149 protein-coding genes, 2 tRNA genes, 13 pseudogenes and 1 riboswitch (2 of these 165 only partly in view) are annotated in these 230,686 nt (G+C 71.9%); of the genes and pseudogenes, 94 read left to right on the forward strand and 70 right to left on the reverse strand.

Going from position 1 to position 230,686, the window contains the following annotated elements; translation table 11 throughout:
• A protein-coding gene (locus tag CG719_RS20135) for a sulfite exporter TauE/SafE family protein (RefSeq protein ID WP_100570075.1) crosses the window boundary here: on the forward strand, positions 1 to 585 show its 3' portion. 189 nt of this gene lie to the left of the window's left edge; only the last 585 of its 774 coding nucleotides appear in the window; the start codon falls outside the window, past its left edge; it ends in the stop codon at positions 583 to 585.
• Between the two features lie 54 nt (positions 586 to 639).
• Here the strand turns inward: CG719_RS20135 and CG719_RS35845 are convergent, their stop codons facing one another.
• Complete coding sequence (locus tag CG719_RS35845) at positions 640 to 801, reverse strand: hypothetical protein (protein ID WP_199836694.1); 162 nt, start codon at positions 799 to 801, stop codon at positions 640 to 642.
• Between the two features lie 309 nt (positions 802 to 1,110).
• Here CG719_RS35845 and CG719_RS20140 point away from each other — a divergent pair, with 309 nt between their 5' ends.
• On the forward strand, positions 1,111 to 2,229 hold the full coding sequence (locus CG719_RS20140) for a serine/threonine-protein kinase (RefSeq protein ID WP_199836717.1): 1,119 nt from the start codon (positions 1,111 to 1,113) through the stop codon (positions 2,227 to 2,229).
• A 70-nt stretch (positions 2,230 to 2,299) separates the two neighbouring features.
• Positions 2,300 to 2,770, forward strand: coding sequence for an RpiB/LacA/LacB family sugar-phosphate isomerase (locus tag CG719_RS20145; RefSeq protein WP_100570077.1), 471 nt, complete (start codon positions 2,300 to 2,302; stop codon positions 2,768 to 2,770).
• A 174-nt stretch (positions 2,771 to 2,944) separates the two neighbouring features.
• On the opposite strand, the gene CG719_RS20150 is transcribed toward CG719_RS20145, so the two are convergent.
• Positions 2,945 to 4,141, reverse strand: coding sequence for an MGDG synthase family glycosyltransferase (locus CG719_RS20150; RefSeq protein ID WP_442802737.1), 1,197 nt, complete (start codon positions 4,139 to 4,141; stop codon positions 2,945 to 2,947).
• Positions 4,142 to 4,311: 170 nt separating this feature from the next.
• Here CG719_RS20150 and CG719_RS20155 point away from each other — a divergent pair, with 170 nt between their 5' ends.
• From CG719_RS20155 to CG719_RS20170, 4 genes are all read left to right on the forward strand, one after another.
• Entirely contained in the window at positions 4,312 to 5,160 is an 849-nt protein-coding gene (locus tag CG719_RS20155) for an SDR family NAD(P)-dependent oxidoreductase (RefSeq protein ID WP_100570078.1), read from the forward strand.
• An 8-nt stretch (positions 5,161 to 5,168) separates the two neighbouring features.
• Positions 5,169 to 6,197 (forward strand): DMT family transporter, encoded by a 1,029-nt coding sequence (locus CG719_RS20160; protein ID WP_100570327.1) that lies wholly within the window; start codon positions 5,169 to 5,171, stop codon positions 6,195 to 6,197.
• An 82-nt stretch (positions 6,198 to 6,279) separates the two neighbouring features.
• Positions 6,280 to 7,023 carry a polysaccharide deacetylase family protein gene (locus CG719_RS20165; protein ID WP_100570079.1) on the forward strand — a complete coding sequence of 248 codons (744 nt, stop codon included), beginning with the start codon at positions 6,280 to 6,282 and terminating at the stop codon, positions 7,021 to 7,023.
• Between the two features lie 86 nt (positions 7,024 to 7,109).
• On the forward strand, positions 7,110 to 7,904 hold the full coding sequence (locus tag CG719_RS20170; RefSeq protein WP_100570080.1) for a cobalt-precorrin-6A reductase: 795 nt from the start codon (positions 7,110 to 7,112) through the stop codon (positions 7,902 to 7,904).
• Here the strand turns inward: CG719_RS20170 and cobF are convergent.
• Together cobF and CG719_RS20180 are read right to left on the reverse strand one after the other, a co-directional pair.
• Complete coding sequence (gene cobF / locus CG719_RS20175) at positions 7,855 to 8,634, reverse strand: precorrin-6A synthase (deacetylating) (protein ID WP_199836695.1); 780 nt, start codon at positions 8,632 to 8,634, stop codon at positions 7,855 to 7,857. The genes CG719_RS20170 and cobF overlap by 50 nt on opposite strands.
• A gap of 55 nt (positions 8,635 to 8,689) precedes the next feature.
• Complete coding sequence (locus tag CG719_RS20180) at positions 8,690 to 9,247, reverse strand: DUF309 domain-containing protein (RefSeq protein ID WP_100570082.1); 558 nt, start codon at positions 9,245 to 9,247, stop codon at positions 8,690 to 8,692.
• A 101-nt stretch (positions 9,248 to 9,348) separates the two neighbouring features.
• Here CG719_RS20180 and CG719_RS20185 point away from each other — a divergent pair.
• A tRNA-Pro gene (locus CG719_RS20185) sits at positions 9,349 to 9,422 on the forward strand.
• Between the two features lie 86 nt (positions 9,423 to 9,508).
• Here CG719_RS20185 and betT read toward each other — a convergent pair.
• A complete protein-coding gene (gene betT, locus CG719_RS20190) occupies positions 9,509 to 11,785 on the reverse strand; it encodes a choline BCCT transporter BetT (protein ID WP_100570083.1) in 2,277 nt (758 codons plus the stop codon).
• Between the two features lie 313 nt (positions 11,786 to 12,098).
• The gene (locus CG719_RS20195) at positions 12,099 to 14,069 is read right to left on the reverse strand and encodes an ATP-binding SpoIIE family protein phosphatase (RefSeq protein WP_100570084.1); all 1,971 of its coding nucleotides are present in this window, start codon (positions 14,067 to 14,069) and stop codon (positions 12,099 to 12,101) included.
• Positions 14,070 to 14,249: 180 nt separating this feature from the next.
• Between CG719_RS20195 and CG719_RS20200 the strand changes: the two genes are divergently transcribed.
• Entirely contained in the window at positions 14,250 to 14,624 is a 375-nt protein-coding gene (locus CG719_RS20200; protein ID WP_100570328.1) for an NUDIX domain-containing protein, read from the forward strand.
• 46 nt (positions 14,625 to 14,670) lie between these two features.
• Here the strand turns inward: CG719_RS20200 and CG719_RS20205 are convergent, their stop codons facing one another.
• The 5 genes from CG719_RS20205 to iolC all read right to left on the reverse strand — a co-directional run bounded on the left by CG719_RS20205 (position 14,671) and on the right by iolC (position 20,253).
• Positions 14,671 to 15,456, reverse strand: a complete 786-nt coding sequence (locus tag CG719_RS20205) for a GntR family transcriptional regulator (RefSeq protein ID WP_100570085.1) — start codon at positions 15,454 to 15,456, stop codon at positions 14,671 to 14,673.
• 63 nt (positions 15,457 to 15,519) lie between these two features.
• Positions 15,520 to 17,403, reverse strand: coding sequence for a 3D-(3,5/4)-trihydroxycyclohexane-1,2-dione acylhydrolase (decyclizing) (gene iolD, locus CG719_RS20210; protein ID WP_100570086.1), 1,884 nt, complete (start codon positions 17,401 to 17,403; stop codon positions 15,520 to 15,522).
• 7 nt (positions 17,404 to 17,410) lie between these two features.
• Positions 17,411 to 18,253, reverse strand: coding sequence for a 5-deoxy-glucuronate isomerase (gene iolB, locus CG719_RS20215; RefSeq protein WP_234375691.1), 843 nt, complete (start codon positions 18,251 to 18,253; stop codon positions 17,411 to 17,413).
• Between the two features lie 127 nt (positions 18,254 to 18,380).
• Positions 18,381 to 19,259, reverse strand: coding sequence for a Cgl0159 family (beta/alpha)8-fold protein (locus CG719_RS20220; protein ID WP_100570088.1), 879 nt, complete (start codon positions 19,257 to 19,259; stop codon positions 18,381 to 18,383).
• A 13-nt stretch (positions 19,260 to 19,272) separates the two neighbouring features.
• On the reverse strand, positions 19,273 to 20,253 hold the full coding sequence (iolC, locus tag CG719_RS20225) for a 5-dehydro-2-deoxygluconokinase (RefSeq protein ID WP_100570089.1): 981 nt from the start codon (positions 20,251 to 20,253) through the stop codon (positions 19,273 to 19,275).
• A gap of 289 nt (positions 20,254 to 20,542) precedes the next feature.
• Here iolC and CG719_RS20230 point away from each other — a divergent pair, with 289 nt between their 5' ends.
• The 8 genes from CG719_RS20230 to nhaA all read left to right on the forward strand — a co-directional run bounded on the left by CG719_RS20230 (position 20,543) and on the right by nhaA (position 30,549).
• Complete coding sequence (locus CG719_RS20230) at positions 20,543 to 21,562, forward strand: sugar ABC transporter substrate-binding protein (protein WP_100570090.1); 1,020 nt, start codon at positions 20,543 to 20,545, stop codon at positions 21,560 to 21,562.
• Positions 21,563 to 21,567: 5 nt separating this feature from the next.
• Positions 21,568 to 22,638 carry an ABC transporter permease gene (locus tag CG719_RS20235; RefSeq protein WP_100570329.1) on the forward strand — a complete coding sequence of 357 codons (1,071 nt, stop codon included), beginning with the start codon at positions 21,568 to 21,570 and terminating at the stop codon, positions 22,636 to 22,638.
• A gap of 5 nt (positions 22,639 to 22,643) precedes the next feature.
• Complete coding sequence (locus CG719_RS20240) at positions 22,644 to 23,561, forward strand: ATP-binding cassette domain-containing protein (RefSeq protein WP_100570330.1); 918 nt, start codon at positions 22,644 to 22,646, stop codon at positions 23,559 to 23,561.
• 4 nt (positions 23,562 to 23,565) lie between these two features.
• Positions 23,566 to 24,468, forward strand: a complete 903-nt coding sequence (locus CG719_RS20245) for a sugar phosphate isomerase/epimerase family protein (protein ID WP_100570091.1) — start codon at positions 23,566 to 23,568, stop codon at positions 24,466 to 24,468.
• 68 nt (positions 24,469 to 24,536) lie between these two features.
• On the forward strand, positions 24,537 to 25,556 hold the full coding sequence (locus CG719_RS20250) for a Gfo/Idh/MocA family protein (RefSeq protein ID WP_100570092.1): 1,020 nt from the start codon (positions 24,537 to 24,539) through the stop codon (positions 25,554 to 25,556).
• A gap of 114 nt (positions 25,557 to 25,670) precedes the next feature.
• Positions 25,671 to 26,276 carry a GOLPH3/VPS74 family protein gene (locus tag CG719_RS20255; RefSeq protein WP_199836696.1) on the forward strand — a complete coding sequence of 202 codons (606 nt, stop codon included), beginning with the start codon at positions 25,671 to 25,673 and terminating at the stop codon, positions 26,274 to 26,276.
• Between the two features lie 1,090 nt (positions 26,277 to 27,366).
• Positions 27,367 to 28,614 (forward strand): serine hydrolase domain-containing protein, encoded by a 1,248-nt coding sequence (locus tag CG719_RS20260; protein WP_100570094.1) that lies wholly within the window; start codon positions 27,367 to 27,369, stop codon positions 28,612 to 28,614.
• Between the two features lie 63 nt (positions 28,615 to 28,677).
• Positions 28,678 to 30,549 (forward strand): Na+/H+ antiporter NhaA, encoded by a 1,872-nt coding sequence (nhaA, locus tag CG719_RS20265; RefSeq protein ID WP_100570095.1) that lies wholly within the window; start codon positions 28,678 to 28,680, stop codon positions 30,547 to 30,549.
• 29 nt (positions 30,550 to 30,578) lie between these two features.
• Here the strand turns inward: nhaA and CG719_RS20270 are convergent, their stop codons facing one another.
• The 3 genes from CG719_RS20270 to CG719_RS20280 form a co-directional block, all read right to left on the reverse strand.
• A complete protein-coding gene (locus CG719_RS20270; protein ID WP_100570096.1) occupies positions 30,579 to 31,583 on the reverse strand; it encodes a Gfo/Idh/MocA family protein in 1,005 nt (334 codons plus the stop codon).
• A gap of 83 nt (positions 31,584 to 31,666) precedes the next feature.
• Complete coding sequence (locus CG719_RS20275) at positions 31,667 to 32,467, reverse strand: SDR family oxidoreductase (protein ID WP_100570097.1); 801 nt, start codon at positions 32,465 to 32,467, stop codon at positions 31,667 to 31,669.
• Between the two features lie 8 nt (positions 32,468 to 32,475).
• Positions 32,476 to 33,642 (reverse strand): phytanoyl-CoA dioxygenase family protein, encoded by a 1,167-nt coding sequence (locus tag CG719_RS20280; RefSeq protein ID WP_100570098.1) that lies wholly within the window; start codon positions 33,640 to 33,642, stop codon positions 32,476 to 32,478.
• Positions 33,643 to 33,799: 157 nt separating this feature from the next.
• Between CG719_RS20280 and CG719_RS20285 the strand changes: the two genes are divergently transcribed.
• Positions 33,800 to 34,834 (forward strand): LacI family DNA-binding transcriptional regulator, encoded by a 1,035-nt coding sequence (locus CG719_RS20285; protein WP_100570099.1) that lies wholly within the window; start codon positions 33,800 to 33,802, stop codon positions 34,832 to 34,834.
• A gap of 15 nt (positions 34,835 to 34,849) precedes the next feature.
• On the opposite strand, the gene CG719_RS20290 is transcribed toward CG719_RS20285, so the two are convergent.
• The gene (locus tag CG719_RS20290) at positions 34,850 to 35,194 is read right to left on the reverse strand and encodes a cupin domain-containing protein (RefSeq protein WP_100570100.1); all 345 of its coding nucleotides are present in this window, start codon (positions 35,192 to 35,194) and stop codon (positions 34,850 to 34,852) included.
• A 221-nt stretch (positions 35,195 to 35,415) separates the two neighbouring features.
• Between CG719_RS20290 and CG719_RS20295 the strand changes: the two genes are divergently transcribed.
• The 6 genes from CG719_RS20295 (at position 35,416) to CG719_RS20320 (ending at position 41,185) form a co-directional block, all read left to right on the forward strand.
• Entirely contained in the window at positions 35,416 to 36,066 is a 651-nt protein-coding gene (locus tag CG719_RS20295) for a GntR family transcriptional regulator (RefSeq protein ID WP_100570101.1), read from the forward strand.
• 59 nt (positions 36,067 to 36,125) lie between these two features.
• Positions 36,126 to 36,914, forward strand: coding sequence for a PIG-L deacetylase family protein (locus CG719_RS20300; RefSeq protein ID WP_100570102.1), 789 nt, complete (start codon positions 36,126 to 36,128; stop codon positions 36,912 to 36,914).
• Positions 36,911 to 37,621, forward strand: a complete 711-nt coding sequence (locus CG719_RS20305) for a 4-carboxy-4-hydroxy-2-oxoadipate aldolase/oxaloacetate decarboxylase (RefSeq protein ID WP_100570103.1) — start codon at positions 36,911 to 36,913, stop codon at positions 37,619 to 37,621. The genes CG719_RS20300 and CG719_RS20305 overlap by 4 nt, the downstream gene beginning before the upstream one ends.
• Positions 37,618 to 38,739, forward strand: a complete 1,122-nt coding sequence (locus tag CG719_RS20310; RefSeq protein ID WP_100570104.1) for a 4-oxalomesaconate tautomerase — start codon at positions 37,618 to 37,620, stop codon at positions 38,737 to 38,739. Before CG719_RS20305 ends, CG719_RS20310 begins: the two co-directional genes overlap by 4 nt.
• A complete protein-coding gene (locus CG719_RS20315; RefSeq protein WP_100570105.1) occupies positions 38,720 to 39,670 on the forward strand; it encodes a VOC family protein in 951 nt (316 codons plus the stop codon). The genes CG719_RS20310 and CG719_RS20315 overlap by 20 nt, the downstream gene beginning before the upstream one ends.
• Before the next feature lie 189 nt (positions 39,671 to 39,859).
• The gene (locus CG719_RS20320; protein WP_100570106.1) at positions 39,860 to 41,185 is read left to right on the forward strand and encodes an MFS transporter; all 1,326 of its coding nucleotides are present in this window, start codon (positions 39,860 to 39,862) and stop codon (positions 41,183 to 41,185) included.
• A gap of 31 nt (positions 41,186 to 41,216) precedes the next feature.
• Here CG719_RS20320 and CG719_RS35430 read toward each other — a convergent pair whose 3' ends face one another.
• Both CG719_RS35430 and CG719_RS20335 read right to left on the reverse strand, forming a co-directional pair.
• Positions 41,217 to 42,059, reverse strand: a complete 843-nt coding sequence (locus CG719_RS35430) for a helix-turn-helix domain-containing protein (RefSeq protein WP_159024905.1) — start codon at positions 42,057 to 42,059, stop codon at positions 41,217 to 41,219.
• A 163-nt stretch (positions 42,060 to 42,222) separates the two neighbouring features.
• A complete protein-coding gene (locus CG719_RS20335) occupies positions 42,223 to 42,660 on the reverse strand; it encodes an SH3 domain-containing protein (protein WP_100570108.1) in 438 nt (145 codons plus the stop codon).
• 194 nt (positions 42,661 to 42,854) lie between these two features.
• Between CG719_RS20335 and CG719_RS20340 the strand changes: the two genes are divergently transcribed.
• From CG719_RS20340 to CG719_RS20350, 3 genes are all read left to right on the forward strand, one after another.
• Positions 42,855 to 43,379 (forward strand): MarR family winged helix-turn-helix transcriptional regulator, encoded by a 525-nt coding sequence (locus CG719_RS20340; protein WP_100570109.1) that lies wholly within the window; start codon positions 42,855 to 42,857, stop codon positions 43,377 to 43,379.
• A 76-nt stretch (positions 43,380 to 43,455) separates the two neighbouring features.
• On the forward strand, positions 43,456 to 44,091 hold the full coding sequence (locus CG719_RS20345) for an SRPBCC family protein (protein WP_100570110.1): 636 nt from the start codon (positions 43,456 to 43,458) through the stop codon (positions 44,089 to 44,091).
• Between the two features lie 74 nt (positions 44,092 to 44,165).
• Positions 44,166 to 44,239, forward strand: a tRNA-Pro gene (locus tag CG719_RS20350).
• Positions 44,240 to 44,338: 99 nt separating this feature from the next.
• Here CG719_RS20350 and CG719_RS37385 read toward each other — a convergent pair.
• A pseudogene (locus CG719_RS37385) lies at positions 44,339 to 44,473 on the reverse strand (site-specific integrase); the annotation flags it as partial.
• On the opposite strand from CG719_RS37385, the gene CG719_RS20360 reads away from it, so the two are divergent.
• Positions 44,460 to 45,071: a hypothetical protein gene (locus CG719_RS20360; protein WP_234375667.1), complete on the forward strand. Its 612-nt coding sequence runs from the start codon at positions 44,460 to 44,462 to the stop codon at positions 45,069 to 45,071. The pseudogene CG719_RS37385 and the gene CG719_RS20360 overlap by 14 nt on opposite strands.
• Before the next feature lie 130 nt (positions 45,072 to 45,201).
• On the opposite strand, the pseudogene CG719_RS36500 reads toward CG719_RS20360, so the two are convergent.
• From CG719_RS36500 to CG719_RS20395, 6 genes and pseudogenes are all read right to left on the reverse strand, one after another.
• Positions 45,202 to 45,711 (reverse strand): annotated as a pseudogene (locus CG719_RS36500) (zinc-binding dehydrogenase); the annotation flags it as partial.
• Positions 45,712 to 45,761: 50 nt separating this feature from the next.
• On the reverse strand, positions 45,762 to 46,298 hold the full coding sequence (locus CG719_RS36505) for an SLATT domain-containing protein (protein WP_234375668.1): 537 nt from the start codon (positions 46,296 to 46,298) through the stop codon (positions 45,762 to 45,764).
• 67 nt (positions 46,299 to 46,365) lie between these two features.
• Positions 46,366 to 47,706: a hypothetical protein gene (locus CG719_RS20375; RefSeq protein ID WP_159024906.1), complete on the reverse strand. Its 1,341-nt coding sequence runs from the start codon at positions 47,704 to 47,706 to the stop codon at positions 46,366 to 46,368.
• A 26-nt stretch (positions 47,707 to 47,732) separates the two neighbouring features.
• Positions 47,733 to 48,875 carry a hypothetical protein gene (locus CG719_RS20380; RefSeq protein WP_100570113.1) on the reverse strand — a complete coding sequence of 381 codons (1,143 nt, stop codon included), beginning with the start codon at positions 48,873 to 48,875 and terminating at the stop codon, positions 47,733 to 47,735.
• Entirely contained in the window at positions 48,851 to 50,509 is a 1,659-nt protein-coding gene (locus CG719_RS20385) for a hypothetical protein (RefSeq protein ID WP_159024907.1), read from the reverse strand. The genes CG719_RS20380 and CG719_RS20385 overlap by 25 nt, the downstream gene beginning before the upstream one ends.
• Before the next feature lie 8 nt (positions 50,510 to 50,517).
• Positions 50,518 to 53,967, reverse strand: coding sequence for a WD40 repeat domain-containing protein (locus CG719_RS20395; protein WP_199836697.1), 3,450 nt, complete (start codon positions 53,965 to 53,967; stop codon positions 50,518 to 50,520).
• Positions 53,968 to 54,178: 211 nt separating this feature from the next.
• On the opposite strand from CG719_RS20395, the gene CG719_RS37390 reads away from it, so the two are divergent.
• The 4 genes from CG719_RS37390 to CG719_RS20415 all read left to right on the forward strand — a co-directional run bounded on the left by CG719_RS37390 (position 54,179) and on the right by CG719_RS20415 (position 58,152).
• A complete protein-coding gene (locus tag CG719_RS37390) occupies positions 54,179 to 54,457 on the forward strand; it encodes an SDR family oxidoreductase (RefSeq protein WP_199836698.1) in 279 nt (92 codons plus the stop codon).
• Positions 54,458 to 54,583: 126 nt separating this feature from the next.
• Complete coding sequence (locus CG719_RS20405; RefSeq protein WP_100570117.1) at positions 54,584 to 56,503, forward strand: ABC transporter ATP-binding protein; 1,920 nt, start codon at positions 54,584 to 54,586, stop codon at positions 56,501 to 56,503.
• 142 nt (positions 56,504 to 56,645) lie between these two features.
• A complete protein-coding gene (locus tag CG719_RS20410; protein ID WP_100570118.1) occupies positions 56,646 to 57,215 on the forward strand; it encodes a TetR/AcrR family transcriptional regulator in 570 nt (189 codons plus the stop codon).
• Between the two features lie 235 nt (positions 57,216 to 57,450).
• The gene (locus CG719_RS20415) at positions 57,451 to 58,152 is read left to right on the forward strand and encodes an SDR family oxidoreductase (RefSeq protein WP_100570332.1); all 702 of its coding nucleotides are present in this window, start codon (positions 57,451 to 57,453) and stop codon (positions 58,150 to 58,152) included.
• A gap of 158 nt (positions 58,153 to 58,310) precedes the next feature.
• Here CG719_RS20415 and CG719_RS20420 read toward each other — a convergent pair whose 3' ends face one another.
• The 11 genes from CG719_RS20420 to CG719_RS20470 form a co-directional block, all read right to left on the reverse strand.
• Positions 58,311 to 58,541, reverse strand: a complete 231-nt coding sequence (locus CG719_RS20420) for a DUF5132 domain-containing protein (RefSeq protein WP_100570119.1) — start codon at positions 58,539 to 58,541, stop codon at positions 58,311 to 58,313.
• Between the two features lie 197 nt (positions 58,542 to 58,738).
• Positions 58,739 to 59,878, reverse strand: a complete 1,140-nt coding sequence (locus CG719_RS20425; RefSeq protein ID WP_100570120.1) for an alpha/beta hydrolase — start codon at positions 59,876 to 59,878, stop codon at positions 58,739 to 58,741.
• Between the two features lie 200 nt (positions 59,879 to 60,078).
• Complete coding sequence (locus CG719_RS20430) at positions 60,079 to 60,831, reverse strand: thioesterase II family protein (RefSeq protein ID WP_100570121.1); 753 nt, start codon at positions 60,829 to 60,831, stop codon at positions 60,079 to 60,081.
• Positions 60,828 to 61,055 (reverse strand): hypothetical protein, encoded by a 228-nt coding sequence (locus CG719_RS20435; protein WP_234375669.1) that lies wholly within the window; start codon positions 61,053 to 61,055, stop codon positions 60,828 to 60,830. Before CG719_RS20435 ends, CG719_RS20430 begins: the two co-directional genes overlap by 4 nt.
• The gene (locus CG719_RS20440) at positions 61,031 to 61,774 is read right to left on the reverse strand and encodes an SRPBCC family protein (protein ID WP_100570122.1); all 744 of its coding nucleotides are present in this window, start codon (positions 61,772 to 61,774) and stop codon (positions 61,031 to 61,033) included. Before CG719_RS20440 ends, CG719_RS20435 begins: the two co-directional genes overlap by 25 nt.
• 35 nt (positions 61,775 to 61,809) lie before the next feature.
• Positions 61,810 to 63,045, reverse strand: a complete 1,236-nt coding sequence (locus CG719_RS20445; RefSeq protein WP_100570123.1) for a cytochrome P450 — start codon at positions 63,043 to 63,045, stop codon at positions 61,810 to 61,812.
• Positions 63,046 to 63,053: 8 nt separating this feature from the next.
• Positions 63,054 to 63,269, reverse strand: coding sequence for an MbtH family protein (locus tag CG719_RS20450; RefSeq protein WP_100570124.1), 216 nt, complete (start codon positions 63,267 to 63,269; stop codon positions 63,054 to 63,056).
• Between the two features lie 2 nt (positions 63,270 to 63,271).
• The gene (locus CG719_RS20455; RefSeq protein ID WP_100570125.1) at positions 63,272 to 87,211 is read right to left on the reverse strand and encodes a non-ribosomal peptide synthetase; all 23,940 of its coding nucleotides are present in this window, start codon (positions 87,209 to 87,211) and stop codon (positions 63,272 to 63,274) included.
• Between the two features lie 122 nt (positions 87,212 to 87,333).
• Positions 87,334 to 89,493, reverse strand: a complete 2,160-nt coding sequence (locus tag CG719_RS20460; RefSeq protein ID WP_234375670.1) for an ABC transporter ATP-binding protein — start codon at positions 89,491 to 89,493, stop codon at positions 87,334 to 87,336.
• Positions 89,494 to 89,738: 245 nt separating this feature from the next.
• Positions 89,739 to 90,332: a DUF5132 domain-containing protein gene (locus CG719_RS36525; RefSeq protein WP_234375671.1), complete on the reverse strand. Its 594-nt coding sequence runs from the start codon at positions 90,330 to 90,332 to the stop codon at positions 89,739 to 89,741.
• 68 nt (positions 90,333 to 90,400) lie between these two features.
• On the reverse strand, positions 90,401 to 92,110 hold the full coding sequence (locus CG719_RS20470; RefSeq protein WP_100570128.1) for a DUF885 domain-containing protein: 1,710 nt from the start codon (positions 92,108 to 92,110) through the stop codon (positions 90,401 to 90,403).
• A gap of 297 nt (positions 92,111 to 92,407) precedes the next feature.
• Here CG719_RS20470 and CG719_RS20475 point away from each other — a divergent pair, with 297 nt between their 5' ends.
• From CG719_RS20475 to CG719_RS20510, 8 genes are all read left to right on the forward strand, one after another.
• Positions 92,408 to 93,868, forward strand: a complete 1,461-nt coding sequence (locus CG719_RS20475) for an ABC transporter substrate-binding protein (RefSeq protein WP_234375672.1) — start codon at positions 92,408 to 92,410, stop codon at positions 93,866 to 93,868.
• Positions 93,869 to 93,922: 54 nt separating this feature from the next.
• Positions 93,923 to 94,909 carry an ABC transporter permease gene (locus CG719_RS20480; RefSeq protein WP_100570129.1) on the forward strand — a complete coding sequence of 329 codons (987 nt, stop codon included), beginning with the start codon at positions 93,923 to 93,925 and terminating at the stop codon, positions 94,907 to 94,909.
• An 88-nt stretch (positions 94,910 to 94,997) separates the two neighbouring features.
• On the forward strand, positions 94,998 to 96,857 hold the full coding sequence (locus CG719_RS20485; RefSeq protein WP_100570130.1) for a dipeptide/oligopeptide/nickel ABC transporter permease/ATP-binding protein: 1,860 nt from the start codon (positions 94,998 to 95,000) through the stop codon (positions 96,855 to 96,857).
• Positions 96,854 to 97,909, forward strand: a complete 1,056-nt coding sequence (locus tag CG719_RS20490) for an ABC transporter ATP-binding protein (protein ID WP_234375673.1) — start codon at positions 96,854 to 96,856, stop codon at positions 97,907 to 97,909. The genes CG719_RS20485 and CG719_RS20490 overlap by 4 nt, the downstream gene beginning before the upstream one ends.
• Positions 97,906 to 99,267, forward strand: a complete 1,362-nt coding sequence (locus tag CG719_RS20495) for an NAD(P)/FAD-dependent oxidoreductase (RefSeq protein ID WP_100570131.1) — start codon at positions 97,906 to 97,908, stop codon at positions 99,265 to 99,267. The genes CG719_RS20490 and CG719_RS20495 overlap by 4 nt, the downstream gene beginning before the upstream one ends.
• Before the next feature lie 71 nt (positions 99,268 to 99,338).
• Positions 99,339 to 100,319 (forward strand): pirin family protein, encoded by a 981-nt coding sequence (locus tag CG719_RS20500; protein WP_100570132.1) that lies wholly within the window; start codon positions 99,339 to 99,341, stop codon positions 100,317 to 100,319.
• Between the two features lie 371 nt (positions 100,320 to 100,690).
• Entirely contained in the window at positions 100,691 to 100,843 is a 153-nt protein-coding gene (locus CG719_RS35435) for a hypothetical protein (RefSeq protein WP_159024909.1), read from the forward strand.
• Positions 100,844 to 100,878: 35 nt separating this feature from the next.
• On the forward strand, positions 100,879 to 101,319 hold the full coding sequence (locus CG719_RS20510; RefSeq protein ID WP_100570134.1) for a nitroreductase/quinone reductase family protein: 441 nt from the start codon (positions 100,879 to 100,881) through the stop codon (positions 101,317 to 101,319).
• A 117-nt stretch (positions 101,320 to 101,436) separates the two neighbouring features.
• Here the strand turns inward: CG719_RS20510 and CG719_RS20515 are convergent, their stop codons facing one another.
• Positions 101,437 to 102,111 (reverse strand): hypothetical protein, encoded by a 675-nt coding sequence (locus CG719_RS20515; RefSeq protein WP_100570135.1) that lies wholly within the window; start codon positions 102,109 to 102,111, stop codon positions 101,437 to 101,439.
• 303 nt (positions 102,112 to 102,414) lie between these two features.
• Between CG719_RS20515 and CG719_RS20520 the strand changes: the two genes are divergently transcribed.
• The 3 genes from CG719_RS20520 to CG719_RS35440 all read left to right on the forward strand — a co-directional run bounded on the left by CG719_RS20520 (position 102,415) and on the right by CG719_RS35440 (position 104,231).
• Entirely contained in the window at positions 102,415 to 102,888 is a 474-nt protein-coding gene (locus tag CG719_RS20520; protein ID WP_199836699.1) for a hypothetical protein, read from the forward strand.
• Between the two features lie 320 nt (positions 102,889 to 103,208).
• Positions 103,209 to 103,418, forward strand: a complete 210-nt coding sequence (locus CG719_RS20525; protein ID WP_093896585.1) for a DUF6243 family protein — start codon at positions 103,209 to 103,211, stop codon at positions 103,416 to 103,418.
• Between the two features lie 654 nt (positions 103,419 to 104,072).
• A complete protein-coding gene (locus CG719_RS35440; protein ID WP_159024910.1) occupies positions 104,073 to 104,231 on the forward strand; it encodes a hypothetical protein in 159 nt (52 codons plus the stop codon).
• A 14-nt stretch (positions 104,232 to 104,245) separates the two neighbouring features.
• On the opposite strand, the pseudogene CG719_RS37395 reads toward CG719_RS35440, so the two are convergent.
• Positions 104,246 to 104,522: pseudogene (locus CG719_RS37395) on the reverse strand (transposase); the annotation flags it as partial.
• Between CG719_RS37395 and CG719_RS37160 the strand changes: the two are divergent.
• Positions 104,490 to 104,615, forward strand: a complete 126-nt coding sequence (locus tag CG719_RS37160) for a hypothetical protein (protein ID WP_267895363.1) — start codon at positions 104,490 to 104,492, stop codon at positions 104,613 to 104,615. The pseudogene CG719_RS37395 and the gene CG719_RS37160 overlap by 33 nt on opposite strands.
• A 10-nt stretch (positions 104,616 to 104,625) precedes the next feature.
• Here the strand turns inward: CG719_RS37160 and CG719_RS20535 are convergent, their stop codons facing one another.
• Positions 104,626 to 105,021 carry an ArsR/SmtB family transcription factor gene (locus CG719_RS20535; protein ID WP_100570136.1) on the reverse strand — a complete coding sequence of 132 codons (396 nt, stop codon included), beginning with the start codon at positions 105,019 to 105,021 and terminating at the stop codon, positions 104,626 to 104,628.
• A gap of 111 nt (positions 105,022 to 105,132) precedes the next feature.
• Here CG719_RS20535 and CG719_RS20540 point away from each other — a divergent pair, with 111 nt between their 5' ends.
• The 4 genes from CG719_RS20540 to CG719_RS20555 all read left to right on the forward strand — a co-directional run bounded on the left by CG719_RS20540 (position 105,133) and on the right by CG719_RS20555 (position 111,310).
• Positions 105,133 to 107,115 carry a heavy metal translocating P-type ATPase gene (locus CG719_RS20540; protein ID WP_100570137.1) on the forward strand — a complete coding sequence of 661 codons (1,983 nt, stop codon included), beginning with the start codon at positions 105,133 to 105,135 and terminating at the stop codon, positions 107,113 to 107,115.
• Positions 107,112 to 107,519 (forward strand): hypothetical protein, encoded by a 408-nt coding sequence (locus CG719_RS20545; RefSeq protein WP_100570138.1) that lies wholly within the window; start codon positions 107,112 to 107,114, stop codon positions 107,517 to 107,519. Before CG719_RS20540 ends, CG719_RS20545 begins: the two co-directional genes overlap by 4 nt.
• 678 nt (positions 107,520 to 108,197) lie before the next feature.
• The gene (locus CG719_RS20550; protein WP_199836700.1) at positions 108,198 to 109,400 is read left to right on the forward strand and encodes an extracellular solute-binding protein; all 1,203 of its coding nucleotides are present in this window, start codon (positions 108,198 to 108,200) and stop codon (positions 109,398 to 109,400) included.
• A 29-nt stretch (positions 109,401 to 109,429) separates the two neighbouring features.
• Complete coding sequence (locus CG719_RS20555) at positions 109,430 to 111,310, forward strand: ABC transporter ATP-binding protein/permease (protein ID WP_100570140.1); 1,881 nt, start codon at positions 109,430 to 109,432, stop codon at positions 111,308 to 111,310.
• Positions 111,311 to 111,436: 126 nt separating this feature from the next.
• Here the strand turns inward: CG719_RS20555 and CG719_RS36530 are convergent.
• Together CG719_RS36530 and CG719_RS37550 are read right to left on the reverse strand one after the other, a co-directional pair.
• Positions 111,437 to 111,739: pseudogene (locus CG719_RS36530) on the reverse strand (hypothetical protein); the annotation flags it as partial.
• 114 nt (positions 111,740 to 111,853) lie between these two features.
• Entirely contained in the window at positions 111,854 to 112,201 is a 348-nt protein-coding gene (locus CG719_RS37550; RefSeq protein WP_442802738.1) for an IS3 family transposase, read from the reverse strand.
• On the opposite strand from CG719_RS37550, the gene CG719_RS20570 reads away from it, so the two are divergent.
• From CG719_RS20570 to CG719_RS20595, 6 genes and pseudogenes are all read left to right on the forward strand, one after another.
• Positions 112,200 to 113,384 carry a Dyp-type peroxidase gene (locus tag CG719_RS20570; RefSeq protein WP_324838251.1) on the forward strand — a complete coding sequence of 395 codons (1,185 nt, stop codon included), beginning with the start codon at positions 112,200 to 112,202 and terminating at the stop codon, positions 113,382 to 113,384. The genes CG719_RS37550 and CG719_RS20570 overlap by 2 nt on opposite strands.
• 237 nt (positions 113,385 to 113,621) lie before the next feature.
• On the forward strand, positions 113,622 to 114,056 hold the full coding sequence (locus tag CG719_RS20575) for a hypothetical protein (protein ID WP_100570142.1): 435 nt from the start codon (positions 113,622 to 113,624) through the stop codon (positions 114,054 to 114,056).
• A gap of 609 nt (positions 114,057 to 114,665) precedes the next feature.
• Complete coding sequence (locus CG719_RS20580) at positions 114,666 to 116,123, forward strand: serine/threonine-protein kinase (protein ID WP_100570143.1); 1,458 nt, start codon at positions 114,666 to 114,668, stop codon at positions 116,121 to 116,123.
• A 149-nt stretch (positions 116,124 to 116,272) separates the two neighbouring features.
• The gene (locus CG719_RS20585) at positions 116,273 to 116,467 is read left to right on the forward strand and encodes a hypothetical protein (protein ID WP_100570144.1); all 195 of its coding nucleotides are present in this window, start codon (positions 116,273 to 116,275) and stop codon (positions 116,465 to 116,467) included.
• 87 nt (positions 116,468 to 116,554) lie between these two features.
• Positions 116,555 to 116,719, forward strand: a pseudogene (locus CG719_RS20590) (pirin family protein); the annotation flags it as partial.
• A 42-nt stretch (positions 116,720 to 116,761) separates the two neighbouring features.
• Positions 116,762 to 117,100 (forward strand): GNAT family N-acetyltransferase, encoded by a 339-nt coding sequence (locus CG719_RS20595; RefSeq protein ID WP_100570145.1) that lies wholly within the window; start codon positions 116,762 to 116,764, stop codon positions 117,098 to 117,100.
• Positions 117,101 to 117,190: 90 nt separating this feature from the next.
• On the opposite strand, the gene CG719_RS36535 is transcribed toward CG719_RS20595, so the two are convergent.
• From CG719_RS36535 to CG719_RS20605, 4 genes and pseudogenes are all read right to left on the reverse strand, one after another.
• Positions 117,191 to 118,309, reverse strand: a complete 1,119-nt coding sequence (locus CG719_RS36535; RefSeq protein ID WP_234375693.1) for a family 16 glycoside hydrolase — start codon at positions 118,307 to 118,309, stop codon at positions 117,191 to 117,193.
• 24 nt (positions 118,310 to 118,333) lie between these two features.
• Positions 118,334 to 120,283, reverse strand: a pseudogene (locus CG719_RS20600) (ThuA domain-containing protein); the annotation flags it as partial.
• A 6-nt stretch (positions 120,284 to 120,289) separates the two neighbouring features.
• Positions 120,290 to 121,225, reverse strand: a pseudogene (locus CG719_RS37400) (ThuA domain-containing protein); the annotation flags it as partial.
• Between the two features lie 290 nt (positions 121,226 to 121,515).
• A complete protein-coding gene (locus CG719_RS20605) occupies positions 121,516 to 122,538 on the reverse strand; it encodes a multicopper oxidase domain-containing protein (RefSeq protein ID WP_100570147.1) in 1,023 nt (340 codons plus the stop codon).
• 514 nt (positions 122,539 to 123,052) lie between these two features.
• Between CG719_RS20605 and CG719_RS37165 the strand changes: the two genes are divergently transcribed.
• The 3 genes from CG719_RS37165 (at position 123,053) to CG719_RS20620 (ending at position 127,327) form a co-directional block, all read left to right on the forward strand.
• Positions 123,053 to 124,690 (forward strand): OmpL47-type beta-barrel domain-containing protein, encoded by a 1,638-nt coding sequence (locus CG719_RS37165; protein WP_442802739.1) that lies wholly within the window; start codon positions 123,053 to 123,055, stop codon positions 124,688 to 124,690.
• 258 nt (positions 124,691 to 124,948) lie between these two features.
• Complete coding sequence (locus CG719_RS20615; protein ID WP_100570149.1) at positions 124,949 to 126,130, forward strand: ROK family protein; 1,182 nt, start codon at positions 124,949 to 124,951, stop codon at positions 126,128 to 126,130.
• Positions 126,131 to 126,322: 192 nt separating this feature from the next.
• A complete protein-coding gene (locus tag CG719_RS20620; protein ID WP_100570150.1) occupies positions 126,323 to 127,327 on the forward strand; it encodes a TrmB family transcriptional regulator in 1,005 nt (334 codons plus the stop codon).
• A 77-nt stretch (positions 127,328 to 127,404) separates the two neighbouring features.
• Here CG719_RS20620 and CG719_RS20625 read toward each other — a convergent pair whose 3' ends face one another.
• Complete coding sequence (locus tag CG719_RS20625) at positions 127,405 to 130,314, reverse strand: M36 family metallopeptidase (protein WP_100570336.1); 2,910 nt, start codon at positions 130,312 to 130,314, stop codon at positions 127,405 to 127,407.
• 323 nt (positions 130,315 to 130,637) lie between these two features.
• A complete protein-coding gene (locus tag CG719_RS20630; protein ID WP_234375694.1) occupies positions 130,638 to 133,202 on the reverse strand; it encodes a CHAT domain-containing protein in 2,565 nt (854 codons plus the stop codon).
• A gap of 158 nt (positions 133,203 to 133,360) precedes the next feature.
• Here CG719_RS20630 and CG719_RS20635 point away from each other — a divergent pair, with 158 nt between their 5' ends.
• The 3 genes from CG719_RS20635 (at position 133,361) to CG719_RS20645 (ending at position 135,944) form a co-directional block, all read left to right on the forward strand.
• Positions 133,361 to 134,800 carry a S8/S53 family peptidase gene (locus tag CG719_RS20635; RefSeq protein ID WP_100570152.1) on the forward strand — a complete coding sequence of 480 codons (1,440 nt, stop codon included), beginning with the start codon at positions 133,361 to 133,363 and terminating at the stop codon, positions 134,798 to 134,800.
• On the forward strand, positions 134,797 to 135,435 hold the full coding sequence (locus CG719_RS20640) for an RNA polymerase sigma factor (protein WP_100570153.1): 639 nt from the start codon (positions 134,797 to 134,799) through the stop codon (positions 135,433 to 135,435). The genes CG719_RS20635 and CG719_RS20640 overlap by 4 nt, the downstream gene beginning before the upstream one ends.
• 74 nt (positions 135,436 to 135,509) lie before the next feature.
• Positions 135,510 to 135,944: a hypothetical protein gene (locus CG719_RS20645; protein ID WP_100570337.1), complete on the forward strand. Its 435-nt coding sequence runs from the start codon at positions 135,510 to 135,512 to the stop codon at positions 135,942 to 135,944.
• 62 nt (positions 135,945 to 136,006) lie between these two features.
• On the opposite strand, the gene CG719_RS20650 is transcribed toward CG719_RS20645, so the two are convergent.
• The 6 genes from CG719_RS20650 to CG719_RS20675 form a co-directional block, all read right to left on the reverse strand.
• Positions 136,007 to 136,804 carry an N-formylglutamate amidohydrolase gene (locus tag CG719_RS20650; protein WP_100570154.1) on the reverse strand — a complete coding sequence of 266 codons (798 nt, stop codon included), beginning with the start codon at positions 136,802 to 136,804 and terminating at the stop codon, positions 136,007 to 136,009.
• Between the two features lie 88 nt (positions 136,805 to 136,892).
• Entirely contained in the window at positions 136,893 to 138,053 is a 1,161-nt protein-coding gene (gene metX, locus CG719_RS20655; protein WP_100570338.1) for a homoserine O-acetyltransferase MetX, read from the reverse strand.
• Positions 138,050 to 139,420, reverse strand: a complete 1,371-nt coding sequence (locus CG719_RS20660) for a bifunctional o-acetylhomoserine/o-acetylserine sulfhydrylase (protein WP_100570155.1) — start codon at positions 139,418 to 139,420, stop codon at positions 138,050 to 138,052. Before CG719_RS20660 ends, metX begins: the two co-directional genes overlap by 4 nt.
• A 392-nt stretch (positions 139,421 to 139,812) precedes the next feature.
• Positions 139,813 to 142,029 carry an NADP-dependent isocitrate dehydrogenase gene (locus tag CG719_RS20665; protein ID WP_100570156.1) on the reverse strand — a complete coding sequence of 739 codons (2,217 nt, stop codon included), beginning with the start codon at positions 142,027 to 142,029 and terminating at the stop codon, positions 139,813 to 139,815.
• A 145-nt stretch (positions 142,030 to 142,174) separates the two neighbouring features.
• A complete protein-coding gene (locus CG719_RS20670; RefSeq protein WP_100570157.1) occupies positions 142,175 to 142,939 on the reverse strand; it encodes a crotonase/enoyl-CoA hydratase family protein in 765 nt (254 codons plus the stop codon).
• A gap of 124 nt (positions 142,940 to 143,063) precedes the next feature.
• On the reverse strand, positions 143,064 to 143,981 hold the full coding sequence (locus CG719_RS20675; protein ID WP_100570158.1) for a lysylphosphatidylglycerol synthase transmembrane domain-containing protein: 918 nt from the start codon (positions 143,979 to 143,981) through the stop codon (positions 143,064 to 143,066).
• A 228-nt stretch (positions 143,982 to 144,209) separates the two neighbouring features.
• Here CG719_RS20675 and CG719_RS20680 point away from each other — a divergent pair, with 228 nt between their 5' ends.
• Entirely contained in the window at positions 144,210 to 146,147 is a 1,938-nt protein-coding gene (locus tag CG719_RS20680; protein ID WP_234375695.1) for an ABC transporter ATP-binding protein, read from the forward strand.
• Positions 146,148 to 146,157: 10 nt separating this feature from the next.
• On the opposite strand, the gene CG719_RS20690 is transcribed toward CG719_RS20680, so the two are convergent.
• Positions 146,158 to 146,796: a DedA family protein gene (locus CG719_RS20690; protein WP_100570339.1), complete on the reverse strand. Its 639-nt coding sequence runs from the start codon at positions 146,794 to 146,796 to the stop codon at positions 146,158 to 146,160.
• A gap of 347 nt (positions 146,797 to 147,143) precedes the next feature.
• Between CG719_RS20690 and CG719_RS20695 the strand changes: the two genes are divergently transcribed.
• Both CG719_RS20695 and CG719_RS20700 read left to right on the forward strand, forming a co-directional pair.
• Positions 147,144 to 147,779, forward strand: a complete 636-nt coding sequence (locus CG719_RS20695) for a DUF6585 family protein (protein WP_100570159.1) — start codon at positions 147,144 to 147,146, stop codon at positions 147,777 to 147,779.
• A gap of 135 nt (positions 147,780 to 147,914) precedes the next feature.
• Positions 147,915 to 148,328, forward strand: coding sequence for a hypothetical protein (locus CG719_RS20700; RefSeq protein ID WP_159024911.1), 414 nt, complete (start codon positions 147,915 to 147,917; stop codon positions 148,326 to 148,328).
• Positions 148,329 to 148,375: 47 nt separating this feature from the next.
• Here CG719_RS20700 and CG719_RS20705 read toward each other — a convergent pair whose 3' ends face one another.
• From CG719_RS20705 to CG719_RS20715, 3 genes are all read right to left on the reverse strand, one after another.
• Positions 148,376 to 148,852, reverse strand: a complete 477-nt coding sequence (locus tag CG719_RS20705) for a GNAT family N-acetyltransferase (protein ID WP_100570161.1) — start codon at positions 148,850 to 148,852, stop codon at positions 148,376 to 148,378.
• 88 nt (positions 148,853 to 148,940) lie between these two features.
• The gene (locus CG719_RS20710) at positions 148,941 to 149,474 is read right to left on the reverse strand and encodes a GNAT family N-acetyltransferase (RefSeq protein ID WP_100570162.1); all 534 of its coding nucleotides are present in this window, start codon (positions 149,472 to 149,474) and stop codon (positions 148,941 to 148,943) included.
• Positions 149,475 to 149,642: 168 nt separating this feature from the next.
• On the reverse strand, positions 149,643 to 151,202 hold the full coding sequence (locus CG719_RS20715; protein WP_100570163.1) for an AMP-binding protein: 1,560 nt from the start codon (positions 151,200 to 151,202) through the stop codon (positions 149,643 to 149,645).
• A gap of 147 nt (positions 151,203 to 151,349) precedes the next feature.
• On the opposite strand from CG719_RS20715, the gene CG719_RS36550 reads away from it, so the two are divergent.
• On the forward strand, positions 151,350 to 151,925 hold the full coding sequence (locus CG719_RS36550) for a DUF397 domain-containing protein (RefSeq protein ID WP_234375675.1): 576 nt from the start codon (positions 151,350 to 151,352) through the stop codon (positions 151,923 to 151,925).
• Between the two features lie 186 nt (positions 151,926 to 152,111).
• On the opposite strand, the gene CG719_RS20725 is transcribed toward CG719_RS36550, so the two are convergent.
• Together CG719_RS20725 and CG719_RS36555 are read right to left on the reverse strand one after the other, a co-directional pair.
• The gene (locus CG719_RS20725; RefSeq protein WP_234375676.1) at positions 152,112 to 153,323 is read right to left on the reverse strand and encodes a bifunctional class I SAM-dependent methyltransferase/NUDIX hydrolase; all 1,212 of its coding nucleotides are present in this window, start codon (positions 153,321 to 153,323) and stop codon (positions 152,112 to 152,114) included.
• A 31-nt stretch (positions 153,324 to 153,354) separates the two neighbouring features.
• A complete protein-coding gene (locus tag CG719_RS36555; protein WP_234375677.1) occupies positions 153,355 to 153,972 on the reverse strand; it encodes a TetR/AcrR family transcriptional regulator in 618 nt (205 codons plus the stop codon).
• A 72-nt stretch (positions 153,973 to 154,044) separates the two neighbouring features.
• On the opposite strand from CG719_RS36555, the gene CG719_RS20735 reads away from it, so the two are divergent.
• From CG719_RS20735 to CG719_RS20745, 3 genes are all read left to right on the forward strand, one after another.
• A complete protein-coding gene (locus CG719_RS20735) occupies positions 154,045 to 155,379 on the forward strand; it encodes an alpha/beta hydrolase (protein ID WP_234375678.1) in 1,335 nt (444 codons plus the stop codon).
• A 161-nt stretch (positions 155,380 to 155,540) separates the two neighbouring features.
• Entirely contained in the window at positions 155,541 to 156,365 is an 825-nt protein-coding gene (locus tag CG719_RS20740; RefSeq protein WP_100570166.1) for a helix-turn-helix domain-containing protein, read from the forward strand.
• Positions 156,362 to 156,544 (forward strand): DUF397 domain-containing protein, encoded by a 183-nt coding sequence (locus CG719_RS20745; RefSeq protein WP_100570342.1) that lies wholly within the window; start codon positions 156,362 to 156,364, stop codon positions 156,542 to 156,544. The genes CG719_RS20740 and CG719_RS20745 overlap by 4 nt, the downstream gene beginning before the upstream one ends.
• A 387-nt stretch (positions 156,545 to 156,931) precedes the next feature.
• Here CG719_RS20745 and CG719_RS36560 read toward each other — a convergent pair.
• Positions 156,932 to 157,369 (reverse strand): annotated as a pseudogene (locus CG719_RS36560) (maleylpyruvate isomerase N-terminal domain-containing protein); the annotation flags it as partial.
• 125 nt (positions 157,370 to 157,494) lie between these two features.
• Here CG719_RS36560 and CG719_RS20755 point away from each other — a divergent pair.
• The 3 genes and pseudogenes from CG719_RS20755 to CG719_RS20765 all read left to right on the forward strand — a co-directional run bounded on the left by CG719_RS20755 (position 157,495) and on the right by CG719_RS20765 (position 160,659).
• On the forward strand, positions 157,495 to 158,277 hold the full coding sequence (locus CG719_RS20755; RefSeq protein WP_100570167.1) for an Fpg/Nei family DNA glycosylase: 783 nt from the start codon (positions 157,495 to 157,497) through the stop codon (positions 158,275 to 158,277).
• A 73-nt stretch (positions 158,278 to 158,350) separates the two neighbouring features.
• Positions 158,351 to 158,473: riboswitch (cobalamin riboswitch) on the forward strand.
• Positions 158,474 to 158,542: 69 nt separating this feature from the next.
• Positions 158,543 to 158,869 (forward strand): annotated as a pseudogene (locus CG719_RS36565) ((2Fe-2S) ferredoxin domain-containing protein); the annotation flags it as partial.
• Between the two features lie 191 nt (positions 158,870 to 159,060).
• Entirely contained in the window at positions 159,061 to 160,659 is a 1,599-nt protein-coding gene (locus tag CG719_RS20765) for a transposase (protein WP_199836703.1), read from the forward strand.
• Positions 160,660 to 160,879: 220 nt separating this feature from the next.
• Here CG719_RS20765 and CG719_RS20770 read toward each other — a convergent pair whose 3' ends face one another.
• Positions 160,880 to 161,800 (reverse strand): cobalamin-binding protein, encoded by a 921-nt coding sequence (locus CG719_RS20770; protein ID WP_100570168.1) that lies wholly within the window; start codon positions 161,798 to 161,800, stop codon positions 160,880 to 160,882.
• Between the two features lie 73 nt (positions 161,801 to 161,873).
• On the opposite strand from CG719_RS20770, the pseudogene CG719_RS20775 reads away from it, so the two are divergent.
• From CG719_RS20775 to CG719_RS20785, 3 genes and pseudogenes are all read left to right on the forward strand, one after another.
• Positions 161,874 to 162,134: pseudogene (locus CG719_RS20775) on the forward strand (acyl-CoA dehydrogenase family protein); the annotation flags it as partial.
• Entirely contained in the window at positions 162,131 to 163,207 is a 1,077-nt protein-coding gene (locus CG719_RS20780) for an enoyl-CoA hydratase/isomerase family protein (RefSeq protein WP_100570169.1), read from the forward strand. The pseudogene CG719_RS20775 and the gene CG719_RS20780, both read left to right, overlap by 4 nt.
• 2 nt (positions 163,208 to 163,209) lie before the next feature.
• A pseudogene (locus CG719_RS20785) lies at positions 163,210 to 163,680 on the forward strand (enoyl-CoA hydratase-related protein); the annotation flags it as partial.
• Positions 163,681 to 163,961: 281 nt separating this feature from the next.
• Here CG719_RS20785 and thiI read toward each other — a convergent pair.
• From thiI to CG719_RS20805, 4 genes are all read right to left on the reverse strand, one after another.
• Positions 163,962 to 165,239 carry a tRNA uracil 4-sulfurtransferase ThiI gene (gene thiI / locus CG719_RS20790; RefSeq protein ID WP_100570170.1) on the reverse strand — a complete coding sequence of 426 codons (1,278 nt, stop codon included), beginning with the start codon at positions 165,237 to 165,239 and terminating at the stop codon, positions 163,962 to 163,964.
• A 94-nt stretch (positions 165,240 to 165,333) separates the two neighbouring features.
• Positions 165,334 to 166,029, reverse strand: coding sequence for an alpha/beta hydrolase family protein (locus CG719_RS20795; protein WP_100570171.1), 696 nt, complete (start codon positions 166,027 to 166,029; stop codon positions 165,334 to 165,336).
• 116 nt (positions 166,030 to 166,145) lie between these two features.
• Complete coding sequence (locus tag CG719_RS20800; protein WP_100570172.1) at positions 166,146 to 166,790, reverse strand: TetR/AcrR family transcriptional regulator; 645 nt, start codon at positions 166,788 to 166,790, stop codon at positions 166,146 to 166,148.
• Positions 166,791 to 166,858: 68 nt separating this feature from the next.
• On the reverse strand, positions 166,859 to 168,946 hold the full coding sequence (locus CG719_RS20805; RefSeq protein ID WP_100570173.1) for a HelD family protein: 2,088 nt from the start codon (positions 168,944 to 168,946) through the stop codon (positions 166,859 to 166,861).
• Positions 168,947 to 169,326: 380 nt separating this feature from the next.
• On the opposite strand from CG719_RS20805, the gene CG719_RS20810 reads away from it, so the two are divergent.
• From CG719_RS20810 to CG719_RS20815, 3 genes and pseudogenes are all read left to right on the forward strand, one after another.
• The gene (locus CG719_RS20810) at positions 169,327 to 170,058 is read left to right on the forward strand and encodes a hypothetical protein (protein ID WP_159024913.1); all 732 of its coding nucleotides are present in this window, start codon (positions 169,327 to 169,329) and stop codon (positions 170,056 to 170,058) included.
• A 154-nt stretch (positions 170,059 to 170,212) separates the two neighbouring features.
• Positions 170,213 to 170,386 carry a hypothetical protein gene (locus tag CG719_RS37555; protein ID WP_376491268.1) on the forward strand — a complete coding sequence of 58 codons (174 nt, stop codon included), beginning with the start codon at positions 170,213 to 170,215 and terminating at the stop codon, positions 170,384 to 170,386.
• Positions 170,364 to 170,893 (forward strand): annotated as a pseudogene (locus tag CG719_RS20815) (hypothetical protein); the annotation flags it as partial. The gene CG719_RS37555 and the pseudogene CG719_RS20815, both read left to right, overlap by 23 nt.
• Positions 170,894 to 171,383: 490 nt before the next feature.
• On the opposite strand, the gene CG719_RS20820 reads toward CG719_RS20815, so the two are convergent.
• Positions 171,384 to 171,923 carry a hypothetical protein gene (locus CG719_RS20820; protein WP_100570175.1) on the reverse strand — a complete coding sequence of 180 codons (540 nt, stop codon included), beginning with the start codon at positions 171,921 to 171,923 and terminating at the stop codon, positions 171,384 to 171,386.
• 481 nt (positions 171,924 to 172,404) lie between these two features.
• Between CG719_RS20820 and CG719_RS37560 the strand changes: the two genes are divergently transcribed.
• Positions 172,405 to 173,034 carry an AMP-binding protein gene (locus CG719_RS37560; protein ID WP_100570176.1) on the forward strand — a complete coding sequence of 210 codons (630 nt, stop codon included), beginning with the start codon at positions 172,405 to 172,407 and terminating at the stop codon, positions 173,032 to 173,034.
• Between the two features lie 275 nt (positions 173,035 to 173,309).
• Here the strand turns inward: CG719_RS37560 and CG719_RS20830 are convergent, their stop codons facing one another.
• Positions 173,310 to 174,770 carry an MFS transporter gene (locus CG719_RS20830; RefSeq protein WP_234375679.1) on the reverse strand — a complete coding sequence of 487 codons (1,461 nt, stop codon included), beginning with the start codon at positions 174,768 to 174,770 and terminating at the stop codon, positions 173,310 to 173,312.
• A gap of 225 nt (positions 174,771 to 174,995) precedes the next feature.
• Here CG719_RS20830 and CG719_RS20835 point away from each other — a divergent pair, with 225 nt between their 5' ends.
• A complete protein-coding gene (locus tag CG719_RS20835; protein WP_159024914.1) occupies positions 174,996 to 175,613 on the forward strand; it encodes a TetR/AcrR family transcriptional regulator in 618 nt (205 codons plus the stop codon).
• Here CG719_RS20835 and CG719_RS36570 read toward each other — a convergent pair.
• Positions 175,600 to 175,827 (reverse strand): hypothetical protein, encoded by a 228-nt coding sequence (locus tag CG719_RS36570; RefSeq protein WP_234375697.1) that lies wholly within the window; start codon positions 175,825 to 175,827, stop codon positions 175,600 to 175,602. The two genes, CG719_RS20835 and CG719_RS36570, sit on opposite strands and share 14 nt — an antisense overlap.
• 273 nt (positions 175,828 to 176,100) lie before the next feature.
• Positions 176,101 to 176,676, reverse strand: coding sequence for a YdeI/OmpD-associated family protein (locus CG719_RS20845; protein WP_100570179.1), 576 nt, complete (start codon positions 176,674 to 176,676; stop codon positions 176,101 to 176,103).
• Between the two features lie 136 nt (positions 176,677 to 176,812).
• Between CG719_RS20845 and CG719_RS37565 the strand changes: the two are divergent.
• The 4 genes and pseudogenes from CG719_RS37565 to CG719_RS20860 form a co-directional block, all read left to right on the forward strand.
• Positions 176,813 to 176,965, forward strand: a pseudogene (locus tag CG719_RS37565) (VOC family protein); the annotation flags it as partial.
• Positions 176,966 to 177,694: 729 nt separating this feature from the next.
• Positions 177,695 to 178,978 carry a cytochrome P450 gene (locus tag CG719_RS20850; RefSeq protein WP_159024915.1) on the forward strand — a complete coding sequence of 428 codons (1,284 nt, stop codon included), beginning with the start codon at positions 177,695 to 177,697 and terminating at the stop codon, positions 178,976 to 178,978.
• Positions 178,979 to 179,111: 133 nt separating this feature from the next.
• The gene (locus tag CG719_RS20855) at positions 179,112 to 179,462 is read left to right on the forward strand and encodes a hypothetical protein (protein ID WP_159024916.1); all 351 of its coding nucleotides are present in this window, start codon (positions 179,112 to 179,114) and stop codon (positions 179,460 to 179,462) included.
• 1,625 nt (positions 179,463 to 181,087) lie between these two features.
• Positions 181,088 to 181,678, forward strand: coding sequence for a Crp/Fnr family transcriptional regulator (locus tag CG719_RS20860; protein WP_159024917.1), 591 nt, complete (start codon positions 181,088 to 181,090; stop codon positions 181,676 to 181,678).
• Here CG719_RS20860 and CG719_RS20865 read toward each other — a convergent pair.
• Complete coding sequence (locus CG719_RS20865; protein WP_159024918.1) at positions 181,660 to 182,355, reverse strand: 4'-phosphopantetheinyl transferase family protein; 696 nt, start codon at positions 182,353 to 182,355, stop codon at positions 181,660 to 181,662. The genes CG719_RS20860 and CG719_RS20865 overlap by 19 nt on opposite strands.
• A 67-nt stretch (positions 182,356 to 182,422) precedes the next feature.
• Positions 182,423 to 183,724, reverse strand: coding sequence for a cytochrome P450 family protein (locus CG719_RS20870; RefSeq protein WP_100570184.1), 1,302 nt, complete (start codon positions 183,722 to 183,724; stop codon positions 182,423 to 182,425).
• A 318-nt stretch (positions 183,725 to 184,042) separates the two neighbouring features.
• Here CG719_RS20870 and CG719_RS20875 point away from each other — a divergent pair, with 318 nt between their 5' ends.
• From CG719_RS20875 to CG719_RS20930, 12 genes are all read left to right on the forward strand, one after another.
• Positions 184,043 to 184,801, forward strand: a complete 759-nt coding sequence (locus CG719_RS20875) for a Crp/Fnr family transcriptional regulator (RefSeq protein WP_159024919.1) — start codon at positions 184,043 to 184,045, stop codon at positions 184,799 to 184,801.
• Between the two features lie 84 nt (positions 184,802 to 184,885).
• Entirely contained in the window at positions 184,886 to 186,199 is a 1,314-nt protein-coding gene (locus CG719_RS20880) for a cation:proton antiporter (protein ID WP_100570186.1), read from the forward strand.
• A 91-nt stretch (positions 186,200 to 186,290) separates the two neighbouring features.
• The gene (locus tag CG719_RS20885) at positions 186,291 to 187,190 is read left to right on the forward strand and encodes a DUF6039 family protein (protein ID WP_159024920.1); all 900 of its coding nucleotides are present in this window, start codon (positions 186,291 to 186,293) and stop codon (positions 187,188 to 187,190) included.
• Entirely contained in the window at positions 187,174 to 188,406 is a 1,233-nt protein-coding gene (locus tag CG719_RS20890; RefSeq protein WP_100570188.1) for a hydroxymethylglutaryl-CoA synthase family protein, read from the forward strand. Before CG719_RS20885 ends, CG719_RS20890 begins: the two co-directional genes overlap by 17 nt.
• A gap of 4 nt (positions 188,407 to 188,410) precedes the next feature.
• Positions 188,411 to 189,205 (forward strand): enoyl-CoA hydratase-related protein, encoded by a 795-nt coding sequence (locus CG719_RS20895; RefSeq protein WP_100570189.1) that lies wholly within the window; start codon positions 188,411 to 188,413, stop codon positions 189,203 to 189,205.
• Positions 189,202 to 191,628 carry an ACP S-malonyltransferase gene (gene fabD / locus CG719_RS20900; protein WP_234375680.1) on the forward strand — a complete coding sequence of 809 codons (2,427 nt, stop codon included), beginning with the start codon at positions 189,202 to 189,204 and terminating at the stop codon, positions 191,626 to 191,628. Before CG719_RS20895 ends, fabD begins: the two co-directional genes overlap by 4 nt.
• Before the next feature lie 102 nt (positions 191,629 to 191,730).
• Entirely contained in the window at positions 191,731 to 192,681 is a 951-nt protein-coding gene (locus tag CG719_RS20905) for a DUF6039 family protein (protein WP_100570190.1), read from the forward strand.
• 60 nt (positions 192,682 to 192,741) lie between these two features.
• Complete coding sequence (locus CG719_RS20910) at positions 192,742 to 194,550, forward strand: amino acid adenylation domain-containing protein (RefSeq protein WP_100570191.1); 1,809 nt, start codon at positions 192,742 to 192,744, stop codon at positions 194,548 to 194,550.
• Positions 194,547 to 195,515 carry a chlorinating enzyme gene (locus CG719_RS20915; protein WP_234375681.1) on the forward strand — a complete coding sequence of 323 codons (969 nt, stop codon included), beginning with the start codon at positions 194,547 to 194,549 and terminating at the stop codon, positions 195,513 to 195,515. Before CG719_RS20910 ends, CG719_RS20915 begins: the two co-directional genes overlap by 4 nt.
• Before the next feature lie 35 nt (positions 195,516 to 195,550).
• Complete coding sequence (locus CG719_RS20920) at positions 195,551 to 196,726, forward strand: alpha/beta fold hydrolase (protein WP_100570192.1); 1,176 nt, start codon at positions 195,551 to 195,553, stop codon at positions 196,724 to 196,726.
• A 12-nt stretch (positions 196,727 to 196,738) separates the two neighbouring features.
• On the forward strand, positions 196,739 to 209,368 hold the full coding sequence (locus tag CG719_RS20925; protein WP_100570193.1) for a non-ribosomal peptide synthetase: 12,630 nt from the start codon (positions 196,739 to 196,741) through the stop codon (positions 209,366 to 209,368).
• Positions 209,365 to 230,686 carry the 5' portion of an SDR family NAD(P)-dependent oxidoreductase gene (locus CG719_RS20930; RefSeq protein ID WP_100570194.1) on the forward strand. 41 nt of this gene lie beyond the right edge of the window, so 21,322 of the gene's 21,363 nt are visible here — the first part of the coding sequence; it begins with the start codon at positions 209,365 to 209,367; its stop codon lies beyond the right edge, outside the window. The genes CG719_RS20925 and CG719_RS20930 overlap by 4 nt, the downstream gene beginning before the upstream one ends.

Below are 230,686 nucleotides of genomic sequence, written 5' to 3' on the forward strand. Positions count from 1 at the left end.
ATCCTCGCCGTCCTCACCTACCGGCGGCACGCCCACTGGCCCACGCTGTGGCGGCTGTTCCCGGCGGTCGCGGCGGGAGTGGTCGTGGGCACCGTGTTCCTGATGTGGGCCGACGACGGGGTGGTACGGACGTCGATCGGGGCGATCCTGCTGTTCATGGCGGGGGTGACGGTGTGGCGGCGGCGCGGCGCCGGCCGGGAGGAGGCGCCGGACCCGGTCACCACCCGTCCGGGCCGCCTCAAGGCCCGCTCCTACGGTGTCCTCGGCGGCTTCACCACCATGGTCGCCAACGCGGGCGGCCCGGTGATGTCGCTGTACCTGCTCTCCGCGGGCTTCCGTAAGCTCGGCTTCCTGGGCACGTCGGCGTTCTTCTTCCTCATCGTCAACGTCTCCAAGGTGCCCTTCAGCGCCGGTCTCGGCCTGATCGACGGCCGCTCGCTGCTCCTGGACGCCGTGCTCGTGGTCTTCGTCGTGCCCGGCGCGCTGCTCGGCAAGTGGGCGGTGCACCACATCAACCAGCGGCTGTTCGAACAGCTGGTGATCGCGGCCACCGTCGTGGGCGGACTGCAGCTTCTGCTGCGCTAGCCGGCCGTCCGGCCGCGAGGCCGTCCGGTCAGGTCGTCCGGTCAGGCCGCCCGGTCAGGTCGTCCGGTCCGCGCGGGCCAGCGCCGCTCGGAAGCGGTCGTAGCGCTCCACCTCCCCCACGTCGTCGGCGCGCCGCGGCCGTCCCGCGACGACGCCCCAGACGCTCGCCATGAACGCCGTCGCCAGCGGGATGAGCAGCCATGTCAGAGGGGTCACCGTTCGTCCTCTCCTTCCCGAGTGGATCAGCCGGGTAGGGCGACGATGACATACATGATCAGCTCTACATATTTGTATGACGATCGACTCCCCGGCTTTTCACCCGGAGGGCCCCGGTCCCGAATTCCGAAGGTTTCTTGTCCGGACAATCCGGCTGGTATGGCAGGGCAGGGTCGGGAGCGCCCCGCGTGATCGTTAAGATGAGCCGCGGTTGCCGCGACCCGTATGCGCTGCCCGGCCGCTGCCGCGCCCGCTGCGGGGAGCGGTCGTGAGGGCGGGAATTCGGGGATCTTGAGGGCGGGGTTACGGGTGCTGGTGGCGGGGCGGTACCGGCTGCAGACGGTCATCGGGCGCGGCGGAATGGGCGAGGTCTGGCGAGGCCTCGACGAGGTGCTCGGCAGACCGATCGCGGTCAAACTGCTGCTGAACGACGGATCGGACGCCTCGGCCGAGGCCCGGTTCAGACTGGAGGCGCAGACCTCGGCCCGGCTGAACCACCCGCACGTGGTCGGCACGCTCGACTTCGGTGCCTGGGAGGACCGCTGCTTCCTCGTGATGGAACTGATCGAGGGCGACAGCCTGGCCGGTGAGCTGACCGCCGGCGGCCCGCTCACACCGGAACGGCTGGCCCAGGTGGCCCAGCACTCGGCGGAGGGTCTCGCCGCGGCGCACGCCCAGGGCATCGTGCACCGGGACGTCAAGCCCGGCAACCTGCTCAGCGACCAGCAGGGCAGCGTCCGCATCGCCGACTTCGGCATCGCCCGCTTCGTCGACGACCCCTCCGGCGCGCTCACCACCGCCGGACAGATCGTCGGCACCGGCCTCTACCTGGCGCCCGAACGCTGCATCGGCACCCCGGCGAGCGCGGCCTCCGACATGTACTCCCTGGGCTGCGTGCTCTACCACCTGGCCGTCGGCTCCCCGCCCTTCGAGGCGTCGACCGCGACCGCCCTGCTCTACCAGCACGTCGACGCCGCGCCCGTACCGCCGCACCAGCGGGGCGCGGCGCTGCCGCCCGCCTTCGAGGCGTACCTGCTGAGCATGCTGGCCAAACGGCCGGAGGAACGGCCCACGGCCCAGCAGGCCGCGGACTGGTTCGCGGGCGGCGCGTGGCGCGGCGTGCCCGAGCCGCTTCCCCCGGAGCAGTGGGGCGGCGGCGGGGGCCACGGGCAGCACCGCGGTCCGAGCCAGCGCGGCACCGCCCCCTCGCACCGCCGTGCCGCCGCCGCTCCCGCCCCCGCACGTACGGGGGCCGCGTCAGGGGGCACCGCCATGGACTCCGGCGGCTGGAACACCAGCGTGCACCGGGTGCCCCCGCGCAGACCCGGCGTGCGCTCCTCGCTGCGCCGCCACTTCCGCGTGGCCGCCCTCGTGGGCGGCGCCGTCCTGTTCGTCTCCGCCGTGCTCGCCGGGATGTCGTGGTTCTAGCCGCTCCTACGGGTCGGGGCGGAGCGGGCGCCCCTGGAGTCCGGACGGCGCGCTGAGTAGTCTCCGGCACATGCGGATCTCCGTCTCCTCGGACATGGCCGAACCCGTCGCCCGCTCACTGGTCGCCCTGCTGCGTGAGCGCGGGCACGAGGTGGTGACCCACGGCGCGCTGCGCCCCGGGGACGATCCCCAGTGGGCGGCGTGTTCGGCCGCCGCGGCCCGTGATGTCGCCGAGGGGCGCTCGGACCAGGCCGTCGTGTGCTGCTGGACCGGCACGGGCGCGTCCATCGCCGCGAACAAGGTCCCGGGCGTACGGGCCGCTCTGTGCACCGACGCCTACACGGCGGACGGCGCCCGCCGCTGGAACGACGCCAATGTGCTGGCGCTCGGCCTGCGGCTGACCTCCGAACCGCTCCTCAAGGAGATCCTCGACGCCTGGTTCACCGCCGCGCCGAGCGAGGACGCCGAGGACCGGGAGAACGTCGCCCGCGTGGGACGCCTGGACCTCCGGCGGGACGAGACGCGGGGCGACCGGCCCTGAAGCCTCCCGGCTAGTGCTGTGGCCGGAAAGGTTTGCCGGAAAGCTCGCGGTGTCCGGTGCGGTACATCGCAAGGCGGAGCATCGCCCGCGTACTGGATGTACTCGGGTGATGCGACAACGCGGCGAGGTGCCGTGCCGGGCGTCGCGAGCCGGTGAACCTTTCCGGTCACAGCACTAGGAAGGGCGGCTCGCCCCCGTGGCCCGTACGACCAGGTCGAGCGGGTCCTTCCGGAAGAGGGCGCGCCCGGCCGCGATCCGCTCCTCACGCGGTGCGCCGGGCGCCGTGAGGGAGGTCAGGGAGTGCAGCAGGGCTTCCGGACCGGGTGCGTGGTCGCAGACGCCGAGGGCAGCCATACGGCGCACCCCCTCCGCCCCGTGTCCGGGCAGCGGGCGGTGACCGACGACGGGCAGGCCCGCGGCGAGCGCCTGCACGGCGGTCTGCCCGGCGGCGTTGTCCACCAGGGCGGCACACGCGTGCAGCAGCTCCGGCATGTCCGTCACCCAACCGGGGGTGAGCACACCCGGCACGCCGGACAGGGCCCGGCGGAGCCGTTCGTTGCGGCCGCAGAGCACGACCGGCAGGAAGCCGTGCGCGACGAGCAGCCGGGCCGTGTCGGCCAGGCGGGTGCCGGCTCCCCAGGCCCCCGCGGAGACCAGCACCGCGGGCCGCCCCCCGCCGTACCGCTCCAGCCGGCGCCGCCATACGGCGGTGCCCGGCCCCGCCGCGAAGAACTCCGGTGCCACCACCGGACCGGCCGCCTCCGCCGCCCTCCCGGTGCCCCGCCGCACCTCCCCGGCGGTCTCGTCCGTGAGACACACATGCAGGTCGTTGCCCGGGTGCAGCCACTGCCGGTGCGCCGCGAAGTCGACGACGACCACCGCGCTGGGCACCCGCAGCGCGCCCCGCGCCCGGAGATGACCGGTGAGCTGGGCCGCCAGGTGGAAGACCGGCACCACCACATCGGGCTGCCACTCACCCACCAGGCTCAGCAGACGCCCACCGGCCAGCCGGGCCAGCGGAGTACCGCTCGGGCGCGGGCGGGGGCCGGGCGCGAGGAACAGGTCGTAGATACCGGCGTACACCCAGGGGGCCTCGCGGACGACGGTCCGGTAGAAGCCGCGCAGACCGCTTCCCAGGCCGCCGGGCAGCAGGGCCAGTACGTCGACGACCTGGGCCTCCTTACCGGCGGCGCGGGCGCGGCGGGCCAGCTCGGCGGCCACCGTGTCATGGCCCGACCCCATGCTCGCGCTCAGCACGAGCAGCCGCCGCGCCTCCGGTGGGGACGTCAGGGCCGGCCGGGCGGGCGCGCGGCGCGTTCCGGGCACCTCGGCGGCGGGCAGCGGTGGCGGCACGGACGATTCGGACGACACTGGATGTGAGTAACCCTCACCCACCGCAGTCAAACGAACGGGCACACCCTTCCGCCCGTCCCACGTTTCGGGCACAGCCTCCGGGATACTTCACCACCCCGGAGGCCGTCCCGTACCGCCGGGGCCGCACCGGCGGCCCGCGGTCCGTCCGATCCTCGAGGTGCGTCCCGATGTCCCACGCCCCCTCCCGCGTACGGTCCGGCTCCGGCACGCCGGTCGAGGCACCGGCGGCGCCGAGCGCGGCGCCCGGCCGGACCGGCGGTGCCGCGGCGCCGGGCGGGGGCGCCCTGGTGACCGGCGCCTCGTCCGGGATCGGCGCGGCCGTGGCACGGCGGCTGGCCGCCGAGGGGGGCTGGCGCCTGGTGCTCAACGGGCGCGATCGCACCCGGTTGGAGGAGGTCGCCCGGGGCACCTCGGCCCTGGCCTATCCGGCGGACCTGTCCGGCCAGGGCGCCGAACGGCGGCTGGCGGACTTCGCGCTCGACAGCGTGGGACGCGTCGACCTGCTGGTGGCGGGCGCGGGCATCGGGTGGGCCGGACCGTTCAGCACCATGCCGCAGCCCGCCATCGACGAGGTGTTCGACGTCAACGTACTGGCGACGCTGCGCCTGGTCCGGCTGCTGCTGCCCCAGATGATCAGGCAGGGCACGGGCCGCGTGGTCATCATCGGCTCCCTGGCCGGCACGGTCGGCGTCCGCGACGAGGCCGTCTACTCCGCCGCCAAGGCCGCGCTGGGCGCCTTCGCCGACGCCGTGCGCTACGAGCTGCGCGGTACGGGGGTCGGCATCAGCCATGTGGTGCCCGGGGTGGTCGACACGCCGTTCTTCGACCGCCGCGGGGTGCCCTACCGGCGCTCCAGGCCCCGGCCCGTCCCGGCGAGCCGGGTCGCCGACGCGGTGTGGGAGGCGGTGTCGCGGGGCCGGGACGAGGTGTACGTCCCCGGCTGGACCCGCCTGCCCGGCCGGGTGCGCGGCGCCGCGCCCGGCCTGTACCGCCGCCTCGCCGCACGATTCGGGTGACGCTCGGGGTGAACGCGCTCACCATCGTCCTCGCACTGTTCGCCGCGTGCGCCAACGCCGCGGCCTCGGTCCTGATGAGGCGCGCGGCGACGGAGGCGCCGGACGGCGGGGGAGACGGCGCCCGTCGCCCGGGCGGGACGGCGGGCGACACGCCGCAGGACAGGCGCGGTGAGGGCGGCCGAGGCGGCCCCGCCACCCGAATGACGGACGGTGGAAAGGGCCCGGCCGCCGTCCGCTCGCCGCATGCCGCCAAGGTCAGGCGGCGGCGGATCTGGCTGGGCGGGGCGGCCATGCTGGCGGTGTCCGCGGTCCTGCAGGCCGCCGCGCTGGCCGTCGGGAGCCTGTCACTCGTCCAGCCCCTCCTCGCGACCGAACTGCTGTTCACGCTGGCGATGGGCAGCATCGTCTTCCGCCGGCGGCCGGCCCGGATCACCTGGCTGTCGTTCCTCGCCCTGGCCGCCGGACTGGCCGTCTTCCTCGCCGCCGCCGCGCCGTCCGCCGGACGCGCCACGGCCGACGGGGCGCGCTGGATCCCGGTCGGCGTCGCCGTGGTGTGCCTGGTCCTGCTACTGATCGGCGTGGCGCGGCTGGTCAAGGGCCCGCCCCGGGCCGCCGTGCTCGGTCTGGCCTCGGCCGTGCTGTTCGCGGCGACGGCCGCCCTCCTCAAGGAGGTGACGGGCCTCTACCAGCAGGGCCTGGCCACGCTGGCGACGCACTGGACGCCGTACGCCACGGCGATCACCGGGCTGGCCGCCTTCGGACTGCTGCAGTGCGCCCTCCGGGCGGGCACGCTCGTCGCCTCCCAGCCCGCTCTCACCCTCGGCGACGCCCTGACGAGCGTGGCGCTGGGATGGGCGCTGTTCGGGGAGCACATCGCCCTGGGCGTCCGACTGGTGCCCGAGGCGGTCGGTATCGGTCTCCTCGCGGCCGGCACGGTCGGTCTGTCCCGTTCCCCCGCCGTGTCGGGCAAGTGGGACGCGGAGCCGGCGGTCGGCGCGGCCTCCGGTCCGGGAAAAGCGCAGGCGGAGCACCCGTGAGGAAGTGGAGGAATGAGGACGTGAGGACGTGAGGAGGAGCCGTCAGGTGGCAGACGGAGCGCCTGCGAGAGGGATCCGGCAGATGGCGGGAGGACCCGGCAGCCGTCACGCGCGCACCGCGTCGGCGGTCCTCGCGCCGGTGGCCGCCGTCGCGGCCGCGCACATCGTCCCGGCGGCGACCTGGCTGCCCCGCTTCCGGGCCCTGTGCTTCCCCGGCCTCGCCGGAACCGGCCGCTCCGACCATGTCGCACTGACCTTCGACGACGGCCCGGACCCGGTCTCCACGCCGCTCTTCCTGGACGAGCTGGACCGGCTCGCCGTACGCGCCACGTTCTTCGTCCTGGGCGAGAACGTGACCCGCCACCCCGGCCTCACCCGGCACATCGCGGACCGGGGACACGAACTCGCCGTGCACGGCTGGACCCACAGCCGCCCCTGGCTGCCGGCCCCGGCCCGGGACGCCCGGGAGACCGCGCGGGCGGCGCTGGCCGTACGCGACATCACGGGCCGGCGGCCGCGGTGGTACCGCCCGCCCTACGGCATCCTCACCGCGGGACGCTGGGCCGCAGCACGGCGTTCCGGGCTCCGGCCCGTGCTGTGGACCGCCTGGGGCCGCGACTGGACGGCTGACGCGACCCCCGCCTCCGTCCGCGCGACCGTCACCGCGGACCTGCGCGGCGGCGGCACGATCCTCCTGCACGACACCGACCACGCCTCCGCCCCCGACTCCTGGAAGGCCACCCTCGGCGCGCTGCCCGATCTGATCAGCACCTGCAACGAGTCCGGCTGGTCGGTGGGCCCGCTCGCCGAACACGGGCTGCCCTGAACCCGAGCTGTCCGAGCCCCGTGAACCCTGTGCGCCTGGGCCCCCGCGTACCGGGCCCCCGCGCGTCACCCCTTACGCTCAACGCCATGCCCTCGCACATCCTGGTCCTCGGTGGAACCGCCGAGGCCCGTGAGCTGGCCGCGGTGCTCGCGGCGCGGGACGGGGTGCGGGTGACCAGTTCGCTGGCGGGGCGGGTGACGCGGCCGGGCGCGCTGGACGGGGACGTGCGGGTCGGCGGTTTCGGCGGGGCGGAGGGACTGGCCTCCTGGCTGCGCGAGCACCGCGTGGACGCCGTCGTCGACGCCACCCACCCCTTCGCCGAGGCGATCACACGGAACGCGGCGCGGGCCGCGGCGGCGACCGGCGTCCCCGTGGTGGTACTGCGCCGGCCCGGATGGCGCCCGGTACCCGGGGACCGCTGGCACCCGGTCGACTCGCTGGATGACGCGGCGGAGCTGCTGCCGCGACTCGGGCGCCGGGCGTTCCTGACCACCGGACGGCTGGGCCTGGCCGCCTTCGCCCACCTGGCCGGGACCCACTTCGTCGTACGGTCGGTCGAGCCGCCCGAGCCTCCGATGCCAGCGGACACACGAGTGGTACTCGCCCGCGGGCCGTTCACCGTGGCCGGCGACAAGGAGCTGCTCAGGACGCATCGCATCGACGTGCTGGTCACCAAGGACAGCGGGGGAGCGGCCACCGCGGCCAAGCTCTCGGCCGCGCGGGAACTCGGGCTTCCGGTCGTCGTCGTACGCCGTCCGCCGCTGCCACCGGAACTGACCGCCGTACCGGACGTCACGGCCGCACTCGAAGGCCTCGGCCGGGCAGCCCGGCCTACTCCGCCCGGCCCTCGGGGTGGCGGCGCAGCAGATACGTGTCCATGATCCATCCCTTGCGCTCGCGGGCCTCGGACCGCAGCCGCTCGATGCGCGGCGCGGCCTCGGCGATCGGGCCGGAGACGAGGATCTCGTCCGGGGTGCCTATGTAGGCGCCCCAGTAGATGTCGATGTCCTGGTCGGCGCAGTGCCGGAAGGCCTGGTGGGCGTCGAGCATCACCACCACGTCGTCCACGCCCTCCGGGAACCCCTCGGCCAGCCGCCGTCCGGTGGTGATCTGCACGGGCCGGGCGACCCGGTTGAGTCCCGTGCGGTGCCGGGCCACCAGGGCCGAGACGCTGCTGATGCCGGGCACCACGTCGTACGCGAAGTCCACGGTGCCCCGCGCCAGCACCTCCTGGAGGATGCCGAGCGTGCTGTCGTACAGCGCCGGATCGCCCCACACCAGGAACGCGCCGCTCTCGTCCTCGCCCAGTTCCCCGGTGATCAGCCGCTCGTAGATGTCCGCGCGTGCGCTGCGCCAGTCGCCGACGGCGGGGGAGTAGGCGGCACCGCCCGCCGTCCGGTCCCGCTCCGGGTCACGGGCCTCCACCACGCGGTACGTCCCCTCCGGTATGTGCGTCCGAAGCATGTCCCGGCGGAGCTCCACGAGGTCCGACTTCTCCTCGCCCTTGTCGAGGACGAAGAACACGTCCGTGTCGCGCAGCGCCCTGACCGCCTGAAGGGTGAGCTGGTCGGGGTCGCCCGCGCCGATGCCGATCACATGAATCTTTCGCACCCCCCGAGTCTGCCGCACGGCACTGACAACGCGTCCACCGGTGCCACACCGACCGCTACAGGCCATCGCGGCGCAACCGAGGCGCCCGCTCCGCCGCGTCGACGACACCCGCCGCCCCGCTCTCGACGCCGTCCGCCAGCTCCCGCGCCCACGCCACCACCCCGGAGGCGTCCATGCCGTACGGAGTCCGCTCCCCGGTGTCCGCGACCCACTCCTCGACGGCTCCCGCTCCGCGCCGCAGCAGCCGGGCGCCGCCGGTGACGTTGCCGCGGGCCGCGTGGGTGAGACCCACCGCGAGCTGGGCAAGGCCACGCCACAGGGCGCGCTCCCCCTGTGGCCCCGACTTCCAGGCGTCCTCGAAGACCTCGTGCGCGTGGAACGGCTTGCCCGCCTCCAGGAGCGCCTGCGCCTCGGCGACCGTCTCCGGCGGAGTGCGCACCACGCCCTCGGGCTGCCGCGGCACCCCGTCGGCGCCGTACGGCAGGGGCCGTCCCAGCCCGTCCCGTGGCCGCGCGCTGCGCGCCCGCCCCTCACCGTCCCGGTCCCGCGCGCCCGCCGGCCCGCCGGAAGAAGTGCCGCCGGAGGATGTGCTGCCCGAGGAAGTGCCGCTCATACGCCGATTGTCCCCGACCACGCTCCCGTTTTCGGCGTGACCCCCGAGGTGCGGTAAAGTGACGTTCGCGCGATCAAGCGGTTCACCGCACGACCGCGCATCGGGACGTGGCGCAGCTTGGTAGCGCACTTGACTGGGGGTCAAGGGGTCGCAGGTTCAAATCCTGTCGTCCCGACTGGAGACAGTCGCAGATCAGGGCCGGTTTCGGAGACATCCGAAACCGGCCCTTGATCATTCCTGGGGACCTGGGCCGAACGGCGCCTACGCCTTCGGCCCGCTGCCCACTGTCTCCGCACCGGGGTCGTCCTGCGGCTCCACGGGCTCCACCACCGAGATGGTGCCCGCGGCGGTCACGACCGGCGGCGTGAGCACCGAGGCGTAGTCGTGCTCGGCGGAGTAGGTGAGGAAGCTCAGGTGCGCCTCGTAGCGGTCCAGGACGTCGTCGATCACCTGCTGGTGGGACAGGCCCATGAGGTCGTAGCCCTCGGAGCCGGTCTGGGTGAACACCTCGACCCGGTAGTAGACGTCCGTCTGGCTGGACATGCGTCCGCCGAACATCGGCATCGGGGCCTCGACGGCCTGCACCTGGTAGTGGAAGTCGCGGTGCTCGGGCATCGCGACCACCAGCGCGTGGCTGGAGATGCCGGTGTGCTCGTCGGGGACCAGGTCCAGCGTGGCCTGGCAGCCCTGCTTCCCGAATTCGCGGACCACGTCGGCCAGCGCCGGTTGCACGGTGCGCTCCATGAACTGGGCCACCTGCTTCTTCGAGGGGTAGGAGCGCATCCGCTCCAGCCGCTGGCGCCAGGTGCGCTCGGGCACGTGGCCGCCGTGCGTCGCCGTCGACTGCCGGCGCAGGACCCGGCCCTCGCGCTCGGCCCGCTCCATGCGCAGGACCTTGGAGAACGAGGCCATCACCAGCCAGGCGATGACCGTCACCGGCAGGGCGAAAATGAGCGTCGCGTATTCCATGGTGGTGACCCCGCCGGCCACCAGCATCGCGATGGTCAGCACCGCGGTGAGCACTGCCCAGAAGACGCGCAGCCACTTCGCCCCGTCCTGCGACGGGTTGGGGATCGAGGAGGAGAAGTTGGACATCACCATGGCGCCGGAGTTGGCGCTGGTGAGGTAGAACAGCAATCCGGACAGCGTGCCGAGGCCGATGAGGAAGCCGGCGCCGGGGAACATCCTCAGCAGCGCGTACCAGCCCTCCTCCGGGCTGTGCATGGCCAGCTGGGCGAACTTCGTGTTCCCGTGCATGACCTGGTACATGGCGCTGTTGCCGAAGATGCTCACGATCAGGAAGTCGCAGAGCACCGGGGCGGTGATGGCGGCGATGACGAACTCGCGCAGCGTCCGGCCGCGGGAGATACGGGCGAGGAACAGGCCCACGAACGGGCCCCAGGCCAGCCAGAAGGCCCAGAAGAACAGGGTCCAGCCGGCCATCCACTTGGAGCCCCCGTCCTGGTAGGCGAAGGTCTGCAGGGTTCGGTCCGGCAGCGAGAAGACGAACCGGCCGATGTTCTCCACCAGCGCGTTGAGCAGGAACGCCGACTTTCCGGTCACCAGGATGTAGAGCAGCATGGCCGCCGCGCTCCAGATGTTCAGCTCGGAGATCAGCCGGATCCCCTTGTTCACACCCGAGGTGCAGGCTGCGATGGTCATGATCACGGCCACGACGACCAGCGCGATCTGCAGGGACAGGCCCTCATGGAGGCCGAACAGCGAGGCGAAGCCGACGTCCAGCAGTACGACGCCGATGCCCATGGAGGTGGCGACGCCGAAGACGGTGCCGACCAGGGTGACGATGTCGATCGTGTCGCCGATCCCGCCGCGGACGCGCTTGCCGAGCAGGGGGTACAGGGCGGCCCGGATGGACAGCGGCATGCCCCAGCGGTAGGCGAAGTAGCCCATGGCCATGCCGAGCAGCGAGTACATGGACCAGCCGGCCACGCCGTAGTGGAACATGGTCCAGACCACGGCGTCCTGGGCGGCCGCGCCTGTCCGGCCCTCGCCCGTCGGCGGAGCCATGTACTGGGTGATGGGCCCGGTCACGGAGTAGAACAGCATGTCGATGCCCACGCCGGCGGCGAACAGCATGGCCACCCAGGTGAAGAGCTTGTACTGCGGCCGGGAGTGGTCGGGACCGAGCCGGACGGAGCCCTCCTTGGACAGCGCGACCCAGAGGACGAACACGATCACCACGGTGACGGTCAGGACGTAGAACCAGCCGAGGTTCTCCGAGATCCAGGCCACCATGGTCTGCATGGTGCCGGCGGCGTGCGTGGGCACGAGCATCGCCCAGAGGGAGAAGGCGACGATCACAGCCGAGGCGATGACGAAGACGCGCCAGTTGACCCTGGGGCCGGGCTCCTCGATGAGCTCCGCGGGGGCCTTGCTGAGTTCCTGGCGGGAGACGGGAGGACGGTTCTCGGCCTCCTGGCCGTGGCGCCGCCGTTCGGTGCCGCCGAGGTGGCGGCGTTCGATGGGGGCCTTCGGCGGCTCGCCCCCGGGGCGGGACGTGTCTGCGGCTTCGGGCATACGGTCCTCCTCCTGTCGGAGACGAGTTCGGTCGGGCGTCGGCGTGCGCAGACACCTGCGGCCTCGACCCGGCGGAATGGGGGAGGCCGTGCACAGTGGGCACCCTGTCGTGGGGCCTGTCCATTAATGTTAGAGCGCCTAACAAATTGATCTCCGTGAACCGCTTCGGGTTCGGCGGAGGTCTCAGATGCGCGTCCCACCTGGGCTTTCGTGGTGCCGATCGGCTTAGTGTCCGGCGGGCGGGGTGTGCCTTTTCTCACCGTAAAGCCGTCTTCGCGGGCCCCCGCCACGGGACCCGCCGTTCCCCGGCGCGTCAGCCGGCGGGCAGTGGCTGTTCGGTCCAGATGGTCTTGCCGTGGTGGGTGTAGCGGCTTCCCCAGCGCTGCGACAACTGGGCGATCAGGAACAGTCCGCGGCCGCCTTCGTCGGTCAGCCGGGCCCGGCGCAGCCTGGGCTGGGTCTGGCTCGGGTCGGAGACCTCGCAGATCAGTACCTGGTCCTTGATCAGCCGCAGGCCCACGGGGCCGCCCGCGTACCGGATGGAGTTGGTCACCAGCTCACTGGCGATCAGCTCGGTGGTGAACGCGAGGTCCTGCAGCTGCCAGGTTTCCAGCTGTGCCGTCACCATCTCCCGGGCCCGGCCCACCGCCTCCGGATCGGCCGGGAGCTCCCAGGTCGCGGTGCGGTCCGAGGGCAGGACGTGCAGCCGGGCCATCAGCAGGGCCACGTCATGGTCGGGCGCCTCGGGCAGCAGATGCCGCAGCACGGTGCGCCCGGTCTCCGCCGGTGGCCGGTCCTCCTGCACGGCGGCGTCCACCTGCTCGCGGAGTTGCCACAGCCGCTTTTCGGCGCCGTCCCCGCCGTTCGCCAGCAGCTTGCCGGTGCAGAAGGCGAGCAGCGCACCCGGCTCCATCGTCAACTCCGCCGGTTCGAAGAGCAGACCGCCCACCCCGAGCGGCGGCCCTGGCCTGACCGCCGCGAAGTCGGCCCCCGGCCGCCCGGGGACGGACAGCACCGGCGGCGGGTGGCCGGCACTGGCGATCGTGCACACCCCGATGGTCGGGTCGTACACCGCGTACACACATGTGGACCCCAGGACGGTGCCCTGCCCGCGATCCGACCCCGGAGAGGTGGCCTCCGCCGCCGACAGCCGGACGACCAGGTCGTCGAGGTGGGCCAGCAGTTCCTCGGGCGGCAGGTCCATGTCGGAGAGGGTCTGCACCGCCGTCCGCAGCCGTCCCATCGCGGCGGCTGCCTCCACGCCGTGCCCCGTCACGTCGCCGACGACGAAGGCGACCCGGCAGGAGGACAGCGGGATCACGTCGAACCAGGTCCCGCCGATCCCCGTCGTGGTGCCGGCCGGTACGTAGGAGCCGGCCGTGTCCGCCGCGCTCACCTCGACGACCGCCTGCGGCAGCAGACTGCGCTGCAGGGCCTCCGCGGTACGGTGCTCGCGAGCGTATCGCCGTGCGTTGTCCAGGCTGATCGCGGCCCGGGAGCCGATCCGCGAGCTCAGCTCCACGTCGTCCTGGTCGAAACGGGTCCGGTCACCGCAGCGCCACAGCACCACTGCTCCCAGCAGCAGCCCGCGGGCCCGCAGCGGCATCAGCAACAGGGAGTTCGCGGCGTCGGGCAGTACCCGGCGGCGGCCCTCGGTGTCGTCCGCCAGCGCGATCCGCAGCTCGGACAGGTCCGGCACGGCCGGCGCGGAGCCACGGTAGACGAACTCCTTCTCCGGCTCCCGGGCTCGGAGCGAGGCCCCGACCGGGAGCAGTTCGGCCGGCCAGGCGCCGCTCCGGGCGGCCACCGCGACCCGCCGCAGCGGAGCCCCGAGCGAGTAATCACCGGGCTCCTCGCCCACCAGGGCCGCCTCCGCGAGATCCACCGCCGCCAGATCGGCGTACTCCGGCACCAGCACCCTGGCGAGCCCCTCGGCGGTACGGACGATGTCCAGCGAACCCAGCAGCAGCTTCTCCGCCCCGTGGAGGAGAGCCAGTCCGCGCTCCGCCTGCTCCCGGTTCGCGGCCGTCGTCACCGGTCCCGCCCAGATCAGGAAGAGAACTTGGGGACCGCCGTTCAGTGGCAGCACCTCCAGCCGGACCTCCACGGCCCGGCCGCCGCGGTGGCGCAGCGTCGCCGGGCCGTCGGGAGGAAGCAGTCCCTCGCAGGGTTCGGCGAGCAGGTCGGCGAAGGGCTTGCCGATCAGCTCTCCGACCCTCGCGCCGAGCAGTTCCTCGGCTGCGGGCGTGCACGCCCGCATGGTCCCGTGGTCGTCAAGCACCATTGCCGCTCCGTCGCTCGGCAGTCGCCCGGCGACGTCGGACGCAGGGTTCGCACTCGTCTGTCTCACCCCCGGGGGCGTAGTGGTGGCCTGCCCTCCATTCAACTCGCCTGTACGGGTCACCGGCATCCCGGGGAACGAGAGCCTCGCGCCCTTCAGGCAGCCCCTTTGATCCACTGGGCGATGCCCGGCGGCGGGATGGAACCGGGCGAGACACCGCTGCAGGCCGTCGAACGCGAGTTGCGCGAAGAGACCGGGTGGACCGACATCGAGTTGGACGGCACCCTGCTGTGCCTCTGGGAGCACGACTTCACCCGGGCCGGCGTTCCCGTTCGCCAGCACGAGCACGTCTTTCTCGCGCACGGCCCCCGCCGGGACCCGGTCGGTGATCTCGCCGCCGCGCATGCCGCGGACAAGATCCTCCGGTGGCGCTGGTGGTCGCCGGAGGAACTGTCCGGTGACACCGAGCCGCTGTGGCCGCCCCAACTGCCCGCACTGCTTGCCGACGTCCGCGGGCGTGGGGTGCCGGTCCGACCGGTCGATCTCGGCTACGTCTGATGCCGACGGGACGTGGTCTCCGCCCGCAACCCGTGGCGGCGGCCCTTCACGACCTCACCAGCAGTTCGAAGTCGAAGGTGTAGCGGGACGCGCGGTAGACGTGGTGGGCGTACTCGACCGCTCGGCCCGTGTCGTCGTAGGCCGTGCGGTGCATGGTGAGCAGGGCGGCGCCCGGGTGTTCGTCGAGGAGGAGGGCCTCCTCGGTGGTTGCCGTGCGGGCGCCGATGGTCTGGCGGGCGCTGTGCAGGGTGATGCCCGCCGAGCGCATCACGCGGTACAGGCCCGTCGACTCCAGCCGGGCGGTGGCCGGTTCGAGCAGGCCCGCCGGCAGGTGGTTGCACAGGTACGCCACCGGCCGGCCGTGCGTGAACCGCAGCCGTTCCAGCGCCGTCACCTCGGCGCCCTCCGCGAGACCGAGCGCCGCGGCCACCTCGGCGGTCGCGGGCACCCGCTCGTTGCGCAGTACGCGCGTGGTGGGGGCCTGCCCGGCCGTCTCCAGGTCGTCGTAGAGGCTGCTCAGCTCCAGGGGGCGTTTGACCCGGCTGTGCACCACCTGGGTGCCCACCCCGCGCCGCCGCACCAGCAGGCCCTTGTCGACCAGGGACTGGATGGCCTGACGGACCGTGGGGCGGGACAGGCCCAGGCGCGTGGACAGGTCGATCTCGTTGCCGAGGAGGTTCCCCGGGATGAGGAGCCCGCGTTCGATCGCGGCCTCCAACTGCTGGGCGAACTGGTGGTACAGCGGCACCGGACTGCCCCGGTCCAGGGCGAAGTCCAGGGAATCGAGCGCGCAGACGGTCCCGGGACGGGACCGGTCACCGGTCGTCGCCACGGCGTCACCCCCTTCGGGTCGGGTCTGCTGGGACACGGGCGCGTGCGGCCCTGGCCGGGACGGTCACAGATGATGGCGGCGGGCGGCCGCCTCGCGGTCGTAGCGGGCGCGGGCCCGGACGGCGGGCTCGCGCGCGGCCACCTCGGCCACCGGCACGTCCCACCAGGCCTCGGCCGGGGGAGCGGCCGGGGCGGGACGCTCGACGTCGGTCTCGACGTAGACGCACGTCGGGCGGTCGGAGGCGCGGGCCGCGCCGAGTGCCCCGCGCAGTTCGCCGACCGTCTTGGCGCGCAGCACCTCCATGCCGAGGCTGGCGGCGTTGGCGGCGAGGTCCACGGGGAGGGGAGCCCCGGTGAAGGAGCCGTCGGCGGCGCGGTAGCGGTAGGCGGTGCCGTAGCGTTCGGCGCCCACCGACTCCGACAGCCCGCCGATGGAGGCGTACCCGTGGTTCTGCACCAGCACCACGTTCACGGGCAGGCCCTCCTGGACGGCGGTGACGATCTCCGTCGGCATCATCAGATAGGTGCCGTCGCCGACCAGCGCCCACACCGGAGTGTCGGGCGCGGCCTGCTGCACGCCGATCGCGGCCGGGATCTCGTAGCCCATGCAGGAGTAGCCGTACTCCAGGTGGTACTGGCGCGGAGAGCGGGCCCGCCACAGTTTGTGCAGGTCACCCGGGAGGGAGCCGGCCGCGTTGATCACCACGTCGTCGTCGCCCACGACCGCGTCCAGGGCGCCCAGCACCTGGCTCTGGGTAGGCACGGCACTGTCGTCCTCGGCGCCGAACGCCGCCTCGACGACCCGCTCCCAGCGCTTCTTGCCGGCGCGGTACCCGGCCTCGTACGCGGCGTCCACCCGGTGTCCGGCCAGTGCCTCCGTGAGCGCCGTGAGACCGGTGCGCGCGTCGCAGACGAGGGTGGTGGCCGCCAGCTTGTGGGCGTCGAACGCGGTCACGTTGAGGTTGACGAAACGGACCTCGGGGTTCTGGAAGAGCGTCCCGGAGGCCGTGGTGAAGTCGGTGTAGCGGGTGCCGACGCCGATGACGAGGTCCGCGGTGCGGGCCAGGTCGTCACTGACGGCCGTGCCGGTGTGGCCGATGCCGCCGAGGTCGGCCGGGTGGTCGTGGCGCAGCGAGCCCTTGCCCGCCTGGGTGGAGGCGACCGGGATGCCGGTGGCGTCGGCGAACGCCTTCAGCGCGTCCTCGGCCCCGCTGTGGTGGACGCCGCCGCCCGCGACGACCAGCGGGCGCCGGGCGGAGCGCACGGCCCGTACGGCGTCGGCGAATTCGGCCGGGTCCGGGGCCGGACGCCGGACCCGCCACACCCGCTCGGCGAAGAACTCCTCGGGCCAGTCGAAGGCCTCCGCCTGCACGTCCTGCGGCAGGGCGAGGGTGACCGCCCCGGTCTCGGCCGGGTCGGTGAGCACCCGCATGGCGTTCAGGGCGGAGGGGATCAGGGCCTCGGGCCGGGTGATCCGGTCGAACCAGCGGGAGACCGGGCGCAGGGTGTCGTTGACCGACACGTCCGCCTCGACGGGGTGCTCCAGCTGCTGGAGCAGCGGGTCGGCGGCGTGCGAGGCGAAGTAGTCGCCGGGGAGCAGGAGCACCGGGAGGCGGTTGACCGTGGCCAGGGCCGCACCCGTGACGAGGTTGGTGGCGCCGGGGCCGATGGACGTCGTGACCGCCTGGGTCGACAGCCGGCCGCGCTGCCGGGCGTACCCGACCGCCGCGTGCACCATGGCCTGCTCGTTGCGGCCCTGGTGGTACGGCATGACGTCCTCGCCGGCCTCCATCAGCGCCTGCCCGAGGCCGGCCACGTTGCCGTGGCCGAAGATGCCCCAGGTGCCGGCGATCAGCCGGTGCCGTACGCCGTCCCGCTCGGTGTACTGGGCGGCGAGGAACCGCACCAGCGCCTGGGCCGCGGTGAGGCGGATCGTGGAATGGCTCATCGTGACCTCACGGGGAAGGGGCGGTGTACAGGGGCAGGCGGGGGTCGACGGGCTGTCCGGGCCAGGTGCCGCGGATCCACGTGTGGTCGGGGTGGTCGCAGATCAGCCAGGCGCGCTCGTCGTCCGGGCCGGCCATGACGTTGAGGTAGTACATGTGGTGGCCTGGGACGGCCATCGAGGGCCCGTGCCAGCCGTCCGGGATCAGGACCACGTCGCCGCCGCGCACCTCGGCCAGCACGTCCGTCTCCCGGCCGGGACCGGACGGGGAGACCCGCTGGTAGCCGAGGCCGGGGGTGCCGTCGTGGGCGGCGAACTCGAAGTAGTAGACCTCCTCCAGGACCGACTCCTCGCCCGGCCGGTGCTCGTCGTGCTTGTGCGGCGGGAAGGAGGACCAGTTGCCGCCGGGGGTGATCACCTCCACGGCGATCAGCTTGTCGCATTCAAAGACGCCCGCCGCGCCGAAGTTGTTGACCTGGCGGGAGCAGTTGCCGGTGCCGCGCAGTTCCACCGGTACGCCGGAGGCCGGACCGTAGCGGGCGGGCAGGCGCCGGGTGCAGCGGGCGCCGGTGAGCGCGAACCGTCCGCCGCCGGTGGACGAGACGGTCGCGCGGGCGTCGCGCGGTACGTACGCGAAGTCGCTCACGCCGCTGAACACGCTGTCCCGGCCGGTGAGCTGGAACGTGTCACTGCCGAGGTCGCCGTCGGTCACGACCGTGCAGCCACCGGCGAGCGGCAGCACGATCCACTCGCTGTCGCCGGTGTCGAAGGTCTGCGAGCCGCCCGGCGGCAGTTCCAGGACGCGCAGACTGGAGTGGCCCCAGCCGGCGGACTCCGGGCTCACGTCCACCATGTAGGGCCCATCGGCGGCCTTTCCGGCGGGGAGGTGATACGGGCTGGTCACGAAATGCCTCCTTGTCGCGGCTGGAGCGCGGCGGGTTACGGACGAGAAGGGGCGGGACCGCTTCGGAAGGTACCCGTCACAGCAGGCTCACCGCCGTGTCGACCGCGTCCTCCACACTGCCCGTGGCCGGGTACAGCAGCGACCGGCCGACGACCATGCCCTGCACGGTGGGGAGCCTGAGCGCCTTGCGCCAGCGCTCGTAGGCGCCCTCCTGGTCGTCGCCGATCTCGCCGCCGAGCAGCACGGCCGGGAGCGTGGAGGTCCGCAGGACCTCGGCCATGTCGTCCGGGTCCTCGGTGACGGGCAGTTTCAGCCAGGTGTAGGCGGAGGTGCCGCCCAGGCCGGACGCTATGGCGATGGAACGGGTGACGGCCTCGGCGGACAGGTCGTTGGCGACCCTGCCGCCGGAGCGGCGCGCGATGAACGGCTCCACGAAGACGGGCAGGCGCAGCTCCGCCATCTCGTCGACGGCCCGCGCGGTGGACTCCATGGTGCTCAGTGAGCCGGGGTCGTCGTAGTCGATGCGCAGCAGCAGCTTGCCCGCGTCGAAGCGGAACCGGGCGATGTCGCGGGGACGGTGTCCGGTGAAGCGGTCGTCCATCTCGAAGGAGGCGCCGGACAGGCCGCCGCGGTTCATCGAGCCCATGACGACCTTGCTGTCGAGCACCCCGAGCAGCAGCAGGTCCTCCAGGACGTCGGCGGTGGCGAGTACCCCGTCGACGCCGGGCCGCGACAGCGCGACGCACAGGCGTTCGAGCAGTTCGGCCCGGTTGGCCATGGCGAGTTGGCGGCCGCCGACGCCGAGCGCTCCGCGCGCGGGGTGGTCGGCGGCCACGATCATCAGCCGGCCGCTGTCGCCGAGCAGCGGGCGGCGCACCCGGCGCGCGGCGGCCTCCGCGACGGCCTCGGGGTGCCGGGCGCGGACCGCGGTCAGGTCGGGGATGCTGAGGCTCAAGAGGAGGCTCCGTTCAGGCAGTGGCTCGCGCGAGGAGGTCGTCGACCTCCGCACGGGTGGGCATCGCGGAGGAGCAGGCGAGGCGGGAGGCGACGAGGGCGCCGGCCGCGTTGGCGTACCGCATGGTCGTCGTCAGGTCCCAGCCGGACAGCAGTCCGTGGCAGAGCGAGCCGCCGAACGCGTCGCCCGCGCCGAGGCCGTTGACGACCTCGACGGGTACCGGCGGGACCTCGGCCCGGCCGCCGTCCCGGTGCACCGCGAGGACACCCTTGGGGCCCTGCTTGACGACGGCCAGTTCCACACCGGCCGCGAGCAGCGCCTCGGCGCACGCCTCCGGCTCGCGTACGCCGGTGGCGATCTCGCACTCGTCGACGTTGCCGACCGCCACCGTGGCGTGCCGCAGTGCCTCGGCGTAATACCGGCGGGCCTGGACGGGATCCGGCCAGAACATGGGGCGCCAGTCGAGGTCGAAGACGGTGGTGCCCGCCTTGTCGCGCGCGGCCAGGGCGGCGAGCGTGGCGGAGCGGCTCGGCTCCTCGCTCAGACCGGTGCCGGTGACCCAGAAGATCCGGGCCGCGCGGATGGCCGGGAGGTCCAGTTCGCCGGTGTGGATCTCCAGGTCGGGGGCCTTGGGGCGGCGGTAGAAGTACAGGGGGAAGTCGTCCGGCGGGAAGATCTCGCAGAAGGTCACCGGGGTCGGGTACGCGGCGACCGGCGTGACCCAGCGGTCGTCGACGCCGAAGCCCGTCAGCGCCTCGTGCAGATACGCGCCGAACGGGTCGTCGCCGGTGCGGGTGATCACCGCGGTGGAGCGGCCGAGCCGGGCCGCGGCGACGGCCACGTTGGCCGCGGAACCGCCGAGGTACTTGCCGAAGGTCTCCACGCGCGCCAGGGGTACGCCGGACTGCAGGGGGTAGAGATCGACTCCGATGCGTCCCATGGTGATCAGGTCGAAGGCCTGGGCGGACTCAGCGGACTCAACGGGCTCTGCCATGCGCGACGCTCCTCGAGCTGGGCTGGGGTGCGGATCCCGGGGGCCCCTGTGACGGGGGACGCGGAGCCCGGGCCTGCCGCCCTCCCAGATGTAGGACCCGGAGGGCCGCACTGTCAAGACTTTGTTCTTACATTCGGACTAGGTCGTAGAACAGATGTCTTGACAAAGTATTGACAGCGCGCCCGCCACGGGATTGGATCCGGTCCCAACGCCGGACTTCCCCCGGGTTTCCAAGAGTTCCCAGAGTTCGACCCGAGCTTTTCCCCAGCCACAGTGAGGTGCAGGAAAGATGGACCGCTCTTCTCGCCGCTTCCGCGGAGTCGCCCCCCTTGTGGCCGTGACCGCGGTGGCGGCCCTGGCCCTCGCCGGCTGCTCCAGCAGCTCGGGCGGAAAGCAGGCCGAGGACGGCGGGGACGGCGGCAGCGGCGCGGGCAAGGCCGACACGCCCCGGATGACGGTCGCCCTGGTCACCCACCAGGCGCCCGGTGACACCTTCTGGGACATCGTCCGCAAGGGCGCGGAGGCGGCCGCCGCCAAGGACAACATCAAGCTCGTCTACTCCGCCGACCCGAGCGCCGGAAGCCAGGCCAACCTCGTCCAGAACGCGATCGACCAGAAGGTCGACGGCATCGCCGTCACCCTCGCCAAGCCGGACGCGATGCGGGGCGTGCTGGCCAAGGCCGAGCAGGCCGGCATACCCGTGGTCGGACTCAACTCCGGCCTGAACGACTGGAAGAAGCTCAACCTGCTGGAGTTCTTCGGCCAGGACGAGTCGGTGGCGGGCGAGGCGTTCGGCAAGAAGCTGAACGAGGTCGGCGCCAAGAAGGCCGTCTGCGTGATCCATGAGCAGGGCAACGTCGGCCTGACCCAGCGCTGCGACGGCGTGAAGAAGACCTTCCAGGGCTCCATCGAGAACCTCTACGTCAACGGCGCGGACATGCCGTCGGTGAAGTCCACCATCACCGCCAAGCTCAAGCAGAGCGGCGCCGTCGACCACGTCGTCACCCTCGGCGCCCCGATCGCGATGACGGCGGTGCAGTCGGTGGGCGACGCGGGCAGCAGGGCCAAGGTCGCCACCTTCGACCTCAACAAGGAGCTGGCCGGCTCCGTCAAGAAGGGCGACATCGAGTTCGCCGTCGACCAGCAGCCCTACCTCCAGGGCTATCTGGCCGTGGACGGCCTGTGGCTGTACAAGAACAACGGCAACTACAGCGGCGGTGGTGAGCAGCCGGTGCTGACCGGACCGGCCTTCGTCGACAAGTCCAACGTGGAGCAGATCGCGGGGTTCGCCGCGAAGGGCACCCGGTGAGTGACATGACCCCTCAGGCCGCGCCGGCGGTGAGCGCACCGCCGGCTCCCGGCTCCCGGCAGACCGACGGCCGCACCGTACGGCGCCCGCTGGCGCTGCGGCTGCTGGCCCGCCCGGAGGTCGGGGTCTTCCTCGGCGCCGTCGCCGTGCTCGTGTTCTTCCTCGTCGCCGCGCCCTCGGTCCGCCAGGGTGGCTCCATGGCGACGGTCCTGTACCAGTCGTCGACCATCGGCATCATGGCCCTGCCGGTGGCCCTGCTGATGATCGGCGGGGAGTTCGACCTCTCCTCCGGTGTCGCCGTGATCACCTCGGCGCTCACCGCGAGCATGCTCAGCTACCAGCTCACCATGAACGTGTGGGCGGGAGTGATCGTCGCCCTGGCGGTGTCCCTGGGCGTCGGCGCCTTCAACGGCTGGCTGCTGGTCAAGACCGGCCTGCCGAGCTTCCTGGTCACCCTCGGCACCTTCCTGATCCTCCAGGGAGTCAACCTCGCCGTCACCAAACTGGTCACCGGCAACGTGGCCACCGACGACATCAGCAACATGGACGGCTTCGAGCAGGCCAAGGCCGTCTTCGCCTCGTCCTTCGACGTCGGCGGCGTCCAGGTGAAGATCACCGTGGTGTGGTGGCTGGTCTTCGCCGCACTGGCCACCTGGGTCCTGCTGCGCACCAAGTACGGCAACTGGATCTTCGCGGTCGGCGGCAACAAGGACAGTGCCCGCGCGGTCGGCGTGCCCGTCACCTTCACCAAGATCACCCTGTTCATGCTGGTCGGCTTCGGCGCCTGGTTCGCGGGCATGCACCAGCTGTTCTCGTTCAACACCGTGCAGTCCGGCGAGGGCGTCGGCCAGGAGCTCATCTACATCGCCGCCGCCGTGATCGGCGGCTGCCTGCTCACCGGCGGCTACGGCTCCGCCGTCGGCCCCGTCTTCGGCGCCTTCATGTTCGGCATGGTGAACCAGGGCATCGTCTACGCGGGCTGGAACCCCGACTGGTTCAAGGCCTTCCTCGGCGTGATGCTGCTCGGCGCCGTCCTCATCAATCTGTGGGTCCGGCGTACGGCGACCCGGAGGTGACCGACATGACCAGCGACAAGGCGGCGGCCCACGGAGCCGTCCTCCCCGACACCCCGCCCGCGCACGACGGGCCCGTCGTCGAACTGCGCGGCGCAGGCAAGTCCTACGGCAACATCCGCGCCCTGCACGGCGTCGACCTCGCCGTCCACCCCGGGCGCGTCACCTGCGTGCTCGGGGACAACGGCGCCGGCAAGTCCACCCTCATCAAGATCATCTCCGGGCTGCACCAGCACACCGAGGGCGAGTTCCTCGTCGACGGAGCGCCGGTGCGCTTCTCCAGCCCGCGCGACGCCCTCGCCCGGGGCATCGCCACCGTCTACCAGGACCTGGCCACCGTCCCGCTCATGCCCGTGTGGCGGAACTTCTTCCTGGGCTCCGAGCTGACCAAGGGGCCCTGGCCCGTACGCCGCCTCGACATCGCCCGGATGAAGCGGACCGCGGACGAGGAACTGCGCAACATGGGCATCGTCCTGGACGACCTGGAACAGCCCATCGGAACCCTCTCCGGAGGCCAGCGCCAGTGCGTCGCCATCGCCCGCGCCGTCCACTTCGGCGCCCGCGTCCTCATCCTGGACGAGCCCACCGCCGCCCTCGGCGTCAAGCAGTCCGGTGTCGTGCTGAAGTACATCGCCGCCGCCCGCGACCGCGGCCTCGGCGTCATCTTCATCACCCACAACCCCCACCACGCCTACATGGTCGGCGACCACTTCAGCGTGCTGCGCCTGGGCACCCTCGAACTCAGCGCCGGCCGCAGCGAGGTCGGCCTGGACGAGCTGACCCACCACATGGCGGGCGGCACCGAACTCGCCGCCCTCAAGCACGAGCTGTCGCAGGTCCGCGGTGTCGACACCGAGGAGCTCCCGGAGGCGGAGGTCCTCGCCGCGCCCACCGCCTCCGCACCGGAACCCATCGAAGGGAACTGATGACATGGCCCCCGTGCTGGACCGCATCCGGGTCGGCTCCGCCCCCGACTCCTGGGGTGTCTGGTTCCCCGACGACCCCGCGCAGGTGCCCTGGGAACGCTTCCTCGACGAGGTCGCCGAGGCCGGCTACTCCTGGATCGAACTCGGCCCCTACGGCTATCTGCCGACCGACCCGGCCCGGCTCAACGACGAGGTGGCCAGGCGTGACCTGAAGGTCTCGGCGGGCACCGTCTTCACCGGCCTGCACCGCGGCCCGTCGGTGTGGGAGTCCACCTGGGAACACGTCAGCCAGGTCGCCGAACTCACCTGGGCCACCGGCGCACGCCACCTCGTCGTCATCCCCTCCTTCTGGCGCGACGACAAGACCGCCGAGATCCTGGAGCCGCCGGAGCTGACCGGCGAGCAGTGGACGCACCTGACCCGGGGCATGGAACGGCTCGGCCGCCAGGTCAGGGAGACGTACGGCCTCGACATCGTCGTCCACCCGCACGCCGACACCCACATCGACACCGAGGCCCACGTCGAGCGCTTCCTCGACTCCACCGACTCCGGTCTCGTCAACCTCTGCCTGGACACCGGGCACTACGCCTACTGCGGCGGCGACAGCGTCAAGCTGATCGAGACCTACGGCGAGCGCATCGGCTACCTGCACCTCAAGCAGGTCGACCCGGAGATCCTCGCCGAGGTGGTGGCGCACGAGGTGCCGTTCGGGCCGGCGGTCCAGCGGGGCGTGATGTGCGAGCCGCCGGCCGGAGTACCGGCGCTGGAACCGGTCCTGACGGCCGCGCAGGGACTCGGCGTGGACCTCTTCGCGATCGTCGAGCAGGACATGTACCCGTGCGAGCCGGACACGCCGCTGCCCATCGCGGTGCGCACACGCCGGTTCCTGCGGTCCTGCGGCGCCTGACCCCGCCGGGGAAAGGCACCAGGCCCCCTGGAGAGGACGACCTCCGGACGCCGAGGAGAGGTACGACGATGGCCCGGTCATCGACGCTGAACGTCGCCGTCATCGGCGTGGGCCGCATGGGCGCCGACCATGTGCGCCGGATCCGGGAGGTCGTCAGCGGCGCCCGGGTGAGCGCCGTCGTGGACGCCGACGCGGAACGCGCCGAGGCCGTCGCCGCCCGCGCCGGCGGCTGCGCCGCGTACACCGACCCGGCCGCCGCGCTGGCCGCCGCCGACGTCGACGCGGTGCTCGTGGCCTCTCCGGGCCCGGCCCACGAGGCGGCCCTGCTCGCCGCCCTCGCCCACGACCTGCCCGTCCTGTGCGAGAAGCCCCTCACCCCCGACCCGGCCTCCGCCCTGCGCGTACTCGACGCCGAGCGGCGGCTCGGCCGGCGGCGCGTCCAGGTGGGCTTCATGCGGCGCTACGACGCCGAGTACCTCCGGCTCGAACAGCTCCTGCGGACCGGCCGGCTGGGCCGCCCACTGCTGCTGCACCAGCGCCACCGCAACGTGACCTCCCCGCCCGGCTGGACCAGCGACCTGCTCATCAGCGACTCGCTCGCGCACGAGGTGGACGCGACCCGCTGGCTGCTCGGCCAGGAGATCACCGCGGTGACCGTCCTGCGTCCCGCCCCGTCCGGCGACGCCCCCGCCGGCCTCCAGGACCCGCAGTTCGTCGTCCTCGAAACGGACGGCGGCGCCATCGCCGACGTGGAGGTCTTCGTCAACTGCGGCTTCGGCTACCAGGTGCGTGCCGAGGCCGTCTGCGAGCGCGGCACGGCGCACGTCGGCGACGGCCACGCCATGGTCACCCAGGCGGACGGCCGCTGGGGCGGCACCATCGCCCAGGACTACCTCGAACGCTTCGAGGACGCCTACGACCGCGAGGTGCAGACCTGGGTCGACTCCGTCCGCGACGGCACGCCGACCGGCCCCAGCGTCTGGGACGGCCTCGCCGCGGCCGCGGTCTGCGCGGCGGGCGTCCGCTCCCTGACCGAGGGCGGCCGGGTGGAGGTGGAGCTGCCCGAACGTCCGTCCCTGTACGGATGACACCCGCCGTACGCCCCGCGCGCCGCGCTAGAGTCGGGGCGTACGGGAAGCACGGAACGTCGCGTTCTGCGTGCCGGTGGCGCAGTGGCGGGCACCTCCTCGACGGGGAGCGTAATGAGCACAGCGCGTGACCTGATGATCGTCGCCCTGGACGTGGAACCCAGCCGGCCGCCCGAGCGCGGGGACCTCTCCCTGGCGCTGGCCGGCGCCGAGGCGTACGACCTGCTGCGGGCCGAGCTGCTGGAGCTGGACGGCGACCGGATCGTGCCGCGGCTCCTGCCGCAGGTCGGCGACCCGCTGCTGGCCGAGGCCGCCACGTCGCTGGTGCGCCAGGTGCCGTACGAGACCCTGGAGGACTGGCTCTGGCGGCGCGGGCGCGGCCTGGCCAGGGTCTATCTGACCGCCCTGGAACAAGAGGGCCAGGTCACCTGGGAACGCAGCCGCTGGCTGCCCTTCCGGGGCGGCCGCACGGTCCTCAGCGACACCGGGGCACGGCAGCGCGCGGCCTACCGCTGGGCGGCCGACGAGCCGGTGCTGCTCACACTCGCGGCGGCCGTCGGCATCCGCGACGAGATGACCGCGGCGGAGCCGGGCATCACCGACGACGCCGTCCTCACCGTCCTCGCCGCCGTCCACGACGCGGTGATGGAACTGGAGGCCGTCCGCCAGCGCCGAGCCATCGAGGACGCGGCCTTCGCCAACGTCTGGCGCGGCGCGTAGCCCACCGCCACCGGTCGGTGCCTCGCCCCGTCACTCGCAGACCGTCACCGTGCCGTGCCGCCGACGCGCGGTGCCGTGTCCGGTCGCCCGCAGGGTGGTGTCCCGCGGCGTTCCGCTGGGCGGTGCCTCGCCCGTCACTCGCAGACCGCCACCGCGCCGTGCCGCCGACGTGCGGTGTCGTGTCCGGTCGCCCGCAGGGTGGTGGCCCGTCGTGTCGTCGGCAGGCGCTGTTGCGCCCGGTCGTCCGAAGGGCGGTGTCCCGCGGCGACCGGACGCCCGCAGGGCGGTGTCGCGCCGCCTCGCTGGCAGGCGCTGTCGCGTCGGTCCTCCGAAGGGCGGTGTCCCACGGCGTCCCGCAGGGCGGTGTCTCGCCTGTCGTCCGCAGATCGTCACCGTGCCGTGCCGCTGATGCGCGGTGCCGTGTCCGGTCGCCCACCGGGTGGTGTCGCGTCGTGTTGCCGGCAGGCGTTGTCGCGTCCGGACGCCCGCAGGGCGGTGTCGCGCCGCCTCGCTGGCAGGCGCTGTCGCGTCGGTCCTCCGAAGGGCGGTGTCCCACGGCGTCCCGCAGGGCGGTGTCTCGCCTGTCGTCCGCAGATCGTCACCGTGCCGTGCCGCTGATGCGCGGTGCCGTGTCCGGTCGCCCACCGGGTGGTGTCGCGTCGTGTTGCCGGCAGGCGTTGTCGCGTCCGGACGCCCGCAGGGCGGTGTCGCGCCGCCTCGCTGGCAGGCGCTGTCGCGTCGGTCCTCCGAAGGGCGGTGTCCCACGGCGTCCCGCAGGGCGGTGTCTCGCCTGTCGTCCGCAGATCGTCACCGTGCCGTGCCGCTGATGCGCGGTGCCGTGTCCGGTCGCCCACCGGGTGGTGTCGCGTCGTGTTGCCGGCAGGCGTTGTCGCGCCCGGGCGCCCGCAGGGCGGTGTCCCGCCGCGTCCCCGTAGGGCGGTGCCGTGTCCCGGCGTCGACAGGCGGGGGCGCGTCGGCGCTTTTAAGCTGAGGGGCGGCGTGGGTCGCCGTGGAAGTGAGGGCGGTGTCCCTCGTCCCCCGCTCGTCCGGGACGGCCGCGGGCCCGTTCCCAGGCGCTTGGAGTCGGCGCATGACCCACGCGTGTCCACGACTGCGACGGACTGTCGTCACCGCGACCGCCGTCGGAGTCCTCGTGGTGCCCCTCGCCGGCGGGACCGCCTCCGCCGGACCCGCCGCCCGCCCCGGCGCCGTCACCGCCATCGCGCCCGCGGGCATGTCACCGACCGGGGTGCGCAGACTGAGCACCGACGTCGTCCGGCAACTCGACCAGGCCGTGCTACGCGTCATGCGGCAGGCGGGCGTGCCCGGGGTGACCGTGGGACTGTGGACACCGGACGAGGGCGAGTACGTCAAGTCCTTCGGCGTCGCCGACAGGAGCACCGAGCGGAACATGTCGCCCGACCTGTACATGCGGATCGGCAGCGAGACCAAGACCTTCACCGTGACGGCGCTGCTGCACCTCGTGGACCGGCACAAGGTGCGCTTGGACGACCCCGTCGGCAAGTACGTCGCCGGCGTGCCCAACGGGAACGGGATCACCCTGCGGCAGCTCGCCGGGATGCGCAGCGGACTGTTCGACTACACGGCGGACGCGGACTTCCGCAAGGCGCTGACCTCCGACCCGCACCGGGCCGTCACCCCGCACCAACTGCTCGCCTACGCCTTCAAGCACCTCCCGCTCTTCCCGCCGGGCCGGAGGTTCGACTACAGCAACACCAACGTCATCCTCCTCGGCCTGGTCGTGGAGAAGGCCGGCGGCCGGCCCCTCGCGGACTACATCGCCACCCACGTACTGCGCCCGGCCGGACTCGACCAGACCTTCTTCCCGGCCGGGGCGCAGTTCCCGCGCCCGCACGCGCAGGGCTACACGAACCGGACCCCGAACGGCGAGGTGCGGGACGCGGCCCACTGGAACCCCTCCTGGGCCTGGGCGGCCGGGGCGATGATCTCCAACCTCGACGACCTGCGCGTCTGGGCGCGCACCGTCGCCACGGGCGTCCTGCCCGACGGCACCAGGCTCATCAGCCCCGCCTCCCAGAAGCAGAGGCTCACCACACACCCGACCTCGGTCCCCAGCGCCGGATACGGCCTCGGCATCTTCGACGTGCGCGGCTGGATCGGCCACAACGGCTCCCTGCCGGGCTACGAGTCCCTCGCCGTCCACCTCACCCCGGCGCGCACGACCCTCGTCGTCCTGCTGAACAGCGACATCGACGAGCACGGGACCGAGCCCAGCACCCTGCTCGGCCGGGCGATCACGAAGATCGTCACCCCGGGGCACGTCTTCGACCTGCCGGCCCGGGCGGCCGTCCGGTGACCGGCCGCTCCACGGACTGACGACGTGTCCCGGGACCCGACCACACCGACGGCGCCTCCGCCCATGAGCGGGCAGACCGCCTGCGGCGCCGGCGCGCACGGCCCGCTGCGCACCTTCCTGCACACCGAGACCGGCAGCGCCGCGGTGCTGCTCGCCGCCGCCGTCGCGGCGCTGGTGTGGGCCAACGCCTCGCCCGGCACGTACGAGTCGTTCTGGCGCACCCACGTCTCGCTCATGATCGGCTCGACCGGAGTCTCCCTGGGACTGCGGGAGTGGATCAACAGCGGGCTGATGGCGCTGTTCTTCTTCGTCGTCGGCCTCGAAGCCCGCCGGGAGTTCGACATCGGGGAGCTGAGAGAGCGCAGACGGCTCGCCCTCTCGGCGATCGCCGGGATCAGCGGCATGGCCGTACCCGTGGCGATCTACCTGGCCGTCAACGCGGGCCACGTCACCGCGCGGGGATGGGGCGCGGCCATGTCCACGGACACGGCGTTCGCGCTCGGCATCCTCGCCGTCTTCGGCTCCCGGCTGCCCGGCGGCCTGCGCGTCTTCCTGCTCGGCGTCACGGTCGCCGACGACTTCCTCGCACTCGCCGTCATCGCCTTCGCCTACAGCGGCACCCTCTACGTGCCCGCCCTGCTCACCGCCTTCGGCGTCCTCGCCGTGCTGATCGCGCTGCGCCTGGCCGGCGTACGGATCTCCGCCGTGTACGCGCTGGTCGCCCTGGTCCTGTGGGGCGCGCTGCTGCGTTCCGGCGTCGATCCGGTGGTCAGCGGGCTGGTCATGGGCCTGCTCACCTACGCCCACCCCGCCCAGCGGCACGCCCTGGAACGCGCCAGCCGGCTCTTCCGCCGCTTCCGCGAGCAGCCCACACCCGAGCTGGAACGCACCCTGCGCCGGGGCCTGGCCACCGCGCTGTCGCCCAACGAGCGGCTCCAGCGCATGCTCCACCCCTGGACCAGCTATTTGATCGTGCCTCTGTTCGCGCTGGCCAACGCCGGTCTCCCGCTCGGCGCGGCCCGGCTCGCGGACGCCTTCACCTCGCCCGTCACCCTCGGCATCCTGCTCGGCTACGTCCTCGGAAAGCCGATCGGCGTCGCCGGCTCCACCTGGCTCGCCGTACGGCTCAGCCGCGGCCGGCTGCGCCCGCCGATCGGCTGGGGCGCGATCGCCGCGGGCGGCGGTCTGGCCGGGGTGGGCTTCACCGTGTCCCTGCTGATCGCCACCCTCGCCTTCCGCGGGCCCCGCCTTGAGGAGGCGAAGATCGGCGTTCTGGCGACCGTCGTGTGCTCCTTCGCCGTCACCTGGCTGGTCACCGGGGCCCTGTCCCTGCTGCCCCCGCGCAGCCGGGCCCGCGCGCTCCTGGGCCGCGGCCGGGTCATCGTCGACCTCGGCGAGCCCGTCGACCCCGAGCGCGACCACGTCCGCGGACCGCTCGACGCCCCGGTGACGCTGGTCGAGTACGGCGACTACGAGTGCCCGTACTGCGGACTCGCCGAGCCGGTCGTGCGGGAGCTGCTCACCGAATTCGGCGACGACGTGCGCTACGTCTGGCGGCACCTGCCGCTGACCGACGTCCACCCGAACGCGCAGCTCGCCGCCGAGGCCGCGGAGGCCGCCGCCCGCCAGGGCCGCTTCTGGCGGATGCACGACGTCCTGATCAGCCACCAGGGCGACCTGAGCCCCAAGGACCTCCAGGGCTACGCCGGACAGGTCGGCCTCGACGTGGACCGCTTCCGCCGGGACCTGCGGGCGCGGGCGGGCGCGCAACGGGTGGCCGACGACGTGGAGTCGGCCGACCTCAGCGCCGTCTCCGGCACCCCGACCTTCTTCGTCAACGGCCGCCGCCACCACGGCGCCTACGACATCACCACCCTTGCGGCGGCCGTACGCGCGGCCCGGGAACGCGCGGCCCTGACGACCACGGGCCCGTAGCCCTGAAGGCCGCGTCGCGGCCCGGCGGGTCAGACGGTTCGTACCTCCTCGACGCGTACCGGACGGTGTTCGTGGAGGGACAGGGTGCACGCCTCGGCGATCCAGCCGGCCTCCAGGGCGTCCGCGACCGTGCACGGGGAGGGCAGCCGGCCGGCCACGACCTCGGTGAACGCGGTGAGTTCGGCGCGGTAGGCGGCGGTGAAACGGTCCATGAAGAAGTCGTGCGGGGTGCCGGCGGGGAAGGTCACCCCGGGTTCGACGGAGCGCACCGGCAGCTTGTCGTCCAGGCCGACGGCGATCGAGTCCTCGAAGCCGTGCAGCTCCATGCGGACGTCGTAACCGCGGGCGTTGTGGCGGCTGTTGGAGACCACCGCGATCGTTCCGTCGTCCAGCGTGAGCACGGCACCGGTGGTGTCGGCGTCGCCCGCCTCCCTGATGAAGTCGGCGCCCCGGTTGCCGCCGACGGCGTACACCTCGGTCACCTCCCGCCCGGTCACCCAGCGGATGATGTCGAAGTCGTGCACCGAGCAGTCCCGGAAGATCCCGCCGGAGGAGGCGATGTACGCGGCCGGCGGCGGCGCCGGGTCGAGCGTGGTCGAGCGTACGGTGTGCAGCGTGCCGAGCTCGCCGCTCCGCACGGCGGCGCGAGCCGCGGCGAAACCGGCGTCGAAGCGGCGGTTGTAGCCGATCTGCACAGGCACGCCGCCGTCCTGGACGGCCTTGAGGACCTCGACGCCCTCCGCCATGGTGCGGGCCACCGGCTTCTCGCAGAAGACGGGGACCCCGGCGCCGACGGCGGCGAGGATCAGCGCCGGGTGGGCGTCGGTCGCCGCGGCCACGACGACACCGTCCACCCCGGCGGCCAGCAGCGCCTCGGGCGAGTCGGCCACCTCGGCCCCGAACCGCTCGGCGGCGGCCTTCGCGGCGTCCGTGAACGGGTCGGCGACGACGAGCGACTCGACGGCGTCGAGTCCGGAGAGGGTCTCGGCGTGGAAGGCGCCGATCCGGCCGAGGCCGAGGATTCCGATGCGCATGGGGGCTGGTGCTCCTTGGGTGCGTGGGTTGTGCGTGGTGGTGCGGCAGTACGCCGGTTCAGTCCGGTCCAGTCCAGTTCAGCTCAGTCCAGTCCGCCGAGCACGTTCTGGTCCCAGTCGATCACCGAACCGGTGACCACCCCGGACCGCTCGGACAGCAGCAGGACCACGAAGTCGGCGATCTCGTCGGGCTGACCGAGCCTGCCCATCGGCAGCCGCTCCGCGGCCCGCTCGCGCCAGTCGTCGCCGGCGCCGTGGAAGGCGCGCTGGGTGGCGTCCTCGCCCTCGGTCGCGGTCCAGCCGATGTTCAGGCCGTTGATCCGTACCCGGTCGTGGCGGTGGGCGTGCGCGGCGTTGCGGGTGAGCCCGGCCAGGCCGGCCTTGGCGGCGACGTACGGGGCCAGGAACGGCTGCCCGCCGTGCGCCGAGGACGTGATGATGTTGACGACCGTGCCGGGCGCCCCGCGCGCCACCATGTCGGCCACCGCCGCCTGCATCGCGAAGAACGGCCCCTTGAGGTTGACCGCGATGTGCGCGTCGAACAGCTCGGGCGTGGTGTCGAGGAGCGTGCCGCGCGAGGTCAGCCCCGCGGAGTTCACCAGGCAGTCGATCCGCCCGTACGCGGAGACCACCCGTGCCACCGACCCCTTGGCCTGTCCGGCGTCGGCCAGGTCGGCCCGGACGAACGTCGCGGTGCCCCCGGCGGCTCTCAGCTCTGCCACCAGGGCCTCGCCCGGCTCGGTCCGCCGCCCGGTCACGGCGACGACGGCGCCCTCGCGGACGGCGGCCCGCGCGATCGCGGCCCCCACGCCCTGGGTGCCGCCGTTGACGAGGACGACCTTGCCATGGAGCAGGCCGTCCGCGGATCCGTCGAGAAGTCCCATGACCGTCCTCAGCTCTCGCGCCGCTCGGCGGCTGCCCGCAGCTGCGCACGCAGCGCGTCCGGTGTCCACTCCTCGCGCACCGCCCGCCGTACGAGGTCCGCCTGCGAGGGCGGAGCCAGACCGTCGACCGGCGGATCGCTGTCGAGGTTGGTGGGGAACGGGTAGCCCTCGGCGCTCGCGGCGACGACACGGTCCAGCCACGTGGCGTCGGCGCCCTCCGCCTTGCGCTTGAGCAGCACGGGGAAGACGGCGCCCGCGACGGCCTCGCGGTCGACGGTCTCCATCGCGCGCCCGAACGCGGAGGAGACCTGGAGCAGGTTGGCCATGCGCCGGATGTCCGTCGACCGGTTCGTGCCGGCGGCGTGGAAGAGCGCCGGGTTGAAGAAGACGGCGTCCCCCTTGGCCAGCGGCAGTTGCACGTGGTGGTCCTCGAAGTACGCCTGGAACGCGGGCAGTCGCCAGGAGAGGTAGCCCGGCTCGTACCGCTGCGAGTACGGCAGGTACATCGTCGGACCGGACTCCACGGGCATGTCGCAGTGCGCGACCGCGCCCTGGAGGGTCAGCACGGGGGAGAGCCGGTGGACGTGCGCCGGGTAGGCGGCGGCGACCTCGTTGGCCAGGAAGCCCAGGTGGTAGTCGCGGTGCACGGTCTGAGCCGCGCCGCCCGGGTTGACCACGTTGATCTGCGAGGTGACCTGGTAGCCGGGGCCCAGCCAGGCCTCGCCGACCAGCGCCAGGACGTCGTTGGCGTAGTAGTCGGCGAACGTCTCCGGGTCGTGCAGCGCCGCCTTCTCCAGGGCGTTCCACACCCGGTCGTTCGCGCCCGGCTTGGCGAAGTGGTCCCCGCCGCCCGCGCCCGAGGCGCGCTGCTCGGCGATCAGAGCGCGGAAGACGTCGGTGGCCCGGTCGACCACGGCGGTGTCGGGGAAGGCGCCCCGGAACACCACGATGCCGGGGCCCTCGTCCAGGGCGCGGACCAGTTCGGCCCGCAGGGCGGGGCGGTCCCCGGCCCCGCGCAGCCGCACGGCGTCGTAGACGAGGACGCCCCGGTCCACCGCCGAGGCGTGCGGGTAGCCGGCGAGGTCGGTCGCGCGCTCGACGAGCGCGCGGAAGGAGCCGAGGTCGCAGTCCTGCTCGGACAGCCAGGCACGGCGGTGTACGGAGACGGAGGACATCGTCGTCCTTTCGGTCGTCGGGCGACTCGGTCACGAGGGCCGTCCGACTCGGTCACGAGGGCCGTCGCGCCCTGTCATTCTTGTCATTACAAACACCTCGAACAACCAGCGGCAAGCCATCAAAAACCCCTCAAGGGCCTTCCCGAGGAGCCAGCGCATGGGCCACCCCTTCCCGATCCGCGAGATAGCACGTCAGGCCGGGCTGAGCGAGGCCACTGTCGACCGGGTGCTCAATGGCCGCGGCGGCGTGCGGGAGAGCACCGCGGGGGAGGTGCGCCGGGCCATCGCCGACCTCGACCGGCAGCGCACCCAGGTCCGCCTTGTCGGCCGCACCTTCATGGTCGACATCGTGATGCAGGCGCCCGAGCGGTTCAGCACCGCCGTACGGGCCGCCCTGGAGGCCGAACTGCCGTCCCTGCACCCGGCCGTGGTGCGCTCCCGCTTCCACTTCCGCGAGACCGGCCCGGTACGGGAGCAGGTCGCCGTCCTCGACCGGATCGCACGACGCGGCTCGCAGGGCGTGATCCTCAAGGCCCCGGACGTCCCCGAGGTCACCGAGGCGGTCGGCCGGCTGGTGGCGGCAGGCATCCCGGTCGTCACCCTCGTCACCGACCTGCCCACCAGCGCCCGGCTCGGCTACGTCGGCAGCGACAACCGGGCGGCGGGCGCGACGGCCGCGTACCTGATGGGCCAGTGGCTCGGCGACCGGCCCGGCAATGTGCTCACCAGCCTCAGCAGCGGCTTCTTCCGCAACGAGGAGGAACGCGAGATGGGCTTCCGCGGCGCCATGCGCGCCCGTCACCCCCGGCGGGCCCTGGTGGAGATCGCCGAGGGGCAGGGCCTGGACGCCACGCAGTACGACCTCGTGCGGGCCGCCCTGGAGCGCGACCCGGAGATCCGCGCCGTCTACTCGATCGGCGGCGGCAACATCGCCACCCTGCGGGCCTTCGCCGACCTCGGCCGCGAGTGCGCGGTGTTCATCGCCCACGACCTCGACCAGGACAACACCCGCCTGCTGCGTGAGCACCGCCTGTCCGCCGTGCTCCACCACGATCTGCGTCAGGACCTGCGGGAGGCCTGCCATCTGGTGATGCGGGCCCACGGCGCCCTGCCGCCCGCCGGACCGACGCTTCCGTCGGCGATCCAGGTGGTGACCCCGCACAACATGCCGCCGCACCCGACGGCCGGCTGAACTCCCCGGCGGGCCTCACAGGTTGATCGCGTAGGCCTTCCGCAGCGTCTCGTGCACCGTCCACGTCGTGCGGTCGCCCTCGCGCAGCACCGCCAGGTCGCCCGGGCCGACGCGCAGGGTCGGACCGCCCTCGACCTCGATGGTCGCCGAGCCGCTGATCACCACGAACAGCTCGTCCGCCTCGGTGTCGGTGACGACCCCGGGCGTGATCTGCCAGATCCCGCGGACCTGCCGGCCGTCCGCCGACTCCCAGACCACCTTGCCGGTCACCTCGGGCGTCCCGGAGACGATCTGCTCCGGTTCGAGCGGCTCGGGCACGAGGTCGGCGTCGGGGACATGCAGAACGAAACTGTGCGTCATGCCGCGACCCTAGCCGGGGCGGACGGCGCCGGAAGGCCGACAGGGTGTAGGGGATCGGCCCTGGTCCGGGGACACTTCGTCGCTTCCGGCGGCGGCGCGGCCCGGCACGTGCGGCCGGCACCCGAGGGCCGGTTCCCGCGCGGCGATATGACCAACAAAATTGTTGACAATCTTGTCTCGCTAGATTTAGGTTCGACAGGCACTCACTCAGGGAGGGCGCAATGCCGAACCAAGCCGGTCCGAGCAGCGGGGAGCAGGCCAAGCAGCATGCGCTCACGCGGCTGCGGCAGGCGATCCTGCACGGCGAGATGGCACCGGCCCAGCGGCTGGTGGAGAACGAACTCGCCGAGCAGTTCGGTGTGACACGGGCCAGCATCCGCGCGGCGCTGATCGATCTGGAGGCCCAGGGCCTGGTCGAGCGGATCCGCAACCGGGGTTCGCGGGTGCGGGTGGTGACAGTGGAGGAAGCGGTCGCGATCACCGAGTGCCGCATGGTCCTCGAAGGGCTGTGCGCGGCCAAGGCGGCCGTCGCGGCGAGCGACGAGCAGTTGTCCGAACTCGTGGACCTCGGCACGGCGATGGAGAAGGCCGTGAAGGAGGGCGAGCCGGTCACCTACTCCGACCTCAACCACGAACTGCACGCCCGGATCCGGGAGTTCTCCGGCCAGCGCACGGCCCTGGAACTGCTGGAACGACTCAACGCCCAACTGGTGCGGCACCGCTTCCAGTTGGCGCTGCGACCAGGGCGTCCGCAGCAGTCCCTGAGCGAGCACCTGGCCATGATCGAGGCGATCGGGGCCAGGGATCCGCAGGCGGCCGAGGCGGCCGTCCGCGCCCACCTCACCAGCGTGATCGACGCGTTGCGCGACTGATACGCCGCACGACCGCCGCGGGGTGGTGGGCGCACCTGTCCACCAAGGAGATATGAGCAATGACGCACGCGGGTGCGCAGACCCCCGAGCCCTCGACTTCGTTCGAGCAAGGGGGACCCCCATCCCCACGGTCGACACTCGTCGTCACCGCGCACGCCGGGGACTTCGTGTGGCGGGCGGGCGGAGCGATCGCCCTGGCCGCCGCACGCGGTGAGAAGGTCACCATCGCGTGCCTGACCTTCGGCGAGCGCGGCGAGTCGGCCAGGGCCTGGCGCGAGGGCCGGAACCTGGAGGAGATCAAGGAGATACGGCGCGCGGAGGCCGAGCAGGCCGCCGCCACCCTCGGCGCCGAGGTCCGCTTCTTCGACGCCGGCGACTATCCCCTCGTGCCCACCGCCGAGCTGACCGACCGGCTCGTCGCCGTCTGCCGCGAGACCCAGCCCGACGTGGTCCTCACCCACCCGGTGGAGGACCCGTACAACGGCGACCACCCGGCCGCCAACCGGATGGCGCTGGAGGCCCGCGTACTCGCCCAGGCCATCGGCTATCCCGGTCCCGGCGAGATCATCGGCGCCCCGCCCGTCTTCTACTTCGAGCCGCACCAGCCCGAGATGAGCGGCTTCCGGCCCGAAGTGCTGCTTGACATCACCGAGGTGTGGGAGACCAAGCGCAAGGCGATGGAGTGCCTGGGCGCCCAGCGGCACCTGTGGGACTACTACACCGACCTGGCCGTCCGCCGCGGCGTCCAGCTCAAGCGCAACGCCGGACCCAACCTGGGCCTGCCGCACAAGACCATGGCCGAGGCCTATATGCGTCCCTACCCGCAGGTCACGAAGGAGCTGGCATGAGCGGCGTGATCGTCACCGACCCGCCGAAGGCCGACGCCGAGGACGTACGGGCGCTCGCCGGGTACGGCGTGGCCACGGTCCACGAGGCCATGGGCCGCACCGGTCTGCTGCCGGGGCGCCTGCGCCCGGTCCAGGAGGGCGTACGGGTCGCGGGAACCGCCGTGACCGTGCTGTCCTGGCCCGGCGACAACCTCATGATCCACGCCGCCGTCGAGCAGTGCGGCGAGGGCGACATCCTCGTCGTCACCACCACCTCGCCGTCCACCGACGGCATGTTCGGCGAGCTGTTCGCCACCGCGCTGAAGCGGCGCGGGGTGCGCGGCCTGGTCATCGACGCGGGGGTCAGGGACGTCGCCGAGCTGCGCGGGATGGGCTTCCCCGCCTGGGCCGCCGCCGTGTCCGCGCAGGGCACGGTGAAGGCGACCGGCGGCTCGGTCAACGTTCCCGTGGCGATCGGCGGCCAGGTGATCCGGCCCGGCGACGTGATCCTCGCCGACGACGACGGCGTGGTGGCCGTACCGCGCGAGCAGGCCCGGCGGGCCGTCGCGGCCTCCGAGGCGCGGGAGGCCAAGGAGGCCGCCTCCCGGGCCGCCTTCCAGGACGGCCAACTCGGCCTGGACCGCTATGGGTTGCGCGACACCCTCGCGAAGCTCGGCGTGACCTGGCAGACGTACGACGACCACGTGCGGGACGGAGCCGGGAAGTGACCGCTGCCGACGGGGTCCGCTGCGCGCTCCTGCGCGGCGGCACCTCCAAGGGCGCGTACTTCCTGGCCGAGGACCTGCCCGCCGACCCCGCCGCCCGCGACGACCTGCTGCTGCGGATCATGGGCAGCCCCGACCCGCGCCAGATCGACGGCCTCGGCGGCGGCCACCCGCTCACCAGCAAGGTCGCCGTGGTCTCCGCCTCCGCCGGTCCGGAGACGGACGTGGACTACCTGTTCCTCCAGGTCGCCGTGGACCGGGCCGAGGTGACCGACCGTCAGAACTGCGGCAACATCCTGGCCGGAGTCGGGCCGTTCGCCGTCGAACGCGGGCTCGTGCCCCCGGGGGACGGCGAGACCGCGGTACGGATCCGGATGCGCAACACCGGGGAGTCGGCGGTCGCCACCTTCCCCACTCCAGGCGGACGCGTCGACTACACCGGCGGCGCCGCCATCTCCGGGGTGCCCGGCACCGCGGCCCCGGTACTGATCGAGTTCCAGGCCGCCGACCGCCCGTTGCTGCCCACCGGACAGGTCCGGGACACGATCGCCGGTACGGAGGTGACGTGCGTGGACAACGGCATGCCGACCGTGCTGATCCCGGCCACCGCGCTGGAGGTCACCGGCTACGAGGAACCGGGGGAGCTGGAGGAGAACCGCGAACTGGCGGGCCGGCTGCGGGAGATCCGGCTGGCGGCCGGCCCGCTGATGGGTCTCGGCGACGTCGGCTCCGCCACCGTGCCCAAACTGAGCCTGCTGGCGCCGCCCCGGAACGGTGGCGCCGTCACCACCCGTACCTTCATCCCGGTGCGCTGCCACACCTCCATCGGTGTCCTCGGCGCCGCGAGCGTGGCGGCGGGGCTCGCCCTCCCCGGCAGCGCGGCCGAGGGCATCGCACGCCCACCCGCGGCGGGCCACCGTACGCGCATCGAACACCCCACCGGATTCCTGGAGATCGACACCGACGTCGTACCCGGCGCCGGTGACGCCCCTCCCGTCGCCCGCCGCACCGCCGTGGTGCGCACCGCGCGCAAGATCTTCGACGGCACGGTCTTCCCCCGCCCGGCCGCCACCACCCCCGCCCGACCCTCTGGAGGCAACGATGGCTCCGCCCCTTCGTGACATCGCCCATATCGGCCACGCCCAGCTGTTCACCCCGGACCTGGACGCCAGCGTCGCCTTCTTCACCGACTACCTCGGCCTCACCGTCAACGAGCAGCACGGCGACACCGTCTACCTGCGCACCTTCGACGACTACGAGCACCACAGCCTGGTACTCACCGCCCGCGACCGGCCGGGCCTGGGCCGGCTCGCCCTGCGGACGTCGAGCGACGAGGCCCTGGAGCGCCGGGTGAAGGCCACAGAGGAGGCGGGCCGCCCCGGCCACTGGGTCGAGGACGAGCCGGGACTGGGCAGGCTGTACGTCACCGCCGACCCGGACGGGCACGAGCACGCGCTGTACTGGGAGAGCGAGCACCATCGGGCCCCCGAGGAGCTGAGGCCCGCCCTGAAGAACCAGCCCCAGGCCAAACCCAACCGGGGCGTGGGCGTGCGCCGCCTGGACCACGTCAACTTCCTCGCGGCCGACGTGCTCGCCAACGCCGAGTTCCAGGAACAGGTGCTGGGCGCCAGGCCCACCGAGCAGATACGCCTGGACTCCGGCAGGATCGCGGCCCGCTGGCTCACCTTCACCGACAAGTCCTACGACGTCGTCTACACCGAGGACTGGACGGGTTCGAGCGGCCGGCTGCACCACATCGCCTTCGCCACCGACACCCGCGAGGACATCCTGCGCGCCGCCGATCTCGCCATCGACAGCGGCGTGTTCATCGAGACCGGCCCGCACAAGCACGCCATCCAGCAGACGTTCTTCCTCTATGTCTACGAACCGGGCGGCAACCGCGTCGAGTTGTGCAACCCGCTCACCCGGCTGGTGCTGGCGCCGGACTGGCCGCTGATCACCTGGACCGAGGCCGAGCGGGCCAAGGGCCAGGCCTGGGGCCTGCGGACCATCGAGTCCTTCCACACCCATGGGACCCCGACGGTCGGCTGAGGCCGCGGAGGGGACGAGCGCGGGGCCGCACACGGTGGTGCGCGGCCCCGCGCTCGGTTCCGGCGCCGCGCCCGGGGACCCGACCGCGCAGCCGCGGCCAGATTGTCGCTGAGATTGTTGACAAAAACGTTGACTACTTTTCCCGGGCTCCTTAGCGTCTAGCGCACCCACGTACGAGAGGTAACAACGATGTCCTCCTCCACCGCCCTGTCCGGGCGCGGCAGCAGACTGGCCGCGCTGGTCGTCGGCCTGTGCTGGCTGGCCGTGCTCTTCGACGGCCTCGACATGTTCATCTACGGCTCGGTGCTGCCGCACATGCTGGAGCAGAAGGCCCTCGGGATCACCCCCGGCCGGGCCGGCGACCTCGGCAGCTACGCCACCTTCGGCATGCTCGTCGGCGCGCTGACCGCGGGCACGGTCGCCGACCGGATCGGCCGCAAGAAGCTCATGGTCTGCTGTGTCGCGCTCTTCTCCCTGGCCTCCGGCCTGTGCGCGGTCGCCGGCAGTGTCACGGTGTTCGGCCTGGGCCGGACCATCGCGGGCGTCGGCCTCGGCGGTCTGCTGCCGACCGCGATCAGCATGGTCACCGACTACGCCCGGGGCGGCCGCGGCGCCCTCACCGTCGGCGCCCTGATGACCGCCCACCACGCCGGCGGCATCCTCTCCGCGTACGTGGCCAAGTGGCTCGTCGAGCCCGTCGGCTGGCGTGCCGCGTTCTGGGTCTGCGTGGTCCCGCTGCTGTTCGTGCCGGTGCTCGCCAAGGCCATGCCGGAGTCGCTGAGCTTCCTGGTCGCCAAGGGCCGCGCCGACGAGGCCCGCGAACTGGCCGCCCGCTACGAGGTGGAGCTGCCCGCGGCGCCCGCCCGCAAGGAGGGCGCCGACCGCTGGGCAGCCCTGGCCGGGCTCTTCCGCGGCGGGGAGTGGACCCAGACCCTGCTGTACTGGCTGGCCTCCTTCGGCGGTCTGCTCCTCGTCTACGGTGTCGCCACCTGGCTGCCCACCCTGATGCGCGGCGAGGGCTACAACCTGGGCTCCGCGCTCACCTTCGTCGTCCTGTTCAACCTGGGCGGCATCGTGGGCATGCTCGTCGCCGGCCGCGCCTCCGACCGCTTCGGCGCCCCGCGCATCTCCGCGATCTGGTTCGCGCTGACCGCCGCCGGGGTCTTCCTGCTCAGCGTCCACATGCCGCTGGCGCTGACGTTCACGGTGGTCTTCCTCACCGGCGTGTTCCTCAACAGCGCGCAGACCATGATCTACGCCACGGTCTCCCTCCGCTCCAGCCCCGGCAACCGCGCCACCGCCGTCGGCTGGACCTCCGGCATGGGCCGCTTCGGCGCCGTCTTCGGTCCCTGGCTCGGCGGGCAGTTGCTGGCCGCCGACCACGGCTCCTGGGGCTTCACCGCCTTCGCCCTGGCCGGCGTCTCCTCCATGGTCTTCATCGGCATCGCGGCCCTGCGCACTCCGAAGCGCCCCGCGCCGAGCGGCTCCCACCAGGACCTCCTGGCCGCGAGCTGACGCCCCGGCCTCGCGTGGGGCGGGGAGGCCGTCACGGGTGCACAGGCGCGTCGGGGCCCAGGCCGGTGCAGGCCAGCTTCCCCTCGACCTCGGCGCAGGCCTCCACACCCCGTGGCGAGGAGACACCGAGCATGGGGCTCGTGTCGCCGCTGGTGTCGCCCGCGGCATAGGTGGCCGACAGGACGTTCCCTCCCATTCGTACGGAGATCTCCCGGGCGACCGCGCCCCGTACCCGCACCTGGGACCAGACGGTGCGGCAGGAGGGCGAGTACCGCAACCGCACGGTGTACGACGTGCCGGACACGGCGCTCTGGGTCCGCGCGTCCCCGGCGCAGGCCGAGGCGTCGGGCAACTCCCCCTGGCAGGAGGCGCCGTGACAGCGTGGCGCCGCCACCACCACCCGGGCGCCCGCCGGCCTGCCGGGGGAGGACATGAGGAGCGGGGCGGCCATCGCGGTGACCGCGGCGGGCAGGACCAGAACCGTCAGCAGCGGCAGCCGCCCCACCCACGCCGGCCGGGACCCGGACTGAAACCGGGGCCTGGACCCGGACCGGTGCGGGGACTCGGGCCCGGATGCGCGCCCTGGGCCGGACTCCGGATCGGGGCCGGTCCCGGCGGCCGCGGAAGGGGGCGCGCCGACGGCGTCCCACAGGGCCAGTGCCGGGTCGGGATCGGCGCCCGAGAGCCGTGCCAGCGCCTCCACGGCCGAGCGGGGCGGGTGCTTGGCCCCGGTCAGATAGCGGTGCCAGGCGGACTTGCTGTACGGAGTGCGCGCGGCCAGGGCCGCCAGGCTCAGACCCGTACGGTCCCGCAGCTCGCGCAGGGCTGTCGTCAACTGCCCGGGTGACGCTGCCGTTCCTTGGGGTTGCCGCATGCTGCTGCTCCCGACTCCGTTCCCGCTTTGGGCGTTTCGCCCCGGTTGTCGGGATGGTTTCCCGGGGTGAGGTCATCGACACACCTCGAGCCGACGGCCCGTCCGCGAGCGTGCCGCTCCCGGACGGGCCCGGCCGGTCACCTCGACCGTGCCTGACGGTGTGTCAGCACCAGGGCAGGGTGTTCCGGACCCGCACGTAGCGCGCGGAGACGTAACCCCGTGCGTGCGCGAGGCGGTACCACTGCCGAGTGCCGCCCACCCAGGTCCCGTGCGTGCGGCACTTCAGTGCCACCAGGCGGTGTGCGTGCCGGGCGCCGACCACCCGGTACCGGGTGCCGGGGCCGGAGCGGACGTTCAGCGCCCGGTGGTGTGTGACCACACGCCCGAGGGAGTGGATCGAACGGTGGTGCGTCGCCCACCGGTTGACGTGACCCGCCGGCTGGGCCGGCTCGGGCAGCAGCGAGGGGAGCAGGTGCGAGGCGGCCGCCGACACGGCCGGGCGCGAGCCGGGACCGGCCGGGGCGGCGTCGGCCGCCGTCGGTACGAGCGCGAGCGCCGCGACCGTGGCCAGCACACCGCTGGTGAGGGTCCGTCGGATCATGGAAACCTCCGGGCTGTCGTTCCTGTGGTCACGTGGTCGTGATCACATGCCGCCCAGCGTTTCCGTGCCGCACCCCCGCGATGCCGTCCCCGTGTCCCTGGGACGGCGGGGACGTCCCGGGGACACGGGCACGGTGCCCGGTCGGCGCGCAGCAATTTGCTTGAGTAAGGCAATGATATGGTAAAGTTGCCCGTATGGTCACTCCATCGTTGCCCACCGGACCCGTCTCGCCCGAAGTGGCCGAGATCGAGCGCGCCCTGATGCGCATCACCTACCTGGGTACACGGGCCCGGCAGCACGAGAGGCTGATGAGTCTGGCGGGTGTGCCGCTGGACCGGGCGGCGGTCGCCCTGCTGCGGCAGATCGCCGACTGCGAGCCCCAGCGGCCGGGGGAGCTGGCCAACCGGCTGGGCGTGGAGGCCTCCCACGTCACCCGTACGGTGCAGCAGCTGGAGCGGTCGGGCCATGTGACCCGGATCCCCGACCCCGACGACCGCCGCGCCCAGCGCATCCAGCTCACCGACCTCGGCAGGGACGCCATCGCCCGCGTCCGGGAGGCCGGAGCCCGCGGTATGGAGGTGGCCCTGGCCGACTGGTCCCCCGAGGACCTGCGCCGGCTCGCGACACTCTTCCACCGCATGGTCGACGACTTCCTCGTCTACGCCCAGCACGTCGACAATGAACAGGAGACCGCCGAGGCGTCCCGCCGCACCCGCTGACGCACCGGCCACCGAGTCGGCCGACGGGACGCCCGAACGCCGGCCGCGCGGTGACGACCACCCCCGAGGAGCACCCATGATCGACGTGACCCAGCAGATCGACGCCGTACACCGCCTGGTCGGCCGCCGTGCCTTCAAGGCGGCCGAGGCCCGTGTGGTCACCGTGAGCCAGGACTACGACGCCCCGGTCGAGGACGTCTGGGACGCGTGCACCAACCCCGAGCGCATCCCGCGCTGGTTCCTCCCCGTCAAGGGTGAACTCCGCCCGGGCGGCCACTACCAGCTCCAGGGCAACGCCGGCGGCACGATCGAGCGCTGCGAACCGCCCGAGAGCTTCGCCGCCACCTGGGAGTACGGCGACGAGACGAGCTGGATCGAGCTGCGCTTGAGCGCGCGGGAGGGCGGCGGCACGCGCTTCGAGCTGGACCACATCTTCCACATCGACGACGCCAAATGGGGCGAGTACGGGCCCGGCGCGGTCGGGGTCGGCTGGGACATGATGCTCATCGGCCTGACCCTCCACCTGTCGAGCGGCTCTCAGGTCGACTCCGGAGAGGCCATGACCTGGATGGGCTCCGAGGACGGCCGCCGGTTCATCGCCGAGAGCAGCGAGGGGTGGTACGAGGCCAACGTCGCGAGCGGCGAGGAGCCGGCCCACGCACGGGCGGCCGCCGGCCGTACGACCGCCTTCTACACGGGCGCGGAGGGATAGCTACAAGTCGGCCGCACCCGCCCGCGTAAGGTAGGGTTCACCTGCGCGTTCGGACGAACCACACACGAACGCACCGGGACGTGGCGCAGCTTGGTAGCGCACTTGACTGGGGGTCAAGGGGTCGCAGGTTCAAATCCTGTCGTCCCGACTGGAGACAGTCGCAGATCAGGGCCGGTTTCGAAGAAATCCGAAACCGGCCCTGGATCATTCTTGGGTACCAGTTGGGGACCGGCGTGCTTGACCGGGGTCAGCGGGTCATGACGATCGGGTTCGGCAGGGAGCGTGGCGCGCGCAGCGCGCCGAAGTGTGCGGATAGTGCCGCGCCGGCGGCCGTGATCTTGTGGATGTCCGGGTGCAGATAGCGCTGGGTGGTCGTCAGTGTGGCTTCGTGCGATCACCTCGGTTTCGCACTCGCGCACCGTGCGACCGAACGCCTTGTGCGGGCGAGCGGGTTGCCGTGGACAATCCTGCGCAACGGCCTGTATGCCGAACTCTTCGGCGGCCTGCTGATGTGGGCCGGTAACGGTGTGGAGTCCGCATTCGGTGATGGTGCCCTGGCCGCGGTCTCGCGAGGAGATCTGGCCGAGGTCGCGGCGGTGGTGGCGTCGGATCCCGCACCTCATAGCGGGCGCGTCTATGACCTCGTCGGCGCGCCGATCACGGCGGGGCAGGTGGCCGACGAACTCGGTGTCGCGCATCGCGCCATCAGCCTGGGTGAGTACCGGCGCAGGCTCCTTGAGGAGACGCCGGGGCTACTGCCGTTCCAGCCGCCGATGCTCGCCTCGATCGCCACGGGCATCCGGCACGGCTTGCTGGACGGTACCGCACCCCACCTCACCGACCTCCTTGGCCGCGCAGCCCGCGATCCACTGGCCACGGCCGCTGCGGCCGCGTCGGCCACCAGGCCGGAAGCGAGCGTTCAGCGGCGACAGCGACACGCGCCCAGCGGTGCCGAGCCCGCTGGAGTCAGCCGGTCTTAGCAGGCTCCTCGGCCCGTGCCCGGGTGCTGGCAAGGCGGTATGAGTCGGTCCCGGTCTCGATCTCTGGGGCACCGGCTCCATCGCCGCCCGTGACTGTGTCGTCGGCGTAGCGAGCCTGGGACGGTGCGCGTCAGGGGGTCAGAACAACCTTGCCGCTGACGGTGCCCGACTCCGCCAGGCGCAGGGCCGCGGCGGCCTTGGCGAGCGGGAGCTGGGCGGCGATGCGGGCGGTGACGTCGCCGCGGCGGACGGCGGCGAAGACCTCGGTGAGGTCAGCGCGCAGGCAGGCGCGGAAGCGATTCTTGTTCAGTGCCCGGCCCGCCCAGATGTTGTAGAAGTGGGCGTGGCGCCCGTTGGGCAGGGTGTTCCAGAGCCAGGCGCGGGCGAGGATCTTCATGACCGGCCACTGCTTGGAGCCGGTGTCGTCGCGGGTGGAGGCGCTGCCGTAGGCGACCAGGGTGCCGCCGGGGGCGAGCAGGTGCCAGGAGTCGATGACGCTCCGTCCGCCGACGTGGTCGAAGACCGCGTCCACCCCGGCGGGCGCCAACTCGCGGACCCGGGAGGACACGTCGCCGTCACGATAGTCGACCGGGATGACGTCCAGCTCCCGCAGGGCCTCATGGTGCCGGGGCGACGCCGTCCTGCCCCGGTAGCCAGCGCCGGACGTAGCCGATGCGGTGGCATGCCCCCTCAGGCATCCCCGTCGACCGCGTACGTCTGCGTCCCCGCCCGCAGGTTCGCCTGTGCCTTGCGGTAGGCGCGGCGGCTGGGAACCTCGGCCTTGGCGTTCTGTTCGTCGCGCCGGGCGGTCAGGGCGGTCAGGGCTTGGCGGGCCTCTTCCGAGGTCCGGTGGTCGAGGTCGATCTCGCGGTGCTGACGGGCGGCGGTCTGGATCTCCAGGAAGGCGTTGGCCGACGCTGCGGCCCGGGCGGATCGCTGGGGTGCGTTGACCGTGGTCAGGACGGCGCCGAGGCCGGAGGCGACCAGGGCGAGGATGCCGGCGGCGGTCCCCCCTGTGGATTCGACGAGGGCCGTGGTGCCGGCGAGGGCGGCGAGCAAGGTGGCGGGCACGCCGAGGAGGACGTGCACGGTGCGCCAGCGCTTGGTCTCCTCGAACTGGGACTGCGCGCTGTACATGGCGCTCTCTTCGATCCGCCTGAGTTCGGCTTCGATGGCCCGGCGACGGCGGGTGTCGCTGTCGAGGCCGGCCGGATCTTCGGTACCCACGCGCCCACGGTACCGGTGTCGCATTCCGAGTGGGGCGGAACCGTGAGGCAGGCCAGAGGAGTTGACGTCATGCACGGCGGGCCGCGTAGGCGGTCAGGGCGGCATGGGCCGGGTGGTGCGGGGGCAGGTCGTCGGTCAACCGGTGCCACTGGGACAGCGTGACACGTTCGTTGGCGGGGAGCGATGCCTCCAGTTCCTCCCGGGAGACCCGGTCCAGGAAGCGCAGGGGTACGGGCGGTGCGTCGAGATCGACCTCGAAGGTGGCGTCCGGCGCGGTCACCGCTACGAAGCCGTGCAGCGTGCCCTCGGCGGCGTTGAGGACCATCCAGTACCGGATGCCCGCGCCGGAGCCGGCGGTGTCCGTGTCCGTGCCCGGCCGTACGGTCACCGGATGGCAGAGCGCGCCGTCGGTGAGGCGTCGGGAGGGCGGGACGGGGTGGTCCTCGATCTCCATTTCGATCTCCAGCAGTCCGCCGCCGGTCACGGTGAGGCCCACGGCGACCGGCCATTGCTCAAGGAACTCGGTGCGGCCGGGCCGCCGGTCCCCCGAGGATGCCTGGAGGACGAAGTCCGAGTCCAGGCGCCTTGTCAGGGCGATCGGTTCGATGCGTCGCAGCCCGGTCAGCCGTTCGGAAGCCAACCGCGCGGAGTGGTGCAGAGCCCGGTCCGCCTCGCCGAGTGCGTCGGCGAGCCCCGCCAGGGCGTGCCGGGTCGGGGCGGGCAGACGCGCGGGTTCCGCGGCGCGGAGGCCGCTCAGCAGGTGCGCGGCCTCCCTGCCGAACCAGGGGTCGGGCCGCTCGGTGCGGAGGCCGGCTTCGAGAACCTGAAGGGGGCCTGCGAGCGATGACGCGGCCGGGGTGAACCAGTGGCGCAGCTCTCCGTCGGGTGGTGGGATCGGCAAGGCGGGCGAGGAGCTGGTTTCGGCATGCAGTCGGGCGATGGCCGAGCGGGCCGCGGTGTCGACGCGCTCCCAGGGAAGACAGTGGAAGAGGCCCGGTGGCGGGAGGGTTTCACGGGTGAGTCGGTGGAGGAGGAAGTAGCGCAGCGCGAGGCTCTCGGCATGGAGGCCGGCGACGATCTCCGGATGGGCCGGTGGGTCGGCCCACCGCTCCTCCAGACGGGCGACCAGGTCGGTGCCCGGCTCCGAGACGGGCACGGGCGCGCCGTAGTCGTCGAGTTCGACGACTACGTGCCCGTCGGGCGCCCGCAGTGCCAGGGCGCGGCAGAGCTCGCCGGCCCGTTCGATGACCGCGCTGGTCCGCGTCCAGGGCTGTGTGCGGAACCGCGGGAAGACGCGGGCGTCGGCGCGCTCTTCACCGTCGTTGATGCGGCCGAGTGTGGGAGGCTGCCCCGGCGCGCCCGGCAGGACGCGGGCGATCCAGTCGCTGAGGGGCCGATGTGGGGGCAAGACGGCCCCTTCGGGGTGCGGGGCCGTCATCTGCCTGCCCGTTCGCATCGTGCATGGAGTTGGGCGGCGACGGCTCCGAGTCGGCGGATCGTCTCCTTCAGCGCGGGGGACGTGGAGTCGGGGACGCACTGGGCCCAGAGCCCCGCCAGGCGGTGCCATGTCTCCTCGCCGCGCCGGTCGAGCCGGTCGAGCAGATCGTCAGGCAGGGCGAGGGCCCATGCACACAGGGGTCCGTCGTCCAGGTCGCGCTCGTCCCAGCGCAGCCGGAACTTCACGCCGCGCAGGAGTACTTCGGCGCGCACCAGCGGATCTGTCGAGGTGTTCACGGGGACGAGGCGGCGCTTGCCGTCGGCGTCGGTCAGGTCGTCGAGTGCCGTGCCCAGCGGGTCGACGACCAGGTTCCGCATAGGGTCGTAGAGCAACGTGTTGACGGTGAGGTCGCGCTGCAGGCTGTCCTGGAGCAGGTCGGTGCCCGTGGCCGGGAAGGACGTGCCGTCGAGCCCGAGGCCCCGGTAGTCGAGGCTCCGTCCGTCCGTGCGGGCGACGGGGTCGAGGACCGTGCAGACAAGGGTGTCGGGGCTGAACCGCTGGGGGTGCTCCGCACTCGTGCCGTCGAGGTCGAGCACCTGACGGGTCGTCTCGGTGAAGGCCCCGGCGGGTGCGGTGCCCGTCAGGTCCAGGTCGTTGACCTCGTCGGGGGCGGCCCCGGACAGCAGGTCCCGGGGGGCGCCTCCACTCAGCCAGGTGTGGTGGCCCGACGCGGCCAGGTGCTCGATCAGTGCCGCGGTGAAATGGGGCGTGCACGGGCCGTGGATCAGGTCCCGGAAGTGGTCGGCCAGACCGGGGCGCAGGTCGTCAGGCCGGTGGGTGCGGACCGGGTCGGTCCGCATCTGCCTGCCCGGTCGCCGGCCCGTGCGCACCAGGCTCGGCTGGTCTGCGGGGTCGGAGCTCCGCCGGGGTGGGCGGCCGGCGTGTTCATCACCCTGGAGGAGCAGTTGGTCGTCGGACGCGGTGGGTGCGGCCTGCGCGGTGCAGGTGAACCCGAGCACCCGCCGGCCCCCGACGGTGTCTCCGGTCAGGATCGGCCCCGTGGCCTCGGTGTCCGGTGCCTGGCGGGGGACGGGTGGGGTGACGGCGGTGCCCGTCATCCCGCGGCGAGCCCGGTCCATCGCGCGGTTCCTCCCTCGATGCGCAGGGTGAGCGGTATGCGTACGGCTTCCGTCGCGGAGTAGGAGGTGCCGAGATCGGGCTTCAGACCCAGGACGGCGGCGTCGCGGAGCTGCTGCGGGGTACAGGTGTTCTCCTGGTCGAGGGCGTCCGCACAGCTGGTCAGACCCGGGTAGACCAGCTCGGCGTCTGCCCTCCTGGGGTGGGTGCGGATGGCGCGCAGGACGGCCTGCGGGCCTTCGGCGGAGCGGATCCAGTTGTGCTCCGCCGTGCTGCAGGGATCGCAGAGCGCGTCGAGGCGGCCGGTGTCGCCGTCCGCCGCCGCGGCCTCGATGTTCCGGGCCAGTACTCGCACGGCACCGGGCAGAGGGGCGCCGTGGTCGTCTTCGGTGGTCACGCCTTCCGATGGTTGGGGAGCCGGTGCCGCGGGAGGCCGGGCGGCCGCGCTTTCGGCAGGGGTGAAGGCGAAGAGGGACACTCCCTCGCCCAGGACGTGTGTCTCGCCACCAGTGGTGAGGGTGAGCCTGCCGGTGGTCGGACCGGAGTCGATGGTGGCCTTCCCGGACACGGGGTCGCCGAATCGTGCGACCCGGCCGTCGGCCCCGTACGCGATGCCGAGCATGCCGCTGCCGAGGTAGGTCCACCGACCGTCGTGCACGTAGTAGGAGGCGGAACGCTCCGGGTACGTGACACTGCAGTTCGGCAGGGCGCTGAAGGTGGCGGTGAGGCCGTCACCCGCCCATTCCAGAGAGGTCACCAGGCGCGCTTCCGACACCAGGGCGTGGCGGAACGCCGCGTCGTCGGGGGCCGATCGTCGGGGGCCGCCCGCGGTGACGGCGTGGGTGAGCACGTTCTCCATGGCCCAGCAGGCGCCCCCCGAGTCGTGGTTCGACCAGGCCACGGCTGGGCCTCCGGGCTGCCGCCGGGCCTCGGTGAGGGTGGTGCGCCCCTTACCCGGCAGCAGCTGCCGGACCTTGCCCCGGCGGTCGGCCACGGCGAGCGTGCCCTCTCCGCGGAACACGCCGGGTCCCTCGGTGAGTTTGGAGAACAGGACGACGTCGTCGGCCCCACCGGCGGCCAGCTTCGAGTAGGGGAGCAGGTGTTCGGACAGTGCGATGCGCTGTGGGGTGCCGTTGGGCGAGAACAGCAGCAGGGAGCGGCCGTCGGTGCTCAGGCTGACGGCATCCTCACCCAGGAACCCGACTCCGCTGCAGGGGCAGGGGCGTGAGGTCTCCCGGCCGGTGCGCACGTCGAGCAGGTGGATCTCTCCCGTCTCGGCCCAGTCGTCATCGTCCAGCCAGGCCAGGCGGTCGGCGTCGGGCGACCACACGAGCTGGGTCGGCCACGACCGGCTGCCCGCGAGGGGAGAGTAGACAGGGGGCACGTCGGCGGCCTTCCAGGTCCGGCCGGCCGCGTCCGCCATCACGACCGCCATGTCCGGCTCTTTCTCGTACCGGAGGAAGGCGATGACGGGGTGCTGCCGGTCGGGGGCCTGGACGGCGGGAGTCGACGCGGTGGCGTAGGGCGTCGGGGGTCCGCCGCCGGCGGAGGTGCACGCGACGGCGGCGAGGAGCGTGGCCAGGGCGCAGGGCAGGAGCCTGCGGAGGCGGTGTCCGGTGCGGGGCCTGCTGGGCATGAGGCGGCTCACTTCGTCTCGGCGCAGAGGTCGGCATAGGGATGGCGGTCGCCGATGTGGCTTCGCCATTCCTCGGTGCTGAGGCCCGTCCCACCGGTCCACCGGCAGATCTGCCGGCGCCAGTCGATTCCGCCGACTCGCCACACGGTCGCGGCGCCGGCGGCGAAATAGTCGCTGTCGTCCCGGCGGCCCACCCCGGCGAGGAAGTCGCCGTCCGGTGACCAGGAGAGGCGGATGGCGCCCGTCCTGGCGGCGGACAAGGTCGGGAGGGCCTGCAGGCCGGTGGCGGTTTCGTGGACGAGGACCTGGTCGTCGACCGCAATGGCGAGGCGGCGACCGTCGGGAGACAGGACCATCGCGGTCGGGGCCTCGGCGGTCTCGGGAAGGACGAGGGGCTCGCCGGTCTCCTTCAGGGCTGTGTCCCGGTAGTGCACGGTGTTGTCCCGGGTGAGCACGGCGATACGGGTGCCGTCACGGCTCCAGTCGAGGAACCGGGCACCGGGCGCGGCGGCCGACCGGGTGGTGGTGCCGGTCGTCAGGTCGACGAGGACGATGCGGGGGCCCTCGGGTCCCCGGTTCTCCAGGGCGAGGGCCTGGGTGCCGTGCACGGCCAGACCGTATCCCGCCGTGAGGGGGACGGTGGCCACGGGCTGCCAGGTCCTGGTGGACCAGATCGTCAGGGGGCCGGTGGCGTGCCGGGCGACGAGCAGGTCCGCCTCCGGCACGAAGGCGACGGTGGTGAGGACTCGTTCACCGGCGGCGGCGACCCGGTCCGGACCGGGTACGGACAGGACCTTCGGGTCGGCACCCTTCCCGCGCCACACGACGGCCGCCGCCGCGTTGCCGTCGCTCCGGCCGACGGCCGCGACGAGCGGTCCTGCCATGGCGGCGTCGCGGAACTCGAAGGTGTCGCGCAACGGGTACTCCGCGACGTGGGCGTACTCCTGCATCGCCGAGTTCAGCGCGACCTCGGGGGTGGTGCGCGGATCGATCGTGTAGACGCTGTCGGAGCTGAACGGCTCACCGCCGTGGGCGAGCAGCAGCAGCCCGTCCGGACCGAAGGACGCGGCATCCGCATGCGAGGTGGGGCTGAGGCCGAGGGGATCGAGCCGGTCGTCGAGCACGTTCACCCGCCCGCCGCGCCCGCCGGACACGACGGTGAACAGGCTGCCGACCGCGGTGGTGAACGCCGGGCCACCGCGCGGGTCTTCAAGCGCGCGGCTGCCGATCCTGTCGTCACTGTTGCCCACGGGGACGAGGGCGGTGCCGTCGTTCCCGGCGATGGTCACACTGCCCGCGTACGCGACCATGGCGCGGGGCCGGTAGCTCAGGCCGCCTACCGGGAAGGAGAGGGTCCGGCGGCTGCGCCGGTCCCAGGCTTGTACCCCGAGCGGCGTCGCCAGCAGCACCGCGGTGTCGCTGGCGTCGATCTGGAGCGCGTTTCCCTGGACGTCGCTGCTTCCGATCTCGGTGGTGAGCTTGTGCGTGTCGAGTCCCAGCGCCATGACGTCACCGGACCTGAGCAGCAGCAGGGCCTTGTCCTCGTCGTGTCGCTGTCCGGCGAGGGCCGGTGGCGGGCTGGGTGCGGCCGTGGCGTCGATCACGCTGTCGTCGGCCGCGCGGATGAGCCAGCCCTGGTTGACGACATCCCCGGTGCGTCGGCAGTCGATCTCCTCCAGGGTCGTGGTGTTGTACTGGGCGACGGCCCCGTCGCTCAACACCTCGACCAGCCTCGCCCCGTTGCCCGCGAACGCGTTCGCGACGGGCTTGCCGCCCTTGCCCCCGCACGAGGGGGCCGCGAGCCGGCCCATGAGCCGGGGCACGGGCCGGAGCGCCGAGTACACCGACACCGCCGTGCCGTCGCGGGCGGCCAGCAGACCGCTCGCGTGGTCGAGCACGAGGTCGGTGACGGCTCCGCCGGTCCTGCCGAGTTCCTTGCCGGTGAGCAGGTCCCAGGACTTGAGGTACGGGTCGTCTCCGGTGGTGTACACCCGGCCGTGCCGGTCGTCGACGGCGATGCTGTGCACCTCTTTCGGGCTGGCCCGCCACGACAGGCGGACCCCGGAGTTCGCCTCCAGCACGTCCCGCATGGCCTGGACGGCGCGCGGGGTGTCCGGTTCCATCGTGTACCCCGCGAGGCCGAGCAGGGCGGCCAGCCTCGGATCGGTCTCGCGCAGCAGCATCGCCTCGGCCGCGAGGTCGGAGGCCAGCGCCCTGCGCGCTTCCGCCTCGCCGGCCGCGCCGAGCCGGTTGGCCAGGTACAGGCTGAGCAGGACGAGCACGGCGAGCGTGGCGACCACGGTGTAGCTGACCCGCTTGACCACCGGGAAGTCCCAGACACGCGCCTTGCGGGCCGCCTCCCCGACGGTGGCGGCGAACAGGAGCCGGTCCGCGGTGCCGCCCGGCAGGGCCTGGCGGGCCTCGTCCCGGTCGGCGGCGGGCACGACGACGTTGGCACCCTCTCCGGCTGCCTTCAGCTTGGCCGCGTACCCGCCCACGGACACCAGTGCGCCGGGCCGGGCGGCGTCCAGGCCACCGACCAGAGCGGTGCGCGGGTTGATCCGGCGTAATGCGGGTGGCCGTAAACGGCGTCCGGCCCGTTCGACCTCTCCCAGCAGGACTGCGAAAGCACAGCCGAGGGAGTTGTCCTCGACCATGCCCACCACGCCGTCCGGGTCGGTCAGTGACCAGAGCACGGTAGTGGTGATGCCTCTCACGATGCCGTCCCAGGCGTCGCGCAGTGACTGCCGGAACCGCTCGTCGCCGCGGAATCCCGACATGGTGCGTGGATCGGGCAGCAGCGCGGGCGGTCCTTGCGGCAGCACGGCGAGGGCGAGGGTGCCGCGGACGCCGCCCCGTCCGTCGTCGAACAGGACGGTCGCCTTCGCCGTGGGGCGGGAGTGTGGCAGTGCATCGTCGAGGGCCAGCAGCCACGTCAGCGCGGACAGGGCCAGGTCCTGGTCGGCCGCGGGCACGGCGTCCATGAGGCGGCGCAGTCGAGTGGCGTGCCCGGCGTCGGTCCGCTTCAACAGCTCCTGGGGGGAGGAGCGTTCGTGGCCTGGGTGAGCATGGTTGGCCCGTAGCCAGAGCAGCCCGGTCGCCAGCTCGTCGGCGCTCCGTCCGGAGTCATCGACGAGCGCCAGCCCCATGGCAGCGGACGCCCGCAGAGACTGGGTCGCGGCGGGCTCCTCCGACAGGAACGGGCGGCGCCCCACGAGCGAGCGGACACTGGACGCGGCGGCCGCCCGGGGCGTCAGCAGCCGGTGCAGGGGCGTGTTCCCGTCCCGTAACACCCGCAGGGCCGCGATGTCTTCCGCGGCGACGCGCTCCTTGACGTACACGAAGGCCGGTTGCCCGGGGGACAGCAGGGCGCGCCTGATCTCCTCACGCTGCCTGAGCGGTGGCATCGCATCCAGCAGAACGGCGACGTCCACCTCTACGGAAGGCCGGTCGGCCACTGGTTTCCCGCTCCCCCCGGTCGGCCCCGGCACAAGCGCCGAGACGGCCCAGCGGGCCCATTGTGGCAAGGGAGGGCCTTGATTACACGCAGACCGCGAGATCCGTCCTTCCTCGTCCCGCATGGGCGGCGGCGATCCGAGGGCCCATTGAATCGTTCCGGCCAGGGCGTGGCCGGTATGGGGAGCGGTTGGGGACCACACGGTGTGCGCGATGGTGCTCGACGGACCCTTGTACGCACCGCCTGCACCCGGAGCTTCGCGACAGTCATGGTTCGATCGTGAACATCTCCCGCACCTACGGCCACTGCCCGGCGCCGCCCACTACGCAGCTTCCAAAGCGGCAATCGAACAGCTCACTCGTGCGTGGGCGGTGGAACTCGCCGAGGCCGGTATCCGTGTGAACGTGGTGGCACCCGGCCCGACCGAGAGTGAGGCCCTGGGCGCATCCGGCCTGCCTGCCCCGGTCGTCGAGCAGATCAAACAGCAGTAGGCCGGCCGCGTCCCGCTGCGTACGGTGAACGCAGCGGTGTCCGGTTCTCGCCGTTCCGCGTTAAATGCCTGGACTGGGAGGCTCTGCGGACGGGAGACTTCCGACTTCCGAACCTCCGGGAGTGTGATGGGGACAACAGATACGCGAGGACCGACGCCGGGCAGGAGCGCGGTCGTTCTGGCACTACGCCTCTACGGCCGGGAACTGCTGCGACTGCGACTGCTGGCCCTGCCCGCGCTGCTGTTGCCGGCCGTGGGCAACATCGGCATCCGCTACGTCGCCCCCCTGCTGATCGCCAAACTGGCAGGACTGGCCGCCGGCGACGGTGGTCTCACCCTCAGCTCGGCGCTGCCGTACGTGCTGGGCTTCGGCGTGACGCTGCTGCTCGCCGAGACACTGTGGCGGATCGGGCAGCACTGCCTGAACCGCGTGGACGCCCTCGGCATGGAACACCTGTACGTGAGCGGCATGGACGAACTCCTCGCCAAGGACGCGGCATTCTTCCACGACAACTTCGCCGGCTCCCTGACCAAACGGGTACTCAGCTTCGGCAAGCGCTTCGAGGACTTCGTCGACACGGTGACGTACCGGATCGTGGGCAGTCTCGTCCCCCTGGTCTTCGGTGCCGTGGTGCTGTGGGGCTACGAACCGATGCTCGTCGCCGGCCTTCTTGTGATGATCGCGCTGACCGTGGTGGCCGCGACGCCTCTGATCCGCCGCCGGCAGAGGCTCGTCAACGACCGTGAGGCGGCGATCGCCCGGGTCTCCGGCCACGTCGCCGACAGCCTCACGAACATGGAGACCATCCGGGCGTTCGCGGCCGAGCGGCGGGAGGCCGACGAACACCGCAGCCGTGTCGCGGACTCCCGGCGCCTGACGCTGAGGTCGTGGGACTACGGCAATCTGCGCGTCGACACCCTGGTCGCCCCCATGTCCGTGCTGACCAACGTGCTGGGTCTGTTGGTCGCCATCGCCTTCGGTGGCTCGGGCCAGGGAGTCGAGGAGATCGTCGTCGCTTTCACCTACTACTCCAACGCCACTCAGATCATGTTCGAGTTCAACCAGATCTACCGGCGTCTGGAAAGCTCGATGACCGAGGCCGCGCAGTTCACGGAGCTGCTGCTGGATCCTCCCACCGTGCTCGACCCGACGAATCCCGAACCGCTCTCACCGCGGGACACGGGCATCCGCTTCGAGGCGGTGACCTTCGCCCACGCGGGTGCGCAGCCGATTTTCCAGGGGCTGGACCTGGACGTGCCCGCAGGCGCACGGATCGGTCTGGTCGGCAGGTCCGGTGGCGGCAAGACCACGCTCACCCGGCTCCTGCTGCGGATGTCGGACATTGACGACGGACGCGTCCTGATCGGTGGTCAGGACATCAGCCGGCTGCGCCAGAGCGACCTGCGCTCACTGATCGCCTACGTCCCGCAGGAACCCGCCATGTTCCACCGGAGTCTGCGGGACAACATCGCCTTCGCCCGGCCCGGCGCCACCGACGAGGAGATCCGCGCGGCGGCCGCGGCCGCGCACGTCACGGAGTTCGCCGACCAACTCTCCGACGGCTTCGCCACTCTGGTGGGGGAGCGGGGAGTCAAGCTCTCGGGCGGCCAGCGCCAGCGCGTCGCCCTCGCCAGGGCCATTCTGCGCGACGCCCCGATCCTGCTGCTCGACGAGGCGACCAGCGCGCTGGACTCGGAGAGCGAGCTTCTCGTCCAGGACGCCCTGTGGCGGTTGATGGACGGACGTACGGCCCTCGTGGTCGCCCACCGCTTGAGCACTGTCGCCGGTATGGACCGTCTCATCGTCCTCGACCGCGGCAGTGTCGTCGAGCAGGGTGCCCACAAGGAACTGCTCGCGGCGGACGGTGCCTACGCCAAGCTGTGGCAGCACCAGTCGGGCGGCTTCCTCGGCGAGAGCACCGAGTCGGCCCTCGGGTGCCCGGTCCCGGAAGCCGGTCCCAGCGGGCTGCCCGGACCGGCCGACGCGGCGCCGGGCGGGGGCCGCAGTACGTCGTCGCACGCTCGTACGAGCACCGGGGCCACGTGACCGAGTCGGTTCCCGGACCGACGGTGGTCATCCACCGTCGCGCGGACGAACTCGATCACTTGTGTCCCTGAGCGCAGGCCCGCTCCCACCCCACAGGTAAACAGATCGGTTTCCATGGTGGGAGCGAGGTTAACCTCTCTGTATGACCACAGAGGTGAAGTCCGGCCCCCGGCAGCGACTGCTGGATGCGGCGGCCGCCCTCGCCTACCGCGAGGGCGTGGCTGTGGGTGTCGAAGCGCTGTGCAAGGCGGCCGGCGTGTCCAAGCGGACCATGTATCAACTCTTCGAGAGCAAGGACGCACTGCTGGCGGCGAGCCTGGAGAGCCGTGCCGCGGAGTTCGCGACGTTGTTCCTGTCGCCGCCGGACAGTGGACGTTCGCCACGCGAGCGGATCCTTCACGTCTTCCGGCAGGTCGAGGCGCAGGCAGGGACGCAGGAGTATCGAGGGTGCCCGTATCTTGCCGTTCAGGTCGAACTCAAGAACGAGGAGCACCCTGCGAGCCGTGTGGCGTGCCGGGTGAAAGAGCACCTGACGGCGTTCTTCCGCACGGAAGCAGCGTCCGGAGGGGCGAGTGACCCCGACCTGCTGGCCCGTCAACTTGCCCTGATCTTCGACGGCGCCAGCGCGCGGGCGGGCATCAAGGCCGATGACCTCGTCGGGCTTCTGGAGCCCACGCTGGCCGCCCTGCTCGACGCGGCCGGGGTGCGCTGACCCCACGTCCTTGCCTCTGAAGTCGGCACTCTCGGCCGCATAGTCGTCTTGTCTCCCTCGGCCGCCCGTATCGCACGGGCGGTCGCGCGCCTTGCGTTCCACCCAGGGTCGTATCGCCCTGCGAGTGGCGACTCGCGCAATCGCGCCGTGGCGACCCGTCCATCGTCCGCTTGCACCGGGAAACCGATCGGTTTACCTTGATGAAAACCGATCGGTTTCCGAGTTGGAGAAGAACATGACGTCGATCAAGAACGCCGTGGTGCTCGTCACGGGTGGCAGTCGCGGCCTGGGGAAGGCCCTGGTGGAGGAGCTGTACGAGCGGGGCGCCGCGAAGGTGTACGCCACGGCGCGCGACCCGCGCACGGTGACCCACCCTGACGCCGTGCCGCTCGGTCTGGAGGTCACCAGCCCCGAGTCGGTAGCCGCCGCGGCCGCGCAGGCGGGTGACGTCACGGTCCTGATCAACAACGCGGGTGTCTCGCTCGGGGCCACCTCGCTTCTGGACGCCGCGCTCAAGGACATACGCGCGGAGTTCGAGACCAACTTCTACGGTCCGCTCCTGGTCACCCGCGCCTTCACCCCGATCATCGAACGCAATGGAGGCGGGCACATCCTGAACGTCCACTCCGTGCTCTCCTGGCTGGGCGTCGCCGGCTCCTACAGCGCCACCAAGGCAGCCCTGTGGTCGCAGACCAACTCCCTGCGCCTGGAGCTCCGCCCGCGCGGAATCGCGGTCACGGGGCTGCATGTCGGATACATCGACACGGATATGGCCTCGCGGGTGGACGCGCCCAAGTCCCGCCCGAGTGACGTCGCCGTCCTCGCTCTCGACGGGATCGAGACGGGCGCCCACGAGGTACTGGCCGACGAGATCACGCAGCGTGTGAAGGCGGGACTGTCCGGAGAGCTGACGGCACTGTACCCGCAGCTGCAGTAACCAGGCCGCAGCGAACTCGGTCGCAATGCTGCGATGTCTCATGCCGCGACGGTCCGGCGAGTCAGGGGTCGCAGGTTCACATCCTGTCGTCCCGACTGGGGACAGTCGCAGATCAGGGCCGGTTTCGGAGGCATCCGAAACCGGCCCTTGATCATTCTTCAGTCCGCTGTGGCGCCCCGCGTCCGGGGCGAACGGGCCGCGAGCCGCCCGGCGGCGACTTCGGCGGTGAGTTCCTGGATCTCCTCGCCCGCCTCGATGGCCGCACGCTTGACTTCCAGGGTCAGGGCGACCGACGTCTTGATGATGCCCCGCAGCAGCGGTTTGCCGACTCTGTCGAGCAGAGGTGCCGCGATCAGGCCGATGAGGAAGGGCGGTACTACAGGGGGCATGTGTGAACCCTCTCTTGTGTACACAGCACGGCTCCCGCCGCACGTGCCGGACCGGGCGGGCAGGCAGCGTCGGGCAGGAATTCCACCCCCACCGAAAGACACCGTAGTCGGCCCTCGGCCGACGCGCCCGAGGACGCCGGTGCCTTTCATTCGATTGGGCGGAGGTGGTCCGCGGTCCACCGTGGTTCCGCGACGGCTCATGGTGAGTGCGGCGCATCCGGCGCACATTCCTCCAGGAACGAACTCACCACCCGGACGACGAACTCGGGCACCTGGTTCGGGAAATCGTGACCGGTTCCCGCCGGGGTGTAGACCCTCCGGGCGTTGCTGGAAGCCGTGAGAAACCGTTCCCTGACGGTGAGGAAGAAGTGCCGTAACCGGGCGTTCTCCTCAGCGTCGGCCTTGTCGAAGATCTCGTCGCCGCCGGTCAGGTCGCGTGGCGCCACGAGGAGGAGCGGGAGTGAGCCGAGCTCGCCGTCATGCACGACCGTGTGCCAGCCGTCCCTGGTGATGCCGTCCGGCGACAGCTCTCGCAGGATGGACGCGGCGGCGCAGGCCGCTCTGGTCCTGGTCTCGACCGCGGACAGGACCTCCGCCGGACCCCCGGAGGAATGGGCTCCGTTCCGGTCCGCAAGGGCGTGCAGGCCGAAGAGGCGGCGCGCCGCGACGGCGATCTGCTGCCCCGAGGCCCGCCGCAGGGCCGGGATCGGCGGGCCGAAGGCGATGGCGTCGGGCGGGGTCGGATCGAGCAGCACCAGACCGGCCACGAGGTCCGGGCGGAGCCTGGCGGCATTGGCCATGAGCAGTCCCCCGAAGGAGTGCCCCACCAGGACGTAGGGCCCCTTTTCGCCGCCCCGTTCCAGCGCGGTGAGCAGTTCGACGGCTTCGGTGGCCGTCGTGCGGGGGAAGGGGCCCGGGTCGCTCCAGCCGGAGCCCGGCCGGTCCGCCAGGACCGAACGCATCCGCTCCCGCGCCAACGCGTGCAGCGGGTACATGGCGTACCCGCCGACATGGCCGCCCGGCATCCAGACCACCGTCGGCCGGTTTCCCCTGTCCCCCTCGGCGAGGATGTGCATGCGGTGGCCGCCCACGTCGACCATTCGCCCGGGTGGCGGATGCCTCACCCGTACGCGTGCCACATGCACCAGGTGGCGAAGGGACCCGAGAGCGAGCGCCAGGGCCGCGGCACAGAGCACTCCGCCGAGAACCCTCCAGCCGCCGTCCAGGGTGATGCACCACGCTCCGACAGCCGCCGGCAGCAGAGCGATGGGCAGTCCCGCCCAGTCCCGGCTGAGCAGCCGGAGTGCCGCGTCGATGGCGCGTGTGTCCGGTCGCATCGTGCCCTCCGTCCCGATCCCCGTGGCCGCTGCCGAAGCCGTACGCCTCGGCGCCCGGCACAGGCATCGTCCCCCGGGAGCACCGCGGGCGCCATGTGCCGTGGCACCGGGCTCCGCCCCCGGTCACCGCCGTACGGGCAGCAGCCGGCGCGAGTCGCTTCACCTCCCCGTGTTCAGAGCATTCCCCACCCGGCGGGCCCTTACGTCGCGGGCGCCAGGCGCCCGGCGATGTCCGTGACCACTTCGGCTTCGTGAGGCACGAGGTAGAAGTGGTCGCCGGGGAACGAGCGCAGCTCGAAGGAGCCCGGGGCGGCGAGTTCGGACCAGGCCAGCACTCGGTCGAGTACGCAACTGTGGTCGTCCCGGCCGACGTACGCGGTGATCGGTGCCTTGACCGGGGTGGGATGCCCGGGGCGATAGCCCTCGATGAGCCGGTAGTCCGCGCGGAGGGCGGGCAGCAGCAGCTCACGCAGCTCGGGGATGTCGTACACCTCCGAGTACACGTCTCCCAGCTGTCGCACGCGGGCGACGAGGGCTTCGTCGTCGGCGAGGTGGAGCGCGGTGTGTCCGGCGCGGTGGGGAGCGGCGCGCGCGGAGACCAGCAGGTGCCGGGGGACGATGCCGCGGACCTCCAGTCGCAGGGCCACCTCGTAGGCGACGCAGGATCCCATGCTGTGTCCGAAGAGCGCCAACGGCCGGTCGAGCCAGGGAAGCAGGGCGTCCTCGATCGCGTCGGCCAGGGCGGCCATGTCCTCGACGCACGCTTCGGCGAGCCGGTCCTGGCGGCCGGGGTAGCGTACGGCGAGCACCTCGATGTCCCGCGGCAGCCGGGCCGGCCAGTTGTGGAACAGCTGTGCCGTGCCGCCGGCGTGCGGAAAGCACACCAGCCGGAGCGTGGGCTCCTCCGCGCGCCGGTGGACTCGGAACCATCTCTTGTCGTCGTGGGCCGTCATGGCTGCCGGAACCCGTTCGTCTGCTTGGCATTGAGCTTGGAGAGGAAAGTGGGAAGCTGCTCCACCGCCCTCCTGGGGACGTACGCGGTCTGCACGGTGTGGCGCAGGCGATCGGTGACGACGAGTTTGTAGGCGCCGCCTTCCTGGATGAGCTCGGCGGAATACAGGGGCGTTCCCTCAGACATCTGGCTCGCCTCCATCAGGGTGCCGCCTTCTCCAGCCATGCCTGCCACTCCTGCGCGGCCCGCTTCTCGTCGACGGGGCCGGTGAACAGGTGGTGGCCGAGCCAGATCGGCCAGTTCCAGGCCTGTCCGTTGAAGAAGCGGTAGAGCCCGTCGTCGGTGCGAAGGCCGAGGAAGTCGCCGCTGAGGTAGTCCACGACGGCGTCCCGCGGCCCGCCGAGGCCGTCCGGTACGCGGAAGCGCACCGTGTCGCCGACGGCGGTGCCGGGGGTGAGGCCGGCCTGCCGCAGCAGTGAGGTGAACACGTCGGAGTGCGCCGGTGGTGAGGGCCGGTCGGCCTTGACGTAGGTGGCGCGGTGCCCTGCGAAGTGGCGCAGGTACTCGGCGAGGCTGTGCTGGTAGAAGTCGACGTGCTTCCCGGCGGCGTCGGCGCGGGTGTCCCAGCCGCCGTCGACGGTTCCCTCATGTACCCAGTGGATGCCCATGGAGAGGTGGGAGGCTCCGTCGTCCCCGGCTTCGATGGCGTAGCTGAGGGTGTTGGAGAAGCCCTTGCCGTCCTCGGAACGGCAGGCGAAGCGGTGCGGCGGCTCCCATTCGACAACGGTGGCGTGGCCGCGGGTGACGGCGCCGCCGACGCGTGGCTCGACCTCCATGGGGTAGAGCCAGCCGAGGTTGCCCGCTCCGGTGGCGACCGCGTTCCAGACTTGTTGGGGCGTGGCCGGAAGGTCCTGTTCCCGGCGCACCCGGAATTCCCGGGTCATGACGGTGACTCCTCGATCAGTGGTTCGCGGGTGTTTCAGTAGGCGACGGGCAGCGCGACCAGGCGACGCTGCAACGGGTTGGGGCGCCACTCCAACTGGTCGGTGTCCAGGCGCAGGTCCGGCAGCCGGCGGACGAGTGTGCCGATGGCCAGCTCGGTCTCCAGCCGGGCCAGCGGCGCCCCGAGGCAGAAGTGGGGTCCGTTGCCGAATCCCAGGTGCCGGTTGCCGGGGCGGGTGAGGTCGAGCCGGTCCGGGTCCTCGAAGCGCTCGGGGTCACGGTTGGCGGCGGCGAGGACCAGATACACCAGGTCCCCGGCGGCCAGGGTGTGCCCGGCGAGCTCCACCTCTTCGGCCACGACCCGCACGATCGCCTGTGTCGGCGAGTCGTAGCGCACCAGCTCGTCGACCGCCGGCCGGATCAGCGTGGGATCCGTGCGCAGCCCGGCCAACTGGTCGGGATGGCGGAGAAGGGCGAGGGTGCCGTTGCCGATGAGGTGGGTGGTGGTCTCGTCGCCCGCGGTGATGAGCATGAAGCAGGTGGACAGGAGCTCGGTGTCGGTGAGGTGGTCGTCGTGCGCCTGGGTGGCGACGAGCCCGCTGATCAGGTCGTCCCCGGGGGCGTCCCGCCGCCGGCCGACCAGCCACATCAGGTACTCCTCGAACTGGTCCACCACCTCCACGGCCTTGTCGATGTCCTCCGTCATCCGGCCCAGCGCACGGAACCATCCCTTGACGCGGTCACGGTCGCCCTCCGGAATCCCGAACAGCTCGCAGACCACGGAGTGCGGCAGCCGCGAGGCGAGTGCGGCGATCACGTCCATCGACGGCCCCGCCGCCGACGCCCTGTCGACGAGCTGGTCGACGACCGCCTGGACGCGGTCCCGCAGCGCCTCGACACGCCGGACGGTGAATGCCCTGTTGACCAGCTTGCGCAGCCGGGCGTGTTCCGGCGGATCGGTGTTGCTCATCACGCGCCCGAGTCGCGCGGTGAGCCGGCTGATGTCCCGCAGACTGCCGTCACGGGCACCCAGGGCGCGGGTCATCCGGTCGCGGTCGTTGGAGAGCCGCAGGTCACCGAGGGCCTGCTCGACGTCCGCGTACCGGGTGAGGTACCAGATGCCCTGCGGGCCGCGGTTCACCGGGGATTCCCGGCGCATCCGGGCGTAGAACGGGTACGGGTCGCGGCGGAACTCCGCCGAGGCCATCGCGGTGGTGATCTCCTCGGGGCCGGTCCGCGGACCGGCCGGGGGATGATCGGCGGTGGTGGTCATGACGGGCTCTACTCCTGACCGTCCATCGCGTCGACGAGGCTCTTGGGCCGCATGTCGGTCCAGTGCTCCTCGATGTAGGCGAGGCACCCCTCGCGGGTGTCCTCCGGGTGGGTGACGGCCCAGCCGGCGGGGATGTCGGCGAAGGACGGCCACACGGAGTGCTGGTTCTCGTCGTTGACGAGAACGATGTAGCGGCCGTCGTTGTCCTCGAAGGGGTTGGTCATGGTCACTGCTCCTGACAGGTCGTCGGGTTCGGTGCGGTCCCGGTGATGTCCGCGATCTTCGCCGCGAGAATCGGGCCGATCTGGGCCAGGGACCCGGGTTGTGTCATGCGGTCGTGGCGGGTGGTGATGTCGTGGGAATCGATGCGCCCTGTGACGTAGGGCTGCCAGATGCCGGCGTTCGCCGAGTCGTTCTCCCGGTCGATGGTGGAGTTGAACAGCAGCAGGTCGCCGTCGAAGACGTCCGGCTCGTGCGCGAGTGCCAGCGTCGCGTTGTTGATCATGATGGCGACGACGGCTTCGATGTGGTGTTCTTCCAGGTTGGCCAGTGCGCTGCCGCGGCGCCGGAGAATCTCCATGACGTCCTGATGGGTCAGCGGCGCGTCACCCAGCTCGTCCGGGTCGCAGTCGGCCATGCCGACCAGCACGTCCCGTTCGCTGGGCACGGGTGCCTCGTCGAAGGTGACGTCCTTGACCGGGTAGGCGTCGAGGATCGCCAGCAGCGCGGTGCGCTCGCCCCGGCCTTGCAGCTCCGCGGCGATCGCGTGGGCGATGAGGCCGCCCGCGGACCAGCCGAGCAGCATGTAGGGGCCCTCCGGCTGGATCCGGCGGATCTGGTCGGCGTAGTCGGCCGCCATCTCCTGGTAGGAGGTGGGCCGCGGTTCGGGCCGGCCGAGGCTGCGGGCCTGGATGGCGTAGACCGGGTGCTCGGGCCCGAGGTGGGTGAGCAGGCCGCTGTAGCACCAGCTGATGCCGCCGCCCGGGTGGATGCAGAACAGAGGTGTGCGGTCCCCGGTGGTGCGCAGTGGCAGGACCACGTCGAAGGCGTCCTCCGGGCCGCCCGTCGCCAGGCGTTCCGAGAGGCCGGCGACCGTGGGCGCCTCGAACAGGGCGCGCAGCCCCAGCCCGATCCCCATGGTCTCCCGGATCCGGGAGACCAGGCGGGCGGCGAGCAGCGAGTGCCCGCCCAGGTCGAAGAAGCTCTCGTCGATGCCGACCCGTTCGTGGCCCAGCACCTCGGCGAACAGGCCGCACAGCAGCTGCTCCCGGGGGTTGCGCGGGCCGCGTCCCGGCCCGGACGCGCCGTACTCGGGGGCGGGCAGCGCGGCGCGGTCGAGCTTGCCGTTCCGGGTCAGCGGCAGCGAACCGAGGGGAACGAACGCGGACGGGACCATGTACTCGGGCAGGGCGCGCCGCAACCGTTCCGACAGGTCCGCCGGATCGGGCGCCGAGCCGGGCGCGGGTACCAGGTAGGCGACGAGCCGCTTGTCTCCGGGCCGGTCCTCGCGGACGACGACGGCGGTCTGCGCGATCCCGGGACAACCGGCGAGCACTGCCTCGATCTCGCCGGGCTCGATCCGGAAGCCGCGCAGTTTGACCTGGTCGTCGGCGCGCCCCGTGAACTCCAGCGTGCCGTCGGCCGACCGCCGGACCAGGTCCCCGGTGCGGTACATGCGGCTGCCCGCCGGGCCGAACGGGTCGGCCACGAAGCGCTCGGCGGTCATGCCCGGGCGGCTCGTGTAGCCGCGGGCGAGGCCGGTCCCGGCGATGTACAGCTCGCCGACGACACCCGGCGGGACCAGGCGCAGTCCCGTGTCGAGCACATGAAGGCGCATGTTCGCCATCGGCTGCCCGATCGGCACGCCCCGCGTGGTGTCCGGTGGCGCGGTCATGCGGTGGTGGGCGGCGAAGGTGGTGGTCTCGGTCGGACCGTAGCCATTGACCACGCGGATGCCGGGACAGGCCTCCATCACCCTCGCGACCGCCGTGGCCGACACCACGTCACCGCCGGTCCACACCTCGCGGACACCGGCGAAGGCGTCCGGCTGTTCTTCCGCCACGAGACGGAAGAAGCCTGCCGTCAGCCAGAGACCGGTCACCTCGTTGTCCGCGACCACCTGCCGCAGCGCCTGGGTGTCCAGCTGCCCGGGCGGCGCCACGACGATCCGGCCACCGCCGAGCAGGGGGACCCAGAACTCGTAGGTGGAGGCGTCGAAGGCCGTCGGGGAGAGCAGCAGCACCCGCTCGTGGGCGCCGCCGCTCCAGCAGGGGGCGAGGGCCAGACCCGCGACGTCGTGATGGGTGACGCCGATGCCCTTGGGCTGTCCGGTCGAGCCGGAGGTGTACATCACATAGGCCAACTGCTTTGGTTCGCAGTGGACTTGAGGATCGGTGGTCCGTGCCTCGGCCTGGTTGAGCGCGGTGAGTACCTCCTCGGTGAGTACCAGCGCGGCACCGGTCTCCCGCACGATGAGGTCGACGCGCGAGGACGGGAATCGGGGGTCGAGCGGTACGTAGACGCCGCCGGCCTTGACGATCGCCAGAAGCGCCACGACCAGTTCCGGGGAGCGCTCAAGCCGTACCGCCACCGCCGTCTCCCGCCGCACTCCCTGCCCCATCAGGGCATGGGCCAGGCGGTTGGCCCGCGCGTCGAGTTCCGCGTACGTGAGCGTGGTGGACCCGCAGACGACCGCCACCGCGTCCGGGGTCGCGCGTACCCTGGAGGCGAACAGCTCGGGCAGCCCGGCCTCGGGCAGCTCCACACCGGTGCCCTCGGCGAGCAACTGCACGCGTTCTTCGTCGGACACCGTGTCGATCCGGCTGATCGGCTGCCGCGGGTCGGCGACGACGGCCCGCAGCAACCGGGTCCAGCGGCCGAAGAGCGCCTCGACGGTCTCCGGGTCGAACAGGTCGGTGGCGTACTCCACCGCTCCCAGAATCCCCGCGGGGCTGCCGTCACCATCGTGCTGTTCGGCCAGGCTGAACGTGAGGTCCACCCGGGCCGTACCGGTCGGCGCCGCCACGTGTCCGACGTTCAGACCAGGCAGGGCGAAGTCGGCCGCGGGGGCGTTCTGCAGTGCCAGCATGACCTGGAACAGCGGGTGGTGGGCGAGGGAACGGGCCGGGTTGAGGACCTCGACCAGATACTCGAACGGGACGTCCTGGTGGGCGTAGGCCGCCAGAGCGGTCTGCCGGACGCGGCCGAGGAGTTCGCTGAAGGCCGGATCGCCGGAGGTGTCGGTACGCAGCACGAGGGTGTTGACGAAGAAGCCGACGAGGTCGTCGAGGGCCGGGTCGGTGCGGCCCGCGATCGGGCTCCCCAACGGGACGTCGTTCCCCGCGCCGAGCCTGCTGAGCAGTGTGGCCAGGGACGCCTGCAGCACCATGAACACGCTCGCGCCGTGCGCCGTGGCCAGCTCCCGCAGCCCCTGGTGGAGTTCGGCGTCCATCCGCACCGCCAGCTGACCGCCGCGGTGCGAGGCGTTCGCGGGGCGCGGCCGGTCGGCCGGCAGCGTGATCTGCTCGGGCAGGCCCGCCAACGCCTCGGTCCAGTAGCCGAGTTGCGTGGCGAAGCGACTGTCGGCGTCGGATGCCTCACCGAGCAGTTCACGCTGCCACACCGTGTAGTCGGCGTACTGCACGGGCAGCGGCGGCCATGCAGGCTCCTCGCCCCGGCACCGTGCCGCGTAGGCCGTGGCCAGGTCCCGTGAGAGCGGGCCCATGGACCAGCCGTCGCTCGCGATGTGATGCACCACGACCAGGAGAACGTGCTCTTCGGGCGCCAGCGCGAACAGCTCCGCCCGGAGCGGTGGTTCGGCGTCGAGACCGAACCCTCGCCCGGCCGCCTGCGCCAGCCGTTCGAGCAGCCCGGCCTCGTCGGTGTCGGTCACGGGCAGGCCCGGACGGGCCTCCGACGGGGTGAGTACGTGTTGGTAGGGGACCCCGCCCTCGGCGCGGAAGACGGTACGCAAACTCTCGTGCCGGGCCACCACGTCCGCCAGCGACTCCCGCAGCGCCCACCGGTCGAGCGTGCCGGTCAGCCGCAGCGCGAGCGGCATGTTGTACGTGCCGCTCGGCCCGTCCATCTCGTGCAGGAACCACAGGCGGCGCTGCGCGTGGGACAGCGGCACCCGAACGGGGCGCGGGCGGGGGGTCAGCATGGGCCTGGCCGCCCGTCCGGCATCGTCCAGCCGCTGCGCGAGACCGGCCACGCTCGGCGTTTCGAACAGGACCCGTACGTCGAGTTCGACGCCGAGGACAGCCCGCACACGGGAGACCAGGCGGGTGGCCAGAAGGGAGTGTCCGCCCAGGTCGAAGAAGTTGTCGTCCACCCCGACCCGTGGCAGACCGAGGACGTTCGCGAAGAGCTCAGCGAGGAGCTGCTCCTGCGGGGTGCGGGGGGCCCTGCTGGAAGCCGTGGAGCCGAGGTCCGGCGCGGGCAGGGCGGCGCGGTCCAGCTTTCCGCCCGCGGTCAGAGGCAGCGCGCCCAGCGCGACGAACGCGGAGGGTACGAGGTGGTCGGGCAGCCGGTCCCGCACCCAGTCCCGCACCTCGGCCATGAGGGCGCCGGTGGCGCGGACCCCGGCCGGATCGTTGGTCAGCGACGTCGACTGCGTACCACGCCGGGCGGGCCGGTACAGCCCGTCCGGTACGCCCGACGGCAGCCGCGACAGGTCGGCGAAGACCACGTCCATCGCGTCGTCCGCCGTGCCGGACCAGGTCACGCCGACCCAGCGGCCGTACTCGGCGCCGAGCGCGTGGAACTCCTCCGGGTCCGGGCCGTCGTCGCCGTCCACCGCGTGGAGGCGTGCCAGCAGCTCGGGCAGCGGGGTGTCGCCGGTCCGCACGGCTCGCGCGATGGCGGCCTCCCGGGCGACGCGGCCGTTCGGCACATCGGTGACCCGCAGCACGGCCGGGTCCTGCTCGGCGAGGAGTCCGCGCAGGGTGTCCAGGCCGTCCCATGCCACCTCGGTCCGCACTTCGAGCGGGAGCGGGGCGACCGGCTGCTTGTGCAGGGTGACGTCGTAGCGGTACCGGGTCAGCTCGTTGTGGTGGTGGCCGCGTTTGAGCTGGACGGTGACGGCGCCCAGGCCGTCGACGCGGTCGTGCAGGGCGGTGAAGTAGTCCGGATCGACCAGGAGTTCCTTCTCGACCCGCACTCCCCGCTCCACCGCGCCGCGCACCGCGGCGAGATCCGTGTCCGGGTCCGCCTTGTGCAGCTGCACGGCGGTGGTCAGCGACCGCAGCAGCCGTAGATTGCGGACGTCTCCGACGAACAGGGTTCCGCCGGGAGCCAGAAGTCCCATCAGCCGGTCGACGACCTCGGCCAGATACGCGGCGGTCGGGAAGTACTGGACGACGGAGTTGACCACGATCGTGTCGAAGGTGCCGGCCGGCAGCCCTTCGGTGTCGTGCGCGGGCTGCGTCCGCAGCACGACCCGTTCCGCCAGGCCGGGTGAGCGCTTCACGTGGTGCGTGAGTGCGTCGACGGCCGTGGCGGAGAAGTCCGTGGCCCAGTACGTCTCACATTCCGGGGCAAGTTGTGAGAGCAGCAGACCGGTCCCGGCACCGACCTCCAGCACCCGGCGGGGACGCAGGGCCCGGATGCGCTCCACGGTCGCGTCACGCCACTCCCGCATCTGCTCGACGGGGATCGGCTCGGCGTCGTAACTGCTGTTCCAGCCGGTGAAGTTCTGCCCGAACGAGACTTCGCCCGCGGTGACGGGCAGTGCGTCGTAGATCTCCCGCCACTCACCCACATGGTCCTGTTCGACGCCGTGGTCGCGGACGGGCTGTGCGCCGTGGCGGGCCACCACGTAGGCGACGAGCTGCTTGTCCTCGGCGCGGTCCTGGCGGGCGATCACGGCTGCTTGAGCGACGTCGGGGTGGGTGGTGAGTACGGCTTCGATCTCTCCGGGTTCGATGCGGAAGCCGCGGACCTTGACCTGCTGGTCGGCGCGGGTGATGTATTCGAGGTTGCCGTCGGTGCGTCGGCGTACGAGGTCGCCGGTGCGGTACATGCGGTTGCCTGTGGGGCCGTACGGGTCGGCGAGGAATCGTTCGGCGGTGAGTGCTGGGCGGTTGAGGTAGCCGCGGGCCAGTCCGGCGCCGGCCACGTACAGTTCGCCGGGGACGCCCGGCGGTACCGGTCGCAGGTGTTCGTCCAGTACGTAGACCCGGGTGTTGGCGATGGGGCGGCCGATCGAGGGTGCCTGATCGCAGGGGGTCAGCGGTTGGCTCATCGTGGCGCATACGGTGGTTTCGGTCGGTCCGTACGCGTTGATCATGCGTCGGCCGGGCGCCCACCGCGCCACCAGCTCAGGAGAGCACGCCTCGCCGGCCACGACCAGCGTCGACACCGACAGCGCGCCGTCCGGCACGGCGGCGAGTACCGAGGGCACCAGCGTCACATGTGTCACTCCGGCGGCGGGGTCGGTCAGGGCCGACAGTGGCGATCCGGCGGGCGGCAGCACCAGCGTGGCGCCGGTGAGCAGCGAGGTGAAGACCTCCGACACCGACGCGTCGAAGCTGGGCGAGGCGAACTGCAGCACGCGGCTGCGCGTGTCGATGGCGAACCGCTCCACCTGCGCCGCGACGAGGCTGGTGACACCCGCGTGGCTGACCACGACGCCCTTGGGGCGGCCGGTCGAACCGGAGGTGTAGATCACGTACGCGGGATGGCGCGGGTCAAGCCTCACGGCCGGGTCGGTGTCGGGCCTGCCGTCGGCGGTGACCATGGTGGGGTCGTCCACGACCAGCACAGGCTTGGCGTCGTCCAGCATCAGCGCGATCCGTGACTGCGGATACCCGGGATCGACCGGCAGATACGCGGCTCCCGCCTTCATCACGCCGAGCGTCGCCACCACCAGTTCCACCGAGCGTGGCAGCACCAGGGCCACGACCTGCTCCGGACCCACACCCCGCCCGATCAGCTCGTGTGCGAACCGGTTTGCCCGGGCGTTCAACTCGGTGTAGGTGAGCGTTGTTTCACCGGCCGCCAGGGCCACCGCGTCGGGTGTCGCCCGGACCTGTGCCTCGAAGGCCGCCGGCAGTGGGTTCCCGGGGACGGGGACCGCGGTGTCGTTGTCGTCGACGAGGATGCGCTGCCGTTCCTCGGGGGACAGCACGTCGATCGCGCCGATCGGCCGGTCCGGGGCGGCGACCACGGCCTCCAGCAGCCGCGTCCAACGAGCGAACAGTGTCTCCACCGTCGCACGGTCGAACAGGTCGGTGGCGTATTCGACCGCCCCGGAGATACCGGTGGGGGCGCCGCCGTCGCCGGAGCGTTCGAAGAGACTGATGCCAAGGTCGAACTTGGCGGTGCCGGTGGGCGCCGCCACGTGTGAGACCCGCAGATCCGGCAGGTCGAAGTCACCCATCGGCGCGTTCTGCAGGGCGAACATGACCTGGAAGAGCGGGTGGTGGGAGAGCGACCGCGTGGGGTTGACCACCTCCACCAGGTGCTCGAAGGGCACGTCCTGGTGGGCGAACGCCTCCAGCGCGGACTCCCGTACCCGGCCCAGCAGTTCCGTGAACGAAGGGTCACCGGACAGATCGGTGCGCATCACGAGGGTGTTGACGAAGAACCCGACCAGGTCGTCCAGGGCCTCGTCGGTGCGCCCCGCGATGGGACTGCCGACTGCGATGTCGGTGCCCGCGCCGAGCCGGCCGAGCAGCGCCGCCAGCGCGGCCTGGAGGACCATGAACATGCTGGCGCCGGAACGGCGGGCCAGGTCGGCCAGCCCGGCGTGCAGGGCGGGACCCATCTCGACCAGGAGAAGTCCGCCCCGATACGAGGCGACCGCGGGGCGCGGCCGGTCCGAGGTCAGCGCGATCTGCTCGGGCAGACCGGCCAGTTGCCCGGTCCAGTACGACAGCTGGCGGGCGAAGACGCTCTTCTCGTCGCCGGGGTCACCGAGCAGGTCCCGCTGCCACAAGGTGTAGTCCGCGTACTGCGCCGGCAGCGGTGACCAGTCCGGCTTGCCGCCCTCGCGGCGGGCCGTGTAGGCCGTCGCGAGGTCCCGGGAGAGCGGACCGGTCGACCATCCGTCACCGGCGATGTGGTGGATCACGAGGAGCAGCACGTGCTCGTCCGGCGTCAGTTCGAACAGCTCGGCGTGCAGGGGAGGTTCGCTTGCCAGGTCGAACGGGTGCCGGGCGGCATCCGCGAGTTGCTCGGACAGGGCACCGCGACTGGTCACGGTCAGTCGTACCCGCGGCCGGGCCTCGTCGACGTCCAGCACCCGCTGGTACGGCACCCCGTCGCTCTCGGCGAAGACCGTCCGCAGGCTCTCGTGACGGGCCACCACATCGGCCAGCGCGTCGCGCAGCGCCTGCTGGTCGAGGTCTCCCGTGAGCCGCAACGCGAGCGGGATGTTGTACGTGGCGCTCGTGCCCTCCATGCGGTCCAGGAACCACAGGCGGCGCTGCGCGAAGGAGAGCGGGATCCGCTCGGGGCGCTCGGCGGCGGTCAGCGCGGGACGTGCCTGCCCGGCGCCGTCGAGCGCCGCGGCGAGCCCCGCCACGGTCGGCGCCTCGAACAGGACGCGCAGGCCGAGTTCGGCACCGAGGACCGTGCGAACGCGGGCGGCCAGCCGGGTGGCCAGCAAGGAGTGGCCGCCCAGGTCGAAGAAGCCGTCGTCCACACCGACGTCGGACACCCCCAGCACCTCGGCGAAGAGTTCGCACAGAATCTGCTCCCGGGGTGTGCGAGGCGCCCGCCCGGATCCGGCCCCGCCGAACTCCGGCTCGGGGAGGGCGGCGTGGTCGAGCTTGCCGTTGGGCGTCAGCGGCAGGGCGCCGAGCGTGACGACCGCCGACGGCACCATGTAGTCCGGGAGCCGTTCGCGCAGGTAGGCACGCAACCGCTCGGGTTCCTCGGTCGTCGACACCGCGTAGGCCACCAGCCGGTCCTGGCGGGCGATCACGGCTGCCTGGGCGACGTCGGGGTGGGTGGTGAGTACGGCTTCGATCTCTCCGGGTTCGATGCGGAAGCCGCGGACCTTGACCTGCTGGTCGGCGCGGGTGATGTATTCGAGGTTGCCGTCGGTGCGTCGGCGTACGAGGTCGCCGGTGCGGTACATGCGGTTGCCTGTGGGGCCGTACGGGTCGGCGAGGAATCGTTCGGCGGTGAGTGCTGGGCGGTTGAGGTAGCCGCGGGCCAGTCCGGCGCCGGCCACGTACAGTTCGCCGGGGACGCCCGGCGGTACCGGTCGCAGGTGTTCGTCCAGTACGTAGACCCGGGTGTTGGCGATGGGGCGGCCGATCGAGGGTGCCTGATCGCAGGGGGTCAGCGGTTGGCTCATCGTGGCGCATACGGTGGTTTCGGTCGGTCCGTACGCGTTGATCATGCGTCGGCCGGGCGCCCACCGCGCCACCAGCTCAGGAGAGCACGCCTCACCCGCGACGACCAGAGTCGACGGCGTCAGGTCGGCCGCGCCGAACGCGGACAGGGCCGAGGGCGGCAGAGTGACGTGGGTGACGCCGAGGTCCCGGTCCGCGAGCGCCTTCAGGGGTTCCTCGGAAGGTGCCAGTACGAGGGCCGCGCCGGTCAGCAGGGCACCGCACAGATCCCAGAAAGAGGCGTCGAAACTGGGCGAGGAGACCTGGAGCACCCGGCTTTCCACGTCGAGCCCGAGACGTTCCACCTGCGCCGCGACGAGGCTGGTGACCCCCGCGTGGCTGACCACGACGCCCTTGGGGCGGCCGGTCGAGCCGGAGGTGTAGATCACGTACGCGGGATGGCGTGGGTCCAGTGCGACGACGGGATCCGTGTCAGGGAAGCCGGAAGCACCGGCGATCAGGGTGGCGTCGTCCACGACCAGCGCGGGTTGCGCATCCTCCAGCATGAAGTCGACCCGGGAGCGTGGATACTCCGGATCGACCGGCAGGTACGCGGCTCCGGCCTTCATCACGCCGAGCGTCGCCACCACCAGTTCCACCGAGCGTGGCAGCACCAGGGCCACGACCTGCTCCGGACCCACACCCCGCCCGATCAGCTCGTGTGCGAACCGGTTCGCCCGGGCGTTCAACTCGCCGTACGTGAGAGTTGTTTCACCTGCAGTCAGGGCCACCGCGTCCGGTGTGGCCCGGACCTGTGCCTCGAAGGTCGCCGGCAGTGGGTTCCCGCTGACGGGGACCGCGGTGTTGTTGTCGTCGACGAGGATGCGCTGCCGTTCCTCGGGGGCCAGCACGTCGATCGCGCCGATCGGCCGGTCAGGGTCGGCGACCACGGCCTCCAGCAGCCGCGCCCAACGAGCGAACAGCGTCTCCACCGTCGCACGGTCGAACAGGTCGGTGGCGTACTCCAGGAGCGCGTCCAGCCCGCCCGGCGCCCCGTCCGGGCCTCGGCGTTCGGCGAGGCTGAGGGTGAGGTCGACCCGGGAGGTGCTGGTGGGCACGGGTACCCCGGACACCGTGAGGCCGGGCAGGGTGAAGTCGCCCATGGGCGCGTTCTGCACGCCCAGCATGGTCTGGAAGAGCGGGTGGTGGGAGAGCGACCGGGCGGGGTTGACCACCTCCACCAGGTGCTCGAAGGGCACGTCCTGGTGGGCGAAAGCCTCCAGCGCGGACTCCCGTACCCGGCCCAGCAGTTCGGTGAAGGTGGGGTTGCCCGAGGTGTCGGTGCGCATCACGAGGGTGTTGACGAAGAACCCGACCAGGTCGTCCAGGGCCTCGTCGGTGCGTCCCGCGACGGGGCTGCCGACTGCGATGTCGGTGCCGGCGCCGAGCCGGGTGTACAGGGCGGCGAGTCCGGCCTGCAGCACCATGAACAGACTTGCCCCACAGCGCCGGGCCAGGTCGCCCAGGCCGGCGTGGAGCTCGGCGTCCAGTTCGAGGGCCACCAGGTCACCCCGGTGGGAGGCGGTCGCCGGACGTGGGCGGTCGGCGGGGAGCCCGACCTGGTTCGGCAGCTCCGCCAACTTCCGTCTCCAGTAGGCGACTTGCTGGGCGAAGGCGCTGTCGGTGTCGCACTCGTCGCCGAGGATGTCGTGCTGCCACAGGGTGTAGTCGGCGTAGCTCACCGGCAACGGCGGCCATGCGGGCGCCTCACCCCGGCACCGGGCGGTGTAGGCCGTCGCCAGGTCGCGGGACAGCGGCCCCAGTGACCAGCCGTCACCGGCGATGTGATGCAGAACGACCAGCAGGACGTGCTCATCGGGCGCCAGCGCGAACAGCTCGGCCCTGACGGGAGGTTCGGCGGCCAGGTCGAAGCCGCGGGCCGCCCGGGCGCGCAACACCTCCGGCAGCTCCGCCTCGGTGGTTTCGGTGACGGACAGCGGGATCCCGGCCTCGGCGGTGTCGAGGGTCCGCTGGTACGGCACGCCGTCACGGTGCGGGAACACCGTGCGCAGGGGTTCATGGCGAGTCGCCACGTCCGTCAGTGCGGCCTCCAGTGCGCTGCGGTCGAGGTCGCCGGTGAGCCGCAGCGCCAGCGGCATGTGGTAGGTGGCGCTGGGCCCTTCCATCTGGTGGAGGAACCACAGACGGCGCTGGGCGAACGACAGCGGCGTGGGCTCGGGGCGCTGCCGTGCCACCAGGGGTGTCCGGGCGGTGGCGGCGCTGTGCAGTGCGGCGGCGAGTCCGGCCGGTGTCGGGGTTTCGAAGAGCGTCCGGAGCTCCAGCTCCGCGCCGAGGGTGACGCGAATCCGCGAGACCAGCCGGGTGGCCAGCAGCGAATGGCCGCCCAGGTCGAAGAAGCCGTCGTCCACACCGGCCTGGGGCACACCCAGTACTTCGGCGAAGAGCTCGCAGAGGATCTGCTCCTGCGGGGTGCGCGGTGCCCGAGCGCCCGGGCTGTCGCCGCCCGGTGCGGGCAGTGCGCCGCGGTCCAGCTTGCCGTTGGGGGTCAGCGGAAGGGCGTCCAGGGTGACGATCGCCGACGGCACCATGTAGTCCGGAAGCCGTTCCCGCAGGTATGCGCGGATGCCGTCCGCTCCTGCGCCGCTGGTTACCACGTAGGCCACCAGCCGGTCCTCCCGGGCCACGACCGCGGCCTGCGCGACCGAGGGATGGGCGGCCAACTGCGACTCGATCTCGCCGGGTTCGACGCGGAACCCGCGCACCTTGACCTGATGGTCCACCCGGCCGAGGAACTCCAGCTCGCCGTCGGCCCGCCACAGGACGAGGTCACCGGTGCGGTACATCCGCGAGCCGGCCGGACCGTACGGGTTCGCCACGAACCGGCTCGCCGTCAGGCCCGGCCGGCCCAGGTACCCGCGGGCCAGCTGTGCGCCGGCCAAGTACAGCTCACCCGCGACACCGGGCGGCACCGGCCGCAGCGCGGAGTCGAGCACGTACACCTGGCAGTTGGCGATGGGACGGCCGATGGGGACCGGCAGCGGGCACTCGGAGAGGTCGGCGGGGAGCGGGTAGGCGGTGACCACGTGGGTCTCGGCGGGGCCGTAGTGGTTGTGCAGGACCCGGTCGGCGCGGTGGGTGCCGAGGCCCCGGACCTGGGTGCCCAGCCGCATCGCCTCGCCGGCTTGTGCGATCACCCGCAGGCTCGGCAGGTCACGCCCCTGCTCGGCGGCCGCCTCGGCGAGCGCCTCGAGCACCAGGTTGGGCGCGTAGAGCTCCTCCACCCCGTGCTCGTCGAGCCACTGGGCCAGCAGCTCGGCGCTGCGGCGCTGCCCGTCGGAGGGAACCACCAGGGTCTTGCCGAACAACAGGGCGGAGAGCATCTCCTGCGCGGAGACATCGAAGCTGACCGCGGTGAACTGGGCCACCCGCGTGCCGGGTTGACCGCCGATGGCGCGATGGTGCCACTGGAGGAGGTTCACCAGGGCGCCGGAGGGCATGACGACGGCCTTGGGGAGGCCGGTTGAGCCGGAGGTGTAGATGACGTACGCCGGGTGACGCGGATCGATCGCGACCGCGGGATCGGTGTCCGGGTGCCCGGGCCCCGCCTCGACGTCCCGCGAGTCGTCCAGGACCAGGGCCGGGCGCGCGTCGTCCAGCATGAACGCGACCCGGGACTCCGGGTACTCCGGGTCGATCGGAAGGTAGGCGGCACCGGTCTTCAGCACCGCCAGCACGGCGACCGCGAATCCGGCCGAACGCGGAAGCCGCAGCGCGACGATCCGCTCCGGGCCGGCTCCCCGCTGGATCAGGGCATGGGCGAGACGGTTGGCGCGGGCGTCGAGCTCGGCGTACGTGAGTGTGGTGTCACCACAGATCACGGCAGGCGCGTCGGGTGTGGCCCGCACCTGGGCCGCGAACAGGCCGGGCAGGCTGGTGCCGGGGAACTCGACAGCGGTCGCGTTGCGTCCGATCAGCAGGGCATCGCGCTCGTCGGCCGTGAGGATGCCGAACGAGCTGATCGGCCGCTCGGGCTGGGCGACCGCCGCGCGCAGCAGCCGCACCCAGCGGGCGAACAGCGTCTCGACCGTCTCCTGGTCGAAGAGATCGGTGCCGAACTCGACGTATCCGTGGATCCCCCTGGGCGTGCCGGTGTCGCCGCGTTCCACCAGGTGGAACCCGAGGTCGAACATGGCTGTCGGGGTGTGCACGAGATGGATCTCGGCGTGTACGCCGGGCAGGTCGAAGGCGCTGCGCGGCACGTTCTGCAGTGCGAGCATCACCTGGAACAGCGGCTGGCGGGAGAGCGAGCGGGCCGGGTTCAGGGCCTGCACCAGATGCTCGAACGGCAGGTCCTGGTGCGCGTAGGCGCCCAGGGCCTGTTCCCGCACCCGGCCCAGCAGTTCGGCGAAGGTCGGATCGCCCGAGGTGTCGATGCGCAGGACGAGGGTGTTGACGAAGAACCCGACGAGGTCGTCCAGCGCCTGGTCGGTGCGGCCGGCGATGAGGCTGCCGACGGGGATGTCGGTGCCCGCGCCCATCCGGGTCAGGAGCGCGGCGAGTCCGGCCTGCAGCACCATGTACGTGCTGACGCCGTGCTCCCGGGCCAGCGCGGTGAGCCCCCGGTGAAGGTCCGCGTCGAGCTCCACGGTCAGATGGCGGCCGTCGTACGAGGTGGTGGCGGGGCGGGGTCGGTCGGTGGGCAGCGGGATCTGCTCCGGCAGCCCGGCCAGCGTCGTCGTCCAGTAGGCGGTCTGGCGGGCGGACAGGCTGCCGAGGTCGTGCGGCTCGCCCAGCAGCTCCTCCTGCCACAGCGTGTAGTCGGCGTAACTCACCGGCAGGCAGGCCCACTTCGGCTCCGAGCCGTTCAGCCGTGCCGTGTATGCCGTGGACAGGTCGGTGGCCAGGGGACCCAGCGACCAGCCGTCACCGGCGATGTGGTGGACCACGATCAGCAGGACGTGCTCATCCGGACCGAGCGCGAACAGCTCGGCGCGCACCGGTGGTTCGGTGACGAGATCGAAACCGCGTCGCACGGCCTGTCCGAGCAGCTCCGGCAGTTCGGCCTCGGTGGCCCCGACGACCGGCAGCTCGGGGCGAACCCTCGAAATGTGCAGGACCTGCTGGTACGGAACGCCGTCGTGTTCCGGGAAGACCGTCCGCAGCGTCTCGTGCCGGGCGATGACGTCGGTGAGGGCTGCCCGCAGGGCGGCGCTGTCGAGGTCTCCGGTGAGCCGCCAGGCCAGCGGGATGTGGTGGGCGGGGCCGGCGCCCTCCAGCTGGTGCAGGAACCACAGACGCCGTTGCGCGGAGGAGAGGGGAATCCGCGCGGGGCGCTGCCGAGGGACCAGCGCCCGGCGCGCCTGCCCGGCCTCGCCGAGACCCGCCGACAGACCCGCCACCGTCGGGGTCTCGAACAGGGCGCGCAGCTCCAGTTCCACACCCAGTGCCGCGCGCACCCGGGCGACCAGGCGCGTCGCGAGCAGCGAATGGCCGCCCAGGTCGAAGAAGTCGTCGTCGACCGTCACCTTCGGTACGCCCAGCACCTCGGCGAACAACTCGGTGAGGAGCTGCTCCTGCGGCGTCCGGGCGGCCCGGCCGCCCGGAGTGGTGGTGACCTCGGGCTTCGGCAGCGCGGCGCGGTCGAGCTTGCCGCTGGCGGTCAGCGGCAGTGCGTCCAGGGTCACGAACGCGGCCGGGAACATGTACTCCGGGAGCCGGTCCCGCAGATGGGCCCGCAGCTCTTCGGGCCGTGGCGTGCGGTCCTTCGCCGGCACCAGGTAGGCGACGAGCCGGGTGTCGTCCGCCCGGTCCTGGCGGGCGAGGACGGCGACCTGGCCGATCTCCGGATGGCCGGCCAGCGCGGCCTCGATCTCGCCGGGTTCGATACGGAACCCGCGCACCTTGACCTGCTGGTCGACGCGGCCGATGTACTCCAGGTCGCCGTCGGTGCGCCGGCGTACGAGGTCGCCGGTGCGGTACATGCGGTTGCCTGCGGGGCCGTACGGGTCGGCGACGAACCGTTCGGCGGTGAGTCCTGGGCGGTTGAGGTAGCCGCGTGCCAGTCCGGCGCCGGCCACGTACAGTTCGCCGGGGACGCCCGGCGGTACCGGTCGCAGGCGTTCGTCGAGCACGTACACCCGGGTGTTCGCGATGGGACGGCCGATCGACGGTGCCTGATCGCAGGGGACCAGCGGCTCGCTCATCGTCGAGACCACCGTGGTCTCCGTCGGTCCGTACACGTTGATCATGCGGCGGCCGGGCGCCCACCGCCCGACCAGCTCCGCCGGACACGCCTCACCCCCGACGATCAGCGTCGACACCGACAGCGCGCCCTCCGGCACGGCCGCCAGCACCGACGGCACCAGCGTCACGTGTGTCACTCCGGCGGCGGGGTCGGTCAGGGCCGAAAGCGGCGACCCGGCGGGCGGCAGCACCAGCGTGGCGCCGGTCAGCAGCGAGGTGAAGAGCTCCGACACCGACGCGTCGAAGCTGGGCGAGGCGAACTGCAGCACACGGCTGCGCGTGTCGATGGCGAACCGCTCCACCTGCGCCGCGACCAGGGCGACCACGCCCGCATGGCCGACCACGACGCCCTTGGGGCGGCCGGTCGAGCCCGAGGTGTAGATCACGTACGCGGGGTTGTCCGGGGCGACGACGGTCCGGGGGTCGGTTTCCGGCAGGGCCTCCAGCAGGTCGGCTGCGTCGGGGGAGTCCAGCACCAGGCGGTCGGGCTCCTGCGCGCCGAGCGGGCGGTCGTCGAATGCGCTGCTGGTGATCAACAACTTGGGCCGGGCGTCGCGAACCATGAACTCCAGCCGGGCGGCCGGGTAGTCCGGGTCCAGTGGCAGGTAGGCGGCGCCGGCCTTGAGCGCGGCGAGCACGCCGACGACCAGGTCGACGGAGCGTGGCAGCGCGAGCGCCACGATGTCCTCGGGCCCCACGCCGCGGCCGGTCAGCGCATGAGCGAGCCGGTTAGCACGGGTGTTGAGCTCGGCGTACGTCAGTGTGGTGTCGCCGCACGCCACGGCGACCGCGTGGGGGCGGGCGTGGACCTGGGCCTCGAACAGGGCCGGCAGCGCGACCGCGGGCGCCTCCGCGGTGGTGCCGTCGGCGGCCGCCAACTGCCGGCGTTCGTCGGCGCTGAGGATGTCGTACTCGCTGATCAGCCGCTCGGGGTCCTCGGTCGCGGCCTCCAGCAGCCGTACCCACCGCTCGGTCATCGACCGCACGGTCTGCGGGTCGTACAGATCTCCGGCGTACTCGATGAACCCGTCGATGCCCTCGGGGGATCCGTCCTCACCGTGGCGCTCGGACATCGAGAAGACCAGGTCGAGCTTGGAGGTGGTCGTCGTCAGCCGGACGCCGCCGACGTCCAGACCCGCCAGGGCGAGGTCGGCCCTGGGGGCGTTCTGCAGCACCAGCATGACCTGGAACAGCGGATGGTGCGCGAGGGACCGGGCCGGGTTGAGGACCTCGACCAGGTACTCGAACGGCACGTCCTGGTGGGTGTAGGCGCCGAGCGCCACATCGCGGACGCGGCCCAGCAGACGGGCGAAGCTCGGGTCGCCGCTGGTGTCGGTGCGGAACACCAGGGTGTTGACGAAGTACCCGATCAGCTCGTCCAGCGCCTGGTCGGTCCGCCCCGCGATCAGGCTGCCGACCGGGATGTCGGTCCCCGCGCCCAGCCGGTTCAGCAGCGCCGCGAGCCCGGCCTGCAGCACCATGTACAGGCTGGTGTCGTGGTCGCGTGCCAACTCACGCAGTTTCCGGTGGAGTTCGGCGCTCAGTTCGACGGTCACGAAGCCGCCGCGGTGGGACGCGACCGCGGGGCGGGGCCGGTCGGTGGGGAGTTGGATCTGTTCGGGCAGCCCGGCCAGGTTCTCCGTCCAGTAGGCGGCCTGGCGGGCGAAGAGGCTGTCCGGGTCGGTGTGGTCCCCGAGCAGGCGATGCTGCCAAAGGGTGTAGTCGGCGTACTGCACCGGCAGTTGCCCCCACTGCGGCTGCCGGCCTTGGCAGCGGGCCGCGTACGCGGCGGTCAGGTCGTGCGCCAGGGGGCCGAGGGACCAGCCGTCACCGGCGATGTGGTGGATGACGAGCAGCAGCACGTGCTCGTCGGGCCGCAGTGTGAAGAGCTCGGTGTGGAGGGGTGGTTCGGCGGCGAGATCGAACGAGTGGGTCAGTGCTTCGGCGAGGACGTGATCCAGCTCCTCCTCGGTGGTGGAGGCCGGACGCAGCCTCACACGGGCGTCCGCCGGGCTCACCACCTCCTGGTGGGGCGCGCCGTCGATCTGCGGATACACCGTGCGCAGGCTCTCGTGCCGGGCCACCACGTCCGCCAGGGCGGCCTCCAGGGCGATCCGGTCGAGGGGGCCCGTCAGGCGCCAGGCCATGGGGATGTTGTAGTTGCCGGTGGCGCCCTCCAGTTGGTGCAGGAACCACAGGCGCCGCTGGGCGAAGGAGAGCGGGATCCGCTCGGGGCGCTCCTGCGGGGTCAGCGCCGGCCGTGCCTCCCCGGCCTTGGCGAGGCTCGCCGCGATGCCCGCGGGGGTCGGTGCCTCGAACAGGGTGCGCAGCTCCAGCTCGACCCCGAGGGTGGCGCGGACCCGGGCCACCAGGCGGGTCGCGAGCAGGGAGTGGCCGCCAAGATCGAAGAAGCCGTCGTCCACCCCGGCCGCGGCCACACCGAGGATCTCGGCGAACAGCTCGCACAGGATCTGCTCCTGCGGCGTGCGCGGAGTCCGGCCGCCGCCCGTGGGGCCCGACTCCGGCTCGGGCAGCGCCCTGCGGTCGAGCTTGCCGTTGGTGGTCAGCGGCAGCGCGTCCAGCGGCACGAAGGCAGCGGGGATCATGTACTCCGGCAGCCGCTCCCGCAGGTGTTCACGGAACACGGCCGACTGCGGGGCGGCGCCGGACGCGGGCACCAGGTAGGCGACGAGACGGGTGTCGTCGGCGCGGTCCTGACGGGCGAGGACGGCCACCTGAGCGACGTCGGGATGATCGGCCAACGCGGCCTCGATCTCACCGAGTTCGATGCGGAACCCGCGCACCTTGACCTGGTCGTCGGCGCGCCCGACGAACTCCAGCGTGCCGCGGGAGCTCCAGCGGACCACGTCACCGGTGCGGTACATCCGAGCCCCCGGCCGACCGTACGGGTCGGCCACGAAGCGCCCGGCGGTGAGCCCCGGCCGGTTCAGGTAGCCGCGGGCGAGACCGGGACCGGCCACGTAAAGTTCACCCGCCACACCGGGCGGCACCGGTTGCAGACGGGCGTCGAGCACATAGGTGCCCAGGTCCGGCATGGCGGTGCCGATGTCGCCCGCGGCCCCGGTCACGGCGCTGTGCCGGTCGAGGGCGGCGTGGGTGACGTGCACGGTCGTCTCGGTGATGCCGTACATGTTCACCAGGACCGGGGCATCGTCCTGGTGGCGCCGGTACCAGTCGGCGAGCCGGGCCGGCTCGAGCGCCTCGCCGCCGAAGATCACGGTGCGCAGGGCAAGCGCACTGCCCGTCTGCGGGTCGTCCTGATCGGCCCGCATCAGCTGGTAGAACGCGGATGGCGTCTGGTTGAGCACGGTGACGCCTTCGTCGGCGAGCAGCCGCAGGAAGCGGTCCGGGGAACGGCTGACGTCGTGCTGCACGACGACGAGGCGCCCACCGTGCAGCAGCGGGCCCCACAGTTCCCACACCGAGAAGTCGAAGGCGTACGAGTGAAAGAGCGTCCACACGTCATCGGCGCCGAAACCGAACCAGTGCCGGGTGGCGGCGAACAGGCGCACCACGTTCCGGTGGGGGATGACGGCGCCCTTCGGCGTGCCGGTGGAGCCGGAGGTGTAGATGACGTACGCGGGGTTGTCCGGTGCGACGGCGGTTCGGGGATCGGTGTCCGGGGCCGCGTCGAGGCGCGCGAGGACGGCCGGGTCGTCGAGCAGGAGCCGCTCGGCCGGTTCGTCACAGCCAGTCAGCCCGGCGACGGCGGGGCCGGTGGTGAGCAGGAGGGCGGGCCGTGCGTCCCGCAGCATGAAGGTGATCCTGGCGGCCGGGTACTCCGGGTCCACCGGGACGTAGGCCGCGCCCGCCTTGAGGACCGCGAGGACCGCCACCACCAGCTCCGCCGAGCGCGGCAGGGCCAGCGCCACCAGCTGCTCAGGACCGGCGCCCCGGGCGATCAGCAGATGGGCGAGACGGTTGGCTCGTGCGTTCAGTTCGCGGTAGGTGAGCGAGGTCTCGCCGGACACCATGGCGACCGCGTCCGGGGTGGCCCGGGCCTGCTCCTCGTAGAGCGCGGTGATGGTGGTCGGCGCGACGGTGTCCGGTGCGGTGTCCGGCGCGGCGAGCAGGCTTCGGCGTTCCTCCGGCGCCAGCACGTCGATGCGGCCGATGGGCTGGTCCGGGTCGGCGATCGCGGCCCGTAGCAGCCTCACCCAGCGTTCGACGACGACCTCCACGGTGGCCGCGTCGAACAGGTCGGTGCTGTACTCCACGAAGCCGGCGAGCCCGTCCGCGGTGCCGTCGGCGGTGTGCCGCTCGGACAGGTTGACGGTGAGGTCGTACTTGGCGGTGCCGGTGTGCACGAGTTCGCTCTCTACGTGCAGTCCCGGCAGGTCGTAGGCGTCCTGGGGGGTGTTCTGCAGCGCCAGCATGATCTGGAACAGTGGATGGTGCGCCAACGAACGGGCGGGGTTGACCGCCTCCACCGTGTGCTCGAAGGGCAGGTCCTGGTGGGCGTAGGCGGCCAGGGCGTTCTTACGGACCCGTGCGAGCAGTTCGGTGAAGGACGGGTCGCCGGACAGGTCCGTACGCAGCACCAGGGTGTTGACGAAGAGGCCGATCAGGTCGTCCGCGGCCTCGTCGGTGCGGCCTGCGACGGGGGTGCCGATGGCGATGTCCGTACCGGCGCCGAGCTTGCCGAGCAGGGCGGCCAGACCCGCCTGGAGCACCATGAAGGTGCTGGTCGTGCTGGTGCGCCCCAACTCCCGCAAAGCAGCGTGGAGTTCCGCGTCCATGTGCACCGGCACATGGGCGCCGCGGTACGACATCGTCGCGGGGCCGGGCCGGTCGACGGGCAGTTCGGTCCGATCCGGCAGGCCGGCGAGGTTCTCCTTCCAGTGGGCGAGCTGCCGGGCGCTCAGGCTGCCGGGGTCCGACTCGTCGCCGAGCAGTTCACGCTGCCACAGGCAGTAGTCGGCGTAACTCACGGGCAGCGGTGCCCAGTCAGGTGCCTCGCCTCGGAGCCGGGCGGTGTAGGCGGTGGTCAGGTCGCGCGCGAGGGCCCCCATCGACCAGCCGTCGCCGGCGATGTGGTGGACCACGACGAGCAGCACGTGCTCCCGCGTGCCCAGTACGAAGAGCTCCGCCCGTACCGGAGGCTCGGCCGCGAGGTCGAAGGCGTACCGTGCCGCGTCGGCCAGCCGGTTCGGCAACTCGGCCCCGGTGGTGCCGGTGACCGGTAGCCGCAGCGGCACCTGTCCGGGGTCCAGGACGCGCTGGCGGGGGACGCCGTGAGTGTCCGGGAAGACCGTGCGCAGGGTCTCGTGGCGGGTCACGACGTCCGCGAGCGCGGCTTCCAGGGCGCCCCGGTCCAGGGATCCCTGCATGCGCAACGCCAGTGGGATGTTGAAGGTGGCGCCGCCACCCTCCATCCGGTGCAGGAACCACAAGCGGTGCTGCGCGAACGACAGTGGCACCACGTCGGGCCGGCTGCCGGCGGTCAGCGGGGGCCGCCGCTGCCCCGCACTGTCGAGTGCGGCGGCCAACCGTGCGACGGTGGGCGCGTCGAACAGGTCACCGAGGCCGAGCTCGGCATCGAGGACGGACCGGACACGGGCGGTCAGCCGCATGGCGAGCAGGGAGTGCCCGCCGAGGTCGAAGAAGCTGTCGTCGACGCCGACGGCGGGCAGCCCCAGAACCTCGGCGAAGAGCCGGCACAGCAGTTGCTCCCGGAGTGTGCGGGGCTCCCTGCCGTGTTCGGCCACCGGGGCGTGCGGGGCGGGCAGGGCCCGGCGGTCGAGCTTGCCGCCCGCGGTCAGCGGGAGCCGGTCCAGGACCGCGAAGGCCGCCGGAACCATGTGTTCGGGCAGCCGCTCCCGCAGAAACGTACGCACCCGGTCCACCTGGACACCTTCGGCGGCGGGCACGACATAGGCCGCCAAGGACGGCTCGTCGGACTGGTCCTGCCCGACCACGACGGCCGCCTGCGCCACATCGGGGTGCTCGGTGAGCGCGGCCTCGATCTCGCCCGGTTCGATGCGGAAGCCCCGGACCTTGACCTGGTTGTCGGCGCGACCGGTGAACTCGAGGTCACCGTCCTGGTTCCAGCGCACGATGTCCCCGGTGCGGTACATCCGCGCCCCGGCCGGGCCGAAGGGGTCGGCGACGAACCGTTCGGCGGTCAGCCCGGGCCGGTGGAGATAGCCACGCGCCACCCCGGCCCCGGCGATGTACAACTCGCCCGGGCTGCCGGGCGGAACGGGCTGGAGCGCGCTGTCGAGCACATACGCCCGGGTGTTGCCGATGGGGCGGCCGATGACGGGGGCGGGGGAGGAGCCGATCCGCGCGGTGACCGCGTCGACCGTGCATTCGGTCGGGCCGTAGAAGTTGAAGGCGGCCACGCCCTCGACCGAGCCCAGGTCGTCCCAGAGTCGCTCCGGTACGGCCTCACCGCCGGCGATGACCACGGAGGGACGCCATCGGCCGGCGTCGAGCAGGCCGTGGGAGAGCAGGATCCGCCAGTACGACGGTGTGGCGTTGACCAGGTCCAGGCGGTGGTGGACGAGGTGGTCGGCGAAGGCGTCGGGGTCGGTCCATGTCCGCTGGTCCACGACATGCAGCTCATGACCGGCGAAGAGGCACGACAGCTGGTCCCAGGCCGCGTCGAACGACACCGACGTGGTCAGCGCCACCCGCATCCGCCGCGCGGACGCGGCGGTGAACAGGGTCCACCTCTGGTGGTGGAAGAGGTTGACCAGGCCCCCACAGGTGGCCACAACCCCCTTGGGCCGGCCGGTGGAACCGGACGTGTAGATGACGTAGGCCGGGTTCTGCGGATCGACGGGGATCGCCGGGCGGGTGTGCGGGTAGGTGTCCACCATGTCGGCGGTGTCCGGGTGGTCCAGGACCACTCGTCCGACGGGCGATGCGTCGGTGAGCCTCTCGGCCGTGCCGGTGTCGGTGATCAGCAGCGCGGGCCGGGCGTCGTCGAGCGTGGCGGCGATACGGGCCGCCGGGTACTCGGGGTCGAGCGGCAGGCAGGCGGCACCGGACTTGAGTACGGCGAGGATCGCCACCACCAGCTCCGCGGAGCGCGGCAGGGCCAGCGCCACCAGCCGCTCGGGTGCCGCGCCGCGGGCGATCAGCAGATGCGCGAGCCGGTTGGCCCGGGCGTCCAGTTCGGCGTAGGTCAAGGTGGAGTCGGCGGCCACCACGGCCACCGCGTCCGGCGAGTCCTTCACCTGCTCCTCGAAGAGCTCGGCCGGACCGGTGCGCGGTACTTCGGCATGCGTGCCGTCGCGGTCGGCCAGGACCTCGCGACGTTCCCGGCGCGACAGCAGGTCGATCCCGCCGACGCTCTGCTCGGGGTCACCCTGCGCGATCCGCTCCAGCAGCCTGCCCAGGCGCTCCCCGTGGCGGGCGAACTCGGTCTCGTCGTGGGCGTCGGCGGCGGCGTGGAGCTTGATCCGTGGTCCCGAGCCGTCCCGTCGGTCCACACCCCAGAGCGCCAGGTCGCTGGTGGTCCCCTCGGCGACGTTGTGGGCCGTGACGCGGTGTCCGGCGAACGTGATGTCGTAGGGGAAGGACATGATGTTGACGACCGGGGAGAAGGCCGTGCTGATACTGCCGGGCAGGGCGAGTTCGCGGTGCACGTCCTCGGCACGGTAGCGCTGGTGCTCCCGTGCGGCGCTGACCTCCTGCGCGGTCTGGTCCACCAGTTCCGACCAGCGCATTCCCGGGCGCACCGTGAGGCGCAGCGGTACGACATTGGAGGCCGTTCCCGGTGTCGCCGTAAGCGTGGGATCGGCGGGCGGGCGGGCGGTGACGGCGAGCCCGAGGACGATGTCCCGCGCGCCGGTGAGCCGGTGCGTGTAGAGGGCGGCCGCGGCGATGAGCACGCGGGACCATCGGGTGCCGGCCTTGCCGGCCGCACTGCGGAGCGCCTCCCCGACCGGTGCGGTGTCCAGTTCGGTCCTGCGCACGGCCGCGGAACAGCCGCCTGCGGCGCGCGTCGACAACCGCACGGCCTCCGGGCGGTCCGCGAGCCGCCCCAGCCAGTACGCGCGGTCCGCGGCGAACTTCTCGGACAGGCGGTAGGCGGTGTCGCTCGCCACCAGGTCGTCCAGCGAGGCGAACGCGGTGGGTGCCGCGCTCCGGCCGTCGACGAGGAGTGTGTACGTCTCGGCGAGGCGCCGCGCGACGAGCGAGTAGCCGTAACCGTCCATCACGAGGTGGTGGTAGCCCTGGTACCAGAGGAAGCGGTCGGGCGCGAGCCTGAGCAGGGCGTAGCTGAACAGGGGATCACGGGTGAGGTCCAGCGGGCGGGCGCGGTCGGCCGCGATCCAGGCGAGCGCCGCCGCGCGGGGGGAGGCCTCATGGCTGAGGTCGACGTGGGGCAGCCGCCAGTCCGTCGTCGCGCGCAGGACCTGCGTCGGGCTGCCCGCGCTGTCGGCGAACCGTACATGCAGGGCGTCGACCTCGTCGACGACCTGGCGCAGGGCGGCCTCGAAGAGAGTGCCGTCGACCGGCCCGTGGATCTCCAGGTACTCGCCGATCCGGTAGGCGGGGATCACCCCGATCGATGCCTGTTCGGCGAGCCAGAGCTCGCGCTGCGCCGCTGTGAGCGGGAGGGCGGCACCGTCGCGACGGGACATGGGGGTACCTCCAGAGGTGTTTCGGAGATGGCTGATGCCGCCGGCGTCACTGCCGGCCGACCAAGCGGTCACGGAGCGCCCACGGACGGGCGCCCGGTGACCTCGGCTGATCGGCGGGAGTGTTATGCGACCTTCTCGCCGGCCTGAAGGTTCCACAGGGAGGCGTAGAGCCCGTCACGCGCGAGCAGGTCGTCGTGGGTGCCCTGCTCCGCGATGACTCCGCCCTTGTCCATGACATAGATCCGGTCGGCGTGCCGGATGGTGGAGAGGCGGTGCGCGATGATCACCAGGGTCCGGTCCTTCGCGAAACCCCGCAGGGTTCGCTGGATGGCCGCTTCGGTCTCGTTGTCGACGGCCGAGGTGGCCTCGTCGAGGATGACTACGGGTGCGTCCTTCAGCATCACCCGTGCCAGTGCGATGCGCTGTTTCTGGCCGCCGGAGAGGGCGGCGCCCCGCTCTCCGATCAGTGTGTCGTATCCGTCCGGCAGTGCCTCGATGAAACCGTGCGCTTCCGCCATGCGGGCCGCGCGCACCACGCCGGCGTCGTCGGCCTCGAAGCTGCCGTACCGGATGTTCTCGGCGATGGTTCCGTCGAACAGGAAGGGGTCCTGCGCCACGAACCCGACCTGCTTGCGCAGGTCGTGCCGTGGCAGCCGGCGGATGTCCTGCCCGTCGAGCAGGACGTGGCCGAACTCCGCGTCCTGGAAACGCATGAGCAGCTTGGCGATCGTCGTCTTCCCCGCGCCGGTGGCCCCCACGATGCCGGTGACCCGGCCGGGGGCGATGGACAGGGACAGGCTGTCCAGGGCCGGTGGCCGGCCGGGATAGGAGAAGCTGACGTTCTCCAGGGCGATCGCGCCCTTGACGTTCCGGTCGTCGAGCGTCAGGTCGTGGCCATCGGGTTCGACGGGGAGGCTCCGCAGGCGCTGGACCCGGTCGTGGGCCGCCAGGGTGCGCTGGTACTGGTCGACGATGCCACTGAGCCTGGTCAGGCGCAGCAGAACCTGCTGGGGCAGGCCGATGAGCGGGCTGAACACCTCGAAGGGGAGGGAGCCGTTGAGCACCGAGCGGCCGCCGAGCAGCATCGTGCCCGCCATGGAGGCCGTGGTGCAGACGCGGATGGTCTCGGAGTGCCGGGCCGTGCTCCGGTCGGTGCGGTGGTCGCTCTCCCGGCACCGGTCGCCGAGCCGGTCGATGCGCTCGGCCTCGTACTCCTCGGCGCAGAAGCTCTTGACGGTGGCGCCGGCCTCCAGGGTGTTGACCAACTGGCTGTGCAGCCGGGCCTTGTCCTCGCTGGAGGCGGCGTAGTCGGCGGCGACCCGGTCCTGGTAGTGGAACGACAGCCAGGCCACCAACGGCATCGGCAGGAACGCGACCCAGGCGATCTGCGGCGCCAGGAGAAGGAAGGCGGGCACGAGGACGAGGAAGCTGGTGGCGAGCTGCACCACGTCGTTGGCCGAGGTGGCGAAGAAGTTGCCCATCTGGCTGATGTCTTCGGTGAGCACCCCGGCGATCCGGCTGGTCCGCTCGCCTTCCAGATGCCGCAGTTCCAGCTTCTGCACATGTGCGTACGTCTCGTTGCGCCAGTCGTGCTGAACGGCCTGACCGAGCTTGCGCCACTCCAGGGTGGCGGCGTACGACAGGCCCGCCGCGGCCGCGCAGGCCACGGCGGCCCCGCAGGCCAGGAACCACAACTGTGCGGAAGCGCCGGTCACTCCGAGACTGACGAGCGGGGCGCACTCTCCCTTGATGAGCACCAGGGCGATCCAGCCCAGGAAGGCGCCGAGCGCCATCTCGGTGCCCTGGCAGAGCGCGGACAGGGACGAGGCCACGCACAGCTTCCCTTTGTGCGGCCCGACGATGCGCAGCACGGTGTGCTCCGACGGCTCGTCCGGCCGGGACTCGCCCTGGTCGGCCAGACCCTTCTGCCAGGCGCGCCGTACGACGACCGCCGTGGCCGCCGTCACGGCGCCGAGCGCCAGTACGGCCTTGCGCAGCCTCCCGCGGCCGAGCGTGAGGACGCCGGCGGCACCGCCGGCGACGATGAGGGCGGGACGCAGCACACCGGCCCGGCCTCCCGTCGCCGAGGGCGCCTCGCCGGGCGCTGCCACGTCCGAGGAGCGCGGGACGGCACCGGCGACGCCTTTCGATAAGGCGTCGACGGCTTTTCTCAGCAGGCCCCCGATATCCGTGACGGTGAGGGTGGAGTCATGAAGAACGAGGACCCCGCCGGTCACAGGATTGGCGCGCGCCTCCCTGACTCCCGGCGTACGCCGGAGCACGCCCTCCAGAATTTCCGCGACCTTGGGCCGCCTGAGCACCGCAGGGACATCCCAACGCTGCCGACCCGGAACGACAGACCTTGCGTGTACGTTCGCGAAGTTGGGCCGACGTGCGGCTGCTGCGCCCACCAAAGATGTCATGTAGAACAATCACCTGTTCTCGAGGGCGCGTCCCGGAACGGGCGGGCGTAGCCCCTACGGGGAAATTGGACGACTCGACGACTCGACGACCGCGATGCGCGGTCTCAGTTCACCTTGGCGGCGGCCGGACCGTTGCCGCGGGATTTGCCGCCGGCCTTGCTTTCCGCGCTGCCGGACTCTGCTGCCGGCGCGATGGCCGGCCCGGGCCGGCTCACGGTGTCGCCCTGCGGGGCGCTGGTGTGCGTGTTGTGCTCGGTTCCGTGCGCCATCTGGGCGGCGAGCATTTCGGCGGTAGCCTCGGCCGCGAGGTCCTGGATTCCCTCGCTGGCTTCATGGACGGCCCTCTTGACCTCCACGCCCAGTCCCACCGAGGTTTTGACGACCCCTCGCATGAGGGGTTTGCCCAGCCTTTTGACGAGGGCGGCGGTGATCAGGCCGATAAGGAAAGGAGGCACTACAGGCGGCATGGGAAGACGTCCTTCTCTTCTGCTGGGAGAACGAAGATTGAGGAAGCGGCGGGAGGTGAACAGGAAATGTGATGAAACCACCATCCGACCCTGTGGGATCTTCGGTACCTGTGCCGTACCCGGAATCCATACACCTTGCGTATGTGTTCCATATCGCGGAACCGACATCCCATCACGCAGAGCGTATCCGAGGCCGAGCAGGTAGATCCAAATTCCACTGGCGCTCTTCACCCAATCGAGCGGAACCCCTTTTCAGAACGGCCTGTTCAAGCCATGCGGCGGCCGGAATGAACCGGACGTCAGCCCAGTTCTCGCACCACCCGCCGGCGCAGGACGGGGAACGGCAGCGCACCGCCGCCCAGCACGGCCTCGTGGAAGACGCGCACGTCGAACTCCGCGCCCGCGCGGCGCTCACACGCCGTCCGCAGATCCCTGAACTCCGCGTAGCCCGCCCGGTACGACAGTGCCTGTCCCGGGAGGTCGGTCGCGTAGCGCAGCAACTCCGTCGCGATCTGCCCGTCGGACTCGGCGGCCGCGTGGGCACGCATGAAGGTGCGCGCCTGCTCCATCGTCATCGTTCCGAGGTTGAGCCCGGTGTCGACGACGAGGCGCTGCGCGGTGAACCGTTCATGAGCCAGGCGTCCGTACGCGTCCCACGGGTCGTCGTACAGGCCCATCTCCCAGCCGAGCCCTGCCGCGTACTCCGCCCAGCCCTCCTCGAACCCGTTGAAGGCGTCCAGTTCGCGTCGCAGGTCGGGCAGGGCGGCGTTCTCGGACTGGCGGGCGAGGTGGAAGTGGTGACCGGGCGCCAGCTCGTGGTAGATCAGCGCGGCCGCGCCGAGCAGCGACCGGTGCGTCAGGTCCGAGGCGTTGTAGCGGTAGCACCCCACCGGTCGCGCGGCGGTGGGCGGGTCGTAGTAGCCGAAGGTCATGGACGCCTCCAGCGCCGGGTCGAGGCGTGCCACGCCGTAGGGGGCGCGCGGCAGGGTCGCGAACCAGCGCGGCAGCAACGGTGTGAGGCGGTCGAGGTGTCCGCGGTAGCGGGCCTCGACCGCCTTCGGGGTCGCCGCGTACAGGCGGGGCTCGGTCGCGAGCCGCTCGTTGAATTCCGCCTCCGTTCCCGTGAATCCGAGTGCGCTTCGCGCGTCCCGCATCCGTTCGGTGAGTTCGTGGCAGTGCTCCCGGCCGAGTTCATGGAGGCGTTCGGGTGGTGTCCCGCCGGATGTGTACGTGCCGACGAAGGCGCGGTACGCCTCTTCTCCGCCCGTGTACTGGGCCCACCCGACGGACTGCGGCGCGCGCCGCAGATAGTCCGGATCGCTCATGACGGCGAGGAGGCGGTCGAACGCCGGTTCAAGCTCGGTGGCCACGACCCGTTCCACCCCGTCGCGCAGACGGCCCCGGCTCGCCGCGTCGAGCCGGGTGAGCCGCTCGGCGTCCGCCTCGGCATACCGCGCGGCTGATGCCCGCAGACGGGTGACGGTCGTGCGGACCCCGGGCAGGGCCGGGGCCGGGACGAAGAAGCCGCGTGCCGCTTGCCCGGCGGCCTTGTCGCCGACCGTCGCGACATGGCGGGCGAGGTCCCGTACGAGGGACACATAGCGGTCCGCGTCGGCCCGGGACTCGAAGAGGAACGGGCGGAAGACCGTGTCACCGTACTGCTGCAGGCGGAAGAGCTGGTACGGCGTCGCCGTGGGGGTGAGCCAGTGGAACCGCCCCGCCTGCGCTTCCTGTTCGGCCAGGGCCTCCAGGAAGCCCGCGCTGTCGGCGGTCGGGCCGGCCGGCTCCGTGCGCTTCGACGTGCGCAGCCGGTCCAGCACCCCTGCCGCGAATGCGGCGCGCTCATCGGCCTCCGCGGCCGACACCCCCGGCAGCGACTCGACGGGCAGCCCGCGTCGCGTCCGCAGCGACGGCTCGCGTGAGAGCAGGAAGTCCCAGTAGGAGGCCGCGAGACGGTCGACCTCCTTGGCCGTCGAGCCGTCCGCGGAGTCCGGAATGTGAGTCGTCATGGCGCCAGTGTGCGCCGAGCTGACGCTCCGTCACCGGTATCGGTGGGCGCGCCGCGTGGCGGGCAGCCTCACTCGGACGGGGGAAATGGTCCCCCGTATGCGCAGGCAGCCCGGGAACGCCGGTCCGGTGCCGTCGATCGCGGTGGCACGATGAACACCATGCACCGCCGAACCGTCTCGTATCCCGGGGCCCGGTCGGCAGTGGCGTCGGCTGCCGTCGCGTCAGCCGTGCTGGCGGGTTGCGTCGGCAACGGCGACGTGTCATCGACGCGCACTCCTGTCGTTGAGCGAGGCACGGTGACGATCGCCACCGCCTCCGAGACCCCGAGCTTCGACCCGTACTCGCAGTTCGGTACCGCCCTGGCCCCGTATGCCTACGACTCACTGGTCAACGTGGCACCGGACGGCCGGGTGGTGTCCGGTCTGGCCGAGAAGTGGCAGGCCGGTGCCACGTCGGCGAGCTTCGTCCTGCGCAAGGGCGTGACCTGCTCCGACGGCACGGCCCTCACGGCTTCCGGTGTGGCGCGCTCGCTGAGATATGCGAGCGATCCCCAGAACCGGCTGATCGGCGCCCGGGCGGCGCTGCCCGGTGTGCCCTTCACCGTGTCGGCGGACGACGCCGCGGGGAGCGTGTCGGTGCGGATGACGTCGCCGTACAGCTTCGTCGTGCGGACGATCGGCCTGCTGCCCGTCGTCTGCCCCGCCGGGCTGGCGGGTCCCGGCGTACTGGACAGGAGGACGGAGGGCACCGGGCCGTACGTGTTGAGCGGGTACACCTCGGGCGGCCCGTACGTCTTCACGCTGCGCAAGGGGTACGCATGGGGGCCGGGTGGTACGGCCAACGCGACTCCCGGCCAGCCCGCGAGGATCGTGGTGACGGTGGTCCCCCAGGAGTCCACCGCGGCCAACCTGCTGCTCACAGGCGGCGTGAACATCGCCACGGTGACCGGACCGGACCGCGCGCGGCTGGCCGGTCACGGCCTGGCCACCGCCGAGGTGCCGACCGTGGTGGGACTGAGCTTCTTCAACGAACGCTCCGGCCGCCCCTTGAGCGATCCGGTGCTGCGCCGGGCGCTTGTCGGCGCCCTGGACCGCAAGGGCCTCGCCAACGTGGCGATCGGCGGCGACGGAAGGCCCGCGAGCCACCTGACCGCCGCGGACTCCGTCTGCCACGCCGACGTGGCCGCCACGAACCTGCCCTCGGGCAGCGCCGTGGGCGCCCTACGGGCCGCGGGCTGGACGAAGGGGGCACGGGGCGGGCTGGTCAAGCACGGCAGGCCGCTGCGTCTGCGAGTGCTCAGCAGTGGTGACTTCGGTTCCACACTTCCGTCGGTCGCGGAACTGATGGCCGTGACCTGGCGGGAGCTCGGCGCGGATGTCGAGCTCGTCACCGAGAGCCGCAACGCGGTGGTGCAGGCCATGTACCAGAGCGGAGACTTCGATGTCGTGGTCGGCAGCTCGCCGGGGCCGCAGCTGCCCGTGCAGCTCGTCCCGTACTTCTCCGGCCCGCCGCCGTCGCGAGGGCTGAATTTCGCACACGTCGCCAACCCGGAGTACGACGACTTCGCCGCCCGCGCGATGCGCGCGCCGGGCGCGGCCAGTTGCGCGGACTGGAACCGGGCCGCCGCGGCACTGTTCCGCTCGGCCGACGCGCTGCCCGTCGCGGACGGCACGAGCACGGTCTACGGACACCGGACGACGTTCGCCGTCGCTCCCGGCGGCCGGATCGTCCCGACCAGCATCCGCCTTCACGCATAGCCGCGGCGAACGCCCGGTGTGGCCGCACCGTCACCGAGTCGAGGAGGTTCCCCCATGGTGACCATGTCCGTACGGCTCGGTGCCCTGGCCCGGCACCACCCGTGGGTGGTGTTCTGCTGCCGACGTTCGGCCCGGCTGATCGTCTCCCTCTTCCTGGTCGTCACCGGTTCCTTCGCGATGATCCGGCTGATCCCGGGAGACCCCGTCCGGGCCGCACTGGGTGTGGACGCCGCACCGGACCTCGTGGCGGCGAAGAGGCGCGAACTCGGCCTGGATCATGGCGTGTTGACGCAGTACCGGCAGTACCTGCGCCACCTGGTGCACGGGGACCTCGGGGTGTCGCTGGTGACCGGCGAGCCGGTGGCCGACCTGGTCGGGGCCCGTCTTCCCGCGACGCTGCTGCTCGCCGTCCTGGCGTTCGCCTGCGTACTCGTCGTCGCTCTCCCCGGCGGGCTGATCGCCGCCGTGTTGACCCGCGGCGGGCGGCGGCCCCGGACGGAACTGACCTTCACCACCGCCACATCCATTGCGTCCGGCATGCCGGACTTCGTCCTCGCGGCGGGCCTGACCGCGGGGCTGGCGGTCGCCCTGCGGCTCTTTCCGGTCGCCGGCGACCTCGGCCCCCAGTCCTATGTGCTGCCCGTGCTCGCGCTGGCGCTCGCTCCGACCGCGGTCCTCCTGCGGATCGTGCGCGTGGAGACGCTCAAGGTCCTCGACGAGGACTATCTGCGTGCCGCCCGCGCGAAGCGGCTGCCCGCCGTCCCGCTCCATCTGCGCCACGTGGCGCCGAACACGCTGACCGCCTCGCTGACGGTCGCCGGGAACCTGCTGCCCGCCCTGATCGCCGGTACCGTGCTGGTCGAGAAGGTGTTCGCCTGGCCGGGCATCGGGTCGGCGATGGCGCAGTCCGTGGCCGCGCAGGACTACGCGGTCGTGGAGGCGACGGTTCTCGTGCTGGGCGCGGCCGTGCTCGCGGTGAACTTCCTGGTCGATCTGGCCCTCGCGCTGCTCGACCCCCGATCGGTCATCCGGAAGACGTGATCCCATGGTGTCCTCACCTTCCCTGCCCGCGTCGCGCGCCACCGCCGGGCGCCGGTCTCGTCCGGCCCGGTCGGGCTGGGCTTCGCCCATGGGCGTGATCACCCTGGTGATGCTCGGATCGCTTGCCGTTCTGGCCCTGGTGGGACCCGCGCTCTGGGGGCAGGCGGCCGACCGCCCCAACCCGTCGGCGGTGCTTCAGGGGCCCACCGCGGACCACCTGCTCGGCACGGACCATCTCGGACGTGACCTGCTCGCCCGGCTGCTCGTGGCGACGGGGCTCTCCCTGCTGCTCGCACTCGCGGCGACGCTGCTCGGGGCGACGGCCGGGATCACACTCGGCGCGCTCACCGCCGTCGTGGGTGCGCGCGCCCGCCGGATGCTGGGAGCCCTGATCAACCTCCTGCTGGCCTTCCCCGGACTCCTCGTCGCGATGTTCTTCGCGGTCCTCTTCGGCGCGGGTGGGGGCGGTGCGGTGTTCGCACTCGCGGTCGCCTACGCGCCGGGCTTCGCCCGGATCGCCCAGACCCTCGCCGCCAAAGTCGCCGACACCGACTTCATGGCGGCGGCGCGCGTGCTGGGACTGCGCCGCCACCGGCTCCTCCTGCGCCACGTCCTGCCCCACATCGCTGAGCCGCTGATGCTCAACACGACAGTCGCGGCGGGCTCGACACTCGTCGCCCTGTCGGGCCTGAGCTTCCTCGGACTGGGCGTCCAACCGCCCTCCTACGACTGGGGGCTCCTGCTCAGCCAGGGGCTGGACCGCATCTACTCCGAACCCCTGCCCGCCGTGGCACCCGGCATCGCCATCGTCTACGCCGGCGTCGCCTTCCAACTGCTCGGCGAGATGCTGGCCAAAGCCGCCGCACGACGCACAGGCCCACGGCGGACGGCGGAGCCCGCGGCGCGCCCGGCCGCCGTCAACCGGCCGGCATCCGTCGACCACGTGCTGGAGGTGGAGGATCTGCGGGTCGCCATTCCCACCGCGGCCGGGGTGGTCCGGCCCGTCCGCGGTGTCACCCTCGACCTGCGGCGCGGCGAGATCGTCGGGCTGGTCGGCGAGTCCGGCTCCGGCAAGTCGCTCACGGCGCTCGCCGTCGCCGACCTGTTGCCGGACGACGCCGAGTCCACCTGGCGGACCCACCGCTTCCTCGGCGCGGACGTCACGTCGCTGACGCGCAAGGAGCGGCGCGGACAGCTCGCGACGGGAATGGCGGTGATCTTCCAGAACCCGGCGTCGGCCTTCAACCCGTCGCTCCGCATCGGAACGCAGATGACGGAGGCCGTGCGCGCACACCGCGACACGCCTCGCGACCAGGCCGTCGAGCAGGCACTGACCCAGCTTCAGCGGGTCGCTCTTCCCGCCGGGCGCCGGTTGCTGCGGTCTCGGCCCTTCCAGCTCTCCGGCGGCCAGCGCCAGCGGGTGGCGATCGCGACCGCTTCGATGATGCGGCCCGACCTCATCATCGCGGATGAGCCGACGACAGCCCTCGACGTCACCGTGCAGCGGCAGATCGTGGACCTGCTCCGCCGTGTCCGGCACGACAACGGCACCACGATCCTCTTCATCAGCCACGACATCGCCCTGGTGGCCCACACCTGCGACCGGGTCCTGGTCATGTACGCGGGAACCATCGTCGAGAGCCTCCCGGCCCACGCACTGGCGACCGGAACACGGCACCCCTACACGCGGGCGCTCGTCGAATCCGTCCCGGACATGACCACGGACCGTGGCCGCCCCCTGCGCACGATCGAGGGAAGCCCACCCGATCCGTACGGCGACACTCCGGGTTGCCCGTTCTACGATCGCTGCGCGCACCGGCAGGACGGGTGCGCCGAGGAGAGTCCCGTGCTGTCCCCTCTCGTCCCCGGCCACGAGGTCGCCTGCTGGCACCCGCTGCCCCGGCCACTGTCCTGCGGACAGCGGGAGACCGAGGAGGCGGAGAAGTGAGTGCGGGACTGGCGTTGCACGACGTGACCGTTCGCCACCAAGGGACTCTCGGTGCCGTCACCGCGGTGGACGGCGTGTCACTGGAGGTTCCCGATGGCACGACAGTCGGCCTGGTCGGCGAGTCCGGCTCGGGGAAATCGAGTCTGGCCCGTGCCGTAGTCGGGCTGGCCGACTCCTTCTCCGGGCAGATCACCGTCGGCGGGCGGCAGTTCGGCGGGCGAGGCGCAGCCGCTCGGCGCCGGCTGGGGCAGCGGGTGCAACTGGTGTTCCAGGACCCGGACACCGCACTCGATCCACGCATGACGGTCCGCCAGACGCTGTCCGAAGCGACCGGTGCCTTCGTCCGTCTCGGCCGCCGCGATCGCGAACAGCGCATCGGAGCACTGCTCGAACTGGTCGGTCTCGACGCCCCGTGCGCCGACCGTCTGCCGGCGCAGCTCTCAGGCGGGCAGCGCCAGCGTGTGGCCGTCGCTCGCGCGCTCGCCGTCGATCCGGCCGTCCTGATCGCCGACGAGGTCACCTCCGCCCTCGACGTGTCCGTCCGCGCGGCGATCCTCACCATGCTCCGCGATCTGCAGCGGCGCATGGGCTTCGCGATGCTGTTCATCAGCCATGACCTCGCCGCTGTCCGCTCCGTGTCGGACGTCATCGCGGTGATGTACCTCGGCCGACTCGTCGAGGTCGCCCCGACCGAGGACCTGCTGCGCGGGCCCCGGCACCCCTACACCCGGACGCTGCTGGCCTCCGTGCCGGACCTGCGGGCCGTGGGCCGGCCGGCCGGGGAACCACTCCTCGCCGGGGAGGTACCCGACCCCGCGGCGCCGCCTTCCGGGTGCCGCTTCCATCCGCGCTGTCCCGTCGGGCCGAACCGGCGTCCCGAACGCGGCATCTGCGTGACGCTGGATCCCCAGCCGGATGCGGCCGGCCGGCCCCACCGCGCGGCGTGCCACTTCCCGCCGACCGCCGAGGACCGCCCGCCGCCCGCCAGGAACGCGCACCCGGACGGGAGCGGTGACCGGGCACCCAGGACCGCCGGGGAGCTGCCGTCATGACGGTCAGGGAGCCGGACAGGGTTCCGTCCGGCGCGGACGCGGTCGTCGTCGGGGCCGGCGTGATCGGTGCCGCGGTGGCTCTGGAACTGGCGCGCGCCGGCCGACGGGTCGTGGTCGTCGACAAGTCCGGCGGCGCCGGCCACGGATCCACCAGCGCCTCGAGCGCGATCATCCGTTTCAACTTCTCGACCTGGGAGGGCGTCGCCGTCGCATGGGAGGCGCACTACTGCTGGGCACGGTGGGCGGACCACCTCGGCACCTCCCGCAGCGCCGCCCTGGCGGGCTTCCGGCGGACCGGAGCGATCCTGCTCGACGCGCCGGACTCCGGAACGTCCGACGCCGTCGCGTTGTTCGATCGCGTCGGCGTGCCCTACGAACGCTGGGATGCCGCCACGTTGCGCAGCCGGATCCCCGGCATCGACACGGGACGCCACTGGCCCCCGAAGCCCCTCCACGACGACGCCTTCTTCTCCGGTCCCAAGGGGGAGCTCGGCGCGCTGTTCACACCCGACGCGGGCTTCGTCGACGATCCGCGGCTCGCGGCGCAGAACCTCGCGGACGCGGCGATCGGCAGGGGAGCGCGCTTCCTCTACCGCCGTACGGTCACCGGTGTCCTGCGCGGCGAGGACCGGGTGAGGGGCATTCGGCTCTCCGACGGCACCGCGATCACGGCACCGGTCGTGGTCAACGCCGCCGGCCCCTGGTCGGGTGCGTTGAACCGGCTGGCCGGGGTCGGGGCCGAGTTCACCGTCGGGGTCCGGCCGCTGCGCCAGGAGGTCCACCAAGTGGCCGCACCGGTGGGCAGGGGTGATGTGATCGCGTCGGGCCGGGGCGGCGCCGAGGACATGCTCGGACCGGTCGTGGCCGACACCGACCTCGGGACGTACGTCCGTCCCGCGCCCGGCGGGCACCTGCTGATCGGCAGCACGGTGCCCGCCTGCGACCCCATGGAGTGGCTCGACGATCCCGACGCGTGCGACCCCCGTCCGACTCCCTCGCGGTTCGAGACCCAGGTGACGCGGGTGGCACGACGGTTTCCGCTCCTCGGCGTCCCGAACCGGCCGACCGGAATCGCCGGCGTCTACGACGTCACGGACGACTGGTCCCCGATCTACGACCGCACCGACCTGAACGGTTTCTATGTCGCCATCGGCACGAGCGGCAACCAGTTCAAGAACGCCCCCCTGGTCGGACGGTTCCTCGCCACCCTGGTGGACCGCGTCGAGGCGGGCCACGACCATGACCGCGATCCGCTGCGGTACGTCGGTGAGCACACCGGAAACGTCATCGATCTGGCAGCGTTCTCCCGTAAGCGTCATGTGGCCGAGCGCGCCGCTTCCCGAACCGTCATGGGCTGACGTTGCGCCGGCGGCCCGGCGTCAAGCATGATAGTTGAATATAAAACGATTCTTGAGGGAGGCGGTCCACGGTGAGCAACGCCGAGACGAAACCGGTGGAAATGCGGTGCGGCGGGCCGGCGGACGACGAGCCGGCGACCGAGGCGGTCCGCGTCGACGTCCTGACCTCGCGAGACGTGCCCCTGGGCGGCCCCCGGGCGATGACCGTACGGCGGACCCTGCCGCAGCGCGCCCGGACACTGATCGGCGCTTGGTGCTTCGCCGATCACTACGGTCCCGACGACGTCTCGGTGACCGGCGGCATGGACGTCGCCCCGCATCCGCACACCGGGCTCCAGACGGTGAGCTGGCTGTTCAGCGGGGAGATCGAGCACCGCGACAGTCTGGGCAGCCACGCCTACGTGCGGCCCGGCGAGCTGAACCTCATGACCGGCGGATACGGCATCAGCCACTCGGAGGTCTCCACCCCGCGGACCACCGTCCTGCACGGCGTCCAGCTCTGGGTGGCGCTGCCGGAGGAGCACCGCGACGCCGACCGCGACTTCCAGCACCACGCACCCGAGCCCGTGCGGACCGGCGGCGCCGAGATCAGGGTCTTCCTGGGCTCCCTCGCCGGCCGCACCTCCCCGGTACGGACCTTCACGCCCCTGCTCGGTGCCGAGATCGTCCTCCAGCCGCGCGCGGCCCTCACCCTCGCCGTGGACCCCGGCTTCGAGCACGGCCTCCTGGTCGACCAGGGAGAGGTACGCCTGTCCGGCACCCTCCTGGGCCCCGCGGAGCTGGGCTACGCCCACCCGGGCACCGACGCGCTGACGCTGACGAACGAGTCCGACGACATCGCGCGGACGGTCCTGCTCGGGGGAGCCCCGTTCGAGGAGGAGATCGTCATGTGGTGGAACTTCATCGGGCGGTCAGCGGAAGACATCGCACAGGCGCGCCGGGACTGGATGGAAGGCCGCCGATTCGGCGAGGTGCAGGGATACGACGGCGCTCCCTTGCCCGCTCCGGAGCTGCCGAAGGTGCCGCTGAAACCCCGGGGGAATCGCCGCTGACCTGCGAGGATGCCTGCGGCTTCGACCGCGTCGGCGGCCGGATGCGGCCGTGGCCGGCCCGGTGCCAGGGCGACCGGCATCGTCGTGGCGAAGCCGGCGCCCTCCGCGATCACCGCGGTCGGCACGGTCTGGTCGGCGCCGGTGCTGACGCGGCGAGGACAGGCGATCGGGCGGGCCGATCAGTGGTGGTGCACGGTCGGCCGATGCGCGTCCGGTGGCCGGGTGCGGTGGCCGTGGCGGTCGGTGCGCAGGCCCAGCCCCATGATGGTCAGGTCCACCAAGCGGTGGACGGCGGCCGGGTCGGGTGCGGCTGCAGCCGCCGTCAGGGCGTGGAGGCAGTAATTGGCGAGCTCGTCGGAGGGCGCGTCGCTGTGGAACCGACCGTCCGCGGCGGCTCGGGAGAGCAGGTCACTGTCCTGGTGCTGTGGATCGGCACCGCCGAGCGCGTGTCGGCCATGCGCTCGACGTCCACCACACGGCTCGGGCGTGGCTCGGCGCAGCCGCGTGCCTCGCTGGTTGGCTAGTAGGAAGTGAGGTCTTCGGCCGCAGAGAGGCGGACATGACTGACGTAAATGAGGTAAATCAGCGGGTCATTGCCCAGTTCCGGGCGCAGGGCGGCACTGTGGGAGGCTTCTTCGAGGGCAGGCATCTGCTGCTCCTGCACACGGTCGGCCGCCGTACCGGCCAGGAACGGGTGAACCCCCTGGTGTATGCGGCCGACGGTAACTGTTTCCTCGTCTGCGGCACCGCGCGCGGCGCGGAACAAGATCCAGCATGGGTGGGCAACGTCGCCGTCATGCCCAAGGCGACCATCGAGGTGGGGGAGCAGATCCTCAAGGCGACCCCTACCTTGGTCACGCATGCGTCGCCGGATTGGGAACGTCTCTACGGGCTCTGGTCGGCGTATTGGCCTGACAGCGCGCAGTACGAGACCAGGACATCGCGCAAGTTCCCCATCGTGAGACTGGAGCCCGACGCATCAGACGACGTCCTGCTGTGAATGAGCGGTAGTTCACGGACTGAACCAGGCTACGGTGCTTTCGCCGGTGCTCGCTTCGCCGTGGCTGCAAAGCTTTGCCGACGCGGTCCGGGCAACGCTGAGGATCATGTAGGCCCGTCAGCGCGCCGCGTGCCGACGAGCGCGGCTGGCGGTGATGGCGCGGGCGGCGAAATGGCTGCCGGCCACGAACCGCAGCAACGGTCCGAAAGTGGGAGCCGCGAGGGAGCCGGTGAAGTACAGGCCGGGAATGGATGCTTCCAGCGAGGCGAACAGGGCTGGGGCGGCTGATCCCGGTACCCGGGCGATGGCCGGGCGCAACGCAGGGGACAGGAAGGACAGGGTGTCGACGTCGATGCGGTAGCCGGTGGCGGCCAGCACATGATCGGCCTTCGTCTCGTGCTGCTTCGCGCCGTCGGTGCCCGTGACCAGGCGCACCGTGCCGTTGTCGAAGTCCGCGTGGCGAACGGGGCGGCGGGTGTGCACAGCCACTCTGCCCTCGACCCTCTCGCGCAGCCACCACGCCCCCGAGGGGCCAAGCGCCCTGCCGACCAGCCACAGCCGGACGGTGGCGGGTAGCGCCCGCACCGCCTGCGGAGCCGTACATACACCGGTCAGCGCCCATCCCGGCCCCAGCGGAGAAGCGGGATGCGCGATCCGCTGGGCGAGCGGACGGTGTGGCACCGGTGTGCCACCCCAGCGCACCTTCTCCGCGCGCACCAGCACCTCCGCCTGCGCCCCCGCCTCCTGCAGCAGCGCCGCACTCTCCAGGGCCGACTGACCGCCTCCGATCACCGCAACGCGGTGGCCGGCATAGCGGGACAGGTCGGTGTGGTGACTGCTGTGGGAGACGGCCGCGTCCGGGCCCTGCCTGGGCAGAACGCATCCGCCCTCTGCTCGGGCCGGACGGCACAGCCGTACCGGACGCGCTGTGCGAGCTGTACCCGAAGGTCCTTGACGACACCCGACTCGGGCCTGGATCGCTCCTACGCCGTATGGCTGCCGAACCTGGACCCGACGTCGCGAGCGTGGTTCGGCGAAACGTGGCGGACGCCGTACGGCGAGCGCTGAGTAACGGGCCGCTGGCCGCCTCCGTTCGTGACGTCGTGCAGGACTGGTGGCGCGATCAGGCCCCGGCCACCGGCGTCACGGTCCGCGACGACATGCGTCAGGAGGTCTTCCGCCCGCCCCCCCATCCACCCCGGCGCGCTGGACGAGACCCTGAAGTGGGGCGGCGAAGCCGCCGAGGCGGCCGATACCCGCATCGACGTCGAGCTGACGGTTCAGGATGGCACGCCGCACGTCTGGCTCGGCCTCGACAGGGTGGACGTCCGGGCGGCTTGCGACGATTTCGCCCGCCTGTTGTCGCACACCCTTCCGTGCACCGACTGCCTGGTCGGTGGCGACCATGTACTGCTGTGCCTGCACGGCGATCTCGAGACAGATCCCCTGCATCCCTTGGCCGCCGCAGGCATGGATGCCTACGCCTCCGGGCCGAAGGACCGGCGACGGCTCATTGAGCAAGTCGCCGACGGGTCTGCGGAAGCACAGGACAAGCAGCCGTATCCGTGAACTCGTAACGCGAGCCGGGCCACGTTCTTCGCTCCGCTTCAGCGTGGCAAGGGCGTGACAGGAATGGCGCTGCAGAGCCCCCGCTGGCTCTGGAAGAAACGGCTGGCCCCTGGGCGTTCACCGAAGGCCCGGCCGACGCCGGGACGGCGAAAACTTGGTATGCGGAGCCGTCGCGACCAGGTAACGTCTTGCTCATGTTCTTCCAGACGCCGATTTACGAGTGAGAGCGTGATGGGCCCCTGCTGACGTCCTTCGACGTCGCCGTGCCCGTCCCCCACCGATGAATCCTTAGATCACTTCACAACATTCCGGGAGAACCCGTGAGCAAGAACATCAACAACCCCGTGGGCATGGGCGGCGGCCAGCGCAAGAAGCTGTCCCGCGCCGAACGGCAGAACAACGGTCCTCACCGCAACCTCGACCGCCAGGGTGCCGCCGACCAGAAGGCGGAGCTGGTGCGCAAGATGCGTGAGAAGGCAGGCACAGCCGAGGGCGCCGGGCAGACGGGCGACAACACCGCACAGAGCTGACGCACCGCCACCGCAGGGCGGCACCGCACGGGGCAGGGCCCGGACTGCGATACGTGGTCCGGGCCCTGCTGCCGTACCGGGCGCGGCCTGCCCCGCTCAGCTCTAGTGCTGTGACCGGAAAGGTTCACCGGCTCGCGACGCCCGGCACGGCTCCCCCAAGCTCTTCGAGCAAGGGGGACCCCCAGCCGCGTTGTCGCATCACCCGAGTACATCCAGTACACGGGCGATGCTCCGCCTTGCGAGGCACCGCACCGGACGCCGCGAGCTTTCCGGCAAACCTTCCCGGCCACAGCACTAGGCCGAGCACCCGCTCTCAGCCGACCAACCGGGGCAGCCGCAGATTCAGCAGCCCCGTCACCGCCACCACCCCGAGCTGCATCAGCAGCGTCACCACCAGCGCGTTCCCCGTGCCCAGCCCGGGCGACACCGCCTCGCCGAGTTGGCCAGCGTCGACGCGCGCCAGCGGGCCTCTTCGAGTCTGAAAGAGCGTTTTGTCCTGGCGAAGGTGTTTGGTAAGCCGATCGAGGATGATGGCGGGGTGTTGGTCATAGTAGAGGCAGTACAGCCAGCCCCGTTGAGGCCCATGGCTGGCCGAGTGCCTCCGATGCCCCTGAGGTGGGAAAGGACGGTGACTGCGTTGTCTTTCGTGGACAGTTGAGTCTTACCGAAGAGGGAGGGGCTGTCCTGGACGTGGGCGGCACGCTGATCCTGTTCGATCTCGCCGCCCCACCGCTGCCGGAAAGTGCCGATGGATCGTGGGACGAGGTCCGTGTGGCGCAGGACCACGTCACGGTCTGGCCCTACGAGCTCTGACTGCTGATGGGTGGTCAGGTTTCGCGCCGGTTCGGAGTGGACTCGCGGGTCAGCCGGCGGCTTATCAAGTCGACCATTGCCAGCTTGATCATGGCTTCCGAGCGGTGCGGGTGAGCCTCGTAGTCGCGTGCGAGCCGTCGGTGGTGCATGAGCCGGCCGAAGGTCCGCTCGACGACTCCAGTGCCGTGGGTTCACCTTGAAGCCCTTCTCGGCCGAATCTCGGCGGACGACTTCGACATCGATGCCCAGGCGTGCGCCGTGGTCGATGACCTTGGTGCGGTAGCCGGTATCACCACCGTCACCCTCGGCTGGGGGTACGCCGCGCTCGCCCTGCTGACCGCGCTGCCGCTGCTCGTCCTGGCCGTCCGCCGCACACCTCGCTGACGCGCGGCTGTCAGCGTGCCGCTGCTTCGGCCGCAGCCGCCCCGCGGTCAGCCGGGGTATCGGTCAAGCCCAGTTGCAGGTGCTCGACGTGGTACAGAGCCTGATCCAAAAGTTCGGCAACGTGGTTGTCGTAGAGCGCGTAGACGACGGAGCGGCCCTGGCGGGTTCCGGTGACCAGCCCGAGGTTGCGCAGCAGGCGCAGTTGGTGGGAGCAGGCGGACTGCTCCATGCCGACCTCGGCGGCCAGCTCGGTCGCCGGCAACGGCCCTCCACGCAGCCGGGCGAGGATCAGTAGCCGGGACGGGGTGGCCAGGGCCTGCAGGGTGGTGGCCACCCTGGCGGCATTGGCTGCGTCCAGGCGTGTGCGCGGAACGCTGTCAGCTGGCGGTTTGGCTCCGTGACCCATGGGCTCATGGTACGCCGCCCCATGAATGTATGAATTAATGTTCATGTATTCCTGTTACGGTGGTGGGATTGGACGCTGTCCGCTCGTGTCTGTGTAAGGGCCCCTGTTTCGATGTCTTCCACCCTCACCCGTCCGGCGCTCGCCGGTGACGCGGCCGTGCGCGACGGGGTCGCGCCCAGGCGTCGCACTCGGATCTTCGCGCTGCCCGAGACCCGCTGGGCGGCAGCTGCCCTGGTGTTGTTCCTGATCGCGCTGCCGCTCTACCTGCTGGGGGCGCCGACGTGGTCCTGGGAGCCGCTGTTCGCCCTCACCTACGCCACTGGCGGCTGGGAGCCCGGCTGGGCCGGATTGCAGGCACTCAAGGAGCAGACGCTGGATGTGGACCTGCTGATGGTCGTTGCGGCGCTGGGGGCGGCGGCGATCGGACAGGTCCTGGACGGCGCGCTGCTGATCGTTATCTTCGCCACTTCCGGAGCCTTGGAGGCGATCGCCACCGCGCGCACCGCCGACTCGGTGCGCGGCCTGCTCGACCTTGCCCCCACCACCGCCACCCGCCTGCTGAACGGCGGCGGCGAGGAGACGGTCCCCACCGAGCAGCTGGCCGTGGGCGACACCATCCTGGTGCGGCCCGGTGAGCGGGTCGGCGCCGACGGCCGCGTCCTGGACGGCGCGAGCGAGGTGGACCAGGCCACCATCACCGGCGAGCCGCTGCCGGTGGCGAAGGAAACCGGTGACGAGGTGTTCGCCGGCACCCTGAACGGCACCGGCGCGCTGCGGGTGAAGGTCGAGCGGGACCCGTCCGATTCGGTGATCGCCCGGATCGTGGCCATGGTCGAGGAAGCCTCCGAGACCAAGGCCCCCACCCAGCTGTTCATCGAGAAGATCGAACAGCGGTACTCGATCGGGATGGTGGCCGCCACCGTCACACTGTTCGCGCTGCCACTGCTGTTCGGCGCGGCGTTGCAGCCGACGCTGCTGCGCGCGATGACGTTCATGATCGTCGCCTCGCCGTGCGCTGTGGTGCTGGCCACCATGCCCCCACTGCTGTCCGCCATCGCGAATGCCGGACGCCACGGCGTCCTGGTCAAGTCCGCCGTGGTGATGGAACAGCTCGGCCAGATCGACGCGGTGGCGCTGGACAAGACGGGAACCCTGACCGAGGGCACCCCACGGGTGACCGACATCCGCCCGCTGACCGCCTCCGGCCTGAGCGAGAAGGAGCTGCTGCGGATCGCGGCGGCGGCCGAGCACCCCAGCGAGCACCCGCTGGCCCGCGCCGTCGTGGATGCCGCCCGCACCCGCGACCTGGACATCCCCATGGTGGAGGACTTCACCTCCGCCCCCGGCACCGGAGTGACGGCCACCGTCGACGGCAAGGCCGTCGCGGTCGGCAGCCCCGCCCGGCTGCGAGGCGGCCGAGATGACCACCCGGTTGGCGTGGTCGCCGACCGGCTGGAGGACGAGGGCCGCACCGCTGTCCTGGTCGAGGTCGGGGGCACCCCGGTCGGGGTGCTGGGCATCGCCGACCGGCTGCGCGAGGAGGCCGCCGCCACCGTCACCGCCCTCACCGCCCTGACCGGCAGCACTCCGGTACTGGTCACCGGCGACAACCCGCGCGCCGCCGCCCGCCTGGCCGACGAGGTCGGCATCACCGATGTCCGCGCGGGACTGCTGCCGCAGGACAAGGTCACCGCCGTCCAGGAACTGGAGCAGGCCGGGCGCAAGGTGCTGGTGGTCGGCGACGGCGTCAACGACGCTCCCGCGCTTGCCGCTGCCCACACCGGCATCGCCATGGGCCGGGCCGGCTCCGACCTCGCCCTGGAGACCGCCGACGCCGTCGTGGTCCGCGACGAACTGGCCACCATCCCCACCGTCGTCGCGCTCTCCCGCCGCGCGCGCCGCCTGATAGTGCAGAACCTGGTCATCGCCGCGGTCTGCATCATCGGCCTGGTCATCTGGGACCTGGCCGGGATCCTGCCGCTGCCGCTCGGTGTCGCCGGGCACGAGGGCTCCACCGTCATCGTGGGCCTGAACGGCCTGCGTCTGCTGGCGGACGCGGCCTGGAGCCGCGCCCGTAGCGGGAACGGACAGTGAGCCGCCGCAGCCGCAAGGCCGCCTCCGCGAATGCAGGGGCGGCTCGCTGCATGGTCACCGTCTGCCGCGGCTGCTGCTGCGGCACGGCGAAGATCCCCGGCCTGGACCACGCCGCCCAGCTCGACCAGCTCCGCTCATCCCTCCCCCAGATCGCGCAGGTACGCGTCACCGGCTGCCTGGACGCTTGCGAGCACGCGAACGTCATCGTCATCCAGCCCTCTGCCGCAGGGCGTGCGGCCGGCGGGCGGCCGGTCTGGCTGGGCCTGGTCAACGACCGCGACGCCGCAGACGACATCGCGGCCTGGGTCGAAGCCGGCGGACCGGGCCTGGCCGACCCGCCCGGGGTCCTCGACCTGTACACGTTCAGCCCGTCCCGCCGCATCCGCCAAGCCGTCGAACCGTGACCGACGCGATCCGGTAACCGCGTCGCCGGAGGGCGCAGATGTCCCTGGCGCGGGCCGTAGGCGCCCCGGTCGGCCCTTCTTGTAGGTGGTGCTGAGCAGGCGGCGCCGTCATTGAATCCGGCCGTGCCGAAGCCGGCGGCGGCCGGGTTCTGCTCGTGCAGTGGGGTGAAGTCGACGTCCAGCTCGGGGTCGTATGCCTCGGGCTGGATGCCGAGCTCGTGCGTGGACTACTCGCCGAACCGGTTGATGCGCTCGACCTCATGTTGTTGATCACCGCCCATATTGCCCGAGGCGTTCACAGTGCTTCCTTCGCGGGGCCGCATCTGGGCGTCGATATCGTCGCCGAGACGCATCGGTCTGCCGCAGCCCCCGCAGGCGCGGGATTACCTCGATCACGCGGTCGACTGGCCCGCAACAGGCACCGATTGTGCTGTCTCGCGCGCGGGCGCTTTGACGGGGAGACTCATATGTAGCGGCCGTTCTCTCACTCTTCGTTGCTCGACATCTTGAAGCGTGCTGAACGGCTGCGCCTCGTTGCCTCTGAACCCGGGGGATCTCGGCTGAACCCGGGGGATCTCAGCAGGTCGACTTGCCGCCGACGTTCAACGTCATCACGGCGGCAGTCCGGTCGGGCGCTGCGGCATCCATGCGTTCGCGACGAGGTGAATCACATTATGTATGGCTAAGGTGGTGTTTGGTCGTTATTCGTTCACGGCCCGGTTCTGGGGCCGCCAGGAGCCCACCTGTCACACGGGGAACATCCAGGGCGCAAGCCACGTGGCGCCGGTGCTGGTACCCACCGGGTGGCAGGACGGCTCACCAGGCGTGATCCCCAGAGTTCGGGCGCTGCGGCAGCAGGGCGAGGTGCAACTGCCGTCCGAGCAGACTCGACCCGTGCAGGCTACCGGCTCGTGCGTGCTCTCGCCCCGTGGCAGCGGGAAAGGGCGGAGGTGCGTGCAGATGACGGTGCCGACTCGCCGGGGGATGCGAGTGCAGTTGGTGGGCGCGCTGGCGGCCATTGCGGCCCTGGTTGCCGGAGGCAGCGCGTCCGGCAACCAGACGGGAGCGCGGGCGGCGACCAGTAGCGGGCACGGAGCGGTACAGGTGCTGTATTGCGGGTCGCTGCAGAACTTCATGGAGCATGATCTCGGTCCGAAGTTCAGTGCCGCGACGGGTTACCAGTACCGCGGGGTCGGTGGCGGCTCCACCGAACTCGCCAACCAGATCAAGGGCAAGGTGCGTCAGGCCGATGTCTTCGTCAGTGCCAGCCCGAAGGTCAACGACTCGCTGAAGGGTGCGGCCAACGGCGACTGGGTGTCCTGGTACGTGGCGTTCGGCAGCGCCCCGGTGGTGATCGCGTACAACCCGCACAGCAAGTTCGCCGCCGCCCTGAAGGCCAAGCCGTGGTACCAGGTGATCACCGAGCCGGGCTTCCGGCTGGGCCGGACCGATCCGAAGCTGGATCCCAAGGGGGAACTGTCCGTACAGGCCCTGCAGCAGGCATCGCGCATCTCGAAGGACCCCGATCTGCTCTCCAAGGTGGAGAAGTCCTCGCAGGTATTCCCGGAACAGGAACTCGACGGAAGGCTCGAATCGGGACAGCTGGACGCCGCCTTCTTCTACAGCAATGAAGCCCTCGAGCAGCATGTACCCACCGTGGACCTCGGCGCGGTGAAGGTCGCCGCCCACTTCACCGCGACGGTGGTCAACCGGGCGCCCAACTCCGCGGGGGCCACGGCCTTCGTGCAGTACCTGCTGAGTGATCAGGGCAGGGCGAGTCTGGCCGCACACGACGTGACCCTTTCTGGACCCGACGTCGTTGGCGACAAGGCGGCGGTCCCCGCGCCACTGCGTACCGACCTGACGAGGACAGCCGGCTGACGACGTCGTCCTGCGGAGGGAGGCGGAGGGTGAGTCCACGACCAACGCGGCCTCGCGGTCAGGCATGCTCGCTCGGCACGCCGCTGCCCTGGCTCGCCTCCCTCCTGCTGCTGTATCTGCTGGCCCCCCTGGGGGCCTTCCTCGTGTGGGCGGCCGGGGCTCCGCGCGGCGCGCTGACCGCGCCCGGCGTCGGGGACGCTCTGACCGTCTCGCTGGAGACCGCGACCATTGCCACCGCGATCATCACCGTCCTCGGTGTGCCCCTGGCCTATCTGCTCGCGCAGGCCCGCGGCCGTATCGCCTCTCTGCTGGGGATGGCGGTGCAGCTTCCCCTGGCGATGCCGCCGCTGATGAGCGGCATCCTGCTGCTGTACATCGTCGGACCGTACGCCCCGCTCGGGCGCCTCTTCGGCGGTCGGCTGACCGATCACGCGGCCGGGATCGTACTGGCCCAGGTCTTCGTGGCGGCCCCTTTCCTCATCATCGCCGCGCGCTCGGCCTTTGCCGCCCTCGACCAGGATCTGACGGATGTCGCCGCCACCCTCGGCCACGGACGCCTGTCCCGATTCACCCGCGTCGCCCTGCCCGGCGCGGCTCCAGGCATCCAGGCCGGCCTCCTGCTCGCCTGGCTGCGCGCCTTCGGCGAGTTCGGCGCCACCGTCGTCCTGGCGTACCACCCCTACTCGCTGCCGGTTTACACCTACGTTCAGTTCGGCAGCACCGGACTGAACGCGACCCTGCTGCCGGTAGCCGTGAGCCTCGCCGCCGCCGTGGTCATTCTGGCCGTCAGCCACTTCACCGCCTACCTGCGGCTGCCCCACCGCCGCCCCACCGTGCTGCCCACACCCCGTGCGCCGTCGTCCCGGACCCCTTCGCGGCTCGCCTTCGACCTGCACGCCCGGTCGGGCAGCTTCCAACTGCGGGTCTCGCACACATCCCGGGGCCGCCACCTGGCAATCCTGGGCCCCTCCGGCGCCGGCAAGACCCTGACTCTGCGCCTGGTGGCCGGCCTCGTCCGTCCCGAGGCCGGATACGTCCGGCTGGACGACGCCGACATCTCGGCGGTACCGCCCGAGCACCGGGGCATCGGCTATGTCCCACAGGAGGCCAGCCTGATCCCTCACCTGACGGTCTGGCGGCAGATCACCTTCGGCTCCGGCACCGACCCCGCTCTGGCCGTCCACTGGCTCCGCCAGCTTCACCTCGACGGGCTCCAGCACCGCCTGCCCCACCAACTGTCCGGCGGCCAGCGCCGACGTGTCGCCCTCGCCCGCGCCCTCGCCCGCGACCCCCGCCTGCTCCTGCTCGACGAGCCGTTCACCGGCCTCGACACCCTTGTGCGCGACGACCTGCGGTGGGAACTGCGCCGCCTGCAGCAAGGCACCGCACCCACCACCGTGCTCATCACCCACGATCCCGAGGAAGCGGCCCTCCTCGCCGACGAAATACTCATCGTCGCCCACGGTCGGCTCCTGCAAGCCGGAGCGCAGCAAGAGGTCTTCGCCCACCCCGCCACCCCGGAGGCCGCACGCCTGCTCGGCATCCGCAACCTGCACACCGGACACCTCGCCGACTCCCACACCCTCGACGTCGACGGCACCCGCATCCCGGTCGCCACCACCGACCTTCCCACGGGCACGCCTGTCGCCTGGTGCATACGGCCCGAGGACGTCCGCCTCACCAACACCGGCGGTCACCGGGCAACCATCCTCGACACCGTCCAACTCGGCGCCATCACCGAGATCCGCGCCGCGCTGGCCAACGGACACGAGATGCGCATCGCCCTCACCACACAGGACGCACTCCCGACAACCGGCGGCTGCCGACTCCAGATGCCCCCCGAGGCCATCACCGTCTGGCCGGCGCCCCCCGACACCATCCAGCACCCACTCGCCTACCGCACCACCTGAGCTTGTTCCGCTTTGACGGACACCATCGGTGTGGTGGTCGGACGGCCAGGGCGGCTTCGTAGTGGGCGGACTGCGGTAGCCGAGACTGCTGTGCAGCCGGTGCAGGTTGTACCAGCCCTCGATCCACTCGAAGCCTGTCGTGCGGGCAGTGGACCTGCTCGGCCAGGGAAGGTTGCCGAACAGTTCGCTCTTCAAGGTGGCGAAGAACGACTCGGCCAGCGCGTTGTCCCAGCACTGGCCGGTGCGGCCAGCCGACAGCTCGACATCCAACTCGGCTGCCAGAAGGCCGAATTCACGGCTGGTGTCCTGGCAGCCGCGGTTGGGATGGAAGATCACCGAGCCGGCGGGACGGTGTCGGCGGCAGGCGGACCGCAGCGCCTCGGCGACCAACTCGGTGCGCAGTTGGTCGGCGGTGGCCCAGTCAGCCACTCGCCGGGAGGCGATGTCGATGACGGTGGCCGGGGAGAGCCGGCCTGGTCGGTAGGGATATAGGTGACGTCGCCGTACCAGCGGGCGTCAGTCGCAATCGGTACGGGCAGGAAGTCACGCAGGACCAGGTCCGGGCGGGTCGCCGCGTGCGGGGCAGGGATCGTGGTGCGGTGCCGTCGTCGTGGTGCGGCGACGTCGTCTACGGTGCTGGCCTGCGAGCCCGGCGGCCCGCATCAGCCGGGCGATGCGTCTGCGGCCGCAGACGGTCCCCTCACGCTGCAGGACCCCTGGCGGGTGACGGCCGCACACCGCCCGCTGGGCAGCATCATGAGGGCCCGCAAGGAGGTCTACCGCCGCTCCTCCCTGCTGCGTCACCAGCTCAACCACCAAGAACGGCGCGAGCCGCGCACAGCGGAGGCAGCGTCCTTCCCCGTATGTCGGCGCCTGCGTCCTGCTGCGCATTGATGATCAGACCGACGGCCGGCAGATGCTCAAGCGCCTGGTCCCTCACGTCGCTTCGGCGGCCCGCTGGTGGGATCCGCCCAGCCAGGCCTGGTTGAGCGTGGCGTTGAGCCACGCCGGGCTGCGCGCTCTGCACGTGCCGCAGGCGTCGCTGGACAGCTTCCCGGCCGCTTTCCGTGAGGGCATGGCCGCCGGCGCGGCCCGGCTCGGCGACACCGGCGAAAGCAGCCCCGAGCACTGGGACGCCCCGCTGGGCAGCAGCGACGTACACCTGGCCGTGTCCGTCTTCGCCCCGGACGACACAGGACTGGAATCACTGCTGGAGGAGCGACGCCAAGCGCTGCGCGGTCTGCCAGGCGTACAGGTGATCTACCGGCTCGACGCCGCCCAACTACCGGCCAAGCGCACGCATCTGGGCTTCGTGGACGGCATCGATGAGCCGGACGTCGAAGGCGCGGGTGTGGCCAGCATCCTCCGGACCGACCGCGAGTACTACGGCTACATGCCGGGCTTCGGGCCCACGATCAAAGCCGGGGAATTCGTCCTCGGTTACGAAAACCAGCTCGGCCGGCTCTCCCCCATGCCCGAGCCCGACGTACTGGCCCGCAACGGCACCTACGTAGCCTTCCGCAAACTCCACATGAAGGTCGCCGACTTCCGCCGCTACCTGAGGGACAACGCCTCCTCGCCCGAGGAGGAAGAACTCCTGGCGGCCAAGATGGTCGGCCGCTGGCGCAGCGGAGCACCCTTGGTCCTCGCACCCGGCCGTGACGACCCGGAGCTGGCCGCAGATCCCCCGCGGGCCAACGACTTCACCTACCGCCAGGACGACCCCGCCGGTCTGCGTTGCCCCATGGGCGCCCACATCCGCCGCATGAACCCCCGCGACGCCCTGGAAGACACGATCGCGGACGTGCGCATCCACCACGCCCTGCGCCGCGGCACCACCTACGGCCCGATGCTCCCCGAAGGACGACTCGATGACGACGGCGCCGAGCGTGGCATCGTGTTCATCTTCATGGGCGCCGACCTCGTCCGGCAGTTCACATCAGGAAGGCCCTGCGTGTCCAAGAGGCATTCCAGCACCTGCTCGACGAGGCAGGCTGACGGTCGACCACCAGCCTGTCGCGCCGTGCCAGCTGACCCGCTGTCTGAGCAATCGGAGCTGACCTTCCCCTCGTAGCGTGGGCGCGGATTTCGTCGGGCCCGGGGTTCTCGCCCTGACCGCCTGCGGCCGCAGAGACAGCCACCGGCCCGGGGCCCTGCCAATCCGTGGCAGCCCTGGTGCTGTCTCCACGGACCGCATCCCCCGCCCTGGGCCGCCCTGGGCGAAACAGAGACGCTGGAGTACGATTTCCGTTCGATTAATCGTACGGCTCTGGGGGGACGGGCCTTGAGCGTCCAACTGAGGGAAACTGCAGTGCAGTTGGCAGACGTGCTCTGGCGTCAGCACACCGTGTACCGGGACCGGGCCGGGGGTGTGGTCATCCGGGGAGAGCATGTGCAGCGCTGGATCAGTCTCGCCCCCTCGGGCCGCAGGGACGAAGTCCTGCTCCGCGCGGGCCGTATCCTCGACGGCGGCACCACCGCTCCGGCGCGTTCGGAGACTGTCGTACCGCTCTGCGCCGGCACCGGCGAGCTCGCCGCGGCCTGCCGTCGCCTGCTCGCCGAGACCGCCGCCGACGCCGCACTGCCCGCCCCGGCGGCTCCAAGCCGGACCAAGCGGTCCGAGAAACCGAGACGGCCCGGGCGGAAAGGGAAACGGATGAGCTTCGCCTCCTGGACGATCCTCGCCTGTGTGGTCGGCATCGTCGCCCTGTACGCCTACAGCACTGCGACGACCGGCACGCGCTGAGCACACGGCAGTCATCGGCGAGCCGCCACGCCCGCTGCGCATCCCTCGGGAAGGCGACCTGGCCGCCATCGTCAGCAGGTCGCGTCGCTTGGGGCGTGCACGCTTCGTGTCATAGCTGTGACGTTGGTAGAGACGCTCTTCGCAAGGGTGTTGACCTCGCAACCATCCACCGTCACCCGTGACACTCCGGTTTCCTGTCGCGCTGTACGTAGTGACCCCGGGCGGGGTCAGGCGCCTGCACTCCGGGGGGAGGCTCGCGGGACCGACGTGCAGGGGATGGCCGGCTTCCCCGTGGCGGGTCTGCCCCTGCTCGAAAGGCCGGCCTGGGCGCCCAACACGTGGCAGGGCGCGCCCGGATGCAGGCATCCGCACTTCTGGCACGCGAGCAAGTCGTCACTCTCCGTGCTTGCTTGGTCGAGCTGGTGGGCGGGGTCCTGATAGCCTGCTGCGATCTTGGAAATGGGACCCCGTCGGTGTGCGCCGGCGGTCCGGCTACTGCGCGTTCGCTGCCCTTGACCGGGCGGTATCTCATCGCGTGAACGAGAAGAACCCTGGTGCCCCCGGCCTGGCGGGGTTCGGTCCTGGCAGTCCACTTGGAGGGCGTTCGGCGTGCTGTTGGCGGCTCGGTATCAGCTCGAGGAGCTTCTCGGTCGAGGGGGGATGGGAGAGGTCTGGCGCGCGCGAGACGAGGTCCTTGGCCGTCCGGTCGCGGTCAAGCTGCTCCTGGCCGGTGGCATCGACCCGTCGGCCGCGGCCCGCTTCCGGCAGGAGGCACAGACGACCGCTCGCCTGAGCCACCCCAATATCGTCGCCATGTACGACTTCGGCCAGGCCGACGACCGTCTGTACCTGGTCATGGAAATGGTCCAGGGGCGCAGCCTGGCCGATCGGCTGGCCTCGGCGGGGGCGCTCACGCCCCGCGAGGTGGCCGCCATCGGCAGCCAGACCGCCTCAGGCCTGGCCGCAGCACACCGGCAGAACGTCATTCACCGTGACATCAAGCCGGCCAACCTTCTGCTCGCCCCCGACGGCACGGTCAAGGTGGTGGACTTCGGTATCGCCCGCCTCGCCGACGACGCGGCGGCCGGGCTCACCAGCGCGGGCATGATCGTGGGCTCCGTCTCCTACCTCGCCCCGGAACGAGCCCTGGGAAAGGACGCCGGCCCGGCCTCCGACATGTACGCCCTTGGCTGCGTCCTGTACGAGCTCCTTGTGGGATGCCCTCCCTTCCGCGCGGACACCCCGACCGCACTGCTCTACCAGCACGTCCAAGAACTGCCCGCACCACCGCGCAGCATGGGCGTGGAGCTTCCGGCAGAGCTCGAACAACTCGTCCTGGCGTTGCTCGCCAAGGAAGCGGAAGCGCGCCCCGACGCCGAACAGGTCGCCGACTGGCTGTCCGCTCCGGGAGGACTGAGCACGCCCGCGACGGCGCAGCCCACACCGCTGCCGTCCTCACGACCGGCCGCCGCGGTGGGGCGCACGGCCGTGCTGTCGGCTCCTGCCACACGGCGATCCCGCAGGCGTGACTCCCGGTCGCGCACGGTCGCCATCTCGGGACTTGCGGCGGCCGCCCTCGCGACCGCGGGATACCTCCTCTTCCAGCCGGACTCCGCACAGGTGGCCGCTGCCGACTCCCCTGCTACGACCCAGGGAGCAACGCCGTCCACCACCGACCCTGCTTCCTCGTCGCCTGCTGCTTCGGCTGCTTCTCCTCCGCCGAGCCCGTTTGCTGCTTCGGGTGTTGCCGTCGACACACCCGCAGGGTTGTCCAACGACCCCGGGGTGCTGTTCGGCCAGGTGTCCCAGGAGCTGAGCACTGCCGCCGGCGAAGGTCGGCTCGACCCGCACCTCGCCGACGATCTGGAACACAAGGTCTCCCAAGCCCGGGACAAGCTGGCTGAGGGCAGAGAGAAGGGGAAGGACAAGACCAAGGACGTACGCAAACGGGTCCGCGACATCCGGCACAAACTCGCCGACGCCGAGAAGAACCAGGAGTTCTTCAGTACCCCCGAGTTCGACCGGCTCCTCGATCACCTCGCATCCGTGGTCGGGGAAACCGACTAGGATCCCAGGGCCTGTCTGACGGGTCGCGTCACCGGCCCCGCACCCGCCAGCAGTGTCACCCGAATGGCGCAACATGGCGTGCCACCCACATGGGTGAAGGTCAAGCTGACCAGTGCCCCAATTGAGGCAATCCGCGAAAGGGGAACCAAATGCGCATCCGACGAATCCTCGCCGCCGTCATCGCCACGGCAGCCCTCGCCGGACTCGGCCTCACAGGCGCCGCCGCCACCGCCACCGCCGCCGCCAGCCCCACCCCGGGTGAGTGCGAGCAGGGCGGCGGAACAGTCAATTGGGCGAACAACACCTGCAAGGGCGGTACGTACGACGGGCAGATGGTCGACTAACCCCCACCGGGCGCCCCGCAGCCACGTGCTGCGGGGCGCTCCCGCGCGAGCGTAGCCGGGAGAGTCGCAGGGACCGTGCCGACCCGTCACTTCATCGGGCGCAGCCACGAGGACATCGCCAAGGCCCGGGACGAGTGGCAGAACGCCTCCGACCGCTTCGGCGCCGTCGAGGGGTACCCGGGAGACCGGCTTCCCGCCCCCGCGCTGCCGAACGCCGTCATCAGGCCGCGCAGGAACCCACCGCGCCACTGATCCGTCCGACGTGTCACCGACCCCACCCCGAGAGGAAACCCGATGAGCCGGTCCTCCAGCTCCGTGACCGTCCGGCGGACGGACGCCAAGCACCGCTACGAGATCCTGGTCGACGGCGAGCGCGCCGGGCTGGCCGCGTACCGCGACCACGGTGACCAGCGCGTCTTCTACCACACCGTGGTGGACGACGCCTTCGCCGGACAGGGCCTGGCCTCCCGGCTGGTCCAGGAGGCGCTCACCGACGTGCGCGAGTCCGGGAAGCGGATCGTGCCCGTCTGCCCGTACGTGGCCGGGTTCCTGAAGAGGCACGAGGAGTTCGCCGACATCACCGACCCCGTGACCACCGAGATCCAGCACTGGCTGGATGCCCAACTGGGCTGACCGCCCGCACGAGCAGGGGGAAAGCGGCGGGAAGACGAGAGAGCCGGGCCCGGGGCTGCCGCCCCGGGCCCGGCTCCTTCTGCTGTCCGGCTACAGACCGCGTACCCGGATGTTGCGGAACTCGATCAGATCGGTGTCGCTGTGGTTCTGCAGCCCCACGTACCCGCTGAGGAACTGGCGCAGGTCGGTGGGCGGGTCACCCGCACGGGACGACGACTTGCCGGGCGTGTTGTCGAACTCGTTGATCACCACGCCGTTCCGGATGATCGTGTAGTGCTGTCCGACCGCACGCACCTCGTAGTCGTTCCACTGGCCCTTCGGGGTCACCCCCGCCTTGTCCAGGCCGAGCGACTTGAAGTTGTAGACGGAACCGGTCTTCTGCACCTCGCCCGCGGCGCCGTCGTAGATCTGGATCTCCTGGCCGCAGTAGATCGCGACCCACTCGGGGGCGGTGCGGGCCGAGCCGACCGTGCCGCAACTGCCGTCCGGGCGGTCCGCCAGCGGTGTCCTCGGGTCCGGGAACCGGATGAAGACCCCGCTGTTGGCGTTGGCGCTGCCCGGCGCCACGTCACGGAACTGGAGCCTGACCGAGAAGTCCTTCAGCTCCTGCTTGGCGTACCACAGCATGCCCATGCCGCCGGAGCTGCGCATGGTGCCGTCCGGCTGGAGCGAGAACTTGCCCGCTCCGGCCTGACGCCAGTCGGCCAGACTCGCCGCGGTCCCGTCGAAGACGGTCTTGTACCCGGCGACCTTGCCGATCTCGCTCTGCGCCGCCGCCTTGCTGATCGCCGACGACTCGCGGTTGTCGAGGACGCCCTGCTTGCGGAGGTCGTTGACCACGGCGTTGACGTGGCTGACGAACTCCCCGTGGTTCGGCCAGGACGACTCGTCGTCGATCAGGTCGTTGACGGTGCAGCCGCCTCCGGCCCGGTGGTTGGTCACGCCCGTGTCGGTGTCCAGCAGGTGGACGGTCGGCCGGGCGTCGGGAGCCGGGCAGCCGGCCTTGGCGTCGAACGTCGCCGTGGCCTTCTCGCCGTCGGCGTAGGTGACCGTCAGCTTCGCGTGGTACGTGCCGTAATCGGCGTACGTGTGGGCCGGGTTGGCCTCGTGCGAGGGCTTGCTGCCGTCGCCGAAGTCCCACTCCCAGGCCACACCGCCGGTCCTGGCGCCGGCGAACGCCACCGTCTTCGGCTTGCTCTGGGTGACCACCCGCGCCCCCGCGTCCTGCGGCTTCGGGGTGGCCGGACCGCCCTGGTAGGTGATGCGGACGAGCTTCTGGTTGTTGTCCAGGCTGAAGAAGCCGCCCGCGTAGTCGAGCATGTACAGGGCGCCGTCGGGACCGAACTTGGCGTCCATCCAGCTCTGCATCTGGGTGGCGCCGCCGCCCGGCGCGATGATGCTGCGCAGGTCCTCACCGAAGGCCGGCGCGCCCTGGTCCTTGACGCGGTCGGGGTCGAGGGTCACCGCGACCCGGTTGTTGGCGTTGGACTCGTCACCGATGAACCACTTGTCCTCCCAGTAGGCCGGCCAGGCGACACCGCTCTTGGTGTCCACCTGGGAACGGTGGTAGGTGGGACCGGACATGACGGCCTGGCCGCCGCCCTTCAGGTACGGCTGGGTGTAGGTGGCCTCGCTGTCGACGTAGCTGGGCACGCCGCTGCCGTCGGAGCGCTCCGGGAACACCGGTCCGCCGCCCTGGGGCGAGTACCAGATCATGTTGTCGCGGGCCGGCGGGATGTCGACCAGGCCGGTGTTGCGCGGCGACTCGTTCTTGAGGTGGTCGCAGTCGTACCAGCCGGTGAGGACCTTGGCGTCGGTGCTGCTGCGGTCACGGTAGGGCTGCCGGTTGCCCATGCAGTACGGCCAGCCCTGGTTGCCCGCGGAGGTGATGACCGTGGCCGTCTCGTACTTGGCCGGGCCCAGGTCCGGGCTGGAGGCTCCCGCGTCCGGGCCGACCCAGCCGGCGTTCAGCCAGTTGTGCACCGGGTCGACGGAGAGCCGCGCGATGTTGCGGACACCCATCACGTAGATCTCCGGGCGGGTCTTGTCGGTGCCCGGCGCGAAGAGGTTGCCCTTGGGGATGGTGTAGGTGCCGTCGGCCTCGGGGTGGATACGGATGATCTTGCCGTTGAGGTCGTTGGTGTTGCCGGAGGTGCGGCGTGCGTCCTGGAACGAGACGCCCTTGTAGTCCTGCGTCCAGTTGTTCCCCGAGTAACCGTCGGACCCACCGGAGGAGTTGTTGTCGCCGGAGCCGATGTACAGGTTGCCGTCCTTGTCGAAGGACATGCCGCCGCCGGCGTGGCAGCAGCTGTGGATCTGGGTGTCCCAGTGCAGCAGGTCCTTGCGGGTGCCCTGGTCGATGGACTCGGACGCGAAGTCGTACGTCAGCCGGGAGACCGTCCGCTGACCGATCCGCTTGTCGCGGTCGATCGACTCGTGCGGCATCCAGTAGATGTAGATCCACCCGTTCTGCTCGAACTTCGGGTCGAGGGTGATGCCGACCAGGCCCTCCTCGTTCTTGACCAGTTCGTCGCCGCTGCCCCGGTTGCCCATCACGTCGAGCGTGGTGAGCAGCTTGACCTTCTTGGTCTTGGGGTCCCACTGGTGGATGGTGCCGCAGCCCAGGCCGACCTTGGGGTTGTTCCAGTCGACGATCGGGCCGGACGGGCAGGCGGCCTTGCCGATGTAGAAGGCCTTGCCGTCGGGGGCCATGGTGAGACCGTGCGGCTCACCGATCTGGTCGAGCTGCCCCGCCTGGTTCTGGGCGGTCAGCCGCTCGGTCTTGTAGTTGGACGCGATGGTCGCCTGGCAGTCGCCGCGCACCATGCCGGTGGTCCACTGGATGGCGCCGAGGAGATGGCTCTGGAACTTGGTGTCGGTGGTGTAGCTCTCCTCCGTGCGGCCCATGCCGGTGTAGAAGGAGCGGCCGCCGTCGTAGTCACGGCACCACGAGATCGGGTGGAACGGGCCGTTGGCGCCGGTGCCCGGCTTGTACTTCCACTCCTCGACCTGGGCGATGGTGTGGACCTTGCCGACCGGGTTGGGGTCCCAGTTGATCCACTGGTCGGAACGGGTCCAGTTCAGCGGCAGGCCCTTGTTGGCCGCGTGCTGACGGTCCGTCACGTCAACCACGGCCTGCTGGACCTTGGAGGCCTGCGGAGGCGTCGGGTTGGCGTTGAACAGCCGCAGCTCGGCCAGTTGCGTCAGCGGCTCACCGCTGTTCGCGGTGATCTCCAGCCGGTAGTGCTGGTAGGCCTGGCTGTTGGAGAACTGGAACTGCCTGGTCTGGAACCGCGACGGGAACGTCTCGCCGGTCCGGGTGTCCAGGGTCGTCCAGCTCTCGCCGTCCTGCGAACCCTGGAGCTTCCAGTCCCTCGGGTCCCGTCCCTGGTAGTCGTTGGCCGACGTCAGCGCGTAGTTGACCACCGCGACCGGCTTGTCCAGCTTCATGGTGACCCAGGCGGTCGGCGTACGGGCCAGCCACTTGGTGTCGTCCTTGCCGTCGAACAGCTTGTCCTTGGTCTCGCTCGGCGGGTTCTCCGAGTTGACCGCGCTCTCGACGACCTTCTCGGCGTCGGGCAGGCCCAGCGCGGGGCGGGTGCCGATCAGCCCGGTGAACCAGGAGGAGTCGGACTGCGCCCGGGCGGCGTCGTGGACGCCGACGAAGCCGCCGCCGTTGTTGATGTACGACTGGAACGCGGCTTCCTGCTCGGCGTTGAGGGTCACGCCGTCGGCCGACAGGAACACCACCCCTCGGTACTTGGCGAGGCCGGCGGTGGTGAACACGCCCGTGTCCTCGGACTCGACGACCTTGAACCCGTTCTTCTCGCCGAGGTTCCCGATCGCCGCCGCGGCCTTCTTGACCGGGTCGTCCTGCTTGGCGGCCGGTCCGTGGAAGACCAGGACGTTCACCTGGCTCCCGGCCGCCGCGCCCTCGGTGTACTCCGCGGGCGGCTGCGCGTTCGCCTGCACGGCCGGCAGCGTGGACAGCCCCACGGTCAGCGCGGCGCTGGACAGCAGGACGACCGCGCGGCGCCAGGACCACGCGTGGCGAGCGGTCCGCACCGGACGCGACGGCGGTGCTCCGCTTCGTCGTGAGAGGGCGAACCGGTCTCTCTTGCCCATGGTTGCTCCTTGACTCGATCCGACAACGGAAGAGTGATCAGGGGATGGAGCGAGGGCTGCCGCGGACGCCCCGCCCGGCGTGGGCCGGGTGCGGCGGATTTCGGCGGGCGGTCACGAGGCCCGGGAAGGACGCGTGCCGGAAGGGCGAGGTCGGGTTCGCCCCGGGTCCTTGCGGGTGAGGACCGGCCGGCGGCAGTCGTACACGCCCGTCGGACCGTCAGGTGGTTCGACGGGCGTGGCTTTGGGGGGCTTGGGGGCGCAGCCCGGATCGGGGGCCCCGTCGCTGCCCTCTAGTGGTCGTGCATGCCGCCGGGGGCCGTGCCGTCGGTCTCGGCCATGTGGTGGGGCATGCCGCCGGGGACCGAGCCGTCGGCTTCGGTCACGAGGAAGACGCCGGCCATGCCCATGTCCGAGTGGCTCTGGACGTGGCAGTGGTACATCCAGGCGCCCGCGCCGACCCGGTCACCCGCGACCACCTGGAATCCGAAGGAGTCCGCCGGGCCGACCGTCTTGGTGTCGATGACCCGGCTCACGTCCTGCGGACCCTGGAGGATACCGGTGCGGTTGTCCACCCAGCGGTGGCCGTGGATGTGCCAGGTGTGGAAGAAGTCCCCGTGTGTGATCACGATGAACTCCACTCGCTCACCGCGGACGGCCTTGAAGGTGGGCGCGTCGTGGGCGCCCCGGTTGTTGATCGTCATGTCGTTGAACACGACCGTGAACTGCTTGTCGGGCAGCACGTCGCCCTTGCGGCGCACGATCACGGGGCCGTAGAGGCCCTTTTTGATGCCGCCCGTGCCGTGCTCGGTCCCCACGTTGTGGTCGTGGTAGTGCCAGTAGCCGGCGCTGCCGGCCTCCCATGTCCCGCCCTGGTTCGACGGGGCGTGGGTGCGCCAGACGTAGGTCCGCCGGCCGCCCGGCTCGACGACGCTGTCGTTCATCTTGGTGCCGTCGCTGGCGACGTCGTAGTCCAGGCCGTGCACGTGCAGACTCGCGGCGACGTCCAGGTTGTTGACGACCTCGATGTTCATCGTGTCGCCCTCGGTCAGCTCGATGAGCGGGCCGGGGATCGTCGCCTCGCCCGGTTTCAGGCCGTAGCCCATTTCCCCGTTCGGCAGCTTCTCCATGTACAGGGTCAGGTTGCGGACGGTGCCCTTGTTGTTTCCCTGGCCGTTCCCCTCCACCGGCTTGTCCTTCGGGGCGGCGGCGGTCGCGGTGATGCCGAGCACCGTGGGTACGACCGCGGCAGCGGCTGCCCCGGTGGCGAAGGCCCGCCGGGAGAAGCGTCTCGTACCTGCGCCTGAGTCGGTCATCGTTCTCCAATCCTCTGAACGCGTGCGAACCCGAAGGCGTCGCGTGGTCGTGATGTGATCCGTCGCCGACGGCAGCCGTCCCGTCAGGGCGGTGTGCGGTGGTGCGCCGTGCCTTCGGGCCCGCGGGGGAGGCGGGACGGTCGCCGGATCGGCCTGCCGGTGAGGCCGTCCTGCTCGGCTCGATGTGCCGGATACGGCGGGGGATCGGGTCGGCTGGGCGAACGGGGTTCGCCTCGGGACCGCATCACCGTAGCGGGCACCCCTCCAGTTTTTCCAGACTCAGGTCAAAGTTGGTTGGATTGTGGCCATAGACCTTGGCGGGCCGTCAAAAGCCCGGTAGCTTCCCAGCGTTGCCGCACTTTGCGAGAGGTGGGGCCGCGGGACCCTGCGAGAGGCCGGGTCCGCGGGACTGGCCCCCTCGACGCGCTCCATCCAGGCGGCTGGTCGTCCACTAGACGGGACCGCGAGTGTCCCTGCGCGGTGCCGCACAAGCGAATTCGCGAAAGGTGCAGCGGTGTTCAGAAGACTGCTCCATGCCCAGACGGATCCGCCCCCCTCAGGATCGGCGCCACGCAAACCGTTCCGCGCACACCCGGTGCTGGCGGCCCTGGTGGCGGTCGTCTTCACGGCCTTCTCGCTGGCCGTGCCGGCCGCGTACGCGGCGGCGGGCCGCGGGACCGAGAAGGCGGCGTCCCAGGTGCTCACCTGGACGGCCGGCGACGACTACACGAAGTACACGTCGGTGCCCACCACCGCGGTGGCGGGACCGGCGACGATCGTGTTCGAGAACAGCGCGGCCACCGGCAACACCACCGGAATGCCGCACACGTTGACGTTCGACGTCTCGAACCCCGACTACAACAACGACCTCAGCCTCAACCTCCAGGCGAGCCCCTTCGACTCCAACGGCGGCAAGTACACGGCCGAGGTCGTTCTCAAGCCCGGCGTCTACCGCTACTTCTGCGCGATGCCGGGCCACCAGTCGATGACGGGCCAGCTCGTCGTCACCGCCGCCCCCGGCGACGACGACACCACCGCACCGGAGACGTCGGCGTCGGTGTCGGGGACGAAGGACGGGTCCGGCAACTATGTGGGCAGTGCGACGGTGACGGTGTCGGCTTCGGATTCCGGGTCGGGTGTGGCGAGTGTGGAGTACTCGCTGGACGGTGGTGCGTTCTCCGCGTATGCGAAGCCGGTTGTGGTGAGTGAGGTCGGTGCGCATTCGTTGTCGTATCGGGCGTCGGACAAGGCGGGGAATACGTCGGCGGTGAAGTCGGTGGAGTTCTCGGTGGTGGCGGCTGAGCCGGAGGACGTGACGCCGCCGGAGACGTCGGCGTCGGTGTCGGGGACGAAGGACGGGTCCGGCAACTATGTCGGTAGTGCGACGGTGACGGTGTCGGCTTCGGATTCCGGGTCGGGTGTGGCGAAGATCGAGTATTCGCTGGATGGTGCGGCGTATGTCGCGTACTCGGCGCCGGTGCAGGTGAGTGGTGTGGGTGCGCATTCGTTGTCGTATCGGGCGTCGGACAAGGCGGGGAATAGGTCGGCGGTGAAGTCGGTGGAGTTCTCGGTGGTGGCGGCTGAGCCGGAGGACGTGACGCCGCCGGAGACGTCGGCGTCGGTGTCGGGGACGAAGGACGGGTCCGGCAACTACGTGGGCAGTGCGACGGTGACGGTGTCCGCCTCGGACTCCGGCTCCGGTGTGGCCGGCATCGAGTACTCCCTCGACGGCGGCCCCTACCTCCAGTACGCGGAGCCGGTGGTGATCGACAGGGCCGGGAGCCACACGCTCCTCTACCGGGCCACCGACAAGGCCGGCAACACGTCCACGCCCAAGTCGCTGTCCCTGAAGGTCGTCGCCGGCGAGCCGCCGACCGACTGTCCGGAAAGGGACGACCGGGCCACCGTGTTCGTCGGCTCGATCAACACCGGTGTCCCCAACCGCGTGACGGCCGGCGGCTGCACGATCAACGAGCTGATCGAGGACCAGCGGGCCTGGGAGAACCACGGCGCGTTCGTCTCGCACGTCGGAAAGGTCGTCCAGACGCTGCGGGACGAGGGCGTCATCGACCAGCGGGAGGCCGCCGAGATCAAGAAGGCGGCCGGCCAGTCCGACGTGGGCAAGCCCAACCGCGCGCCCTCCGGCGCGTGAGGCACGGCCCGGGCGGTGACCCTGCCTGAACAGGGAGCCCTGGCGGGCCGCGCCACAAGCCCGCCAGGGCGCCTCCGGCACCGGGCCCCGGACGCTGCCGCGCACGGCTTTGTCCATCCGGAGGTGAAAGTTCCCCACATCAGTGCACAAGTTTCTTTCATCGGCGGCGGCTCGGTGCTACGGTCCTTCTCAAAGTCGTGCCCCCCATGTGCCGGGCATGCGAACGGTTCTTGCCACGACGGGGGCGGCGTGAGGTCTATGACGGCTCGACCGGCCAATCTCCACCAGGCCCGGCTGCTCCGCCTCCTGCGCGACCTCGGCCCGCAGTCCCGGGTCGCCCTCGGGGAGCAGGTCGAGCTGTCGCGCTCCAAGCTCGCCTTCGAGATCGACCGGCTCCTGGAGACCGGGCTGGTCGTGCAGGACGGCCTCGCCGCCTCCCGCGGTGGCCGCCGCTCGCACAACGTCCGGATCGCCCCGTCACTGCGGTTCCTCGGCGTGGACATCGGCGCCACCTCCGTGGACGTCGCGGTCACCAACGCCGAGCTGGACGTCCTCGGCCACGTGGCCGAGACGCTGGACGTGCGCGAAGGCCCGGTCGCCGTCTTCGAGCGGGTGCTCGCCCTGGCCGGCAAACTGCGCGAGGCGGGGCTGGCGGATCGCTTCGACGGCGCCGGGATCGGCGTACCGGGACCCGTCAGGTTCCCCGAGGGCGTCCCCGTCGCGCCGCCGATCATGCCCGGCTGGGACGGCTTCCCCGTCCGCGAGGCGATGAGCCAGGAACTGGGCTGCCCCGTCCTCGTCGACAACGACGTGAACCTGATGGCCCTGGGCGAGCAGCAGGCCGGCGTCGCCCGGTCCGTACGCGACTTCCTGTGCGTGAAGCTCGGCACGGGCATCGGCTGCGGAATCGTCGTCGGCGGCGAGGTGCACCGCGGTGTCACCGGCAGCGCCGGCGACATCGGCCACATCCAGGCGGATCCGGAAGGACCACGGTGCGCCTGCGGCAACATCGGTTGTCTCGAGGCGTACTTCGGAGGCAGCTCCCTCGTCCGCGACGCGACCGCGCTCGCCCAGTCCGGCCGCTCGACGGAGCTGGCCGGACGGCTGGAGGCGGCCGGGAGGCTGACCCCCGAGGACGTCTCGGCCGCCGCCGGTGCCGGGGACGCGGCCTCCCTGGAACTGATCCGCATGGGCGGACGGCGTACCGGTCAGGTCATCGCCGGCCTGGTCAGCTTCTTCAACCCCGGCCTCGTGGTCATCGGGGGAGGGCTCACCGGACTGGGGCACAACCTGCTGGCGAGCATCCGCACCCAGGTCTACCGCCAGTCCCTGCCGCTGGCGACCGGCAACCTGCCGATCGTCCTCGGCGAGCTCGGCCATGCCGCGGGCGTCGTCGGCGCCACCCGGCTGATCAGCGACCACATCTTCTCACCGGCCTGACCCGTCCGGCCCGGCCTGCCTGACCTGGCCGGATGGGCGGGACCGGCCACCTCGGACGCGCCGAACCGCGCCGATCGCGTACTGGCGCGAGTGGACGGTGACACGTCAAGATCTCCTCCTCAGGGCGGCTCCGACCGGTCGTGCGCCGGTACCGGTTCGGTCCGGCGCACGGCCGGAGGAGGAGAGAACGACATGTTCGAGACCACGAGTTTCGACTCCGTGGAAGTACGTGCGTACCGCAGCCTGGTCGGAATGCCGGAGGCCACACCGTCCCAACTCGCCCGTCGTCTCGGCCTGTCCGGACGCGAGGCGGCCAGACTCCTCGACACGCTGGAGGCCAAGGGGCTGGTGTGCCGCGCCGAGGGCGCGGCACACCGCTTCCGCGCGTCACCGCCCGATCTGGCGCTCGGCCCGCTGCTGCTGAGCCGGCAGCAGGAGTTGCAGGCCGCGCGGTCGGTGATGGCGAAGCTCACCGAGGAGTACCGCCACCAGACCCGGCGCCGGGGCTCGGCCGAGGCGGTCGAGACGGTGACCGGGGCGCGGGCGATGGCCCGGACGTTCGACCAGCTTCAGCGCGGCGCACAGGCCGAGATCCTGGCGCTGTGCAAGCCGCCGAACGTGGCGGTGCCGTCACGCGGCAACGACACCCAACTGGACGTCCTGGCCGCGGGGGTGACGTACCGCGCGGTCTACGAGCGGTCGGCGCTGGAGGTGCCGCCCGAGGTGTACCGGATCCGCGAGTTCGTCGAGTGCGGTGAACAGGCCCGGGTGGCCGCGGAGGTTCCGGTGAAGATGGTGGTCGCCGACCGGCAACTGGCCATGCTGGTGACCCCGTTCGTACGCGCCTCGGACGCGGGCGGCCCGGCCGGCGACCCGCCGTCCGCCGTTCTGGTCCGCCCCGGCGCGCTGCTCGACGCTCTCATCGCGTTCTTCGAGAGCCTGTGGGCGGGCGCCTCGCCGCTGGTGCTCACCGAGGACGGGCTGGTCGGCGAGAGGGAGTCCGACCGGACACCTTCGCCGGAGGACCTGCTCCTGCTGTCGCTGCTGCTCACCGGTCTGACGGACACCGCCATCGCCGGACAGGTCGGAACGAGTCTGCGCACCGTCCAGCGCCGTATCCGCGACCTGATCGAGTTCGCCGGGGTCCGGACCCGGATGCAGCTCGCCTGGGAGGCCTCCCGCCGCGGCTGGCTGTGAGGCCTGAGCCGGACCACGGGACGCCCGGCCCCCCCGCCGGGCGGCTCCGGTGCTCGCGCACCGGAGCCGCCGGGGGATCACTTCTCGAAGACCTGGAACTCAGCGGCCCGGACGTTGAACGCCGCCGGGGAACCGGTGGCACAGTCCGTCACGTTGTTCGGGTCGTTGTCCTGCTTGCCCGCGTAGGCCGGGTTGCCCACGCACTGGTTGGTGATCGTCTCGATACGCAGGTCGGTGGCCGAGGTCGCCGGGATGTCGAAGCTGCGCATGACGAGGTCGGGAGCCGCCGGGCGCGGCTTCGGGGCGTCGAAGGCGTCCTTCGGGCTGAGGTAGACGACGTGGAACTGCTTGGGCTGGGAGCAGTCGACGGTCGCGGTGCGGGTGCAGGCCGAGACCTCGAACTGACGCAGCGCCGAGAAGCGGCTCTGGCTGCCGGTGTCGCCGCCGGGGTCCCTGCTGTCCGTCGGCCGGTTGATGGCGCTGACCTGGATGCGGCGCACCTTGGTCGGTCCGTCGACGGCCAGGTGGACGTTGACGCCCTTGCCGGTCACCGAGGTGCCCGTCTTGTCACCGACGTACGCCCAGTTGGTGCCCTCGTCGTCGTCGATGAGCCTGGCCGCGTTGTACCCGTCGCCGGTCGCGGTGGCACCGGCCGCCGCCGAGGCGAGGTTGGGCTGCATCTTCACCTTGACGGTCTGCTTGGAGGCGTCGTCGACCTGGAAGTCGAAGCGCGTCAGACCGTAGCCCGGGGCGACCGCGATGGCGTCGTAGTGGCCCTTGGTGAACAGCGCCTTCTTGTCGAGGTCGGACGTGGTGCCGGCGATCGGCGTGGTCCGGGCGCTGAACTTGCCTATGTAGACGCGGGCGTTGGGGATCTCGTCGCCGCCGTTGACCACCTTGAAGGTGAGGTTGCCGTTGACGCCGGTCGGGGTGGCGAAGTCCGCGTGCGGCCGGGTGTCGCTGGTCGAGGTGGCGGTGGCGTCGATGCCCATGCCGCGCTTGGCGAACGCGCCCCACATGACGTCGAGGTCGGCGCCGTGGTGGCGGATCTTGTCCGCGGCGAGCATCGCGTCACGGGCGTCGATCATGGTGATCTTGCCCGTGCCCATCAGCAGGTACGAGTCGAACATCAGCTGGACCCAGCGCCGGCCGCCGCCGCAGTCGTCGACCGACGTCTTGCCGGCCGCGCACGAGGCGAGCACCTTCTTGGCCGGCTCGCCGTACTTGCCGACGAGCGCCTGACGCACCTCGTACTGCACGGCGTTCCAGATCTCGCCGTCGGAGTGCACCTCCGGACCGCCCATGTCGTAGCCGAAGTTGGAGTAGTTGAGGGGGCTCTTGTCGATGGCGAAGTTGCGGATGCCGCGCTCGTTGTTGTCAGTCACGTACGGGCCGACCACCCACGGGTCCACGCCGTCCGGGACCGCGCCGGTCTCGATCAGCCGCTCGGTGGCGACCAGGTCGCTCCAGGACTCGCCCATCGAGCCGGCGTGCGTGCCGGAGAGGCCGGAGGTGCCCCCGCCGACCATGCGGTTGGTGATGGCGTGGGTGTACTCGTGGCCGATGACGGAGGCGTCGAAGTCGCCGTCGGCGCAGCGCCCGTAGAAGGCCCCGGCCTGCGGCTGCCACAGGTACATGTTGGTCAGCGCCACACCGCCGTCGACTCCGGTGCTCTGGTTGGCGTTGTTGCGGGTGGCGGGGTTGCTGCCGCCGGAGCGGGCCACGCCCATCTCCGGGTCGCCGCCCTTGCCGCCCAGGTCGTAGTTGTCGTGCTGCATGTTCCACGTCTTCTCGGTGAACCCGAGGTGGTACGAGAAGTCGTGCATCACGTTGTGCTGGGCGAACAGGTTGCCGATCGCCGCGTCGCGGTCCGGCTTCGCGGGGTCGGTCAGCACCTTCGGGTCGCAGCCGGTGGCGTGCCAGGCGTCGGTGTAGGAGTAGTCGTAGGCCCGGTCGGCCCGCACGTCCGGGGTGATGCCGAGCCAGTTGCGCCCGTTGGCCGTCAGACCGTCGCTGGCGAAGGCGTTGGCCCCGAGCGTGGTGCCCAGTTTGTAGGAGCCGCCGTAGGTGCCGCCGCCCTCACCTGAGGCGATGTCCCAGGCGTGGTGCGGAGTGCCGGGGGCGGAGTCGCTCATGACGCGGTCGCAGCCCGGAGCGGCCGTCCAGCACCAGGTCTCGCGGGTGTCGGCGGAGGAGTCGTTCAGCGGGGGAGAGAAGGGGAAGACCTTCCATTGCGGGTTGCCGTCGTGGCCGTCGGCGACCCCGTCCTCGACCAGGGACCGACGGGCCAGCACCTCGCCGGTACGGGCGTCGACGACGCTGTCGTAAAGCTCCGGCTCCTCGCCGGCCGCACCGGCCTGCACCTGGTAGGCCGAGCGGACGGTGCCGTCGGGGTCGGCGATCACGACGGGGCGTACGAGCTGCGGTCCGGACAGTCCCGAAGCCTCGAACTTGCGCCACTTGTCGGTACTGTCCGTCGCGGACAGCTTGCCGGGCGCCAGGGCCACGTCGGCCAGTGCGGCCTTGATGGCGTCCTGCTCCGACAGGGTCGCCGGCTTCGGTGCGCCGGTGACCGGGGCCAGTGCCCCGGAGACGCTGACCACGGTGCCGTCGACGACACCGACGGAGATCTGGCCGTCCCGGGCGAACGGCTTGCCGTCCACCTCCTGGGCGAGCAGCACCGCGGCACCCTTGCCGATCGGGGTGCTCGACACCAGCTTGAGGTCGTCGACCTGGGCGGCGGGGATGCCGAACAGGTCGGCGTTGGCCTTCAGATAGGCGCGGGCGGTCTGCTCGGGCTTGGTCGGCAGCCCCTTCGCCAGGGCGGTGCCGTCGCCCTCCGGCACGACCGTGGTCGGGGTGCCGTACCGGCTCCAGCTCACCCGGGCGTCGGCCTTGGCCGCCGCGCCTCTGGCCCTGGCCGACGGGGCTCTGTCGGCGCCCGGCAGGTCCTTGTCGGGTTTGCCGTGGTGGTGGGCGCCGGTCATCCCCGAACCGGATCCCGAGGACGGCGGTTGCGCCGGGCCCGGGTCGGCGCCGGCGGTCGGTGTCTGTATCACCGCGACGATGCAGGCCGTGGCCAGCGCCAGGACGGTTCGCCGTGCACGTGTGGAGCGTGTGGAGTAAGTGCGCACTCGTACCCCTCTCCTCAAGAAGGGCCGGACAGGGATTGCCCGTCCGGCACCCGCGGAGAGTGGCACGCGGCGTGATGCGACAGGAATGATCGTGCATGGCGGAAACATGACAATGCACAGTTCCGCCACAGGTTGCTCCCGAGTGCTCCACGGTGGACCGTGCCGTTCCGCCCATCTCAAGCCGCGCCGAACGCCGCGAAAGCCCACCCCGTCGCCTGGTGGGTCGCGTCGCCCGGGAGGGCGGTGCGGGCGTCGCGGAGTGCCTCGGCCAGGGACAGGCCGGCGTCCAGGCCCTTGTGCAGGCCGAGCATCAGGGGGACCACCGCCTCGTCGTTGACGGGGGCACTGCACGCCACCACCCCGGCGGTGCCCAGCGGCAGCAACGCCGTGACCAGGCCGAGCAGTTCGTCGGCGCCGACCGAGGCGAAGCGGGCGGTGTCGCAGCAGGACAGGATGATCCGGTACGGGCTGCGGTCCAGGCGCTCGAAGTCGTGCACGATCAATGGGCCGTCGGCCATCGTCAGCGACGAGAACAGCGGGCTGTCCGCGCGGAAGGTGCCGTGCGCGGCGATGTGCGCGAGTGCGGCCCCGTCCAACTCCCGCAGGACCCGCGACACATGCGCGTCGTCCTCCTCCAGCACGGTCGGCGCGCCGTAGCGGTCGGCGAGCTCGGGCACCTCCGCGCCCCCGGTCGCGAGACCCGGCCCGCGCACCAGCACCCGGCGGCCCCCCGGCGGCGGTTCGGTCTCGTGGGCGCGCAGCCAGCTGCTCGCCGACGGCGACACGCTCAGCACCCGCTCCCGCAACGACGGCAGCAGCGCCCACGGCACCCGGTGCAGCGACCCCGGCGGCACCACCACGACAGGCCCGGAGCCCAGTTGGCGGGCGACGGGTCCGAGCAGCAGCTCCTCCAGCCGGCGCCCCGCCGCCTCCACCAGCGGCAGCCGGGCCGCCGCCCCCGGGTGGGCCAGCCGCCGCAGTCCCGCCTGCACGTGCTCTGCCTCGGTCACCGCGTCCGCGAGCCGCCCGGCCTCGAAGCGCCGTACCCGCCCCTGCCCGCACAGCAGCACGTGCACCCGCCCGTCCAGCACGGCCAGTTCGACCAACCGCGTGTCCCCGAGCCGCGCCAGCAGCCGGCCGGGGTCGAACCGGTCGCCGCCACCGGGCGCCTCGCCGCGCAGGCGCAGGGTGCGCGAGCGGATCTCCCGTTCCAGGCGCCGCTGTTCGCGTTCCAGGGCGGGCACCGGATGGCCGTCCTGGCGGGCGTCCTGCGCACGGGCGGCGATCTCGCGGAAGGCGGTCAGCCCGCTGAGCAGGGCCGGGTCGGCGGGCGGTCGGGTGGGCGGCGCGGACAGCACGGTGGCCCGCCAGCGCTCGCTCCACACGAGCAGCCGCCGCGGCTCACCGGACGCGAGCGCCGCCTCCTGGGCCAGCGCGGCCAGTTCGGCGCCCTGCGCGGTCGCCCGGGCCCGCAACTCCGAGGCGCCCAGCGTCATCCGGTGGTCGTCGAGCACGTCGAGCCCGCGCCGGCACGCCTCGAGAACGCCGCGGCGGGAACCCGCCGCCCACGCCCGCAGCGCCTGCGCCGCCCAGCCCGTCATCCGGGCGAGCGGCGGCCCGCCGTACCGGCTGCGCGCGGCGACCGCGAGGTGGCTCTCGGCGTCCGCGGGACGGCTCAGGGCGAGCGCGATCCGGCCCGCAAGGAGCGACGCCTCCGGCGCGGCCGGCGAGCCGAAGGAGGCCAGCCGTCCGGCCACCGCCGCGGCGTCCGCGACCAGCCGCCCCGAGCGGCGCCCGTCGGCCACCCGCGCCTCGATCAGCACCAGCCGTGCGTGCGTCTCCCACCAGGCACGCCGCTGCCCCGCGAACAGCCGCACGGCAAGCGCCGCGCGCGCGGTCGCCGTGTGCGGGTCGTCCGCGAGACGCGCGGCCCGCGCCGCGGCCAGCAGCAGCTCCGCCTTGCGGGTCGACTGCCCGCCGATACCGTCCAGTTCGGCGATCGCCGCGTCCGCCCCGGCCAGCGCCTCGGGCGCGAGACCGGCCGCCATCAGGACCTCGCAGCGCCGTACCTCCAGCATGAACGTCGGCGTGCCGAGCTCGGCGTACCGCTCCTCGGCCTCGTCGAGGAGCCGCAGCGCCGCCGGGATGTCGCCCTGCCGGAACGCCGCCAGGCCCCGGCTCTCCACGGCGTCGGCCTTGTCGTGCTCCTGGCCGGTGGTGTCCCACAGCGCCTGAGCCGCGGTGAAGTCGGCGTCCGCGCGCTCCACCGCGCCCAGCGCCAGGTGCACGGTGGCCCGCAGCGTCAGCGCCCGTGCCGTCCAGATCACGTCACCGGCCTGCCGCAGTACGGGAATCGCCCGCCGTACGTCCTCCAGCGCCTCACGATGGCGGCCCAGCACCCACCACACGTACGCCCGCCGGAACAGCACCCGCGCCCGGGTGTGGCCCGTCCCGCGCGCGACCCCGCGCTCGAACGCCGCGAGGCCCTGCCGTGTACGCCCCGCGTGCACCAACGCAACCCCCAGCGTGGCCAGTACGTCGGCCTCCCGCTCGGCCGAGTCGGCGTGCGCCGCCAGGTCCCGGGCCCGCCGCAGATGCCGCAGGGCCAGGCGTGTGTCGCCGAAGTCCCGCTGCCAGATGCCGATCACCTGGTGCGCCACGGATCCGTGCAGCGGCGGCGGAGCGGACTCCAGCAGCCCGCGGGCCCGCGCCAGGGCCTCGCCGGGCGCGGCGAACACCATGGGCAGCAGTTCGAGGACCGAGTCGCTTCCCGCTGTCACCCGTTGGATGGTAGTGGCCTGATGAGGCCCCTGGAACCGGCGCACACCCGCCGACGCTGTATCAGGCGGGGGCCGCACGGCTCAGACTGACGATCGTCGTACCAACGGGAGGACACGCCATGGCACCTCAGCGATTCCGCGAGCAGTTCGCCCAGATCCAGCGCTCGATGCCGGACGTGCCGCTGGCGATGGGCCCGGACGACGCGGCCGAGTTCTGCTACGAGAAGGGTGTCGTCCTCGCCCGCGACGGCGAGGAGGCCCGGCTGGTCGAGGACACCGTCCGCGCGCACTTCGCGGCGGCGCCCGATCTGACCGCGGACCGTGTGCGCCGGGCGGGCCCGGAGACCAACCGCACCGGAGTCACCCGTATCCAGGTCGGCGACCCGGGCCGCGGCGACCGCGGCGGCGACCTCGCCGTCACGCACGCGCTGCGTGCCCTGCGCGAGCCCGAGGGCAGGACCGGACGGCGGCTGGTCAGCCGCAACCACGTGGTCTCGATCGCGTCGGTCAACGCCTGCCCCGGCGACGAGCCGGTGCCCGCCCCGTTCGGCGAGGGCCCCAACCCGGCGCCCGCCGAGACCGTCTACGACGAGGACACCGCCGTCGGCGTCCTCGTCGTCGACACCGGCCTCATGCACGACTACCACTCGGTCCCGACCCTGGCCCACGTCCAGGGCGACGCGCAGGAACGGGAGACCGACGACGCGGGCGTCCTCCAGCAGTACGTCGGCCACGGCACGTTCATCGCCGGGCTGGTCGCGGCCGTCGCCCCGAACACCGACATCACCGTGCGCGGCACCCTCAACGACGCCGGCGCCATCCTGGAGTCCGATTTCGGCCACCGGCTGTTCGAAGCCGTCGACGCGGGCGGCTGGCCCGACATCCTCAGCCTCTCCGCGGGCACCCCCAACGGCCGCACCGACGGCCTGCTCGGGGTGGACGCCTTCATGCGGGAACTGCGCGACAGAGGAACCCTGCTGGTCGCGGCCGCCGGCAACAACGGCAGCGGCACCCCGTTCTGGCCCGCGGCCTACGCCGGCCTGCCCGGCTTCGCCGAGTCCGTGCTGTCGGTCGGCGCCCTGCGCGGTGACGGCGAGTACGGCGCCTGCTTCAGCAACCACGGCGCCTGGGTGCGGGTGTACGCCCCCGGCGAGCGGCTGACCAGTGCCCTCACCGGCTTCGAGTCGCCCGTGCCGTACGTCTACCAGCACTCCTCCTACGAGGCCTGCCGGTTCGGCTTCGCCTACGGCTGCACCTGCCAGTCACCGCGGCACACCGGAGTGCTCAGCGAGGCCGGGCAGAGCACTCCGGCGCAGGCGGACCGGGCCGTGTTCGAGGGCTTCGCACAGTGGAGCGGCACCTCCTTCGCCACTCCGGTGGCCGCGGGCATGATCGCGGCGCACATGACGGCGCACAAGGAACCCGACCCGCGTGCGGCCCGGCGTCAGCTGCTCCAGGCGAACACCGAGTACGCGGAAGTGCGCGGGGCGCACGTCCCGGCGCTGCGTCCGCCCACCTGGCGCCCGGTCCCCGTGACCCGGCTCGCCCCGTCGGCATGAGGTCCGGAACCCTCCCCTCCACGGCGTACGATGACATGCCGTATCCGAGGGGTGAGTCAGTGGAACGCGCAGAGGTCGGCGTGCTCGTCCGGTCCGCCGTCGACGGTGACGCGGCGGCCTGGAAAGCACTGGTGGAGGGGATGAGTCCCCTGGTGTGGTCGGTGGTGCGGGCGCACCGGCTCTCGGACGCCGACGGGCACGAGGTCTACCAGACCGTGTGGTTCCGCTTCGCCCAGCACCTCGGGCGGATCCGCGAACCCGAGAAGGCCGGCTCGTGGCTCGCGAGCACGGCCCGCAACGAGTGCCTGAAGACGCTCAGGAGCCTGAGCCGGCTGACGGTGACGAGCGATCCGCAACTCCTTGACCGGGTCAGCGAGGACCGCACGCCCGAGCAGTCGCTGCTCGACTCCGAGGAGGCCGCCGCACAGAGCGAGCGGGTCCGCAGGCTGTGGCAGGAGTTCGAGAACCTCGGCGACCGCTGCCGCCAGTTGCTGCGGGTGCTGATCGCCTCGCCGCCGCCCAGCTACCAGGAGGTGTCAGCGGCCCTCGGCGTCGCCGTGGGCAGCATCGGACCACTGCGCCAGCGCTGTCTGAGGCGCCTGCGCGCACGACTCGACGCACGGGGGACAGTGTGAGCGGCAACATCCGGGACGACGACGGCACCGGCGACGAACTCCCCGCCCAGGAGGGGACGTTCGACGAGGAAGAGATGGCAGCGGGGCTGCTGGAGGAGGAGTTGCGGCAGGCCGCCGCGATCCTCGACCCGGTGCCCCACGACCTGCGTCAACTCGCCGTCGAGGCATTCGCGCTGCGCGACCTCGACGCCCGGATCGCCGAGCTGACCTTCGACTCGCTGGTCGACGCCATTCCGGTCCGGGGCGCGACGGACACACCGCGGATGCTGACCTTCCAGGCCGGTGAGCTGACCGTGGACGTCGAGGTCACCGGGGACGGGCTGATGGGGCAGGTGCTGCCGCCGCAGCCGGCCCGGATCGAGGTGCTGGCGGGCCCGCGGCGGCGGGGACCCGCGCTCACCGCCGACGAACTGGGCCGGTTCACCGGTGACGCACCGCCCGGCGGCCCGTTCGCGCTGCGGCTGCGCGCGGGCGCCGAGGTCGTCGTCACGGAGTGGTTGCGGGCGTGACCGGGACTGTGTCGCCCGACCGAGCCCGCACCGCGTGACGTGCCGGAGCGCTCCCGCCGGATTCAGCGGCCCAGACCGTCGACCAGGGCGGCCAGCGCCCCGGCCAGCCGGTCGAGCCCCGGACCCGCGGGACCGCCCGGCTCGGTCATGTACGTGTCCCGCCGGATCTCCACCATCAGGGCGCCGACGCGGGCGTCTTCGCCGTGGAACTCCAGCGGTACGTAGGCGCCGCTGAACGGGCTGTCCAGTCCCGTCTCGCCGCAGCGCGCGAACGCCGCACGCGCGAGCCCGGTCAGCTCGGGCGACGTGTGGAAGGAGTCGGTGCCCAGGCACACGGGCGGCCGCGGGCCCTCGCCGTGCAGTTCGTAGGGGAGCGCGGCGCCGGGGTAGGAGTGCACGTCGATGATCACAGCACGCCCGGTGGCGGCCAGGCGGTCGGCGACGGCCTTCCTCATCGCCTCGGCGTACGGCCGGAAGTACCGCTCGACCAGCGGCTCCGGGTCGGTGTCCGAAGGCCGCAGGACGTTCCGGTGCGTAGTCCGCGTGTACACCGCGCCCATCCCGACGGCGAGCATCTCCTCCCGCTCGTCCGGGAACCGCTCCGGGTCCACCACCAGCCTCGACAGCCGGTTGACGAACCGCCACGGCGTCAGCCCCGCCAGCCCGGCCGCCGCCTCGGCGATCCGGTCGGTGTACGCGTCGGTGATGTGGTCCAGCTCCCGCTCCAGCTCGGCGTCGTCCAGCACGATCCCGGCCCGGACAACGGCCGGTATCGCCCGCGCCGCGTGCGGCACATGCAGGATAACCGGCGACTCGGCGGCGCCGGGCAGCAGTTCGAAGGACGGCGGGGTGTCGTGCATGGGGCTGTTCCTGTCTCTCTTGGCGTCGCCACGCGGATCTCGGCGTCATGGCGCCGCTGATCCTGCCGCACCCCACTGACAACGCGGCTCAGCCGGCCCCCAGGAGCTCCCGGACCAGCCCTCCCACCTGCTCCGTCTCGATCAGGAAGCCGTCGTGGCCGTACGGCGACTCGATCACCCGGAGCCGGTCGGCGCCCGGGATGCAGTCGGCCAACTCGGCCTGCTGGGCGAGCGGGTAGAGGCGGTCGGAGTCGACCCCGGCCACCACCGTGGGGGCGGTCACCCGGCGCAGGGCGGCGCGCACACCGCCCCGGGCACGGCCGGCGTCGTGGGCGTTCATCGCCTCGGTCAGCACGACGTAGCTGGCCGCGTCGAACCGCCGCACCAGCTTGCCCGCGTGGTGGTCGAGGTAGGACTCCACCTGGTAGCGGCCGCCGTGCCACGGGTGCTCCGCACCCTGCGACGAGCGGCCGAAACGGAGCTGGAGTTCGGGCTCGCTGCGGTAGGTGACATGGGCCAGCCGGCGGGCGAGACCCAGACCGGCGTGCGGTCCGCGGCCGGTGTCGTGGTAGTCGCCGCCGCGCCAGTGCGGATCGCTGCGGATGGCGTGCACCTGGACGTTCGCCCAGGCGATCTGCTCCGCGCTCGCCGCCGACGTCGTGGCGAGCAGCAGCAGGGCGCCCGTACGCTCCGGATACGAAACCGCCCATTCCAGGGCGCGCATCCCGCCCATCGAGCCGCCGGCCACCAGGGCCCACCTCTCGACGCCGAGCGCGTCCGCCAGGTCCCGTTCGGCCGCCACCTGGTCCCGCGGGGTCAGGAACGGGAAGGCCCCGCCCCAGCACCGCTTGCCGTCGGGCCGCGGCGAGGCCGGTCCCGTACTGCCCTGGCAGCCGCCCAGCACGTTCGGCGCCACGACGAACCACCGGTCGGTGTCCAGCGCCCGGCCCGGCCCGACCAGCCCCTCCCACCAGCCCGGCGTGGGATGACCGGGCCCGGCCGGCCCGGTGACATGACTGTCACCGGTGAGCGCGTGCAGCACCAGCACCGCGTTGGAGCCGTCCGGGGCCAGGCGGCCCCACGTCTCGAACGCCATCCGTCCGCCCGGGAGTTCACCCCCCGCCTCCAGCGGCAGCGGCCTGCGCGGCACGTGCCACCGACGGCGCCCCGGCGGGTCCCCCGCCCGCCAGGCCCCGGAGGCCGGCGGGCGGGGGAGCGCGTCCGCGGGGGAGGTGAGCACGCTGTTCAGGACGCCGCCTTGGCCGCGCGGAAACCGGCCTCCAGATCGGCCTTGAGGTCCACGACACTCTCGATGCCGACCGACAGCCGCACCAGGCCCGGCGCGGCCCCGGTCGCCGCCAACTGCTCCTCGTCCAGCTGGCTGTGCGTGGTCGACGCCGGGTGGATGATCAAACTCCGCACGTCGCCGATGTTGGCGAGGTGGCTGAACAGCTCCACCCCGTCCACGAACCGCTTGCCCGCCTCGACCCCGTCGCGCAGCTCGAAGGAGACCACCGCGCCCGCGCCCCGCGGCAGATACCTGCGCCCCGCCTCGTACCAGGGGCTGGAGGGAAGTCCCGCGTAGTGCACCGCCGACACCTCGTCGCGCCGCTCCAGCCACTCCGCGAGGGCCTGCGCGTTGGCGGAGTGCCGCTCGATGCGCAGGCTCAGCGTCTCCACGCCCTGGAGCAGCAGGAACGCCGAGTGCGGGGACAGCGCGGGGCCCAGGTCGCGCAGCAGCTGCACCCGCAGCTTGGCGGCGAACGCGCCGGGCCCGAGCGCCGGCCAGTAGCGCAGACCGTGGTAACTGGGGTCGGGCTCGGTGAAGTCCGGGAAGCGGTCGGCGTGCGCGCCGAAGTCGAAGGTGCCGCCGTCCACCACGACCCCCGCGATCGCGGTGCCGTGCCCGCCGAGGAACTTGGTCGCCGAGTGCACCACGACGTCCGCGCCGTGCTCGATCGGGCGCAGCAGGTAGGGCGTGGGCACCGTGTTGTCCACGATCAGCGGCACGCCCGCCGCGTGCGCCACGTCGGCGACCGCGCGCACGTCCAGCACGTTGCCGCGCGGATTGCCCAGCGTCTCCGCGAACAGTGCCTTGGTGTCGGGGCGGATCGCCGCCCGCCAGGCGTCCGGGTCGTCGGGGTCGTCCACGAACGACACCTCGATGCCGAACTTCGGCAGGGTGTGCCGGAACAGGTTGTAGGTGCCGCCGTACAGCGACGTACTGGAGACGACGTGGTCGCCGGCGCGCGCGACCGTCAGCAGCGCGAGCGTCTCCGCGGCCTGCCCGGAGGACAGTGCCACCGCGGCGACCCCGCCCTCGAGCGCCGCGATCCGCTGCTCGAAGACGTCCTGGGTGGGGTTGTGGATGCGGGTGTAGATGTTGCCGGGTTCGGCGAGCGAGAACAGGTCGGCGGCGTGCCGGGTGTCCCGGAAGACGAACGAGGTGGTCTGGTAGATCGGCGTCGCCCGCGCGCCGGTCGCCGGATCGGGCGTGGCCCCGGCGTGGACCTGCCTGGTCTCGAACGACCAGGCGGAGGTGTCGGGTCCGGCGGGCGCCTCGTCGGGCGTGTGACCGGCGGTGACGGCGTCGATGGGCTGCGTGGGGTCGCTCATGGTGCTCCTCGTACGGAGTGCGGTGGCGCGGGAGGCCGCAGGTCCCGGGCTCCGGGCGCGACGCGCGCAGTGCCGGCGAGGAGCGTCCCAGGGCATGCGGGAACGCGTGAGGGACCTGCGAGAGGAAGAGGAAAGTTTGCCTGTCAGCCTCGGGGCATGTCAGCCGGCGAGGCGACAACCCGTGCTGGTGACACGTCCGTAGTCGACGTGGCGGCGGCTCACGAGCGCGATCATGCGATCCAGGTAAGCACAGGGCCCCGCGGCGCACCAGCACCGGAGCGGGGATGACACGCAGCCGTCACAAAAGGGCTCCGCCCCGGCCGGCGGAGTGCCGGTCGGGGCGGAGCGGTGAGGACCACCGGGCCCGGCGAGGTGCCGGGGCCCGGGTCGGCTCAGAAGGCGGCCAGAGCCTCGTTCCAGGTGGCCGAGGGGCGCATGACCTCGGCGGCCTTGGCCGGGTCGGGCTGGTAGTAGCCGCCGATCTCGGCCGGCTTGCCCTGGACGGCGACCAGCTCCTCGACGATCTTCTGCTCGTTCGTGGCGAGGGTCTCGGCAAGCGGCGCGAACGCCTTCGCCAGACCGGCGTCGTCGGTCTGCTGCGCCAGCTCCTGCGCCCAGTACATGGACAGGTAGAAGTGGCTGCCGCGGTTGTCGATGCCGCCGACGCGACGGGTCGGGGACTTGTCCTCGTCGAGGAAGGTCGCCGTGGCCCGGTCGAGGGTGTCGGCGAGCACCTTGGCGCGGGCGTTGCCGGTGGCCTCGGCGTACTGCTCCAGGGACGGCACCAGGGCGAAGAACTCGCCCAGGGAGTCCCAGCGCAGGTAGTCCTCCTTGACGAGCTGCTGCACGTGCTTCGGCGCGGAGCCGCCGGCGCCCGTCTCGAACAGGCCGCCGCCCGCCATCAGCGGGACCACGGAGAGCATCTTGGCGCTGGTGCCCAGCTCCAGGATCGGGAACAGGTCGGTGAGGTAGTCGCGCAGCACGTTGCCGGTGACCGAGATGGTGTTCTCACCGCGGCGGATGCGCTCCACCGACAGCTTCGTCGCCTCGACCGGGGACAGGATCTTGATGTCCAGGCCCTCGGTGTCGTGCTCCGGCAGGTACTGCTCGACCTTGGCGATCAGGTTGGCGTCGTGGGCGCGGCCCGCGTCCAGCCAGAACACGGCCGGGTCGCCGGTGGCGCGGGCGCGGGTGACGGCCAGCTTCACCCAGTCCTTGATCGGGGCGTCCTTGGTCTGGCAGGCGCGGAAGATGTCACCGGCCGAGACGGTCAGCTCCAGCACGGCGTCGCCGGCCTGGTCGACCAGGCGGACGGTGCCGGTGACCGGGATCTCGAACGTCTTGTCGTGGCTGCCGTACTCCTCGGCCTTCTGCGCCATCAGGCCCACGTTCGGGACCGAGCCCATGGTCGACGGGTCGTAGGCGCCGTGGGCGCGGCAGTCGTCGATCACAGCCTGGTAGACGCCCGCGTAGCTGGAGTCCGGGATGACCGCGAGGGTGTCGTGCTCCTGGCCGTCCGGGCCCCACATGTGGCCGGAGGTGCGGATCATGGCGGGCATGGAGGCGTCGACGATCACGTCGGAGGGGACGTGCAGGTTGGTGATGCCCTTGTCGGAGTCGACCATGGCCAGCTCCGGGCCCTCGGCGAGCTCGGCGTCGAAGGAGGCCTTGATCGCGGCGCCCTCGGGGAGGTTCTCCAGGCCCTTGTAGATGCCGCCCAGACCGTCGTTCGGGGTCAGGCCGGCCGCGGCGAACGCCTCGCCGTACTGCGCGAACGTCTTCGGGAAGAAGGCGCGCACCACGTGACCGAAGACGATCGGGTCGGAGACCTTCATCATCGTGGCCTTCAGGTGCACGGAGAACAGGACGCCCTCCTGCTTGGCGCGGGCCACCTGCGCGGTCAGGAACTCGCGCAGCGCGGCGACGCGCATCACGGAGGCGTCCACGACCTCGCCCTTGAGGACGGGCACGGACTCGCGCAGCACGGTGGTGGAGCCGTCGTCGCCCTTCAGCTCGATGCGCAGCGCGCCGTCCTCGGCGATCACCGCGGACTTCTCGGTGGAGCGGAAGTCGTCGACGCCCATGGTCGCCACATCGGTCTTGGACTCGGAGGTCCAGGCGCCCATGCGGTGCGGGTGGGTCTTGGCGTAGTTCTTCACCGAGGCGGGGGCGCGGCGGTCGGAGTTGCCCTCGCGCAGCACCGGGTTCACCGCGGAACCCTTGACCTTGTCGTAACGGGCGCGGATCTCGCGCTCCTCGTCGGTCTTCGGGTCGTCCGGGTAGTCCGGCAGCGCGTAGCCCTGGCCCTGAAGCTCGGCGACCGCGGCCTTGAGCTGAGGGATCGACGCCGAGATGTTCGGCAGCTTGATGATGTTGGCCTCGGGCGTCTTGGCGAGCTCGCCCAGCTCGGTCAGCGCGTCCGGGATCCGCTGGTCCTCGGCGAGGTACTCCGGGAACACGGCGATGATGCGCCCGGCCAGCGAGATGTCACGCGTCTCCACCGCGACACCCGCCTGCGAGGCGTACGCCTGGACCACCGGCAGGAAGGAATACGTCGCCAGGGCCGGGGCCTCGTCAGTGTGTGTGTAGATGATGGTCGAGTCAGTCACCGGGTGCTCCGCTCCACGTCTGCAACATTGCTCGACATCAAGATATCTCGTGACGGTCCCCGACTCGACAGCGGTCCGCCGCGGATCGGGAGCGCGGGCCCACTTGTCTCCGCAGGGAGTGCCCGGCCGTCTCCGGAGGGCGGGCTCAGTCGTCCGCGAACGAGCCGTGCCGTCCCGCACCAGCGGCGAACCGGGCCGCGCCCCGGAGACCCTCGGCCAGTACGCCCATGCCGTGCCGGAGTTCCCCGCGCAGGGCCGACGACTCGTCCAGGGACTCCTGCTCCAGGACCGAGGCGCGGTCCGCGCGCAGGCAGGCCTGGGGGAAGGCGGCTAGCCGGGCGGCCAGCGACTCGGCCTCCGCGCGGGCACGACCCGTGGGCACGAGCCGGTTCACCAGGCCCGTCTCGTACGCCTCGCGGGCCGGGACCGGACGCCCGGTGAGGATCATGTCCATGGCGCGGCTGGTGCCGATCAGCCGGGGCAGCCGTACCGTGCCGCCGTCGATCAGCGGCACGCCCCAGCGACGGCAGAACACGCCGAACACGGCGTCCTCCTCCGCCACCCGCAGATCGCACCAGAGCGCCAGTTCCAGTCCGCCCGCCACGGCATGCCCGGCCACCGCCGCGATCACCGGCTTGGACAGCCGCATCCGGGTCGGCCCCATCGGCCCGTCGCCGTCCTCCGCGACCCGGTTGCCCCGTTCACTCCCGGCCGCCTTCAGGTCCGCGCCCGAGCAGAACGTGCCCCCCTCGCCCCACAGCACGGCCACCCTGGCCTCATCGTCGGACTCGAACCGGCGGAAGGTGTCGGCGAGTTCGCCGGCGGTCGGGCCGTCCACCGCGTTCGCGACGCCGGGCCGGGACAGGACGACCGTGGTGACGTACCCCTGGCGCTCGATCCGGACCGGCATGGCGTCGCCCTCCTGCTGCGTGCTGGGACGGGCAGGTTACTCCCGGGTCACCTCGCACGCGAGACGCACGGGAGGCACTCGGGAGACTGGCGTACGGGAGCCGGAGCCGCGGGGAGGGGAGAGGTCAGATGACCCTCAGCCGGACCAGCGCCCCCAGCGTGAGCGCCCCCGGCAGCAGCGGCAGCCAGACGGTGATGATCCGGTAGGCCACCACCACCGCCGTGACGACCGCGACCGGCCCGCCCGCCGCCACCAGCGCCACGACGAGCGCCGCCTCCACCGAACCGATCCCGCCGGGCGTGGGCACCAGCGCGACCGCCGTGGTGGCCGCCAGATACGCCAGCGCCATGTGCACGGACGGCACCGGCAGCGCCAGCGCCCGCCCCACCGCGACCAGGGAGACCGCCTGAAGGGCCGGGAAGGCCAGCGAGCCGCCCCACAGCGCGAGCGCCCGCGCCGGACGCGAGTGCACCGACCGCGCCTCGCTCAGCGCCGTGCGCACGAACGCGGCCACCGCCACGCGCAGCCGCCGTACGCACAACGCCACCCCGGTCGCGGCGACCAGGACCCCGCCCACGGTGTACAGCAGCGGACCGGCCATGCCCGAGGGCAACAGGCCGCCGAGCCGCAGCGCGTCCGGGAACGCGAGCAGCAGCGCGGCGAGCAGGGCCAGCCGGGCGATGCTCTCCGCGAGCATGTACAGCGCGAGCGCGGCGGAGGACCGGGCCAGGGAGACCCCGCACACCGTCAGGAACCGCAGGTTCACCGCGCTCGCCCCGAGGCCCGTCGGCAGCAGGTGGTTGGCGGCGCCGGCCGCGAACTGGGTGGCGAGCAGCCGCCGTCTCGGCAACCGCTGCACGACCGCGCCCTGCCGGGTCACGGCCGCCGCGACCCAGGTCAGGCAGGTCGTGCCGACCGCGGCCAGCAGCCACGGCCACTCGGCGGTGCGCAGGTGCGCGAAGCCCTCGGCCAGCACCGACCGGTGCCGCACCGCGGCCACCGCCACCAGCAGCACCGGCAGCAGGCACAGCACCTGGCGCACGGGCAGGCGCCGCGGAAGCCTTCCTGGCCGCGGATCGGGGAGTTCGACCGCTGTCGCATCCGGGGTCACATCCGGAGAGGTTCCCCCCGCCGCGTCAACGCCGGGTGGCGGAACCGAGGACGGCGCCTTACGAGCGGGAAGCGGGTGGGCAGGCGGAGTCGCCGGAGCCTTCGGGGTGCGCACATTGACCTCAACGAAGCTTGAGGTTCTAGGTTCTCCTCCATGAGCATGGAGACCACCGCCTGGACGCAGCTGCACAGCGTCATGACCGCCCAGCAGGAGCGGCGCCCGCTCGCCCTTGCGACGCTGCGCCGCATCGGCGCGTTCGCCCGCCCCCACCGCCGCCGTATCGCGCGGTTCGTCGCCCTCGGGGTGGTGACCGCGCTGCTCGCGGTGGCGACCCCGGTGCTCGCCGGACGCGTCGTCGACGTGATCGTGTCCCGCGGCGACCAGGGCACGGTCGTACGCCTGGCCCTGCTCATCGCCCTGATCGCGGTGGCCGAGGCGGCGTTCGGCATCCTCGGCAGACGTCTGTCGGCCACGCTCGGCGAGGGACTCATCCTCGATCTGCGCACCGCGGTGTTCGACCACGTCCAGCGCATGCCGGTGGCGTTCTTCACGCGCACGCGTACCGGAGCACTCGTCTCCCGGCTAAACAACGACGTCATTGGCGCCCAGCGGGCCTTCAGCAACACCCTCTCGGGGGTCGTCAGCAACGTGGTCACGCTGCTGCTCACCCTCGCCGTGATGCTCACCCTGTCCTGGCAGATCACCCTGCTCGCCCTCGTGCTCCTCCCGGTGTTCGTGGTGCCGGCCCGGCGGATGGGCAGCCGCATGGCGCGTATGCAGCGGGAGGCCGCCACGCTGAACGCGGCGATGGGCACCCGGATGACCGAGCGCTTCTCCGCCCCCGGCGCCACCCTGGTCAAGCTCTTCGGCCGCCCCGAGCAGGAGTCGGAGGAGTTCGCGGCCCGCGCCGGCCGCGTACGGGACATCGGCATCCGTACGGCGACGGCGCAGTCCGCCTTCATCACCGCGCTCACCCTGGTGTCCTCGCTGGCGCTGGCCCTGGTCTACGGCCTCGGCGGGTACTTCGCCCTGCGCGGCACCCTGGAGCCGGGCGCTGTCGTGTCGCTCGCCCTGCTGCTGACCCGCCTGTACGCGCCGCTCACCGCGCTCGCCGGGGCACGCGTGGAGGTGATGAGCGCTCTGGTCAGCTTCGAACGGGTCTTCGAGGTGCTCGACCTCAAGCCGCTGATCGAGGAGAAGCCGGACGCCCGCGAGGTGCCCGGGGGACCCCTCGCCGTGGAGTTCGACGGCGTCCGCTTCGGCTACCCCTCTGCCGGCAAGGTCTCCCTCGCCTCCCTCGAGGAGGTCGCCGCCCTCGACAACCGAGACGGCTCCGAGGTCCTGCACGGCGTCTCCTTCCGCGCCGAGGCCGGCCAGACCGTCGCCCTCGTCGGCTCCTCCGGCGCCGGCAAGTCGACGATCGCGCAACTGCTGCCGCGTCTGTACGACGCCGACGAGGGTGCCGTGCGCATCGGCGGCGTCGACGTACGCGACCTGACCTCCGCGTCCCTGCGGGCCACCCTCGGCATGGTCACCCAGGACGGCCACCTCTTCCACGACTCCGTACGCGCCAACCTCCTGCTGGCCCGCCCCGCGGCGACCGACGCGGAACTGTGGGACGCCCTGCGCCGGGCCCGCCTCGACGACCTCGTACGCTCCCTGCCCGACGGCCTCGACACGGTCGTCGGCGAGCGCGGCTACCGCCTGTCCGGCGGCGAGCGCCAGCGGATGACCATCGCCCGGCTGCTGCTGGCCCGCCAGCGGGTCGTCATCCTCGACGAAGCCACCGCCCACCTCGACAACACCTCGGAGGCCGCCGTCCAGGAGGCCCTGGCCGAGGCCCTGGCGGGCCGGACCGCGGTGGTGATCGCCCACCGGCTGTCCACGGTGCGGGCCGCCGACCTCATCCTGGTCGTCGAGGGCGGACTGATCGTCGAACGCGGCACCCACGACGAACTCCTGGCGGCGGAGGGCCGCTACGCGGAGCTGTACCGGACGCAGTACGAGCAGCGGGCGGAGGAGTCGCGGGAGGCGCGGGAGGCGGTGGAGACGCTGGACGCGCCGGGGATCGCGGTGGCCGGGGAGGCGGTGGCGTAGGCGACACCGCTCAGGGGGAGGGCGGCTGCCGGGTGCGCCGTGCACGCAGTACCTGCACCAGCAGAGGCACGAGGGAGAGCGCGACGAGCACGGCGACCATGACCAGGACGTAGTCACCGATGCGCGGAACCGATGCCCCCAGGCCGTATCCGGCCAGCACCAGGCTCTGGGACCAGAGCACGCCTCCGACGGTCGCCCAGAGCGTGAAGGTCCGCGTGGGCACGCCGAGCGCCCCGGCCGCGGGATGCAGGACGGTCCGCAGCATGGGGATGAAGCGGCCGATCACCAGCGCCTTGCCCTGCCCGTAGCGGGTCAGGAGTGCCTGCGCCCGCGCGGCCCGTTCCTTCAGCCGCCGGTTGGAGGTGCGGGCCAGCAGTGCCCGCCCGCCCCGCCGCCCGAGCAGGAACCCCACCTGCCCGCCCGCCACCGCGCCCACGGCACCGCACACGAGCACCTGCCACAGAGCCATCCGTGGCGCCTGGGCGTCGGTCTGCGCGCACAGCACACCGGCCGGGATCAGCATCGTGTCACCGGGAAGGAAGAAGCCGACCACGACCAGACCCGACTCGGCGAAGGTCACGACCAGAACCCCCAGCGCACCGAAGGCGGCCAGCACCGAGGCGCTGTCCGTCGGGTTGACGGCGAACACCGTCATCGCCTCATGGCCCTCCTCACGTGGCCCACTGCTCCATGATGGACGCGGCTCGACGCATACCGCCTTTCGGCGGGCATGCGCATGCGGGAAGGCCGAGATCTCCCAGGGAATGCTGTTGGCCGCGCGAACCCGGCGGAGAGGCACCCCGACATGTACAAGCGTCGGTCCCGGCCGCACAATGATCGCCGAATCTTTGATCACTACGGCGAGGAGCACGGCTCATGGCAGGACCCACCGCTCAGCAGGACCCCGGGCAGGCAACAGCCCATCACACGGCGCTCCCGGGGACCGAAGGGCTTGGGCAGCTGCGGGAGACATTTCTGCCGAAGCGCATCAGCGCAGTGCGGATAGCCGGCACGCTGGTCATGGGGATCGTCGCCCTGGTCCTTCCCCCCTTGGGCGTCTACTTCTTCTGGCTCGCCTTCAGGACGCCCAACCTCTCGCGCAAGCAGGCCGCCCGCCGACTGCACCTCTTCGAGCACGGCCTGGCCGAGGTGGGAGGGAACGGCGAGGTCTCCGTCTTCCGCTGGGACTCGCTGACTGCGCTCCAGGAGATAACCGAGCGGTACGCGAACGGCGTCTACGTCGGGACCACCTACGTCTACACGCTCCACCGCGAGGACGGTACGAAGCTCAAGTTGACCGAGTTCTACGCCGAGCCCGAGCGCTGGGGCCCGGCGCTCCAGCAGGAGATCACCCGGACGCAGCTGCCCGGACTGCTCACCGGGCTGGAGCAGGGCCGGACCCTGACCTACGGGACCGTCTCGGTGAACCAGAGCGGTGTGGCCACGCCGAAGGGCAGCCTGACCTGGGCGGAGATCGAGAAGGTCGAGATCTCCCAGGGAATGCTGGTGCTGCGCAAGCCCGGCAAGAAGCTGCCCTGGGCCCAGGTGCAGGTCAAGAGGATCCCGAACCTCTTCCTCCTCCTCGCCCTCATCGACCACCTGCGCTACGGCGACCTGCACCAGAACACCTGACCACCAGAACACGAACAACGCCCGGGGGTCACTCAAGGCAGGCCCGGGCGCTGTGCGGCAGCGGGCAGAGGCTCAAGATGCCTCGCGGCGGGCTTGCGATACGGTGCGGCTCCGCGTGACGACCTGTGGGGGACCGTGAACTTCCTGATCAACCGTGTCGCTCGTTGCGTGACCGCGGTTCTTCTGAGTCCGGCGGTCCTCTGCCTTGCAGGCTGCAACCTGGATCCGACCGACCCCGAGAACGTCGCCCCGATCGCCCTGACGAATGACACGTCCGAAGACATGCACGTCTTCTGGTGCGCCGGCGATGAGGACAACGCGTGCACAGAGCAGCACAGCCTGGGAGTCATCGCCGCGGGGAGCACTCGTCACGTACAGATTTCGTCCTACGAAGTGCTACTGCGGATCAAGTCGGCCTCAGCGCCGGGAAGGTACGTCTGTGAAGATGACGCCGAGGGTAGCCGGATAGCCCTGAGCTCGTCGTATCCCTCGGTGAAGTCCGCGTACGACCACTGCGCCGACGGGGCGTCTCCGAGCACGACGGGCTGAGCGTCACACGTCGCCGGATCGCGCGCCGCGCAGGCACCGAGTCATGGTCAAGATCTGGGGATCGGGTCGCTCCGAGGTGGTCGGCTGGACATCCTGATCTTGATGTTGTTCTCGCCGTGCCGGGTGACTTCGTGCAGGCCCATGCGCTGGTAGAGGGCATGGGCCCGCTGGTTGACCGCGAGGACGTCCAAGGTGAGGTCCTGGCCTTGCCTGCGGGCTTGCCGCAGGAGGGTGCGGATGAGCCGACTGCCGATGCCGCGCCCCTGGTGGTCGGGGTGGAGTTCGATCCGGGCAAGGTAGATCTCCACGGGCCGGTGCTCGATGTGGAGCATGCCGGCGTCAGCGCCGTCGACGGTGATGATCTGCCATCGGCTGGGGCTGAACGCGCGGGTGTGGAAGCAGCGTTGGGCGTGTTCGTCCCAGCCCCAGATCTGGGTGATGTGGGCGCCCATGGCGGCCTTGTGCAGCTGGAAGCAGTACTCGCCGTCGGCGGCGGTGGCCGGCCGCAGTCCGATGGCGGTCATGCCACCCGCTCCTGGGATCGCTCGACGAGCTGACCGCGTTCGAACCGGGCGCCGGCACGGACGAGTCGTGCTCGACGGCTCGGCCGGTTCATGCCTGGAACTCGCTGAGGTCGATGGCGTGAACGCGCAGCGCGTAGCCGTACACCGGGTGTGCCGTCTCCCGCTCGGGCGCCATGCCGAGCTTGCGGATGACGTTCTCGGAGGCGTTGTCACCCACCCGGTTGATGCTGATGACACGGTCCAGGCCGCGGTCCTGGAGCGCGAACTCCAGTGTGGCGTGGGCGGCTTCGGACGCGTATCCCTGGCCCCAGAACTGTGAGCCGATCCGCCAGCTGATCGCCACGGCGGGCATCACCTCCGGCAGGAACTCGGGCACGGACAGTCCTGTGAAGCCGATCAGTTCGCCCGAGCCCAGCAGCTCGACGGCGAAGAGTCCGAAGCCCTCCTCGTCCCACTCCTCCTCCCACCGCTCGATGTCCTCGGCCGTGTGGTCCAGGTCGCGCACCGAGCCGTCGTCGATCCAGTGCATGACCCGTGGGTCCGCGTTGATGTCCGCCATCGGCGCGAGGTCGTCGTCGTGCCAGGTACGGAGGAGGAGGCGGGGTGTGAGGATCTCGGTCATGCGCCCATCCTGCCGAACACAGGGGCCTCATCCGTAATCCGGCGCTCGCCTGCGCCGCCGCTGCGGAACCACAAGGCGTCAAGCCGTCTGCCCCCGCCCGAAGGCTGCCCTCGACCCGGCACGAGGGCCGGGACGAGGGCAGCGTTCGGGCGGGACTGTCGGGTGGTCCTACGCGCGGGTCCTCAGCAGGCTCGCGCGGAGAGCCTTCTTGTCGGTCTTGCCGACGGTCGTCCGGGGCAGGGAGTCGGCGATCGAGTAGGAGGCAGGAGCGTAGAGGTCTCCAAGGGCGTCGACGATCTCGCGCGTCAGCTCGGAAAGGTCCGGGACGTCGGCAGGGCCCTGGGGCACCAGGACGACATGCACGGTCTCCGTGTCGTCGTCGCCGGGCAGACCGATGGCCGCGGCCTCCTTGATGGCGGGCTGTGCGGTGAGGAAGTCGTCGAGCAGACGGGAGTAGACGTTGTCGGCGGTGCGGCCCGTCACGATGATGTCCCGCGCCCGGTCGACCAGGTACAGATAGCCGTCCTCGTCCTTGCGCCCGAGGTCTCCACTGCGGAACCAGCCCTCGCCGTCGAGCACCTCCGCGGTGCGTTCCGGGTCGTTCCAGTAGCCCTCCATGACCATGGGGCTACGCACATACAGCTCGCCGACTTCTCCTACGGCCACCGGCTTGCCCTCGTCGTCCCGCAGCTCCACTTCGACTCCCGGCGCTGGACGCCCGCAGCTGGTCAAGGACTCGGGCCGCTGGAGATCGTGTTCCTGCGGGGGCAGCTCGGTGACCAGTCCGTTCTCGGATGCTCCGTAGATCTGGTGCAGGACCGGACCGAAGCGTTCGATTGCCTGCCTCAGACGTGCGGGGGAAGCGGCGGCACCGGTGTAGTGGAGGGTCGACAGCGCCGGGAAACGGCCCGCGTGGCAGTCCGGATGGTCAAGCAGCTCGTACAGCATGGGCGTCACCATCACCATCCTGGTGACGCGCTCGCCGGCCATCGCGGACAGGGCCGTGCCGGCATCGAACGTCCTCAGCAGCACGATGGTGTGGCCGCTCAGGACGCCCAGCAGGAAGGCGCCGTGGCCGCTGGTGTGTGTCACCAGCGTGCATATCAGCAACGCGGTGTCGACCGAGGCGTCGGCAGCGTACGCGCTCGAAGCCTGCACATAGATGTCGTAGTAGCCGCTGCGGTGGACGACCAGCTTGGGCAGTCCGGTGGTACCACCCGTGTAGAGAAGCGTCGCGATGTGGCGGCCGTCGGCAGCCTCGCCGGGCGAGCAGCCTGCGATGTCGGACGCTGCCGCCAGGAAGTCGGCCGCACTCGAGGATGCGCCGACGCTGAAGACATGCGGAATGTCGATCCGGCCGGCGATCCGCTGGGTCCGCTCCTCGAAGACCGGGTCGAACAGGAGCATCTTGACGTCAGCGCGCTGGATCAGCGCTTCAAGTTCGCCGTTGCCGGGCTCCGGCGGAACGAAGACCAGTCGACAGCCTGAGAAATGAATGGCCAGCTGGAGCAGCAGCGCTTCCGGACTGTTCTCCACGAACAGCGCTACTCCGTCTCCCTCCACCAGACCGCTGCCCCGTAAGGCCGCGGCGAAGCGCAGGACCGTGCTGACGGCCTCGTCGCCGCTGATCCGCCGTTCCCCCGCGACGATCGCGTCACGACCGCCTCTCTCCGAGAGCCGTTGCAAGACCGAGACGGTGTAGTTCCCGCTGGAAGTGACCGTGTTCATGATCCTTCTTCGTGCTTGAGTGTGCCTCCCGGGGGACGACCCCGGGCGCTTCCTGATCACTCGTCATCAACGGTGCGGGGGCGGCGAAAAGTTCACCGGGAAGCGGCGGGGACTCGTTCTCACCACTCGGTAGCACAAGAAGTATGAGTGCATCATTCGAATCTGGTGCCGGGGTATCAAGAGACCAGGGGCTTGTTTGTTGTCTGGACCAGTGGGCGGGTGGCGCACCACAACCACACCATTACGCAACGCGGGTATCACGCGATCGCGACGAGTCAGGCGCGGAGGTCGCTCCGGAACGCGCAGGCCGCCATGATCTCCGGCTTCGTCCTGCTCGTCGTGGTCGTGGTCGGGGCCTGCCGGCGAAGACCACAGCGGGATGCATCGTGGCTGGCGGCGTTTTGTCGGGTTGCTGCCGTTTCTGGTGCGCATCTGGACCATCAGGGTGATGCTGAAAAGAGAACGTCCGATCCGATATCAACAGGAGATCCAATGGTGGACGCAGCAAAGGTTGACCTGTACGCAATGGACCTGACTGATGTGCACTGGGTCAGGAGCAGCTACACCAACAGGTGGACAAAGACGTGTGTGGAGGTCGCAGACCTCGGCGACGGAGCGGTTGCGGTCCGTGATTCAAACAACACGGAACTGCCGCCGCTGCGATTCACCGCAGAGGAGTGGGCGGCGTTCCAGCGGGGCGTGCGTGACGGCGAATTCGGCTAGAAGCCTTTAAAAGCCAGGGGCTACTCGGTGTGGTGATGACGTACAGCTCGGCGACGAACATGTTGCCCTGCCGATGGTCGTCAGGGCGTTGGCGATGTCAGCAGGGCAGGCCGGCCCCCGCGGTAGGGGGCAGGCCCCGTCGGCGGTCAGCCGAGCCGTCGCAGTTCCCCTCTCATCCAGTCCCGTTCACGGGGTTGTGCCATTCGCCTTCGTGGGCGCCGGTGAACCGTCCGCGTACGGAGTGAAGTGTGCCGGTGTGTGGGCGATGGGCGGCAGGTCGGGGCGCCAGGACGTGAGGATCTGGGCGCTGCACACGAACAGGCCCTGGGGCAGCTGGTCCAGGGGCCACCAGCGCCAGTCGCCCACGCTCTCGTTCGGCTGGTCGGCAGGCTCGCCCTGCCAGGCGGAGACGACGGCGCCGACGGTGACGCGTACGACGTCATCTACGTGGTCGAGGAGTGTGCCCAGCAGAGTCACGTCCTCGGGGCGCGTGACGAGTCCGGTCTCCTCGGCGAGTTCGCGTACGACGGTGTCGTGGAGGGACTCGCCGGGCTCGACGGTGCCCCCGGGCAGCTCCCAGGTGCCGTGCCGGTGCCGTCCCAGCAGCAGGCCCCGTTCGCCGAACACGATGGCCCCGACGCCGATCGCGGCGTGCGGTACGGGCGGCCGGGCGGTCCGTGGGCGACTGGTCACAGGATGTCGGCTGGGCGTGCGGTGGCGTCGGGCCCGGACGAGTTGGAGGATCCCGGGGTTACCGGGGTCCGGGGCGGTGAGGAGTTCGACCCCTTCCACCCGGAAACCGTGCTCGGTCAGGAGGTCTTCCCAGAGCCGCGGAGTGAGTACCCACATCTGTGTGGGGATGGGCTCCTCGTCGCGCAGCCGGATCAATTCCCGGCGTGGCGCCACCTCTTCGGACGGCCCCTGTGCGTCGGCGTCGGTGTGGAGGGCGGAGAAGACGAGGGGCGCGCCGTCGACCAGCCCGTCCCGCAGGGCCGGTAGCAGGTGGCGCGGGTCGACGCAGGCGAAGGTGCGGATGCCGTAGGCGGCCTCATACGGCTCTGCCTGACGCAGATGCTCGGCGACGTCACCGCACAGGAAGCGTACTCCGGGCTCGCTGCCGTGAGTGTTCAGCGCACGCTGGTGCTGGGTGGGGGACAGGTCGACGCCGTCCACGAGGGCGCCGTACTCGCGGGCCAGGTGGACGGCGTGGTGACCGGGACCGGACCCGACGTCCAGGATCCGCTTGCCGCGGATGTCTCCGAGGACCTCGGCCCCGGGACCCACGCCGGGCCAGAATCCCCAGTCGATACGGTCAGGTACGGGCGGCAAGTAGCCGTAGTCCAGCTGGCGTTGACCGTAGATCGTCCAGCTCTGCTCGTGTGCGGGGTGTGCCGTCACAGAAGGGCTCCAAGTCGGTTCCTGACACTGTTCAGAGAACGAGTTCGGTGCGGCGGAGGTCGCGGAACACCGTGGGTGTCGCCCAGCCGCGCAGGGTGGCATGCATCGCCGATCGGAACGCGGCCTCCGCCGTGGGGGCGTCGAGGGCGCCGGCGAGTTCGAGCGTCACAACCCCGTGCAGGGTGACCCACAAGGAGAGCGCGATGGACGTCGCGTCACCGGCGAGGAGAGAGCCTGCCACGGCGCGGTCGATCGCCGCGAGGAGCGGCCGGATGGGGTCATGGGTGCCGACCGCGCCCGACGGATCGAAGGATTGCGCCCCTCCGAACAGCACCGTGTACAGGTGGCTGTGTTCGTGTCCCCATCGCCGGTACGTGCCGGTCAGGGTGTAGATGTCGGCCAGGGGATCCTCGGAGGCCGGCGCTCCCGACAGGTCCTGGAACAGGCCGGCGACAGCTCTGTCGCGCACCGCTTCGATCAGTCCGTCCTTGCCACCGAAGAGGGAGTACACGGCTGTCGTCGACGTGCCGGCGGCAGCCGCCACGGCGCGGACTGTGACCGATTCGCGCGGGCCCGTGGCGAGTATCTCGGTCGCGCATGCCACGAGCCGCTCTTTGACCGCCTCGTCGTTCGTCCTCGGCCTACCCATGCCAGAAGCGTACCCCGCCCTGATAACGTTGTTTTGAAACAGCGTTCTGAAACTTTGACCTGGGAGTCCATCGTGTCCCCGTTCGCCATACGCCTTGCGCGCTTCGCCGCACGCTTACTGCTGGCCCTGACTGCCGTCGCCACGCTGACTGTTGTCTTTCTCGCATTGATCGTCCTCACGGACGGGGCCCGCTCAGGGAGCGTCGCGTGGCTGACGACCCTGGGCGTCGCTTGCGTCGCCGCGCTGTGGCTGGGCCGCCGCCGGACCGGGGCGGCTCGACTCGTGCCGTTCCTGTCAGTGGTCGTCGCGGCGGCACTGACGGCGTCGGTCTGCGTTCCGACCGTGCCCACGACCCGGCGGTATCCGCTCGCCCTGCCCTTCGTGGCCACACAGCACTGGAGCCTGAACACCGGAAGCAGGGTCGCGGTCTACCACTACCCGCCCGCAGGCCGGGGCAGCCGACCCTCCGTCCCGCTCGTGTACCTCCATGGCGGACCAGTCCGCGGAATATCGCTACTCGATCACTGGTTCCTGCAACTCCTGGCACGCCAGGGCCACGACGTCTACGCCTACGAACAGGCCGGCGGCGGACGCAGCGACCTGCTCCCCATGGACCAGTACACGATCTCCAGATCGGTCCGAGATCTCGACGCTTTCATCCAGCGTCTGGGCAAGGGCAAGGTCGACGTCCTCGGCTTCTCGGCAGGCGCGGTCGTGCTCACGCGAGCCCTGGCGGACCCCTCCGTCACCACAGGGCTGCACCGGGCGATCATCGCCGAGCCCGGCCCGATGGACGGCCCCACATCGGGGATCACCGGGCACAAGGGACGTCTGTCCGCGCGCGGCCTCACACCGAGCACGACGGGACCACGGTCAACGCACATCCCCCGGTACGCCGTGGCGTTCGGCCTCATGCGGCTCGGCCTCCTCTCCACCGACAACGGGTTGATCGGACAGGCTGAGGGCGACAACGCGTTCACCGCCGCTGACCTCGGCAGCGACACGGCTTCCGCCTACTGCGCGCGCGACGCGGACCGCATCCCGCCCGAGGACACGCCCCAGAACTTCTCCTTCAGCCCCGCCGCCAGCCTCCGCCTCCAGCAGACGGTGAAGGACTCTCCCTCCGTCGCACCGCGATTGAGGCGCTCGGAGACCCCCGCCATGCTCATGATCGCCGAGTGTTCCTCGCAGCTTCGCCAGTGGGCGACCACCATCCTCGCCAATGACCCCGCCATCCAGCGCACGCAGTACATGCCCGGAGTCGGGCACCACATGTGGAACGGACTGGGCGACAACAACGACCGGGCCGCAGCCGTCATCACCGCGTTCCTCCGAGGCGAGCCGGCGCCCCTGCCCAACCACCCCACCCGCGAGGAGATTCCCGCCTTCCTGCGCGACCGCCAGTGACGGCTTCGCGATGCGCGGCGTGGTCGCGCGTGTGCTGTGACGCCGCCCGTACACCACGTCGTGTACGGGTTCCAGGCGGGCCCGGTGCATACACTCCTCGGCGTCGAGCCGTTGTACTCGTTGCAAGAGGTGACGGCGGTGTGACAAGGGGGTGTTCAGCCATGGCGAGTGGTGGCAGTACGCTTGATTCGTCCGGCAGCATGAAGGCGTTCGGGGCGGCCCTGAAGGTCTTCCGTGAACGGGCCCTGCTGACGCAGGAACAATTGGCCGAGAGGCTCAACTACTCGCATGCTTCGGTCGCTTCGGTGGAGCAGGGGCGGCGGATGCCCTCCGCGACGTTCGTCGAGCGGGCGGAGGACGCGCTGGAGTCGTTCGGTGTGCTGCGGGCCGTGGCCCGGCACGTGGGACGGCAGCGCGGGCTGGCGGTCTGGTTCCGGGAGTGGGCGCAGCTGGAGGAGGCGGCGGTCAGCCTGTGCACGTACGAGTGCCGGGTCGTGCCGGGACTGCTCCAGACCGAGGCCTACACGCGCGCGGTGATGCTCAACGTGCCGCCTCCGCCGACGGAGGAGCAGTTGGAGGAGCGGATCGCCGCCCGGCTGGCGCGGCAGGAACTGCTGACGCGCAGGCCGCCGGTCGCGTTCAGTTTCATCGTCGAGGAGTCGGTGCTGCTGCGGCACACCGGAGGTGAGGAGGTTACCCGGGAACTGCTCGACCACCTCCTCCTCCGCACGAAACCGTGGAACGTGGAGCTGCAGATCATGCCGCAGCGGCAACCCCATCATGCGGGCACGGACGGGCCGATGCGGCTTCTTGAGACCCCGGAGCGCCAGTGGTTGGGGTACTCGGAGGGGCAGAAGACCGGGCAACTGGTTTCTGACCGGGAAGCGGTGAGCGTGATGCAGATGCGCTATGCCAAGATGCGCTCGCAGGCTCTGTCCCCCGCGGACTCGGCCGAGTTGTTGCAGCGGATGCGAGGAGCGCTATGAGCACCGACAGTCAGCTGGAATGGTTCAAGAGCAGCTACAGCGGGTCCGAGGGTGACGACTGCGTGGAAGTCGCGCTCGTTCCCGGAGCTGTGCGTGTACGCGACTCCAAGCAGAGTGACGGTCTGCGGTTCGAGGTCGCCTCCCCGGCGTGGGCGGAGTTCCTCGGGTTCGTGGGGTAGTCCGGGAGCCGTGACTCGATAGCCGCCGAGGAGGGTCCGTACGCTCCGCAGCGCCTCCGGGCCGGCGGTGCTGTGCCAGCGGGTGGGGTCGGCGGGGCGGCGGCCCCACAGGAGGAGGAGGCGGGTGGCCGCGTCGCTCTCGATCGTGGCCGGGCCCTCCGGGGCGGCGAACCGGATCGTGCCGCCGTCGGCGTCCGCGGCCACCACGATGTCGTCGGTGCCCGGGGTGCGCAGGCGGCCCTCGACCCGCCCCTCGGGGCCCAGGTCCAGACCGGCGCGGCCCCGGACCAGCAGGGGCCGGCCCACCGACACCACGCTGTGCTCCGTCATCCACGACTCGTTGAGGGACCGCACGGCCGTCCGGTCGTCGCCGGTCAGGTCCCAGCGGTGGAGGATCAGTTCCTCCCGCATGTGTTCCGCGAAGAAGGGGACCTTCACGGAACGGCCGGTCCACATCACTTCCGTGTCCGGGGACAGGTCCTGCGCCGCGGCCGCCGCGATTTCGGTGAGCTGTTCACAGTTGGTCATGAACGCCGCCCAGAGCTCGGTGTCCGACATCCGCCGGTACGGAGCCTCGCGCGCGAAGCTCCTGGTCTCCACCGGTGCGCCCGCGAGGAACGCTCGCAGCACCCGGGCCAGTTCCTCGGCGTTCCCCGTCTGGTGGACCAGGATGTCGCGCACGGTCCACGCCTCGCACCACGTGCCGTCGTCGGGCCTTCGGCCCTGTACGGCGTGGACGAAGGGAGCCAGCTCGGGCAGCGTGTCGTCGACCTTGGACGGGATCACGTGCCATCGGTATCCCGGTCGGGTCGCAGACCAAACCACTGGGCGTCCGATCGGGGCATCGTGCCTCGGGGCGGGGCGCCGAGCGGGTGCGGTCGCCCCCTCCGTGGGTACCCATTCGCGTGCGGCGGCCTGACGGCCGTACGACGAAGAGCCGGGGCGAGCGCATGCCCGAACTGCCGGATGTCGAGGGATTCCGCGAGGTGCTGATGACCTGCGGCCGGCAGCGGTGTGTCACGGACGTCGAGGTGCGGGACACCGGGGTGCTGCGGGGCGTCAGCGCGCAGCGGCTGCGAAGGGAGCTGACAGGCCGGCGTCTGGGGGAGGCGTGGCGGCACGGGAAGTGGTTGTTCGTGCCGGTCGGCGACAGCGGTCCCGTACTGGTCTGGCACTTCGGCATGACGGGGTCGCTGCGGTGCTGTGCCCCGGACGAGCCCCTCGCGCCGCACGACCGCGTCGTGCTGACTCTCGACGGCGCCCGGCACCTGCGCTACCGCGATCAACGCAAGCTCCAGGGCGTGCAGTTGGCCGACGACGCGCGGCTCGCGCGGATCGTGGACGGTCTGGGTCTCGACGCCCTGACCGTGGGCCGAGCGGAGTTCCGGGACCTGCTGTCGGGACGGCGGCGTGCCGTCAAGAGCGCGTTGATGGACCAGTCCGTGATCGCGGGTCTCGGGAACCTCCTGTGCGACGAGATCCTCTGGCGGGCCCGGGTGGCGCCGCGGACCCAGGTGCGCGACCTGAGCGAGACCGCGCTTCGGCGTGTGCATGCGTGGATGGGCCGGGTCCTGGAGTCGTCCGTCCGTGCCGGGTGCGTGCCGGCGAGGCGCTCCTGGCTCACCGGGCACCGGGACGACCGCGAGCCGATGTGCCCTCGCTGCGGGTGGCCCCTGTGCTCGAACCGTGTCGGCGGACGCCGCACGGTCTGGTGCCCGCAGTGCCAGAGATGAGCGGAACGGGCCGTTGCGGAGGGCGGAACCGATCATGGGATGATGACCGGCGACAAAAAGGCGACGGCGGTCCGAGGAAGCCGGTGTGAATCCGGCGCGGTCCCGCCACTGTGACCGGTGAGCGAGTTCCGGAACGCCACTGCCTCGTACGGGGTGGGAAGGCGGAACGAGCGAAGACCCGGGAGCCAGGAGACTCACGCGGTCGCCTCCTCGATCGACACCGGGGCGGATCTCCCCGGGAGGGGAGTGGGGCGGCGTGCCCGAAATGCCGACGGACGAGGCGCCGGACGGTGCCGTGGCGGGGAGCGGTCCGGTGCCGTGCCGGGTCGTCGTGTGCCGGGACTGCTGCTGCGGCAGCCCCAAGGTGACCGGGGTCGATCACGCGGCGCAGACCGCGCGGTTGCGCGCGGAGGTGCCGATGCGCGTCTCCGACTGCCTCGACGTGTGCGAGCAGGCGAACGTCATCGTGGTCCAGCCCTCCGCCGCGGGCCGGGCGGCCGGCGCGCGGCCGGTCTGGCTCGGACTCGTCAACGACACGGACGCGACCGAGGACATCGTCGCCTGGGTGCGCGCCGGGGGCCCGGGGGTTGCGAGCTGCTGTCGTTCGACAGTGGTTGGGCACGTTCTGGTGTGTGTAAGTGAGCGTCGCAGTTGCGGTGCGCGGTGTGGGACGGCAGTGCGTGGCAGGGCGAGCAGGAGTTCTGGTTTCGAGTGCGTGACCTTCGGCCGGGGGTGGTCGTTGGGTGCGGTGGGGGCTTCTTCGATATCGGGCGGGGGTGTGGTGTGGGCGGGTTGCGCGAGGTGGCAGCGCCGTTCGTGGTGCCCGGTCCGTCCGGGGTGGCGATACGCTCCAGTCTCAAGGGCCTGACCGAGCAGGACGAGACGGTGCTGCGCCAGGCCGGAAGTCTGCTCGGCTCGCTGGCCTCCCGCGATCTGAAGGTGCGCTGCGCGGCGGGGCTGGGCCATGACAGTGAGCTGTGGGCGTGGCGCAAGCGGGCGTTGACCGGGCAGTCGTCGTCGCGGTGGGCGGGCAGTATCACCAAGGCCACGCATGATCAGTGGGCGCTGGCCCGGCGCGGGCAGCTCGCCCACATGCAGAGTCTGCGGGCGGGCGTCGAGACGATCACGTACCGGCTCTCCCAGCCCATCGGCGCGAACGGCTGCAAGGGGGCGCCGGGTGGCTACGGCTCCCGGAAGGAGTGGTTCGCCAAGTCCCGGCGCCTGCACGTACTTGAGGACCGGCTGGACGGTGAGCGGGCTGACTGGGAGGCCGGGCGGGTGCGGGTGGTACGCGGCGGCAAGAAGTTGCTCAACAGCCGGCATCATCTGGAGGCCGCCGGGCTGACCGAGGCGCAGTGGCGGTCGCGGTGGCAGGCCCAGCGGTGGTTCCTGCAGGCCGATGGCGAGTCCGGGAAACCGTGTGGGAACGAGACGATCCGCATCACGCCGGAGGGTGAGGTGAGTATCCGGCTTCCGGCGGCGCTGGCCGGGCTGGCGAACGCGCCCCACGGCCGGTACGTACTCGCTTGCCGCGTCCGCTTCCATCACCGGGGCGAGCAGTGGGCCGACCGCGTCACAGCAGGCCGCGCTGTGGCCTACCGCATCCACTACGACCCGGACCGGAACCGCTGGTACGTAACCGCCTCCTGGCAGAACCCACCCGTGCAGACCGTGCCGTTGGAAACTGCCCGTGCGGGCGGGCTGGTGGGGCTGGACATGAACGCCGACCACCTGGCCGCCTGGCGCCTGGACGCACACGGCAACCCCGTCGGCGCGCCCCGCAGATTCGACTACACCCTCACCGGCACCGCACAGCACCGCGACGCACAACTGCGCCACGCCCTGATCCGGCTGCTGCACTGGACAGTGCGGCACGGCATGGCCCTCGCGATCGAGGGCCTGGACTTCGCCGATGAGAAGACTAGGGAGAGGCACGGCCGCCGCAAGCGGTTCCGCAAGCTGATCTCCGGCCTGCCCACCGCCCGGCTCCGCGCACGGCTGGTGTCGATGGCCGCCGAGCTCGGCATCACCATTGTTGCCGTCGATCCGGCCTACACCAGCCGCTGGGGCGCCCAGCACTGGCAGAAACCCCTGACCACCAAGAACAGGAAGCCCACGCGGCACGACGCTGCCGCCGTGGCGATCGGAAGGCGCGCCCTGGGATGTGCGATCCGGCGTCGGACGGCACCGCCCCCACACGACCGGAGTGATCGTGTGGGGCATCGGACCGTCCAGGCCGCATCGGATGCCCCGGGGCGTGAGGGACCCCGCCCCCGCATTCCCGGACCACGGACACGATCCGTGCCGCCCGGACGCGGAGCGAAAGCGGGCGACCAGTGTGCCCACAACCGTTCGGGGCACACGGCTGAGCACGAGCCCTGACACCAGGACTCACTCCCGCTCAGTCCATAGGAACGGTGGCCCCCCTGCCGGAGATCCTCGGCCTCTACGCCATCAAGCCGCCACGGCGAACCACGGACTCTTGAGGTTCGTGCGCGCCAGGACGGACGCGCCGGGACGCCCGCGCGCGCGAGGAGTCCAGCACGCCGAGCAGCCCCGTACACGCGAGGAGACCCGTACACGCGAGGAGACCGTCCCGTCGTCACCGGCCGGGGAACGGCCGGGCCTCCGCCAGCGTGACCGGGTCGCCGGCCGGCACGCCGTGCAGGACCTGGGCGAGTACCTCCGCGCCGCGCACCACCCGGGGCCCCGGCCGGTTGAAGTGGGACGGGCCGTCCAGCACCCAGACGCGACCGGACCGTACCGCGGGCAGATCCGTCCAGCCGGGCAGCCCGCTGAGCAACGAGGCTTCCCGCAGGGTGCGTTCGGGAGGAAAGCCGCACGGCAGGACCAGGATCACGTCCGGCTGCGCGGCGCTTACCGCCTCCCAGGTCACCGGCTTGGTGTGCTCGCCGGGGGCGGCAAGGAGCGGCTCGCCCCCGGCGGTGGTGATCTGCTCGGGCACCCAGTGCCCGGCGGGCCACAGTGGGTCGAGCCACTCGATCGCCACCACCCGGGGCCGGCCGAGTCCGGCGACCGCGCCGCGGACCCGGTCGAGGCGGTCTCGCAACTCGGCCCGGCGCCGGCGCGCGCGCTCACCCACGCCGAGCAGGTCGCCGACGGTGACCAGGCAGTCCAGTACGTCGTCGAGCGTGCGCGGCTCCAGGCTGAGGACCCGGGTGCCGGCGTCGAGCAGCCGTACGGTCCGGCTGACCCTCTCGTACGACACCGCGCACACGTCGCACAGGTCCTGGGTGAGCACCACGTCGGGCCGCAGAGCGGCCAGGGCCTCGGTGTCCAGCGTGTACAGCGACGAACCGGAGTGCGCCGACCCGCCGACGGCGTCGGAGATCTCCCGGCTGGTGAGCGCGTCCTGGTCCAGGTCCGCCCCGGTCACCACGGGCACGGAGGCGACCTCGCGCGGCGGCCAGTCGCACTCGTGGGTGCGGCCGGCCAACTGATCCGAAAGGCCGAGTTCGGCGACGATGTCGGTCGCGGCGGGCAGCAGGGAGACGATGCGCATACGTTGACTGTAGGAGCCCCCGGGAACAGTCGTTTTCCGGCGCCCGTCGTATGTGGTGCGATCGCCCCAGTGGATCTACCAGCAGGCCGCCCGCGCACTCGGCGCGGGGGACCGCCAAGCCCCGTACCCGTGCGCCATGGCGAAGCAGTTCGCCATCGACGCCGGGTACTCGGTCGTTGACCGGGCGCTCCAACTGCACGGCGGCTACGGCTACCTCAGCGAGTACGGCATTGAGAAGATCGTCCGTGACCTGTGCGTCCACCAGATCCTGGAAGGAACCAACGAGATCATGCGTGTCATCGTGGCCCGCGGCCTGACGGAGGCGGTGGGATGACCGCCACCGAGGAACCCGTCCTGTTCCACACCGCCGGACGGGCCGCCCACATCACCCTCAACCGGCCCAGGGCCCTCAACGCCCTCACCCATGAGATGGTGCGCCGTATCGACGAGGCACTGACGGACTGGGAACACGACCCGGCCGTGGAGACCGTCGTCATCACCGGCGCGGGGGAGCGCGGCCTGTGCGCGGGCGGTGACATCCGCGCCATTCACGACGACGCCCGCGACGGGAACGGCACCGCCTCGGCCGCCTTCTGGCGCGATGAGTACCACCTCAACGCCCGTATCGCCCGCTACCCGAAGCCGTACGTCGCCGTCATGGACGGCATCGTCATGGGCGGCGGCGTCGGCGTCTCCGCGCACGGCAGCGTCCGTGTCGTCACCGAGCGTTCGCGGATCGCGATGCCCGAGACCGGTATCGGCTTCGTCCCCGACGTGGGCGGCACCCATCTGCTGGCCCTCGCCCCCGGGGAACTGGGCACCCATCTCGCGCTGACCGGTGCGCAGATCGGCGCCGGCGACGCCCTGCTCTGCGGGCTCGCCGACCACTACGTCCCGTCGGCGTTCCTGCCGGCGCTCATCGACGACCTCGCCGTCAGTCCCGTGTGGGAGGTGCTGGCGCGCCATGTCCGGCCCGTGCCGCAAGGGGAGTTGGCGGGGCGGCGGGAGTGGATCGACTCCTGCTATGCCGCGCGGACGGTCGAGGACATCGTGGGCCGGCTGCTCGACCACGGTGAGCCCGCCGCCAAGGAGGCGGCGCAAACCCTGCTCACCAAGTCACCGACCGCGCTGAAGGTGACCCTCACCGCCCTGCGCCGCGCCCGCCCTCTCGGATCGCTGGAGACGGTCCTCGAGCAGGAGTACCGCGTCTCCTGTGCCGCCCTGAGCAGCCCCGACCTGGTGGAGGGCATCCGCGCCCAGGTCATCGACAAGGACCGCGACCCGCGCTGGTCCCCCGGGACCCTCGCCGAGGTGACCGACGCCGACGTAGGCCGCTTCTTCGCCCCACTCGGCGACCGTGAACTGGGCCTCGCCAACCCCGACAACACCGCGGAGGTGGCCTGGTGAGCGCCGGCTACGCCCTCGGCGGCGGCTGCGAGCCGGCCATGCTCTGCGACATCCTGCTCGCCGCGGACACGGCCGTCTTCGGACAGCCCGAGATCAAGCTCGGGGTGATCCCCGGCATCGGCGGCTCGCAGCGCCTGACCCGCGCGGTCGGCAAGGCCAAGGCCATGGAACTGTGCCTGACCGGGCGCACCATGGACGCGGCGGAGGCGGAGCGCGCCGGGCCGGTCTCCCGCGTGGTCCCCGCCGACGACCTGCTCGGCGAGGCACTGGCCGTCGCCGAGACCGTCGCCGCCATGTCGCTGCCGGTGGCGATGATGGCGAAGGAGGCGGTCGGGCGGGCCTTCGAGACCTCGCTCGCGGAAGGCGTCCGCTTCGAACGGCGGCTGTTCCACGCGGTGTTCGCGACGGCCGACCAGAAGGAGGGCATGAGCGCCTTCGTGGACAGACGGACACCGCAGTTCGGCCACCGCTGACCACTCACGGGCCCGTGGGGCGGCCGTTCGTCCGGTGCGCCGGCGAGCCGTGGCCAGTGCCGCGGCAGGCAACGTTCGCCCCGTCGCGACGCCCGGCACGCTCCCCCCGAGCTCTTCGAGCAGGGGGGACCCCCAGAGCACGCACCGGACGCCGCTCCTTCACGGGCAAACGCTGCCAGCCGCGGCACTGGTGCCGCGGCAAGCAACTGATCGCCGGCCGACGGCAGATCGGCGGCCGCGGCGCCCGGGAAGGTGTCGCCCGTGGTCCGTCGGCCACGGGCTCAGGCCGGTGCCGGGCAGCCGTCGTCCGCCACCGGCACCTCCTCGTCCTCGCCGGGGCGGAGCACCTGTGCCGAATCGAGCAGGGCCTCGACCACCTCCTCCAGGTCGAGGCGCTTCTCGACCGAGCGCAGGTGCGGCAGGCGCGCGCCGGTGCTGACGCGGGGAGGGGCGAGGAGGCTGCAGCAGTCCTCGTCGGGCAGGACCGAGATGTCGGCGGTGCCGATGGACCGGGCCTCGTCGATGATCTCCTGCTTCTCCCGGCCGATCAGTGGACGCAGTACGGGCAGCGCCGCCGCCTCGTCCACCGCGACCAGGTTGGCCAGCGTCTGACTGGCGACCTGCCCGAGGCTGTCGCCGGTCACCAGCGCCTGGGCGCCGATACGGCCGGCCAGCGCGGAGGCGGTGCGCACCATCAGCCGGCGCTGGGCGACCACCTGGAGCCGCCCGGCCCCCGCCACGGCGAGCTGCTTCTGCGCCTTGCCGAGCGCGACGACGTGCAGGGTTCCGGGCGGCTGGTAGCGGTTCAGCTCACGGGCCAGGGCGTACGCCTTGTACACGGACGAGGGGTTCGTGTAGGGAGCGCCGTTGAAGTGCACGAAGTCGCACGCCAGTCCGCGCCGCATGGCTCGGTGGGCGGCGACGGGGGAGTCGTAGCCGCCGGAGAGCAGGACCAGGGCCCGCCCGCTGGTCCCGACGGGCAGTCCGCTCAGACCGGGGAGGCGTTCGCAGGAGAGGTACGTCTCCCTGCGGTCGATCACGACGTTCAGCGTCACGTCGGGCGTGGTGAGGTCGACCTTCAGCGGGGGCACGGCATCGAGCACGCGGGACCCCAGTAGCACTTCCATCCGGGAGGAGGTCAGCGGGAACTGCTTGTCCCACCGCCGCACCCGCACGGCGAAGCGGAGTCCCCGGCGCTCACCGCTCACGGCACGCAGGGCGTCGATCGCCGACGCCGTGATGTCGTCGAGGGCGCTGGGCACCCGTACGGCGGGCTCGACGGAGTTGAAGCCGACGACTCGCCGGGCCCGTTCCACCAGGGCCTCGACGGGCACCTGCCCGCCCAGCACGGTCACGTTGTGCGCGGTTTTGATCCAGGTCGAGCCGCCGACACCGTGCAGCGCGACGCGCAGGTTGTCCTGAAGCCGCTCGGTGAAGCGGTGGCGGTTGCGGCCCTTGAGGAAGACCTCGCCGTGCTTGAGCAGCACGCACGGGCCGTGGGGGACGGGGGCGGCATCGGAGGAGGCCCGGGGAGCGGGTATGCGGGGATCGTCGGACATGTGAGTGAGCCTCTCAGAAGCCCCGGTCGTCGTCGCAGGTGCCCTCCGTGCCGCCGGGAGGGGCTAGAGCCGGGTGGCCGGTTTCCGCGCGTTATCACGTCGTGGCGGCGAGTTCGACGAGGTGACGGGCTGTTCCCGCAGGGTCGACGATCTGATGGAGGTGGGCCCCGGGCAGGTGGGCCACACGCCAGCCGCGTTCGTGTGCCTCGGCGGCGAGTTCGACGTACGGAGGGCCGAACAGCAAGTAGGAGCAGGGGTGGTCGTCCCAGCCGTCGGGGATCGGGACGTGCTGCTCGTAGTAGGACAGCGGCAGGGCGGGCTGCTCCTCCACGACCGTCCGCCGCATTTCGGGATCGGGGAACATGGGCGCGACGTCTGCTTCGTCCCACCAGTCGGTCCAGCGCGGCAGCGTGCCGTCCACGGCCATCGGGCGGAGGAATTCCACCAACTCGGATGAGGCGACGGGGGTTTGCCCGCGGCGGGCCGGTAGCGCGGCGTCCACGAAGATGGAACCGGTCACCGGACGGTCGAGGCCCGAGCGGATCGCCGGCACGAACAACCCGGCGTTGCTGTGTGCCACCAGCACGACGGGACTGTCGGCCGGGACCTGCCGCAGGTCGTCGCGGACGGCACTGACCGTACGAGGCCAGAAGGGCGGACCGCCGACGCCGACGTGCAGCAGGGACGGCACGCGTACCTGGTGTCCCGCCGCTGTCAGGCGTTCGGCCACAGGGTGCCAGGTCGAGGGGCCCACGGACGGACTGTGCACGAGAACGAAGATCGGCTGCATGTGACGAGCGTGTCGGCCGTGGCGTGGGAGGCGCCACCGTCTTGGCCGACAGCAGAAGTACGACTGCAGCAGGAAGTACGACTCCTGCAAGGCGTCGAAACGGCCCTTGGCGTCGTTCACTTCGGCGGGGCGACTCCCGCCAGGCCGTGGCGCAACAGGGCGAAGGCGTGGTCGGCGTCGGCCACCGCTTCGGGGTGGACCTCGTCCGCGGACCGGCCGGCGACGATGCGCTGCCAGTTCACCGACGCCAGGATGCGCTCCGTGGCGATCACCTGGCCGGCCAGCAGGGCCGCCGTGATCTCGCGGCCCGTGTCGAGCGCGTCGACCAGGGTCCGGGCCAGCGCCTCCTCGGCCTGGGCCAGGTACTGGCCGACGCGTGCCACAAGGCTCGGCGTGGAGTAGACGAGGCTGTGGAAGGCCAGGACGCCCTCGTCGTCGTTGAGTCCCGTGATGGGATCCCGCGCCGCCAGCCCGTTCAGGAAGTGCTGGTGCAGGGCGTCGATCGCGGACGTTCCCGGCGGTCGCTCCGCCACGACGGTGCTGCTCACCGTCTGGTGGTCGGCGAACCGGTGGACTACCAGGTCTTCCTTGGTCGGGAAGTACTTGAACAACGTGGGTTTGGAGACCTCGGCCGCGGCCGCGATGTCGACGACCGAGACCTGGTCGAACCCGTGCTCCAGGAAGAGCGTGATCGCCGTGTCGGAGATCGTCTCCCGCGTTCGCTGCTTCTTGCGCTCCCGCAAGCCCATCGGCGCGTTCACCAGGCCATTCGAGTACGTGAATTAACTCGGTCAATATATCTCAGCCCGCGACCGTCAGCCCGCGACCGTCAGCCGGCGAGCGGCTCCGGCAGCGGACGGGCGTGCAGGACGTCGAGCCGGGACACCGCCCGCGTCACCACGACGTACAGCCGGTGCAGGCCGCGCGGCTCGGACTCGACGATCGCGGCCGGTTCCACCACGACGACATGGTCGTACTCGAGGCCCTTGACGACCGTCGCGGGCAGCACGCTCACCCGGGCGGCCGTGCCGATCTCCTCCGCGGTCGCCGTCTCGATGCCCGCCTGGAGCAGGGCCGCCGTGGTGGCGGCCACCGCGTCGTCGGCGGCGATGACGGCGACCGACCCTTCGCGTTCGAGAGCCGCGCGGACGGCGGACACGGTGGCGGCCGACGTGTCGTCGACCGCGCTGACCGTCAACTCGCCGTCGCGGCGCAGCGAGCGGGCCGGCGGCACGTCGACGCCGAGGTCGGCCACCAGCCGGTTGGCCAGTTCCATGACGGCGGCGGGGACCCGGAAACCGGTGGTCAGCGGGACGACCGTGGCCTGCGCCTTGCCCAGGTGCGTGAGCTGCTCCCGCCAGGTCCGCGCCGACCAGGGCGCGGTGGCCTGTGCCAGGTCGCCCAGCACCGTGATCGAGCCGAAGGCGCTGCGCCGGGCGATCGCCCGGCACTGCATCGGCGACAGGTCCTGGGCCTCGTCCACGACCACGTGACCGAAGCCCTCGGGACGTTCGACGAGCCCGGCGACCTCGTCCAGCAGCAGCATGTCCTCGGCCGACCAGGGGGCACTCTTCTCCGACCTCGGCGGCTTGGCCCACAGCAGGGCCGCCTGCTCCGCGGCGTCGAACACGCCGTCCGCCGCGGCCTCCATCACTGCCGGGTCACTCAGCAGCGTGGCCACCACCTCCTCCGGGCGCGCCACCGGCCACGCGGCCTCCAGGACCGCGGCGACCGGCTTCGAACGGCCGATCTTCCGGGCCCAGGTGACGCTCTTCGGACCGGCCCGCCGCTCGGCCTGCTGCTGGATCAGCGTCACCACCCGCGAGCGCACGTGCTCGCGGCCGACCGCATAGGGCACCCCCATGGCCCGCACCTCGTCTATGACCCGGGCCAGTTCGCCCGAATCGACCCGCCAGCGGTACGAGCCGTCGGTGACCGCGATGGACTCCTCGGGATGCCGGACACGGGCGTACAGGGCCCGCTCCAGGACCGTGGCCATCCGGTTGCTGTGCTTGAGGGCGCTGACATCATCCGTGTCCACCCGCCGGACCGGGTGCCGGATGACCACGTCCTCCACCGTGAGCTGGGCGATGTCGATCTCGCCGAGCGAAGGCAGCACCTCCGAGATATAGCGTAGGAAGGTCCGGTTCGGCCCGATGATCAGCAGACCGCTGCGCTGCAGCCGCTGGGGGAACGTGTAGAGGAGGTACGCGGCGCGGTGCAGGCCGACGGCGGTCTTTCCGCTGCCCGGCGCGCCCTGGACGCAGACCGATTCGGTCAGCTCGCTGCGGACGAGATCGTCCTGTTCAGGCTGGATGGTGGCGACGATGTCGCGCATCGGGCCGAGGCGGGGTCGCTCGATCTCGGCGGCGACGATCGCGCTCGCCGTGTCGCCGTCATCGCGGGCGTGGTCGAGGTGTTCGTCCTCCAGCCCGGTGAGGTCCTCCGGGGCGCCGTGGCTCCAGGGCGCCCAGCCGAAGCGCCGCCGCACCGCGACTCCGCGCGGCTCCAGGGCGCTCGCCTGGTAGTAGGTGCGGGAGACCGGAGCACGCCAGTCGATCACCAGCGGCGGTGCGGACGGGTGTTCCGAGACCCGCCTGCGGCCGACGTAGTACCGCTGCCGCCGGTGGTCGCCCGCCTCTTCGGAGTCCTCGAAGTCGAGCCGGCCGAAGAACAGCGGGCTGTCGGGTTCCTCCGCCATCCGCCGTGCACGGGTGCGCAGGTAACGTCCGAGCGCCTCGGCGCTCGCGCCGTCGCCGGACACGTCCTCGCCCGCGACGACCTGGTACTGGGCATCGTCCACCTGACGGGTCATCGCCTCGTGGCACACCGCGACGTACGCACGCTCCAGGGCCAGCTCGTCGTCGAGTCCGACGGCCTCCTGGGCGCCGTACGCGTCCTGGACGTGTGACGTCATCGATCGAGACCTTTCCGAAGTGCCGGTCCTGCGCGCCGCCCGGCAGGGCCGGACGGCGATCTCTGCGTCACAGCATAACTGAACCGGGTTAATAGATTGGCTTAGTCACGTTATTGGCGGCCGCCGCTCGATCAACCGACGCAACGACCAGGGGCCCTGTGTCGGACTGCGGGGCGAGCCGAGGCGTGTGGTGGCCCTGCATCTGCTCGGAGAAAACCGAGTTGGTCACCAGGTGACACTGGCGGGCGATCCCGGCCGCGCGGCCGATGCCCCGTTGTGTTCCGGGGATGAGTATCCCTACTCGTGTAGGTGGCGACGGGAGCGATACACGATCGGGGTGGACACCTTGGGCCCGGGAGGGCGAAGCTTTCGGAGGATTTATGCAGTTGCGTCGCTTTCGCTGGATGTCCTGTGCGTTGGGCGCCGCCGTCATGTTCCTCTTCTCCGCATGCGGTTCCGGGGCCACAAGTCCCAAGGAACTGCGCAGGCTTGCCGGGAGCAGTGAGGCGGTCGGAGCTCGTGAGAGGACGGAGGGGCGTCTTCGGGGTGTGGTGCGCGCGTACGCCGACCGGACTCCACTGACCCTCGGCCTGGTGGAGGTGCGGGACAATTGCAAGGGAGGCGCGGCGAAAGAGTGGTTCTTCCAGGACGGCGACGACGCCGTCAAGATCAACTGCTCCGTGAGCGTGACCGCCTACTACGGCGCTGATCCTCACCGGATGGGCGACGTCCTGGAAGGCATTCTGTCCGAAGGCGACAACGCGCAGAGTCTTGTCCCATTCGGTCATGGCGACTACCGCAGAAAGCTCGTCAGCTACTACCGGGGGCACGAGTCCAATCCTCTGGGCGCGCAGGCGCCAGAGCCGGCCGAGCTGTCGGACCGGGATCAGACGCTGAGTTGGGATTCCGTGCGGGACAAGAGCCCGGGCCGGGTGATCGGAGAGCCGGAGGAGTGGCTTCTGCCCCAGGATCCTCCGGTGAGCCGGTATCTGCGCGAGCCGGAGGCAGCAACGGTCGCAGGCATCCGTGACCGGTATGGAATGATGTTTCGTCTCGAACTCCACGCCGGCTACTACAGGATGTTCAAGGACGAGAAGACGAAGAACCTTTGAGCAGGTGAGGGCGATGCCCTCGCCTGGACCTCGGTGCCCGCCCGGGGAGCTACGAGCCCTCGCCCGCGAACCCCAGCTCCACAGCTCGACGGCCGCCGCAGGCCGCTACCACGACCGAGCGCTGCGATCCGGGAGGAGCAAGGCAACCGTTCCGGTGTGGACGCTGGCGACCAGTGACGTCCGGGTGCCCGCATTGGCCGGAGACGGGCCGATGATGGCTGAACGCTTGGCTGAACTGCGCAGTGTGCTGGCCGCCCTGGCCGACGAGCCGATCGCCACACTTGAGGTGCATCCGCTGCCCGACAAGCACGGCGCTGGGCGCCGCTGACCGCCGCCTTGCCCGGTGGCAGAGCGCACTCGACAAGCTGCCCGACGGCAAGGCCGTCGAGATCGGCACGCTGACCAAGTCGTTCCTCGGCGTCGACGACGATGGCGGCAGGTTCCGCACCCACCTCGAACTCGATGCCCTGGCCATTGCGCTGAAGCGGCGGGTCAACGTCCTGCAGGCCGTCGAGCATCCGCAGAGCGACCCTGGCAACCTGTTCGAGAGCTTCGTCCGCGCACTCAAGCGCGACCAGCAGCGCCTCGACGAACTGGAGTCGAGTATCGCCGGTGTCCTGGAACGCCTGTCGACGCTGGAGCTGGCACGCCCGAACGGTTTGCGACCCGTCTTCACGACCGGTGAAGTCGATCGCCTGATGAGCGCGGCACACCGTATTCGCAAGCTGGCGACGGCGTCACGGTCAACAGCCGCACGACGGACGTGGCGATTGAGATTGCCCGCGACAAGGACGGTTCGGTGGTCGTGTTCCCCGCGCTGCCGGCGTCGGCGTAGACGCGCTCGCACTCACTTGGTGAGTGGTGCGGGACTGCCCGAAACCTCGAACGCGGTTTCGGCAACGCGAGCAGGACATGCCCGATGTCTGCGGAGAGGAGTGCGAGGCGCCGCATCCTCGCTTCCGTAGACTTCATCACGCGCAGATGTCGGCGTGACCTCCCGAATCCCGCGCCAGGACGCGTGCTGAGCGGCAGGAAATATACCGTTCTGATGGCCAGTCAGGAGTCGTATGCATAGGGTCACGCCATGGTGAGGCGGCAAACACTGCGGGGGGTAACTTCTCGAAGAGGTCCTTGCCCGGCTGCTGAGGTCCATGGCTCCCCGTCGGCCCGCTGACGGCGCTGACTCTGCATGCGGCCAGGGGAGCGCGCAGTCGGCGACTTCCGGCCGAGCGCGAGGCCGACGCCCGCGCTGGCCCGGGGCCCCTTGCTCCAGTTTCCCCAAGGCCCCGCTCGCTCTCACACGGAAGAAGCGGGGCGAACCGGCGTCAGTCGGTCGAGGAGTCGGGGACTCCCTGGCTCTGGCTGGGGATTCCGGTCTGCTCCGGGCTCTGGGCGGGTGCGGGGATCCGGTCCGTGGCGGAGAGGGCGGCGAAGACCTCGTCGAGGGTGGTCGCGTCGATGGCGCGGTCGAACCAGAGATCGAGGATCGGCATGTCCGTACAGGTGGTGACGCGCTGTCGGGTTTCTTCCGTCATCGGGAAGCCACGGCGCTCCATCAGGCGCAGTAGTTGCTCGGCCTTTCCGGCCACGCGCCCTTCCTCGCGTCCTTCTTCCTGTCCTGCGAGGCGGGCGTCGCCCACGATGGTGCCTTGCCTGGGAGTGAAGAGGGTCTTCATCAGGTTCCTCCAGATCTCGCGGGCGTGCTTGCTGCCCAAGCCGTCCTCGATGAGTCCCGCCAAGTCGTCCCGCGCTTCACGGTCCGCGTCCTGAGCCAATGCCTCGCCCACCACCGTCAGTATGCCCTCGATGTCCGGGTCGTTGCTGTGGATCCACAGGCAGAACGCGGCGAAGTCCAGGTCGGCCACCGCTTCCTGAACCTGGTTCGGACGTGGAACATTGCACGGCCCCAGTACATGAGGAACCGTCACCTGGGTCGGGCGCCCCACGCCGGTACTCAGAGGTCTGGCCGCCCATGCCGCCGTCGCCGTGTCCACGCACAGAACCAGCAGAACGACCTCGACCTTGTACCGGTCACGCAGGTAGGCGATGTAGTACGGCCCCGAGGTCTCCTTCTTCGGCCGGGGAGTGACCCGGCGTCACGCCGATCGTGGTCGAGCGCTTCTTGAACGAGTTGGAAAACGATGGGGTCGGTCGCGGAAACCAGGTGAACTTATTCCGCACCCTCAAGGCCATCCTGCGGGACGCGCGCATGATACGGAAGAATTCGTATAACCCCGATCGAACGTCATCGCATCATGCGGTTCTGCAAAGCTCAACAATGAGCAGACGGGCATCCTGGGAAAATCCTACTGTTCGTTTGATCTGCCGACTGGCGCATGAGCGAACATGAGTGACGAAAAAGACTGGGTGGCGGTGACTGATCTGCTGCTGGTCCGGGCGGAGCGCTTCCCGGACCGGGTGGCGATGAATGTCAACGGCACCGGAGGAATCACCTACTGGGAATGGCAGCGCCGCGTGAATCGCACGGCGAACGGCCTGCTGCGGGCCGGGGTGCGGCGCGGGGACGCCATCGCCCCGCTGTTCGGCGGGATGGACTGGATCGACTACGCCGTCGTCGCCTGCCTCGCCGTCCTCAGCGCGGGTGCCTGCGGGGTTCACCTGCATGAGAGCTACCCGCAGGCGGAGCTGGAGCGCCGGCTGGCCGAGGGCGGCGTCATCCACGGCGCGGCGCTGCGGCCGCCGCGCCGTGTGGGCGCGTGGGCGCGCGCACGGTCGCGGACCTCGACGGCGGCGACGAGACGCCGGTCGCGGTGGACCTCGCCCCTGGCGACATCGCCGACATCCTCCACACCTCCGGCACGACCGGGCCTGCGAAGGGATTCACCAACCCGCACGGGAACGTCACCTTCGGCCGCGGCCCCGAGGGCCTGCGCCAGTTCGAGAAGCCGACCCCGATGCTCGCCCCGATGCCACTCGGCACCACGCCCAGCGCCAGGACGCTGGCGGTGGCCGTGAGGGAACCGGGGCGGACGCGGTCGTTGTCCTGCGGGACCCTCGGGCGCTGGACGAGCTGCAGGGCTTCCTGGCCGGGCGGCTCAAGTCGCACGCGCAGCCCGAGCGATTGCACGCCTGGCCGAGCCTGCCCAGCGGGGCGACCGGCAAGGTGGTCAAGGCCGTGATCAGGCAGCAACACGCCCTAGTGCTGTGGCCGGTGAACCTTTCCGGCCACAGCACCGGCTGAGGGGGCGGGTCCGCGGACCCGCCCCGCACCACCGTCTTCCCGGCGGCGGCTACTCCAGGTTCTCGGTCAGCGGGGCCGACGGCGAGCTGTCCGCCGAGAGCTCGGGCTCCGCGTCCGCGCCGGCGTCCATACCGGGCATCATCCCCGGCATGGGCGCGTCCGCGGCGGGCCGGATGAGGAGGACCACGAGGGCGAGCGCGACGACCGTGATCGCTACCGCGACCAGGAAACCGGCCGAGGCGCCCTTGGCCAGGACGTGCGCCTTGTCGCCCGTCGCCCCGCTCGTCGCCGCGCCGTACACGGTGATGATGACCGCCAGGCTCAGCGAGCCGCCCATCTGCTGCGTCGCGTTGAGCAGGCCCGAAGCGGCCCCCGTGTCCTGCATCTCCACCCCGGACACGCCGACCATGGTCATCGGCATGAACACCATGCCCGCCCCGATCCCGTACAGGAGCATGGGACCGAGCAGGTCGCCGAGGTAGGCGCTGTCGGCGGAGATCGTCGACAGCCAGATGAGCGCGCCCGTGATCAAGAGCGTCCCCGCCACCAGCGGCAGGCGCTGCCCGATCTTGGGGATGAGCTGCATCATCACGCCGGAGACGACGATGATCGAGACGCTGAGCGGCAAGAAGGCCAGGCCGGTCTTGAGCGGGCTGTAGGCCAGCACGTTCTGAAAGAAGAGGGTCAGGAAGAAGAACATCCCGATCAGGGAACCCATCATCGCCACGCCGAGGGCGTAGATGCCCGAGCGGTTGCGGCTGGCGAACAGGCGCAACGGGATGATCGGCTGCGGGGTGCGGCTCTCGATGAAGACGAAGGCCGCCAGCAGGACCACGGCCCCGACGAACGAGCCGACCGTGGTGGCATCCCGCCAGCCGCTGTCGGAGGCGTGGATGAAGCCGTACACGAGCAGGGCCACGCCCCCGGTGGAAGTGATCGCGCCGCCGAAGTCGAACCGGCCCTCGCTCCGCGGCGACTTGCCGATGAACAGCGGCGCGACCAGGGCCAGGGCGACGCCGATGGGCACGTTGACCAGCAGGACCCAGCGCCAGGAGACCCACTCGGTGAGCAACCCGCCTGCCACCAGGCCGATCGCGCCGCCCGCGCCCGACACGCCGGCGAACACCGCGAACGCCCGGTTGCGCTCCCGCTCGGTCGGGAAGCCGGTGGCGATCAGGGACAGCACCGTCGGGGCGACGATGGCGGCCCCGGCGCCCTGAATGACGCGCATGCCCAGCAGCCATCCGGAGTTCTGGGCGAGGCCGCCGAGCAGGGACCCCAGCGTGAACAGCAAGACCCCGCCGATGAAGGCCGGGCGGCGGCCGAGGAGGTCACCGACCCGGCCGCCGAGCAGTAACAGCCCGCCGAACGCGAGGGCGTAGGCGTTGACCACCCATGACAGGTTCTGCGTGGAGAAACCCAGGGACGTCTGCATGCTGGGGAGCGCCACGTTCACGATGGTGGCGTCGAGGATTACCATGAGCTGGGCGATCGCGATGACAACCAGCATGAGGCCAGTGCGATGCGCTAGCCGGGGCGGGCTCGCCGGGGCTGCGATTGCGTGGGTGCTAACAGCCATTTGGTAGCCTTATCAGGGAAGATGTTGGGAACGTTAAGGAACGGTAGCGTTCACTGTTCGGCACTCTAGCAGTGGCAAGTAAGGAACGCAATCGTTCACCATGCGGTCGGCTGGGGGGGCCGTCCGGGAAGTGGGGATGCCGTGTCCGGAGTCGGATTGGCTGCCGACACCGCGGTCGGCGACCAGGACCCGCCGAGGAAGCCGGCGGCAAGCCGCCGGCGGGGCAAGGACCTGGAGCGTGCCATCTACTCGGCGGTGATCGCCCAGCTCGAGGCCGTCGGCTATGCCAGGCTGACCATGGATCGGGTGGCGGCCGATGCCCGGACGGGCAAGGCGGCGCTCTACCGGCGCTGGCCCAGCAAGGCCGACCTCGTGGTCGACACGCTCGACTACGCCCTGCCCGCGCCCGAGGACGCGCCCGACAAGGGCAACGTCCGCGACGACCTGGTCGAGCACATGCGGCAGAAGGCGGAGGTCCTCAACTCCCCGGTCGGCCGCGCGGTGCAGAGCCTGCTGGCCGAGATCGACCGGGACCGGCCGCTGGTCCGCCTGGTGCAGGAGCGCGTCTTCCAGCCCCGGCAGAACGTCTTCCAGCTGATCCTGGAGCGCGGGGTGCAACGCGGCGAGATCCGTCCCGGCCGGCTCAGCCCGTTGGTTGCTGAACTCGGGCCCGCCATGCTGGTGCAGCGCTTCCTCGGCGACTCGGCCCCGGTTCCCGACGACTACCTGGTGGCCGTGGTGGACGAGCTGATCATGCCCATCATCCGCCAGTAGCCGCCAGGACGAGGAGGTGTCGCCGGGGGGCGTAGGCCGCCGGTACTTCCTCGATCGCGCGGCAGCAGCCATTGAGGGTGGACAGGGTGTCAGCGGGAAAGCCCGCCCGGTCCAGCGGCAGTACGCGGTACCCGGCCTGGGCGAAGAGCATGGCCGTGGGGGAGCCAGCGCAGCGCGCGCCCATGACGATGACGTCGAACTCCTCAATGGCCACCTCACAGAGGGCGCAGTCGCGCCGGTCGGGGTGACCGCGCCCCGGACGCGCGGCCGATGGCCTTGACCGTACGCACCCGGCCGCGGGCCGGCAGCGCAGTATTGAGCGATTGCCGGCAGTCAGGTTCCGGCCGACGGCGCGATGGCCGCCGGAGCCGGGTTCCGTGAGCGCTGCCAGGTCACCGGCCTGCTCGAAGAGGACGGGCGCGTCGCCGGCGTCACCTTCACCCGGGCGCCGCCCAGGCCGCCTGGGCGGCAGGATGCCGCCGCGCGGTCACGTGTGGATCTTCTCGTGGTTGGCCAGCATGCCGACGTACTTCTCGATGCGCCGGGCCCTGGTCTCGGGCTTCTTGGCGTCCTGCACCCGGTAGAGGATGGAGTAGCGATTCTGGCTGTCGAGGGTCTTGAAGAACTCCGCCGCGGCCGGGTTGGCCTCCAGCGCCCGCGCCAGGTCGTCCGGGACGGTGGCGGACTTCGCCCCCGCGTAGGCCGCTTCCCAGCGCCCGTCCCCCTTGGCCCGCTCGACCTCGGCGATCCCCGGCGGTTGCATCCGTCCCTGCTCGATGAGGGCGGCGACCTTCTCCCGGTTGACCTTGGACCACCGGCTGCGGGCCGACCGCGGCGTGAACCGCTGGAGCCAGTGGGCGTCGTCGAGCTTGCCTTTCTGGCCGTCGATCCACCCGTAGCACAATGCCACGTCGAGGGCCTGGGCGTACGTCAGAACGTCTTCGCCCGCGGCGTTATTCATAAGCTTCAGCCAGAACCCGCGGGACGCGGCATAATTGCGGGAAAGCCAATCCTGCAGCTCCGCCGCCGATGCGAATTCGATGATCTCTTCGTCTCGGGACATGGTGTTAGTCAAGCACAAGATGGCGGCCCGAGGAGGCGGACCTCGGGTACCGGCGGGGTTGGCCGAAATCGGTTGAAAACGGGCGCGCAATCGCGCAACGACGGCACGGACAAGCTTTTACGGAGTCACCTTCGACTGTCCGGACCCCGCCCGCCTGGCTGAGTTCTACAGGCAGCTGACCGGAATGACGGTCTCTTACAGCAGCGACGATTACGCCGACCTGTCGGGCGAGGGGTCGGCCATCGGCTTCCAGCGCGTTGCCGACTTCCGGGCGCCGAAGTGGCCCTGACCGCGGGTAGCTGATCCCGGTGCGGGCGGTGCAACTGCTCGGCGGGTACGCCACGATCGCCCACGCCGGGGCACCGCAGCGCCACCCCGGCCTCGGCAACCGGTACTACAGCCGCATCCCGCTGCGCCTGGAGCACTGACGTGCCCGGCGGTCAGCCCGTCGTCGCCGGCCCCGCGCCGCCGCCACGACCGGGCACGGCGGCGGGCCAGGGGATGCCCGGGAGCCGCGGGCGAGGCTCGCGGACGGGATGTCGGCGATGTCGTCAGGGCCCACGCCGGCCTCCAGCCGGCCGGTGCCGCCGGTGTGCAGGTCGGCCACGGTGGCGGTTCAGCCGTCGAAGTCCGGGAGCGGGCCCGACCCGGGTGCCCCGGCGCACGCCGCGCCCCGCAGGGCTTGCCCGACCGGGGTGGCCCGGCGCTGCCACCGGGCGTAGGTCAGGCCGTCGGCGCCCCTCGGCGTCGATCGCCACCCGGTCCGGCTGGACCTGCGCGCGCAGCCGCTGGATTCCGGTGCCACTGCTCAATTCTGAGCGCCGGGCGGCCACCGGCCCGGACTACCGTCGAAACGCACTCGGACGACCCGCAGTTGAGGCGAGGCGTTGGGTGAGTACTTCCTGTTCCAGTGGGAAAAGACGACGGGAGCGAGCTGATGTCGGGTCGGTCGGATCAGGTTGTTGGTTCTGTGCCAGTCGCATCCGGCAGCTTCCTGCTTGCCGGGCACAGGCCGGCCGTGGCGGTCCAGAGGCTGGCCTTCTTCGAGCGGGTTCGTGCCGAGGGACCCGTCCTGCGGCTGCGCATGGGCCGCATTCCCACCTTCCTCATCAACGACCACGCCATGGCCCGCGAAATACTCGGCGACGGCGGTGACACCTTCGCCCGGGGGCGGTTCTTCAGCAAGGTGCGCCCGCTGGTCGGCAACGGGCTCGGCAGCTCCGACGGCGCCTTCCACCTGCGCCAGCGCCGGATGGTCCAGCAGGCGTTCAGCCACGACCACCCCGGGTACGACGTGGCCGCGCTGCAGGCCGGCATCAAAGCGCAGGTCGACACCTGGCAGCCCGGTACCGTCGTGGACATGGCCCGGGAGATGGACACCCTGGCCAACGCGCTGATCAACACCGCGCTGTTCTCCTCGGACAAGGTAGCCGGCGACGCCGACACCATCCGGGACACCATCGCCGACTTCATAGCCGGCGTCGGCATCCGCAGCGTGGTCCCCAGCGACCTGGTGGACAAGCTGCCCACCCCGGCCAACCGGCGCTTCATCCGGGCGCGGGACCGGCTCGAAGCGGCGCTGACCTCGATCATCAACCGGTACCTGACCGACCCCCACGACCACGGCGACATCCTGTCCAGCATGGTCGCCGCCCGGGACGCGGACGGCCAACCCATGAGCCCGGGCGAATTGCGCGATGAGGTGCTGTCCATGCTGATCGCCGGCGGCGACAGCTCCGGACATGCCCTGGGCTGGGCCTTCCACGAAATCGCCCAGCACCCCACGGCCGCCCAGCGACTGCGCGAGGAGTTCGCCCAGGTGCTGGACGGGCGGGACCCCACCATGGGCGACCTGCGCCGGCTGGTATACACCCGCCAGGTCATCAACGAGACCCTGCGGCTACGCAGCCCCGGCTGGATGGACATGCGGCGCACCACCCGACCGGTAAAGGTCGGCGGCTTCGCATTCCCCGCCGAGGCCGAACTGCTGACCAGCCTCACCGCCCTGCACCGCGACCCGGCCGTCTACTCCGATCCCACCACCTTCAACCCCGACCGGTGGTCACCAGGGCACCCCCAGCAGCCCCGTCGCGAGCTGTTCATGCCCTTCGGCGCGGGTACCCGTATGTGCGCCGGAGAATCGATGGCCAACTTGACGATGGCCTTCGCGCTGGCCACCGTGCTGCCCCGCTTCGAACTCCGGCCGGTACCCGGCCGCCCGGTCCGGGAGGTGTGCAAGGGCATCATGGGGGCCAGCGCACTCCCGATGACCGTGCACCCGGCACCGGAGGCCAAGGCATAACCCGTACCCCGGCGAGGAACCGCCCCTGCGGAGCCTGACGGTGCTTGCTGCGATGTGACGGTGCGTGAGGGGTGCGGCGTCGGTCGTGCGGTGTGATGGGATTTTGCCGTGCCCGGGCTGGAGTCGATGACGCGTGACGAGCTGGTCGGGCTCGCCCCGTGGTCGAGCCGTCCAGCTCGGTGAGCCGGCGGTGGTGATCGCCCGTCGGGATGCGCAGATCGCGGCCATGGCCATGCAACTCGCCGACTGCATGGACACGTTCAAGCGGCAGGCCCGGGAACTGGCGAAGCTTCAGCATCTGCACTTGCGCGACAGCTCCAACTCCTCGATGCCGCCCTCGAAGGACGACGCCCCGGGGAAGGTGCCGCCGGGTAAGGAGCGCCGGGCCAAGCCGGGCGGCCGCGGTAAGGGCAAGCAGAAGGGTGTGCCCGGGTCGGCGGGGCGTCAGGCCCATGTCCCGCAGCAGCGATTCCCCGGGCGTTGACCCTGCGGGTTCGTCCTCCCGGGTCGGGGTGCCGCCCGGGCCGAGGCCGACAGCATGCGGGCGGCAGTGGCCGCCGGCTCGGCGGTCAGTAGCCCGGCTCCCAGCGATCGGGCCGCCGTAGGGGCCTGTCGAAGCAGCCGGGCACGCTCCACCGCTGCGCGCGAGCAGGGCAGCCGCCCAACGGCCGTCCACGGTGGCCAGTTCGTAGGGGCGCTCCGGTCCCTCCAGGACCGATGCGGCCCGGGCCCACGCCTCGGCGGTGTCGGTGCCGGTGGCCCGGTTGAGTTCCGCCTGCAGTATGAGGTGGCGAACCGGGGCGTCGACGCCGCCCCGCCCGCCCTGGCCCAAGACTGAGTCCTCGTGGTGCCGCCCCTCTCCCGAGGGGCCGAACCCCTTTCTGGGGCTTCCCTTGTTGGCTACGGAACGCCGGGCCGCCCGGCCTGTCCGGACGGATGCTCCGGCCGGACTTGTCGAATTCGTGGGGCGAGAGAGCCGGCGGCGTCCCGTCGGCCAGGAACGGTGGAACGCCGAGCGCGGGTCGAAGCGTCGCATGCCGGCATGCTGCTGCGCCTGGTAGGGAGGCCAGGCTGTCGCCGCTTGTGTCGCGGTCTTCAGCCGTCCGTGCCGAGCTGCCAGGCGGCTGCGGCGACGTCCGGGTCCGGCGTGGCGCGCCGGCGGATGAGGTCTTCGGTCCACGGCATGGCCCAACGGATGGCGCTGCCCAGGCGGCCGACCAGGTTCTTGCGGTGAGTCCGGCGTCTGTGCCGCCGTCACCGTGCACCCGGTCCAGGACCGTCCGTGCGGCTGGGCAGATGCAGGGTGGTTCGACGGCTGCGCCGTGGATGTCTCGTTCATCTCGGGCCAGGCGGTTGCGCTCGGCGCTCACATGCGCGACGGCATCGGACGCGCGGAACCGACAGCAAGGACACGAGGGCGCAGCATCCGCAGCCTCGGCGACCGCATGACGCCTTCAGGCGACGTGAACCTCGACCGTACGGGTCCGTCAGGACATGACGCCCCACAGCCGGCGAGCTCGCCACGGTCCTCGCGTCGACGGCCGGACCGACTCGCAGCACCCCGGTCTGTCGCTCGAGGCCGCCCGGGTAGACCTCGAACACTGGTTGGGCAGCAGTGGTGACCAGCAAGGTGGCCAGACAGTCGGCGACGTCGACCGCCGGGACCGCGTCCTCGTCCAGAGCGAGCGCGTCGGCCAACTGGGCGCCGCGGGAAACCGTCGGTGAGATTGTGACCTATCTCATATTCGACGGCTAGGTGTCGATTGCGCCGCTTGCCGGGCGGTGGCGCAGCGCCTGGAGCAGGGTGTTGTCGTGCGCGATGGCCGGATACGGCTCCCTTTTCGGCCGGTGAATCGGGCCGGTGATCGGGCCGGGTCGGGTGGCTGGCCGGAGGTATCTGCGGCGAGGTTTTTGGCCGGGGTGTAGGGGGCAAATTTGTTTGGGGGAGGGTGGAACGGGTTTTCGACTTCATTGTTGGCCCAAACCCGGCTTGATTGATGGGTGCGACCACCGTATGCTAGGGGGAAGTATATGTTCGTCTCCACGTCCATGCCCTTATGGGAGACTCTGCGAGACAGCATGGTGGGGAGTGGGAGGTCGGCCCCGGCGGTGCGGCTGGCGCGCGGCGAGAACGTGTATTCCAGCGGGCAGTCCGACAACAGCCTGTACCTGGTCGAGGAGGGCCAGGTGAAGATCGTTTCGGGCTCTCTGGATGGTAAGCGATGCCTGCTCTCCATATGCGTGGAGAGGGAGTTCTTCGGTGAGCTGGGAATTCTTCAGGGAATGCGTACGGAGACCGCGACGGCGATGAAGCGGAGTGTCCTGCGTAAATTATCGGCGGCGCATGTGGCGGCGGTTCTGCAGGATCGGGAGAACGCTGAGGAGTTCGCCCTGCACTTGATGGAACAGCTGTCCTGGCAGCAGCGGTTGATCGCCAATATGGTGACCATGAACTGCGAGCAGCGGCTCGCGGTGACACTTCTCGATCTCGCTCGGAAGGTTGGTCGGCGGCAGGGGGCCGAGCTGAGAATGGAACGGCGGATAACGCACGAGGAACTCTCGGAAATGGTTGGGACCACGCGTTCCCGGGTGGGGTTCTTCCTGAAGCGGTTCTCCGACGACGGGCTGCTGGTGCACAGCGGTTCGGCCCAGCTGACGGTGCACGAGACCCGGCTGGCGCGCTACGTGGCGAAGGTCTGAGTCGAGCCGGCAGGGGCGTCGCCGTGGTGGACCACTACCAACCCGGCGGCGCCCGCGCCGCGGCGCAGGGCGAGCGCGGCGATGTGGCCGGCTCCCGGCCGCCACTGGTGAAACTGCCACTGGCCCGTGGCGTCGGCGGCCATCGTGATCGTCCCGGTGTCGGGCAGCGCGCCGAAGTCGCAGCGGCTGAATGGGTGAGCGAGGCCTAGGCCGAGGGCCTTGGTGTAGGCCTCCTTCAGGGTCCAGTACCGGAGGAAAGCGTCGGCGTGCCCGCCGGCGGGCAGCTCGGCGAGCGCGGCGGCCTCGGCGGGGGCGAGCACTCCGGGCAGCCGGCGGGTGCGGTGCGGAGCAGTCTCCTCGACGTCGATGCCGCAGTCGGTCCCGCGGGTCACCACGCAGACGGCCGCGCCGGGGGTGTGGGAGAGGTTGAACCTCAGCCCGGTCTCCGCGGTGCGGCCGGCGAGTTCCGGACGGCCGTGCCAGGTGGTGCGGAACTCCCACTGCTGCGGCGGGATTTCGGGGTGACACCGGGTCAGCGCGGCGCGCAGCAGGGTGTGCCCCACCGCGTACTGGGCGCGGTCCCGGGCGAAGCGGAAGCGGGCCAGCCGGTCGTGCTCGGCGGGCGTGAGCAGTGCCAGCCCCGCCCGGACCGCGGCGTCGCGGTCCGAGTCGGGCACGCGCGCGGTCCATACGTGGGCCTCGCGCGTGCCGGGCCGGAGGCCTCGCTCTGCCATCCGGCGCGGGTCAGGCCCGCGGGCCGAGCTCGACCTGCAGCTCGACCAGCCCGCGCATGATCCGGGTGGGGCGCCAGCGCAGGTCGTCCCGGGTGCCGGAGAGCGAGATGTTCGGGTAGCGGTCGACCAGTGCCGCGATCGCTTCCTGACCCTCGATCCGGGCGAGCGGGGCGCCGAGGCAGTGGTGCAGACCGAAGCCGAAAGCCAGGTGCGGGTTGTCGGTGCGGGTGATGTCCAACTGGTCGGGGTTCTCGAACTGCCGCTCGTCACGGCTGGTCGAGGCGATGGAGACGGTGACCACGCTGCCGGCCGGGATCATGGTGCCGGCCACCTCGACGTCCTCTGTGGAGACCCGCATGGTGGACAGCTCCACCGGCGGGTCGTAGCGGAGGAACTCCTCCACGGCCGAGGCGACCAGGTCGGGCTTGGCCCGCAGCAGGGCGAACTGCTCCGGGTTGTCGAACAGCGCCAGGGTGCCGTTGGCGATCAGGTTGACGGTCGGCTCCTGGCCGGCGCTGAGCAGCAGCATCGCCGTGGAGACCATCTCGGTCTCGGTGAGCCGGTTGCCCTCGTCGCGGGCGACGATCAAGCCGGTGATCACATCGGGCTGCTGGTCGCTGGTGTCCACGTCGGTCTCCGCGAGGTCCTTGAGTTCCTCGCGGCGGCGGGCCAGCAGCTCGGTGAAGAAGGACTGCATCGCCGCGTAGCCCTCCTGCGGGGTGAGCGCGCCGTCGACCACCGCGTCCGGGGCGGTGAGCATGGCGGTGGCCCAGAGCCGGAAGTTCTCCCGGTCGGCGTTCGGCACGCCGAGGATCTCGCAGATGACAGTGGTGGCCAGCGGGTGCGCGTAGCTCTCGATCAGGTCGACGGTCTGCTGCCCGGCGAGGCCGTCGAGCAGCTGCTCGGCGATCTCCCGCACGCGCGGGCGCATCGCCTCCATCCGGCGGTTGGTGAACGCCTTGCTGATCAGCTTGCGCAGCCGGGTGTGGTCCGGTGGGTCGGTGTTGACCAGGTGGTAGAGGTAGTCGGCGCGGTTGTCGCGCTCGCCCTTGACGTAGCCGGCGTCGCGCAGCTGGTCCCAGGCCAGGCCCGGGTCCTTGGCGAAGCGGGAGTCGTTCATGACGTCGCGGGCCTCGGCGTAGCGCAGCACGAGCCGGCGGTGGAGGCCGTTGGGTTCGCGGATGGTGTGGACGACGCCCTCGGCACGCATGTCGGAGTACAGCGCGTAGGGGTCGACCCGCGGTCCGGTCGGCAGGACCTTCGGGTCCTCGGAACCGGACGGTGCGCCGGGCTGTGATGACCGGTCATTCACGGGGCAGTCTCCGTTCCTTGGCAGGACGGCTCGTTCCGGCGGGTACGCCCGAGCGCCCCGAACCTAGACCGGCTAACCGGGCATTTCTGCGCTGGATTGAGCATCGTGTGAAGTCGGCGCGGTGCCGCCACGGCCGGTGGGATGTCTGCGTCGAATGGGGGCGCGTGGGCATTGGTGTCGGCCTATGCTTGCCCCCGCACCTCGCTGATCCGCACATCAAGGGTGATCTCAGACACCATCCCGACGCGTCCGCCGGGCCGGGCTGCCCGGGCCGGGACGACGCTCCTGTGCCGTTTTCCAGGCGATTCGAGGTTGAAGATGAGGGCAACACTGGAGCACCACCGGACCCGTCCGACCGCCACCGCGGTCCCCCTGCGGCGTGCCGTCGAGCCGGCCGACACCGACTCGGTCCGCTTCCGCACCAAGCTGCGCGCGCTGTGCGCCACGCGGCTGCACGACACCCCGACCCTGACGGTGCCCCGGCGGGGACACGTGTACATGGACGGCGGCCAGGACCGGCACATATACGTGATCGAGGCCGGTCAGGTCAAAACGCTGATGATCACCGGGAGCGGCAAGCGATGTCTGCTCTCCATCTCCGGGGCGGGCGACGTCCTGGGCGAACTGGGGCTGCTCGGAAGCGAGCGCTCCGACACCGCCGTCGCGCTGGAACCGGCGACGCTGCGTCAGATCCCGGGCGACCGGTTCCTCTCGGTGCTTGCCGAGGAGGGGCTGCTGCCGGAGTACGTGCGGCACCTCGGTGAGCGGGTGATCGAACAGCAGAAGATCATCGTCGACATGGTGACGTTGGAGTGCGAGCGCCGCCTGGCGGCCCGACTGCTGCTGCTCTCCCAGCAGATAGGCAAGCGTCGCGGCCGACTGGTGGTGATCCGGCCCCGGATCACCCAGGAGGAGCTCGCCGAGATGGTCGGCACCACCCGCTCCCGGGTCGGGCTGTTCCTCAAGCACTTCCGGGAGACTGGGCTGGTCGGCATGGTGCAGGGCTCGCTGGCCGTCGACGACCAGCGGCTCGGCGACTACATCGAGGGCCGGTTACCGGCCGATGCTCACTTCTGATGCTCAATTCTGAGTAGCTGGGCATTCGTCGCGATGCCAACCCTTGGGTCTCCGGAAGACCGGCCCCAAGGGAGTAGGTCGAACATGAGCGAGCATCAGGCCCTGCTGTTTCTGATGCAGTTGGCGGCCCTGCTATGTGTCGGCTCCAGCATGGGCCAACTGGCCCGCCGGCTGGGTCTGCCGGGCGTGGTGGGCGAACTGCTCAGCGGTGTGGTGCTCGGTCCGACGGTGCTCGGACACGTCTCGCCCGCGGCGTTCGCCTGGATGTGGCCGGCCGACACCTCGCAGACCCAACTGCTGGACGCGGTCAGCACATTCGGCGTACTGCTGTTCATCGGGGTGTCCAGCGCGCACCTGGACCTGCGGATGCTGCGCCGCCGCCCGCGGACCGTGTTGTCGGTCAGCACCGCGGCGTTGGTGCTGCCGCTCGGCCTGGGCGTCGCCACCGGCCTGCTGCTGCCCGGCCGGCTGCTCGGCCCGCACGCCGACCGCTCCTCGTTCGCGCTGCTGATCGGTGTGGTGATGGGCGTCAGCGCGATCCCGGTGATCGCCAAGACGCTGACCGACCTGGGCATGCTGCACCGCGACATCGGCCAGTTGACGCTGGCCGCGGCGGCCGGCGAGGACGTGGTCGCCTGGATCCTCCTGTCGCTGGTCACCGCGATGACGGCGGGCGCCCTGAAGGTCGGTCACATCGTCTCCAGCGTGGGGCACCTGCTGCTGTTCCTGGCCGTGGTGATTGCCGCCCGGCCGCTGCTGCGCGGGGCGCTGGGGCGGGCCGAGAAGGCTGAGGGCTCCGGGCCGGTGATCGCGATCACTGTGGTGGCGATCCTGGCGGCCTCGGCCGGCAGCCAGTCGCTGGGCCTGGAGTCGGCACTCGGCGCGTTCGCGGTCGGCTGCCTGCTCAGCTCGCCGTCCCGGGAGACGACGGTGCGGCTGGCCTCGCTGCGGACCGTCACGCTCTCCGTGTTCGCCCCGATCTTTCTGGCCGGAGCGGGCCTGAAGGTGGACCTGTCGGTGCTGGGCGATCCCGGGACGCTGGCCGCCGCCGCGGTGGTGCTGTTGCTCGCCGTCGGCGGCAAGTTCGCGGGCGCCTACCTGGGCGCCCGGCTCGGCCGCCTGACGCACTGGGAGGGCCTGGCGCTGGGCGCCGGGCTGAACGCCCGCGGGGCGGTCGAGGTGGTGGTGGCGACCATCGGCCTGCGGCTCGGCGTGCTCAGCCCCGCGATGTACTCGATTGTCGTGATGGTTGCCCTGCTCACCTCGGTGATGGCCGCACCCACCCTGCGCTGGACCATGGCGAAGGTCGAGCACCGCTCCGAGGAGCACCTGCGGGCCGTCGAACTCGCCGCCTGGTCGGACCGCGCCTCCGTGCCGACCGACCCTGCGCAGAATTGAGCAGCAGGAATCCGCTGCGTGCTCTTAACGTAATCCGGTAGTGATTGTAGGGGATGAGCAGTCAATTTCCGTGGAAAAGGAGGCGGGCAACGTGACGGCCGCAGAGAATTCCAGCACGCAACCCACGATCAGGCCGGCGTTCCACCAGACCACGGTGCCGTTGGACAAACTGCTGAATTCTGCCGACGCGGGATTCCTGATCCACCGGGTCGGGCAGCTGAAGAACGAGTTCCGCGAGGAAGGCATGTCCTTCTCCGCGGACCTGGTCGACCTGATCAACAACGCCCAGGTCGGCTACGTCTCGATTTTCGCCTTCGAGGAGCTGTTCGGGACGCAGAGCCGGCTGCACTGGCTGCTGCACCTGAAGGAGCCCAGCGACTACCGCCGGATGCTCGACATGGTCGACCACTCGCAGAAGTGGGCCGAGGTGTCCGCCGACGACCGGCTGCCCACCAAGGGCGGCGGCAACTGGGAGCGGATGTTCGTCGAGGGCTCCATGACCGAGACGATCATCTGCCCGCAGCACGGGCTGAGCCACCACGACGAGGACGACGACCACCCGCTGGACACCTTCCAGCCGCCGGCCCGCTACCAGTCCCGGCTCGACCCCGAGCAGTTGCTGCACTCCGTGAACGCCCCGCTCACCGTGCACCGCCGTCTCCAGGTCCGGTACGCGCTGCGCGAGGAGGCCCGGAAGTTCTGGTTCGACTGGGCCGGATACGTCTCCGAGACGATGGCCGGCCGTGCCACCGCCTTCCTCTACGAGGAGATGTGGGGCCAGCAGGACCGCCTGCACCTGCTGATCCACCTCGCCTCCCCGGATGCCTACCACGAGCTGATGGCCCTTCAGGAGAGCGACCCGGAGCTGCGCCGCTTGATGGCCTCCCAGGTCGTCGCCGACAGCAAGGGCGGTGGCGGCTGGACCCGCACGGTGCTCGACGGCACGATGACCGACACCCTCTGGGCGCCGCTGCATGGCCGTCGGAGTTGAGGCGGCCAACGCCTATGTCGGGCGGGCCGCCCTGGACGTCAGGGAGCTGTTCTACGCGCGCGGACTGGACCTGGGCCGCTTCGACAACCTGATGATGGTGCAGAAGTCGGTCAACCTGCCGTGCGAGGACCCGGTCACCAACGCCGTGAACGCGGCCAAGCCGATCCTCGACCGGCTCACCGGGGAGCAGCGCGACAGCATCGAGGCGGTGATCGTCGGCACCGAGTCCGGCCTGGACCTCGGCAAGCCGATCAGCACCTACGTGCACCACTACCTCGGCCTCGGCAGGCGCTGCCGCTCCTTCGAGGTCAAACACGCCTGTTACGGCGGCACCGCGGCACTCCGCACCGCGCTCGGCCTGCTGGCGGGCAGCCCCCGCCCGTGGGCCCGTGCGCTGGTGATCGCCGCCGACGCGGGTGGCTCGGTGGTCGGCATGCCCTACTGGGAGCCGTCCCACGGCGCCGGCGCGGCTGCCCTGCTGCTTGGCCCCGAACCCGAGGTGCTCGACCTCGACCCTGGCGCGGCCGGCCTCTACAGCTACGAGGTGATGGACACCTGCCGCCCGCGCCCCGACCTGGCGGCCGGCGACTCCGACCTCTCGCTGCTGGCCTACCTGGAGTGCCTGGAACGCTCCTTCGCCGACTACCGAGAGGCGGTCGCAGGGGCCGACATCGTCGATTCCTTCGACCACCTGGCCTTTCACACCCCGTTCGGCGGGATGGTCAAGGGCGCCCACCGGCACCTGATGCGCCGGGTCAAGCGGATGCCCCCGGACGCCATCGAGGCCGACTTCCGGACCCGGATGGCCGCCTCGCTGGTCAACCCGGCCCGGATCGGCAACACCTACGCGGCCGGCCTGTTCGTCGCCCTGCTCTCACTGATCGAGCACGGCGACTTCCGCGAGCCGCGCCGGGTCGGCCTGTTCTCGTACGGGTCCGGCTGCGCCTCGGAGTTCTACAGCGGGGTGGTCGGCGCCGGGGCGCCCGCCCTGCTCGCGCAGTATCGGACCGCCGAGCGCCTGGACGCCCGGCACCGGCTGGCCGTGGCCGACTACGACCGGCTGGCGAAGCACACCGCCGAGGGCGCCCCGGGCGTGCAGGACGCGGTCCTCGACGTGTCGCGGTACGCGGACGTCTACGACCCGGCGCTGCACGGCAGGGAGCAGCTGGTGCTGGACCGGATCGAGAACTTCCACCGGCGCTATCGATGGAGCTGAGCAGATGGACCTGAGCACGGATCACCGCACGATCCGACTCTCCGGCATGCCGGGCGTCCTCACCGTCGCCCTCGACCGCCCGGACGCGCAGAACAGCATCGACACCGCCATGATCCGGGAACTGCACGCGGCGCTCGACACGGCCGAGGCCGACCCGGACTGCCGGGTGGTGGTGCTGACCGGCGGCGGTGACGGCGTGTTCTGCACCGGCATGGACCTGCTCGGGGCGGCCGCCGAGGGCCGCCCCGACCGGGAGCGGGCGGCGCAGGGCGGCGCCGAGTTCCTCGGCCTGCTGAAACGTCTCACCCTCACCCCGCGGGTGGTGGTCGCCACCGTCGACGGCCGGGTGGCCGGCGGCGGCGTCGGCCTGGTCGCCGCCAGCGACTTCGTGCTCGCCACGCCCCGTTCCACGTTCAGCCTGCCCGAGGCGTTGTGGGGCCTGCTGCCGTGCAGCGTCGCCCCGTTCCTGATCCGCCGCACCGGCTTCCAGAAGGCCTACGCGATGAGCCTGAGCACCCTGCCGGTGACGGCCGATCACGCACTGCTGTCCGGCCTGGTCGACCAGCTGGTCGACCAGCTCCAGCCGGCGCTGCGCAGACTCGCCTTCCGGGTCACCAAGGTGGAGGGCGCCACGGTCGGCGACCTGAAGCGGTACTTCGCCAAGATGTGGATTATCACGCCGGAGGTCGAGCGCACCGCGATCGACGAGTTCGCCCGGCTGATGTCCTCCGACGGTGTCGGCCGCCGGATCGCCGACTTCGCCGAACGGCAGCGCTTCCCGTGGGAGGGCGGCTCGTGACGCAGCGGACCGCATGGCTCTTTCCCGGCCAGGGCGCGCAGCGCCGCGGCATGGGCCGCGACCTGTTCGACCGCTACCCGGACGCGATGGCGTCCGCCGACCGGATCCTCGGCTTCTCGGTGCGCGAACTCTGCCTCGGCGACGCCGCCGAACGGCTCACCGACACCCGCTACCTGCAGCCCGCGCTGTTCGTCGTCAACGAGCTGACCCGGCGCGAGTACGCGGCCCGCGAACCCGCCCCCGACTACCTGGCCGGGCACAGCCTCGGCGAGTACAACGCGCTGCTCGCCGCCGACGCCTTCGACTTCGAGACCGGACTCGCGCTGGTGGCTCGCCGCGGCGAACTGATGGGCCGGGCCACCGGCGGCGCGATGACCGCCGTGGTCGGCCCCGGCGCCGCCCGGATCGCCGACCTGCTCGCCGAGGCCGGCGTCGACGACGTCGACCTGGCCAACCTCAACTCCGCCGAGCAGGTGGTGCTCTCCGGCCCCGTCGAGTCGCTGCGCCGCGCCGCCGGGGCCGTCACCGCCGCGGGCGCGGGCCGCTGCGTCCCGCTGCGGGTCAGCGCCGCCTTCCACTCCCGTTACATGGCCGACGCCGCCCGCGAGTTCGCCGCCTTCCTGGACGGCTTCGAGTTGCGCGACCCCCGTATCCCGGTGATCGCCAACGTCACCGCCCGGCCCTACCGCCCGGGCGAGGTCGGCCGGCTACTGGCCGCCCAGGTGCACAGCGCGGTCCGCTGGTCCGAGAGCATGCGCCATTTGCTGGCGCAGGGCGTCGACCGGATCGCCGAGCAGGGCCCGGGTCGGGTGCTGACGGGGCTGTGGGACGCGGCGGTGAAGGACGCGGCGAACGGGCCGGCGCCGGAACCGCAGCCCGCCGCGGGCAGCGCCTCGGCACCTGCGGCGGCCGGAGGAGCTGCTGACGGGGCATCCGCCGCCGGGCGGGCGGCACCTGCCGCGCCCGCTTCGGCCCCGGCCGCCGGCCTGGCGCCTTCCCCGTCCCGGGTCGGCGCAGCCGGGGGCTCGGCGACTCCTGTGCCCGGGCCTTCCGCTGACGGTATGACCACACTGACCCCGGAGCGGCTGGGCTCGGCGGCGTTCCGGGCCGACTACGGGGTGCGCTACGCGTACCTGGCGGGGTCGATGTACAAGGGCATCGCCTCCACCGAGCTGGTGGCCCGGATGGTGCGGGCCGGACTGCTCGGGTACTTCGGGACCGGCGGGCTGCGGACTGAGCGGATCGAGGCGGCGATCGCCACGCTCCGCGCCGAGCTGGGCCCGGACGGCAGCTTCGGGATGAACCTGCTGCACGCGCTGCACGACCCGGCGCTGGAGGAGGCCACCGTGCGGCTGTTCCTGCGGCACGGGGTGCGGTTCGTCGAGGCGTCAGGCTTCACCCAGCCGACCCGGGCGCTGGTGCTGTACCGGCTGAGCGGGGCGCACCGGGACGGCGCGGGCCGGGCGGTGGCTCCAAACCGGCTGCTGGCCAAGGTGTCCCGGCCGGAGGTGGCGACGGCGTTCATGGAGCCGGCGCCGGAGACGCTGGTACGGGGGCTGCTCGCCGACGGGCTGGTGACCGCCGCGGAGGCCGAGGCGGGCCGCGCGCTGCCGCTGGCGGGGGAGGTGTGCGCGGAGGCCGACTCGGGCGGGCACACCGACGCCGCGGTGGCCTACACCCTGATGCCCGCGATGACGGGCCTGCGGGACCGGATCGTGGCCGAGCGCGGCTACCCGGACGGCATACGGGTCGGCGCGGCCGGCGGCCTGGGCGCGCCGGAGAGCCTGGCGGCGGCGTTCGTGCTGGGCGCGGACTTCGTGGTCACCGGCTCGGTCAACCAGTGCACCCCGCAGGCCGGGACGTCCGACGCGGTGAAGGACCTGCTGGCGCAGGCCGACGTCCAGGACACCGGGTACGCGCCGGCCGGCGACATGTTCGAGATCGGGGCGCGGGTGCAGGTGCTGCGGCGCGGCACGCTGTTCGCGGCGCGCGCCAACAAGCTGTACCAGGCGTACCGGCAGTACGACGGCCTGGAGGCGATCGACGCCAAGCTGCGGCGGACGATCGAGGACGGCTGGTTCCGCCGCGACCTCGAGCAGGTCTGGAAGGAGACCCGCGAGTACTACCTGCGGGCCGGCCGCCCGCAGGAGGTCGAGCGGGCCGAGCAGGACCCCAGGCACCGGATGGCGCTGGTGTTCCGCTGGTACTTCGTGCACAGCACCCGGATGGCGATGCGCGGCGACCCGGCCGAGCGCGTCAACTACCAGATCCACACCGGCCCGGCGATCGGTGCGTTCAACCGCTTCGCCGCCGGGACCGCCCTCGCCGACTGGCGCAACCGCCATGTCGACGCCGTCGCCGAGGCATTGATGGCCGGCGCGGCCCAGGTCCTCCGAGGCCGTTTCTCCTCGCTGGGTCGATAAATTCCCGGCCTGCTCAATAGTGAGCTGCGCAGTTCTCCGGAGAAATGACCTAATTGTGTCGCGAGAAGCAGCGATTCGAACCATTCACCAAGGAGTCCTTTCATGACCGAGAAGGCCGATTCCGAATTCTCCACTCCGGTCGCGCAGCAGCAGACGTCCCTTCCGGTCGCGGATATCCTGCACTCGGCGAACGCCGGTGTCGTGGTCGAGCGCGTCGGACAGCTGCGGGCCGAATTCCGCTCGGAGGGCAGGCAGTTCGCCCGTGAGCTCTCCGAGTACCTGAACACCCGGTACGTCGGCGTGGCGACCACCTTCGTCTACGAGGAGACCTTCGGGACCAAGGACACCCTGCACTGGCTTCTGCACATGCGCTCCCTGGAGGCGTACGAGACCCTCGTCAGGATGGGCTCCCAGGACGAGGGCTGGCGCGAGGTGATGTTCCGCAACCGCATCCCGGAGGAGCGCGGCGGAGGCTCGTGGGACCGGATGTTCCTGGACGGCGGCCTGAAGGAGACGGTGCTGATCCCGCAGAGCTTCGGGATGTACGGCACGGCCGACACCGAGCTGTCCTCGGTGGTCGACGACGATGGTGTGGACCGCTTCGTGGTGCCGACCGCGGAGCACCAGACCTCGCAGAAGCCCGATGAGCTGCTGCACTCCGCGAACTCCGGCATCATCATGCACCGCACCGGCGAGCTGAAGTACGAGTTCCGGGCCGAGGGACGGGAGTTCGCCCGCGCGCTGACCGAGAGCTGGAACGCCTCGCTGGGCGGCGAGGCGACCATCTTCCTCTACGAGGAGGCGTTCGGCCTGTCCGACCGGATCCACTGGTTCATCCACCTGCGGAAGCTGAGCTCCTACTACAACCTGATGGGCCTTCGGGCGCGCACCATGCCGGCCGCGCGCGAGGTGTTCACCAAGCAGTGGATCCCGGCGGAGAAGGGCGGCGGCGGCTGGGAGCGGATGTTCGTCCAGAGCAGCCTGCAGGACCTGGCCCTGACCCCGCAGCACTGGGGCATGTACGCCACCAGGACCGCCGCCGCCCAGGGCTGACCGTCCCCGCGGGCTCTCGGCCGCCCGCCCCGCGAACCCGTACCGGATGGGAGATCCGCCATGGTTTCCGGCAAGACGCTGCACCAACTCTTCGAAGTCCAGGCCGCCAGGATGCCGGACCGCGTGGCGGTGAGCGGGGCGGACCGCGCCCTCACCTACCGCGAGCTGAACGCCGAGGCCGACGCGGTGGCCGCCCGGCTGCGGGCGGGCGGCGCCGGCCCCGACCGGCTGATCGGCCTGTGCGTCGACCGCAGTGCCGACCTGGTGGTCGGCCTGCTCGGCATTCTCAAGGCGGGGGCCGCGTACGTGCCCGTCGACCCGGCCTACCCTGCCGACCGGGTCGCCTTCCTGCTCGACGACAGCCAGGTCTCCGCGGTGGTCTCGGTGTCCCGGGTCGCCGAGCGCCTCACGGACTGCGGGGCCCCGGTGGTCTGGCTCGACCGCGACACCGAGGCGCCGGCCGCGCCGGCCGCGCCCGCCGCGGTCGAGGAGTCCCGGGAGAGCGACCTCGCGTACGTCATCTACACCTCCGGGTCGACCGGCGTCCCGAAGGGCGTGCTGGTCGAACACCGCAACGTGGTGCGGCTGTTCGAGCAGACCACCGAGCTGGTCGGCTACTCGGCGGACGACGTGTGGACGCTGTTCCACTCGATCAGCTTCGACTTCTCGGTCTGGGAGCTGTGGGGCGCGCTGCTGCACGGCGGCCGCCTGGTGGTGGCCGGCACCGAGACCGTCCGCTCCCCGGAGCTGCTGCACAAGCTGCTCGCCGACGAGGGCGTCACGGTGCTCAACCAGACCCCGTCCGCCTTCCGCCGCCTGGTGGGCGCCTCCACCGCGACGCTGCCCGCACTGCGCCTGGTGGTGTTCGGCGGCGAACGCCTGGACGTGAAGCTGCTCGAGCCCTGGTTCGCCCGCTACGGCGACGAGCGGCCCGCGCTGGTCAACATGTACGGCATCACCGAGACCACGGTCCATGTGACGGCCCGTGCGATCACCCGGGCCGACCTCGACGAGCCCGGCGTCAGCCCGATCGGCCGCCCGCTGCCCGAGGTCACCTTGCACCTGCTCGGCGAGGACGGCAGCCCGGTCGCCGACGGCACCCCTGGTGAGCTGTACGTCGGCGGTACCGGCGTGGCCCGCGGCTACCACCGCCGCCCCGAGCTGACCGCCGAGCGCTTCCGCACCGTCGGCACCGGCGCCGACGCGGTGCGCCTGTACCGCTCGGGCGACCGCGCGGTGCGCACCGCCGGCGGCGAGTACCTGTACGTCGGCCGAGCCGACGATCAGATCAAGATCCGCGGTTTCCGGATCGAGCCCGGCGAGATCGAGGCGCTGCTCGCCGACGACCCGCGGCTGGCCTCGGCGATCGTCGCCCCGCAGGACCACGGCGAGGGCGACGTCCGCCTGACGGCCTACCTGGTGCCGCCGCCCGACGCCGAGATCGACGACGAGGCGCTCGGCCGGCTGGTCGCCGAGGTGTCCGCCCGGGCCGCGGGCACGCTGCCCGAGCACATGCGGCCCTCTGCGTACCGGCTGATCACCGAGGTGCCGACCACCGCGCAGGGCAAGGTCGACCGCTCGGCGTTGCCCGCCCTGCCGCACCGGCAGGCTCCGGCCGGACCGGCGGGTGCCGGCGCGGAACTGACGCCCACGCAGCAGCAGGTCGACGCGATCGTCACCGAGGTGCTGGCCCGGCCGGGCATCGGCCTCGACGACGACCTGTTCGAGCACGGCGCCACATCGCTGGCGTTCATGCGGGTGATCGCCTCCGTCAACCGGCACTGGAAGCTGTCGCTGACCGGTGCGGAACTCGACGCGGCGACCGTCCGCCACCTGTCCGCCTGCGTGGACGCGCAGGAATCGAAGTGAGCGAAGAGAGGAGCACCACCGTGCCCGACGTGACCGGCGGCTTCACGCTGACGCCCGAGGAGCGCGCGAGCTTCCACGAGCGCGGCTACTTCGGCCCGTTCAAGGTGTACGAGATCGAGGAGATGCAGCGCCGCTGGCGGGTCGAGCGGCTGCGGCTGATGGACCGCAGCAACGCGGTCTACCAGGACGAGGCAGCGCAGTCCGGCAACACCAACATCTCCAACTACGACCGGCACCTGGACTCGGAGTTCCTCGCGGACCACATCTCCCGGCCGCAGATCGTCGACCGGGTGGCCAGCGCGCTCGGGCCCGACGTGCTGTGCTGGCGCAGCGAGTTCTTCCCGAAGTACCCGGGCGACGAGGGCACCGACTGGCACCAGGCCGACACCTTCGCCAACGCCTCCGGAGTGCCGCAGATCCTGTGGCCCGACGAGCACAAGGACTTCGGCGGCACCATCACGGTGTGGACGGCGTTCACCGAGGCCAACGAGGACAACGGCTGCCTGCAGTTCATCCCCGGCACCCACACCCGGATGAACTACGACGAGACCAAGAAGATGCACTACAGCCCGGACTCCATCAACCAGGTGGACAAGGGCGGCATCCGCCGCGGCTTCTTCGGCTACGACTACCGCGAGCTGCAGGTCGACGCCGACTTCAAGCCCGACGAGTCGCAGGCGGTGTCGATGGTGATGCGCCCGGGCGAGGCGATCATGTTCTGGTCGACCCTGATGCACGCCTCCTGGCCGCACAGCGCCAAGACCGACGAGATGCGCCTGGGCTTCGCCGGCCGGTACGTGCCGACCTCGGTGCGGGTCTACCCCGACACCGAGCAGATCGAGGAGTACGGGGGCACCGTCTCGCTGGAGCGCTACGGCGCCGTTCTGGTCGGCGGCGAGAACCGGTACGACCACAACCGGATGGTCACCCGGACCACCCTCGGCCACCCGTTCACCACCCGCTGACACCGACCGAAACCGACCGGAAGGCGTACGAGCCGATGACCGAGCACCAGGCCCGGGCCGCCGCGACCGCACTCGCCGAGGCGGTGCACGGCCTGCGGGCGCTGGCCACGCGCCTCGACCCGCCCGCCCGGGTGGCCGCGCCGGCCGGCCCGCGCGCCGAGCTGCTGGCCGCGCTGGCCGAGCGGCTCGGCGTCCCGCTGGCCATCGAGCCGGCCGCCCCGGACAGGGAGAGCGGCGTCTTCGAACGGATCATCGGCGAACGGCTCGGCCCGGCCCTCGGCCGGCCCGAGCTGGACGACCTCCCGGACCGCCCCGCCGAGATCACCGGGATCGCCGACCGGGTAGCCGCCGCCTCCTTCGACAGGTTCCGCACCGCCCTCGACGCCGTCGCCCCCGACGGCGCCCGGCTGCCCGTCTACACGGCCGGCGACCCGGCCGCGCCCGCGGTCCTGATCGCCTCCGCCTGCGGGATGCCCGCCGAACTGTGCTCCCGCTGGCTGGAGTTGCTCGGCAGCGAGTACCGGATCGTCACCTGGGAGACCCGCGGTCTGTTCACCGACGAACCGGACTTCGACAAACTCGAATGGGACACCGAGGCGCAGGCCGAGGACGTCTTCGCGGTCATGGAGCACCTCGGCATCCGCACGGCCCACCTGCTGGGCTTCTGCGGCGGCAGCGTGATCGCGCTCGCCGCGGCCCGCCGCAGCCCGGAGCGGATCGACTCGCTCAGCCTCTGGCACGGTGCGTACGAACTCGGCCCGGACTCACCGAAGCTGGACCACCACCGGAACATCCAGGCGCTGATGGCGATGGCCGCCGAGGACCGCGACACCGCCGCCGCCGTGCACGCGGTGTTCCTCAGCACCATGCTCGGCGGCACCCCGCCCGACCTCGCGCACCTGGTGCTCTACCCCTTCGTCACCCCCGAACTGTTCTACCGATACTGCCGTTTGAACGGCGCGATCACCGACATCGACGTCAACCGGCTGCTGGTCGGCGTCGACCACCCCACGCTGGTGGTCACCAGCGAGGACGACACCACGGCCAATCCGCTCGGATCGGCCGAGGTGGCCCGGAGGCTGCCCAACGCGACGCTCAGCGTCGAGCCGACCGGCGATCACATCTCGCTCTTCAGGTTGGGCGGCCGACTGGGCGAACTCGCGCTGGGTTTCCTGCGCGAGCACCCCGGCGGCCAGGCCGCCCCGCGCTGAGACGGGACTCACGTGGAAACGAGCAACGAGACCGGGCTGACGGCTGTTCGGATCCTGCACCGACTGCTGGCCGAGGTGCGCCCGGACGGAGCGGAACCGCTGCCGCCGGGCGGACTGGCCGACTGGGGCCTCACCTCGCTGGCACTGACCCGGCTGTGGGCCGGCGTGCGACGCGAGTTCGGCCTCGACCTGCCGCCGGCCCGGCTCGCGGCCGCCACCCTCGACGAGCTGACCGCGATGGTGGCGGCGGACACCACCGCCCCGCGGCCGCCCGCCGCGGTCCGCACCGACGAGCGGGAGCCGTTCCCGGTCACCGACCTCCAGCAGGCCTACCTGGTCGCCAAGGGCAGTGACCTGGGCGGCGAGGCGGTCGGCTGCCACCTGTACCGCGAGTTCGCCGTCCCCGACCTCGACCCCGGCCGGCTGCGTCAGGCCTGGCAGGACCTGATCGACCAGCACGGCATGCTTCGCGCCGTCGTCGACGACGACGGCCTGCAGCACATCCGCCCGGCGGCCGACGACTGGCAGATGCCCGTGCACGGACCCGGCGGCGCCGAGGACCGCGACACCGTCCGCGCCCGCCTCTCGCACCGCTGCTACCGGCCCGGCGAATGGCCGCTGTTCGCCATCGAGGTCACCCGCACCGGAACCGGCCCCGACATCGTCCACCTCAGCCTGGACACCCTGATCACCGACGGCCACGGCTACGCGGTGCTGCTCCAGCAGTGGCACCAGCGCTACCACCGCCCGGAGCAGCCGCTGCCCGCCGCCGGACCCTCCGTCGCCGAACTGGTACCCGCCCTGCTCGCCGAACGCGGCTCGGACGCCCACGGCGCCGATCTCGTGTACTGGAGCGCCGAGTTGGCCGAGCTGCCGGCCGGGCCCGGGCTGGTCGCCCCGGTCCGCGCGCCCGCCCCCGCCGGCGGCTGCCGCGAACGCCGCCCGCTGGACGCCGAACTGCCCGCCGACCAGTGGCAGGCGCTGACCGCGCGGGCCGCCCGGCTCGGCGTCTCGCCGACCGCCCTGGTGCTCGCCCTGTTCGCCGAGGCGCTGGACCGCCGGGCTCCGCAGCAGCGCACCGCCCTGGTGGTCACCACCAGCAGCCGCCCATACCTGGCCGCCGAGACCCCGTACCTGGTCGGCCCGTTCACCTCGACCGCCGTCCTGGTCCTGGAACGCGAGGCCGACGAGACCCTCGACGAGCAGGCGGCCGCGGTGCACGCCCGCCTCGGCGAACACCTGCGGCACGGCCTGGTCTCCGGCATAGAGGCGCTGCGCGAACAGCGCACCGGCCGGCCCGGGCCCGCCGTCGTCTTCACCAGTCTGCTCGACGTCGGCCCGCCGCCCGGCGTCGCCGGCGGCTTCGGCGCGGCCATCGAGTACGGGGTCAGCCAGACCACCGACGTCGCCCTCGACCACCAGATGTGGGAGCAGGACGGCGCCCTGCGCTACCGCTGGGACATCGACCCCACCCGGTTCGCCCCCGGCGCCGTCGAGACCGCCTTCGCAGCCTTCGGCAACGCCCTCGCCGCCGCCTGCACCGAACCCGCCGGGGACCCGCGGCCGCCCCGCGCCCTTCAGGAGGCGTACATGGTCGCCCGCACGGCCGCCGGCGACGGGCCCGCAGAGGGCTGCCAGTGCTACCAAAGCTTCGAGGTCGACGCACTCGACCTCGAGGCGCTCGCCGACGCGCTGCGCCGCCTGGTCGACGGCCACGCGGTGCTGCGCGCCGCCTTCGCCGCCGACGGGGTGACGGCCCGTCAGCACGGGCCCGGACAGTGGCGGATCCCGGTGATCGAGGCCGGCGACCCGGCCGCGCATCCCGCGCTGCGCGGTCTGATCCGCGAGGAGATGACCAATCGGCCTTTCCCACTTGGCGGTTGGCCGCTGTTCGACCTGCGGGTGACCCGCGACGACAGCGGGTTCTCCGTCGTGCACTGCGCCTTCGACCTGCTGGTCGCCGACGGTCTGAGCATCCACCTCCTGTACCGCGACCTGTGGCGGCTGTACGCCGACCCGGCCGCCCGGCCGGTACCGGCCGGGCCCGACCCGGTCCCCGCGAGCGCCGCCGCTGAGCAGGCCCACTACTGGCGCGAGCGGCTCGCCGAACTCCCCGCCGGACCGGAACTCGGCCCGCCCGGCGACCCCGCCCGGGCCGGCCGTGGCCGCACCCGCCTGGCCGGCCGGATCGACGGCTACCGCCAACTGGCCCGCCGCGCCGCCGAGTACGGCCTGCGCCCCGACGACCTGCTGCTCGCCGCGCTCACCCGGGCCGTCTCCAGCCGCACCGAACGGCCCTACGCGCTGCCCGTGGTGCTCTGGCCGGAGACCGCCGAGGCCGCCCGCCCGGGCGAGCACTCCTTCATGACCTGGGTCACTGCCGCGCCCGCCGAACTCCGGCTCACCGCCACCGCCGCCGAGTACCGCCGCGTCCTCGACGCCGACCTCGCCGAGGGCGGCGCCGGCGGCCTCGGCGAGATGCGCCGCAAGGTGCTCCGCGGCGGCGAGGCCGCCTACCCCGTGGTCTACACCGCCCTCGTCGACCTCACCGACCGGCCGCTGCCGGCCGGCGTCCGCCAGGGCGAATGGCTGACCAGCACCCCCGGCTGCGCCCTGGACAGCGTCGCCGTCGCCGAGGGTGACGAACTGCGCTACTGCTGGGACATCGTCCCCGCCGACTTCCCGGCCGGCCTCGCCGAGCAGATGTTCGCCGCCTTCGAGAACGACCTGCGGCTGCTCGCCGACGACGCCACCTGGGTCGACACCCCCTCCGGCGGGCTCACGGCGGAGGAACGGCACACCGTGCTGTACACCTGGAACGAGACCACCGTCCCGGTGCCCGACGACGGCCCCGTGCACCTGCTGTTCCAGCGTCGGGCCGCGAGCGCCCCCGAGGCGGTGGCCCTGCGCTGGCGCGGCGGCACCATGACCTACGGCGAACTCAACCGCCGCGCCAACAGGATCGCCCACCGTCTGATCGCCGCCGGTGTCGGCCCCCAGCAGCTGGTCGGCGTGCGGATCCGGCGCGGCCCCGAGATGGTCGCCGCCCTCTACGGCATCCTCAAGGCCGGCGCCGGCTACCTGCCGATCGACCCCGCGCTGCCCGGCCCCCGGGTCGCCGCGATGCTCGAACTCGCCCGGGCCGTCACCGTGCTGACCACCTCCGACACCCCCGCCGTGCCGCTGCCCGCCGGGGTCACCACCGTCGAGACCGACACCGACCCGGCGATCAACGGGCCCGCCGCCCGCGAGGACGACCCGGAGACCCGCAGCACCCGGGACGACACCGCATACGTCATCTTCACCTCCGGCTCCACCGGCACCCCCAAGGGCGTCCAGGTCGCCCACCGCTCGGTGCGCAACCTGCTGAACTTCTGCCATCGCACCTTCGAGCTGCGCCCGTCCGACCTCGGACTCGCCGTCACCTCGCTCAGCTTCGACCTCTCCGTCTTCGACATGCTCGGCCTGCTCGGCGGCGGCGCGGGCGTCTACCTCGCCGACGAGACCCAGCAGCGCGACCCGGAACTGCTGCTCGACATCCTGCTCACCGAGCCGATCACGCTCTGGAACTCGGCGCCCACCACCCTGCACCAGCTCACCCCGCTGCTCACCCCCGACACCGGCGACCCCGCCGCCGCGCACCTGCGGATCGTCGCGCTGGCCGGCGACTTCATCCCGCTGTCACTGCCCGGGGCGATCCGCGAGGCGTTCCCGAACGCCGAGACCATCGCCATGGGCGGGCCCACCGAGACCACCGTCTGGTCGAACGTCTACCGGGTCACCACCGTCGACCCCGGCTGGCGCAGCATCCCCTACGGCAAGCCGATCGACAACACCCGGCACTATGTGCTCGACGAACACCTCGAGCCCTGCCCGATCGGCGTCGAGGGCGACCTGTACACCGGTGGCGAATGCCTGGCCGTCGGCTTCTGCAACCAGCCCGAACTGACGGCCCGCCTGTTCCTGCCCGACCCCTTCGTCGACAGCCCCGGCGAGCGGATGTACCGCACCGGCGACCGGGCGCTCTGGCTTCCCGACGGCAATCTGCAGATCGCCGGACGCGGCGACCGCCAGGTGAAGATCCGCGGCCACCGGGTCGAACTCGGCGAGGTCGAGCACCGCCTGCGCGCGCACCTCGCCGTGCGGGAGGCCGTCGCCGTGCTGCGCGACGACGAAGCGCCGAGCGGCGACGCCAAACTCGTCGCCTACGTCGTCACCGATCCGGCCGCCCCCGCCGTCACCGCCGCCGAGCTGCGCGCGCACACCGCCGAGGCCCTGCCCGGGTACATGGTGCCGAACTTCGTGGTGCTGCTGCCGTCCTTCCCGGCCACCGCCAACGGCAAGTTGGACCGCAAGGCGCTGCCCTGGCCGCTGGACGCCGCACCGGCCGCCGAGCCCACGGCGCCGTCGACTCCTGTCACCGATGGGGGCACTGAGGCCCCGTCAGCACCCGTACCCGCACCCGGTCCCTCGGCCGCGAGCCCGGCCGGGCTCGCCGAGGAGATCGCGGCGATGTTCGCCCGGCACCTCGGCGTGGACACCGTCGACCCGGCGCAGGACCTCTGGGAGCAGGGCGCCACCTCCTTCACCATGGTCCAGGTCTCGGCCGGGCTGCGGAAGCGGTACCAGCAGCGGGTGCCGGTCTCGGCGCTGATCTCCGAGCCGACAGCCGCCGGCATCGCCCGGATCCTCGCCGGCCGCCTCGGCCTCCGGACCCGGCCCGAACCGGCCGCCGCCCCCGCCGCGCCGGAACCGGAGGCGGGCCCCGGCGCCGTGGACATGTTCTCGCCGCAGGAGCGGGACGCGTTCAAGGCCGCCGCCTGGAACCTGCGCCGCCCCGCGCCCGGCGCACAGCGCATCGCGCTGCCGGAGACGACGGTCCACCCCGCGTACTACGACTGGCGCGGCAGCCGCCGCGACTACCGCGACACCCCGTTGCCCGCCGAGGCGCTCATCCGGCTGCTCGGCCTGCTGCGCGAGGCCCCCGTGGAGGGCGGCACCCGCCGCCTGTACCCGTCGGCCGGGGACACCTACTCGGTGCAGGCGTACGTCTACGTCAAGCCGGACGCCGTCGACGGGCTGGCCGGGGGCATCTACTACTACGACCCGCGCTGGCACGCGCTGGAACTGGTCAACGCCGAGCCGCGGATCGACCGCGCCGTGCACTTCTACTACAACCGGCCGGTGTTCGACCGGTCCGCGTTCGGGATCTTCCTGATCGGCCAGACCCGCGGCATCGCCCCGCTCTACCAGGAGGTCGCCGAGCGCTTTCTGATGCTGGAGGCCGGGTACATCGGCCAGCTGCTCATGACCGGTCAGGCCGCATGCGGCATCGGACTCTGCCCGGTCGGCACGCTGACCTTCGACGACATCCGCGACCAGTTCGCCCTCGACGACGGCCACCTCTTCCTGCACTCCTTCATGGGCGGCGGCGTCGACCGGACCAGCACCGCCGAACTGCGGCCGCCGTTCGCCGAGCGGCCCGCCCGGGCCGCGGCCGACGAGGAACCGAAGGCCGCCGAGGTCGCAGTGGTCGGCATGGCCGGGCGCTTCCCCGGCGCCGAGGACCTGGGGGAGTACTGGCGGCAGCTCAGCACCGGCCAGTGCGCCGTCGGCCCGCTGCCCGCCGGGAGGGGCGTCGCCGAGGACGGCCGGCTGCCCGCCGGACTGCACGGCGGCTTCCTCACCGACATCGACAGCTTCGACAGCCTGCACTTCCGGGTCGCCCCGGTCGAGGCCGCCGCGCTCGACCCGCAGCTGCGGCTGCTGCTGCAGACCGTCTGGACCTGCCTCGAGGACGCCGGCCACACCGCCGAATCGCTGCGCGCCGCCGCGCCCCGGGTCGGCGTGTTCACGGCCGCCATGTGGCACGACCACCAGCACAGCGGCAAGGAGACCTGGGACGCGGACGCCGCCGCCCGGGTCGCCGCCCTGGCCGGTGACATGCCCGGCCGGATCTCGCACTACTTCGGCTTCGACGGCCCGAGCGTCGCCGTCGACACCGCCTGTTCCTCCTCCCTGACGGCCCTCCACCTCGCCGCCGAAGCCCTGCGGAGCGGCGAGTGCGACGCCGCCGTGGTCGGCGCGGTCAACCTGGTCGCCCACCCGTACCACCTCGCCCTGCTCGCCGAGGCAGGACTGCTCGCCGAGGGCGGACCGGTCCGGGCCTTCGCCGCCGGCAGCTCCGGCTGGTGCCCCGGCGAGGGCGTGGCCGCCGTCCTGCTGCGCCCGGCAGCGGCCGCCGACCGGGACGGCGACACCGTCCGGGGCGTGCTGGAGGCCACCTGGATCGGCCACGCCGGCAGCGGTGGACGCTTCGGCGTGCCCAACCCGGAGGCGCTGGCCGGCTCGGTCGGCGCGGCCCTCGGCCGGGCCGGGATCACGCCGGCCCAGGTCGACTACGTGGAGCTCGCCGTGGCCGGTGCGGGAGTCGCCGACGCCGCCGAACTCGAGGCGTTTGCGGAGGTGTTCGCGGACAACCCGGTGCTGGCCGGGACGGTGAAGCCGAACATCGGCCACCTGGAGTCCGCCTCGGGCCTCTCCCAACTGCTCAAGGTGCTCCTCCAGTTCGAGCATGGCCGGATCGCCCCGACGCTCACCGCCGAAAAGCGCAGCGACCTCGTCGACTGGGACGACCTGCCGCTGCGGGTCCCCGAGCACCTCGTCGACTGGCCGTCAGCCGCGACCGCCCGCCGCGCTGTGGTCAACGCGGTCGGCGCCTCCGGTGCCTACGCCCACGCGGTGCTGCGGGCCGCGACGTCCGCCGCCGCTGCCGACGGGCGCGCGCCCGGTCTGCAGGCGGTGGTGCTGTCCGCGGGCTCCGCCGACGGCCTGCGGCTCGCCGCCGGCCGGCTCGCCGCGCACCTGGAGAACGGCGCGTCGCCGGCTCTCGCCGACCTGGCGTTCACCCTGCAGGACGGCCGCGTCCCGATGCCGCACCGCCTCGCCGTGGTGACCTCCGATCTCCTCGAAGTACGCACCGCGCTGGAGGAGTTCGCTGTCGGCCGGACCCACTCGGCGCTGGCGGACGCGGTGGTGAATCCCAGCCGTCCGGTGGCCGAGCTCGTCCCGGCGCACGCCGACGCCGCGGCCGCCGGGTGGCTGCGCGGAGCACCCGTCGCCTGGCACGCCCTGTGGTCGCCCGGCCTCCGTCGGGTGCCGCTGCCGGGCACGGTGTTCGCAGGGGAGGAGTACCGCCTGACCGTGTCCGCGCGCCCCGCACCCGTGGCCGCGCCCGTTGCCGAGGTGGCCGACGCCGTCCAGCAGTACGTGCTCGCCGTCTACGCCGAGGCGTCCGGCATCCCGGTCGAGCGGCTCGACCCGCAGGTGCGGCTGGAGCACTACGGCCTCACGTCGTACGTGGTCGGCCAGCTGAACGCCCGCCTCGCCGAGGACTTCGCCGAGCCCGTCTCCCGCACCCTGTTCTTCGAGCACCAGGACCTGGCCGGCATCGCCGCCGAACTCGCCGCCCGCGCCGACGGCCCCTGGCAGCACGTCAGGACAGAGGCCCCCGGTGGCCGGCTCGAGCCCGCCGGGAAACGGCCCGAGGACACGGCCATCGCCGTCGTGGGCCTGGCCGGCCGCTACCCGCAGGCGGCGGACCTGGACCGGTTCTGGCAGCTGCTGGAGCAGGGCTACGACGCGATCGGGCCGCTGCCCGCCGAACGGCACCGGCCGGACTGGCCGGTGGACCTGATGTGGGGCGCGTTCCTGGACGGCATCGACAGGTTCGACCCGCTGTTCTTCGCCGTCTCGCCGCGCGACGCGGTGCTGATGGACCCGCAGGAACGCCTCTTCCTCGAAGTCGCCTGGGAGGCGCTGGAGGACGCCGGCTACACCCGGTCCCGGCTGCGCGAGCAGCACGGCGGACGGGTCGGCGTGTTCGCGGGCGCGATGTACAACGAGTATCCGTTCCTCGGCGTCGAGCAGTCGCTCGTCGGCCCGGCCGCCGACACCGGCTCCGCGCTCGCGGGCATCGCCAACCGGGTCTCGTACTTTCTGGACCTGAACGGCCCCAGCCTGACCGTCGACACCATGTGCTCGGCCTCCCTGACGGCGATTCACCTGGCCGTCCGCGCGCTGCGCCAGGGCGAGTGCGAGGCCGCGCTGGTCGGCGGCGTCAACCTGTCCGCGCACCCGCACAAGTTCCGCCAGCAGCACCGCCTGCGGATGGCGTCCACCGACCACCGCTGCCGCAGCTTCGGCGCGGGCGGCGACGGTTTCACGCCCGGCGAGGGCGTCGGCGTGGTGCTGCTGAAGCCGCTGGCCCGGGCGATCGCCGACGGCGACCGGATCCACGGCGTGATCCGCGGCACCGCCGTCAACCACGGCGGCCGCACCAGCGGCTACATGGTGCCGAACCCGGTCGCACAGGGCGAGTTGGTGGCCGCGGCGCTGCGCGACGCGGGCGTCGAGCCGGGCAGCATCGGCTACCTGGAGGCGCACGGCACCGGCACCGCGCTCGGCGACCCCGTGGAGATCAACGGCCTGGCCCGGGCGTTCGCCGGGGTCGAGGCGGGGACGTGCGCGATCGGCTCGGTGAAGTCCAACATCGGCCACCTGGAGGCCGCCGCCGGACTGGCCGGACTCACCAAGGTGCTGCTGCAACTGCGGCATCGCAGGCTCGTGCCCTCGCTGCACGCCGAGCAGCTCAACCCCGACATCGACTGGGCACGCAGCCCATTCGCCGTCCAACACGAGGCCGCGGCGTGGCCCGTCCGCCGCACCGCCGACGGCGCCCCGGCGCCGCGCCGGGCCGGACTGAGCGCGTTCGGCGCGGGCGGGGCCAACGCCCACCTGGTGATCGAGGAGTACCTGCCGGAGCCGGCCGCCCAGCCGATCCGCCCGGCCGGCCCGCAGCTGTTCGTGCTGTCCGCCCGCGACGAGCAGCGGCTCAAGGAACTCGCGGGCCGCTGGGCCGAGTTCCTGGGCCGTCCGGAGCTGCCGCCGTTCGCCGACCTCGCGCACACCGCGCAGTCCGGTCGCGAACCGCTGCGCGAACGCCTCGCCGTCATCGCCGCCGACCCGGCCGAGCTGCGCGCGGAACTGCTGCGCTTCCTGGACGGCGACAGCGGCGTGGTGGTCCGCGGCCGCACGCCGGGGGCCGATGCTCCCACCGGGCCGCGCCCCGCCGACGGTTCGTACGGCGACCTGCTCTCGCTCGCCCGGCACTGGACGGCCGGGGGCCGGATCGACTGGTCCCGCCTGCACACCGGCGACCGGCCCCGTTGGGCCGCGGCCCCCAGCTACCCGTTCGCCCGCGGCCGCTACTGGCCCGAGCCCGTGAAGACCGTGGAGGCCGCACCCGTGCAGGAGCCCGATGGGCGGCAGCCGCTGCTCTTCACCAAGAGGTGGCGCAGCGCCGAGCAGCCCCGGCCCGAGCCGGTGACCAGACGGATCGTCTGCCTGTACACCGACAGCTCCCGGGAGGCCGCCCGGCAGGTGGCCGAGGCCTTCGGACGCGACCGGGTGATCCTGGTCCGCGAGGGCGGACCCGCCGACGGCGACGCCGGGTTCACCGGTGAGCGGGACGCGATCGCACTGCTGGACGGTCTCGCCGACCGGCACCCCGACCTGACCGGCTGGCTCGACCTGAGCGAACTCGACCGCCCCGCCGCCGACCCCGGCCCGTGGACGGCCCGACTCGCCGCCCTGCAGCGCCTGCTGGCCCGCCGTCCCGGCACCCCGCTGCGGATCGTGCACGCGGTGCGCGACCGCGGCGGCGCGGACGGCCGCCGCTTGGCGGGCGTGGTGCGCCTGCTCGGCGCGGAGTACCGCACCGTCCGCGCCACCGTCGTCGAGAGTGACGCCGGGCCCGCCGAACTGGCCCGGCAGCTGCTCGCCGAATGGGCGGGCGGCGAGCCCACCGCCGAGGTCAGGCACCGCGGCGGCGAGCGGCTCGCCCCCGTGCTGGAACCGGTGCAGGCCCCGGCCCCGGCCGAGTTCCTGGCCGACCCGGCCAAGGTCTACCTGGTCACCGGCGGTACCCGGGGCATCGGCGCCGAGGTCGCCCGCCGCCTCGTGGAACGGGGCGCCCGCCGCCTCGCCCTGACCGCCGCCCACCCGCTGCCGCCGCGCCACCGCTGGGCGGCTCCCGAGCTGACGGGCCGTGAGGCGATCGCGGTGCGCAACGTGCAGGCTCTGGAGCGGGCCGGCGCGCAGGTGATGCTGCACGGCGAGGCCCCCTCCACGGAGGCCGGCCTCGGCGCGTTCCTCGCCCAGGTCCGCAGCTCGCTCGGCCCGATCGGGGGCGTGGTGCACTGTGCCGGACTGCCCAGCCGGGGGCGGCCCTCCTTCGTCCACAAGGCGGTCGCGGACATAGCCGAGGTGTTCGAGCCGAAGACGGAGGGTGCCGATCAGCTGGAACGGCTGTGCGCCGCCGACCAGCCCGCGTTCTTCGTCATGATGTCCTCCGCGAGCACCCTGCTGCCCCGCCTCGGTGCGGGCGTCATCGACTACGCCGCCGCCAACGCCCACCTGGAGTACCTCGCCGACAGGACCCGCACCGGCCGCACCCGCTTCCACAGCGTGCACTGGCCGACCTGGCTCGGCACCGGCATGGGCGCCGACCAGCCGGACGGCTGCGTGCCCGCCGGGCTGGACGCGATCACCGTCGAGGAGGGGCTGCGGGTACTCGAAGCCGTCCTCACCGGCACGCTGCCCGCCCAGCTGCTGCCCGCCGTCCCGCTGCCCGGACGCTTCGACCCGGAGACCCTGCTGCACGCGAACCGCGCGGCGGCAGCGCCCGTCGACGCACCGGCGGCCACGGCTGCCCCGACGCTCTCCGACGCGCCGCCGGACTGGCTGCTCGCGCTGTTCTCCGAGGCGCTGGAGATCCCGCTGCCCGACCTGGACGCCACCGCCCCGTTCTCCGACCTGGGCGTGGAGTCGGTGATGCTCGGCGAACTCGTCGAACTGATCGAGCAGCAGATCGGCAGCAGCCTGGAACCGGCCGTGCTGCTGGAGCACCAGACCCTCGAGCGGCTCGCCGAGTACTTGCGGAAGGCCGGACTGGACCGGGCGGCCGTCGACGCACGGTCAGTCCCCGAACCCCTGCCTGCCGCAATGCCGGTGACGAACTCTCAGCCGCAGCCGGCCCCGGTCACGCCCCCTGTCGCATCGCAGGAGCCCGTCGACCGCCGGGTCGCGATCATCGGCCTGGACTGCCGGTTCCCCGGCGCCCCCGACCCGGACGCCTTCTGGGCCGCCCTGGCCGCGGGCCGCGACAGCATCACCGAGATTCCGCCGGGCCGCTGGGACCACCGGGCGCTGTACCGGCCGGAGCACCGGATCGGCAGCAGCGTCAGCCGGTGGGGCGGGTTCGTCGACGGCATCGAGGACTTCGACCCGGAGTGGTTCGGGATGACCGAGGAGGAGGCCCGCTGCCTCGACCCGGCAGTCCGGCTGGTCCTCGAAGGCACGGTCAACTGCCTCGCCGACGCCGGGTACCGGACCGAGGAGCTGCAGGGCCGCGAGGTCGGGGTGTTCGTCGGCGCCAGGCTCGGCGACTACGGCCGGCGGATCGGTCTGCGCTCCGGGCCGGCCGCGCTCGGCGGTGACCAGAACTTCGTCGCCGCACGGGTCGCCCACCACTTCGACCTGCACGGCCCGAACCTGGTCGTCGACAGCGCCTGCTCCTCCGCCCTCGCCGCCGTCCAACTTGCCTGCCGCAGCCTGCTGGAGGGCGAGTCCGAGGTGGCGATCGCCGGCGGCGTGGACATCTTGCTGGACGAGCGCCCCTACCTGGAGTTCAGCGCCGTGCGGGCCCTTTCGCCGACCGGCCGGTGCGCCACCTTCGACCGGGACGCCGACGGCTTCGTTCCCGGCGAGGGCTGCGGCCTGGTGCTGCTCAAGCCGTTCGGCCGGGCGCTCGCCGACGGCGACCGGGTGCTCGCGGTGGTCGACGCGGTGGCCGTCAACAACGACGGCCGCACCATGGGCCTCACCACCCCGAACCCGGTCGCCCAGGCCAAGGCGATCCGCCGGGCGCTGGCCACCGCCGGGATGTCCGCGGAACGGGTCGGCATGGTCGAGGCGCACGGCACCGGCACGATGATCGGCGACCCGATCGAGCTGCGGGCGCTCACCGACGTCTACCGGGAGACCACCGACGCGCGCGGCTTCTGCGCGATCGGCAGCGTCAAGTCCAACATCGGACACCTGCTCAGCGCGGCCGGCGCGGCCGGCCTGGTCAAGGCGGTGCTGGCGCTGAGGAACCGTCAACTCCCGCCGACCCTGCACTGCGAGAACCCCAACCCGCGCTTCGACTTCGCCGAGTCCCCGTTCTACCCGAACACCGCCCTGCGGGACTGGCCCGACCCCGGCCGTCCCAGGGTCGCCGCCGTCAGCGCCTTCGGGCTCGGCGGCACCAACGCTCACCTGATCGTCAGCGAGCCCGACGAGCCGGCGGTCGCCGAGCGCCCGCCGACCCGCCGCCCGCTGCCCCGGCCGGTCTTCGACCGCCGCCGGCTCTGGCTGGAGGCGCCGGCCGCGCACCGCCCGGCCACCCCGTCGCCCGCACCCGCCGCGCCCGCACCCGCCACCGCCGGGCCGGTCCTCGCCGCCTCGATCCTCGACCTGCACTTCGAACCGAACCCCGCCGCAGGGGCCGTCCTTGGCATCCCGGAGAGGACCCACCGATGAGCGACCCCACCATCGACTGTCGACTCGTTCTGCGGAACGGCGACTTCATCATGCAGAACCACCGGGTCCACGGGGTGTCGGTGATGCCGGGAGTCACCTTCCTCGACATCGTGCTGCGGGTCCTCGCGGCCCAGGGCCTGGACCCGGCCACCGTCGAACTGCGCGGCATCGTCTTCGCCGAGGCCATCGCCACTGTCGAGGGCAACGACCGGGAGATCCGGGTGGTGATCGGCGAGCCGGTGGACGGCGTCCGCCCAATCACCGGCACCAGCCGCTGGCTGCGCGGTGACGAACCCTACGGCGAGTGGCGGGAGAACATCCGCGCCGAACTGCACCCGGCCGGCCCGTCCGCCGTCCCGGACCTGGACGCCGCCGCACTGGTGGCGGGCGCGGTCCGCACCCGGTCGATGGCGGACATGTACGCGCACACCCGCTCCCGGGAGATCGTGCACGGCGCGGCCATGCAGTGCGCCGGCCCGATGCACCTCGGCGCCGACCACCTGCTGGCCGAACTCTCGCTGGTCCTGCCGGAGACCGCCGAGCACCGCGCGTTCCTGCTGCACCCGGCGAAGATGGACGCCGCGACCATCGTCGCGTACGGGCAGCGCGAGATCACCGCCGCCGAGCCGTTCATCCCGATGTTCATCGACCGGTTCCGCGCGCACGGCCCGCTGCACGGCGCGTTCCTGGTGCACGTGCCGCAGCCCGAGGAGCTCACCCCGTCCGGCGAGCTGTTCCGCAGCACCTTCTCGCTGCACGACCAGCAGGGTCGCACCGTCGCCGAGTTCGACCGCCTCACCTGCAAGCGGATCCGTCGCCCCGAGTCGATCCGCGACCTGCTGCTGGAGACCACCGGCGTGCGGCAGCCCGTCGCCGCCGCCGGCCCGCAGGCCCCCACCGCGCCCGCCGCCGACTACCGGCACTGGCTGCGCGGGCGGATCGCCCGGATGCTCGACCGGAGCGCCGACACCGTCGACGACGGGCTCGGCTTCTACGACATGGGTCTCACCTCCGTCGACATGCTGCGGATCAGCAACGACCTCGAGGAGGTCGTCGGCTCCGCGCTCTACCCGACGCTGCTGTTCGAACACACCACGGTGGACGGGTTGGCCCGCCACCTGGAGGAGACCTACGGCGCACCCGCCCTGGCTGTTCCGCGGGCGTCCGCACCCGCCGTACCGGCCCCGCGGGCGTCCGCACCCGCCGAGCCCGCCGAGCCCGCCGAGCCCGCCGAGCCCGCCGAGCCCGCCGAGCCCGCCCGCCCGCACCGGGCGCAACTGCTGCGCCCGGTCTGGCAGTGGGTCGCGCACTCCGCACAGACCGTGCCCACCGACCTCGCCGTGCTCGGCGCCGACCCGGCGCTGCTCGCCACGCTGACCGAACGGGCCGCCGCTACGGGCGCGCTGGTCGTCGAGGTCGACCTCGGCGATCGGGCGCTGCTCGGTGCGCAGCTCAGCGCGCTGACGGAGCGTCACGGCCGGTCCTGGACGCTGCTGGACGCCACCGGACTCGGCGGGTCGACCGCCGACCCGGCCGAGGTCGCGGTCGCCGCGTGGGCGGCCTGCGCGGCGGCGAGCGAACGGCGGCCCACCCGGGTGCGTGCGGTGCTGTTCGCGCACCGGCAGCAGCCGGAGTACGCGGCGGTCGCCGCGCTCGGCCGCACCGTGACGGCCGAGCTGCCCGCGCTGGGCGTCCGCGCCGTCGAGGTGGCCGCCGCCGCTGGTCCCGCCGAGCTCGCCGCGCTGCTGCTCGCCGAGGCCGCCGACCCGTCCGCGGAGAGCGAGGTCCGGCACGCGGGCGGGGAGCGCTGGGCCCGGCGCTTTCAGGTGGTGGAAAGTCCCGCGCCGGCCGGGGAAGCGGTGCTGCGCGAGCGCGGCGTTTATCTGATCACCGGTGGGGGCGGCGGCCTCGGTCCGATGCTGGCCGAGCACCTCGCCCGCACCCGCCGCGCCCGCATCCTGCTGTCCGGCCGCTCCGCGCCCAGCGAGGCGCTGCTCGGGCGGATGCGGGAGTGGCAGCGGTACGGCGCGGACGCGCACTACCGGACCGCCGACGTCACCGATCCCGCCCAGGTTCGCGAACTCGTCGCTGCCGCACACGAGTTGTACGGCCGGATCGACGGCGTCGTGCACTGCGCAGGGGTGGTCCGGGACGGCATCTTCCTGGCGAAGCGGCCCGAGCAGATCCGCGAGGTGCTGGCCCCGAAGATCTTGGGCATCCGCCACCTCGACGAGGCGACCCGCGCCGACCGGCCGGACTTCCTGGCCGCCTACTCCTCGCTGTCCGCCGCCATCGGCAACCCCGGCCAGAGCGACTACGCCTACGCCAACGCCTACGTCGACCACTACCTGGCCGCCCGGCCCGGGCGGAGCGTCTCCGTCGACTGGCCGCTGTGGGCGGAGGGCGGCATGCGGGTCGACGCCGAGGTCACCGAGCGGGCCGCCCGCACCCACAGCGCCAGCCCGCTGCCGACCAGCACCGGCATCGAGTTGTTCGAGCGGGCGCTGGCCGCCGACGACGGCCGGCTGGTTGTCACCCACGCCGACCCCGCCTGGTCCGACGACCGCCTGCCGCTCGCCGACGGCGACCTCGCCGAGCCGCACGCCGCCGTGCCGGGCGGGCACGGACCGGACGCCGCCGTGCCGGGCGGGCACGGACCGGACGCCATCGCGGTGATCGGCCTGGCCGGACAGTATCCGCAGGCCGCCGACGTCGACGCGTTCTGGCGGCTGCTCGCCGAAGGCCGCGACTGCATCACCGAGGTGCCGCAGGAGCGCTGGGACCACGCGGCGATCCACGACCCGGAGCACGGCAGACCTGGCCGCACCTACGGCCGCTGGGGCGGGTTCCTGGACGGCATGGACCGCTTCGACCCGGCGTTCTTCGGTATCTCCCGCCGCGACGCCGAACGGATGGACCCGCAGGAACGCCTGTTCCTCACCACCTGCTGGCAGACCCTGCAGGATGCCGGCTACCCGGCGTCCCGGACCACCGCCTCCCCCGTCGGCGTGTTCGCCGGCGTGATGTGGAACCACTACCAGCTGGTGCAGGGCGCTGAGGACGGCGTCCAGCCGACCGCGATGCACGCCGCCGTCGCCAACCGGGTCTCGTACACGCTGAACCTGGCCGGCCCCAGCATGGCCGTCGACACCGCCTGCTCCTCGTCGCTGACGGCCATTCACCTCGCGGTGGAGAGCCTGCGCCGCGGGGAGTGCGGGATGGCGCTGGCCGGCGGCGTGAACGTCGCAGCCCACCCGCAGAAGTACCTGCAGCTCGCCCAGGGCCGCTTCCTCTCCGACGACGGCCGCTGCCGCAGCTTCGGCGCGGGCGGCACCGGCTACGTGCCCGGCGAGGGCGTCGGCGCGGTCCTGCTCAAGCCTCTCGCGCAGGCCGAGGCCGACGGTGACCACATCTACGGGGTGATCCGGGCCACCCGGCTCAACCACACCGGACGGACCAGCGGTTTCACCGTCCCCAGCCCCACCTCGCAGGCCGCGCTGATCCGCGACGCACTGGACGCCGCCGGTCTGCCGCCGTCCGGGATCGGCTACCTGGAGGCTCACGGCACCGGCACCGCGCTCGGCGACCCGATCGAGATCGACGGCCTGCGCAAGGCCTTCGCCGCAGCCGACACCGGGGCGGGCGGCTGCGCGATCGGGTCGGTGAAGTCCAACATCGGACACCTGGAGAGCGCCGCCGGAATCGCCGGCGTCACCAAGACCCTGCTCCAGCTGAAGCACCATCAACTCGTTCCCTCGCTGCACGCGGAGGCGGTCAACCCGGCCATCGACCTCGCCACCACCCCGTTCCGCCTGCAGCGCGAGCTCACCGACTGGCCCGCCCCAGCCGACGGCTCACCGCGCCGGGCCGGCGTCAGCGCCTTCGGCGCGGGCGGCTCCAACGCGCACCTGGTGCTGGAGGAGTACCGCGCCCCCGCCGATCAGCCCGCCGGCCGCGGACGGGAGCTGATCGTATTGTCGGCGCGCGACGCGGACGCCCTGCGGGAGTACGCCGAGCGGATCCGGGCCGTGCTGCTCGGGTCGGCGGAGCCGTCGCCGGCTGGGGCCGCGGAACTGCGCCGGGTGCTCACCGGCGCCGTCGCCCAGGTGCTGGGCGTCCCGGCCGACGCCGTCGACCCCGCCGAGCCGCTGGTCGACCTCGGTGTCGACCGCACCGGCCTGGCCCTGGTCCGCAAGGTCCTGGACGAGCACCGGCCCGGCCTCGGCCGGCAGCTGCCGGCCGAGGGCGACCGGTCGATCGACCAGCTCGCCGGGCAGCTCGGCACCGGGCCGCAGCCCGCCGTCCCGCTCGCCGCCCTCGCCCACACCCTGCGGGTCGGCCGCGACCAGCTGAGCAGCCGCCTCGCCGTCCTCGCCGCCGATCACGCGCAGCTGCTCGCCGCCCTCGACCGCTACCTGAGCGGCGCCGCCCCCGAGACCGGCCAGTACTGGGGACATGAGAGGGCCGGCGCCGCCGGGCCGCGCCCCGAACTCACCGAACTGGTCCGTGCCGGACGGCTGGAGGAGGTAGCAGCGGCATGGAGCGCCGGCGCCGACGTGCCGTGGGCGGACCGCGCGCCGACCGGCCCGGCCCCGCGCCGGGTGTCGCTGCCGGTCCCGCCGCTGCGCGAGGAACGGCACTGGCTGGGCGACTGGCAGCGCCGCAACGGCGAAGCCGTCGTCTCCGCACCGGCGGTGGCCGCCGCGCCGGCCGCTCCCGGGGTTGTCGAGCCGTACCACGGCGACGAGGTCGAACTGCGGGTCCTGGAGCACGGGATCGCGCTGGTCACCATGCGTGACCACGCCCACCGCAACATGTTCACCGCCGGACTGACGCACGGTCTGGAAGCGGCCTTCGCGGAGATCGACACCCGCGAGGACATCCGCGCCGTGGTCCTCACCGGCACCGAGACCGTCTTCAACCTCGGTGCGACCCCGAAGGCCCTGGAAGAGCTGGCCGAGAAGCACACCCGGTTCACCGACACCCCGTTCGTCTACGAGGGCCTGCTGCGCTGCCGCCGCCCCGTGGTCTCCGCGATGCGCGGCCAGGCCTCCGGTGGCGGCCTCGCCTTCGGCCTCTACGCCGACCTGGTGGTGCTCGCCGACGACGGCTCCTACGGGGCGAACTTCCTCAAGTACGGCTTCACGCCCGGCATGGGCGCCACCCTGGTGCTGGAGCAGCGCCTCGGCTGCACCCTGGCCACCGAAATGTTCCTCACCGGCCGCAGCTACCGCGGCGAGGAACTCGCCCGCCGCGGCGCCTCGGTGACCGTCGTCCCGGGGGCGGACGTGCTGTCGACCGCGCTCGACCTGGCCCGCTCGATCGCCGCCAAGCCCGCCGAGGCGGTCGCCGAGGTCAAGGCGGAACTCGCCGGCCGGCTGCTCGCCCGGCTGCCGGAGATCGTCGAGCGCGAGGTCCGGATGCACGAACGGGTGCTCGGGGGAGATTCGTTGGACCTGGTCCGGGAGCACTTCCGGAAGGTCCGCGACTACGGCGCGACGGCCACCGCTGCCGCGCCGGTCGAGGTACCGGTCGATCCGCCGGTCGCCGTGCCCGATGCGGTGCCGGTCGTCACGCCTGCCGCGCCCGCCGAGGTGCCGGTGGCGGCGCAGCCGGTCGACGCCCCCGAGGCCGCGCTCCCCGACCCATCAGAGGTGGAGCGGCTGGTGGTCGCCACGCTCTGCGCAATCGTGTACGCCACCGAGGAGGAGATCGACCGTCAGCTCAGCTTCAGCGAGCTGGGCGTGGACTCGATCGGCGCGGTGGAGATCGTGCGGAGCCTCAACCAGCGCTTCGGCCTCGACATCGACTCGGTCGCCGTCTACGACCACCCCACGGTGGCCCGGCTGACGGCGCACGTCCTGGAGACCGCCGAGCAGGCCCGTGCGCTGCACCGCTCGGCGCTTGCCCCAGCGCCCGCGCCCGCGGCTGCACCCGCTTCCGCGCCGGTGTCTGCCGCGCCGGAGCCGCCGGCGACCGAACCGCCCGCCGCACCGCCGGTGCAGCTCGCGCCGCCGGCCCCTGCCGCACCCGTCGCTGCTGCCGCCTCCGTCGCCCCGGTCGCCCCTGCCAACCCCGGACAGGCGCGCCTCCGGCCGCTGCGCGGCACTTCTGTCCAGCCCGTACAGCCCCGGCCCGCCCAGCCGGTTCAGCTCGCCCCGCTCGCGCCCCGGACCGAGGCCGCGGAGCCGTCGCGGCCGCCGGCGCACGACACCGACGGCATCGCGATCATCGGTGTGGCCGGCCGCTTCCCGGACGCCGAGGACCTCGACGCGTTCTGGGCGAACCTGGCCGCCGGCCGGACCAGCATCTCCGAGGTGCCGGAGTCCCGTTGGGGCGCCGGCTGGTTCGACCCGGACCGGCGCGTCCCGGACCGCTCGTACAGCAGGTGGGCGGCACTGCTGCCGGATCTCGGCGGCTTCGACCCGCGGTTCTTCCAGCTGTCTCCGATGGAGGCGGAGGCGATGGACCCGCAGCAGCGCCAGTTCCTGCAGCAGGCGTGGACGGCGCTGGAGGACGCGGGCTACGCGGGCCCGGGGGAGCGGCTCCGGTGCGGGGTGTACGTGGGGGCCAGCGGCGGTGACTACCACCACCTGCTGCGGGCGGCCGGCCAAGGGGACACCGGGCAGGCGTTCCTCGGCAACAACATGGCGATCCTGGCGGCCCGGGTCGCGTACCTGCTCGACCTGAGCGGCCCGACGATGACGGTCGACACCGCGTGCTCCTCCTCGCTGACGGCCGTTCACCTGGCCTGCGAGGCGATCCGCGGCGGCGACTGCGAGCTGGCGATCGCGGGCGGTGTGGCGGTCATGACGACGCCGCAGATGCAGGTGTGGAGCAGCCGGGTCGGGATGCTCTCGCCGACCGGCCGGTCCATTCCGTTCGACGCCGACGCGGACGGCATCGTGCTCGGCGAGGGCGTCGGCGCGGTGGTGCTGAAAAGCCTGAGGGCGGCGCTCGCCGACGGCGACCGGATCCACGCGGTGATCAAGGCGAGCGGAGTGAACGGCGACGGCCGCACCAACGGCATCACCGCGCCGAGCGCCACCTCGCAGGCCGAACTGCTGCGCGCGGTGCACCGCCGGGCCGGCGTGGAGGCCGACGACATCGGGTACGTGGAGGCGCACGGCACCGCCACCAACCTCGGCGACCCGATCGAGGTCAAGGCGCTCAACCAGGTGCTGGGCGCCGCCGACGGGCCGGGCTTCACCGCCCTCGGCTCGGTGAAGGCCAACATCGGCCACACCACCACGGCAGCCGGCATCGCCGGACTGCTCAAGGTCGTGCTGGCGCTGCGCCACCGCACGCTGCCCCCGCTGCCCGGCTTCGCCGAGGCCAACCCCAAGCTCGACCTGTCGGGCGGCCGCCTGCGGGTGGTCCGCGAACTGACGCCGTGGAAGCCGGGCGCGAACGGTGTCCGGGTCGGCACGGTCAGCAGCTTCGGCTTCAGCGGCACCAACTGCCATGTGGTGCTCGCCGAACCGCCCGTCCGCCCCGCGCCGGAGCGCCGGCCGGAGGCGGCCCGCCGCCTGGTCCCGCTGTCGGCCCGTACGCCCGAGGCGCTCACCCAGGTCGCCGCGGACCTCGCGGAGGCGTTGGAGCGCGACCACGCGCTGGAACCCGCCGACATCGCCTACACCCGCGCACTGGGCCGCGCCCACCTGCCGGTCCGCGCCGCGCTGATTACCGGTGGCCGGGAGGAACTCCTGCAGCAGTTGCGCGAGTTGACGGCCAACCAGGACGGCCCCGGCTGCTACCTCGCGGACCGCGCGAACCTGGAGCACGCCGCCGGCTCGGAGGACCCGCTGGTGCGGGCGGCCGCCGCGTACGTCCGAGGGGGCACTCCCGACTGGGCGGTGCTCACGGTCGGCGGCCGGCGGGTGACGGTGCCGACGTACCGCTTCGCGCAGGAGCACTACTGGACCACCGGTCCGGCCGCCGCCGACCACGTGGTGCCTCCCGGCATGGCGGACGACCGCCGGCTCCCGGCTCCGACGCGGCAGGCGGCCCAGGAGCCGGTCCGGCCCGCGGGCCCGGGCGGCGGGGCCGACAGCGTCACGGTGGTGCGCCCCGAGGACCCGGTCGCCACCGACCACCGGGTGGCGGGCCGTCCGATGCTGCCCGGCACGGCGGCGCTCGCGCTGGCCGCCGACCTCGCCGGGCTGCCGTACCGGCTGTCCGCGGTGCGCTGGCTGCGACCGTGCGAGCTGTCGGAGCCGCGTCGGCTGCGGCTGGCGGGGGAGGAGTCGGCCGCGGGCCGGTCGTTCAGGCTGGAGGCAGAGGACGGAGACGGCCCGTACGTGCGCGGCGAGTTCGCGGCGCTGACCGCCGATGAGGCGGCTGCATTCTCCGCCGAGCCGCCGCTGGACATCGGGTTGACCGCCGACCGCTGCCGGAGCGTCCGGGACGCCGACGAACTGTACGGGGTGTTCCGCGCCGCAGGCCTCGCGTACGGGCCCTCGTTCCGCCGCCTCGAGCAGGTGCGGGCCGGCGGCGGTGAGACGCTGGGCACGCTGCGTCCCGCCGACGGGCCCGCCGGGTGGCAGGGGCTGACAGCGGTGCTGGACGCCGGGCTGCAGGTGCTCGCCCCGCTGCTGGACGCGGACGGCCCGCAGGCGCTGCTGCCGTTCGCCGTGGACCGGGTGACGGTGCTGCGCTCGCCCGGACTCGCCCGGTACTCGTACGCCCGGCGCACCGGCAAGGACCGGTTCACCGTGTCGCTGACCGACGGATACGGCGTGCTGTGCGTCCGATTCGACGGCGTCTCACTGCGCGCGGTGTCCCGCCCGGCGGCTGCCGCCGCCGCGGTGCCCGAGGGCCCGGGGATCTTCCGGCCGGTCTGGGAGAACGCCGGGCCCGCCCCGGCGGAGGCCGCGGGTGGTGGCACAGTGCTGATCTGCCACCCCGAGGCCGCAGGCGCGCTCGCCACCGCACTGACGGACGTCCACCGGAACTGCCACGTCCGCACCGTGGGCCACCACGACATCGACGCGGTGACCGAGGTCCCCGACCTCGTCTACTTCCTCACCGACCCGGCGCCCGCCCACCGGCCCGAGCAGGACCGGAGCGTGCCGGCGATGCTCCGGCTGGTCCAGCGGCTGCTGGCCCTCGGTGCGGCGCACACCGGACTCGCCGTCCGCGCCGTCCTGTTCGGCGCGGTAGCGGTGACCGGCGGCGAGCCGCTGCGGCCGCACGCGGCCGGACTGCTCGGCCTGTGCGCCACCGCCGCCGCCGAGTACCCGAGCTGGACGGTCGGCTGCGTGGACGCCGGGACCACCCAGGCCGCCCCCGGGCAACTGGCCGTGCTCCTCGCCCGCGAACCCGCCGCCGACCGACTGATCGCGCTGCGCGACGGGCAGCGCCTGCGGCGCACCCTGCGGGCCGCCCGGCCGACCGGCGGCGAACTGCCCTGGCGCGAGGGCGGCGCGTACGTGATCCTCGGTGGAGCGGGCGGCCTCGGCCGCACCCTCGGCCGCCACCTCGCGCGCACCCACCGGGCCCGGCTGGCGCTGATCGGCCGCCGCGCCCAGGACCCGGCGATCGAAGCGGCGCTCGCGGAGATCGCCGAACTCGGCGGCGAGGCCGTCTACTTGCAGGCCGACGCCGCCGACCCGGCGCAGCTCGACCGTGCGGTGGCCGCCGCCCGGGCCCGCTTCGGCACTCTGAACGGCGCCGTGCACGCCGCCCTCGACCTGCGGGACCGGACGCTGCTGCACGCAGACCCGCAGACCTTCCGCGAGGTGCTCGCGCCCAAGGTGTCAGGCACCGCCGCGTTCGCCGACGCGTTGCGCGAGGACTCGCTCGACCTGCTGGCGGTGTTCTCCTCCGCGGTCTCCTTCACCGCTTCGGCGGGCCAGGCCGCCTACGCCGCGGCCAGCACCTTCCAGGACGCCTACGCGCAGTGGCTGGACTCCCGGGTCCCGTACCCCGTGCAGGTGCTCAACTGGGGCTTCTGGGGCAGCGTCGGGGTGGTTGCCGACGAGCGCTACGGCGAGCGGCTGGCCGCCTTCGGCGTCGGCTCGATCGAACCCGCCGAGGGGCTCGCCGCGCTCGACCGGGTGCTCGCCGCCGGCCTGCCGCAGGCCGTGGTGGTCAAGGCCGACGCACGTGGACTGGCCCGGCTCGGTGTTCGCGCCGAGCCCGACGATCCGCTGGCCCGGGCCCGGGCCGGCTTCGCCGCACTGGACATGGTGGCCGCCGACCTGCTCCGTGCCGAGTTCGCCGCACTGCCGGAACTGCCGCCGCTGGAAGAGCCCTCGACGTTCGACGAGTTCGCCGACCGGCTCGGCGCCGGCGGCCGCAACCGATCCGTGCTGGGCGCGGTACTGCGGGTGCTGGAACGGGCCGGCGCGGCCACCCTGGACAGCGACGGCACGCTGACCTTCCGGCGCGCCCTGCTCGACCCGGCGCGGCTACCGGTCACCGAGTTCGCCGCCGCCCACCCCGCGATGGCGCCGCACCTGACCCTGCTCCAGGCTTGTGTGGCCGGCGTCCCCGGCATCCTGTCCGGCCGGGTCGCCGCCACCGAGGTGCTGTTCCCGAAGGGCTCGCCCGCCCTTGTCGAACCGGTCTACGCCGACGGGCCGGGCGCCGAGCACTTCCACCGGCTGATGGCCGCCGAGGTGGCCGGCTCCGCGCAGCGGCTCACCGGCGGCGAGCGGCCGCTGCGGATCGTCGAGATCGGCGCCGGCACCGGCTCCGCCACCCGCCATGTGCTGGCCGCCTGCGCCGCGGCCGGCCTGCCGACCGCATACCGCTACACCGACATCTCGCCGGCCTTCCTGCGCCACGGCGAAACCAACCACCCGGCACCCGGCACGCGTTACGAGCTGCTGGACATCGAGCGCGACCCCACCGCCCAGGGCTTCGATGCGGGCTGCGCCGACGTCGTGCTGGCCACCAACGTGCTGCACGCCACCCGGGACATCGGCCGCACCCTGGCCAACGTCCGCACCCTGCTGCGGCCCGGCGGCGTGCTCGCCGTGAACGAGGTGACCAGCTCCTCCGAGTTCGTGACCCTCACCTTCGGCCTCACCGAAGGCTGGTGGCGATTCGAGGACCCGCGGCGCCGCCTCCCGGACTCGGCGCTGCTCGGCCCCGCCCAGTGGCGGGCCGTCCTCGCCGATGCGGGATTCCGGGTGACGGGGGTGCGCGGCATCCCCGGCACCCCCGAGGACGAACTCGAGCAGTGCCTGGTGACGAGCGAACGGGAGTTGAACGTGACAGCCGAGCAGACACCGGCGCTGACCGCGGCCCAGGTCCGCGGCTACGTGCGGCAGGTCTTCGCCGAGGTGCTGAAGTTCCGTGCCGCCGAACTCGACGACCACGCGACCTTCGAGACGTACGGGATCGATTCGCTGGTCGGCCAGAACATCGTGTACCGGATGGAACAGGACCTCGGTGCGCTGCCCGCCACCCTGCTGTTCGAGCATCTCACCATCGATCAGCTCGCCAACCACCTGCGCACCGACCGTGCCGAGCAGCTGACCGCGCTGCTCCGGCCCACTGCGCCGCCCGTCGAGGCCGCGCCGCCGGTACCGCCCGCCCCGCCCGCCCCGGTCGTGCAGGCTGCCCCGGTCACGCAGACGCCGCCCGTGCCTGCCACGGAGCCGGCCCGGCACCGCCCGGCAGCGCATGACAAGGCCGCAGACATCGCGGTGATCGCCGTCAGCGGACGCTACCCGGGCGCGCCGGACGTGGAGACCTTCTGGCGCAACCTGGAGGACGGTCGCGACGCCGTCACCGAGGTCCCCGCCGACCGCTGGGACTGGCGCCCCACCTTCGACGCCAGGCGCGGCCGCAGCGACCGCAGCTACAGCCGGTGGGGCGGATTCCTCGACGACATCGACAAGTTCGACCCCGCCTTCTTCAACATCCTGCCGCGCGACGCCGCCGACATCGACCCGCAGGAACGCCTGTTCCTGGAGACCTGCTGGGACCTGCTCGACCGGGCCGGCTACCTCGGCAGCTCCACCCACGAGACGATGACCGGGGTGTTCGCCGGCGTCATGTACGGCTCGTACGGGCGGCTCGCCGCCACCGGCTGGGCGCGCGGCAAGCTCTCCGGCGCGCACTCCGCGTACTGGTCGGTGGCCAACCGGGTCTCCTACCACTTCGACTTCCAGGGCCCCAGCTTCGCCGTCGACTCCGCCTGCTCCTCCTCGCTGACGGCGGTCCACCTCGCCGTCGAGAGCCTCCGCCGTGGCGAGTGCCGGATGGCCGTCGCGGGCGGCGTCAACCTGATCCTGCACCCCGCGCACCACGTGTCGCTGTCCGCGCTCAACATGCTGGCCGGGGACGGCGCCTGCAAGGTCTTCGACGAGCGCGCCGACGGCTTCGTACCCGGAGAGGGCGTCGGCGCGGTGCTGCTCAAGCCGCTCGCCGACGCCGAGCGCGACGGCGACGAGATCCTCGCCGTGATCAAGGGCAGCACCGTCAACGCCGGTGGCAGGACCGGCGGCTACACGGTCCCCAACCCGCGGGCGCAGGCCGCGCTGATCGCTGAGGCGGTGCGCCGCTCCGGCGTCGACCCACGCACCATCGGCAGCCTGGAGGCGCACGGCACCGGCACCGCCCTCGGCGACCCGATCGAGATCGCCAGCCTCACCCGGGCGTTCGAGGAACTGGGCGCCTCTCCTGAGGAGTTCCGCTGCGCCGTCTCCTCCGTCAAGGCCGCCATCGGCCACCTGGAGGGCGCGGCCGGCATCGCCGGACTCACCCGGGCGCTGCTCCAGCTCCAGCACGGCCGGATCACCCGGTGCGTCAACCTGGAGAACGTCAACCCGAAGATCTCCTTCGCCGGTTCGCCGTTCTACCTGCCCCGCGAGACCGCCGCCTGGCCCGCCCCCGCCGACGGATCCCCGCGCCGGGCCGGCGTCAGCGCCTTCGGCGCGGGCGGTGCGAACGCCCACGTGGTGCTGGAGGAATACCGACCCCGCACCGCCCCCGCGATGCCCCGACTGCCCAGCGGCGAGCAGCTTTTCCTGCTCAGCGCGCGCACCCGGGGCCAGCTGGTCCGCTACGCCGAGCGGGTCGCCGCACTGCTCTCCACCCCCGAGGGCGCCGAGCTCCCGCTCGCCGCCCTGGCCCGCACCAGCCAGACCGGACGGCGCGACATGGCCGAGCGGCTCGCGGTACTGGCCACCGACACCTCCCAACTCGCAGACAAACTCCGCGACTTCGTCGGCGGTACGGCGAGCGCCGGGGTGGTCGTGGGCAGCGTCGGCGGGGACTCCGGCGGCTGGTCGCTGCTCGACGACGAGGACGGGGCCGCGCTGGTCGCCACCATCCTGGCGAAGCGCCAACTCCCCAAGCTGGCCCGGCTCTGGACGGCCGGAGTGCCCGTCGACTGGCACGTCTGCTGGCCCGCGCCGCACCCCCGCCGGGTCCAGCTGCCGCCCTACCCGTTCGAGCGCAGCCGCCACTGGCTGCCCGACTACACCGCCGAGCCGCTTCCCGCCACCACGGCGCCCACCGCACCGGCCGAGCCCGCCACCCTCTGTCGCTACCTGCGCCCGGTCTGGGAACCCGCCCCGCTCGCTCCCACCGCCCCCCGGCTCCCATCGACGGTGCTGATCGTCGCGGTGGACGAGGAACTCGGCGCCGAACTCGCCCGCCGACTCGACGGGCGCGGCACCCGCTCCATCCTGGCCCGCCCCGGCGCCGTCTTCGCCGCCACCGGGGAGGACCGGTACACGGTGGCCACCGGCGACCGCGAGGACCTGCGGCGGCTCGCCGCCCGGCTCGCCGAGACCGGCGCGCCGCCGAACGCGGTCGTGGTCGCCGCCGGCGCCGACGCGGCCGATCCGGACGCCGGATTCCTCCCACTGCTGTGGTCCTGCACCGCCCTGCTGGCCACCGCTCCCGCGGGCACCCCGCTGCGCGCCGTCTACGCGCACCGCGGAGCGCCGCTGGACGCCCAGCCCGAGCACACCGCCGTCGCCGCCGCACTGCGCAGCCTCGCCATGGAGCACAGCCGCTTCACCGGCAGCTGTCTCGCGGTCGGCCCGGAGGGGGACACCGCCGGACGGATCCTCGCCGAACTCACCGCGCCCGCCGCGGACGACCCGGTGGCACAGTCCGGCTACCAGGACGGGGCCCGACTGCTGCGCCGGCTCGCCGAGTTCACCCCGGCCACCGGCGGCGAGCCCGCCGACCTCGCGCTCCGCCCCGGCGGCACGTACCTGATCACCGGCGGCACCGGAGCCCTCGGCGTCCGGGTCGCCGAGTTCATGGCCGTGCACGGCCGCCCGCTCAACCTGATCCTGGTCACCCGCAGCGGACCCGACCGCGACGCCCGCGACCGACTCGACAAACTCGCCGGCAACGGCGTCACCGTGCAGTGGGAGCGCGCCGACGTCACCGACTCCGAACAGATCCGGCTGGTGGTCGAGGAGACCATCGACCTCTACGGCGCACTGCACGGCGTCATCCACGCCGCAGGGGTCGTGCACGACGGCCGCGCCGTCGGCAAGGAACGCGCCGCGGTCGAGGCCGTGCTCGCCCCGAAGCTCGCCGTCGCCCACCTCGACGACGCGATCGGCGAGCAGCCGCTCGACTTCTTCGCCGTCTTCTCCTCGCTGGCCGGTGAGGTCGGCAATCTCGGCCAGGTCGACTACGCCTACGCCAACGCCTACCTGAACGGCTTCGCCGAGACCCGGGAACGCCTGCGCGCGCAGGGCCTGCGGAACGGACGCACCGTCGCCATCGCCTGGCCGCTGTGGAAGGACGGCGGCATGCGGGTCGACGAGGCCACCCTCCGGCTGTACGCCCAGCGCTGGGACATGCTCCCGATGACCACCGAGACCGGCCTGCGGGTGTTCTGCCAGGCCCTGGCCGGCGAGGAGCCGGTGCTGGTCGCTGTCGAGGGCGCGGCCTCCGCGGCGCCCGAGGCCGCGCCCGCCCCCGTAGAGGTGTCCGCTCCGGCCCTGGCGCCCGTCCATGCGGCGGTCGACCCGAATCTCGCGGTGAGGGCCGAACTGCGCCGGATCGCCGCCGGGTTCCTGCTGGTCGACGAGCACGAGGTCGACATGGAAGCGGAGCTCCTGGACTCCGGCTTCGACTCGATCACGCTCACCCAGCTCTCGGTCGACGTCAACGAGACCTACGGTCTCGACCTGCTGCCCACCGTCCTGTTCGAATGCCCGACCCTCGACGACTTCGCCCGCTACCTGGTGACCCACCACGCGGACGAGATATCCCGGACGGCCGGTCGGAGGGCGGCCCCCGTCGCCGAGCCGGCGCCGGAGCCGGTCGCGCCCGCGGCGGTGGCGACGCCCCAGCCGGTCGCACCCGCCGCCGTCGTCGAGCCGGACCCGGACCCGGACCCGGACCCGGAGCAGCTGTACGGCCCGACGCCCATCGCGGTAGTCGGCGTCGCCGGCCGGCTGCCCGGCTCGGCCGACCTCGACGAGTTCTGGCGGCACCTCGCCGCCGGGGACCACCTCGTCGGCCCCGTCCCCGCCGACCGCACCGACCTCCGGAAGGACCCGGAGACCCGGGAACTGCGCGGCGGGTTCCTTGAGAACATCGCCGACTTCGACGCCGCCTTCTTCGGGATCTCCGCCACCGAGGCGGGCCTGATGGACCCGCAGCAGCGGCTGTTCCTCGAGGTCGTGTGGCGGGCCGTGGAGAACGCGGGCTACCGGTCGTCCGAACTCGCGGGCAGCGCCACCGGCCTGTTCGCGGGGGTCTCCACCACCGACTACGACGACCTGATGCGCACCAACAGCGTCCCGGTCCAGGCGCACACCGCCACCGGCCTGTCGCACGCGGTGCTCGCCAACCGCATCTCCCGGCTGCTCGACCTGCGCGGCCCCAGCGAGGCCGTGGACACCGCGTGCTCGAGCGCGCTGGTTGCGATCCACCGGGCAGCCAGAGCGATCCTGGACGGCGACTGCGACCTCGCGATCGCCGGCGGCGTCAACGCGACGCTCAGCCCCGGCCTGTTCACCGCGTTCACCAAGTCCGGGATGCTCAGCCCCGACGGCCGGTGCAAGACCTTCGACGCCGCCGCCGACGGCTACGTGCGAGGCGAGGGCGCGGGCGCTGTGGTGCTCAAGCGGCTCGACCGGGCACAGGCCGACGGCGACCACATCCACGGCGTGATCCGGGCCACCGCCGTCAACCACGGCGGCCGTTCCACCTCGCTCACCGCCCCCAATCCCGAGGCCCAGGCCCAGGTCCTGGTCCAGGCGTACAACCGGGCCGCGCTGTCGCCGGACACCGTCAGCCACATCGAGGCGCACGGCACCGGGACCTCGCTCGGCGACCCGGTGGAGACCGAGGGCCTGAAGCGCGCCTTCGCCCAGTTGTCCGCCGAAGCCGGCCTGCCGCCGGCCGGCCGGCCGCACATCGCGCTCGGCGCGGTGAAGACCAACATCGGCCACCTGGAAGCCGCGTCCGGCATCGCCGGCGTGCTGAAGACCCTGCTCAGCATGAAGCACCGTCAACTGCCCGCCACCCTGCACCTGACCGAACTCAATCCGTACCTGCGCCTGGACGGCACCCCTTTCTACGTCAACGACCGCACCGCGCACTGGGCCGGTGTCGACGACGGCACCGGCCGGACCGTCCGCCGGGCGGGCGTCAGCTCCTTCGGCTTCGGCGGCTCCAACGCCCACGTGGTGCTCGAGGAGTACCGCGACGAGACCCCGGCTTTCAGCGAACTCCCTGCCGCCGCACAGCTGTTCCCGCTCTCCGCACCGACCGTCGCCGCCCTGCGCGACTACGCGGCGACACTCGCCCGGCACCTGGAGGCCAACCCCGACGCCGAGCCCGCCCGCGTCGCCTGGACCCTGCAGACCGGACGCGACGCCCACGCCGAACGCGTGGTCCTCACGGCCGCCGACCGCGGCCCGCTGCTGGCTCAACTCGTCGCCGTCGCAGGGGGCGAGCGGATCGACGGCCCCTCCGACCCCGCCGCCCGCGAGTGGCTCGACACCGGCCGGACCGCATGGGCGTCCCACTGGCCCGCCACCCGCCCGCGACGCCTCCCGCTCCCCGGCTTCCCCCTCAACCCCGTGCGCCACTGGTTCACCCCGCGCACCACCACCCCTGCCCCGGCGGCCCCGGCAACCGCTGAGCCTTCGGCGGCCCCGGTGACCGCTGTGACTCTGGTGGCCCCGGCGACCGTCGAGTTCCCGGCCCGCACCGCCCTGCCGCTCCCGGCATCTGGCACCACCCCGGCCCGCACCGCGGGCGGCCTGATCAAGCTGACGGCAACCGCGACTACAACTCCGGTGTCGGGCACAGCGGTTGTCGACCCAGACCCGGACCCGACCCCCGCCGTTGCCTCCGTCCCGGCCCCTGCCTCCGTCCCGGCTCCTGCCCCGGCCCCGGCTCCTGCCTCCGTCCCTGCCCCTGCCCCTGTCGTCGTCCAGGTGTCGGCGGCGGTCCGGGAGGAGGTCGCCGGGCTGATCCACTCACGGCTGGCGGAGATCCTCGGCCTGGACCCGGCGACGATCCTGATGACCAGTTCGTTCGTCGACCTCGGCCTCGACTCGATCTTCCGGATGGAACTGGTCCGCGACCTCAACGACCGCCATGGCCTGGACCTCAAGGCGTCCGAGCTCTACGACTACGACAACGTAGAACAGTTGACCGCCGCCGTGGTGGCCGTCATGGAGGATCAGCCGGCACCCGAGCAGCAGTCGGTGCCGGCACCGGCGCCAGCGCCCGTCCCCGTTCCCATCGTCGCGCCGTCCGTCGAGTCCGCGCTCGACCCGCAGGAGCTGCTTGTCGACCTGATCTCGATGATCTCGGGACGCACTCTGACCCCGGGTGTCGCGTTCGCCGACGACGGCCTGACGTCCTTCGACATGCTGCGCACCGTGAGCGCGCTGGAAAAGCGCTTCGGTGCCCAGCGCAAGACCCTGATGTTCGACCACCCTACGGTGTCCGCCCTGACCGAGCACCTGCTCGCCGAGTACGGCCCGGCGACGGCCGGTGGCCTGCGCGAGGCGCTGTCGTCGACGGCGGCCGGTCCGGAGCAGCCCGCCGCCCCGACGGCGGCCGCGGTGCGGGCGGAGCAGCCGGCCGGCGGCTGGACGGTGCTGCGCAAGCGGCAGTTGCCACAGTGGGCGGAGCTGGCGGCGGTGGTCGCGGAGGCCGACGCGCGGTGGGCGAAGGAGGGCGGCCTGGCGGGGCGTGACATCGCGCCGCTGATGTTCCTGGGCGCCGAGCGGGAGGGATACTTCAACTTCTCGCGGAAGGGCGGGGTGCTGTTCGCGTGGAGCTATGTCGGCTCGCGCGAGTACTTCCCGAAGCTGATCGAGCAGTACGTCGCCTACGCGGACCGGCACGGCCTGCAGCCCAACTTCCTCTCGCTGGAGCACATCGAGTCTGTGGCCGGCCAGCAGTTGAGCGCCACGCCGTTCGGCGCGGTGCAGCGGCTGGACGATCTGAGCACCTTCACCATGGAGGGCAGCCGGATGCGCCGGCTGCGCTACATGGTGAACCGGTTCGCCGCGGCGGGGGAGTGCACCACCGAGGAGTACCAGGTGGGCAGCGATCCCGCGGTCGACCAGGAGATCGTGGCGATGATGAGCCGCTGGGGCGAGACCAAGCAGATGGTCAACCCGTACGTGGCGGTGGTCAGCGAGGAGATCGGCCGGGGTCAACTCGCCGAGCGCCACCGGATGTTCCTCACCCGGGTGGACGGCGAGCTGGCCAGCGCGATCATCGTGACGAAGATCCCGTCGGAGTCCGGCTGGCTGCTCGACCTGGAGTTCTACCCGAGGGAGGCGCCGCTCGGCGGCCTGGAGTTCGCGATCGTCCGGATCATCGAGACGCTGGCGGCCGAGGGCGTCGGGATCTTCAGCTTCGGCGCGAGCTTCGGCGTCAAGGCGGGCGAGTCCCTGAACTCCTCGCCCGAGGTGGAGAACGGCCTGTCCGAGCTGCGGTCGGTCGGCATCTTCGACGAGGGCAACTTCCAGTTCAAGAACAAGTTCCGCCCGACCAACTCGACGATCTACCTGTGCCAGCCGGACGACGAGCGGCGCAGCGCGGTCGCGGACGTGATCCTGATGATCGCCAGCCCGGACCTGGACACCACCGCGCCGGAGGCCCTCGACGACCTCCCGGCCACGTCCAACTCCAACTCCAACTGCGAGTCCGACTCCAAGGCCCCGGTCCGGACCGCCGCGCCCGAGCCGGCCGCGGCTCCCGCTCCGGAGCGTCCGGTGCCCGCCGGCGCCGCCGCTCCGCAGCCGGCCGGCAGCGACTCGGCGCACGGCCACAACCCGATCACCCTGCCCACCTCCGCGGTGCGGTTCGACCTGATCACCGACTCGTGGGCCGAGCTCGCCACCCCGGCGGTGACCGAACGGATGGCCCGGCTGACCGAGGCGGCGGCGGGCGTGGAGCTCGGGGCGGAGGGCCTGCCCCGGGTGCCGTGGCTGGACTTCGAGTGCGTGGTGCCGACCCCGTCGGGGCGGACCGCGGAGGCGCTGCTGTGCCGTTCGTGGCCGGGGATCCGGCAGGCGGTCGTGCACAACGGGCTGTTTCCGACCCTGCTGATGAGCCTCGCCGACAACGGCTTCGAGCCGGTCGAGCTGTCCGACTGCCGGCCCGTCACCAGGACCGGCCCGTTCCGGGATGTCGACCTGACAGCCCTGCAGCGGATCCTCGCGGAGCGGCCGGGCGGGGTGTCGATGATCTGCCTGGAACTCAGCGACAACGCCCAGGGCGGCTACCCGATCTCGCTGGCGAACCTGCGCGAGGTGCGCCGGATCGCGGTGGCGGCAGGGATCCCGCTGGTACTCGACGCCACCCGGGCGCTGGAGAACGCGGCGTTCGTGGTGGAGCACGAGGAGGGCCAACAGGGCCGGAGTATATGGAAGGTGACGGCAGATCTGCTGGCCACCGCCGACGCGGTGACGATGGGCCTTTCGAAGGACTTCGGCATCGACTTCGGCGGTCTGGTCGCCACCTCCCGCCCGGGCTTGGTCGAGCAGCTGCGGGAGCAGGTGTCGACCCGCGGCCACCAGATCAACCTTGCGGGCCGGCGGCAGATCGCGGCGGCCCTGGCGGACTCCGGCGGCGTCGCCGAGCAGGTGGGCCGGCGCCGGGCCGCGGTGAAGATGCTGTGGAACCTGCTGTCGCGGGCGGGCCTGCCCGTGATCGGCCCGGCGGCCGGGCACTGCGTGCTGCTGGACACCACCGCGATGAAGCAGTTCGCGGACTTCGAGCACCCCGTGCCCTCCTGCCTGGACTGGATCTTCGAGCACACCGGCGTCCGGGGCGGCCCGCACCTGGCCACCGGCGCGGGCGCGGCGCCGCTGATTCGGCTGGCGGTCCCGGTCGGCACCGAGACCTCGGACATCCGGGAGATCGGCAAGCGGCTGGCCCGGCTGTACCGTTCCGGCCCGGCACCGGTCGAGCTCGTCCCGGTCGACCTGACCGCGGCCCCCGCGCAGGCTGTGTTCCACCCCGCGGCGGTGGTGCCGGAGGACATCAAGGCGGCGCTGCGCGAGGGCGTCCGCGCGAAGGACGACAACCTGGGCGTGCTGACCGACTTCGGCGCGCCGGTGGAGCACCGGATCGTCAGCATCCCGCAGGGCGGCGAGGTGGAGGCCTTCACGGCGGGCAACGGGCCGACACTGCTGTTCATCCACCCGTTCAACATCGGGGCGGGCGTGTTCCGCCACCAGTTCGCGGATCTGTCCGACCGCTACCGGGTGGTGGTGTTGCACGCCCCGGGCGTCGGCCGCACGAACGCCTCCGCCGACCTGACCCTGCAGGGCCTCGCCGAGGTGCACCGGGCGGCGCTGCGCGAACTCGGCGCGACCGGTCCGGTGCACCTCGCGGGTGCCTCGTTCGGCGGCCTGACCGCGCAGACCTACGCGCTGGAGCACCCGGACGAGGTGGCGTCGCTGACCCTGATCTGCAGCTCGTACAAGTGCGCCAACCGGGTCGGCGAGGTCAACCGCCTGGACGTGGTGCTGCAGGAGGACTTCGACAAGATCTCCGCCGGCGGCGCGGGGGCTCCCGACGAGCAGCGGCGCCTGCAACTGGAGGAGGTGCTGCTGCGTTCCGAGAGCATGGACCCGCAGACCGGTCTGCGCTACCTGGACGTGTTCGCCACCGAGCCGGACCTGCTGTCCCGGCTGCCCCTGATCGCGGTGCCGACGCTGATCATCCAGGGCCGCTACGACTCGGTGATCCCGCAGAAGACCGCACACCTGCTGCACGGCGCGGTTGCCGACTCCCGGTACGCGGAGATCGACGGAGCCGGCCACTTCCCGGCGCTCACCCAGCCGGAGGTGTTCAACTCCGTTCTCGCCGCGTTCCTCTCCGAGCACGACACCGGGCACGACA

This window comes from Streptomyces sp. CB01373 (assembly GCF_002803075.1).
In the GTDB taxonomy this organism is placed as follows: domain Bacteria; phylum Actinomycetota; class Actinomycetes; order Streptomycetales; family Streptomycetaceae; genus Streptomyces.

Coding starts and splice junctions, on each gene's coding strand:
- CG719_RS20180 (WP_100570082.1), bottom strand. CDS start 9,247: ATGAGCGGCACTTCCTCGGGCAGCACATCCTCCGGCGGCACTTCTTCC.
- CG719_RS20450 (WP_100570124.1), bottom strand. CDS start 63,269: ATGACCAACCCCTTCGAGGACAACGACGGCCGCTACATCGTTCTCGTC.
- CG719_RS20905 (WP_100570190.1), top strand. CDS start 191,731: ATGACCGAGAAGGCCGATTCCGAATTCTCCACTCCGGTCGCGCAGCAG.
- CG719_RS20430 (WP_100570121.1), bottom strand. CDS start 60,831: ATGACGGCCCACGACGACAAGAGATGGTTCCGAGTCCACCGGCGCGCG.
- CG719_RS20620 (WP_100570150.1), top strand. CDS start 126,323: ATGTTCGAGACCACGAGTTTCGACTCCGTGGAAGTACGTGCGTACCGC.
- CG719_RS20145 (WP_100570077.1), top strand. CDS start 2,300: ATGCGGATCTCCGTCTCCTCGGACATGGCCGAACCCGTCGCCCGCTCA.
- CG719_RS20385 (WP_159024907.1), bottom strand. CDS start 50,509: ATGCCCAGCAGGCCCCGCACCGGACACCGCCTCCGCAGGCTCCTGCCC.
- CG719_RS20495 (WP_100570131.1), top strand. CDS start 97,906: ATGACGGTCAGGGAGCCGGACAGGGTTCCGTCCGGCGCGGACGCGGTC.
- CG719_RS20615 (WP_100570149.1), top strand. CDS start 124,949: ATGACGGCTCGACCGGCCAATCTCCACCAGGCCCGGCTGCTCCGCCTC.
- CG719_RS20645 (WP_100570337.1), top strand. CDS start 135,510: ATGGCAGCGGGGCTGCTGGAGGAGGAGTTGCGGCAGGCCGCCGCGATC.
- CG719_RS20680 (WP_234375695.1), top strand. CDS start 144,210: ATGGAGACCACCGCCTGGACGCAGCTGCACAGCGTCATGACCGCCCAG.
- CG719_RS20155 (WP_100570078.1), top strand. CDS start 4,312: ATGTCCCACGCCCCCTCCCGCGTACGGTCCGGCTCCGGCACGCCGGTC.
- CG719_RS20335 (WP_100570108.1), bottom strand. CDS start 42,660: ATGATCCGACGGACCCTCACCAGCGGTGTGCTGGCCACGGTCGCGGCG.
- CG719_RS20625 (WP_100570336.1), bottom strand. CDS start 130,314: ATGACCGGCGCCCACCACCACGGCAAACCCGACAAGGACCTGCCGGGC.
- CG719_RS20640 (WP_100570153.1), top strand. CDS start 134,797: ATGAGGTCCGGAACCCTCCCCTCCACGGCGTACGATGACATGCCGTAT.
- CG719_RS20230 (WP_100570090.1), top strand. CDS start 20,543: ATGGACCGCTCTTCTCGCCGCTTCCGCGGAGTCGCCCCCCTTGTGGCC.
- thiI (WP_100570170.1), bottom strand. CDS start 165,239: ATGTCCGACGATCCCCGCATACCCGCTCCCCGGGCCTCCTCCGATGCC.
- CG719_RS20445 (WP_100570123.1), bottom strand. CDS start 63,045: ATGACCACCACCGCCGATCATCCCCCGGCCGGTCCGCGGACCGGCCCC.
- CG719_RS20340 (WP_100570109.1), top strand. CDS start 42,855: ATGGTCACTCCATCGTTGCCCACCGGACCCGTCTCGCCCGAAGTGGCC.
- betT (WP_100570083.1), bottom strand. CDS start 11,785: ATGCCCGAAGCCGCAGACACGTCCCGCCCCGGGGGCGAGCCGCCGAAG.
- CG719_RS20890 (WP_100570188.1), top strand. CDS start 187,174: ATGGCCGTCGGAGTTGAGGCGGCCAACGCCTATGTCGGGCGGGCCGCC.
- CG719_RS20285 (WP_100570099.1), top strand. CDS start 33,800: ATGGGCCACCCCTTCCCGATCCGCGAGATAGCACGTCAGGCCGGGCTG.
- CG719_RS20535 (WP_100570136.1), bottom strand. CDS start 105,021: ATGGGTCACGGAGCCAAACCGCCAGCTGACAGCGTTCCGCGCACACGC.
- CG719_RS20245 (WP_100570091.1), top strand. CDS start 23,566: ATGGCCCCCGTGCTGGACCGCATCCGGGTCGGCTCCGCCCCCGACTCC.
- CG719_RS20270 (WP_100570096.1), bottom strand. CDS start 31,583: ATGCGCATCGGAATCCTCGGCCTCGGCCGGATCGGCGCCTTCCACGCC.
- CG719_RS20650 (WP_100570154.1), bottom strand. CDS start 136,804: ATGCACGACACCCCGCCGTCCTTCGAACTGCTGCCCGGCGCCGCCGAG.
- CG719_RS20550 (WP_199836700.1), top strand. CDS start 108,198: ATGGCTAAGGTGGTGTTTGGTCGTTATTCGTTCACGGCCCGGTTCTGG.
- CG719_RS20290 (WP_100570100.1), bottom strand. CDS start 35,194: ATGACGCACAGTTTCGTTCTGCATGTCCCCGACGCCGACCTCGTGCCC.
- CG719_RS20200 (WP_100570328.1), top strand. CDS start 14,250: ATGCCCGGCGGCGGGATGGAACCGGGCGAGACACCGCTGCAGGCCGTC.
- CG719_RS20635 (WP_100570152.1), top strand. CDS start 133,361: ATGGCACCTCAGCGATTCCGCGAGCAGTTCGCCCAGATCCAGCGCTCG.
- CG719_RS20420 (WP_100570119.1), bottom strand. CDS start 58,541: ATGCCCCCTGTAGTACCGCCCTTCCTCATCGGCCTGATCGCGGCACCT.
- CG719_RS20710 (WP_100570162.1), bottom strand. CDS start 149,474: ATGACCGAGATCCTCACACCCCGCCTCCTCCTCCGTACCTGGCACGAC.
- CG719_RS36555 (WP_234375677.1), bottom strand. CDS start 153,972: ATGGGTAGGCCGAGGACGAACGACGAGGCGGTCAAAGAGCGGCTCGTG.
- CG719_RS20170 (WP_100570080.1), top strand. CDS start 7,110: ATGCCCTCGCACATCCTGGTCCTCGGTGGAACCGCCGAGGCCCGTGAG.
- CG719_RS20745 (WP_100570342.1), top strand. CDS start 156,362: ATGAGCACCGACAGTCAGCTGGAATGGTTCAAGAGCAGCTACAGCGGG.
- CG719_RS20880 (WP_100570186.1), top strand. CDS start 184,886: ATGAGCGAGCATCAGGCCCTGCTGTTTCTGATGCAGTTGGCGGCCCTG.
- CG719_RS20630 (WP_234375694.1), bottom strand. CDS start 133,202: ATGGTGTTCGCCGCGCCCGGCGAGGCCCTGGCGCGGGCCCGCGGGCTG.
- CG719_RS20280 (WP_100570098.1), bottom strand. CDS start 33,642: ATGTCCTCCGTCTCCGTACACCGCCGTGCCTGGCTGTCCGAGCAGGAC.
- CG719_RS20660 (WP_100570155.1), bottom strand. CDS start 139,420: ATGAGCGACCCCACGCAGCCCATCGACGCCGTCACCGCCGGTCACACG.
- iolB (WP_234375691.1), bottom strand. CDS start 18,253: ATGGTGGACGTGAGCCCGGAGTCCGCCGGCTGGGGCCACTCCAGTCTG.
- CG719_RS20910 (WP_100570191.1), top strand. CDS start 192,742: ATGGTTTCCGGCAAGACGCTGCACCAACTCTTCGAAGTCCAGGCCGCC.
- CG719_RS20165 (WP_100570079.1), top strand. CDS start 6,280: ATGGCGGGAGGACCCGGCAGCCGTCACGCGCGCACCGCGTCGGCGGTC.
- CG719_RS20780 (WP_100570169.1), top strand. CDS start 162,131: ATGACCGCCACCGAGGAACCCGTCCTGTTCCACACCGCCGGACGGGCC.
- CG719_RS37550 (WP_442802738.1), bottom strand. CDS start 112,201: ATGCGCAGCAGGACGCAGGCGCCGACATACGGGGAAGGACGCTGCCTC.
- CG719_RS20410 (WP_100570118.1), top strand. CDS start 56,646: ATGACCACAGAGGTGAAGTCCGGCCCCCGGCAGCGACTGCTGGATGCG.
- CG719_RS20440 (WP_100570122.1), bottom strand. CDS start 61,774: ATGACCCGGGAATTCCGGGTGCGCCGGGAACAGGACCTTCCGGCCACG.
- CG719_RS20705 (WP_100570161.1), bottom strand. CDS start 148,852: ATGACCGCCATCGGACTGCGGCCGGCCACCGCCGCCGACGGCGAGTAC.
- CG719_RS20740 (WP_100570166.1), top strand. CDS start 155,541: ATGGCGAGTGGTGGCAGTACGCTTGATTCGTCCGGCAGCATGAAGGCG.
- CG719_RS20770 (WP_100570168.1), bottom strand. CDS start 161,800: ATGCGCATCGTCTCCCTGCTGCCCGCCGCGACCGACATCGTCGCCGAA.
- CG719_RS20595 (WP_100570145.1), top strand. CDS start 116,762: ATGAGCCGGTCCTCCAGCTCCGTGACCGTCCGGCGGACGGACGCCAAG.
- CG719_RS20810 (WP_159024913.1), top strand. CDS start 169,327: ATGCAGTTGCGTCGCTTTCGCTGGATGTCCTGTGCGTTGGGCGCCGCC.
- CG719_RS20895 (WP_100570189.1), top strand. CDS start 188,411: ATGGACCTGAGCACGGATCACCGCACGATCCGACTCTCCGGCATGCCG.
- CG719_RS20315 (WP_100570105.1), top strand. CDS start 38,720: ATGGCTCCGCCCCTTCGTGACATCGCCCATATCGGCCACGCCCAGCTG.
- CG719_RS20830 (WP_234375679.1), bottom strand. CDS start 174,770: ATGCTGGTTGTCATCGCGATCGCCCAGCTCATGGTAATCCTCGACGCC.
- CG719_RS20480 (WP_100570129.1), top strand. CDS start 93,923: ATGGTGACCATGTCCGTACGGCTCGGTGCCCTGGCCCGGCACCACCCG.
- CG719_RS20295 (WP_100570101.1), top strand. CDS start 35,416: ATGCCGAACCAAGCCGGTCCGAGCAGCGGGGAGCAGGCCAAGCAGCAT.
- CG719_RS20235 (WP_100570329.1), top strand. CDS start 21,568: ATGACCCCTCAGGCCGCGCCGGCGGTGAGCGCACCGCCGGCTCCCGGC.
- CG719_RS20920 (WP_100570192.1), top strand. CDS start 195,551: ATGACCGAGCACCAGGCCCGGGCCGCCGCGACCGCACTCGCCGAGGCG.
- CG719_RS20195 (WP_100570084.1), bottom strand. CDS start 14,069: ATGGTGCTTGACGACCACGGGACCATGCGGGCGTGCACGCCCGCAGCC.
- CG719_RS20795 (WP_100570171.1), bottom strand. CDS start 166,029: ATGCAGCCGATCTTCGTTCTCGTGCACAGTCCGTCCGTGGGCCCCTCG.
- CG719_RS20320 (WP_100570106.1), top strand. CDS start 39,860: ATGTCCTCCTCCACCGCCCTGTCCGGGCGCGGCAGCAGACTGGCCGCG.
- CG719_RS20435 (WP_234375669.1), bottom strand. CDS start 61,055: ATGGCTGGAGAAGGCGGCACCCTGATGGAGGCGAGCCAGATGTCTGAG.
- CG719_RS20510 (WP_100570134.1), top strand. CDS start 100,879: ATGACTGACGTAAATGAGGTAAATCAGCGGGTCATTGCCCAGTTCCGG.
- CG719_RS20585 (WP_100570144.1), top strand. CDS start 116,273: ATGCGCATCCGACGAATCCTCGCCGCCGTCATCGCCACGGCAGCCCTC.
- CG719_RS20305 (WP_100570103.1), top strand. CDS start 36,911: ATGAGCGGCGTGATCGTCACCGACCCGCCGAAGGCCGACGCCGAGGAC.
- CG719_RS20380 (WP_100570113.1), bottom strand. CDS start 48,875: ATGGACCGGGCTCGCCGCGGGATGACGGGCACCGCCGTCACCCCACCC.
- CG719_RS37390 (WP_199836698.1), top strand. CDS start 54,179: ATGGTGCTCGACGGACCCTTGTACGCACCGCCTGCACCCGGAGCTTCG.
- iolC (WP_100570089.1), bottom strand. CDS start 20,253: ATGGCAGAGCCCGTTGAGTCCGCTGAGTCCGCCCAGGCCTTCGACCTG.
- nhaA (WP_100570095.1), top strand. CDS start 28,678: ATGAGCGGGCAGACCGCCTGCGGCGCCGGCGCGCACGGCCCGCTGCGC.
- CG719_RS20260 (WP_100570094.1), top strand. CDS start 27,367: ATGACCCACGCGTGTCCACGACTGCGACGGACTGTCGTCACCGCGACC.
- iolD (WP_100570086.1), bottom strand. CDS start 17,403: ATGAGCCATTCCACGATCCGCCTCACCGCGGCCCAGGCGCTGGTGCGG.
- CG719_RS20715 (WP_100570163.1), bottom strand. CDS start 151,202: ATGAACACGGTCACTTCCAGCGGGAACTACACCGTCTCGGTCTTGCAA.
- CG719_RS20250 (WP_100570092.1), top strand. CDS start 24,537: ATGGCCCGGTCATCGACGCTGAACGTCGCCGTCATCGGCGTGGGCCGC.
- CG719_RS20425 (WP_100570120.1), bottom strand. CDS start 59,878: ATGCGACCGGACACACGCGCCATCGACGCGGCACTCCGGCTGCTCAGC.
- CG719_RS20485 (WP_100570130.1), top strand. CDS start 94,998: ATGGGCGTGATCACCCTGGTGATGCTCGGATCGCTTGCCGTTCTGGCC.
- CG719_RS35430 (WP_159024905.1), bottom strand. CDS start 42,059: ATGCGGCAACCCCAAGGAACGGCAGCGTCACCCGGGCAGTTGACGACA.
- CG719_RS37560 (WP_100570176.1), top strand. CDS start 172,405: ATGAGTGACGAAAAAGACTGGGTGGCGGTGACTGATCTGCTGCTGGTC.
- CG719_RS20275 (WP_100570097.1), bottom strand. CDS start 32,467: ATGGGACTTCTCGACGGATCCGCGGACGGCCTGCTCCATGGCAAGGTC.
- CG719_RS20875 (WP_159024919.1), top strand. CDS start 184,043: ATGAGGGCAACACTGGAGCACCACCGGACCCGTCCGACCGCCACCGCG.
- CG719_RS20415 (WP_100570332.1), top strand. CDS start 57,451: ATGACGTCGATCAAGAACGCCGTGGTGCTCGTCACGGGTGGCAGTCGC.
- CG719_RS20300 (WP_100570102.1), top strand. CDS start 36,126: ATGACGCACGCGGGTGCGCAGACCCCCGAGCCCTCGACTTCGTTCGAG.
- CG719_RS20345 (WP_100570110.1), top strand. CDS start 43,456: ATGATCGACGTGACCCAGCAGATCGACGCCGTACACCGCCTGGTCGGC.
- CG719_RS20455 (WP_100570125.1), bottom strand. CDS start 87,211: ATGTCCCGTCGCGACGGTGCCGCCCTCCCGCTCACAGCGGCGCAGCGC.
- CG719_RS20405 (WP_100570117.1), top strand. CDS start 54,584: ATGGGGACAACAGATACGCGAGGACCGACGCCGGGCAGGAGCGCGGTC.
- CG719_RS20470 (WP_100570128.1), bottom strand. CDS start 92,110: ATGACGACTCACATTCCGGACTCCGCGGACGGCTCGACGGCCAAGGAG.
- CG719_RS20755 (WP_100570167.1), top strand. CDS start 157,495: ATGCCCGAACTGCCGGATGTCGAGGGATTCCGCGAGGTGCTGATGACC.
- CG719_RS20255 (WP_199836696.1), top strand. CDS start 25,671: ATGAGCACAGCGCGTGACCTGATGATCGTCGCCCTGGACGTGGAACCC.
- CG719_RS20540 (WP_100570137.1), top strand. CDS start 105,133: ATGTCTTCCACCCTCACCCGTCCGGCGCTCGCCGGTGACGCGGCCGTG.
- CG719_RS20805 (WP_100570173.1), bottom strand. CDS start 168,946: ATGACGTCACACGTCCAGGACGCGTACGGCGCCCAGGAGGCCGTCGGA.
- CG719_RS20240 (WP_100570330.1), top strand. CDS start 22,644: ATGACCAGCGACAAGGCGGCGGCCCACGGAGCCGTCCTCCCCGACACC.
- CG719_RS20845 (WP_100570179.1), bottom strand. CDS start 176,676: ATGTCCCGAGACGAAGAGATCATCGAATTCGCATCGGCGGCGGAGCTG.
- CG719_RS20670 (WP_100570157.1), bottom strand. CDS start 142,939: ATGCCGGTCCGGATCGAGCGCCAGGGGTACGTCACCACGGTCGTCCTG.
- CG719_RS20605 (WP_100570147.1), bottom strand. CDS start 122,538: ATGACCGACTCAGGCGCAGGTACGAGACGCTTCTCCCGGCGGGCCTTC.